The organism is Ruminococcus sp. Marseille-P6503 (assembly GCF_900604945.1).
GTDB lineage: Bacteria > Bacillota > Clostridia > Oscillospirales > Ruminococcaceae > FB2012.
Genome location: NZ_UWPB01000002.1, coordinates 690220 through 920905, shown reverse-complemented (window position 1 = coordinate 920905; position 230686 = coordinate 690220). Strand labels below are relative to the sequence as shown.

General features: G+C 44.1%; 221 protein-coding genes, 10 tRNA genes, 6 rRNA genes and 1 other RNA gene (1 of these 238 cut by a window edge). 92 read left to right on the top strand and 146 right to left on the bottom strand.

Annotated features, from left to right (window positions below; translation table 11 throughout):
• The 5 genes from rimM to EIH25_RS10425 all read left to right on the top strand — a co-directional run.
• Positions 1-157, top strand: the 3' portion of a protein-coding gene (gene rimM / locus EIH25_RS10445) for a ribosome maturation factor RimM (RefSeq protein ID WP_124100988.1). Its footprint begins 344 nt before the window's first position; only the last 157 of its 501 coding nucleotides appear in the window; its start codon lies beyond the left edge, outside the window; it ends in the stop codon at positions 155-157.
• Between the two features lie 15 nt (positions 158-172).
• Positions 173-679 carry a hypothetical protein gene (locus tag EIH25_RS10440; protein ID WP_124100987.1) on the top strand — a complete coding sequence of 169 codons (507 nt, stop codon included), beginning with the start codon at positions 173-175 and terminating at the stop codon, positions 677-679.
• Complete coding sequence (gene trmD, locus EIH25_RS10435; protein ID WP_124100986.1) at positions 669-1418, top strand: tRNA (guanosine(37)-N1)-methyltransferase TrmD; 750 nt, start codon at positions 669-671, stop codon at positions 1416-1418. The genes EIH25_RS10440 and trmD overlap by 11 nt, the downstream gene beginning before the upstream one ends.
• 269 nt (positions 1419-1687) lie before the next feature.
• The gene (locus tag EIH25_RS10430; protein WP_124100985.1) at positions 1688-1960 is read left to right on the top strand and encodes an HPr family phosphocarrier protein; all 273 of its coding nucleotides are present in this window, start codon (positions 1688-1690) and stop codon (positions 1958-1960) included.
• A 307-nt stretch (positions 1961-2267) separates the two neighbouring features.
• Entirely contained in the window at positions 2268-3248 is a 981-nt protein-coding gene (locus EIH25_RS10425) for a helix-turn-helix transcriptional regulator (RefSeq protein ID WP_124100984.1), read from the top strand.
• A gap of 162 nt (positions 3249-3410) precedes the next feature.
• Here EIH25_RS10425 and EIH25_RS10420 read toward each other — a convergent pair whose 3' ends face one another.
• Together EIH25_RS10420 and EIH25_RS10415 are read right to left on the bottom strand one after the other, a co-directional pair.
• Positions 3411-4709 (bottom strand): site-specific integrase, encoded by a 1299-nt coding sequence (locus EIH25_RS10420; protein WP_124100983.1) that lies wholly within the window; start codon positions 4707-4709, stop codon positions 3411-3413.
• Positions 4710-4816: 107 nt separating this feature from the next.
• Positions 4817-5491 (bottom strand): helix-turn-helix transcriptional regulator, encoded by a 675-nt coding sequence (locus EIH25_RS10415; protein WP_243113151.1) that lies wholly within the window; start codon positions 5489-5491, stop codon positions 4817-4819.
• Positions 5492-5664: 173 nt separating this feature from the next.
• On the opposite strand from EIH25_RS10415, the gene EIH25_RS10410 reads away from it, so the two are divergent.
• A complete protein-coding gene (locus tag EIH25_RS10410) occupies positions 5665-5880 on the top strand; it encodes a helix-turn-helix domain-containing protein (RefSeq protein WP_124100981.1) in 216 nt (71 codons plus the stop codon).
• A 237-nt stretch (positions 5881-6117) separates the two neighbouring features.
• Entirely contained in the window at positions 6118-7530 is a 1413-nt protein-coding gene (locus EIH25_RS10405) for a MobA/MobL family protein (RefSeq protein ID WP_124100980.1), read from the top strand.
• Positions 7531-7623: 93 nt separating this feature from the next.
• Here the strand turns inward: EIH25_RS10405 and EIH25_RS10400 are convergent, their stop codons facing one another.
• From EIH25_RS10400 to EIH25_RS10195, 46 genes are all read right to left on the bottom strand, one after another.
• Complete coding sequence (locus tag EIH25_RS10400; protein ID WP_124100979.1) at positions 7624-7794, bottom strand: cysteine-rich KTR domain-containing protein; 171 nt, start codon at positions 7792-7794, stop codon at positions 7624-7626.
• 11 nt (positions 7795-7805) lie between these two features.
• On the bottom strand, positions 7806-8630 hold the full coding sequence (gene mutM / locus EIH25_RS10395; protein WP_124100978.1) for a bifunctional DNA-formamidopyrimidine glycosylase/DNA-(apurinic or apyrimidinic site) lyase: 825 nt from the start codon (positions 8628-8630) through the stop codon (positions 7806-7808).
• Positions 8623-9522, bottom strand: coding sequence for a radical SAM mobile pair protein B (locus EIH25_RS10390; protein WP_124100977.1), 900 nt, complete (start codon positions 9520-9522; stop codon positions 8623-8625). The genes mutM and EIH25_RS10390 overlap by 8 nt, the downstream gene beginning before the upstream one ends.
• A gap of 10 nt (positions 9523-9532) precedes the next feature.
• Positions 9533-9994, bottom strand: coding sequence for a GNAT family N-acetyltransferase (locus EIH25_RS10385; RefSeq protein ID WP_206425707.1), 462 nt, complete (start codon positions 9992-9994; stop codon positions 9533-9535).
• A complete protein-coding gene (locus tag EIH25_RS10380) occupies positions 9991-11469 on the bottom strand; it encodes an amino acid adenylation domain-containing protein (protein ID WP_124100976.1) in 1479 nt (492 codons plus the stop codon). The genes EIH25_RS10385 and EIH25_RS10380 overlap by 4 nt, the downstream gene beginning before the upstream one ends.
• Positions 11470-11482: 13 nt before the next feature.
• Positions 11483-12166 carry an alpha/beta hydrolase-fold protein gene (locus tag EIH25_RS10375; protein ID WP_124100975.1) on the bottom strand — a complete coding sequence of 228 codons (684 nt, stop codon included), beginning with the start codon at positions 12164-12166 and terminating at the stop codon, positions 11483-11485.
• Positions 12163-12789, bottom strand: coding sequence for a nitroreductase family protein (locus EIH25_RS10370; protein WP_124100974.1), 627 nt, complete (start codon positions 12787-12789; stop codon positions 12163-12165). The genes EIH25_RS10375 and EIH25_RS10370 overlap by 4 nt, the downstream gene beginning before the upstream one ends.
• Positions 12790-12792: 3 nt before the next feature.
• Positions 12793-13158 (bottom strand): MarR family transcriptional regulator, encoded by a 366-nt coding sequence (locus tag EIH25_RS10365; protein ID WP_243113149.1) that lies wholly within the window; start codon positions 13156-13158, stop codon positions 12793-12795.
• A 246-nt stretch (positions 13159-13404) separates the two neighbouring features.
• Entirely contained in the window at positions 13405-13785 is a 381-nt protein-coding gene (locus EIH25_RS10360) for a TnpV protein (RefSeq protein WP_124100972.1), read from the bottom strand.
• A 720-nt stretch (positions 13786-14505) separates the two neighbouring features.
• Positions 14506-14658, bottom strand: a complete 153-nt coding sequence (locus tag EIH25_RS12485; protein ID WP_164489221.1) for a hypothetical protein — start codon at positions 14656-14658, stop codon at positions 14506-14508.
• 499 nt (positions 14659-15157) lie between these two features.
• Complete coding sequence (locus tag EIH25_RS10350) at positions 15158-18835, bottom strand: hypothetical protein (RefSeq protein ID WP_124100971.1); 3678 nt, start codon at positions 18833-18835, stop codon at positions 15158-15160.
• Positions 18836-19222: 387 nt separating this feature from the next.
• Entirely contained in the window at positions 19223-19345 is a 123-nt protein-coding gene (locus tag EIH25_RS12690) for a hypothetical protein (RefSeq protein ID WP_279254439.1), read from the bottom strand.
• Between the two features lie 187 nt (positions 19346-19532).
• The gene (locus tag EIH25_RS10345; protein ID WP_124100970.1) at positions 19533-20744 is read right to left on the bottom strand and encodes an ATP-binding protein; all 1212 of its coding nucleotides are present in this window, start codon (positions 20742-20744) and stop codon (positions 19533-19535) included.
• Between the two features lie 784 nt (positions 20745-21528).
• Positions 21529-22203 carry a hypothetical protein gene (locus tag EIH25_RS10340; protein WP_124100969.1) on the bottom strand — a complete coding sequence of 225 codons (675 nt, stop codon included), beginning with the start codon at positions 22201-22203 and terminating at the stop codon, positions 21529-21531.
• Between the two features lie 17 nt (positions 22204-22220).
• Positions 22221-22925 (bottom strand): hypothetical protein, encoded by a 705-nt coding sequence (locus tag EIH25_RS10335; RefSeq protein ID WP_124100968.1) that lies wholly within the window; start codon positions 22923-22925, stop codon positions 22221-22223.
• Positions 22926-23623: 698 nt separating this feature from the next.
• The gene (locus tag EIH25_RS10330) at positions 23624-23959 is read right to left on the bottom strand and encodes a HepT-like ribonuclease domain-containing protein (RefSeq protein ID WP_124100967.1); all 336 of its coding nucleotides are present in this window, start codon (positions 23957-23959) and stop codon (positions 23624-23626) included.
• Positions 23949-24251 carry a nucleotidyltransferase domain-containing protein gene (locus EIH25_RS10325; RefSeq protein WP_164489220.1) on the bottom strand — a complete coding sequence of 101 codons (303 nt, stop codon included), beginning with the start codon at positions 24249-24251 and terminating at the stop codon, positions 23949-23951. The genes EIH25_RS10330 and EIH25_RS10325 overlap by 11 nt, the downstream gene beginning before the upstream one ends.
• A gap of 46 nt (positions 24252-24297) precedes the next feature.
• Entirely contained in the window at positions 24298-24888 is a 591-nt protein-coding gene (locus EIH25_RS10320; RefSeq protein ID WP_279254445.1) for a PD-(D/E)XK nuclease family transposase, read from the bottom strand.
• 30 nt (positions 24889-24918) lie between these two features.
• Positions 24919-25077 (bottom strand): hypothetical protein, encoded by a 159-nt coding sequence (locus EIH25_RS12480; protein ID WP_164489218.1) that lies wholly within the window; start codon positions 25075-25077, stop codon positions 24919-24921.
• An 86-nt stretch (positions 25078-25163) separates the two neighbouring features.
• A complete protein-coding gene (locus EIH25_RS10315) occupies positions 25164-26771 on the bottom strand; it encodes a recombinase family protein (RefSeq protein WP_124100964.1) in 1608 nt (535 codons plus the stop codon).
• A gap of 22 nt (positions 26772-26793) precedes the next feature.
• Positions 26794-26949 (bottom strand): hypothetical protein, encoded by a 156-nt coding sequence (locus EIH25_RS12475; protein WP_164489217.1) that lies wholly within the window; start codon positions 26947-26949, stop codon positions 26794-26796.
• A gap of 65 nt (positions 26950-27014) precedes the next feature.
• Entirely contained in the window at positions 27015-27134 is a 120-nt protein-coding gene (locus EIH25_RS10310) for a DUF3789 domain-containing protein (RefSeq protein WP_124100963.1), read from the bottom strand.
• 22 nt (positions 27135-27156) lie between these two features.
• Complete coding sequence (locus EIH25_RS10305) at positions 27157-27336, bottom strand: hypothetical protein (RefSeq protein ID WP_124100962.1); 180 nt, start codon at positions 27334-27336, stop codon at positions 27157-27159.
• A 537-nt stretch (positions 27337-27873) separates the two neighbouring features.
• Positions 27874-28296, bottom strand: a complete 423-nt coding sequence (locus EIH25_RS10300; protein ID WP_124100961.1) for a sigma factor-like helix-turn-helix DNA-binding protein — start codon at positions 28294-28296, stop codon at positions 27874-27876.
• A gap of 180 nt (positions 28297-28476) precedes the next feature.
• Positions 28477-29292 carry a hypothetical protein gene (locus EIH25_RS10295; protein WP_124100960.1) on the bottom strand — a complete coding sequence of 272 codons (816 nt, stop codon included), beginning with the start codon at positions 29290-29292 and terminating at the stop codon, positions 28477-28479.
• 24 nt (positions 29293-29316) lie between these two features.
• The gene (locus EIH25_RS10290; protein ID WP_124100959.1) at positions 29317-31545 is read right to left on the bottom strand and encodes a hypothetical protein; all 2229 of its coding nucleotides are present in this window, start codon (positions 31543-31545) and stop codon (positions 29317-29319) included.
• A gap of 11 nt (positions 31546-31556) precedes the next feature.
• A complete protein-coding gene (locus EIH25_RS10285; RefSeq protein WP_124100958.1) occupies positions 31557-32417 on the bottom strand; it encodes an ABC transporter ATP-binding protein in 861 nt (286 codons plus the stop codon).
• A 35-nt stretch (positions 32418-32452) separates the two neighbouring features.
• Entirely contained in the window at positions 32453-33979 is a 1527-nt protein-coding gene (locus EIH25_RS10280) for a hypothetical protein (RefSeq protein ID WP_124100957.1), read from the bottom strand.
• Complete coding sequence (locus tag EIH25_RS10275; protein WP_124100956.1) at positions 33976-35049, bottom strand: hypothetical protein; 1074 nt, start codon at positions 35047-35049, stop codon at positions 33976-33978. The genes EIH25_RS10280 and EIH25_RS10275 overlap by 4 nt, the downstream gene beginning before the upstream one ends.
• Positions 35050-35431: 382 nt before the next feature.
• Complete coding sequence (locus EIH25_RS10270; RefSeq protein WP_124100955.1) at positions 35432-35842, bottom strand: hypothetical protein; 411 nt, start codon at positions 35840-35842, stop codon at positions 35432-35434.
• Between the two features lie 236 nt (positions 35843-36078).
• On the bottom strand, positions 36079-39381 hold the full coding sequence (locus EIH25_RS10265) for a leucine-rich repeat protein (RefSeq protein ID WP_124100954.1): 3303 nt from the start codon (positions 39379-39381) through the stop codon (positions 36079-36081).
• An 81-nt stretch (positions 39382-39462) separates the two neighbouring features.
• Positions 39463-41502, bottom strand: a complete 2040-nt coding sequence (locus tag EIH25_RS10260) for a cellulase family glycosylhydrolase (protein ID WP_124100953.1) — start codon at positions 41500-41502, stop codon at positions 39463-39465.
• Between the two features lie 162 nt (positions 41503-41664).
• Positions 41665-41799, bottom strand: a complete 135-nt coding sequence (locus EIH25_RS12685; RefSeq protein WP_279254438.1) for a hypothetical protein — start codon at positions 41797-41799, stop codon at positions 41665-41667.
• Positions 41789-42373, bottom strand: a complete 585-nt coding sequence (locus EIH25_RS10255) for an accessory gene regulator B family protein (RefSeq protein ID WP_124100952.1) — start codon at positions 42371-42373, stop codon at positions 41789-41791. The genes EIH25_RS12685 and EIH25_RS10255 overlap by 11 nt, the downstream gene beginning before the upstream one ends.
• Before the next feature lie 209 nt (positions 42374-42582).
• Positions 42583-43914: an ATP-binding protein gene (locus EIH25_RS10250; protein WP_124100951.1), complete on the bottom strand. Its 1332-nt coding sequence runs from the start codon at positions 43912-43914 to the stop codon at positions 42583-42585.
• Positions 43914-44654, bottom strand: a complete 741-nt coding sequence (locus tag EIH25_RS10245) for a LytTR family DNA-binding domain-containing protein (RefSeq protein ID WP_124100950.1) — start codon at positions 44652-44654, stop codon at positions 43914-43916. Before EIH25_RS10245 ends, EIH25_RS10250 begins: the two co-directional genes overlap by 1 nt.
• 177 nt (positions 44655-44831) lie before the next feature.
• Entirely contained in the window at positions 44832-46253 is a 1422-nt protein-coding gene (gene mobP3, locus EIH25_RS10240; RefSeq protein ID WP_124100949.1) for a MobP3 family relaxase, read from the bottom strand.
• Between the two features lie 11 nt (positions 46254-46264).
• A complete protein-coding gene (locus EIH25_RS10235) occupies positions 46265-46669 on the bottom strand; it encodes a hypothetical protein (protein ID WP_124100948.1) in 405 nt (134 codons plus the stop codon).
• Positions 46670-47045: 376 nt separating this feature from the next.
• Positions 47046-47282 (bottom strand): DUF6103 family protein, encoded by a 237-nt coding sequence (locus tag EIH25_RS10230; RefSeq protein ID WP_124100947.1) that lies wholly within the window; start codon positions 47280-47282, stop codon positions 47046-47048.
• Positions 47279-48286: a hypothetical protein gene (locus EIH25_RS10225; protein WP_124100946.1), complete on the bottom strand. Its 1008-nt coding sequence runs from the start codon at positions 48284-48286 to the stop codon at positions 47279-47281. Before EIH25_RS10225 ends, EIH25_RS10230 begins: the two co-directional genes overlap by 4 nt.
• A 241-nt stretch (positions 48287-48527) precedes the next feature.
• Positions 48528-50360 carry a DUF87 domain-containing protein gene (locus tag EIH25_RS10220; RefSeq protein WP_206425706.1) on the bottom strand — a complete coding sequence of 611 codons (1833 nt, stop codon included), beginning with the start codon at positions 50358-50360 and terminating at the stop codon, positions 48528-48530.
• Positions 50350-50943: a hypothetical protein gene (locus EIH25_RS10215; RefSeq protein WP_124100945.1), complete on the bottom strand. Its 594-nt coding sequence runs from the start codon at positions 50941-50943 to the stop codon at positions 50350-50352. Before EIH25_RS10215 ends, EIH25_RS10220 begins: the two co-directional genes overlap by 11 nt.
• A complete protein-coding gene (locus EIH25_RS10210) occupies positions 50944-51210 on the bottom strand; it encodes a hypothetical protein (RefSeq protein WP_124100944.1) in 267 nt (88 codons plus the stop codon). It lies immediately after the preceding gene.
• Positions 51207-52136 carry a conjugal transfer protein TrbL family protein gene (locus EIH25_RS10205; protein WP_124100943.1) on the bottom strand — a complete coding sequence of 310 codons (930 nt, stop codon included), beginning with the start codon at positions 52134-52136 and terminating at the stop codon, positions 51207-51209. The genes EIH25_RS10210 and EIH25_RS10205 overlap by 4 nt, the downstream gene beginning before the upstream one ends.
• Complete coding sequence (locus EIH25_RS10200) at positions 52129-52446, bottom strand: helix-turn-helix domain-containing protein (RefSeq protein WP_124100942.1); 318 nt, start codon at positions 52444-52446, stop codon at positions 52129-52131. The genes EIH25_RS10205 and EIH25_RS10200 overlap by 8 nt, the downstream gene beginning before the upstream one ends.
• A 110-nt stretch (positions 52447-52556) precedes the next feature.
• Positions 52557-54353, bottom strand: a complete 1797-nt coding sequence (locus tag EIH25_RS10195) for a VirD4-like conjugal transfer protein, CD1115 family (RefSeq protein WP_124101333.1) — start codon at positions 54351-54353, stop codon at positions 52557-52559.
• Between the two features lie 192 nt (positions 54354-54545).
• Between EIH25_RS10195 and EIH25_RS10190 the strand changes: the two genes are divergently transcribed.
• Positions 54546-54887 carry a phenylpyruvate tautomerase MIF-related protein gene (locus EIH25_RS10190; protein WP_124100941.1) on the top strand — a complete coding sequence of 114 codons (342 nt, stop codon included), beginning with the start codon at positions 54546-54548 and terminating at the stop codon, positions 54885-54887.
• A gap of 2 nt (positions 54888-54889) precedes the next feature.
• Here EIH25_RS10190 and EIH25_RS10185 read toward each other — a convergent pair whose 3' ends face one another.
• From EIH25_RS10185 to EIH25_RS10080, 24 genes are all read right to left on the bottom strand, one after another.
• On the bottom strand, positions 54890-56314 hold the full coding sequence (locus EIH25_RS10185; RefSeq protein WP_124100940.1) for a DUF3991 and toprim domain-containing protein: 1425 nt from the start codon (positions 56312-56314) through the stop codon (positions 54890-54892).
• A gap of 90 nt (positions 56315-56404) precedes the next feature.
• Positions 56405-57088: a hypothetical protein gene (locus EIH25_RS10180; RefSeq protein ID WP_124100939.1), complete on the bottom strand. Its 684-nt coding sequence runs from the start codon at positions 57086-57088 to the stop codon at positions 56405-56407.
• A 25-nt stretch (positions 57089-57113) separates the two neighbouring features.
• Positions 57114-57455, bottom strand: a complete 342-nt coding sequence (locus EIH25_RS10175; protein WP_124100938.1) for a DUF3852 domain-containing protein — start codon at positions 57453-57455, stop codon at positions 57114-57116.
• Positions 57456-57473: 18 nt separating this feature from the next.
• A complete protein-coding gene (locus EIH25_RS10170) occupies positions 57474-58235 on the bottom strand; it encodes a class B sortase (protein WP_124100937.1) in 762 nt (253 codons plus the stop codon).
• A 5-nt stretch (positions 58236-58240) separates the two neighbouring features.
• On the bottom strand, positions 58241-62620 hold the full coding sequence (locus EIH25_RS10165; protein ID WP_164489216.1) for a SpaA isopeptide-forming pilin-related protein: 4380 nt from the start codon (positions 62618-62620) through the stop codon (positions 58241-58243).
• Positions 62621-62685: 65 nt separating this feature from the next.
• On the bottom strand, positions 62686-63561 hold the full coding sequence (locus EIH25_RS10160) for a hypothetical protein (protein WP_206425705.1): 876 nt from the start codon (positions 63559-63561) through the stop codon (positions 62686-62688).
• A gap of 93 nt (positions 63562-63654) precedes the next feature.
• Entirely contained in the window at positions 63655-64020 is a 366-nt protein-coding gene (locus EIH25_RS10155; RefSeq protein WP_124100934.1) for a SpoVG family protein, read from the bottom strand.
• Positions 64021-64042: 22 nt separating this feature from the next.
• Positions 64043-65470 carry a DUF3849 domain-containing protein gene (locus EIH25_RS10150; protein ID WP_124100933.1) on the bottom strand — a complete coding sequence of 476 codons (1428 nt, stop codon included), beginning with the start codon at positions 65468-65470 and terminating at the stop codon, positions 64043-64045.
• A complete protein-coding gene (locus tag EIH25_RS10145; RefSeq protein WP_124100932.1) occupies positions 65467-65739 on the bottom strand; it encodes a hypothetical protein in 273 nt (90 codons plus the stop codon). Before EIH25_RS10145 ends, EIH25_RS10150 begins: the two co-directional genes overlap by 4 nt.
• A 4-nt stretch (positions 65740-65743) precedes the next feature.
• Positions 65744-66574: a DNA adenine methylase gene (locus EIH25_RS10140; protein ID WP_124101332.1), complete on the bottom strand. Its 831-nt coding sequence runs from the start codon at positions 66572-66574 to the stop codon at positions 65744-65746.
• Between the two features lie 191 nt (positions 66575-66765).
• Positions 66766-66921 carry a hypothetical protein gene (locus tag EIH25_RS12470; protein WP_164489215.1) on the bottom strand — a complete coding sequence of 52 codons (156 nt, stop codon included), beginning with the start codon at positions 66919-66921 and terminating at the stop codon, positions 66766-66768.
• Positions 66921-67817 (bottom strand): LPD28 domain-containing protein, encoded by an 897-nt coding sequence (locus tag EIH25_RS12465; protein ID WP_164489214.1) that lies wholly within the window; start codon positions 67815-67817, stop codon positions 66921-66923. Before EIH25_RS12465 ends, EIH25_RS12470 begins: the two co-directional genes overlap by 1 nt.
• Before the next feature lie 66 nt (positions 67818-67883).
• Positions 67884-68678: a DNA cytosine methyltransferase gene (locus tag EIH25_RS12720; protein WP_347561944.1), complete on the bottom strand. Its 795-nt coding sequence runs from the start codon at positions 68676-68678 to the stop codon at positions 67884-67886.
• Complete coding sequence (gene dcm, locus EIH25_RS12715) at positions 68656-69174, bottom strand: DNA (cytosine-5-)-methyltransferase (RefSeq protein ID WP_347561943.1); 519 nt, start codon at positions 69172-69174, stop codon at positions 68656-68658. Before dcm ends, EIH25_RS12720 begins: the two co-directional genes overlap by 23 nt.
• Before the next feature lie 66 nt (positions 69175-69240).
• Positions 69241-69564, bottom strand: a complete 324-nt coding sequence (locus tag EIH25_RS10125; RefSeq protein WP_124100931.1) for a DUF4314 domain-containing protein — start codon at positions 69562-69564, stop codon at positions 69241-69243.
• A gap of 8 nt (positions 69565-69572) precedes the next feature.
• On the bottom strand, positions 69573-70481 hold the full coding sequence (locus tag EIH25_RS10120) for a DUF6329 domain-containing protein (RefSeq protein ID WP_124100930.1): 909 nt from the start codon (positions 70479-70481) through the stop codon (positions 69573-69575).
• A gap of 308 nt (positions 70482-70789) precedes the next feature.
• Positions 70790-70865 (bottom strand) — tRNA-Asn (locus EIH25_RS10115).
• A 170-nt stretch (positions 70866-71035) separates the two neighbouring features.
• Positions 71036-71151: ribosomal RNA gene (gene rrf / locus EIH25_RS10110) — 5S ribosomal RNA — on the bottom strand.
• 75 nt (positions 71152-71226) lie between these two features.
• Positions 71227-74062, bottom strand: a 23S ribosomal RNA gene (locus EIH25_RS10105).
• Positions 74063-74326: 264 nt separating this feature from the next.
• A tRNA-Ile gene (locus tag EIH25_RS10100) sits at positions 74327-74403 on the bottom strand.
• A gap of 76 nt (positions 74404-74479) precedes the next feature.
• Positions 74480-74555: transfer RNA gene (locus tag EIH25_RS10095), tRNA-Ala, on the bottom strand.
• Positions 74556-74704: 149 nt separating this feature from the next.
• A 16S ribosomal RNA gene (locus EIH25_RS10090) occupies positions 74705-76217 on the bottom strand.
• Together the 16S, 23S and 5S rRNA genes with 3 tRNA genes alongside form the textbook arrangement of a ribosomal RNA operon.
• 443 nt (positions 76218-76660) lie before the next feature.
• Positions 76661-77191 (bottom strand): sigma-70 family RNA polymerase sigma factor, encoded by a 531-nt coding sequence (locus EIH25_RS10085; RefSeq protein ID WP_124100929.1) that lies wholly within the window; start codon positions 77189-77191, stop codon positions 76661-76663.
• A 254-nt stretch (positions 77192-77445) separates the two neighbouring features.
• Entirely contained in the window at positions 77446-78291 is an 846-nt protein-coding gene (locus tag EIH25_RS10080; RefSeq protein WP_124100928.1) for a prephenate dehydrogenase, read from the bottom strand.
• A gap of 248 nt (positions 78292-78539) precedes the next feature.
• On the opposite strand from EIH25_RS10080, the gene EIH25_RS10075 reads away from it, so the two are divergent.
• Positions 78540-78854 (top strand): hypothetical protein, encoded by a 315-nt coding sequence (locus EIH25_RS10075; protein WP_124100927.1) that lies wholly within the window; start codon positions 78540-78542, stop codon positions 78852-78854.
• A gap of 115 nt (positions 78855-78969) precedes the next feature.
• Here EIH25_RS10075 and EIH25_RS10070 read toward each other — a convergent pair whose 3' ends face one another.
• From EIH25_RS10070 to EIH25_RS10035, 8 genes are all read right to left on the bottom strand, one after another.
• The gene (locus EIH25_RS10070; protein WP_124100926.1) at positions 78970-79350 is read right to left on the bottom strand and encodes a hypothetical protein; all 381 of its coding nucleotides are present in this window, start codon (positions 79348-79350) and stop codon (positions 78970-78972) included.
• 16 nt (positions 79351-79366) lie between these two features.
• Entirely contained in the window at positions 79367-79969 is a 603-nt protein-coding gene (locus tag EIH25_RS10065) for a CHAP domain-containing protein (protein WP_124100925.1), read from the bottom strand.
• A 15-nt stretch (positions 79970-79984) separates the two neighbouring features.
• Positions 79985-80947: a hypothetical protein gene (locus tag EIH25_RS10060; protein WP_124100924.1), complete on the bottom strand. Its 963-nt coding sequence runs from the start codon at positions 80945-80947 to the stop codon at positions 79985-79987.
• A gap of 1 nt (position 80948) precedes the next feature.
• Complete coding sequence (locus EIH25_RS10055; protein ID WP_124100923.1) at positions 80949-81521, bottom strand: hypothetical protein; 573 nt, start codon at positions 81519-81521, stop codon at positions 80949-80951.
• A 64-nt stretch (positions 81522-81585) separates the two neighbouring features.
• Positions 81586-82434: a hypothetical protein gene (locus EIH25_RS10050; protein ID WP_124100922.1), complete on the bottom strand. Its 849-nt coding sequence runs from the start codon at positions 82432-82434 to the stop codon at positions 81586-81588.
• 52 nt (positions 82435-82486) lie between these two features.
• The gene (locus EIH25_RS10045) at positions 82487-83392 is read right to left on the bottom strand and encodes a DUF2589 domain-containing protein (RefSeq protein ID WP_124100921.1); all 906 of its coding nucleotides are present in this window, start codon (positions 83390-83392) and stop codon (positions 82487-82489) included.
• 42 nt (positions 83393-83434) lie between these two features.
• Positions 83435-83722 carry a hypothetical protein gene (locus EIH25_RS10040; protein ID WP_124100920.1) on the bottom strand — a complete coding sequence of 96 codons (288 nt, stop codon included), beginning with the start codon at positions 83720-83722 and terminating at the stop codon, positions 83435-83437.
• A 204-nt stretch (positions 83723-83926) separates the two neighbouring features.
• Positions 83927-84757, bottom strand: a complete 831-nt coding sequence (locus EIH25_RS10035; RefSeq protein ID WP_124100919.1) for a tyrosine-type recombinase/integrase — start codon at positions 84755-84757, stop codon at positions 83927-83929.
• Between the two features lie 413 nt (positions 84758-85170).
• Between EIH25_RS10035 and trxA the strand changes: the two genes are divergently transcribed.
• The 3 genes from trxA (at position 85171) to EIH25_RS10020 (ending at position 87738) form a co-directional block, all read left to right on the top strand.
• Positions 85171-85491, top strand: a complete 321-nt coding sequence (trxA, locus tag EIH25_RS10030; RefSeq protein ID WP_124100918.1) for a thioredoxin — start codon at positions 85171-85173, stop codon at positions 85489-85491.
• Positions 85488-86396, top strand: a complete 909-nt coding sequence (locus EIH25_RS10025) for an FAD-dependent oxidoreductase (RefSeq protein WP_206425704.1) — start codon at positions 85488-85490, stop codon at positions 86394-86396. Before trxA ends, EIH25_RS10025 begins: the two co-directional genes overlap by 4 nt.
• 214 nt (positions 86397-86610) lie before the next feature.
• On the top strand, positions 86611-87738 hold the full coding sequence (locus EIH25_RS10020; RefSeq protein WP_164489213.1) for a cellulase family glycosylhydrolase: 1128 nt from the start codon (positions 86611-86613) through the stop codon (positions 87736-87738).
• Positions 87739-87835: 97 nt separating this feature from the next.
• Here EIH25_RS10020 and spoVAE read toward each other — a convergent pair whose 3' ends face one another.
• Together spoVAE and spoVAD are read right to left on the bottom strand one after the other, a co-directional pair.
• Positions 87836-88192, bottom strand: a complete 357-nt coding sequence (spoVAE, locus tag EIH25_RS10015) for a stage V sporulation protein AE (RefSeq protein WP_124100916.1) — start codon at positions 88190-88192, stop codon at positions 87836-87838.
• Positions 88193-88258: 66 nt separating this feature from the next.
• Positions 88259-89275, bottom strand: coding sequence for a stage V sporulation protein AD (spoVAD, locus tag EIH25_RS10010; protein WP_124100915.1), 1017 nt, complete (start codon positions 89273-89275; stop codon positions 88259-88261).
• A 249-nt stretch (positions 89276-89524) separates the two neighbouring features.
• Here spoVAD and EIH25_RS10005 point away from each other — a divergent pair, with 249 nt between their 5' ends.
• Positions 89525-90163 (top strand): epoxyqueuosine reductase QueH, encoded by a 639-nt coding sequence (locus tag EIH25_RS10005; RefSeq protein ID WP_124100914.1) that lies wholly within the window; start codon positions 89525-89527, stop codon positions 90161-90163.
• 392 nt (positions 90164-90555) lie between these two features.
• On the opposite strand, the gene EIH25_RS10000 is transcribed toward EIH25_RS10005, so the two are convergent.
• Positions 90556-91263: an XRE family transcriptional regulator gene (locus EIH25_RS10000; protein ID WP_124100913.1), complete on the bottom strand. Its 708-nt coding sequence runs from the start codon at positions 91261-91263 to the stop codon at positions 90556-90558.
• Positions 91264-91456: 193 nt separating this feature from the next.
• Between EIH25_RS10000 and EIH25_RS09995 the strand changes: the two genes are divergently transcribed.
• From EIH25_RS09995 to EIH25_RS09810, 39 genes are all read left to right on the top strand, one after another.
• A complete protein-coding gene (locus tag EIH25_RS09995; RefSeq protein WP_124100912.1) occupies positions 91457-91696 on the top strand; it encodes a hypothetical protein in 240 nt (79 codons plus the stop codon).
• A 9-nt stretch (positions 91697-91705) separates the two neighbouring features.
• A complete protein-coding gene (locus EIH25_RS09990) occupies positions 91706-91957 on the top strand; it encodes a hypothetical protein (protein WP_124100911.1) in 252 nt (83 codons plus the stop codon).
• A complete protein-coding gene (locus EIH25_RS09985; protein ID WP_206425703.1) occupies positions 91920-92123 on the top strand; it encodes a helix-turn-helix transcriptional regulator in 204 nt (67 codons plus the stop codon). The genes EIH25_RS09990 and EIH25_RS09985 overlap by 38 nt, the downstream gene beginning before the upstream one ends.
• Positions 92122-92191, top strand: an RNA gene (locus EIH25_RS09980) — hammerhead ribozyme type II. The genes EIH25_RS09985 and EIH25_RS09980 overlap by 2 nt, the downstream gene beginning before the upstream one ends.
• A gap of 14 nt (positions 92192-92205) precedes the next feature.
• A complete protein-coding gene (locus EIH25_RS09975; protein WP_124100910.1) occupies positions 92206-92409 on the top strand; it encodes a hypothetical protein in 204 nt (67 codons plus the stop codon).
• A 51-nt stretch (positions 92410-92460) separates the two neighbouring features.
• Positions 92461-94434: a Mu transposase C-terminal domain-containing protein gene (locus EIH25_RS09970; RefSeq protein ID WP_124100909.1), complete on the top strand. Its 1974-nt coding sequence runs from the start codon at positions 92461-92463 to the stop codon at positions 94432-94434.
• A 1-nt stretch (position 94435) separates the two neighbouring features.
• The gene (locus tag EIH25_RS09965) at positions 94436-95350 is read left to right on the top strand and encodes an AAA family ATPase (protein WP_124100908.1); all 915 of its coding nucleotides are present in this window, start codon (positions 94436-94438) and stop codon (positions 95348-95350) included.
• Between the two features lie 2 nt (positions 95351-95352).
• A complete protein-coding gene (locus tag EIH25_RS09960; protein WP_243113147.1) occupies positions 95353-95616 on the top strand; it encodes a DUF3850 domain-containing protein in 264 nt (87 codons plus the stop codon).
• Positions 95617-95780: 164 nt separating this feature from the next.
• A complete protein-coding gene (locus tag EIH25_RS09955) occupies positions 95781-96032 on the top strand; it encodes a hypothetical protein (RefSeq protein WP_124100907.1) in 252 nt (83 codons plus the stop codon).
• The gene (locus EIH25_RS09950) at positions 96032-96262 is read left to right on the top strand and encodes a hypothetical protein (RefSeq protein ID WP_124100906.1); all 231 of its coding nucleotides are present in this window, start codon (positions 96032-96034) and stop codon (positions 96260-96262) included. The genes EIH25_RS09955 and EIH25_RS09950 overlap by 1 nt, the downstream gene beginning before the upstream one ends.
• A gap of 91 nt (positions 96263-96353) precedes the next feature.
• A complete protein-coding gene (locus EIH25_RS09945; RefSeq protein WP_124100905.1) occupies positions 96354-96635 on the top strand; it encodes an AbrB/MazE/SpoVT family DNA-binding domain-containing protein in 282 nt (93 codons plus the stop codon).
• A complete protein-coding gene (locus tag EIH25_RS09940; protein WP_124100904.1) occupies positions 96625-97275 on the top strand; it encodes a hypothetical protein in 651 nt (216 codons plus the stop codon). The genes EIH25_RS09945 and EIH25_RS09940 overlap by 11 nt, the downstream gene beginning before the upstream one ends.
• A gap of 21 nt (positions 97276-97296) precedes the next feature.
• Positions 97297-97788 (top strand): regulatory protein GemA, encoded by a 492-nt coding sequence (locus EIH25_RS09935; RefSeq protein WP_124100903.1) that lies wholly within the window; start codon positions 97297-97299, stop codon positions 97786-97788.
• The gene (locus tag EIH25_RS09930; protein ID WP_243113145.1) at positions 97775-98095 is read left to right on the top strand and encodes a Mor transcription activator family protein; all 321 of its coding nucleotides are present in this window, start codon (positions 97775-97777) and stop codon (positions 98093-98095) included. The genes EIH25_RS09935 and EIH25_RS09930 overlap by 14 nt, the downstream gene beginning before the upstream one ends.
• A gap of 1 nt (position 98096) precedes the next feature.
• Positions 98097-98426 carry a DUF5406 family protein gene (locus EIH25_RS09925; RefSeq protein ID WP_124100901.1) on the top strand — a complete coding sequence of 110 codons (330 nt, stop codon included), beginning with the start codon at positions 98097-98099 and terminating at the stop codon, positions 98424-98426.
• A 99-nt stretch (positions 98427-98525) separates the two neighbouring features.
• A complete protein-coding gene (locus EIH25_RS09920; RefSeq protein ID WP_124100900.1) occupies positions 98526-98762 on the top strand; it encodes a hypothetical protein in 237 nt (78 codons plus the stop codon).
• Positions 98763-98764: 2 nt separating this feature from the next.
• Positions 98765-99091 (top strand): type VI secretion protein, encoded by a 327-nt coding sequence (locus EIH25_RS09915; protein WP_243113144.1) that lies wholly within the window; start codon positions 98765-98767, stop codon positions 99089-99091.
• A 15-nt stretch (positions 99092-99106) separates the two neighbouring features.
• The gene (locus tag EIH25_RS09910) at positions 99107-99661 is read left to right on the top strand and encodes a phage protein Gp27 family protein (RefSeq protein WP_124100899.1); all 555 of its coding nucleotides are present in this window, start codon (positions 99107-99109) and stop codon (positions 99659-99661) included.
• Complete coding sequence (locus tag EIH25_RS09905; protein WP_124100898.1) at positions 99658-100140, top strand: transcription termination/antitermination NusG family protein; 483 nt, start codon at positions 99658-99660, stop codon at positions 100138-100140. The genes EIH25_RS09910 and EIH25_RS09905 overlap by 4 nt, the downstream gene beginning before the upstream one ends.
• Before the next feature lie 240 nt (positions 100141-100380).
• Positions 100381-100848 carry a hypothetical protein gene (locus EIH25_RS09900; RefSeq protein ID WP_124100897.1) on the top strand — a complete coding sequence of 156 codons (468 nt, stop codon included), beginning with the start codon at positions 100381-100383 and terminating at the stop codon, positions 100846-100848.
• Positions 100832-102202, top strand: a complete 1371-nt coding sequence (locus tag EIH25_RS09895; RefSeq protein ID WP_124100896.1) for a terminase family protein — start codon at positions 100832-100834, stop codon at positions 102200-102202. Before EIH25_RS09900 ends, EIH25_RS09895 begins: the two co-directional genes overlap by 17 nt.
• Complete coding sequence (locus EIH25_RS09890; protein WP_243113143.1) at positions 102141-103664, top strand: hypothetical protein; 1524 nt, start codon at positions 102141-102143, stop codon at positions 103662-103664. Before EIH25_RS09895 ends, EIH25_RS09890 begins: the two co-directional genes overlap by 62 nt.
• Positions 103664-105349, top strand: coding sequence for a phage minor capsid protein (locus EIH25_RS09885; RefSeq protein WP_124100895.1), 1686 nt, complete (start codon positions 103664-103666; stop codon positions 105347-105349). The genes EIH25_RS09890 and EIH25_RS09885 overlap by 1 nt, the downstream gene beginning before the upstream one ends.
• Before the next feature lies 1 nt (position 105350).
• A complete protein-coding gene (locus EIH25_RS09880; protein WP_124100894.1) occupies positions 105351-105596 on the top strand; it encodes a hypothetical protein in 246 nt (81 codons plus the stop codon).
• Positions 105597-105651: 55 nt separating this feature from the next.
• Entirely contained in the window at positions 105652-106050 is a 399-nt protein-coding gene (locus EIH25_RS09875) for a hypothetical protein (RefSeq protein ID WP_124100893.1), read from the top strand.
• A 1-nt stretch (position 106051) separates the two neighbouring features.
• Positions 106052-106213, top strand: coding sequence for a hypothetical protein (locus EIH25_RS12460; RefSeq protein ID WP_164489212.1), 162 nt, complete (start codon positions 106052-106054; stop codon positions 106211-106213).
• Between the two features lie 77 nt (positions 106214-106290).
• Entirely contained in the window at positions 106291-106839 is a 549-nt protein-coding gene (locus EIH25_RS09870; protein ID WP_124100892.1) for a phage scaffolding protein, read from the top strand.
• 2 nt (positions 106840-106841) lie between these two features.
• Positions 106842-107717, top strand: a complete 876-nt coding sequence (locus tag EIH25_RS09865) for a hypothetical protein (RefSeq protein ID WP_124100891.1) — start codon at positions 106842-106844, stop codon at positions 107715-107717.
• 12 nt (positions 107718-107729) lie between these two features.
• Complete coding sequence (locus tag EIH25_RS09860; protein ID WP_124100890.1) at positions 107730-107921, top strand: Rho termination factor N-terminal domain-containing protein; 192 nt, start codon at positions 107730-107732, stop codon at positions 107919-107921.
• A gap of 3 nt (positions 107922-107924) precedes the next feature.
• Positions 107925-108248, top strand: a complete 324-nt coding sequence (locus tag EIH25_RS09855; protein ID WP_124100889.1) for a hypothetical protein — start codon at positions 107925-107927, stop codon at positions 108246-108248.
• A complete protein-coding gene (locus tag EIH25_RS09850; RefSeq protein ID WP_124100888.1) occupies positions 108248-108571 on the top strand; it encodes a DUF6751 family protein in 324 nt (107 codons plus the stop codon). The genes EIH25_RS09855 and EIH25_RS09850 overlap by 1 nt, the downstream gene beginning before the upstream one ends.
• Positions 108568-108939, top strand: coding sequence for a minor capsid protein (locus EIH25_RS09845; RefSeq protein ID WP_124100887.1), 372 nt, complete (start codon positions 108568-108570; stop codon positions 108937-108939). Before EIH25_RS09850 ends, EIH25_RS09845 begins: the two co-directional genes overlap by 4 nt.
• Positions 108923-109354, top strand: a complete 432-nt coding sequence (locus tag EIH25_RS09840) for a hypothetical protein (RefSeq protein WP_124100886.1) — start codon at positions 108923-108925, stop codon at positions 109352-109354. Before EIH25_RS09845 ends, EIH25_RS09840 begins: the two co-directional genes overlap by 17 nt.
• A complete protein-coding gene (locus tag EIH25_RS09835) occupies positions 109354-109854 on the top strand; it encodes a hypothetical protein (RefSeq protein WP_124100885.1) in 501 nt (166 codons plus the stop codon). Before EIH25_RS09840 ends, EIH25_RS09835 begins: the two co-directional genes overlap by 1 nt.
• A 51-nt stretch (positions 109855-109905) precedes the next feature.
• Positions 109906-110502, top strand: coding sequence for a hypothetical protein (locus EIH25_RS09830; protein WP_124100884.1), 597 nt, complete (start codon positions 109906-109908; stop codon positions 110500-110502).
• Entirely contained in the window at positions 110499-111053 is a 555-nt protein-coding gene (locus EIH25_RS09825) for a Gp15 family bacteriophage protein (RefSeq protein WP_124100883.1), read from the top strand. The genes EIH25_RS09830 and EIH25_RS09825 overlap by 4 nt, the downstream gene beginning before the upstream one ends.
• 28 nt (positions 111054-111081) lie before the next feature.
• The gene (locus EIH25_RS09820) at positions 111082-114267 is read left to right on the top strand and encodes a hypothetical protein (RefSeq protein WP_124100882.1); all 3186 of its coding nucleotides are present in this window, start codon (positions 111082-111084) and stop codon (positions 114265-114267) included.
• A gap of 12 nt (positions 114268-114279) precedes the next feature.
• Entirely contained in the window at positions 114280-114609 is a 330-nt protein-coding gene (locus EIH25_RS09815) for a hypothetical protein (protein ID WP_124100881.1), read from the top strand.
• A 52-nt stretch (positions 114610-114661) separates the two neighbouring features.
• Positions 114662-116653 (top strand): hypothetical protein, encoded by a 1992-nt coding sequence (locus EIH25_RS09810; RefSeq protein ID WP_124100880.1) that lies wholly within the window; start codon positions 114662-114664, stop codon positions 116651-116653.
• Positions 116654-116660: 7 nt separating this feature from the next.
• On the opposite strand, the gene EIH25_RS09805 is transcribed toward EIH25_RS09810, so the two are convergent.
• Positions 116661-117173, bottom strand: a complete 513-nt coding sequence (locus tag EIH25_RS09805) for a hypothetical protein (RefSeq protein WP_124100879.1) — start codon at positions 117171-117173, stop codon at positions 116661-116663.
• Between the two features lie 89 nt (positions 117174-117262).
• Here EIH25_RS09805 and EIH25_RS09800 point away from each other — a divergent pair, with 89 nt between their 5' ends.
• The 6 genes from EIH25_RS09800 to EIH25_RS09775 all read left to right on the top strand — a co-directional run bounded on the left by EIH25_RS09800 (position 117263) and on the right by EIH25_RS09775 (position 120092).
• Complete coding sequence (locus EIH25_RS09800; RefSeq protein WP_124100878.1) at positions 117263-117682, top strand: hypothetical protein; 420 nt, start codon at positions 117263-117265, stop codon at positions 117680-117682.
• A gap of 1 nt (position 117683) precedes the next feature.
• Positions 117684-117869, top strand: a complete 186-nt coding sequence (locus tag EIH25_RS09795; protein ID WP_124100877.1) for a hypothetical protein — start codon at positions 117684-117686, stop codon at positions 117867-117869.
• 7 nt (positions 117870-117876) lie between these two features.
• The gene (locus EIH25_RS09790) at positions 117877-118761 is read left to right on the top strand and encodes a glycoside hydrolase family 25 protein (RefSeq protein WP_124100876.1); all 885 of its coding nucleotides are present in this window, start codon (positions 117877-117879) and stop codon (positions 118759-118761) included.
• Positions 118762-118772: 11 nt separating this feature from the next.
• Positions 118773-119018: a hypothetical protein gene (locus EIH25_RS09785; protein ID WP_124100875.1), complete on the top strand. Its 246-nt coding sequence runs from the start codon at positions 118773-118775 to the stop codon at positions 119016-119018.
• 67 nt (positions 119019-119085) lie between these two features.
• The gene (locus EIH25_RS09780) at positions 119086-119823 is read left to right on the top strand and encodes a DNA adenine methylase (RefSeq protein WP_124100874.1); all 738 of its coding nucleotides are present in this window, start codon (positions 119086-119088) and stop codon (positions 119821-119823) included.
• Between the two features lie 68 nt (positions 119824-119891).
• Complete coding sequence (locus EIH25_RS09775; protein WP_124100873.1) at positions 119892-120092, top strand: helix-turn-helix transcriptional regulator; 201 nt, start codon at positions 119892-119894, stop codon at positions 120090-120092.
• A 188-nt stretch (positions 120093-120280) separates the two neighbouring features.
• On the opposite strand, the gene nrdR is transcribed toward EIH25_RS09775, so the two are convergent.
• A complete protein-coding gene (nrdR, locus tag EIH25_RS09770; protein WP_124100872.1) occupies positions 120281-120739 on the bottom strand; it encodes a transcriptional regulator NrdR in 459 nt (152 codons plus the stop codon).
• Positions 120740-121086: 347 nt separating this feature from the next.
• Here nrdR and rd point away from each other — a divergent pair, with 347 nt between their 5' ends.
• From rd to rlmH, 9 genes are all read left to right on the top strand, one after another.
• Positions 121087-121245 (top strand): rubredoxin, encoded by a 159-nt coding sequence (gene rd / locus EIH25_RS09765; protein WP_124100871.1) that lies wholly within the window; start codon positions 121087-121089, stop codon positions 121243-121245.
• A gap of 152 nt (positions 121246-121397) precedes the next feature.
• On the top strand, positions 121398-121904 hold the full coding sequence (ruvC, locus tag EIH25_RS09760) for a crossover junction endodeoxyribonuclease RuvC (protein WP_124100870.1): 507 nt from the start codon (positions 121398-121400) through the stop codon (positions 121902-121904).
• A 63-nt stretch (positions 121905-121967) separates the two neighbouring features.
• Positions 121968-122561: a Holliday junction branch migration protein RuvA gene (ruvA, locus tag EIH25_RS09755; protein ID WP_124100869.1), complete on the top strand. Its 594-nt coding sequence runs from the start codon at positions 121968-121970 to the stop codon at positions 122559-122561.
• A 47-nt stretch (positions 122562-122608) separates the two neighbouring features.
• Positions 122609-123295 (top strand): hypothetical protein, encoded by a 687-nt coding sequence (locus EIH25_RS09750; RefSeq protein ID WP_124100868.1) that lies wholly within the window; start codon positions 122609-122611, stop codon positions 123293-123295.
• Between the two features lie 51 nt (positions 123296-123346).
• Positions 123347-124387 (top strand): Holliday junction branch migration DNA helicase RuvB, encoded by a 1041-nt coding sequence (gene ruvB, locus EIH25_RS09745; protein WP_124100867.1) that lies wholly within the window; start codon positions 123347-123349, stop codon positions 124385-124387.
• 597 nt (positions 124388-124984) lie between these two features.
• Positions 124985-126271: a UDP-N-acetylglucosamine 1-carboxyvinyltransferase gene (locus EIH25_RS09740; RefSeq protein ID WP_124100866.1), complete on the top strand. Its 1287-nt coding sequence runs from the start codon at positions 124985-124987 to the stop codon at positions 126269-126271.
• Positions 126272-126465: 194 nt separating this feature from the next.
• Complete coding sequence (locus EIH25_RS09735; protein WP_124100865.1) at positions 126466-127299, top strand: Cof-type HAD-IIB family hydrolase; 834 nt, start codon at positions 126466-126468, stop codon at positions 127297-127299.
• 41 nt (positions 127300-127340) lie between these two features.
• Positions 127341-128126, top strand: a complete 786-nt coding sequence (locus tag EIH25_RS09730) for an MBL fold metallo-hydrolase (RefSeq protein WP_124100864.1) — start codon at positions 127341-127343, stop codon at positions 128124-128126.
• Positions 128123-128608, top strand: coding sequence for a 23S rRNA (pseudouridine(1915)-N(3))-methyltransferase RlmH (rlmH, locus tag EIH25_RS09725; RefSeq protein WP_124100863.1), 486 nt, complete (start codon positions 128123-128125; stop codon positions 128606-128608). The genes EIH25_RS09730 and rlmH overlap by 4 nt, the downstream gene beginning before the upstream one ends.
• Before the next feature lie 220 nt (positions 128609-128828).
• Here rlmH and nrdD read toward each other — a convergent pair whose 3' ends face one another.
• A complete protein-coding gene (nrdD, locus tag EIH25_RS09720) occupies positions 128829-129101 on the bottom strand; it encodes an anaerobic ribonucleoside-triphosphate reductase (RefSeq protein WP_124100862.1) in 273 nt (90 codons plus the stop codon).
• 350 nt (positions 129102-129451) lie between these two features.
• Here nrdD and EIH25_RS09715 point away from each other — a divergent pair, with 350 nt between their 5' ends.
• The 4 genes from EIH25_RS09715 to EIH25_RS09700 all read left to right on the top strand — a co-directional run bounded on the left by EIH25_RS09715 (position 129452) and on the right by EIH25_RS09700 (position 133887).
• Positions 129452-130939 (top strand): diguanylate cyclase, encoded by a 1488-nt coding sequence (locus tag EIH25_RS09715; protein ID WP_124100861.1) that lies wholly within the window; start codon positions 129452-129454, stop codon positions 130937-130939.
• A 41-nt stretch (positions 130940-130980) separates the two neighbouring features.
• Positions 130981-132252: an ABC transporter substrate-binding protein gene (locus EIH25_RS09710; RefSeq protein ID WP_164489211.1), complete on the top strand. Its 1272-nt coding sequence runs from the start codon at positions 130981-130983 to the stop codon at positions 132250-132252.
• Between the two features lie 22 nt (positions 132253-132274).
• A complete protein-coding gene (locus tag EIH25_RS09705) occupies positions 132275-132985 on the top strand; it encodes an NAD-dependent protein deacylase (protein WP_124100859.1) in 711 nt (236 codons plus the stop codon).
• A 92-nt stretch (positions 132986-133077) separates the two neighbouring features.
• Complete coding sequence (locus EIH25_RS09700; RefSeq protein WP_124100858.1) at positions 133078-133887, top strand: hypothetical protein; 810 nt, start codon at positions 133078-133080, stop codon at positions 133885-133887.
• A 69-nt stretch (positions 133888-133956) separates the two neighbouring features.
• On the opposite strand, the gene EIH25_RS09695 is transcribed toward EIH25_RS09700, so the two are convergent.
• The 5 genes from EIH25_RS09695 to metF form a co-directional block, all read right to left on the bottom strand.
• Positions 133957-134457 carry a shikimate kinase gene (locus EIH25_RS09695; RefSeq protein WP_124100857.1) on the bottom strand — a complete coding sequence of 167 codons (501 nt, stop codon included), beginning with the start codon at positions 134455-134457 and terminating at the stop codon, positions 133957-133959.
• Between the two features lie 14 nt (positions 134458-134471).
• Positions 134472-135323, bottom strand: a complete 852-nt coding sequence (locus EIH25_RS09690) for a shikimate dehydrogenase (RefSeq protein ID WP_124100856.1) — start codon at positions 135321-135323, stop codon at positions 134472-134474.
• Positions 135324-135445: 122 nt separating this feature from the next.
• Positions 135446-135880: an RrF2 family transcriptional regulator gene (locus tag EIH25_RS09685; RefSeq protein ID WP_124100855.1), complete on the bottom strand. Its 435-nt coding sequence runs from the start codon at positions 135878-135880 to the stop codon at positions 135446-135448.
• A gap of 80 nt (positions 135881-135960) precedes the next feature.
• Positions 135961-137016, bottom strand: coding sequence for a type II CAAX endopeptidase family protein (locus tag EIH25_RS09680; RefSeq protein WP_124100854.1), 1056 nt, complete (start codon positions 137014-137016; stop codon positions 135961-135963).
• 17 nt (positions 137017-137033) lie between these two features.
• Complete coding sequence (metF, locus tag EIH25_RS09675; RefSeq protein WP_124100853.1) at positions 137034-137894, bottom strand: methylenetetrahydrofolate reductase [NAD(P)H]; 861 nt, start codon at positions 137892-137894, stop codon at positions 137034-137036.
• Positions 137895-138167: 273 nt separating this feature from the next.
• Here metF and htpG point away from each other — a divergent pair, with 273 nt between their 5' ends.
• On the top strand, positions 138168-140054 hold the full coding sequence (gene htpG / locus EIH25_RS09670; RefSeq protein WP_124100852.1) for a molecular chaperone HtpG: 1887 nt from the start codon (positions 138168-138170) through the stop codon (positions 140052-140054).
• 61 nt (positions 140055-140115) lie between these two features.
• Here the strand turns inward: htpG and EIH25_RS09665 are convergent, their stop codons facing one another.
• The 10 genes from EIH25_RS09665 to EIH25_RS09620 form a co-directional block, all read right to left on the bottom strand.
• Positions 140116-145983 (bottom strand): fibronectin type III domain-containing protein, encoded by a 5868-nt coding sequence (locus tag EIH25_RS09665; RefSeq protein ID WP_206425702.1) that lies wholly within the window; start codon positions 145981-145983, stop codon positions 140116-140118.
• A 351-nt stretch (positions 145984-146334) separates the two neighbouring features.
• Positions 146335-146745, bottom strand: a complete 411-nt coding sequence (gene atpC, locus EIH25_RS09660; protein ID WP_124100850.1) for an ATP synthase F1 subunit epsilon — start codon at positions 146743-146745, stop codon at positions 146335-146337.
• 3 nt (positions 146746-146748) lie between these two features.
• Complete coding sequence (gene atpD / locus EIH25_RS09655) at positions 146749-148143, bottom strand: F0F1 ATP synthase subunit beta (RefSeq protein ID WP_124101326.1); 1395 nt, start codon at positions 148141-148143, stop codon at positions 146749-146751.
• A gap of 44 nt (positions 148144-148187) precedes the next feature.
• Complete coding sequence (gene atpG, locus EIH25_RS09650; RefSeq protein WP_124100849.1) at positions 148188-149075, bottom strand: ATP synthase F1 subunit gamma; 888 nt, start codon at positions 149073-149075, stop codon at positions 148188-148190.
• Between the two features lie 5 nt (positions 149076-149080).
• Positions 149081-150574, bottom strand: coding sequence for a F0F1 ATP synthase subunit alpha (gene atpA, locus EIH25_RS09645; RefSeq protein ID WP_124100848.1), 1494 nt, complete (start codon positions 150572-150574; stop codon positions 149081-149083).
• Positions 150575-150613: 39 nt separating this feature from the next.
• On the bottom strand, positions 150614-151120 hold the full coding sequence (locus EIH25_RS09640; RefSeq protein WP_124100847.1) for a F0F1 ATP synthase subunit delta: 507 nt from the start codon (positions 151118-151120) through the stop codon (positions 150614-150616).
• Entirely contained in the window at positions 151117-151602 is a 486-nt protein-coding gene (gene atpF / locus EIH25_RS09635; protein WP_124100846.1) for a F0F1 ATP synthase subunit B, read from the bottom strand. The genes EIH25_RS09640 and atpF overlap by 4 nt, the downstream gene beginning before the upstream one ends.
• A 25-nt stretch (positions 151603-151627) precedes the next feature.
• Positions 151628-151852 carry an ATP synthase F0 subunit C gene (gene atpE / locus EIH25_RS09630; protein ID WP_124100845.1) on the bottom strand — a complete coding sequence of 75 codons (225 nt, stop codon included), beginning with the start codon at positions 151850-151852 and terminating at the stop codon, positions 151628-151630.
• A gap of 26 nt (positions 151853-151878) precedes the next feature.
• The gene (atpE, locus tag EIH25_RS09625) at positions 151879-152103 is read right to left on the bottom strand and encodes an ATP synthase F0 subunit C (RefSeq protein ID WP_124100845.1); all 225 of its coding nucleotides are present in this window, start codon (positions 152101-152103) and stop codon (positions 151879-151881) included.
• A 12-nt stretch (positions 152104-152115) separates the two neighbouring features.
• Positions 152116-152808, bottom strand: coding sequence for a F0F1 ATP synthase subunit A (locus EIH25_RS09620; protein WP_124101325.1), 693 nt, complete (start codon positions 152806-152808; stop codon positions 152116-152118).
• A gap of 258 nt (positions 152809-153066) precedes the next feature.
• Between EIH25_RS09620 and EIH25_RS09615 the strand changes: the two genes are divergently transcribed.
• The 3 genes from EIH25_RS09615 to EIH25_RS09605 all read left to right on the top strand — a co-directional run bounded on the left by EIH25_RS09615 (position 153067) and on the right by EIH25_RS09605 (position 157033).
• Entirely contained in the window at positions 153067-153975 is a 909-nt protein-coding gene (locus EIH25_RS09615; RefSeq protein WP_124100844.1) for a LysR family transcriptional regulator, read from the top strand.
• A gap of 68 nt (positions 153976-154043) precedes the next feature.
• The gene (locus EIH25_RS09610; protein WP_206425701.1) at positions 154044-154745 is read left to right on the top strand and encodes an ABC transporter ATP-binding protein; all 702 of its coding nucleotides are present in this window, start codon (positions 154044-154046) and stop codon (positions 154743-154745) included.
• Between the two features lie 20 nt (positions 154746-154765).
• Positions 154766-157033 (top strand): endoglucanase, encoded by a 2268-nt coding sequence (locus tag EIH25_RS09605; protein ID WP_124100843.1) that lies wholly within the window; start codon positions 154766-154768, stop codon positions 157031-157033.
• 73 nt (positions 157034-157106) lie between these two features.
• On the opposite strand, the gene EIH25_RS09600 is transcribed toward EIH25_RS09605, so the two are convergent.
• The 23 genes from EIH25_RS09600 to EIH25_RS09490 all read right to left on the bottom strand — a co-directional run bounded on the left by EIH25_RS09600 (position 157107) and on the right by EIH25_RS09490 (position 188414).
• On the bottom strand, positions 157107-158114 hold the full coding sequence (locus EIH25_RS09600; protein WP_124100842.1) for a helix-turn-helix domain-containing protein: 1008 nt from the start codon (positions 158112-158114) through the stop codon (positions 157107-157109).
• 166 nt (positions 158115-158280) lie between these two features.
• Entirely contained in the window at positions 158281-158538 is a 258-nt protein-coding gene (locus tag EIH25_RS09595) for a metal-sensing transcriptional repressor (RefSeq protein ID WP_124100841.1), read from the bottom strand.
• Positions 158528-161065, bottom strand: a complete 2538-nt coding sequence (locus tag EIH25_RS09590; protein WP_124100840.1) for a heavy metal translocating P-type ATPase — start codon at positions 161063-161065, stop codon at positions 158528-158530. Before EIH25_RS09590 ends, EIH25_RS09595 begins: the two co-directional genes overlap by 11 nt.
• 249 nt (positions 161066-161314) lie before the next feature.
• A complete protein-coding gene (locus tag EIH25_RS09585) occupies positions 161315-163096 on the bottom strand; it encodes an NPXTG-anchored protein (protein WP_124100839.1) in 1782 nt (593 codons plus the stop codon).
• 286 nt (positions 163097-163382) lie between these two features.
• Positions 163383-165152 (bottom strand): dynamin family protein, encoded by a 1770-nt coding sequence (locus EIH25_RS09580; protein ID WP_124100838.1) that lies wholly within the window; start codon positions 165150-165152, stop codon positions 163383-163385.
• A 1-nt stretch (position 165153) separates the two neighbouring features.
• A complete protein-coding gene (locus tag EIH25_RS09575; protein WP_124100837.1) occupies positions 165154-166131 on the bottom strand; it encodes a M48 family metalloprotease in 978 nt (325 codons plus the stop codon).
• Positions 166132-166184: 53 nt separating this feature from the next.
• A complete protein-coding gene (locus EIH25_RS09570; RefSeq protein WP_124100836.1) occupies positions 166185-168236 on the bottom strand; it encodes a dynamin family protein in 2052 nt (683 codons plus the stop codon).
• 481 nt (positions 168237-168717) lie between these two features.
• Positions 168718-169806 carry a GGDEF domain-containing protein gene (locus EIH25_RS09565; RefSeq protein ID WP_164489210.1) on the bottom strand — a complete coding sequence of 363 codons (1089 nt, stop codon included), beginning with the start codon at positions 169804-169806 and terminating at the stop codon, positions 168718-168720.
• A 300-nt stretch (positions 169807-170106) separates the two neighbouring features.
• Positions 170107-170751, bottom strand: coding sequence for a redox-sensing transcriptional repressor Rex (locus EIH25_RS09560; protein WP_124100834.1), 645 nt, complete (start codon positions 170749-170751; stop codon positions 170107-170109).
• Between the two features lie 93 nt (positions 170752-170844).
• A complete protein-coding gene (locus EIH25_RS09555) occupies positions 170845-172056 on the bottom strand; it encodes an NADP-dependent isocitrate dehydrogenase (RefSeq protein ID WP_124100833.1) in 1212 nt (403 codons plus the stop codon).
• Positions 172057-172269: 213 nt separating this feature from the next.
• Positions 172270-174207 (bottom strand): aconitate hydratase, encoded by a 1938-nt coding sequence (locus EIH25_RS09550; RefSeq protein ID WP_124100832.1) that lies wholly within the window; start codon positions 174205-174207, stop codon positions 172270-172272.
• A 327-nt stretch (positions 174208-174534) separates the two neighbouring features.
• Complete coding sequence (locus tag EIH25_RS09545; protein ID WP_124100831.1) at positions 174535-176340, bottom strand: ammonium transporter; 1806 nt, start codon at positions 176338-176340, stop codon at positions 174535-174537.
• 182 nt (positions 176341-176522) lie between these two features.
• Positions 176523-178604 carry a glutamine synthetase III gene (locus tag EIH25_RS09540; RefSeq protein WP_124101323.1) on the bottom strand — a complete coding sequence of 694 codons (2082 nt, stop codon included), beginning with the start codon at positions 178602-178604 and terminating at the stop codon, positions 176523-176525.
• Positions 178605-178865: 261 nt separating this feature from the next.
• Positions 178866-179456 carry a DUF308 domain-containing protein gene (locus EIH25_RS09535; RefSeq protein WP_124100830.1) on the bottom strand — a complete coding sequence of 197 codons (591 nt, stop codon included), beginning with the start codon at positions 179454-179456 and terminating at the stop codon, positions 178866-178868.
• Positions 179453-180103, bottom strand: a complete 651-nt coding sequence (locus EIH25_RS09530) for a V-type ATP synthase subunit D (protein WP_124100829.1) — start codon at positions 180101-180103, stop codon at positions 179453-179455. The genes EIH25_RS09535 and EIH25_RS09530 overlap by 4 nt, the downstream gene beginning before the upstream one ends.
• A gap of 44 nt (positions 180104-180147) precedes the next feature.
• Positions 180148-181539 (bottom strand): V-type ATP synthase subunit B, encoded by a 1392-nt coding sequence (locus EIH25_RS09525; RefSeq protein ID WP_124100828.1) that lies wholly within the window; start codon positions 181537-181539, stop codon positions 180148-180150.
• Entirely contained in the window at positions 181540-183297 is a 1758-nt protein-coding gene (locus EIH25_RS09520) for a V-type ATP synthase subunit A (RefSeq protein WP_124100827.1), read from the bottom strand.
• Between the two features lie 16 nt (positions 183298-183313).
• Positions 183314-183910 carry a V-type ATP synthase subunit E gene (locus EIH25_RS09515; protein ID WP_124100826.1) on the bottom strand — a complete coding sequence of 199 codons (597 nt, stop codon included), beginning with the start codon at positions 183908-183910 and terminating at the stop codon, positions 183314-183316.
• 103 nt (positions 183911-184013) lie between these two features.
• On the bottom strand, positions 184014-184322 hold the full coding sequence (locus EIH25_RS09510; protein WP_124100825.1) for a V-type ATP synthase subunit F: 309 nt from the start codon (positions 184320-184322) through the stop codon (positions 184014-184016).
• 52 nt (positions 184323-184374) lie between these two features.
• Entirely contained in the window at positions 184375-184827 is a 453-nt protein-coding gene (locus tag EIH25_RS09505) for an ATP synthase subunit C (protein WP_124100824.1), read from the bottom strand.
• A 32-nt stretch (positions 184828-184859) separates the two neighbouring features.
• Positions 184860-186812, bottom strand: coding sequence for a V-type ATPase 116kDa subunit family protein (locus EIH25_RS09500; RefSeq protein ID WP_124100823.1), 1953 nt, complete (start codon positions 186810-186812; stop codon positions 184860-184862).
• 48 nt (positions 186813-186860) lie between these two features.
• On the bottom strand, positions 186861-187898 hold the full coding sequence (locus EIH25_RS09495) for a V-type ATPase subunit (RefSeq protein WP_124100822.1): 1038 nt from the start codon (positions 187896-187898) through the stop codon (positions 186861-186863).
• A 210-nt stretch (positions 187899-188108) separates the two neighbouring features.
• Positions 188109-188414 (bottom strand): hypothetical protein, encoded by a 306-nt coding sequence (locus EIH25_RS09490; protein ID WP_124100821.1) that lies wholly within the window; start codon positions 188412-188414, stop codon positions 188109-188111.
• A 331-nt stretch (positions 188415-188745) separates the two neighbouring features.
• On the opposite strand from EIH25_RS09490, the gene EIH25_RS09485 reads away from it, so the two are divergent.
• The 7 genes from EIH25_RS09485 to EIH25_RS09455 all read left to right on the top strand — a co-directional run bounded on the left by EIH25_RS09485 (position 188746) and on the right by EIH25_RS09455 (position 195701).
• Positions 188746-189192: an ACT domain-containing protein gene (locus EIH25_RS09485; RefSeq protein WP_124100820.1), complete on the top strand. Its 447-nt coding sequence runs from the start codon at positions 188746-188748 to the stop codon at positions 189190-189192.
• A gap of 66 nt (positions 189193-189258) precedes the next feature.
• On the top strand, positions 189259-190497 hold the full coding sequence (locus tag EIH25_RS09480) for a homoserine dehydrogenase (protein WP_124100819.1): 1239 nt from the start codon (positions 189259-189261) through the stop codon (positions 190495-190497).
• A gap of 146 nt (positions 190498-190643) precedes the next feature.
• The gene (gene thrB / locus EIH25_RS09475; protein ID WP_124100818.1) at positions 190644-191531 is read left to right on the top strand and encodes a homoserine kinase; all 888 of its coding nucleotides are present in this window, start codon (positions 190644-190646) and stop codon (positions 191529-191531) included.
• 298 nt (positions 191532-191829) lie between these two features.
• Positions 191830-193350 (top strand): FAD-binding protein, encoded by a 1521-nt coding sequence (locus EIH25_RS09470; RefSeq protein WP_124100817.1) that lies wholly within the window; start codon positions 191830-191832, stop codon positions 193348-193350.
• Positions 193351-193455: 105 nt separating this feature from the next.
• On the top strand, positions 193456-194295 hold the full coding sequence (nadC, locus tag EIH25_RS09465; protein WP_124100816.1) for a carboxylating nicotinate-nucleotide diphosphorylase: 840 nt from the start codon (positions 193456-193458) through the stop codon (positions 194293-194295).
• A gap of 60 nt (positions 194296-194355) precedes the next feature.
• Positions 194356-194880, top strand: coding sequence for a DUF3592 domain-containing protein (locus EIH25_RS09460; protein WP_124100815.1), 525 nt, complete (start codon positions 194356-194358; stop codon positions 194878-194880).
• Positions 194881-194897: 17 nt separating this feature from the next.
• Entirely contained in the window at positions 194898-195701 is an 804-nt protein-coding gene (locus EIH25_RS09455) for a nucleoside phosphorylase (protein ID WP_124100814.1), read from the top strand.
• 71 nt (positions 195702-195772) lie between these two features.
• On the opposite strand, the gene EIH25_RS09450 is transcribed toward EIH25_RS09455, so the two are convergent.
• Positions 195773-198007: a serine hydrolase gene (locus EIH25_RS09450; protein WP_124100813.1), complete on the bottom strand. Its 2235-nt coding sequence runs from the start codon at positions 198005-198007 to the stop codon at positions 195773-195775.
• Positions 198008-198200: 193 nt separating this feature from the next.
• The gene (locus EIH25_RS09445) at positions 198201-198977 is read right to left on the bottom strand and encodes a putative ABC transporter permease (RefSeq protein WP_124100812.1); all 777 of its coding nucleotides are present in this window, start codon (positions 198975-198977) and stop codon (positions 198201-198203) included.
• Positions 198978-199367: 390 nt separating this feature from the next.
• Here EIH25_RS09445 and gdhA point away from each other — a divergent pair, with 390 nt between their 5' ends.
• The 7 genes from gdhA (at position 199368) to mtnA (ending at position 207935) form a co-directional block, all read left to right on the top strand.
• A complete protein-coding gene (gdhA, locus tag EIH25_RS09440) occupies positions 199368-200720 on the top strand; it encodes an NADP-specific glutamate dehydrogenase (protein WP_124100811.1) in 1353 nt (450 codons plus the stop codon).
• A 156-nt stretch (positions 200721-200876) separates the two neighbouring features.
• Entirely contained in the window at positions 200877-201278 is a 402-nt protein-coding gene (locus EIH25_RS09435; protein WP_124100810.1) for a hypothetical protein, read from the top strand.
• A 120-nt stretch (positions 201279-201398) separates the two neighbouring features.
• On the top strand, positions 201399-201926 hold the full coding sequence (locus tag EIH25_RS12625; protein WP_243113142.1) for a DUF5662 family protein: 528 nt from the start codon (positions 201399-201401) through the stop codon (positions 201924-201926).
• Positions 201927-202022: 96 nt separating this feature from the next.
• Positions 202023-202844, top strand: coding sequence for a Bax inhibitor-1/YccA family protein (locus EIH25_RS09425; protein WP_124100809.1), 822 nt, complete (start codon positions 202023-202025; stop codon positions 202842-202844).
• A 310-nt stretch (positions 202845-203154) separates the two neighbouring features.
• Positions 203155-205782, top strand: coding sequence for a valine--tRNA ligase (locus EIH25_RS09420; protein WP_124100808.1), 2628 nt, complete (start codon positions 203155-203157; stop codon positions 205780-205782).
• Between the two features lie 169 nt (positions 205783-205951).
• The gene (locus tag EIH25_RS09415) at positions 205952-206797 is read left to right on the top strand and encodes a purine-nucleoside phosphorylase (protein ID WP_124100807.1); all 846 of its coding nucleotides are present in this window, start codon (positions 205952-205954) and stop codon (positions 206795-206797) included.
• Positions 206798-206885: 88 nt separating this feature from the next.
• The gene (gene mtnA, locus EIH25_RS09410; protein ID WP_243113140.1) at positions 206886-207935 is read left to right on the top strand and encodes an S-methyl-5-thioribose-1-phosphate isomerase; all 1050 of its coding nucleotides are present in this window, start codon (positions 206886-206888) and stop codon (positions 207933-207935) included.
• A 60-nt stretch (positions 207936-207995) separates the two neighbouring features.
• On the opposite strand, the gene EIH25_RS09405 is transcribed toward mtnA, so the two are convergent.
• The 4 genes from EIH25_RS09405 to EIH25_RS09390 all read right to left on the bottom strand — a co-directional run bounded on the left by EIH25_RS09405 (position 207996) and on the right by EIH25_RS09390 (position 211567).
• On the bottom strand, positions 207996-208508 hold the full coding sequence (locus EIH25_RS09405; RefSeq protein WP_124100805.1) for an N-acetyltransferase: 513 nt from the start codon (positions 208506-208508) through the stop codon (positions 207996-207998).
• A 195-nt stretch (positions 208509-208703) separates the two neighbouring features.
• On the bottom strand, positions 208704-209168 hold the full coding sequence (gene bcp / locus EIH25_RS09400; protein ID WP_124100804.1) for a thioredoxin-dependent thiol peroxidase: 465 nt from the start codon (positions 209166-209168) through the stop codon (positions 208704-208706).
• Positions 209140-209919: a peroxide stress protein YaaA gene (yaaA, locus tag EIH25_RS09395; RefSeq protein ID WP_124100803.1), complete on the bottom strand. Its 780-nt coding sequence runs from the start codon at positions 209917-209919 to the stop codon at positions 209140-209142. The genes bcp and yaaA overlap by 29 nt, the downstream gene beginning before the upstream one ends.
• Positions 209920-209938: 19 nt before the next feature.
• Positions 209939-211567 carry a cellulase family glycosylhydrolase gene (locus EIH25_RS09390; RefSeq protein WP_124100802.1) on the bottom strand — a complete coding sequence of 543 codons (1629 nt, stop codon included), beginning with the start codon at positions 211565-211567 and terminating at the stop codon, positions 209939-209941.
• A gap of 379 nt (positions 211568-211946) precedes the next feature.
• On the opposite strand from EIH25_RS09390, the gene EIH25_RS09385 reads away from it, so the two are divergent.
• Both EIH25_RS09385 and EIH25_RS09380 read left to right on the top strand, forming a co-directional pair.
• Entirely contained in the window at positions 211947-213224 is a 1278-nt protein-coding gene (locus EIH25_RS09385) for an SGNH/GDSL hydrolase family protein (protein WP_124100801.1), read from the top strand.
• 4 nt (positions 213225-213228) lie between these two features.
• A complete protein-coding gene (locus EIH25_RS09380) occupies positions 213229-213435 on the top strand; it encodes a ferredoxin-thioredoxin reductase catalytic domain-containing protein (protein WP_124100800.1) in 207 nt (68 codons plus the stop codon).
• Between the two features lie 114 nt (positions 213436-213549).
• On the opposite strand, the gene EIH25_RS09375 is transcribed toward EIH25_RS09380, so the two are convergent.
• Positions 213550-214833 carry an amidohydrolase gene (locus EIH25_RS09375; RefSeq protein ID WP_124100799.1) on the bottom strand — a complete coding sequence of 428 codons (1284 nt, stop codon included), beginning with the start codon at positions 214831-214833 and terminating at the stop codon, positions 213550-213552.
• Positions 214834-215112: 279 nt separating this feature from the next.
• Here EIH25_RS09375 and EIH25_RS09370 point away from each other — a divergent pair.
• Positions 215113-215189: transfer RNA gene (locus tag EIH25_RS09370), tRNA-Met, on the top strand.
• A 128-nt stretch (positions 215190-215317) separates the two neighbouring features.
• Here the strand turns inward: EIH25_RS09370 and EIH25_RS09365 are convergent.
• The 15 genes from EIH25_RS09365 to EIH25_RS09295 form a co-directional block, all read right to left on the bottom strand.
• On the bottom strand, positions 215318-217195 hold the full coding sequence (locus EIH25_RS09365; protein ID WP_124100798.1) for a GLUG motif-containing protein: 1878 nt from the start codon (positions 217193-217195) through the stop codon (positions 215318-215320).
• A gap of 486 nt (positions 217196-217681) precedes the next feature.
• Positions 217682-218536 (bottom strand): carbohydrate ABC transporter permease, encoded by an 855-nt coding sequence (locus EIH25_RS09360; RefSeq protein WP_124100797.1) that lies wholly within the window; start codon positions 218534-218536, stop codon positions 217682-217684.
• Complete coding sequence (locus tag EIH25_RS09355; protein ID WP_124100796.1) at positions 218536-219504, bottom strand: sugar ABC transporter permease; 969 nt, start codon at positions 219502-219504, stop codon at positions 218536-218538. Before EIH25_RS09355 ends, EIH25_RS09360 begins: the two co-directional genes overlap by 1 nt.
• A gap of 103 nt (positions 219505-219607) precedes the next feature.
• Positions 219608-220927, bottom strand: a complete 1320-nt coding sequence (locus EIH25_RS09350; protein WP_124100795.1) for an ABC transporter substrate-binding protein — start codon at positions 220925-220927, stop codon at positions 219608-219610.
• Positions 220928-221223: 296 nt separating this feature from the next.
• A complete protein-coding gene (locus EIH25_RS09345) occupies positions 221224-222225 on the bottom strand; it encodes a LacI family DNA-binding transcriptional regulator (protein ID WP_124100794.1) in 1002 nt (333 codons plus the stop codon).
• A gap of 144 nt (positions 222226-222369) precedes the next feature.
• Entirely contained in the window at positions 222370-224793 is a 2424-nt protein-coding gene (locus tag EIH25_RS09340; RefSeq protein ID WP_243113138.1) for a glycosyl hydrolase family 59, read from the bottom strand.
• Between the two features lie 173 nt (positions 224794-224966).
• A tRNA-Trp gene (locus EIH25_RS09335) sits at positions 224967-225042 on the bottom strand.
• Between the two features lie 9 nt (positions 225043-225051).
• Positions 225052-225128 (bottom strand) — tRNA-Ile (locus tag EIH25_RS09330).
• Between the two features lie 91 nt (positions 225129-225219).
• Positions 225220-225294: transfer RNA gene (locus tag EIH25_RS09325), tRNA-Glu, on the bottom strand.
• A 3-nt stretch (positions 225295-225297) separates the two neighbouring features.
• Positions 225298-225373, bottom strand: a tRNA-Lys gene (locus EIH25_RS09320).
• A 5-nt stretch (positions 225374-225378) separates the two neighbouring features.
• Positions 225379-225494: ribosomal RNA gene (gene rrf / locus EIH25_RS09315) — 5S ribosomal RNA — on the bottom strand.
• A 75-nt stretch (positions 225495-225569) separates the two neighbouring features.
• Positions 225570-228405: ribosomal RNA gene (locus tag EIH25_RS09310) — 23S ribosomal RNA — on the bottom strand.
• Positions 228406-228669: 264 nt separating this feature from the next.
• Positions 228670-228746: transfer RNA gene (locus EIH25_RS09305), tRNA-Ile, on the bottom strand.
• A 76-nt stretch (positions 228747-228822) separates the two neighbouring features.
• Positions 228823-228898 (bottom strand) — tRNA-Ala (locus EIH25_RS09300).
• Between the two features lie 149 nt (positions 228899-229047).
• Positions 229048-230560: ribosomal RNA gene (locus EIH25_RS09295) — 16S ribosomal RNA — on the bottom strand.
• Between the last annotated feature and the right edge of the window lie 126 nt (positions 230561-230686).

The window sequence follows — 230686 nt, the reverse complement described above, 5'->3', positions numbered from 1 at the left end:
AACCGATGTAACTCAGACCGGAGCCAACGATGTTTATCACATAAAGTCGCCGCAGGGAAAAATGTACTATATTCCCGCTATACCGGACGTAATAAAGGAAACCGACATTGAAGCCGGTATTATGAAAATCATACCGCTTGACGGTCTGTTCGATTGAAAACCGGCGGTGTATATGTTTTGCAGATATGAGGACGTCGAAAGGCTTGTAGAGCTTTACAGCAGCAGTATGTTTTGTCTGATATATCCCAAAATGCACAGCCGCGCAAAAGCGCTGAAATGTATTGAAACGGTGTATATCAGATATATTGACGCCAGCCCGAGGCTGAGAAATCAGAAATCGGAGCAGAAGTGGCTGATAAAGACTCTCCGTAAGGAAAGCGGCTTCAATGCGCTTGCCAATAACTATACCGAAGACAGGCTGACGTTTATTGAGCGTGACAATATGCTTACAAGCCTGAGGGTTTATTACAACAACGAAGGAAACAGACCTAAGAAACGCAAAGCTGACCTTGCGGCAGCCGCCATAGTGATATTACTGTGCATTATTCTTTTCTTTGCCGCAGCAAAGGGAATAAAGCATTATCAGAGCGACGGCGGCAGTGTTCAAAGACATCTGAACGGCGATTCTGAGAATGAGCCGGATTTTACGAAAAGGATTTTTATTGATTATGAGGATTGACATAGCTACGCTTTTTCCTGAAATGATAGAAAATTATCTCAATCAGAGTATAATAGGAAGGGCAAGAGCAAAAAATATATTTACCGCGGAATGTCATAATATCAGAGATTATACTCTCGATAAACACAGACGGGTAGACGACACTCCTTACAGCGAGCGGCAGGGAATGCTTATGCAGTGCGAGCCTATATACCGCTGCTGGCAGGCCGTATGCAGCATGACCTGTTCTCAGCCTCATGTTATTTATATGTCCCCTCAGGGCAAGACGCTTACTCAAAAAAGGTGCATTGAACTTTCCCGCCTCGACAGCATATTTATATTATGCGGGCATTATGAGGGAGTTGACGCCAGAGTTATAGAAAAAATAGCAGACGAGGAGATATCAATAGGCAATTATGTGCTTACCGGAGGGGAACTGCCGGCGCTGGTGCTTATAGACAGCATTGTACGGATGCTTGACGGCGCTCTTGCCAGTCCTGACTGTTATGAGGACGAAAGCCATTTCAGCGGACTTCTGGAGTATCCTCAGTACACCCGTCCCGAAGTGTGGGAGGGTATGAAGGTGCCTTCCGTTCTTCTCAGCGGACACCATGCCAATATACAGAAATGGCGGCATGAGCAGTCGCTGAAAACAACCTTGGAGAAGCGTCCCGACCTATTGAAAAATTACTCACTAAGTAAAAAAGATTTGTCTATTATCACTAAATTATCGGGCGAAAATGACAGTGAAAACGTATAGAAAAAGGTTTTCAACAATGAATTGTTAAGTGTTTTTGTACAGAATGACACAAGTGTTGAAAACTTATTGAACATATTGCACAAGATTGATAGTTTGAAAAAACTCAATATGAGCAAAACAACAAAATCTTTGTTTTTTTCTGCGGTTTGGTGATAATTTGCGTTGACGGGTTCGGGGTTGTCCTGTATAATATAAGTATTAAACAGGTAAATTCAATTTTTTATCCATTGCTTTTATGAATGGAAATTTTATGAATGGAGAGATATTGTATGTTCGTTAAAGATGTAACAGTGCAGAATAAGGTAGGTCTTCACGCGCGTCCTGCAACTTTCTTTATTCAGAAGGCAAACGAGTATAAGTCGTCCATCTGGATCGAGAAGGAGGAAAGAAGAGTAAACGCTAAAAGCCTTCTCGGTATTCTTTCCCTTGGTATCATCGGCGGTACTACCATCAGGATCATCGCTGACGGTTCCGATGAACGCGAGGCTGTAGACGGTCTGGTTGCTCTGGTTGACAGCGGTTTTGCCGAGGACGCCAGATAATAATATACACTTTATTTGCGAAGATTATAATATCTGAGGTTCAGCTTTTATGCCGGACCTCATTTTTTGTCTCGTATTTTTAAAAACTCCGTTATATTTACGGATTTTGCCATTACTTTTCGTTTTGTCTGTAAATGGGGTATAAGGCAAAATATCACTTCTTCCTGGATTGTTTGGTTGATTTTTCGGGTTGAGTGTGATATCATAGGCAATAAGATAAATCGGAGTTTTGCAATTGAAATCAAGTCAAATTGTTTGTTATCATGTATAATTATCATAGAGCAATCAAAAAGCGAGGTAACAAGATATGGGCGAATGGGAAGAATTGGTGCAGATAATTGTGGAAGAAGTCGATAAGTGCATTAAAAAGCATACTGATGAAACATTAACGCTTTCCTGCCTTGCTCATAAGCTAGGCTATTCTGAATCTTATATTTCCCGTAAATTCAGGGAAATCTCCGGAATGCATTTTCGTGATTACTTACGTCACCGCACGCTTGCTTTTGCATTAAAAGATATTCGGGATACTTCAAGAGGTCTTTTGGAAATTGCGCTGGAACACGGTTTTTCCAGTCATGAAGCGTTTTCCCGTTCTTTTAAAGAGGCTTATGGTATAACGCCCAGCGATTACCGCAGCGATCCTGTTCCTGTTGTCCTTCGCACTATCATTAAGCCTTTTGATTGCTACTTGGTAAGTATTGGAGGAACAAATATGGCAAAAACCCAAAATGATGTAAAAGTATATTTTGTGACAATACCCGCACACAAGTATCTGCACATAAGAAATTATGAGAGCAACGGTTATTGGGATTTCTGGCAAAAGCAAAACCAAATACCGGGGCAGGACTGTGCTACGATCTGCGGACTGCTTGACAGTATAAAAGGGAAACTGGACGATATGGGCGGTACAGATGCCAACAGCGGAAGCGGTCAGATAATGGCATATATCAACGAACCCACAGGCAGAATTTGCAGTTGGGGTATTCCGAGAGCAGAAAGCTATGGAGTACGGCTTCCTGCTGATTATTGCGGTGAAATTCCTGAACAGATGCAGATAATGGATGTCCCCGAGGGAGAGTATATTGTGTTTGAACACGGTCCGTTCGACTTTCAAACTCAAAACTGTAATGTTGAGCAAGAAATTGAAGACGCAATGAAAAATTACGACTATGCTGCATCAGGTTATTGTCTTGACACTACTCAAGGCAGAGTATTCTATTTTTATCATGACCCTGAACGATTTTGGAAGTATATCAGACCTGTTAAAAAGCTGAAAAAAGAAATATGAGAATTTTCTTATAATGAGTGTAATCCATAAAACGATAAATTCCAATTTATCTACTTAACCCTCTAAAAGTCCTTTGTTTTCAAGGCTTTACGCCTGTTTTGTGTTCAAACCTTATGTATTTTCCCTTGTTTTTGCCCTTACGAGCCGAAACAAGGGAAATTTTTATGCCCCGCTGACTACTTTATCCAGCAGCCTTGCGGAACTGCGCTTCGCTTCCCTTGTAGCGTGAGCGTAAATGTTCATTGTGGTACTGACATCAGCGTGTCCGAGAAGTTCCTGCACATCCTTCGGTGCTGCCCCGTTTGAGAGCAGGTTGCTTGTGAAGGTGTGTCGGAGTTGGTGGAAATGGAAGCCCTCTAACCCCTCGACCTTTTTGCTTGCCGCCCTGCACATAATCCCTACCGTACTCGGCGCTTCATACGCTCCGTCTGGTTTAAGGCAGACAAAGGATATTTCCTTGTAGCTATCGGGGATTTCTTCCGTTCTCGGCAGACTGTATACCTCGTAATAAGTGCGGTCTTTTTCCTTGACTTCTTTGTAATAGTTGAGGTTGTAAAGTTCTCCGTATCGGAAGCGGTTTTTGTGCTGTTCGGTTTTTGCTGTCCGCAGGATTGCCGCCAGCGTATCGCAAAAATCAACGGTGCGGACTTTCTTCCGCTTTGTTGCCCCTATCTCGGTCTTGTGCCTTGCCCCGTTGTAGCGCATACTGCGGCGTACCGTGAGATATTGTTGCTCAAGATTGATGTCCTGCCAAGTCAAGCCGCAGACCTCGCCAATGCGAAGTCCCGTATAGTAAGCGATTTGAACGGGGAGCAATGCGGGATTGTCCTTTGCTTTCAGAAAATCCTCCAGCTTGCAATACTGCTCGTGGCTGAGGGTGGGAGTGGAAGTCGTGTCGCTGTCCTCGTCCGAGAACAGGTCATAGTCCTCTTTCTTGCCCCGCCACACCACATACTGCATAGGGTTAAAGGTAATCATCCGCTTCGGGAATACCGCAAAACGGAACGCCCCTTGTAACACAGCCGAAAATAACCGTAAATACCCCTTGCTGAGAGCCTTTGCAGTCGTACCGTCGGGATTTGTCCCGCCGAAACTGAGATAGTCCATATACGCCTGTAAATGGTCGGCGGTAACGGTTTTCAGCTTACGGTTAGCGATAGGGTGCTGCTTGATACGGTTGACCGTTCCCTGATATGCCATTACCGTACCGTTGCTTAAATTGCCGGGTTTCAGTTCTTCCTCCACCCACATATCCAACAGCATACCAACTGTTGCGTTTTCAGCCTTTGCAACAAACTTCTTTTCCTCATAATCAGCGATTGCCTTTCTGAGCAGGGCTTCTGTTTCAGACTTGCTTTCTGTCCCTACAAACTCCTTTTGCACCTTTTTTCCGCTTTCATCTTCAATGTAAAAGCGACCATACCACTTTTTGCCTTTCTTTCTTACAGAACCTTTTGCCATAGATAAAAAACTCCTTTCTATCCGTGGCAATCGGGACTGTGACATATGGTGTGCGTAAAGTAAATAGTGTCACTTGTGCCGATTGTGTTCAATCGGCTTTTCTATTGTCAAGGTGCCACGGAATTTTCTTTTTCGGTAAGCCTTGCTTCGGCTTCCGCTACTATCCCGAAAAGGTCGCCCATAGATACTTTGGTACGTCCCTCATCGTAGATATGTAAAATCCCGTCTAAAAAGCGTTTCATATCTTCGATAGGTAATTCCATCTCTTTGCGGTAAACACGTTCGGTAATTGCGCCCGACTCAATGGCATACCGCTTAAGCGACTGCTTTAAACCTTCGTCCTCTGCCACACGGTCAACCTCCGCACAAGCGTCCGCAAAGTGATAAGTCATAACCGTATAGAGGTCAATCATCTTTCCGAGAAATGTAGTGAGCAACTGTTGGTGTGGCTCTCCCTTTACCACAGAAGAAACCGTATCAAGATACTTTTTGATGTGTTCCTCCATATCCTTTGCACACAATGTGCGGCTGTCGTATTCTTTATCTTCGGAAAGCCCTGTCAGCCATTCGGAAGTGGTAAGCAGAGCGTCGGCAAGACCGTTGATAATCATTGTGCGCTTCGGGTCAACGCCGTCTGCTTCATACCGCTGAATGGTGGATTTGTTTACGCCGATACGCTTGCCGAGTTCGGGCATTGTTAAGTTTAACTCCGTTCGGCGTTCTTTTACCCGTTCGCCGACTTGTTTTGCGGTGAATGTGATTTTGTCTTTCAAGGTTTTCACCTCCTAACGGGTATTATTATAGCACATATAAACTCACTTTGCAACCTGTTTTGCAATAATAATTAAAAATATTTTATGAACAGTTGCAAAACAGGTTGACAGAAGGTAGTAAAATAAGTATAATTACAGGTACATAGTTGCAAAACGAGTATCATTGAAAGGAGGTTGATAAAATGAACGCAGTCAAAATGGGACTTACCATAGAGGAAGCCGCCGAATGTACGGGTATCGGCAGGAACACCATGCGGAAGCTGGTGGACTGGGGTAAGCTACCCGTCCTTAAAGTCGGGCGGAAAGCGATTATCCGCAGGGACACGCTGGAGCATTTTATGAGCGTCAATCAGGGCAGAAATCTTCTCAATCAGAATGATGTCCGCAGAGTGGAATAACGCCCATTCTTTTTTCGGGAAGTGATTTTAAGCCCTCGGCGTTTGAGAGCGAAATACACCCCTCGCACAAATCTCCGATTTGTACTCAGGGTATTTCGCCCCTGCGGGGAGCTAAGTATCAACGCAGTCACTTCCCGTTCCCGCATTGATACTTTTCGCCGCCACTGTTTCGTGTCGGCGGCAACCATCAAGACGGTTGCAAAATGAGAACACCCGATTTATGGGAGAAAGGATAATATGGCAAGACACAGCTTCATACAGATGTCGAAGCTGCCGAATGTCAAAGGACGGATTTCCTATATCACAAGTCCCGCAAGACAGGAAAACCTGTACGCCGCCTACCGCACTGCAGAGAATGACTTTTGGAGCAGTCTCGCAAGGGAAAGCCAGCAGGAATTTAGGCGAAGCGGCGCAGGCGGAAAGTGTATCGAAGCGAGGGAACTGATTATCGCCCTGCCCGAAGTCTATACGCAGTATGAGCCGCAGCAGGTTCTCGAAGATTTCACGGAGGAATTTCACAGGCGGTACGGTGTGGAATGTGTGTCGGCTCTGCACCACAACAAACGCAAGACCAATTACCACATTCACTTGATTTTCAGTGAAAGGAAGCTACTCCCTGAGCCTGATGTGAAGATTGCCACACGAAGCGTATTCTTTGATGAAACAGGCAAAAGGGTACGCACTAAGAAAGAGATAACTGGCGAGGACGGGCAGATACGGAAAGGCTGTACGGTTATCAAAAAGGGAGAGGTTTACGAAATCCACCTATTCACCACAAAGGATGACCGCTACAAGGGAGAGCCTTTTCTTCGGGAAGTGAAGTCAGTTTATACCGACCTTATCAACCGCCATATCGCTGATCCCGAACAGCATTTGAAAGTCTTTGAGAAAAACAGCGTGTATCTGCCGACAAAGAAAATCGGCAAGCACAATCCTAAAGAGGAAGAAATCAAAGCCGACAATGCGGCGAGGCAGGAATGGAACAGGACGGTGGATATGGCTCTTGTATCGGGAATATCCGAAGCAAGGATTTTGGAGGTCAAGCAGACTGAGATACACGACAAGGTAAGCAGTTCCATCCGCAAAAGCGGCTGGCTGCCCAATCTGTTCCGTAGTATCGTAAGCCGAGCAAAAGACTTCCTGCAAAACCTTATCCGTGAACACGGTATGCCGCCGAAACCCACGCTGGATATTGATATGGCAGAGTTCCAAACTATGCGAAACCTGATGATACGGATACAGGACGAAGCAAGAGGGATTAGAAACTTGCAGGACAATATTCTGCCCAATCTGAGAACACAGCTTTCAGAGACAACGGGGATTTTCAAGGGCAAGGAGCGAAAAGCCCTTACCGGGCAGATACAGCAGACCGAAGCCGAAATCTCAGAAAGGCTTGACAAGCTGCCCGATATTCTGAAAGAGGACGGTTATCCCGATGTGCAGGCATTTATGGCGACCTACCGAGAAGCCGAAGCCGTTGTGGAACAGTACAACCGCAGTCTTGCCGAGTGGGAACGACAAGTTAAGGAAAAGCGCAGACCACAGAAACCGCCTGAAAAAGAGAGCGTCAGAAACAGGCTCAGGCAGTTGCAGAAGCAGGGCAGACAGCAGCCACGCAGAAAGAAATCCTTTGACAGAGACAGCCGATAGAAAAACAACGAATGCTGCACTTTACGGGACATTCGTTGTTAAGAAAAACCGCCGCTATGGTGTTATCCATACACGGCGGCATACATAGTCTTGTCAGCGTTCCTGCATTTGAATGACGGTTATCTGTAAATCCTTTGCATTGATGAGCGTTTCCTGCTTGCATTTCGGGCAGTAGAGAGGATAATTTTTCAATACGGTATCTTCCCGCAGTCTGTCACGGGTTTTGTTGCCGCAGACAGGGCATAATATCCATTCGGTTTTCATTTCCAATCTCCTTACTTCTGACAATTCGGACAATATACGCTGCTCCTGCCGCTGATTACAACACGGACAAGTGTTTCGCCACAGTTTGGGCAAGACTCGCCAGCGTGACCGTACACCTGCAAAAAGGGCGTGTTGCGATAGTCCTGCCCTTTAGTTTGAAGGTAATCCTCCTGCTCAATATGATTCTTCTCGATAAAGTAGGATAGACATTCGGGAATCATCTCGGCAAGTCGTTCCCATTCTTTCTCTGTTAAGCTGCCAGCGGAACGAGCAGGACAAATTTTTGCCAGAAACAGGATCTCATCGGAATAGATATTGCCGATTCCCGCAATCACGCTTTGGTCAAGCAGACACTCTTTGATTTTCTTTTTTCGCTTTCCGAATTTGCTTTTCAGATATTCAGCGTTACACTCACGAGACAGCGGTTCAAGCCCCAATTTACCGATTCCGCTGAATGTATCCTCTTCGCCGTCTTGTATCAGCCAAAAACGCCAGAAACGGCGGATATCGGAAAATCGCAGTTCCTTTTCGCCGCTTAGATGAAAAATGATATGCGTGTGCTTTTCCATTGGATAGTCAGACGGTGTAACAAGCAAGCAGCCTGTCATTCGCAAATGCAATATAATTCTGCTTTCATTTTTCAAATGAAGTATTAAAAACTTTCCCCTGCGCGTCATATCAGATATTTCATGACCCGTAACAGCTTTGCAAAATTCATCATCCTTCGGCTGTGCGATAACTTCTGAGCGATTGACAGTAATTTTTTTGATAACAAGCCCTTTTATCTGCGGTTCAATTACATTTTTTATCGTTTCTATTTCAGGAAGCTCAGGCATTATTGTCACCGCCTTTTCTTGCTGATTTTTTGATTTCGCTGTGATAGAAATAATTAACAATCACAGGCGGAGCGTCAAAAGAACAGCTCATACTGTCATCATTCGTAACATAGTCAAGACCGATTTCGGCAGCATATTCTTTTAGTTCTGCGTCGAGAATTTCCCAATAACTGCGATTACCTCGATTATAAATATCCTGATACAGTGGCAGCAAAGCAGGATATTTCTCTTTGATATAATTCATAATGACCGCTTTATAGCTGCCACGCAGATTTAGATTTTCAAGCCATATCAAATTGCATTGTTTCTTCGCCCGTTCAATTATCGCCTTGACATCGGTAATGCCGGGAAAAATCGGGGAGATAAAACAGGCAGTGCGAACGCCTGCGTCATGAAAAAATTTCATTGTAGCAAGCCGCCGTTCGATAGAAACAGCCTTGTCCATATCGTCCTTGAACGTTTCGTCAAGGGTGTTTATGCTTATGCCGACTCTTGCATTCGGCAAAGATTTTATAAGTTCTATATCCCTTAAAACAAGGTCAGATTTCGTTTGAATGGTAATTTTTGCTTTGCTTCCCTGCAACTGCTCCAAAAGTGCACGGGTACGCATATAGATTTCTTCCTGAGGGTTATAGGGGTCGGTTACAGAGCCGACAAAAAATTCTTTGCTGTCGTATTTCTGTGGATTTTTTATCTCATCCCAATATTTTACGTCTAAGAATCTTCCCCAATCTTCGGTATGTCCCGTAAATCGTTTCATAAAACTCGCATAACAATACTTGCAAGCGTGCGTACACCCAATGTAGGGATTTACCGAATAATCGCTGATAGGTAAATTGGATTTAGTGAGAATAGTCTTGGTACCCACTTTATTTATGATAATATCGTCCATAACAGCTCCTTTATATTTCCAATTTCATATAGCCTTTCATATCCGAAAAGCTTAAAGACGAATAAAGTGAGCGAGCTTGATCGGAAGTTTCCAAATATATTTTGGTGATTTCTTTTTGCTTTGCTTGCTCTATTAGCCAATTTACAACTGCTTTCGCCACGCCCTGTTTACGGAACATAGGATGGGTATAGATATTCATAAGATAGGCACACAAACCGTTTTTATTATCGGGCGAAGGCATTTCCCGGTAAATACATATACCGCCGCAACCTACGATTTCTCCGTCAATGCAAGCAAAACAGGCAATATGCTCTCCGTTTGGTATGGCATTCAAATAGTATGCATGGTTGTTTGCTCTGAGTTCGGACATATCCGAATTTTCTTCAATAGAAAACACGTCGTGCAAAACTTCCATACGCCAAGACATAAGCGTATCTATATCCTCTATTGTTGCTTTTTTAATTTCCATCATAGCGCACCTGCTTTCATAACGACGGGTAATTTTGCTGTATCGGGTTTGCCGTTACTGTTAAGCGGAATGCTCGGCATTTTAATCATAAATTCTGGTATCATAAATGCTGTTAAATGTTCGGCAAGTTCTTTGCGTATTTGCGATACTTTAACATTGTTATCTGACGGAACGATATACGCCGTCATAAAGCTGAGTCCGTCTTCGTCGATAAACGCACGGACTACCGCTTGTTCAACGCCGTTGCATTGGTAGAGTCGTGCTTCTACTTCGGCAACTTCAACACGCTTTCCGAGTATCATAATTTGATTGTCTTTTCTATGTAAGAAAGCAATATTTCCGTCGGGCAGAATATATCCCAAATCGCCGCTGCGGTAATATCTTTCGCCGCTATCCGTCGTTGCAAACGCTTTATTTTCTTCGGCGTGATCGCCTATATAGCCGAGCGATACACCATTACCGTAAATACAGATTTCGCCTGTTTCGCCGTGCGGTAATTCTTTTCCGTATTTATCTAAAATTTTAATACGGGTATTTTTTACCGCCGTTCCGATAGGGTATGTTCCGTCGGATAATACGCTATCAGCCGTGCAACGGAAGTAGGAGGCACACACCGTCGTTTCTGACGGTCCGTAGGTATTATAAATTTCCGCTTTTCCCAAAAGATTGCTTATGTATGCGCTACGCAAAACGTCGCCGCCGCTTATGAGTAAGCGCAAGCAAGACGGTATTTCAGGTAAGTGGTTCATTTCCGCTAAAAGGTACGGAAAGCCGCTCAACATTGTTATCTTATGTTTTTCCACAAATGCCATAAGCGAACGGATGTCCTGTTTATCTTCGTCGGACGGAATAGCAAGAGCTGCACCGTTTAACAGGCTTGTAAATACTTCTTCAACGAAAATATCGAACGAGCATACCGAGTATTGCAGCATTATGTCTTTTTCCGTAGGGCAGAATTCGTTTGTAAACGCTTCCACATAGTGGCAGACGTTCCCGTTTGTAACACAAACGCCTTTCGGTTTGCCTGTCGTTCCCGAAGTATAAAGAACATAAGCGGGCGAATTTTCCTTTGCCGTATTTACCGTTTTTACCGTAGGCGTTTCAAGTCCGCAGATAGAGCAATCGAAAATGTTTGTATCGAATCCTTTTAATTTATTGTCAAACACTTTTTCTGTTAAAATAAAATCTACATTTGCTTCTTTCATCATATATTGTATTCTGCCCGTTGGGAAGTTCGGCTCGGCGGGAATATATCTTGCGCCGCATTTGAGTACAGCCAATATCGCCGCTATCATTTCCGCACAATGACTCATAACGATTCCGATGCTCGTTATCTTTTCGGGAAAACTTCCCGCAATTAAATCGACTAATTCGGAAAGTTGTCCGAAAGTCAATGTTCTGTCGTTTTCGATAATCGCTGTTTTGTTTGTATATTTTGCTACAGCATTTTCAAACATAGCATAAATAGTTTTTTCCATAAATAGTCTCCTGTTAATTTTCCAATATCCATTTGATACCTTTTGCCGAACGTAAAGCACAATCTTTGAAGTGATTGCCTTCGTTCAGTTCAAAAACGGTGTGGATATTCTTTTGAGCGTAGTAACACTCGATTTGCTCGGTGTTTTCCTGCACGGTTTTCAAGTACGGATTTCTTGTTTTGCTTTCCTTGTTTCCAAGCGAAAAATAAATATAATCGGGCATTCGTTTTAATTCGTGATTAAAAATGTACTCTTTAAAATTAGGATACCACAGCGAACCCGACATACTTGCCGCACGAGAGAATATATCCGTTTTGTAGAGAGAATATATCGCAAACAGCCCTGCAAGAGAATAGCCTGTTATTGCTCGCCATTCGGGGTTTCCTTGTATATGTTCCTCTGACGCAGGAATAATTTTCTCTGTAAGAATGCGCAAATATTCATCCGCTTCGCCCGAACACGGCGTATCGTTTGGGGATATAGGCGGTATTGCATACGGCGTCATATCGCCATCCCAATTCAAATTGCCGATTACGACGAGTGAAAAATCTTTGTCTGTTATTTCCTTTAATGCACGATAAACGGATCTGCCGCTTTTATCGTAATTATTGAAATATATTACAGGCTTATCTTGTTCCGTGCATGCATAGATTTCAACGGTGCGGTTTTCGATATTAAATATTTTAGCCGTTATCATTTCCATCTTCCAAAGCGTATTTGCTTGTCTATGTCGGGATTATATTGCTCTAACTGCACTTCATCGGGATTTGCATAACCAATACCTATAAACACAGGTATCATATAGGTCGGTGGCACTTTAAGCCTTTTCTTCACCGTGTCGTGTTCCTCGTTCAGCGGTATGCGCATGGAGCAGGACAACCCCTCTGCCGTAGCTGCCAAAAAGATATTTTCTATGACACACCATATGGTAGCAAAAGGATTTAGCTTTGAAACATATTCGCCGTTCAGCTGCTTGGATTTAAACACGGGGATTATTACATAAGGGGCATCCTTGAGCATTGTAAACTGCTTCGGCATAGCGTAGCCGTACATTTTCTGCCCTAAAGTTATGGGATAGGGGCGGGGCATATTGAGGTATCGGTCGGCGTCGAATTTATCGGCGATTTTCTTCGCTTCGGGAAAGGCAAATTCCTTTTCCTCATCGGTTCTGAGGACGATATACTGCCAGTTGCGGTTATGATCCCAAGTGGGCGCTTTGTTGCCCGCCTCTAAAATTCTTTTGATAATCTCAAAATCAACCTTTGTATCTAAAAATTCCCTTGTCGTTTTTCTTTTGTTGATTGCTTCATAAAGTTCCATAGTTCAATCCTCCGCTTCCCTGTTGATAAGCTCAGTGAGATTTTTTGTAAATGTTCGTGAGAGGTCTATCAGCTGTTTTTGCTCCTCTTGTGTAAACATAGACATTGCTGTATCTTCAGCCCATGTGATGTGGCGGACAACCTTTTCACAGTAAACTTTGCCTGCTTCGGTTATCCGTACTATTTTCTCCCGCTTATTTCCTTTGCGTTCCTCAACCGTTACATATGCTTCGTTTAAAAGATTTTTAATAATTAAATTGACTGTCTGTTTGGACTGAAAGGTGCGCTGACAAATTTCCATCTGTGTCACGCCGCCCTTGTCATAGAAATCGTCATAATATAAAACGTTAACTACTAACAGTGTTTTCATCAACATTCCGTGGCGTTTGGCATACGCATCATACAACGCAAACTGCTCATCCCGAAATTTGCAATATAGATATGCGTTTTTCTTGGTTTCCTTTGTTATCTCAGCCACCTCCCTTAAAGTCAATTACCGTACAGTCAATTTATTGACTGTTGTTAGTATAGCAAGTTTTGTCCTGTTTGTCAAGAGTATAAGTATTGACATTTCTTCAAAAACAGCGGCAAGGAAAATCCTTGCCGCCTTAAAACACTAATTGAAAATCAATTCTGTATTGACAATTTCTCTTGCTCTGCTTTGGATATTTCCCATTCTTTGTATCCATAACATTTGATTTTCACCCTTGAGCATTTCCGTTATACCTTCTTTTGCTGCCATCTGCTTTATCAACCGAGAAAACATATCCTGCGCTTGCTCGTCAATATCGACAAGATAGACGTTCAGCGTTCCGTTTGTTAGAAGCGTTGTATAAGTTACTCTCTTGTATTCTTTGAGATACCGCAAATGCCTCTGCCCCCATAAGCCGATAGGCTTGTTTTCTTTTTCGGCTGGTAAAGTAAGGCAAGGAATATAGTAATCACCCTGCAACTCATACCAAAGACCGTTGATTTCATCATAAATATACTTGTCCATTAAAAAATCCTCCGTTATAACGTTATAATATATTCGCACATATGTCACAGTTCTCCGATTGCCACACTCTGTTATATCTTGTTATGAGATTTTCTTGCCCTTGTATTTGCCCTTATAAGCAGTCAGGGAAAGAGTAAACTTGTGTGAAATCATATAAAGGGATAAGATGAACACATTGCGATAAATCCTCTATTTTCAAGGCTTTCGGAGGATTTTATTGAAGCCCTATGACGGACAATAACCACTTATAAAATTGTGGTTTTCAAATTCTGATTTGTAACCGGAAAACAAAACTCGCGGTTTGAAAATTTATTTTCAAAGGAATGTCATAATATCAGAAATTATACTTTCGATAAACACAGACGGGCAGACGACACTCCTTACAGCGAGCGGCAGGGACTGCTTATACAGTGCGAGCTATTATCTCTTTCTAATGAGCTTATACTCAGTATCAGAGATGAAACACAACACTACGACTACCTGGTTGGAGAATGGGGAAAATATACTGAACCGCCTGTAAAATCTAAGCAATCGACAATCGGAATATGTTCAGCTGTAAACGCTTTTATCCGATACGGAGATATTAAAACAGCAAGCTGTATATATGAAAAAGCAAGATACGAAGAGCTTAAACCAAATTATTATATTGAAAGCAGATTATATTGAGATTATTAAATTACAAGGGACTGAGAAAAAAATCTTGGCCCCTTTAACGTTGAATCAATACTTTACATTCTCAGCAAGCTTCAACATAAGCTGCGAAAAACTCCGTCCTTCAATCATATCCGTACCAAGATATGCTTCCAACACAACAGTCAGCTTCTTCTCAGAAAGTACAGCGCAGATTTCGGTATACCCAAACTGCGTTGCCATACCGTCAGACTTCTGAACAGATCCGTACTGCTGATACTTATCTTTGAAACAACACGACCTGCGATCTTGCAGTAATCCATTTGCTTGTGACCGCTCCAGCAACATCGCCGTTTACAGACTCCGTTATTGTCATTACTGATAAAGCATACACAGCCGAAACTACTGCTATAAAGATTCTCCTTATTTTTTTAGAAATATAAAAAGATCACTTTGTCGTGAATTTTTCTTATAAAATCGGCGTTTTGCACTAAATTATACAGTATAACTTATGCATATTTACAAACAACGCTTATATATTTGCACATTTAACTCCAGCCAAAACAGGCAGTAAAAAAGCCCGTAAACGCTTTGTTTACAGACTTTTTCTTGGCTCCCCAAGTTGGACTCGAACCAACGACCCTGCGGTTAACAGCCGCATGCTCTAGCAGTGGTAGAGATTGTACCAAAATAAAGCTTAATTATATAAAACTATTTTTTACTGTAAACTCTAATAATTATATTATATCTTCATTAAGGCTTTATCATTAGATTGCTTTTTCCTTATTATCTTAAAGTAGTCATCTCTAATTGCATCCACTTTGTAATCCTCAATATACTGATTGTCTTTAAATGCTGTCAACAATCTCTCATTCTCATCATTGACTTCAAATTTTGGTCTACTGCGAGTATCAAATATTTTGAGATAGTCATTTAAGTTAAGCAAAGTGAGAATCTCTTTTATGTAGTCCTCGCTAAGATTAGGCAATATAGCTATTAGAAGATCAATTCTTGTGTCTTTACTTAATTCGTCTGTACGAAGAAGATCATCTCTTAGCTTCTGTGAAATGTTATTTGGATTATCTAAAATGTCCGTTATGTTATTTACTGCATGAGCAAATATTTTTGTTTGAATCACATCGTCCCATTGTTCAAATGATGAAAACAAAGTCATCAAATCAGAACGCATCAAATTATTGTTAAGAATATGTAGACATACAGATGTAGAATAATTCTTTCCTATCACAGAGATTGCACTATCGGAGAATTCAAGCAGTTTGATTTTAAGTTCATCACTAATATCCCAAGTAAGTATCTCCAATAATTCCTTTTGTAAAAATAAATTGCTATCGATTATATCAATATATCGTTCTATGTTCTTGCGAATAAAATTAAAATTCTGATCAGGATAGTTTTCTCTCAAGAAATTCAAATTGTCTGCGGTCATTCTAATAATGTTTGTATTTATCAAAATTTCAATTTTATCATTGGAAATATCCACAATGCCAAAATTATCATAATAAAACTTCAATGACACTAATATCTGTTCATACTTTGAATTTTCAATCGAATTGCATATTATCGCGCTATCAAACAATTTTTCTTTGATTGCATCGTCAAATTCGAGCTTTGAAAAATCTAAGTCAATATTACATCTGTTGATATAGGAAATAACGCTTTCATTAAGTTTCAAAGCACTAAAACAGTCTATAATGTTGGTTTCTGAATATTGTACTATATTAGCGTCCAACAACGGAGACCACAAAGCACTATCAGTTATTTCCTTTATGCAAATAATGGTTGTCCGTAAGGCAGAGATATAAGACTGTTTATGTTCAACTTCGAGATCAGGATTATTTAATATATCAATAGCAACATTTTCATCGTCCAGAATAGTTTCTCCGCTCATCTGTAAGATAACATCAAAATACTTATTTATGTTCTGATTGACATACTGAGTTATTTCAGAATTTGGGTGCGAAAGCAGAAGTGTATAGTTCTTATGGATAATATCCTCATCATTCTTTACACCCAAAACTTCAGTCTGAATAAGTCTCAGATTCTCAGCGTTGATCTCATATAAAGATTCCTTGTAAACTGCGTGAAATAAATCCTTATTGATAGTTCCGTAATCAAAACCAACAAAGCATACGTCAAGCAACTTAAATCCATGAACTAGTTTGTCGATATCAGGTTCATATATTGCAAGGTAATCACGAGCATTGGAAATATAATTACAAAGGCAGTCGTCTTGGTTAATCAACTTTATTGTATCGTCATCAGAATAATAAATTGAAAAAATCGAATATTTACGGATTTGCCTTTCAGCGAGGGACTTTTCTTCAAGAACCGTGTTAAATACTTCCGGCCACCTTACGTTGAGATATTTAATATAGGCTGGCATTTCAGGTGTAACATCAAAGTATGCACCTATAAACTTAAAATTTTTTGTTTCTCTAAGCTGGTTGATAAACCTTTCAAGATATTGAATATGAGATTGAGTCTGCAACAAATATGTAAGCAAATCAAAGTTAAGGATTTCTTCCTGATCGAAATCCACCAATCTAAGTCGTGAAACAACCAGTGCAGGATTCTTTAACTGATAGGTATACTCTTTGGCCTTTCTATCAGTTACACTGCGCAAGAAAGTCTTATCAATACGACTAAGACTATTCTCATAAAAATAGGTCATATAGTCTGCATAGGTTTCATCAATATATCCATTGCGAATAAGATATTTTAAGAGATCAAAATATTCGCTGCTCTTTATCTCATTAAAATTTGTTACCGTTCCAATTTCATTTGTGCTTGTAACACTGAATACTGTATCAATATTATCTCGAGTAATAATTTGATGAAGTTGTTTCTCTTGGATTTTAATTAGCTTTTGCTCCAAGTTGAGGATTTCTCGGTGTAATTCATCGCTATTTTTACTTAATTTATCTTTAAGTATCAGTTTACGAGATAAATATTCATTTTTATTGCTTCCGTCCAAATTGCTCATCACAAAATCTGATAAATCACTATCATTTCGTCGTGACCAACTATAACTTCTTAAATACTTGTCTGCAAACACAGCATTTAACTCTCGCATAGACACAAGGTGTTCTTTTTCAGAAATGGAGATTCTTTGCTGTCTTTCGTCAATAGCCTTTTCTATTTCTACCCTTTCAGCTTCAATGAAATTATCTTTTTTATTGAAAAGAGTATATACAAACCCTTGGTTAAGTTGCAAGTCGGCAAAATCGCGCGGAAATAGATTTTTGTATGCAATAATAGCAAGCATTTTATTACAATCAAGTTCCGTGATATTTAACCTGTTATAATAAATTATAAATTCATTGTAGATATTTTTCAAAAGACGCATATCGTCAATGTATAACGATAACCCTTGCAAGAAACTTTCATCAAATTTTTCAAATAGTCCACCTTTTTTGAAGTGGGAAATAAACTGATCGTAGGAGTTGGAACTATCTACAACCGGAACGACAGGAATAATATAGTCAAAAAACTTTGTTCTGTCTTTTGATACAAAAATATCATCACGCAATAAATAGAAAAAGCGGAGAATCCTTTTGTCCTTTTTATTTCCTTTTTGAAGTTGAATATTGACAAGTGTGTTTACTTCTCGAAGGCGTTCAAAAATTTTGTTTGCATTAAACCGATCCATATCTTCAAAGACAATAACATCAGCATCTACATTTTCAAAAAGATATAACACTTCATTGAGATATTTGTCAAAATAGGAATCGTCACTTTCTTCAAATATTTCAATTTCATTACCTTTCAAATTCAATTTGCGAAAAACATTCTTATTCTTTTGAATTTTAATCAATCCATATATAAGAAAAGATGACAAGGCGATTATAATAATGCCGTCTATCATTAGAGCATATTGGTGTGCAGATAACTCCAAAATTGATTTTAACCAGTTAGCAGGCAAGGTGGATACATAACTTTTCCACAAGTCAAAAAATACAAAATAAAGGATTGCAGTCAAAAGAGCAATGGTTTCTAATGTCTTTATTATAATGCTTGCAGTGCTAATTCTTTTTTTTACCCTAAAATTGGTCTGCGGAATTTTGTCCGATGGAATTTGATGTATCAGTTGATTTAGAATTTTCCCCTCTAATACTGATTCTTTTACTTCCGTTGTTTCTGCTACCTCTGTTGTTTCTGTTATCTCTTTCTCATTTAGAGATTGAAAATGTGCAAGTGAAATATGCAGAAAACTCTTATTACTATGCTTTTTCTTATATGAAGCCAAAATACTGCTTTTTCCAGCACTATACGCACCGGAAATAGCTACATTTCTAACATCAGGATTATCGAACACATAGTCTATTGCTTCCTCGTATACATTCAAATCAATGCTGTCTGTTGGTGTTAATCGTTCAAAGTGATACTTGTTTTTTGCCATTCTTGTCACATCCTTTCGAGTAAAATATCCATTTTTTATTTTACCATTTCAAAATTGCATCTTTCTTTGTTACGAAGTTTATGTATCATAAACACCTCGTTACATTCGATATGTATTCAACATTTTTTGCTTAATTATAACATAAATCTCCTAATATTTCAATTATTTTTTGATAATTTTTTATAGCATTTTTCGATACAATAAACTTATGAAACGATTCTTTATTTCTGCAGTTATCTAACATTGCTAATTTATAAAGGCAAGTTCTCCAACAATATGATTGCTGTCATTAACAGCTAACATTTTAAGCTCTTAAAGTTAAAAATCAAAAATGGTTTGATAGTTTCATTATAACTTCATCGTTCAACTCTTTCACTCCTCACAAAACTACTCATACTCCATATTAAGCATTATCCTTACCTTATATCCCCCAAGCTCCATCCTGCTTGTCACCTGAGATATTATCATCTTTTTCTGCTCTATAAATGTTGCTATTTCACAAAGAACCACCTATTTTATTACTCTATAATTTTAAAAAATAACACTTAAATAAATTACATTTTATCATATAAAAATATGGCACATGAACTACACATTTAGCAATTCATATGCCATATTATAATTATAACTTTTAATTTAGCAATTTGTTGAATTTTGAAAATATATTCAGCTCTAAAATCACATTGATAAACCTTACCTAATTTAGAAGCCAATCCAATACATTCATCTTTTTTATACCGTTGTAATCAGCAGTACCGAAAACCTCATCCAGCGTAAGCAGATATTTAGGATAATTATCGCCAACCCGCTTAAATGGAGTTAATTCTCTTTTCAATGTGTTTTCATCGAGAGTTGTTGCAGACACCTGATAATAGGAAATATCATCACCGTTTACCGCTACAAAATCAATTTCACTATCATCCAAATGTCCAACATATACGTCAAATCCTCTGCGTTTCAGTTCAAGGAAAACTATATTTTCAAGAATATGTCCAATATCGCTTTCGCTGCTTTTCACCAGCATATTTCTGAGTCCTATATCCACAGCATAATATTTGCTGTTGGTTTTTAGGAACATTTTGCCTTTAAGGTTATACCTCTGTGCCTCATAAAACATCAGACTATCGGTAAGACCGCGAAGATACTTGTCAATGGTTTTCTGATCCGCGCCTTTACCCTGAGATTTCAGCGTATTTGCAATCTTGGTTGCAGATACAATATTACCTATATTATGCATAAGAAATTTTGTTACATTTTCAAGAGTAGTAACGTCTGATACTTTAAGTCTTGCAACAATGTCTTTCAACAAAACGGAGTTATAAATGTCCCGAAGGTAATCTCTGACCTCACTTTTACTGCTTTTGTATTTCACCAAATATGGAAAAGAACTTTGTTCAAGATAAAGATTGAACTTCTGTGCATTACTCATGCTTTCAGAATTTTCAAGTCCGGAACAAAATTCCTTGAATGATAACGGCAGCATTTTCAGTTCTACATATCTGCCTGTTAAAACCGTAGCAAGCTCACCTGACATAAAATAAGCGTTAGAGCCTGTAATATACACATCGCAGTTCTCTTTAAGGAACAGACTGTCCACGACTTTCTCGAACTGATCAACGTGCTGTATCTCATCTAAAAAGATATAATTCATCTTGTCAGACAGTAAACGCCCCTTTATATATGAATACAGCATATGATAATCGGAAAGATACTCATACTCGATATCCTCAAAATTAATACTGATGATCTGCTGCGGCTCTATTCCGTTTTCATTAAGCCAATCCTTGTAAATATCAAACAGCGTAGATTTGCCACAACGCCGAACTCCCGATACGACCTTGATAATCTGTCTTTCCCTCCAATTTTTAAGCCACTCCAGATATACCGTTCTCTCAATACGATTGTACATATACAAGCCCCCTAACAGTCTTATTATATGCATTATACTCCAAAAATAATCATTTGTCAAGAGTTTTAGGATTTCATTCCTATATTTTTAGTTATTTAACCCCTCCCACCCCTCGCCAAACTGCTCATACTCCATATTAAGTGTTATCCTTATCCTATATCCCCTGCCAAGCTCTATCCTGCTTGTCACCTAAGAAATTATTGCCTTTATGTATAATCAATACTCCTATCATTCCATTTCCTCCTTTTTTAGCTTTCAATCAGCAGCTTTAAAACCACATGGGAATCACGTCCCTCCTTGAGAAATAAAAAAAGACCGTCTTGTCGCTTATCACATTTCGTGATAAGATTCTCCGGCATTGAGAATTGATAAAACGGTCAAATCCAACAAAGTTGGATTGAAAACTTTGTGAATGTTTTTGCATAAAATTAGGTAAGATTAAAGCTAAACTACTTAAATCCTACCGATTTATTTGACAATATTCATTTGTCGAGGGTTCGAACCCCACCAGTCGCTCAAAACAAGTAAAAAACATCTACAGTTTTACACTGAAAATTTTCGTCCCCTAAACATCAAAAAAGCCTGTAAATACGGGCTTTCAGGGGTGGACATCTATTTCATAGTCCCAACACATATTGGGACTATGAAATAGATGACATGATAAAAGTGTACTAAAGGGTTTGGATTATGATTAATAATGCAAAATAAAGAAAAGATTGCATTTGTGGGATTTTCAGAATTAAAACGCAGTTTGGACTTTAGGGATTAAACTGCGTGAAGGTTATCAACTATGATTTCTCATTCTTTCCTCCCACCATCGGTGACCTCTTTCTCCACATTCTCGACCTATTTTATCTCTTAAAGTGGCTGTTTGCTCATTTAATTCATGAACACGATCAAGAAATACTTTTCGTAATTCTTTTAATGTATCCTTTGTTGAAAATATTTGTGCTTTTGATAATCCGGTAGTATTTCCATTTTTTGCTATAGTGACAATAAGATTATTTATATCATTGAAATTAGAATCTATTTCACAAAATTCTTTGTAAACAATATTCGCAGCTGTCATAGAACGAAAATGTAAGCTTGTATAATAATGAAACTTTGATTGTACCAAATCATTTTTAGCATGATGCTTAAGATTTTCATCTAAATTAGCTGAAACTTTTATAACTTTTTCATATGAATTAAGCCACGCTGTATTTATTTCGGTATTAGCAGCTACAATAGCACTTTTTATCATGTCTTTACTTGTTTCTACAGTATCAATTATCCGTTGGGTTTCAGATGATATGTAATACTGAAGATCCTCCGATGAAATACAATCTTCAATATGTTGAGATTTATACAGGGGAGGAAATTTATTGTTTTCATATGCTGAATCACTATCTGTTGATGAATTACAATCTATTTTTGCTTTTCTAATTAAAATAAAAACCACTAAAATTATTACAAGCAAAACCAAGAATATTATAACTATTCACCTCCGGCAAACATCTTTAGAAGTCCTTCAGAAATATCAAAAGATTTATCTAATGTTTGAATTTTTAAGTTTGAAAAGTGTTCTAACAATTTACATTCATAATCACTTACTGTACCATTCATCATTTTATTAGCAATTGCTTTGATTAAAACACTCAACTCCGATTGTACTCTTTCAACATTTTTCATTTGTCTTTCATATCGTTTATTACTTTCTCGTAATACTTTTTCAAACATTTTCTTCTCATTTATTTGCTTTTGTCGTGCCAATTCGTATTTATATTGAATTTTTGTCAATTCGATACTTTCATCTGATTGAATTTTTTGAAGTTGTGTTTGTCTGGTTGACTCAATATGTGACAATTTAATATTACGTTTTTGTTCTAATTCTGCAATAATGGTATCTGTTTGTGCATGTATTTTTTCTAGTTCAATGTGATATTTCCTCTGTGCATCCTTATCTTGACATTCTAAATAATGTTGTGCTAATTTTGCCTTTTTCCTAAATTGATTATCCTGAATTTTTAATTTCTTATTGTCTAATGCTACATCCAAAATATCTTTTACAATATTCGGGATAATTGTTATCTTTTTACGAACAGGTTCTAAAGTGTCTGATGACAAAAACTCCGTAAAACGACTTGCATTATCCACTATCTCATTAGTTACCGATGGATAAGCTTCTAACTGATTGTTCATAAACATCTTCCCTTTCGGTTTTTTTATACTGCTCCCATCTTTCCTTATCTTTTTTGAATATCATACTATAATTCTCAAAACTCATTTATTAAAATTTCGCTTTCAAAGCTTAATGGATTGGTTTTATATAAAAGTTATTATTAAGGCATTTTAATGTTAAGGTAATATACAATTATCCTTCAACGAAATACTCGCCAACAAAATTTGTCACACAAAAAACAGTAATCTCAATTTAATTACATTATATCATAAATCAGTTAAAGTTTCAAGTTATTTTAGCGTATTTTCGCCAATTATTTTACGACATTTTAATATATATTATTATATTATTCGACATTTATATATGTATTTTATTATAATGGCTGTATTATTTATGTCAACAAACCTACGCATGTTTGAAATTGTCTATTTATTAATCCTATATTTTTCAAACAAGTTTTCCTGTTCTTATTCTTTGGATTTTCCAGCACTCAAATCACACTTAGAAAAATAACAAACAGTAAAGTATTTATAAGATGTAAAAAACGTCCAAACTGTCAAAACAGTCTGAACGTTTAAAATTATAAATTCATTTCAATACAAAGGTATTTTTAAATCCGAAAAGCATATATAAAAATCTATAATGCAATTTCTTGAATACCTCCATGCTTAGATAAAGCAAAGACTAAACTATCCCATATAAGAAAGTTAAATATATATTATAAATATGCTTTTATTTCATTCTTCAGCAACGGCAGATCGTCATGGATTGTATCCCATACAATTCTCATATCCACGCCGGAATAACCGTGAACTATCCTGTTCCTCATACCGTAAAGCTGTTTCCAAGGTATTGTTTTTATACCGGATTTAAAATCATCTGACAAAGAAACCTTTGAAAGCTCGCCTATCTGCATAAGATTAAACACGCAAGCCTCTACTCTCATGGAGTCTTGCTCAAACTCTTCCAAACTGCTGCAATCTTTGCAATAATCCAAAACGGAAACTATATGACTATATATCTTTCCTAGAATCTGTTTGTTCTTATCCACCATATATTATCACTCCGCTTTTTGATATCTCATTATCAACCTCAGAATCAGGTGCAACCTGAGATACATCCAAAAGATCAACGTTTTTGTCAAGAGATGTAACAACATCTTCCAACAATCCGAAGAATGCTAGACCTTTAAGACCGCTGTCAACAAGAATATCAATATCGCTTTGTTCTTTTGCAATACCTTTTGCGTAGGACCCGAAAAGAATTGCTTTTTTCACGTTATGGTTCATAAATACAGGACGCAGAATCGACTGTATCTGCTGAGTCGTATATATTCTTTCAGACATTGCTTTCATCTCCCATAAAAAACAACTTTCCTAATTGATCAAATATTCAAGCTGTCCTTCCATCTGCAAGAGCCTTAACTTCCTCAACCGAAAGTCCTGTGTATTCCGAGATTTCCTCATATGACAGCTTGCCTTTGTTGATCATTGCCAACGCATTCTTTTTTCTTTCTTCAATAGCCGCTTTTTGATTTAATTCTTCCATTATCCTGCACATATACTCCCGACCTCCTTCGGATTCCTTAATGTACCTTACTCTGTCTGCGATCTGAGGATAATACATATCCTCAGCGTTTCTGCACTTAAAATCATGCATAAGTCTGCCCAGCGACGTTTCGTCCTCGTTTTCACCGTTAATATATATTATGTGTGTCCTATCTCCAAAACACGCGCCTGTCTGTTTGACAACACGTTCGATCTCGTACAGCGGCAAGCCTTCGCCCATAACGTCGGCTTCTGTTATGAAAATAACATAGCTGTCTGAAAACTCGCAATATTTCTGTCCTCTGCGAAGCAGCCTCGTATCTATCATACTGCTGTGATACCTTGCTCTGCGGCAATCGGCGCCCTCGCTGCTTCTCTGAACCTCAATATCGTATACTTTGCCGGAGCTGTCCTTTGCGAATATATCCACCCGTATCGAACGATCCAGTAAATTGTTATAGCTTCGCTATGCGGTCACCTCTATGACCTCCATATCGCTTCTGTTTAATATAATATTCAGCAGCAAAGCCACAGTTTCCTTATCTCCGTCAAACACAGCCGACATAAAAGTATCGTCCATAATACAAAACTCGTCTATAGCCTTGTTTAATTCACTTCTGTCCATTATTATACCTCGCTGATTGTCATTTATATTATATCACATTTTAATAATAAAATCAATACATTTTTGTTAATTACAATCTTCATATATTATTCTGTTTTCCCGCCCGTCTCCAATGCATTCCACCCCTCGCAAAACTGCTCATACTCCATATTAAGCGTTATCCTTATCCTATATCCCCTGCCAAGCTCTATCCTACTCGTCACCTGAGATATTATCATCTTTTTCTGCTCTATGGATGCAAGTCTGAATTCCTCTGCCCAACCCTTAAACTGTTCGTACATAGGTCTTACCTTTTCCATTGAAGCCCTTTTAAATTCTATCTCGTTGTTCAGTTTTTCAAGCTGATGATTTATAACGTCGATCTTCTGCTGTACCGTAGTCATCGCTGCTGAAAGCTGTTCCGGCGAGTAGAAGCTCTCCCCTATCAGCGTATTGGCTATTTCGTCATTTAGCTTTTCATACTGAGCCTTGTACTTTCTCAGTTCAGCGTTAAATTTGGTCTGTTTTGCTCTGCATTTCTGCATTTCCTTGTTATATTCCCTTTTAAGCTCCGCTTCATCGGGAGCATCACTGATTTTTGAAAAAATATCAGCCATCACATTGCATATTGCATTGTCAACCTTTTCAGCCGAGTATACCGACTGACCGTCGCAGTCGCAAAGCTTTCTGCTTCTGTGGTAGCACATATATCTTAGGTATTGCTTAGTTCTGACTTCGCCTGTGGATTTCAGAATATACTTTTCAGTATGCATACTGGACGTAAGTCTGCTTCCGCAGTGAGCACAGTGCATTATGCCTGACAGCATTGCCTGGCTTTTAGTAGACATAGCTATATGTCTTTCCTCATCATTCTTTTTTGCTCTCTGATCCAGTATGAACTGTGCCCTTTCAAACAGCTTTTCGTCTATAATCTGAAGCTCTTTCATATGAGGCGAAACTGTTTCACCCGATACCATGTATCCGCAGGTGAGCTTATTCCTCAGTATCCTTATTATAGTATTGCACTGAAATTTCGCTCCACTATGTGTCCTTACGCCGTTATCGTTCATAAATGATGCCAGTCTATGCGAACCGTAGCCCTCTTTGACTGTTTTCTCAAATATCACCGTTACCCATTCGGCTTCTATTGGATTTACAGCTAAGTCATATATCTCCTTGCCTCTTTTGTTAAGACGACCTCTCTTTTCAAGCTGATATCCAAAAGGTACTCCGCCTCCGGTATAGCATCCCTCCGCCGTTAACTGCTGCATTCGTGTCTTTATTCTCATAGAAGTCTTTTCTGATTCGCCCGATGCCTGCCAGAAACGTATGTAATTCATAAGCTTGTCCACATGACTTTCAAACCGTTGTTCGCCTTCCTGAACGCTCCATACTCTGATGCCGTGCTTTACAAACCACTCTACTACAAACGGCGTTTCATCGTCTATTCGTCCTATCCTGTCGAACATAAACACCAGCAGAATCTGAAATTCATTTCTAAGAGCGGCGGCTTTCAATTCCTGTATAGCGTCTCTGTCGGTTGCAGAAACCTTAAAGCCCGACACGCCTTTTTCAAGAAATTCTTTTTCCACTGTCCAGCCCATTCGCTTTGCAAAATCTCTGCAAGCTTCTCTCTGCATCGGTATATCGTCCTTGACTTTATCCACCTGTTTAGCAGTTGAAACTCTGTAAAGGCAGTATACTATTTCTGACATGGTTATCCTCCCAACTGTATTTTTACGGATCAACGGTAAAGCCAAACTGCGTTTCTATGCGTTCCTTAAAACTTTCAAGTATAAGCCACAGCACTTGATCTTTTATAGGTTCCGCCTTATTCTTAAACGCAATGGTGACCTCGCAGTCATTGAACATTTCTGTAATTTCCTTATTCAATTCCGTTTCCTCCTTACAACAATATCACAATTATTTTCATAATGGTATTACCAAACCCAACGAAATTATTTGTCTTTTCCTGTGCAGTTTTTACGCCTATCCGCCTGCCCCGCAGCTGTGCAAAGACACATTGCAAAAACGCCTGTAAATCCTCCTATTAAAAGTCCTATTATAAAGCCTGACATCTTACGACCTCCCTCGTATTATTCATATTTTGTCGCCTTTTCTTCCGCACCTTTTGGTGCATAATATTTTTCCCGATTCAGTATTAGACCATACGCATTTACGGCATTCATTTCCGTTAACGTAAACCTCATCTTTATTCTTGATTTTAAGAAGTTTACAACGTACCTTATCCCAATCGGATTTATCCTTTTCATTCAGCAATCGCATATCCTCCATTCTGTATATAACTCAAGCACAGAAATTCTCTACTCCTGCACTTGAGTTATATCCGTACCGTCAAAACGGAAGTACGGAATAACTTTAACTCGTTTTGCCTTCGTCCGATTCATTTTCGTTTCGGACGTTTTCCGTGTTATTTGTTCCAAACCCCGACACGACGGAACTCTGCAAGCGATCAGCAGCTTACCGATCTCATGGGCGTTTCACCCGCGCTTTTTCAGCCCTTATATGGAAGTATCATTATCCTCACACGTTTCATCGCCGACTTTGAAAGCTATTCAAAGGTCTGAGATTTACATTTTTCGCTCGCTGCCGATGAAGTCCGCTGCATCTGTCACCTACAGTTTCTTTCATCGAAGGTCTTGGCGTGTATCCCATGCGGCTGCTGAGATTTCATACCAGCCGTGTGATTAACGTACTTGCAGAGTTGATATTCTGTTTTCAAGTTGCTTTAAGAAACAGTTTTATACTTCTTACGCTTGTATACGGTAAAAAGTCGGAGTTTTGATACCCCTAAAATCATGCCTTTCCCAAAAGTTTGTGAAGATTGTCTAAAATTCTCACTTTCTTTTTGTGTATATTTTTCTGACTAATACCGTAATACGCAGCGCATTCTCGCTCAGTCATTTCCTTGTAATAGAGCAGTTCAATAAGCTCTCTGTCTTTTGAAGAGATCATTTTCAATGCCTTATTCAGTCCCTCTGTCATGATATATTTTTCCGTAACATCCTCGGCTGCAATAAATTCGTGAAAATTCTCAAAGGCTCCGTCCGTGCCGCCCTTTAGCATTGAAAACTGTATCTCATGTTCGTAAAATGATCTGTCGTTATTTTCAATAGCCCACCCGGTTCTTTTGTAATATGTATAAACCTCATCGCTGACCTCAACTTCCGTATATTTTTTATTTACAGCGTCATACACGCTGAGTTTTTTACTTTTCATTTTTTAACCTCCGTTTTGATTACTTTTTTTCGTTTGAATCAAAACGAAGGCTATGGATATTTGGCAATTAAGCATTGCCAACATATATAAAAGGGCATAAAAAAACTCCATTCCGTTTTAATCGAAATGGAGTAAAATTCATTATGTAATATTATAGCCGTCAAAACTATATATTGCACTTTACTTTAATTCTTTAAGCATACTCATTATATTTAATATGTTCTTCATTGTCCAGTTTGTTTTAAAGGCATTACACACTAATGTACGATTACGTCGCTGCGCCATATATTTTACTTCTTTTAATTTAAATATTCGTTTGTATTTTATAAGCAATACAAGATAAAAAATAAATAAAAAAGCAAAACACACAAATAATACAAGTACCAAAAAATTATTAATAATAATAGTAATAAAACTTGTATTCTCTTTAAATGCTTCTGCAAATGAGTTATACAACCAAATTCCTAATGTTATTGCTATAACTAAAAAAGCACTTGCTAAAGAAAACATAATAGTATTACTATTTCCATCAATAAAATTATCCACTAAATCGCTATTGATTATATATGGGATGTTTCTGTTCTGATTGATTATATAAGAAAGCTTTTTATCTTTGCCATCAAAATCATATTTATTTTTCAGCAGTTTATTTGATGATGATACAAAATACTGGTTAGTAAAAATTATCATTTCGTTAGATATACGCATTAGGTTATGAATATACCGGATATATTTTTCTTCGCTGTCAATTTTCTTCCCATCAATAAGAGCATCGGAATAAGATAGAAAATCATCATATATCCTTTTGTATTTTTCATACAACTTCGTTTTTTCTTCTTCATATTTATCCTCAAATAATTGAAGTGCTAACGATGTACCTTTACTTTCATCTCTTAAAATCGAATTACAGCATATAAATTTACTTTGTGCTTCTTCAACATTTGATATTCTGCAGTAATAGTAGTATTCGCTGTAAACCGTCGAAAAGCTGCTCATTGTATTTAACCTCCCATAATATCTTTACAAATTCCCAATCAAAATAGGATTAAGCAGTACATAATCAAAGAACTTGATTCCAAGCAGTGACAAGAGAATAGGAAGCACCAAAACCGCCGTACCTGCAAGGAAAGCCCCGATAACGCTTTTTAATCTGCTTGACAGAAAGTATATTATCAGCATTGCGCATATAAGGGAAATATAACGTGCGACGCTGATTAAGATAAGATAAGCTTTTATGCTCATATCCCAGTCTGAAAAGGCTTCGAGAGAGCATATAGGCGCGTCTATTCCTCTTGTTCCGTAAGCGTTAAGCACATTGTAAAAGTAAGGCGCATAGGTGAGAACATAAATTATTGTAACTATTATCAGTCCTATTGTAAATTTCCGCAGAAACGTGTCTACTCTGCCCTTTGCCGAGGTTTTAAGCAAGACGTTTGCTCCCGTCTGATATTCTATGGAATAAACATACACCAGACAGCAGATAACCATTGCCATTGCGGTTAGTCCCAAGGTCAGATCCTTGTTTCCTGCGGATTTATCCCCTGTTAAAAGCTTATATCCGCTGTCGTAAACAAACTCGCCGTTTTCCGTGGTTTTCAGATACTCAGCGTGTTGTTTTACCTGCTCAAACGCGTACTGAGGAGCAAGAATGTCCTGATATTTCATCATTATGAATATTCCGTCGCCGTCCGTATTCGCCAGCTCTTCCAGCATTTTTATCTGAGCCTCCGCGAATTTTTCTTCCTCGTCATCTATCATCTTTTGCTTTTGGGGAGTATATTCTCCCTCTAATTTCAGCATATACTGCTTGTAATAAATTTCATCAACCGATGTAAATTTCTCTTTTTCGGGCTCATATGTTAAACCAACAACAGCCGCAAACACCGCAAGAATAATAAGAGCTTTGCCGCCTATGAAAATTTTATAGCATTCCTGCAAAAACAGATTTGTTGTTCTGCCCTTGAAAATGTTGATTTTTTCAAGGCTGAATTTTTTTGAACGGCTTTTAAGTACCCTTTGTTTTGAAAAAACAAGTACCGATATTGCCGAAAATCCTATGAGAAGCACTGCCGCTGAAATGACAAATACCGCAATATAGTTTACAGGCTCACCGAACAAGTTAAGATTAAGATAGCTTGAAAACAAATCCTTTGTATTTGCGTATGCAAGAATATTAATGTATTTAAACGGACAAAGGTAGCTTGCGCTTGGTATCGTGTAATACATCACAGCCTCCGCCGCGATGGTTACAGCCAGTATTCCGTATACCTTGACTGCGGTATTTGAGATAACTGTCACAAGATAGATAAACCCCGCAAAAACGCAGTAAACCGCAAGCTTAGCGATTAAAAAAAGAATGAAAAATTCAAGAACCGAGATTTTTAAATTACTTCCGTTAAAATCATAAACCGACTGAATTTGTCTTGAAAGATCTCCAAAGCCATATGTAAAATATGAAATAGTGAAATTTACAGCATAGAGAATTGTTTCAGCTATAAGAGCCGCAGCAAAGCAAGTAAAAAGCTTTGCTGCTCCTAAGGTTTTTCTTCCCTTAAACGCAGTTCTTGAAAGCACTATCTGATTTAACTCTTTTTCACGGGTAACAATCGTCACAACAACCGTCATAATCATCAGCAAAGCTATCAGATCTGTTGCAAGAAAATCCGCTGCCATTGAAACTCCTTTTGAGGGGGCAATTTCAAGCTGCGAGCCTTTTAAGTGGGCAAAATCTTCGGGAGTTTTGACAATGTTCTTAAAACTAAAGCTGTCGGGGTCTGCAAAGAGAGAGATAGCTGTCATTTTAGCCGCGGCTTCGTCAATTCCCGTTAAGTATTCATCATATTTCGCGCAGCTTTCGACCTCCGCAAGAACGTCCTTTAAAAGCTGCTGCTCATAAAAGCTGTCGTTTGTATATTTCAGATAGCTTTTGCTTTTATAGTCATTTATGAGCTGTTCGCCGTCGATTTCAGGATACTCCTTTAACGTTTCGGAAATATCCTCTCCATAAGACAGACGGTCTGTGAGCTGTAATTTTTGCAGCTGCAAGCTGACCTGTTCGTATGCCTGCCATGCAGTCAGACCCTCTAAATCCGAAAAAGCCGCCTTGTACAGGGCGGTGGTATATGTATCGTTTTTCTGACTTTCATTTACCCAAAGAAGAACTCCGTTAAGGACAGTGAGGGCAATGAAGATAGCGACAGTAGTTTTCTTACAGAACGCTTTGACTAATTCCCCTAAGTATATCCGCATATTACCGCCCCCTAATCAAAGTAGTAGAGGTACAAGTCCTCCAGATCGGGCTTACAGGATTTAAAGTCATAACCGGCAGGAGGATCTTCCGAGATAACTCTTACATAGATATTTTTTTCGTCCTTTGAGATATTTCCTACCTTGAATTTTGAAGAAATCTCGGCAAGGCTTTCTTCGTTTGCTTTTATCTCAAAAACCTTTCCGCCGATTTTTTCGCACAGCTCATGAGGCTTGCCGGAGCCGATTATTTCGCCTTTTTTAAGCAAAAGGACTTCCTTAGCGATAAACTCGATATCCGAAACAACATGAGTCGCGATGATAACTATTTTTTCAAAGGCTATTTCCGCAATCAGATTTCTTATTCTTATACGTTCCTTAGGATCAAGTCCTGCCGTCGGCTCGTCAAGTATTATTACTTTGGGATCGCCCAGCATTGCCTGAGCGATAAGCGCGCGCTGTTTCATTCCGCCCGAAAAGCCCCCAAGACGTTTTGAGGTACTGTCCTGCAAATTTACAAGCCTTAGCAGTCTGTCAATATCAGCTTTCGCCTCGGCTTTTTTCATGCCTTTAAGAGCCGCCATATAGTAGAGAAATCTTTCCAATGTGAAGTTTGGATATATTCCCTGCTGCTGGGGCATAAAGCCGAGGATTTTGCGGAAATCTGCTCCCATTTCGGTTGTGGAAACTCCGTCAAACTTTACCTCGCCCTTTGTAGCTTTCAAATTGTCGGTGATTATATTCATCAGCGTTGATTTTCCCGCGCCGTTGGGTCCAAGCAGACCGTACACGCCTGCGGTGAACTCGTAGGTGAAGTCCTTTAACGCTGTGAATTCGCCGTATTGCTTTGTGAGATTCTTTATTGTCAGGGTCATGATTAATTACTCCCTTCAATAGGTATCTATATCATTTAGTTTAAATCCTCATTGATTGTCGAAATCGCATTGTCGATTCCTGCTTCTTTCATTAGGTTTGACATCTCAGTCATAATGCTTTCCCAGTCTGAGCCGCACATACCCATATAAAGATAATCTCCCTGAGCGTTTGCGTTATAAAGAGCGGCGAAATTTCCCTTTTCATAATCAGGACAGAAGCCTGACAAGGGTGTTATCTCCACAGAGCTGTTAAAGCTTTGAATAGCCTGTTTTTTATCTCCCTTTTCCTTTGGGAATTCACTGTCGGCAAAGGTAAGAATATGGTTTCCCAAGGACATTCCAGGAGAGATTAAATCCTCGCTGTATTCAGTCGTTCCGTACTCCATTAAATTTGAAATGTCAGGGTCTGAATACATAATTGCCAACGCCTCGAAGGCGCTTTCCTTATCCCGAGAAAGAGTACACACTCCGCTGACGTTATTTATAGTAGTAATGCTTTGAGGCTTAATAAGCTCTATTTCTGTTGTTTCAATTTCATACATATTTTCATTTCCATATGCAAAAACTAAGCTGTTTCCCTCAGCGGAGGTTGAAACAAGTTTCACAAAAAAGTTGCCCGAGCTGACGTTTGCATTAATATCATAAAAGCAGCCGCCTGAATATATTTCGCTAAGAGTTTTTACAGTATTCTTAAAGCCTTGATCCTCATAAATGTTAACAGCAGTAAGAATCCCGTTTTCCTCTCTTGCTCCCATTCCAAATTGTGAAAGCTGAGGGTCGCCGTACATTCCCGACAGGCGAAGAACACCTGAAAGTGAAATTCGGGGTTCAAAAATATCGCAGGAAATGTTTGATTCCTTTATTTTAAAGCACCAATCTCTTATGGTTTCAAGACTTCCGTCAAAGGTGGACAGATCAAAGCCGTAATTGCCGCAAAGCTCAGTATTGAAAACCGCGGAAATTCCATAGCCTGTCGTAATGTTATGTCCAACTCCGTAGATTTTCCCGTTTATCTCCATACCTGTCCAGAAAGTCTCGCTGTAGCTGTTTTTAAGCTTTTCTCCCTCAGAGGAATTTACAAGTTCGGTAATATCACAAAGCCAACCTCTGTCCACAAATTCGTGATATGCTCCAATGGCGTTTTTGTCCGCATAGGCGGCATTTGTAAAAAGAATATCCGCCTGCCCTCCGCCGTTTATGTAATCAACAAGCTCAGACTTGTAATTCATATCGTCAAGAAGCTTAAACTCAAGCTGCTTTTTAAATCCCTTATTTTTAAGTATTTCATTTATTTTATTTTGGTTTTCAAAAGCTTTCTCACCGCTGTAATCGGAAACAACAAACACGATTTTGCCGCTGTCATATTCCCCGGATTTAACCTCGGAAATGTCGGGGATCTCGTACAAAACGGTTTCATATGACGGCGCCAGTCCCATATTTGAAACATAACTTGAAGCAGGTATACTGCTGTCATTTGAAGGATTATTTCTATTTGAATCCGAGGAGCAGCCGCACAAAAGCATTACCGCTGCAACAGCAAATGATAATTTACCTTTTATCATGATATCAGCTTTCCCTCCTCGTTTTGGAAAAAGTTATCGGTGTTACATATGTATGTGTGCTGATCATCTCCATAAGTATCTATTTCACTGTAAATTACATAATTGTCATCTAAATAGCTTATTACTACAGAGTTAAAGCTTATACTCTCAGATTTTTGCGAGGTACTGTTATATTTAAAAAAGGAAATATTATCGTCACTTTCCTTAATTCCGTAAATCAGATAATCACCATAAGCGTAATATGGATTTCCCTCTGCCACAGTCCGAGTTTTTCCGCTTTTAAAATCATATTCCAAAATATTCAAAACGCCGTTTTCTTTTGTTTCATAAAATCCTTTACTGTTGTTATAAAAATAAAGAGATTCGTCAAAGATTTTCTCGCACTTACCCTTTTTGTACTTATATGTTGAAAAGGTAGGATCTGCGTTTTCATCATCTTCATTTCTTTGCATTGCACAGATGTAAATTTCGTCATCATGAAGATACATATTTGAAATATGCGAAACAGTAAGAACCTTTTCGGTTTCCTTTTTTTGAGTATCATAACAGTAAACCGACCAATCCGCAGAGCTGTCCGAGCCGTTAAGGTTGTCTATTTTAACCTCATAGCCGTAAAAGAAAATCTTATCCTCAAGACAAATTATAGAAAGTCCTTGGGGTTCAAAATTATCAACAGTGCAAACCATATCTACCGTATCGTTTTTGCAGTCATATTCGTACAAACAGGCAGAAAGATTTTGTGAAGTTGTATAGTACACAAGTCCATTTGTACACACAGAGGAATAAAATCCGCTTTCCGATTTAGGAACTGCATTACATTCAGGGGAGGAATTCGCAGAAGGGTCATAAAACTCATGCTTGCAATTAGGAGAAAAGCACAAAATCCCTGAGCTTTCGTTAGCAATATCATAATACATAAGTCTGCCGTCGTTTCCGATATAGTAAACTGTTTGCTCGTATATGGAAACTCCGTATTGGCTAAAATTATTAGCAAGGGTATTCTTCCCGCAAGCGGTTACAGACAAGCACATTACGCCAGCCAAAGCAAGTGAAACTATTTTGCGTTTCATGCAAAATCCTCCTTTTCAATATAAAACAGTCAAATATATTCAATTTACTCCTAAAATTATATTATTAGATACCAATTTTGTTAATATAAATCACAACTTTTGCAAAACAAACAAAAATAACGTGAAGCTTTTTTACTTACCTAGAATTAAACCTTTTTTATATATTTGCTTTTGGTGTGTATCCATAAATACCGAAATCCCCTGTGCGTAGGTACTACACACAGGGTGATTCTAACATAGTCCGATGGTCAGGCTTTAAAAATAAACTCGCCCTACAAGAAAGGACTTTTCAGCACTCAAATACCTATATTGCGAATATATATGAATTTAATATTATGTCTTGTTCTCAACACTATATTTGTGTAAAATTACCCTTGTCTCTCTAATAATTTACAGAAAGAGACTTACTCCATCCAGAACCATCTCTTTCGACATAATGAGATGACGATGATGATTTAGACTTCTTTCCATTTGAAGGAAGGGTAACTGTCGTCGTCCATGTAGATGGTCCATGATCTCCGGCACTTTTATATGAACTTTTAACATTGCCATCATTATCATAATAATAATATGTTATTGTTGCAGAAATAGTAGTGGATGAAGGTGCGTTTATATGTGTATATGCAGAACCATAATTTGATGCACAAGTAACTTTTGCTGTTGTTTGGTAGCCATCAAATGATCCATTATAAGTCTTTGTAGCAGCACTTGCTCCAAAACTCAGTGTACTAACTGACATAACAATTGCTGCACACACAGCTGTGACTCTTTTGGTTAATTTCATCGTTTTCATTTTACATACCTCCGTCATTTTAATATTAGTGTCTGAAATAATCTGCTTTGTTGCAAACTTATTTCATTTTCGTGTACTTGCACAAATATCATTGTGCGTTTTTGTATATTCTATATCTGCATGGGACTCACCTCTTTACAAGTAACTTGTTGGGAAAGACCGACAGATCTCAAAGAGGGGGAAATAGTGAGATCTGCCGTTTCCCTTTATGTAACACTATATAGGAGAATTAAGCTTTACCAAAGTGGATTTACCAATTTTGCATGACTGTTCATCATGCCAACATCTGCGGTTGAAACAATTTTATCTCCGCTTACATTCGCACATGCGAACACATAGTCAGTGAGAATGATTACTCCCTTTGCATGTGAGTTTGCCATACCTACATCCGCTGTTGTTATTTCTCCGTCTCCGTTTAAATCACCGTACGGATTTAATTCAACATTATGAGTATTTTCACCCTCTGCTACTGTAATCAAGTAGCTTCTAGAAGCGTATTTTCCTCCGCTTATCGTAAGCGTGTATTCTCCTGCTTCAAGGTTTTCAATCGTATAGCTTCCCATGCTTGTGGTTGTAACTGTAGTTTTGCTTCCGTCTGATGATACCGCAACTACTGTTATTTCTGTTTCTGAGTTTTTATCGGAAACTTTGATAGTACCTGTTACGTTTCCTGTAATAACAATACGCTTAAGCCCTGCTATTGCGTCTGTAATAGTCTTAGCCGCTGCGTCAACATCGTCTTGTGTTGCTTCTGCATTCGCAAGAACAGTCTTAGCAGCGCTTATCGCTGATGTAAGTACTGCATAGGAATCTGCTGTATATAGCGATGAATCTACTGCCTCGCCCTTTGCAATTGCCGCTTCAAGTGCTTCTGTATCGAGTATAACTGTGTCTGAAGTTACTATAAAAAGCACATTCCCGTCATCGTCAAGAAACTCAACCGATGTTACCGCGTATACATAATCGGAAGCTCCGCCCCATGAATAAGTATATCCCGTGAGCGTTAAATCCTTGCCTTTTACAAGCGCGCTCGAAAGCTCAAGTGTCTCGCTGCAACCGGTTGTTCCATCCTCGTATCCGTAAGTTCCCTTAAACTCATAGTTGTTATCCCAATCGTTGTTGATAAGAAAATCAATTGTAGCATTCGGGTTATAGCTTACATCAAAAGCACAGTCAAAGTTCACCTTGATCTTTGTCGCTCCCGTCATATCATCTGTTACCTTGCAGGAAACAAGCGTTGCCATACTCCCGTTTTTATAGATATACGACATATACTTGCCTTCTTCTATAAGTCCATTTATCGCATTTGTTAGCGCTGTAGTCGCAGCCATAACAGATGTAGATGTCTTATCTTCGTTTGCAAGCTCGGTCCTTGCCGCTTCAAGCGCGCTTGCAACAGCTGCCCATGTGCTTGCTGTATAATCCGATTCATTAAGAGCTTCAGCCTGTGCTATAACAGCTTCAAGGTCGCTTGTGTCAACTTCGCCGTCGTAAATTATCTCAAATGCTCCGTAGTTTGTTCCGGTAATAAGGTTATATGTTTTTGCATCGTATACATAAATCTTTCCCGCGCCTTCGGAAAACGGTGCAGTTCCCACTGTTGTAATTGCTCCCATAACGTAAATTTCTAAGTCTGTGCTTGGGTTTGCTCTAAAGATATTACTATCTAACACCGTAATGCCCTCGGGGATTATTACTTTACCAGTAAGATTACAGCCTCTGAATGCTTTTGCTCCTAAAGTTGTAAGAGAACTTGGAATATTAATGCTCGTAAGTGAAGAACATCCCTGGAAAGCGCTTTCACCTATTGATGTTATACTGTCAAGAAGCGTTACCGATGTAAGCAATGAACAGTTATAAAATGCATAAGAGCCTATGCTCGTAACAGTTTCGGGGATATTTACTGTCGTAAGAGATGTACAGCCACTTAAGATATATTCCGGAATTGATGTAAGTCCGCTTGGAAGAGTTACTGAAACAAGGCTTGTAGAATACCTGAAAGCGCCATTACCTATCGATGTAACGCTTTCGGGAATTACAACGCTTGTGAGTTTATTCTTACCGTTATAATCTGTGCCGAAGCAGTAAGTTCCTATACTTGTAAGAGTATCAGGTAGCGAAACCGACTCAAGATTGCCCAACTGTGCAAATAAGCTATTGCCTAAGCTTGTTACGCCGTCTTTAACTTCAACGGAAGTAATTTTTGCGGCGTTATCATCATATTGCCACGGCGCTTTGTTTGTTGTTGTACCTAAATTATAATCCTTTGTGGCTCCCGTTCCTGAGATAACAAATGTGCCGTTGCTGCTGAGAGTTGCTGTTACGGAGCCGTCTCCGTTAACACTTATGTCATAAGTTGAAACAACGGTGATTTCCTCAACTAACCCGTTCAGTGCGTCTTTAATTGCCTGTACCGCATTATTAACATCTGTCTGAGTTGCCGATGTGTTTTCTTTAACCGCCTTTCCTGCCGCAATAGCATCTGTCAATATCTTAACAGAATCTTCTGTGTAGTTTGATGTATCTATTGCCTCGCCGTCTGCGATTGCTTGATTTAACTCTGCATAATTGAGTGAAGGGATGGGGGTATCAGATATATACGCAATATTTGTATATCCTGAATTTTTCAAATTGGTTTCAGTTGCACTTCCCTCTATTACATAAAATGTCGGATTGCTTGTTACATCAAAAGCTGTACTTTCAGCTGTGAAATTTTCAGAATAAATATATACTTCCTGTATTCCCGTACAAGCTTTAAATGCTGTTTTACTTACACTTGCTACACTTTCTTCTAAAGTTATTTTAGTTAAGTTTACACATTTATTAAATGCCAATCCGGCAGTAATTCCTACTATATCGTTTTCAACTACAAGTTCTTTTAAATCAGAAGCATGATTGTTTCTGATTGAACCTGTACTGGATACATTTCCTGATCCTGAAATTATACATAATCCTTCTGCATCTATAGTCCATGTAGCACTATCTCCGCAGCTGCCTTGGTCTATTATTTCCGGTGTGGGTTCTTCTTTAGATATATATTCAATATTTGTATATCCTGAATTTTTCAAATTGGTTTCAGTTGCACTGCCCTCTATTATGTAAAATGTCGGATTGCTTGTTACATCAAAAGCTGTACTTTCGGCTGTGAAATTCTCAGAATAAATATATACTTCCTGTATTCCCGTACAAGCTTTAAATGCTGTTTTACTTACACTTGCTACACTTTCTTTTAAAGTTATTTTAGCTAAGTTTACACATTTATTAAATGCCAATCCGGCAGTAATTCCTACTATATCGTTTTCAACTACAAGTTCTTTTAAATCAGAAGCATGATTGTTTCTGATTGAACCTGTACTGGATACATCTCCTGATCCTGAAATTATACATAATCCTTCTGCGTCTATAGTCCATGTAGCACTATCTCCGCAGCTGCCTTGATCTGTTATTTCTGCTGCTAATACGCTTGTAAGCGATACTGTCGCCATTGTAGTTATGGAAACCACTACAGCCACTACCCCGGCTAGTACTTTCTTTAACATAATAAATTCTCCTCAATAATTCATCAATAATATTTATTTTTATAATATACCCCTCTAAGTTAAGAGGGGTATACAATTTTGTTACACTGGTATAGATTGTTTGTTATAGCCTGCCATAATATAGCTTATTATTGTATTTCCATCTGATGTTACTACGCCACTGTCTGTATAGTTGTTTCTGTTAAACAACGCTGTACCGCCTGTAGTCATCGAACCATTATCCCAATAAGCAGTAACAATTCCCTTTTGAGCTGCATAGTAGTTCAACCAATAGCAATATGTTGCTCTTGCTACAGTATTATTGTTATTTGCCGGTCCGTATTCTCCTAGGAATACAGGCATACCGTATTTTGTTCCAGCCGTTGCAGCTTTATTAATCTGCGCTTCCATATACTCTTTGCTTGTATATGTATTTGTGCCTGTACCTACCGGCCATTGCTGATCCGTACCCATTGTGAATCCGTCCGGTGCATAATAGTGAACTGAAAGCATAAGTCTGTCTGTAACAGTATCAGTAGGCTTTATGAATCCTACAGAACCTGTTGATGAATCGGTCAAATCAATATTTGTATTATATCCCGGAATAATAAGTACACGGTCAGTATTGCTGCCTCCTGCGGCTCTTACCTTTGTAACAAATTCCTGATTAAGAGCATTAATATTTGTGTATGCAGGATCAGGAGAATAGCTATAGTTTCCGCTTATCATAAGTTCATTAGCAGATTCAAACAAAAGCTTCTGATCATAATCTTTAAAGTATGTGGCAATCTGCGACCAAACCTTGCCGAACTTATCAACCATTGCTGCTCTTGCCGTAGCATCACTTGTGCTTATATCTATCCACTTTCCCGGAATTCCTTCGCCTCCGTCGTTATGAATATTGATAATAACATACATACCCATGTCATAAGCGTAATCTACTACCTCTTTAATTCTTGCAAGGTAATCTGCATTAATTGTGTAATTCGGAGCAGAACCTATCATATCAAGATATGAAATTGGAACTCTAATTGCATTGAAGCCCTGAGACTTAACAGCTTGAATCAAGCACTTTGTTGTTTTCGGATTACCCCAGAATTTTTCATTTACAGTTCCGTAAGTTGAACTTGATGTATCACCATCAACGCTTTCAAGAGAATTTCCTAAGTTCCATGCAATTCCCATATCCGAAGCAATATCAGATGCCGAAAAATCTTCCATAGGATAATTAGTATTGCCGTCCGTATTGTTAAATACTTCTACTTTTGTAACAGTACTTCCCATGTAACAAATAAGGAATTTTGTTACCGTATTAGGGATTTCTGTTGCAAAAGTATATGTCCCTGCGCTTGGTTTAATATAATTCGGATCAACAGCCTCGTATACATCATTACCGTCAGAATCCTTTTCTCCTGTTGGAATTAGAATTTCAGCCTGAACATACTCTGAAGGAGAAACGGTATATTGTGCAGTTACTTTAACAGTCGGATTCTCCCATGCGCTTAGATCAATAGCCGAAAACTCAATATTATATGGATTTGCATTTGCCACTGCCGCACTTGCAGGAGTTACTGTCATAGTATTGGTTTCAGAATCTCTTACCCATGTTCCTTCTGCCGTAAAGTTCTGCTGAACATAAGTTCCCGATTTCTTCAGTTTCAAAGAAACGACCGTAACGCTTGTATCACCAATAGCACCTGTCTGAAGATTTATACCGTAGGGTGTTCCGCTAATAAGTGCTGTTTCAATATCAGAAATTTTAACTAATTTAGTATAAGTTTCAGTTGTGCTTGGATTTGTCTGACCAACTGTCACCTTATCCCAGCCGCCCCAGTTTGTATTGAAGACAACAAAATCAAAGGTATCCGCATAATTAACGCTTTGTATCGTACCCTCATTGTCGACATATGTACCATCTTCATCAAAACTGTTGTACTTATAGGTGATTTCAAAGCTATCGTACTGATAATAATCAGACTTGTAAGTAGTACTTATGTATGTTCCGCTACCACTATACGGTCCGCTGTTTGTCAACAGCGTTAAATCTTCATTTTCTGCACTTACAGAAACAGAAGCTGTAAGTGCTGATATTGCCATTGCACCTGCTGCTATTGTGCTTAGTATCTTTTTACTTAATCTCATAACATTTTTCCTCCTATCTTTGTTTTTCTTTTTTTCTGCTTTTGCTGAAGTCAAAATCACTTCGCTATCCAATTAAATCATAGCAATCACCTTACCTTTATTAAATAAAAGCCTATTTTCGAATAATGTAGATAATTGTTAGCACAATCTATACACAACATCTTATTTCTTTGCTTTCTTAATTTGAGGTTCTTTAGGCTGATATGCTCCCCAATGTGAAGCAGAACCACAAGCAGCTTTGGCCATATGTCCGGTAAATAATTTCAACGATTTCGCTACAAAAGTCTTAATTTTCATAAGAATTCCTCCTATCCAATAATTTCGCAAATACCATTAGTATAGATACTAATGCTAATGTCAATAAAACTATCAATCCTATATTGTTTCCATTTATAATTAACACAATGCTTAATATGGACAATGATAAAGATAAAAATGTAGAAATGATTTTGTACACAACCTTACTTCCTATAGGTTTATTTATATTTTCAATTGGTGACAACAACGCAACAATTATTGATTGAAGTATAGCAATGAATATAACGACATTTAAAGAAAAATGTTTTGTAATTATTTCATATACTACTAACAACAAAATAAAAGATAATGATGTTATTAAATTGCATTTTAAATATGTATCAGCATGAAATCCTCCTGCTAAAGATCTCATTAAAATAAAAACAACAAGAAAAATAATACTTGAGTAAATGCGATGAGCTATAATACCGATCAAAAATATTAAAATAACATTAATTAAGGAAGATAACGTTATTTCTATTCCATATCTATAAAAATCTAGTTCATAACTTTCCGTAGATATTACATTATTATTAATCATAAAATCCAAAATTCTAGATACTAAATTTTTCATTAGCAACTCCAAATTAATTTATCTAATTTAAAAGTACAATTAATTTACATTCAAGTCAAGCGATTTGACGTGACGTGCATTTTTTTGACGTGAAATGCAAAAAATAGGATTGCCACACCTAAAAAAAACGGTGTAGCAATCCTTTAAACGGCAATTTTTTATTTGTTTTTTACAATTAAATATTTGTGTGAAAAATAAATTTTGTTATCTTATACTAAATTTGATTTTAAAGTTATCAAACAAGTAAAAACATTATCAGATTCATAAAACTCACATCTTCCTTGATATTTTTCAGCTGTTTCTCTAATTATTTTAGTTCCCCAACCATGTCTGTCTAAGTCAGACTTTGTAGTTTTAAGATTTGGGTTTTTATTCAACACGGATTCTTTTATTGTATTTTTTACTACAATTCTATAGATATCAGTTGTTCTGCTAATATCAAGAGATATAAACTTTTTCGAATCGTCAGGTAGTGCGGTACAACCTGTTATAGCATTGTCAAGAGCATTACTTAAGATATGAAGAAGATCCAAATCATCTATTCCATTAAAATTCTTAATGCTACTACATCTAGTTCTGATTCCTACAGCATCTGCAACTGCAAATTTGGAATTTATAACAGCATTTACTACATAATTATCTGTATTAACTGCACCTTCATTAACAGAAATTATATTTACGTTCTTCGCAATATATTTCATAGCATCTTTAGAATGTCCATCTGAAATCATCGCATACACAACAGACAACTGATCTTTTAGATCATGTCTAATTTTCCTTATTGAATCGTATTGCTGACCTGCATTTTCTATATACTGATGGCTATATTGCTCTTGAATTTTTAAAAGTTCAAGTTCTTGTTTTTGATTGTTTTTTATTGATATAGAGTCAATCATATAAAATATTATAATATTAACTACAACTATTGTCAAAATCAGCAAGTTAATATATACTCTCTGAACTGAATAGACTGAATAGATTGCAATTAGGTGAAGCAAAAACATCATAACAATAGATACAGCAAAAATTGAAATTATAGCTATCCATTCGGAAACATTAAAATTACTTGAAGTTACAGTCAAAATTTTAAGCATTAACTTTACAGCGACAAAAAACAAAGCCTGTGCTAAAAACAATACTGTAAACCTTGCAAATCCTGACTCAGTAACGATCTCTTCGATAGACATTGAATTAATAGATGAAACAAAATTGAGTGTGATCAGAGATATAAGAGAAATTATAACCAGAGGAAGTGTTGCTGCAAACAATTTCTTTATGATACTGCCTTTTTTGTCAATTAAAGCATATATAAATAAAGCTGCCAAATAACATATAATTCCCCCAACACCTTCAAAAATAGTTATGTAGTTCATTAATGTTATTAGAAAGCCAACTGTACAAACACACACAATAAAAGACACCTTAGAAATCCTATTACTTCTTTCTGTTTTTGCAGGCAAATACTTATATATAAAATAAGTTTCCATAAAGCCTTCATAGAAATTAATTATTATTTCAAATACAATCCATAACATACTCATTATATCGTTTCCCTTAAATATTTTGAAAAATCATCATCAACCATATGCTTGTATTTTCTACTCATTGGAAGTCTAAAGCCTTGCTTAAATATGACCTCATCTTTTTTCATATCCAAGTTAAAGATATGACTAAGATTGACAAGATATTTTTTGTGTACTCTTGAAAAATTAAAGTCTGACAATTCTTTTTCAAGTTCCCCTATAACCGCACGGACTTTAACAAAAGTACTGATTTCATGTTCATCTATAACACAATACTTCACATGGTGATTATCGCTTTCAATGTATAATATGTCTCTGTATTGTACACAGATTCTTCCGTGTTCTTCATCACTTATTATTAATTTTTTATGTTGTCTAAAATGAATCGACAGTTTATTCAGAACATTTGAAATATCAGTTTTTAAACTTAAAATATTAGATTTACAGATAAAATAAAACGGCTGAAATTCCATACTTCCGTATACGAATTCATTGTGATTGGTGACAAAAATTATATAACAATCTTTTCGTTGTTTTCTTAATGCTTGAGCAACATCAAATCCTGTAAATTCTGGCATATCAATATCTAAAAAGATTATATCAAAATGCGTTTGTTTATGATGATTTAATAGACTTTGTCCATCAGTAAAATCCTGAACACTTACTTTTTTAAAATAGTGTAATGCGTTTTCTAAGGTTATTCTTTTCAGAACTTCCAAAAAATTTTCATTATCATCACATACCGCAATCTTCAACATAATCTTTGCCCCCTTTATTTTACATTATATCAAATATTCCAACTTAAATCAATACGCATTTTATTAACTAAGTTATAACATAAAATACATTTAACAGCAAAATTATATGTTGGTATTTCTTACTTGTTTGATTTAGAGCCAAAATAGTTCTCGTAGACAAAGCGTTAATGTGTACGGTCAGTATGCCTGCTCATAACCCTGATACTGCTCATCCTTCATTCCAAGCGACTGTTTCTTCTGACTTATCATCCTCCGCAGCCTGCTGTCAACTGTATGTCTGACAGACTTATACTTCTGCATATAATCATCTTCAATACACCTGCTGAGATTAGCAAATAGAGCAAAGATCGTATTTGCAAGCACAGCCTGTTGGTTGTTGTGAGTGTTTTGTTGATACGACTCCGAAATCTCAGCAAAGGTTTCTTTACTATTTAATTTAAGCTCACTGTCTGCCGTAAAATCAATATTTTCAGAATCAAAATCATTCATATCAAGTACCGTTGTGATTATCATATTTTTCACTGACTTAAACTCCATGTTATCAACAAGCTTTGGAAACTGGACCTTTGCAGACGAATAAACGTCATGCTTCTGCTGTTCCATTTCGCACCAGAGGGAATACATTTTCTGTATCGATTGGTTATCTGCAAGTTTAGCAAATATATCATCCGCAATCTGCTTGACCTCCGGCTTTAAGTATCTATAGACCTTTTTGCCTTTAGAGAAACTAAGCTGTTCATTTAGCTTTGATACAAGATTCATTAGCTCTACATCAAAGTTATTGTTCTGAGATATTTTTTCTGCAAGACTTTTCATCAGTTGCTCTGACTCTTTTTTCAGCATATTACGCAAGTCAGTCTGCTGCGCATAAAGATGGTGAAGCTCGTCCGCGTAAATGTCGTTTGCAAAACCGCTGCGGATCTTCTCTATTCCATGGTTTGTGAGAAATCCTTCACGCTCGTTTGTGGAATACACGATGATATGCACATGAGGATTTGTTATCTTATCGTGAAAAGCGGCATACCATTTCAGATTAGCCATATCAATTTTCTGATTCTTCGCAATGTTAGGGATCTGCCGCTTGACTAATTCCCGCCACGCTTTTAAGTTATCATATCCCATTGCCTGAGCATTGTCTCTGCGCAGCGAAACTACATGAGTCCAGACGTTACCGCCATGGTCCGCAATCTCTTTTGCGGCTTTTTCAAGATCAATAGAATCGTCCGATTGTGAGAACAAACCGTGCGAACCGAACTTGACTGCTCCGGGACGGTTTGCAAGATAACCTACATAATTTTCACGGTTAGTAAGTCTGTCCATGTTCCTGTCTATGACTGCTGAAATAAAATCTGAAGCTGTTTTCTGATTGGGATTTTCCAAATAATCAGCGTATTCAAATAATTCTTTGCTGTCGGAGAAATCTTTTAGCAGAGAAGAAATAAGCTCCTGCTGATTTTTCGTAGCGGGAGCTTGTTCATCTTTTATTGTAACTGCAACCGATCCCTCACGGGTCGCGATATATTTTACATAGCGATATAGTTGTTTTCTGTTTCCGCTGCCGCTTTTCAGATAGCGGCTTGTAACAATAATTTTCGGCATAAATTTCTCCCTTAGTTTTTCTGATACTCTACAGCATCCTCATAATCAATAATACCGTTGATCTTACGAACTTCATTGACGCACATCACATGAAGATTTCTAAGCGTTTCATCATCTACATCATTGATAGCCGCAGTCATATGCGACAGCTTTCCAAGCTCCACGGCAACCTTAAAAAGCAAACGTGCAAGCCGCTGTTCCGTACCTTTTATCTGCGCTTTGACCGTTTCTGTTATCATAGGAGAAATATAGTTCACGCTTTTTTCTTCATCGAGATAACCGATGTAGAACTTGATAGCTTTTTCAATGAACTCGCTCTGCGATCTGCAGTTGTCGTTTTTGTAGTGAACCTCCACATCTTTCAGCGTTTCGGGATACGCCCATAGCGCAAATTTCACCTTATTCTGAAAACTCATGAATTTAAACCTCAACTCCTTTACAAATGTCGTATTTTCTTTGCTTTCTGCTGATACAACCCCGAAATCTGAAAAAGGCTGAATTTACAACCCCTTACTCCGAGATTGCTTAAACCCTCGCAAAATGCGGTCGGCTTTGCCGTCCGCTGTGACCGTATCGGGGTCACAACCCCGATACTTTAACTAGCAATAAAATATTTACCCTATAACACACCTGAAATCTTATGATTTCCGCCATTCTCAAACTCCGCGTTAAGGCTTCTCCTTAACGCTCGACAAAATGCCCCAAATTCGCCCCGATCGTCCTTAAAGTAAAGTTACCCCACCCATGCCTTGAAAACGCCACACGAGGCGAAGTGGTGCGAACCGCGGCGAGTTACCGCTCGGACTGATTTCCCGTTTCGGCAGGCGAGGAGTTTCTCGGTTTTCTCGCAGGCTTTTTGGCCGACATCATGCCAATAAAATCACGGACGTTAGAGGGTACATATTTCTGATAGAGATGCTCCGAAAACTTTTCAAGTTCCTCCGACAGCTTCAAATTTTTCTGTCCTAAATACATTTCCAGAGCCGCTAATTTTTCAGCGTTAATTGTTATCGTAACCGATTTTTTCATTCAACATCATCTTCCTTTTCATCACTTGATTCTTCTTCCACGTTCTGAATTTCATCAATTTTATCTTGCACTTCCTGCGAATAATTCACACTCTCATAGGTACACCAGCTTGTCCAATTCCCATTTGAAACAAGGTCTTTCGTCACATATCCGACAGTTTCAGAACAGTAAATTACTTCTCCGTTTCCAATATATATCCCGTGATTTGTTTCGTCGAACAGTCCTACCCCCGCGACCTCCGGCATGGTATCAAGACCTCCTTGCTCGGTGTAAACAAGCGTATCGTAATCGGAACCGAACACCTTTTTCGTGGGATCGTAGTTCAGATACCCAAGCATAAGCCCCGCGTTATCACAGTATCTGATACGATCGCTTTCGTTTCTCTCGCCGATAAATCCGTTCATATATCCCCAGCCGGAGATGTACGCGTTCTCCGCCCAAGCCGCAAGATCGGCGCAGTTTTTGATTGTGCTGTCGGAAAACATATACTCATTAATTGTGCTGTTCATCACCAAAGTATATGACCGCATAAAGTCCTCATAAGGAATTTCAATGCCGTAATTTGCCTTGATGCTGTCAAGCAAAATCTCATCGCTTGCGGCGGTTGCAAACAGATTTGTGTAAACTTCAAAGTCGGTAATCGGGCTGCTTTCAAAATATGAAAAGTAAATCAACTGTGCTTTTATTGTCTGCTCTCGAATGTTTTTTTCAGACATTTTTATTTCAATTTCTTGTCCGGCGGTTTGAATTTCATCGATTTTCGCCTGCTGTTCGCTGTCCATACTCGCCATAATTGCCGACTCGTTGAACAAGCTTTTGTCTATCTGAGGCTGTTCGATCTCCATATTTCCCATCGAGGACAGCACAGCCACAGGCAGAAACATAAGTCCCAAAACACCTGCAATAATACTTCCGACAATAACTAAAAACTTCCCCCGCTTTTCTTTGTCACTTAAAATATATATGGCTATCTTCTTTACAACCGATATAATAGCTGCCGACATCATATCACCTCACAATTTTCGATATATAACATATAAAACTTTTCTTCTGCATTCTATATGTCGCTAATAAAAATAAGAACCGCATTTTACTGCGGCTTCCGTATTAAAATGTTCTTGACGCAAATCAATTTTTTTGCATTTTATTAAGATTTATCTGTCTTTAATCCTCATAGCAGTTATTTTTCAGCTTTTCGGCAAGTTGGTCTTTAATTACACTCATATTATGACCTCCGCTCATGCTCTATCTTCCTCCCGCCGAGCCAAACAGCCCCGCCTTATACTGCGGCGCAATGACCTGTAACAGATACCTCTCATTACCGCACCTGTAAAGGCAAGTACCACGTTCGGGATACTTGATCAAAGCATATTCCGATTCCTCCAGCTGCAAAGCGTCCACAAATTCCACAGGCGAGATATTTCCGGGATTAAACAGAAAATGGTGTGCAGGAATGCTGAACAGCGGCTTTGTAAACTCCTTAATTTCGGACAAAAGGAAGTCCTCAATATTCTGACTTGCCAGAATAAATGAGGACTCCTTTTTACGCACACGTTTCATGCCGTTGCGGATATATTCGATTGCCGTCATGTTTGTGAGGAACAAATACAGCTCGTCAATAGCCGCTACGGTATTTCCCTTTCCCAGAAGCTGATTGCTCATATAGCTGAGAATGTTGAACAGCATAGTATCTTTAAGCCGCTTGTTTGTATCCATAAGACCTTTTACTCCAAAACAGATAAACTCGCCGTCATTAACGTTGGTGTGACCGTTGAAGTACTTGCTTTCCGCGCCCTTGCACATGGAGTGCAGTCCAAGACAGATATTCTGTAACATTTCTTCAGTGTAAAGATGTTTTTTCTTGTTATCAAACGCCATGAATTCCTTTTCAGTAAGTTCGTAGAGGTCTGACATCACAGGATAGTCCTCGCTGTTCAGCTTTTCAAAATCGGTAAAATCGTCAATTCCGAATCTTGCGTACAGCTTCATCAGCATAATTTCAATGGTGTCAATTTCGCTGTCGGTAAAGTCCTTGTAGGCTCTGAAAAAGTCCTTGAGGTATGATATGTGCTGAGATAATCTTGTTACTCTCCTGAATGTTTCGGGAGTGTCGGTGTTCTTTTCGGCTTCTCCGAACATTTTCGGCTCTAAGGGATTTATCATAAATTCACCCGACATCATGTCAATATAGGTTCCGCCGAGATTTAAACACAAATCCTCGTACTCATGCTCAGGGTCAAGACAGAGAATTGATTTGCCTGCCTCACGCTGATTGCAAAGCAGTAATTTCATCAGATAACTTTTTCCCTGACCTGAATTTCCGAGTATCAATATATTGCTGTTTGTCTTGTCCTCGGTTCTCTTATCAAAGTCCACAAGAACGTTGCTGCCGTACTTATCTCTGCCGATATAGAAGCCGTTTTCGTCCGTCTTTCCGCTGTAATTCAAGGGATAGAGATTAGCAACAGAGCTTGCAGGCAGAACACGCTCAAACTGGCTTGCGAAAACATTGTTACCCGTTGGCAGAACACTCAAAAACCCCTCTTTCTGACGAAGGAGCAAACGGTCTACGCTGATTTTTGAACGTGTAAGTTCCATTTGTATATCCGCCTGAAGCTCTTTCAGTTTTTCTTCTGTACTTGCTTTGAGTTCAATAAACACAGCCGTATGAAGCAGCGGTTCTTTGTTTCTCCTAAGCTCCGACAGCAGTTCAACAACATCGTTAATGTTATTCTGAGCCTTTATGCTCTCATTTACATCGTTTGTGGTGGTCATCATGTGGTTTTTACGCATTGCCTGCTGAACAATTTTTCTTTGCTCCATGCTTGTAACAAGGCGGTTGTAAATTCTGAGAGTTACTCCGTTCCTGTCCGCTAAATGCGCTAAAATAGCCGTTTCTTCGGTGTTTGGAGGGTACTCGGTAATCGCCCAGCAGGACTTGTAAAAGTTTCCGCAGATATAGTGGTCGGTGTAAAACCTGATCATTCCCGGTACTGTGCGGTCAAAAAAGTCCTTTGTTTCAATAACTTCAAGCTGCTCATCGGAATATTCTTTTTTCTTCTGATTTTTAATTTTCATCGGAAATCACCTCCTGTTTTTCTAAAACAAAATTTTCTGAACCTTCTACATCCGAAATTTCTTCTCCTGAAATACTTGTACCGAAGTACAGCGCGAGCATTCTTTTTATCTCAGGCTTAGTCATTCGTTTTGCCGTAAATCCATGCTCTGAGATTGCTTTGTCAATACGATTCAGCGTGCTGAATATCTGCTCGTCTTTTTCTCTGCGGAATCTCACCGCAAACATAAACTGTCTTGCGGAGGACATTTCCACCTGTATCTCGTCAAGAAAATCATAGTCCGCCTGCAAAAGCTTTCGCACAGCTTCATTCCGCTCGGTCCGCAAACGCTTTTTGACATACACCTTGTTTGTATCGAAACACTCGCAGGAGTCCAGAGCCAGTATTTCAAGGTCGGGTATGGTGCTTAACAGCGTCATAAGATGATGTATCTTCACGTCAATATTTGCCGCCGAAAGAACAGAAATATTGGTGGGTTCTACGCTGAAAAACACAATTTCAGCCTTGTCGGTTTTTACTCCGAAACGAGTAAAGCGTTCAAAGCCAATAAGACTCTGAACGCCGTTATTTTTCCTTTTTGCCATTTAATTTTTCCTCCATAAAAACAACTGCTGCGAGGTCAGAAAAAACTTCGCGGCGTTAAAAATATAGTCCATAATTGCCGTTTCGTCGACCCTCAGACTTAAAAACGCAAAGCAGGCTGTCGCCGCGAAAGGCAGGACGTTCCATAGATTAACAAACACGATCACCGACAGAATTATTCCGCCGCAGATTATAATAAAATCCCGAACGTTCCAAAACCACAGCTTTACCGTGGCTCTCAGGTTTTCGGGGTAAATGTAGGTTTTCATTTTGCTCCTCCTTTCAGCATTCCAACCGCCTTAGCTCCCATAGAAACCGTATGACTTACAGACATCATATTCACCCTGACGCTTGTATCCAGTCCATACATCTGCGCAATTCTTGGTACTTCATTAGCTGACAAACATATTCCGACTGCAAGCAAAGGGTGCTGTGTAAACGTCAGCAGTCCAATGTAAAGAATCGTTGTCTGCAAAAATGCCGTCAGGCAGGTCGCAATTACTTGCTTGCACCAGCCGTAAAATCCGTCAGTATATCCTCTCGGTACTCCGAACATATGAAGACTCCCAACCGCTATCTGACACATCATTATTCCGCCTCTCTTGATATTTGAAAACACTACTTTGACCGTACAGTAGCCAAACAGGATTATAAAGAACAGGCTGAAAAGAGATATATCTGAACCAAGAGCAAATATAACTTCAAGTCCCGTTCCTACTACGCTGTCATTTGTTGACCCTATAAAATTTCCAAGCAGTTCAGTTGCAAAATTACTCTGCAAATTTATGCAGAATGAATACAGCCTTTGCGGAATTACAGTCACCATACTTACAGCCATAAAACCCTTTAAAACATTAATACAGGTATTCTTTATATTTACCTGTCCCGATTCATAAGCGACAGCCGTATCAAACACGGCTACGATAAGTCCGCAGACAAATAGCATCCATGCAAGGCTGTTAAACAGACTTATAAACGTATTTACCCATGGAAGTGCAAAAATATCCGTTGCAGTCTCATTTATAAATGTAAAAAGATCAGCTATCAGTCCGTAGATTTTTTCGAACAGCCAATTAAACATAGTGTCCCATATAGCATCGCTGACTGCGTCGGCTGCTGCTCCAATTGTGCTGTCCCACAAACTTGAAATCCCGTCGCAAACCCAGTCAATAGCGTCGCCTATCCAATCAAACATTCAATCCACCTACCTTTTTAGAGGTGGATTTTCCGCCCCCTTTCGGCGTTATCTCTCCCTTTATCCTATACAGCGAACTCCGCCGTCCGCCCCGCGTATGGTATCTTGCTTCACGTTCCAGCAGTCCTTGTTCTTCAAGCTCATTAAACGCCCGAAACACCGTACTTTTGTTAATGTTTAAATCTTCGGATATCCTGCGTACAGACGGGAAACATTCCCCGTTTTTATCCGCACGGTTACAAAGATAACAGTAAACTGCCACCGCCTTGTGGCTTAGTCCTAGGTCGTAAATTCTTCTTGGTAATATCAATTTGCATATACTTGCCGATGATTTCAAAACAGGAGAAAAGGCACGCCAAAATTTCCGTATATGATTTTGGTGTGCGGAGGCTCCGTCGTTTTGCATCGGCGGCAAGTATTTCACCTCCTGTTCGTTTTGATCTTAGCTTTTTTAGCCCGTTCTTCTTCAAATTCCTCAAACTCCTCATAATCGACAACCTCGATTTCATCGACCGGCTCGGCTTTTTTCTGCGGATATTTGACCTCTACATCTCTGATTAATTCGTCACGCTCTTTGTAGGAAACCTGCCTTGCGGTCTTGTCGGGAAGCTTGTATTCTTCTTCAAATTTAATTCCCCATTTAAAGTACAGCTTCAATTTTGAGATCATAGGGTGAGTTCCGGTTTTCATAACGATAAACTGTCCTTTAGGCATAGACTTCAACTCGTCAACAGTCATAAGCGGTCTGCCTATCATCTGCAACGACTGACTTTTATCTCTGCCATGAGAAACAGAACCGCTTAGCACAGTCTGTTCTCCCAACGCTTTTGACAGCGCTTCCGCAGACTGAGAGTTGGGCGCAAAACCTCCGAAAACCGTAAGCTGAGTGTTATCGGTTATGATCTCCATGCCTTGCTTGCCGTAGTTCTGCTCAAGCTGCGCGAAGGACTGAATTATCGCGATTATCGATATTTTTCTTGAGCGTCCCGCGGAAAACATCGCTTCCGCGCCGTCTATCTTAGGGAACGTGCCGAATTCGTCAAGGTAGAACATTACACGCTTTGGAAGCTTACCGCCGTTTTCGTCTGCAATGACAAGTATTTCACGGTATAACTGCTGAATCAAAAGCGATACCATGAAATACTTACTCGTATCTTCTTCGGGAAGCACAATAAAAATAGCCGACTTTTCATTGCAGAATTTCTCAGCGTCTATCGCCGTTTTGAAGCACAGCATTTGCTCAAGCTCGGAATCGAGAAAGCTGTTTAATCGGGATAATGCTGTACTCATTACGGACAGCATTGACTGGTCTGAAGCGTTCAGAGCAGCTCCCGCCATCCACTTTGCTTTATGCTCCGATGGAAGCTTATCCATAAGCTTTGAAATGTACATCCTTTGCTTAGCTTTCGGCGCAGGCTGATACTTTGCCAAAAGGTCTTGTATCAGCTTGAATACCGAAACGATATGACGTTCGTTTTTATCTCCAAATTCAGCAAGCAAAAGAATGACGGAGGCAAGAAGCCCCTCCGCCGCGTCGTAGAAAAAAGCGTTTTGACCATAGCCTGAGCTGTCGCCTCCGCCGATATTTATGATAGTTTTTGCTGTGATCTTTGCGTACTTTTCTGCTTTTGCTTTTGCCGAAAGATTGTTTTTGTCCAGCAAATACAAGTCCATATATTTGTTTACTAAATGCAGGATATTGTTTTCATCACTCTTTGTCGGATTTCTTAAATCAAGCACGGAAACGTTATAGCCGTAATATTTTTGAGCTATCGTCCCGTAATTTCTCGCCACATCGCCTTTTGTATCTGTACTGACAAACGACATTCCGCTTGCGCAGGCAAGCTCTATATTCGGATACAAGAAGTAAGCGGTCTTGCCCACTCCCGCAGCGCCGATCATAAGGGTATGAACATCTCCATCGTCCACTAATGCAACAGTCTTTTTACCGTGCGTTCGGCAAGCTACAACAGTCCCTTGAACAACATCTCCGTTGGAGCTGCGCGGAAGATTCTTACCTTGCCGCCATTTCTCTGGCTCGAATGGCAAAGAAATAAAAGTCCGCTTTATCTCTGTTTTCGTTGCCCACCTCGCGGTGCCATGCTGTCCGTCACCGACCTTTTTAGCCTTTATTCCGTTAAGGGACTTGTTGTCAAGCAAATTTACAACCGCTAAAAAGGCGATAAAAGCCGCAGCAAGTACGCCTATTAAAATCATCTGTTTTTCATTCAAGTTTTCACTTCCGATCTGTAAGATATTCTATCTTTTGTATTTAATAAGACAGTTAGTTTTTTTATCTTCAAGGTATTGCGCTGTGAAGCGGAGGGTATTGCATTATCCATAAGGATTGAAAGATCTTTCGATTTGTGGTATACTAAACATATCAAATATATTAACGGAGGTACGATCATGCCATTCATTAACGTCAAAACAAACGCCGCTGTTTCCGCGGATAAGGAAGCAGCTATCAAATCCGAACTTGGGCAGGCGATAACATCAATACCGGGCAAATCCGAAGCCTGGCTCATGGTCGGGATCGAACCTGAGTATACCTTGTATTTCAAGGGAACAAACGACCCTGCCGCAATGGTTGAGGTAAGCGTTTACGGACAAGCAAACCCGTCCGCTTTCAATTCGCTCAGCGAAAAAATCTGCGCTATTCTTAACCAACAGCTTTCCATTGACCCTTCACGGATCTATGTGAAATACGCCGCCACTCCCGACTGGGGTTGGAACGGCTCTAATTTCTGATCTTATCCGTAATCAAGACAAAACGCCTCAGACGGTTCATGTTCTGTCTGAGGTGTATTTTCTTGCTCGGATATCGGGGTGTTTTCCTGTATCGAAACAGTTATCGCTTCTTCCGTAGAAAGTCTGACAGCATTATCCGCCAGCCGATACAGCAATTTGGCTGTTTGTACCGACTGCTCACGGGTACGGGCTGTCTGCCGTAAGTCTTTCATTACCGCCTTAACACAGTCATGCAGATTTCTTTGTTTAGCGGCTGCTTTACCCTTGTCGGTGTAGGGCTTGTACTCTGCTTTCAACTTACATTTCAATTTGTCAAACATCAAATTTTCGCTGTTTTTCCCAATAAAAAAAGCCGAGCCCGCAAGCGCATACTCAGCCAGATACTTGTATTGCCCGTTTTTGAATGTCGCATAGATCCGTGAGGTTAGCTTATCCGGACGGCATTTCAGATACTCTAAATTCACAGCCTGCCGCAGATATTCTTCCTTTCGCTTATGAGGTACGGCAGGTAGCGGTTCTGCACCATTTTGAGCTTTCAAGTCCTCGTTCCAGTCTTTGAACTTTGGCGCGAGCCGTTTTACATCGGTATATCCGTTGTCATTAAGAATGTCTTTTAACCTATCAACGGCTTCGATTCCTCCTTCATCGTTATCTACGCAAAGCACAATTTCATTGAGGTTTGAATGGTTCTTTAACGCTGTTAAAACGGCATTTTCATACACACCGTTCATGGCAATATACGAGTGCTGCTGCCAGTTTTCGGGATTCAAAGTAAGATAGCTTAACATATCGATCGGAGCTTCAAACACAAACAGCTTTTCCGACTCGCCAAAGTGGGAAAAGCTGTACTTTGTGTCTGAACCCTCGCAGGTTATTCTAAAACTTTTGCCGAAAGAATTGGTTGAACGCTTGCTTGCCTGCCGTGGTACTCCCTTTTCATCAATGCCCACAAACACAGCATTATGATGTTCTTTGTCCTCATAGAGCGTATGCTGTTTTGCAAAATGTGAGATAATGTCAGAATCAATAAACCGCTGTTTTATGAGGTAGGCATAAACCCTGTGCATATTGCTGTTAGCTTCAGGAAGTCTGAATTCTTTCTTTTCTTCCTTCTGAATAGCTTTCGGAGGAGCGTGTGACAAGGGTGTTACCCTCTGTCCCAACAGTTCCTGCACAGCCGTCTGAAAGTCCATATCGTAAAACTCCTGCATGAATTTTATCGCTCCGCCGCCCACTTGATTTTTATGATCAAACCAGGTCGAGCCGCGGAGCGTTATGCTGTCATGCTTGCCTGAGCTATCGTAATAGATGAGCTTATGCTCTCTGCCGACACGTTCCAGTTTTTCGCCCCGCATACGCAGGAATTGTTCCAAGTCTACTGAATTAGCAAGCACTTTTTGCTCTTCTGTAAATGGGATAAATCTCATCAAATCACCTCGCATAATATTAAAATCATAGAGCTTGCAAAATGAAGTAAAAGTCATTGCTTATGAAATGCAAGCCCGTTACACCGACCTTTAATACTTGACATTCTCAGCAAACTTACTCATAAGCTGCGAAAAGCTCTGTCTTTCCATCATATCGGAACTAAGATATGCTCCCGACACAACGGTCAGCTTGTTCTCACTAAGCACAGCATAGGTTTCGGTGTATCCGAACTGTGCAGCAATGCCGTCAGACTTCTGAACAGAGCCGTAACGCTGATATTTTCCCTTTGACATTATGCTGCTTACCATGCGATAGCTTGACACAAAATCGTCCTCGGTGATACCGTCCATACGAGAAGCCGTATAGTCGAAATAGTAATCTCCCAAATTTTCAAGTATATATTCCGGCTCATAGCTAAATCCCAAATCTGAAATATCGATCATAACGACATCTATCTCTCCGCCGCCGTTTTTGCCTTTAAGAGTAACTTTTTGAGACCCTCCGCTGTTGTCTGTTTCAGTATCAAAGTCCGTACTTTTGAGAACTTCTTTCGCAAGCGTACCTGCGTCCTCGAAAGTGATATTGCTTTCAAAAAATTCCGCCGCAAAAGTATTAGCTTTATCATCTGAGGAAACCGACTCGGTTTCACTTTTCGCTATCTCGGTAGAAACGACCTCGGAAGTCGTTTCGCTTTGCACAGGCGGACTGATCGTTCCGCAGCCTGTAAATATTAACGCCGCGGCGACTGCAGCAGCCGATATTTTCTTTATCATTTTAATTCCTCCGTTTCCGTAAACGCTATATGCTTACTATCGTCCATACATACAGCGGTGCAGTCAAAGCAAATATAAGACAGCCGAAAAGTATTGCTATCGGAGTCCACTCAAACTGTCCGTGTTTTCTGTATTCCATATAACAAGTTGCAATCTTGACAAACAACAGGATCGCCAGTATTACGTCTATTACAGGAAAAACAACATTGTTCACGACTTCCTTGATCTGCGATTTCGCGCTTGTCCATGTACTTGTGACCGCTCCGGCAACATCGCCGTTTGCAGATGCCGTTATTGTCATTGCGGACAATACATACACAGCCGAAACTGCCGCTATAAATATTTTACTTATTCCTCTTTTTATCATATGCATCCTATCCTTTCATCAGTTTTTCAGTATTTTTCCAGCGACTACGGTTCTCCACGCCGAATTGTCACCACTGCAGGTCGACAGCAGAATAATATTATCGCTATCGGATATTTCAATTTCCTCAAAAAGCATGGCTTCGCCCTGAAGCTTGGATAGCCATGACTGAGTGTCAGATGCCGTATATATTTCACTGTCGTTCCTCACTTCTGCAACAGCAAAAAATTCTATGGGATAAATATTTTGTCCAGAGGTAAGCCAGCCGTATCTGTGATCGTGAAAATACTCGTCGTTCTTGTAATTCACAAGCTCTGCAAACTTCGTTCCGTCACGCATATTGTGACCGTATACAATGCTGTAAAAGTCTGAAAAATCTGAAGTGCAGCGATAGTCTAAAAACAACGAGCCTGCATACAAATAGCTTCCGTCTGCTGCTCTGTGGAGATAATAATCATTATCTCCCGAATACATTATCGGGTAGTTTATTCTTGTACCGGGGATATACAGCCACCCTATCCCCTCGTCATAATCTCTTTGAAACCGCGATTGATTTTGCACTATCTCCTTTTTGGCATTTTCGGAAACTTTCAGACCAGAACTGTCGTCATGGACAGCGTTATCAAGTTCATTTCTCACGGCTTCATTGGGAGCATAACGTTCCATCTTCTTATCCTCTATCATTTCCTGAAACCTGTCCTTAGTAAGCATTGTCAGACCTGCCAAAAGAAGAACGGCCGCCAACGCAGCCGCTCCTATCCTTAACATTTTACTTTTTGTCATATTGCCTATTCCTCTTTTTTATCTGTATTTGCAGTTTTGTTCTTTTTGTCCTTTTTTCTTGCGCTCACCGTGAGAATAATGAAGATCGCGGCTGAAGCAATCAGAACAATAATCGCCGCAAGATCATTTCTGTCATCTCCCGTATACGGAGTATCGAAAGTTTTTGGCATATGCTCGTCCTTCATGATAACTTCTGTGACTGTTCCGTCCGAATTTACTGTAAATTCAACATCATTGGCAATCTCATATCCTTCCGGCGCTGTAATTTCACGCAAAGTGTAAGTCTCTCTGGCTTTTAAAACCGCCTCTATAAAGTGCGGCTCGTTGGTTGAGATCCATTCTTCTATGACTGTTCCGTCCTTGTCTATCACCTGAAGTTTTGCTCCCGGAAGTTCCTCGCCGGTTGTAATATCTTGCTTAGAAATCATTACCTTTGTTGTATCGTCCACCATAACGATAAGCGGATTTCCGTTCTCAGAAACAACTGTTGCATCAACATTTTCAACAGTAACATTGCCATAAATGTCGACTGTAAATCTGATGTCGGTAGCGATAACATAACCATCGGGAGCGGCGATTTCTTTAAGTGTATAATCTCCTGCGGGAAGCTCGGTAACAACATGATTTGTGCCATCGGAAGTCCATTTGTCAATAACTTCGCCATCAGAATTTTCAAGCTGCATTTCCGCGCCAATCAGTTCATTTCCGTAGATATCCTGTTTGCTGATTTCTATGGTTATAGGCTTGTTTTCTGCCGAAATTTCAATAATTTTGCCGTCCTCAGAGATCGTTACAGGGTAGCTTTCATCGCTGAGAATATATCCTGTGGGAGCTTCTATCTCTCTGACAATATACTCGCCGTATGGGATCTCGTCAAATTCAAAGTATCCGTTTTCATCGGAAACAGCGGTCATATACGCCTTGTCAGCTGTAAAGTCAGTAGTATCCACAGCAAACAGTCCGAATACTGCGTTTTCAAGCGGCTCATCACTGTCATTTATCTTGATACCCTCGATTTTTCCCCTTTTAAGAATGTTGGTAAACTGACCGCAGTCTATTGAAACGGTCTGAATGTCCTGTCCCATATATTCAAAATTCACAAGATATTTTTCTCCGTTCAGAACATAATGCTCGTCGGTTGCGATCTCCTGAACATAATACTTGCCGAAAGGTATCTGTACATCAAATTTTGCAGTCATATTTTCGTCGAGCGTAACCTCCGAAATGAGTCCATCGGCAGGAATAACAGTACCGTCAGCCGCCGTCATATCCTCTGCGGCAAAAAGTCCGAAGATAACGCTTGTATAGCAGTCCCCGGCGTAAATACCAAACAGCTCGTCGTTTTCCATAACCTTAGAGAGTGAAATTTCAACGCTCTGATAATCATTTTCAAAAGCTGTATTTACCGTATCTCTGATTTCAATTTCCTGCCCCGCGTAAGTCAGTTCAACAAACCGTGATCCCGTATTGAGGACATAGCCATAAGGAGCTGTGATTTCTCTTATCTCATATTTGCTGAGATAGAGCAGATCGGTTTCGGCATACCCGTTTTCGTCGGTTGTGATCTCAGCCACAACATCTCCGGCATTGGCTCTGATAGTTCCGTCAAGAGTAATAATGTCCTCTGCTGCGATAACCTGAAATACCGCCCCTGAAAGATTTCCGTTTGCAAAAACGGGAGTATAGGTCGTTGGATTTACAACTATTTCGCCGTTTTCGTCTGTGTAAGCGGAGGATGCCATATTTACGCTTGCAAAAACATCTCCTGTTTTCTGAACAGAAATTCTGCCTTTCTGTGCGGTGTTTTTCTTTTCGACCTTTACAATGGTAAGGGAGTTTTCTTCCTCCGCGTTTTCAGGGGAAATCGAAAATGCTGCGGGAGTTTTATCAAGAGCGTATCCATAAGGAGCCTGCACCTCAACCAAAAAATACTCGCCGTATGGAAGAGTTTCGGGAGTGATCAGACAGCCCTCACCGTTTGTGTAGAATGTATCGATTGTTGTGAGCGTCGGATAGCTGAAAGTCATCGAAACCTTTTCTCCGTTTGCATTGTAGATCTCAAAGCCCGCGCCTTCGTATGGAATTGTTTTTCCTGTTTCAGAATCTGTTTTAACTATCTTGATATAGCTTTCAAATTCAGCATTGTTGATGAGATATCTGTAAGTCTGTCCGTTTTCGCTGATGTATACGTCAAAATCAGCAATAAACTCTGTTCCGTCCCAGCCCTTGGTCTGATGAACCGTGTAAATTCCGTATGGCATATCTTTTGTCTGAGCATAGCCGTTTTTATCGCATACGAGGTAGTCTTTTTCGCTGTCTTTTGCGGCTTCATAAGAACCTGTGCTTTTGAGATAAACCTCAAATTCAGCACCGACTTCGGGAGTTTCGATCTGTGTTGATCCATCATCGGAATGCTTGATTATGCTGATTTTTCCCTTAATAACGTCCTCGGTTACAGTCATTGGAATGAGATTGCTTTCAATAGTAAAGTTTTTAGCCTCTGAACCTACGGGATATACAGTTTCGTCAAGCAGATAGCCCTCCGATGGACTGATTTCCTGAATGGTATAATTTCCGCAGACATACTCCTTTGTTTTGAAATATCCGTTTTCATCGGTTGTGTAGGTGTCAACCAACTCGCCGTCACGGTAAATACCGTAAACCGCGCCGGCAAGAGTTCCATTGCCCTGAGCAGCTACCGTTTCGGAATCCTTTTTAACAACCTCTGCCGTAAACTTTTTCAGCACATTTTTAAATATAACCGTAGTTGTAGCGTCAGCTGTCAGAGTTGCAGTCTGATCGGCAGGAACAACATACTTTACCGGGACGTTTTTCTCAGAGATCGTGTAGGTTATTTTCTCATTATTGCTGTTGTAAACGGGAATATCGGAAAGAATTGCAACACCGTCCGAATCCGTTTTAATGGTATATGACTTGCCGTTGCCTGTGATCGTAAAGGTTCTGCCGCCGATATATCCGTCCTCGGACTGCTTGTTGATTTTGATCGAGCCTGTTTTTAATTCATTGTTGAATTTCACATTTACGGTGAGATCGACGTTTCCGCTTGTCAGCGTAACGTTCTGCGCCTTGGGCGTTTCGTATCTGGTATCTACGTTGATCTCGGATACGGTGTAGGTGATCGCTTTGCCGGTGGATGTGTTGTATACCTTTAATCCGCTAAATTCGGCAACGCCGTTTGCGTTGGTTTTCTTGGTGTAACTGCTGCCATCATTTCCTGTGACCTTGAACTCTCTGCCGCTTACGATCCCGTCCTCGGCAGTCTTGTTGACCTTAATTGTGCCTCTCGTAAAATCTTCGGTCACAAATATGTTTTCGTCAGCCTTTAACGCGAAGACTTCTTCAGAAATACTGTAACCTGTCGGTGCGGAGATTTCCTTAACGTAATACTGCTTTTCAGGAAGCTGGATAGAGCCTGTTCCGTCCTTGCCGATAGTGATCTCGCCGACCTTGTTTTTACAAGCCTTATCGGTATATACTCCGTATTTTGCAACCGTGCCGTCTACCTTGCTTGTACCCGAAATCTTAACAGTTCTGTCTGAAGCAAGAACTTTTGTGATGTCAAACGTCACATCATTTTTTGTTATTCTGAAAGCGTACATATTCATAGCAGTCGCGGTTTTACCGTCGGTATTGTTGTTGATCACAACGCCCTCCGAGCCGCTTGACTCGATTCTCCAGTGGGTACCGCCCGCGCCTGTTCCGTCGCCTACTGTTTTGGAATTGATAAGACTTTCTGAAACTCCGATAGACTTCAAGTAGCTTATTACATCGTTTCTTGAATTAAACTCGCCCATGTATATCCATGCATGATCCTCGCCATATGGATTCTGAGCCACCACTACCGAACCGGGCGTAATCGTTGAACCGTCGGAGCATTCCCAATACGGATGGTCTGTAGTCTTTATACTCTGCTTTTCAACATCGATCCTTGAGGTTTCCCCCTTGTAGGTAACAGTACAGTTATCATTAACTGTCAGCCAGTGCATCGTATCAACGGGATTTGGATTGTTCCATGAAAATCCCGAAGTCTTGTATCCAAGCTGAGTCATTGTGTAATACACAAGTCCCGAACAATCAATACCTTGCTGATTTATATATTCCACCGAAAGCGGAGAGTAGGAGTCCTGAGTATATACTCCAGAATATCCTTTAAATCCGAATCCATAAGGCGCACTGAGAAGTGTCGCCGCCTTTGCGATCACCGTATCTGCCGACGGAAACGCAGGATTTTCAGTAGTTGAAACACTTTCCGCACTCACTGTGATAACTCCGCTCATAGATGAGCCAAGCATAGAAAAAACGCAGAGTCCTGATATGAACCCCGCGCCGATCTTCTTTAATATTTTCGATTTTGTTTTAAACATATATCGCATTTCTCCTTTTTTTGCAAAGAAAAAGAGCCGGATTTCGGCTCTTTCGTTTGCATATTCTAATATATATCATCATATCTTTGACTGCTTATCAAATCCGCCCCTGATATATATGATTCATCAATATCTATTATTTCGCTGAATCCGCAGTCGTTATTCAGCAGAAATCCTTGCCCTTGCGTATCAAGAACAAACCATGCTCCGTTTACTTTAACAACATTTGCTACATGTCCATACAGTTTTGACGGAGTCCATACAAGATAGCATTCCAGACCTGTACCTTTGCATAAATAGTAGGTCTGCCACGAATAATTCACGCAAGTTCCCGAACCATTTTCAGTCATCCAGTTATATACCGCCTCCGCCTTGCTGTAATCAGAGCCGTTATGAGATAAGCTTCTGCCGATATCCATATATCGTTCTTCCTCAGTAGGCTTCGGCGAGGGAGGTTCCGTCTGCGGCGCTGTTGTAGTCTGAGGCTTATTGTTAGTCGGTCGGTTATTCTGCTCCGCACCGTTATTGCTCTGATGATTATCAGACGGCGAATTATCGGGCTGCTGACTATTCCGCACAGACTGATCACTATTTTCCTGACCGTTATTATTCCGCACGGAATTGTTTTGTCCCTCTCTGGAATTTCCCGAAGTACCTGACGAAATTGATTTCTTTGTTGTAGTTACTGCGGTACCTGTCGGCTTTGAAGCTGAGGATACCGTTTGCGAACTCTTTTTCGTAGTAGTCGTGGCTTCGCTTGTATCCTTTTCTTCTTTTGCCGGTGAGGTTTCCGTATCAGATGTGCTTTCGGAAGCAATTACCGTAGTAGTTTCCACTTTGGATTCTGTATCGTCTGTCTGTCCGCAAGCTGTAAGCATCAGACTGCATACAGCTAAGATGGTTATCGCTTTTTTCACGTCGTTCACCCCATTTGGTTTCATTTATTGTTCTAACTATAGCATATACACTCCGAAAAATCCAGTAATTTCGCAAAATTTCTACCTATTCAATAAATTACAAAGCCTTACTTTGTACTACATTGCTATCTCAGGTTCAGGTTCATCTGAAAGCTCATCCGCCATTTCCTCATTGGGAGTGTTCTCCACCTCGATTTCTGCAGCCTGCACCTGCTGTAATTTTATATCGTAAGCGTTCAGTACCGCCTGATTAAGAGCGTTTCTTGCTGATTTTGTTATAGCGTGAAAAATATCCGAATACTGCTTGCTGCCGTCACGGTCTGTGTATGAAGTCGAGGGCATATTTACAAATCTGCCTTTCTCGGTTTCCATCACTCTCAGTCCGTGGACGGCATAAAATCCGTCAAAGCTGACGCTTGCGTAAGCCTTGATGTTGCTTTCGGGTTTGTCCACAAGTCTGTTAATAGTCGCTGAAATTTTCATTAGTATCACCTTATCCTTTCGTTTATGACATTGTAAATTCCGGTTCGTCTGTTTCCTCAAGATCCTCGCTCAATTCTTCCGCTTGCTCAAATACGATAATGGGAGTTTCAAACATTGCGGAATATTTCTTGATCTGCTCGTCCGTAAGTGAACAGCTGTCCCATTCGCCGTATTCGTTCTGGCAGTTTCCCGACACATAGAAAGTACCATGAACAAGGTCACCGCCACAGCGTTGACCTCGGCAGTTGCCCACCATTCTGTTTGGTTCGGAATTATTCAGCAGAAACTCGTCGTTGCACCAAGCTATAGCGTCATATTTCGGCTCAAAATATATGGGTTCAATACAGCCTCCAACCACAGACTGCATAGCATGGATATCATTGCGTATTTCTGCTTCATAGGGAGCTTTGTCGTTTTCCACTACAAGTATTTTCATCATATCCGAGTGGTTCGTTTTATCAATATCAAAGTCAATCGGCTTAAATCCCACGCTGTCGCAGAAGTAAAATCCCTTATTCTTGCCCTCGCAAATTTCAATAACATTGCTGACTGACAATGACTCGCCGAGATAGCCGGGCGGTGTTTTGTCCGAATTGCAGAGAGCAAAAACGCTTTCAAGGCTGTCGCAGTTTACTGTTCCGCCGTAAACCTGACGGTAGTTCTCAGCCTTTACATCTCCGTGAGATCGTGTGTAATCGTAGTTCATAAAGGCAAGCTTGCCGCTGTCCTTTTCATGATCGATTTGAAAAACCCTAATCTTCATCCGCGGAGCTTCTATCTGCTTAAGCCGCTCTACCGCCCATTTGGGAAGCTGTTCATAGTCCGCAATCCCTACAAAATCCTCACGGTAAAAACTAGCTTTCTCGCCGTCCGCAAGAAACTGTCCGAACACCTTTCTGCCCGACTTTTCGGGATCACAGCCGAAGCCTCCCGTTGCGTAGAAATACTGATTTATGGGGTTCTTGAACTGCTCGCTAAGGATCTCCGGCTTTAAGATCAACAGCTTTTTCTCATAATCCCGCGGCTTGTCGGATCGAACGCACTGTTTTTCTCCCACAAGTCCAAGCTTGCTGTATTCCTTTCTGACCTCATCAATAAAGCCGTTAAGCACGGCAGGATGAGAATCAACGAAGTATTCCATCATTTCTTTTTGTGGAAGATATGAGGGGATAACAGACCTTGCCCATTCCTTATTTTCATGTGAAAAACGTCCGTCATGCTCCTTATTCAGAATACTCGCGGCAAGCACCCACATCGCGCGGTCATAACCGAAATGTGCAAGCACCGTTTTGACTGCCGTACCGCTTAAATAATAGCCGTCAAAATTATCCGCAATGGCTTTTTCTATCGCGTTTTTACAGCGGATATTTTCTCTCTGACTTTCACGGTATATTTCTGTTTCTCCGCTTTGTTCAGCGTTTTCAAAAGAATGTCTGTACAGGTAACTCATGAACAAACCTCCGTTTCCTCTCCGCAGTAATCATACAGTGGACAATCACCGCAGTCATCGTGCATAGCGCAAGTCCTTTCAATTTCTTCCTCGGAGATTCCGCAGTCAGGCTGTTCTCTGTCGGGAGCGTTTCTCCAAATTGTAAGGCTTACCCCACTGTCATCACGCTCCGTTTCTACGATAACAGGATCGCCGTTTTCATCGTAAAGACCTGAAAATTCGGTTGTTCCGTTAGTTGTGAGTATCTGCGCGAAAATTATCTTTTTCATAAAGTTATACCTCCAGAATTGTTTTTTCATCATCAAACAGCGAGAGCTGGCGAGCCGCTCTCGACCTCTCGCTGGTGTCGTAATTGGATATGAGAAGCTCCGCGTACTGACAGCCGCCGTCATATCGCTGCGCAAGATTATTCAGTCTGCTGATCTCCTCAATTTGAATATTCGGCTTGTCCCAAAGTTCTCTGATTTCGGGACAGTCGTTGTATGAAACAAGAAACTTGCCCGAAATACCAATAAGAGTATCACGAAGTCTGATATGGTCCTTTGTTGTAAAGCCCACGTCCTTGTAGTAGTTTTCAGTTGCAAAGTAGGGAGGATCGCAGTAAAAAAAGCTGACGGGACGGTCGTACTGCCGTATCAGCTTTTCAAAATCCTTGTTTTCGATTATGACCTTCTGCAGCCGCCTTGCCGCCAGATCTATCATCGGGAAGTCCGACCAGATAGAATGCGGCTGACTGCCGAAGCTGTCAAGACCGCTTGCATAGCTGTACCGTATCAGCTGATAGAACTTAGCCGCCCTGTCAACGTCGCGGAATCTGCCGAACAGTCCTTTCTTATGAAGAGCCGCAATCCAATTAAAGTCCTCGCGGGAATTGAGGACGTACCGCAGCTTGTACTTCAGCTTATTCGGTTTATCCCTGACGCAGCGGTACAGATTTGCAAGGTTTCCGTTATAGTCGTTCCAGACCTCGAAATCCATAGCCGGCGGTTTATGAAACAGCACCCATCCCGCACCGCCGAAAACCTCTATATATCTTTCATAATAGGTTGGAAATCTTGCAAGAACTTCATCTCTTAACGCTTTCTTTCCGCCTACCCATGACATAAAACTGTTCATATATTATTTGCCTCCGATGTTTTATGCCGTTAGAACCAACAGCAGAAAAGTCGCTTTGCAAGCACCAGATTTTATCTGCTGTTGGCAAAACGACTTTGTCCTAGCGCGGACGGCGCGATTTACGCTCAATTTTGATATGAACTATACTGCCTGCCCGCTGTTTTTCATTTGTTGTATTTTCAGCCCTTGATTATCGGGTCGATTTTGTGTGCATCACTTACCTCCTTGTCCAGACGTTCAATCTCTTTTATGGCTGCCTTGAAAGCCGCGGCAAGACCGCCAACCGTAAATCCGATTATCCCTCCGACTGTCATCCCTATGAATAAATACGTCATTACATCATCTCCATTTCTAAATCTTCGGTTTCCTCCATAGAGCAGCAATTATCGTTACTAATAAACTCCATGAACGTGCTTGTTTCACCGATAAAATTCGGTTCGGTATTATTTGTAAAAGTAATGAAACCTTTTTCACCGAGATCGATAGGTTCTTTGGTTATGACAGAACCTCCGTGATTTACTTTAACGATTTTTTCAATGGAACAAAAACCCTCTCCATCGTCTGACTGCCTTAAATCGCAGCAATACGTTCCTTTGGGAATATCCTCGTCTGTTATCCTACCGTTGCTAAAAAGCGCAGGCAGTCCGAATAATTCTATACGCTCATATTCGTCGTCGCTATAGATATTGATATATCCTGTTTCCGAAGCGTTGAGTAAAAGTCCATAAGCCTCAAGATCAACGTCCATAACCCTTGCCGCGAATTCAAGCCGCTCCTTTTCGCTTTCGGGATAGTATTCTTCAATACGGTCTTCGTCGTAATACGCGTATCTGCCGCAGTTCACGCCGATGTCCTCGTCAGCCCACTCATGAATAATTTTGATTTCGGGGTACATCTCCGATAGTCGTTGAATTACAGGATGGGGAGCTGCCCAGGCGGTCAAAAAGCGCAGTTCTTCTTCATTTGAGTAATCACAGTCTTTTTCATAGCCATAGGCTGACCACTTCGTACCCCAGTTTGCTATACACCAGTCGTACCAGTTGTTTTTGCCGTAGAGATTCATTTCCTCCTGACCGAGATTGCCGCGGTAGATATTTTCAGGCATGGGAATTATCTTCTCAAAATCAATAGTTCCAAGCCCGAGCTCATCGCTTTGGATCTGCTCCAGAAGCTCCCGAATCTGCTTTCGGTCACCGTTTAATTTGATTACGTTTGTCACATGATTTGGCATTCGCTTTCTCCTTTCCGCATTTGTTTTTCATATAGCGAAGCTTTTCCGCTTCTATCCGGATTATACTCATTTGATGTTTACCTCCTTATCCAACTCTTTAATATTTCTTGCTATAACCTCAATTACGTTTGTCGTCACGGCGTTTCCCGCCTGCTTGTAAAGCTGCGCGTCGGACATTCCGGCTGCTTTGACTTTATTGAACTGCTCGTCTGTAAAGCCCTGCAAACGCCAGCATTCTATCGGCATGAGCCTGCGGATAAGTCCGTTGTAAATTACTCCGTGTCTGTCCGTCACGGTAAGTGTAAACATCGGTTCGTTCGATTCTTTTACACGTCTGCCTAACTGCCTTGTACGCGGCTTAAAAGGATTCAATATTGCTCTCGGTTCTTCCATAACGATAACTCCGGATTTTTCTCCTTTATGGTGACCTATTCCGCTGTCCTGTCTTGACGTTATGCACCTCGCAAGTTCAGTCACCTTCGGTTCGGGATTCATATCTATACACATAGCGTAATATCCCTGATTTGGGCTTGTTGTTATCGTATGAGCCATATCTTTCCCGACCCTTCCGCGCCTTGAATTAAGATTCGGATATGCAAGGTCTATGCTGTCGCCGGGCAACGCTGTCTGATATCCCGACTTGGTCTTTACCTTTATGGGAAGCCCTAAGATCTCATAAAGTCCCGTTTTTCCGCCGAAACCTCCCGTCTGACTTGTCAGCGTTATGCTCAGTCCGTCGGTGGAGTAGACTCGGCAGCCCTCCCGTCCGGGTATGCGCTGTACAATAGCTTTTGGATTTGCGTCGGTGAAAGACAATACTTTTCCGGAGCGTTTTTCTCTAAGAAATCCGATAATGAACACTCTCTTTCGGGATTGGGCGACTCCAAAATTCGCGCTGTGGTGTCAACTTGTTGACACTGCACCTTTGCCATGCGACATCGTACCCCAGTTCATCCAATGTGCTGAGGATGGCCGCAAACGTCCTGCCCCCGTCATGCGATAACAATCCGGGTACGTTTTCAAGCAGCAGATATTTAGGTTTTTTAACGGCAGCGATTCTGGCAATTTCAAAGAACAGCGTTCCTCTCGCGTCGTTAAAGCCGCCCCTTTTTCCAGCGATTGAAAAACTTTGGCAAGGGAAGCCTGCGCATATAAGGTCGAGATCGGGTAACTCATTTGGGTCGATTTTTCTCGCGTCATCATAATACACCTCGCCTTCTGTATCGTACATTGTTTCGTATGCTTTTTTAGCGTATTTATCTATCTCGCAGTAACCTACGCACTCAAAACCTCCTGCCTTCTCAAGCCCTGAGCGAAATCCGCCGATTCCCGCGAAGATATCGAAATATTTTATCATTTATCACTTCTCCTTTCCGATTTTTAGCAATAAAAAAACGGCTAAGTCTTTTTCAAAACTTAACCGTTACATTGACATTTCCATTTCTTCGGATTCTTCAATATCTTCTGTTTCCGTAATTTCATCGTTTAGAGCATTTTCTTCTAATTGCTCATTGGTCGGAGCCTGTTCCTGATGGATTTTATGAAACTGATCCACATAGGGAATAACGCCAAGCGTTCTGCCATTGTCAAATTTACAATGCATAGTACCCGTGTCGTCCACAAACTGAACCGTTCCGCAAGTACCGCTTTCCACGGGACACAGATCCTCCATATGATCAAGGCAAATCCGCGTGCCTTCGGGATATCTCTGCCTGAGCAGTGCTGCCTTATTTTCATTAAAAATCATATCTCACCTCACATTGTCATTTCCATATCGAGTTCTTCCGATATATCTTCGTTCTCGCCGTTTTCTTCGCCCATTTCAACCGAAATATCAGGCTGAAACGGGATATCAAGATCATGAAGTTTAACTGATTGAATATCCTTTCGTTCAGTAAGAATTTCCGCTGCCGCATGGGTAAGCATTTTTTTCACTTCGTCAAAATCGCAGCCGAGATCCTGAAGAACATCGTCAAGTGAAAACTCCGAATAACCAAGCTTTGTAAACACGGCTATCCTTTCCGCCGTTTCGTTTAACAGCTCATGAAGCTTTCTTTCGCCGTCTGTCAGCTGAATTTCGGGATTATGACATCTTTCCGAAAGCTCCTTTGCTTTGGGAATATACTGGGCGTATCTTGCGTAGTTTGAACCCTCTGATTCGATCAACAAACCGTCGCCCTGTTCCTCATCGCAGATAAGCAGACAATGATAAATATCATCGCTGTCACAGTACATCAAATCTGTGTTCTCAGCGATCAGGTTGTTATCCTGCAAGGGGTGACGTTTTAAATTTTCAAACTCATCATGAGAAACTGCTATTGCTTTTTCTACGATACAAGTCATCGGTCGAAACTCCGGCTCTTTTCTTAGCAGAGTTGTGTTGATCACCAGCTTTTTATTCCGGCAATCCCTCTGAAAAAGCTCTGAGGCAAGAGCATTTAATTCGTCAAGGCTATCTCCCGGACTGATTTTACTGATAGCAGCGCTGCTGAGATCATCATCTCCGTACACCTTGATCTCATAATCCGAATTATCCGCAAGTCTTATTTGTGAAATCGGTCTATTGATCCCTATGCTTTCAAGTTCGTGATACAATTCAGATTTGTCTTTAGGCAATTCTGTAAGCAAAGAATTGTCCTTATGCTTAATGAATACTCCTATCATTTTCATTTTCTCCTTTTTAGATTTCATCATCAAACTTTAAAACCACATTGGAATCACGTCCTTCCTTGAGAAATAAAAAAAGACCGCTTTGTTCATTGCCACATTTTTCGTGACAACAGACAAAACAGTCTTTATATAAATTATTATTTTTTAGGTTTACAGTAAATGATCTGCAAGCAACTGATTTATGATATTTGCACAATACGAAAAGATATATTTTGTTAAGAATTAACAATGGACGGTACCTGAAGTCAGCACCCACTGAAAATAGAAAAAGTCCCGTAAACGTCGTGTTTACGGGACTTTACTGGCTCCCCCTGTTGGACTCGAACCAACGACCCTGCGGTTAACAGCCGCATGCTCTACCGACTGAGCTAAGGAGGAATATATTACCATTTCTTTATGCTTTCTTAGCATTGTGAAACGGTAAATTTGTTCACCTCTTGGCTCAGTCTTTCCGGTGTAAATCTCTTACACTCGCTCTACCGACTGAGCTATTGAGGAATATAATGAATAGAGAAAGTGAAGAACACTTTCTCTATTCTTTTTAAAAGAGCCGGCAAGACCTATTTTACCGGGCCGTACCCAGCCAAGTATCGTTGGCGAAGATGAGCTTAACTTCTGTGTTCGGCAAGGGAACAGGTGGGACCTCATCTCAATCATCACCGGCTATAGTGAAGCATGACAGCTTCAAAATTGAATAATGGATAAAGTAAGGCGTCAGAGGGGAGGGATTGACATAATAAAGGTTAAGCCCTCGACCTATTAGTACTCGCTAGCTTAATACGTCACCGCACTTACACTTTGAGCCTATCAACCTTGTAGTCTTCAAGGGGTCTTACTCCTTTCGGATGGGATATCTTATCTTAAGGGCGGCTTCACGCTTAGATGCCTTCAGCGTTTATCCGTTCCGCACATAGCTGCCCAGCCGTGCCACTGGCGTGACAACTGGTGCACCAGAGGTGCGTCCATCCCGGTCCTCTCGTACTAGGGACAGCTCCTTGCAAATATCCTGCGCCCACGACAGATAGGGACCGAACTGTCTCACGACGTTCTGAACCCAGCTCGCGTACCGCTTTAATTGGCGAACAGCCAAACCCTTGGGACCGAATACAGCCCCAGGATGCGATGAGCCGACATCGAGGTGCCAAACCTCCCCGTCGATGTGGACTCTTGGGGGAGATCAGCCTGTTATCCCCAGGGTAGCTTTTATCCGTTGAGCGACGGCATTTCCACTCACATACCGCCGGATCACTAACTCCAACTTTCGTTACTGCTCGAACCGTCATTCTCGCAGTTAGGCTCGCTTCTGCGTTTACACTCTTCTGCATGGTTTCCATCCATGCTGAGCGAACCTTTGAGCGCCTCCGTTACTCTTTAGGAGGCGACCGCCCCAGTCAAACTGCCCACCTAACAATGTCCCCCGACTTGTTTCAAAGCCGCAGGTTAGAACTCCAGCACTCCAAGAGTGGTATCCCAAGGCTGACTCCACATCAGCTGACGCCGATGCTTCCTAGTCTCCCACCTATCCTGTACATGAAATACCGAAATCCAATATTAGGCTACAGTAAAGCTCCATGGGGTCTTTCCGTCTAGTCGCGGGTAACCGGCATCTTCACCGGTACTACAATTTCGCCGGGCGGGTTGTTGAGACAGTGCCCAGATCGTTACACCATTCGTGCGGGTCAGAACTTACCTGACAAGGAATTTCGCTACCTTAGGACCGTTATAGTTACGGCCGCCGTTTACCGGGGCTTCAATTCAATGCTCTCACATCTCCTCTTAACCTTCCGGCACCGGGCAGGTGTCAGCCCCTATACGTCATCTTTCGATTTAGCAGAGACCTGTGTTTTTGATAAACAGTCGCCTGGGCCTATTCTCTGCGGCTTGATTGCTCAAGCACCCCTTTTCCCTAAGTTACGGGGTCAACTTGCCGAGTTCCTTAACAACCCTTCTCCCGTTGGCCTTAGAATCCTCTTCCTATCTACCTGTGTCGGTTTGCGGTACGGGCGCATTATACATTCATGCAGCTTTTCTTGTCTCCGTCCATTGTGACTTCCCTACTATTTTTCGGTCCCTTTCGACCGGGTCAACCATCGCCCGGCTTCACAACTTTCAAAGCGTCCCTGCATTTAAGTATTTCTGCGGCTACGGAATCTCAACCGTATGTGCATCGGCTACGCGTTTCCGCCTCACCTTAGCTCCCGGCTTACCCTGAGCGGACGAACCTTCCTCAGGAATCCTTAGATTTTCGGCCATTATGATTCTCACATAATTCTCGCTACTCATTCCGGCATTCTCACTCGAATAAAGTCCACCAGCGCTTCCGCTCTGACTTCGCCCCTTATTCGACGCTCTCCTACCACGATAACCTTAGTTATCATCCCAAGCTTCGGTATACGTTTTAGCCCCGTTGAATTTTCGGCGCAGAGTCACTCGACCAGTGAGCTATTACGCACTCTTTTAATGTATGGCTGCTTCTAAGCCAACATCCTGGTTGTTTATGCAACTCCACATCCTTTTCCACTTAAACGTATTTGGGGACCTTAGCTGTGGGTCTGGGCTGTTTCCCTTTCGACAACGAAACTTATCTCACGCTGTCTGACTCCCGTGAACCGATTATCCGGCATTCTTAGTTTGATAGGGTTCGGTAATCTTTCGACCCCTAGCCCATTCAGTGCTTTACCTCCGGTAATCTGTCACGAGGCTAGCCCTAAAGCTATTTCGGAGAGAACCAGCTATATCCGAGTTCGATTGGAATTTCTCCGCTATCCACACCTCATCCCCGGCCTTTTCAACGGACGTGGGTTCGGTCCTCCATGGAGTTTTACCTCCACTTCAACCTGGACATGGATAGGTCACTCGGTTTCGGGTCTATTGCATACGACTTTTTCGCCCTGTTAAGACTCGCTCTCGCTTCGGCTCCGCGCCTTAAGCGCTTAACCTTGCCGCATACAATAACTCGCCGGACCATTCTACAAAAGGTACCCGATCACACCTTGACGTGCTCTCGGTGCTTGTAAGCATAGGGTTTCAGGTTCTCTTTCACTCCCCTCCCGGGGTTCTTTTCACCGTTCCTTCACAGTACTTTTCGCTATCGGTCATCAGGTAGTATTTAGGCTTGGAGGGTGGTCCCCCCGTCTTCCCACGGGATTCCTCGTGTCCCGCGGTACTCTGGATCCAGCTCGCTGACTCGTCTTTTCGCTTACATGACTCTCACATTCTTCGGTATGTCTTCCCATACATTTCAGCTAAAACTCATCAATGCTAAACGCTGTCCTAAACCCCGTATGTATTGCTACACACGGTTTGGCCTCTTCCGCTTTCGCTCGCCACTACTCACAGAATCTCGGTTGATTTCTCTTCCTCGCCCTACTTAGATGTTTCAGTTCGGGCGGTTCCCCTCATATACCTATTTTATTCAGTATATGATGTATGAGCTTCTCTCATACGGATTGCTCCATTCGGAAATCTGCGGATCGTTATATGCTTGCTATTCCCCGCAGCTTATCGCAGCTTACCGCGTCCTTCGTCGGCTCCTGATGCCAAGGCATTCTCCCTACGCTCTTATTAGCTTAACCATTTGAATTATGTCTTTTCCTCTTCTTGCTTTTCGCTAATTGTAGGTTTCTCAAGATCTCTCTTGATTTACCCGACTCTTAATCTCTTTCGATTAATTTGTCGTTTTTCCTCATTTGCATTACTTTTCTTCATTATTCAATTTTCAAGCTGCCAAAGCTCTTGCGCAGCAAGAGCTTGAAAAATCCCTTTGATGAATTATTTCATCAATTTCGCTTTCGCGAAACCGGTATTTTTCTTTGTTCGTTAATTGTTCTCCAATTAACTGGTGGGCACAAGTGGACTCGAACCACCGACCTCACGCTTATCAGGCGTGCGCTCTAACCACCTGAGCTATGCGCCCGAAACTTCCTTTCAGTTCCGGTGAAGACTACGCTTCATCATGTGTGCTACGGTTGTTCTTCCTCCTAAACTCTTGTTGGTGGAGATGAGGAGGATCGAACTCCTGACCCCCTGCGTGCAAGGCAGGTGCTCTCCCAGCTGAGCTACACCCCCAGATCCAAGGGCTTAGGTTCCGTTCTTATGCTCTATTCCTTTTTTAAGATGCCTTTTCAGACATCTTCAAAATTGAATAACAACTCTGCTTCTGTTTCTTCCCTTGTCTGACCGGAGTCTGCTGCTTTTTATTCAGCCTTACTCCTTAGAAAGGAGGTGATCCAGCCGCACCTTCCGATACGGCTACCTTGTTACGACTTAACCCCAGTCATCAATCCCACCTTCGACAGCGTCCCCCTTGCGGTTAGACTACTGGCTTCGGGTGTTACCGACTCCCATGGTTTGACGGGCGGTGTGTACAAGGCCCGGGAACGTATTCACCGCGGCATGCTGATCCGCGATTACTAGCAATTCCGACTTCATGCAGGCGGGTTGCAGCCTGCAATCCGAACTAAGACTATTTTTTGTGTTTTGCTCCGCCTCGCGGCTTTGCTTCACTTTGTTCATAGCCATTGTAGTACGTGTGAGGCCCAGGTCATAAGGGGCATGATGATTTGACGTCATCCCCACCTTCCTCCGTTTTGTCAACGGCAGTCCTGCTAGAGTGCTCTTGCGTAGCAACTAACAGTAAGGGTTGCGCTCGTTGCGGGACTTAACCCAACATCTCACGACACGAGCTGACGACAACCATGCACCACCTGTCTGTACGTCCCCGAAGGGATTTCACTCATCTCTGAGCTATGCGTACGATGTCAAGACCTGGTAAGGTTCTTCGCGTTGCGTCGAATTAATCCACATACTCCACTGCTTGTGCGGGCCCCCGTCAATTCCTTTGAGTTTCAGCCTTGCGGCCGTACTCCCCAGGTGGATTACTTATTGTGTTAACTGCGGCACGGAAGGGGTCAGTCCCCCCACACCTAGTAATCATCGTTTACGGCGTGGACTACCAGGGTATCTAATCCTGTTTGCTCCCCACGCTTTCGAGCCTCAGCGTCAGTTAAAGCCCAGTAAGCCGCCTTCGCCACTGATGTTCCTCCTAATATCTACGCATTTCACCGCTACACTAGGAATTCCGCTTACCTCTACTTCACTCAAGAACCGCAGTTTCAAGTGCAGTCTATGGGTTAAGCCCATAGTTTTCACACCTGACTTGCAGTCCCGCCTACACTCCCTTTACACCCAGTAATTCCGGACAACGCTCGCTCCCTACGTATTACCGCGGCTGCTGGCACGTAGTTAGCCGGAGCTTCCTCCTAGGGTACCGTCATTATCGTCCCCTAAGACAGAGGTTTACAATCCTAAAACCTTCTTCCCTCACGCGGCATCGCTGCATCAGGCTTTCGCCCATTGTGCAATATTCCCCACTGCTGCCTCCCGTAGGAGTCTGGGCCGTGTCTCAGTCCCAATGTGGCCGTCCAACCTCTCAGTCCGGCTACTGATCGTCGCCTTGGTGAGCCCTTACCTCACCAACTAGCTAATCAGACGCGAGCTCATCTTTCAGCGATAAATCTTTGATAGCCTTACCATGCGGTATGACTATGTTATGCGGTATTAACTGTCGTTTCCAACAGGTATCCCCCTCTGAAAGGCAGATTGCTCACGTGTTACTCACCCGTCCGCCACTAGCTTCGGAAAAGCAAGCTCTTCCTCCGCCCGTTCGACTTGCATGTGTTAAGCGTGCCGCCAGCGTTCGTCCTGAGCCAGGATCAAACTCTTAATTTAAGTTGTATATTATATACATCCCTGTATCTAATATCTCTTCCTGTTTCAGTTCCTCACTGACTGTCGTAGTTTTTTTCGTCTTCTACTTGACTTCTTAATTCCTTCCAAGTACTTTCTCTCTCTTCTGGAATCTCCAAGGGTTTCTTCTTCGTCTTCGTTGTTATTCAATTTTCAAGATGCCTTACCGCTATCCCCCCTTAGCTCTCGCTTTCGGGACAGCTCGTTTATTATATCACTTCCGGCGGCTCTTGTCAAGACCTTTTTTTAATCTTTTTTCTGCCTCCGTATACTGCCTCCGCTTTCGCTCTTTGAGACAGCTTATTTATTTTATCACCCTTTTCTTTTCTTGTCAATCCCTTTTTGCTCTTTTTGGTGTTGTGCATAATTTCAGCACTCGTTATCCTTTAAAACCTGTTGATATTGCACAAAGCTTACGCACTCTATTACACTGAGCCTATATTTTCTGAAATCTCTTCTCTGGCTTTTTTAAGATAATATGAAACCGTGCGCTTTGAAACGCACATGACCGCGGCGATCTCATCTATAGACATATTATAGTATACCTTATAGGTCAGCGCGGTCTTATATCTTTCGTCAAGGGCTTTGATCGCATTTACCAGCTCGTTGAAGTCAGCCTGTTCAAAAAAATCGACGAAAGGCTCGTCATCGGGAATGATCATCTCCAATGAGGTATGCTGACTGCTGCTGCTTTCCCGTTTTGCAACATTTAAAGCTGAATTTTTCACTGCTCTTATGAGATACGGTATCTTATCCTCCTCATTAAGCTTGCTGAAAGTAGAAAAAGTCCTTGCGATTCCCAGGAAAGCATCTGCTACAGCGTCCTCGGAAAGCGAACTGTTGCGGCATATGTTGTAGGCAACGGCAAACATTTTGCCGCAGTTTTCCTCATAAAAAGACTCAAAAGCTTTTTTATCATCTTCACTGTCAATAAGGACAAGATATGATCCAAGCATTCTTCCTCTTTTCCTCCTGCCTTAACAATAACGTCCGAATACCATACTGAAATACATTTTATATTTTATCACAAGCGTCAGCCTATGTCAAGCAACAACGCATGATAAAAGCCATATTTATGCAGCTGCGTAAACTGTCTGCGTCTGCGCTGGATTCTGTGGATGACAAAAAACAAAGCCGCCTCTGACATAAAATCCGAACTGCGGCTTTAAATTTCATATAATTTACAGATAAAATACAAGCATAATCTGTTTTACTGTCTTTGGGCGGCGTTGCTGATCTCTTTAAGCTCTCTTCCTTCTTTTAACAGACTGCTAAGCCGCTGGTAATCTTCTCCGTCTATAGCGTCCCGATAATCCTCAAGACATTTTATTATATGGGAAATCTCCGAAACCAAAGGTTTTTTATTCATTATAAAAAGCGTAGTCCACATATCCTCGTTAAGCTTAGCCACACGGGTCAGATCCTTAAAGCTGCCGGCTGAAAAGCCCGCCTGCTTCATAAGACTAGGGCTTTTTATATACGCGCTTGAAACCACATGAGCAAGCTGCGAGGTGAAAGCGATCACCTCGTCGTGTTCCTCAGGCGAAGATACGACGCATTTTGCAAAGCCTATATTATACGCAAGCTTTGATATCTCCTTTACCGCAGACATAGGAGTATTATCCGTAGGCGTCATAATAAAGCTTGCTTTTTCAAAAAGATTGTCTACCGAATATGCAAAGCCCGAAAATTCCCTGCCTGCCATGGGATGACAGCCAAGAAAGCGTACTCCCTCATCAGCCAGAACCTTTTCAGCCGCGGCGACTATCGTACCCTTGACTCCGCAGGTATCTATTACTATTCCGCCTTTTTTAAAACGCTGTTTGTTTTCATTGATAAAATCTATCGTCTGCTGCGGGTACAGGCATATCATCACTATATCGCACCGTTCAAGACCGTCCAGATCAATTTCACCGTCGATAGCCTCCTGCGACAGCGCCGCCGCTATCGTGGTTCTGTTTATATCGAGCCCATAGCATATTTCGTCCGTATTTTTCTTTATCGCCTTTGCAAGCGAGCCGCCTATAAGTCCCAGCCCGACTATTCCGATTTTCATATCAACGCCTCCGCTTTAATGCTTTTATGCTTTTACTTATTAAATTATATCACCGTTTCATGTAAATGTCAAGCATAAAAATATCTGCTGCAATTATAAATTCTGTTGTGACAGGAATGCTGAACTTCGTAGAATATTCGGCGCCGCAGACGGAAAGAATATTTACAGACGATAAAGAATAACCGTCCAAAAAAACGAAAGGAGGCTTTGCGCGCGGCAGCGTCAGCCGCCGAGTGCGCGCTATCTATATGTCTAAACAAGGAATGAAGCGTCCGGAAATCACGGACATTCCCAAAAAGAAAAAAGCTCCGGAGGTTCCGGAGATACAGGGTAAGGCAAAGCACGGAAAATCCCATGTCAATCCCATTATCGCAGGCACTGAAGCTCCCTCTCAGAAGGTTTACCATACCCGTCCGTTTTCCTCGAATACAAACGAAGCTTCAGCTCTTATTTCAGACGATGCGGACAAACCCATTTCCGATGTGTATTCAGCAATTGACAACGACCTTGCAAGGGACAACCTTGAAAATGACATTCCTATGGCAGACCTCCAGGATCTTTAGCATATTAAGTAGTATATTAAGCTTAACGTAATAAAAAATAAAAGACTGTTTCTGCCGCCGTAAACGGGTCTCGCAGAAACAGTCCTTGTTGTTTAAGCCCTTCAGGGCAGTTTTATTATTTTGCCTTCGGCTGATTCATAATGCGGAATAAAGCCGTACCCAGCGACTTTTTATAATAGCTGAGCGCCAGCATTGCCGGCGCTCCCGCAGCATTGTCAGGTGGATAAAGCGCCGCCCGTATATCATATGCTTTAATCGGTCTGCCGTCATTCAGCTTTATCCGATCAAACCTCTCCAGAAAATAATGCTCCGGACAGCTTTCAAGAAGCCTGCCCTCACAAACCAGCTTTCTTCTTGTATCTTCAAGACTGAAGCCCTGCAAAACTATAGTGTAACGCGCAAGCTTTGAATTTCCGCATTTCCGTTCACTTCTGACTGCTCCGTAAATAATCAGCTTATTTTTTCTGTCAGACGAGCTGTATAAACTCACGATCACCGTAGTTACCGCCGTTTTATACAAGATATTCTTCCGCGGCATAATAGACTTTACCGTTTACAAGAATTTTTCTCCACGTATACCCTCCGGCTTTTTTTCTTGAATCGTCCGCAAAGGTCACCCTGCTTCCGCGCGGCAAAGTGCCTGCAATTTCACCTCCGGGCGATTTTCTGTAATGAAGATTGGCGGAAGCCGCGGCCTCTCCCTTTTTCCTGCTTTTATAGTCCATAAGATATATACAGCCCTGATAACCCTTACGCGCGTAAAATTGCGATACCGTTGACCTTTTCAGAAGCCCGTCGTCTGACGAAAGCGTATTATCCGCATTGGCGTTCGCTTCGGTGTAATAAACCCATCCGTTTTCCACCAGCTCTATGTAAATAACATGACCGAACGACCCTCCGCCGAAGCAGGCTATGCTGTCGCTTCTCAGCTCCTTTCCCTTATGCTTCGCCTGAGAGTACCATGTCTTGGCGTCTCCCCTGATCCCGGTATCAACGCCCGCCTTTTCTTTGGCTCTGCCCCTCACATACCATACGCATTGTCCTCTTATGCCGTCGTTATAGAAAGACGAATTGAAATTGCCGAGACGTTTTCCTAAATATGATTCCATTCCCATAGCTTAATCACCTTCTTACATATTGATTTCAAGACAACCAATGGATGTTGGACGTATATTTACCGTTCCCGATTTATCCCTTATCTCAGCGTAAGCATTGTCGGAACCGTTTCCGTCACATCTGAACAAAAGCGGAGAACTCATCAAGCTAAGCTTAGCGCTGTCAACAGGCATACCTGACGATATAAGCAGATTTACGTCCGAATTTCCGCTGAACAGCTTGCTCGACAAAGGCGATTCACCCGGCTCTATCGAAAAGTCCAGACATATATCGAAAACAAAAGTCTTGCCGTTAAAGCTCACCGCCGGAATGCCATTTGTGGTACCATATCCGATTTTATCTTTCATGACCTTGCTTTGGCTTAGATCACAAAAGCCGTCAATAGTGGAAATGTTCACCTTTGTCCATACTTTCAAAAGCTTTCCGCCACCAAAGATCATAAGCGTATTGTAAATATCTTCTTTATTTTCAGGATCAAGATATTTCCACATTGCCGTTCCAGCAAAAAAGATAAGATTAGGGTAATCTGCCGTTAGCTTTACAAGCGGATTTTTGTTACCCAACAGATAATTGATCAGATTTGCGGCATAAATAGGCTTATGATAATTTATAATATCAGTTTTGTGTTTGTCGTTATCATTGATATCATACCAGAAAAATTCAGGCAGAGCGGCTATGACTGTTGTTTTTTTCGAATCAAGCTTATCGCCGGTAAGCTTTTCACATTCCAACCTGAAAACGCGCTCTGTTTCAGCAGCAAGTTTGTCCAGCCATATGATTTGTCTGGCGGATTTCTTGGCGTGAAGCTTTTCGATATATTCCTCCTTGTTGTTCAGCTTAAGCCCATTTTCTTGACGAATATTGTTGATCTCATCAGTCAATGACTTACCTTCATTTTCCTTGAAGCTTTCCTCAAGCGAAGAACGCCAATTCTTGCCTTCACTATTATTTAAAAACGGTAAAAAAATATATTTCATTTTAATTCTCCTTTTCGTATACTCCCGCATGGGACATTGTTTTTTCAAATATTATATTTGCATTTACGGCTCCGACCATACCCTTTATATGAGTCAGCGCCGGTTCAAGCTCAGGGTCGGCCGACGCCATTTTCATAAGCAGAGCGCCGGAAAGCTCCGACGGATCCTGCTTTTTAAGCAATCCCTTTGAAATAAGTCTGACGATGACCTGACAAGTCATGCCCTCGCACTCCGTAAAAAGCCTGCGCCCTGCTGAAAAATATTTCTGTACGCAGGAATAAGCCTGCTCCAATTGTCTTAGAATAAACCTCTGCTTCTGATTCCTGCGCTCCTTTCTGCTCTGATACATTGCCGTATCCAAAGCTTCTTCATCTCCGCATAGCAGCTTTCCCCTTATGACAGCCAGCTCACCGGCGATAGGAAGTCTGTAATTTTCGGCTGTATTTTCAAGCCTTCTTACAAACGCTACGCTTTCGTTGAAAAAATCTCCTGAATTTTTTTCCAGCTTTCCGATGAGCGCCGTCATATCGGACAGTATACCGTCAAAGCTTTCCATGACCGGTATAAGCACCATAATTCTGTTCCCTCCTTTTCACAACTTTAAAATGACAGCAGTATAAATTCCGCATATACATCGCCTAATTGAGAGACAGAAACCTCTGAGTGCTGCTGCCAGAGGAATCCTCCACTATCAGATCAAGGTCCTGCTCCCTTATTTTCAAGGTTATATACATAAGATTATCCTTGCTGCCGTATTCGTTCATTTTTCCGGTATTGGGCTCGACAAATACGCCCTTGTCGTTTTCAGACATCTGCTTGAACTCAAAAAACATCGCGGTGCCTGTTTGCAGAGTAAATTCGTCCAGATCGTCCTCGCCGACAGGCTGATCCTCCGGGGCATAGCTCTGAAACTCCTCTCTAACCGCCAGCTTCAGCAGCGAAACGAACTTGTCCTTTATATCAAGCAGCTTAATTATCTCAAAATTCGCCGTTTCCAGGAACGAATTCATAGGCTCGGCAACAGCCCTTGCTATGTTGTCCGACGATTCGGCATACTTTTTCTGCAGCTCGTCGCTTATTGCCGCAGCATTCTCCTCCAAGGGCTGAACACCCGCCGGCTCCTGAATATTGTCTGCCGCCGCAGACGCCCTCTGCTTTTCCTCCCTGAGCTTTTCAAGCTTCTTCTGCTTTTTTACATAGGCGCTTTTCAGCTGATTGTTCAACAGCTGAGGAAGCTTCAGCTTTACGGCGCTGACAATAAGCGACTGCATAATAGCCTTGTTCCTGCTGTTTGACACCACTCCCGAAACTGAAACCGGAACCTTTACCTCCGCCTCGTCGATCGTATAATGCGGAACAGGCATACCTTTCAGAAAAGGATCCGCATGATAGCTTTGACTGAGAGCGACGGAATTTGAATCGGCAATCTTTCTGGCGTCCGCGATATCAGCGACCAGTTCCCCTATAAACTCGCACAGCTTTATCATAAATAAACCACCGCCTTTCATATTAATATGCCGCAGCATTTTTCATCGGCGTTTACTCGCTTTTCTCAATCGGATCGGAAACCGTCTTTGTAATAATCGACTCCTCGAGAATATCGAGGATCCTGGAAACTCCCGCGGGCATATCGTCCTGAACCGCGTGCACCTTGATATTAAGCGAATAGTCTTTCTTTACCTCCTCGCTGGAGGAAGTAGACTTCTGATTTGAAAACGAAGCGTTGAGAGTAGTGGAAGCGCTGAATCCCCAGCCTTTGTAGCCGAAGCTGCTGCTGCTGTTTACATCGCTCTTTGAAACGTCGCTGCTGTTTTCCGAGGAAACCGAATTGATCTTAACGTTAAATTCAATATCCGCATTTTCAATTTTAATAAACGGAATAGGCATCATAGTCAGGATAGGAACGTCTATCTGCATTTTCTGATAGAGCGCGGGAACGGGAGTATTCGTTTCAGCAACGGACAGCTCCAGCTTAGCTGAAGCATTCTTTGTTCCGTCCTCGTTATCCTGCGAAGCGATTACCGAAACACCGTTTTTTATAAAATCTCCGGACGGAATAGCCGTAAGAGTTACCTTTGCGATCTTTCCGCCGTCATATTCGATATTTGCTCCGGAAATTATATTTCCGTTTACCGTAAGCGCCGTATCCTTCGTTTCATCGTAGCCGCTTCCGCCGTCCTTTACCTCTACCGTAATATTCCGTACAGTCTGTACCTGTGACGGAGAAACCTCCTTATCATACGCGAACGATACGCATACCGGAGCTCCCAAGCCCTTTTCAACACCTGTTTCAGCGTCGACCTCGCCAGGCATAAAGCCTACCTTCCTGATAAAATTCACCGTTGTGTCGGCGGATTCCCTCTGAGCGTTTACTACCGCGTTCAGCGCGCCGCCTATAATAGACCCGAAATTGATCGAGGAAATCTCCTCTGCCGGATTATACATAATTTGACCTCCTTATACTGTTATTTTCTTACTTTGTTTTTCTCAGGCTTTAAAGCATTTGACTATAACCATCGCATACTTTGCCGGCTTATCAGCCGAGCCTCTTAACGCATTGCTGAGAAATTCGATTTTTACGCCGTCCGCGGTTACAGCCCTTCCGTTGACGGATTCGATTCCGTCAAGCTTTTCTCTGGAATAGACGTCGGAAAATTCAATGCCGAAATCCTTTTCCGCAGCCTTAACATCCATATATTCAGCGACAAATCCAAACCGCGCGTCGTAAACCTTTTCCGCGCTCAACACTATTTTCTTCCGATCCCTTTCAGCCATAAACGCTTACCCCCCTTCGTATGAGATTTATGGTACCATGGTCACATTATACAACATTATATTGCATTTCAGCCCTGCTCCGCGCGGCGCAAAAGCCCCGCAGAGCCGGATATGACCGACCCTGCGGGGACAAAGTGAAAAAATATCTTATTTTTTGAAAAAAGGGGTTGACAAACGCAATTTAATGTTGTATTATCTTGCATTTTACAGCTTAAGCGCTTCCATTCTTCTCCTTTGAGTTTCCTTTGACGCCTTTGTGTAAATACGCGTGGTTTCAACGGAGCTGTGACCCAGTATATCGGCAAGCTCCACAAGATTTCCGAAAGCGTCCATATATTCTCTCGCGAACATATGACGAAAATTATGAGGGTATACCTTCTCCTTTTCCACTCCCGCGGCTGCGGCGATCCTTTTAAGGTTTCTCCATACCACCGAGCTGTCGACCGGCCCGGTTCCTTTCTTGTTTAAAAATACCGCTCCTCTTGTGATTCCGAAAGCCTCGCAGTATTCCTTTAAAAGCGTGCAGAGAGCGTCAGGAATAAGCACATGGCGGAGCTTTGCCTTGTAATGTATTTCCGCGCAGCCGTTTTCAAGACTTTCAGCCGTAATAAAACGCAGCTCCCCTACTCTTATTCCCATTCCGCCAAGACAGCGCATCACCAGATACCACCTAAGCTCGCCGTGTGAAACGGTATATCCCAGCAGACGCTCATACTCCTCCCGCAGAAGCTCCGACGGACAGTAATAAAGCTTCTGGCATTTCACCAGCGACATATACAATTCGCTGTATCCGCACCACCGAAAATACAGATTAAGAGAGATAAGATATGAATTAACGGTCGCGCTTTTATACCTCCGCAGCAGACTTTCCTTAAATTCGGCAACCGTTTCGAAATCAATAGCCCTGCCGCCGGCAAAGCCGTAAAAGCGTTCCACGTCGCTTATATACTTTGATATCGTTCTTTTCCCAAGCTGCCTTCGTTTAAGATACTGCGTATATTCTTCCTGATTGTCTTTAAAGCTGTTTATTCTCACAACAAAAACTCCTCCGATTATTTATTCTAAATTCTAGAGAAGTTTAGGCGGAACTGCAAAACCCGTCTGAAAATAACCTGCCAGGCAGGGTTTAAAACGTAAAACTCAGAATAATAATTGGCATTAATTTATCATAACTATATAAATTTTATTTTGATGTTATAATTATACAACAAATTATATGCAGTTGCAACAGCTATTGTTGGAAAAGTTTGATATATGTCTTAATTTCTACAAATATGTCTAAACAATGCATTGAAGTTTGTGCATTTTTACATCAATGTATTTTATTTCCGACAAATTTCGACACACAGATTTATGTATATTTCAAGAACATATCGGTTTTTCCGCATATCAGAGCAGGAGCAGGGAATCATAATTTTCGGAAAACAAATAAAAGGAGCGTTATCAGCATGGTCATGAATATAACTCAGGAGAATTTCAGCAAAGAAGTCCTCGAAAGCGATCTTCCGGTGTTAACGGATTTCTGGGCGGAATGGTGCGGCCCCTGCAAAATGTTTGCGCCGATATTTGAAGAAGCGGCAAACGAGCTTTCAGGGAAAGCCAGGGCGGTAAAAATAAATATTGACAGCCAAGCAGCTTTAGCTGAGCAGTACGGTATAATGAGCATCCCCACCTTTATGATTTTCGTAAACGGCAAGCCGGTCCATAAATCGCTCGGACTTATTTCAAAAGACAAAATACTTGAAATATTCGCAAATTTGCAGCAATGATAAAAAAAGAACTGATAATAATCGGATCGGGAGCGGCAGGACTTACCGCGGCAATTTACGCCTCGCGCGCCGGACTTGACTTTTCTGTTATCGAAAGATACCCGCTGGCAGGAGGACAAATCGTCAACACAAGTGAAGTCGACAATTATCCCGGCTTTATACGTACCACCGGCGCGGAGCTTTCTCAGAAGCTCAGGGAGCATGCCGAAGATTGCAGGACTGATTTTATAACCGACTGCGTCAGTAAAATAAAAAAGCAAAGCGATCGCTTTGAAATAAAAGGAGAAAAGGAAACTTATTATTCAAAGACAGTGATCGCCGCCTGCGGAGCGGCAAGAAAAAAGCTGGGCGTAAAAGGCGAGGACAGGCTTTCGGGAAGCGGAGTAAGCTACTGCGCCGTATGCGACGGAGCTTTTTTCAGAGGCAGAACCGCGGCGGTTATCGGCGGCGGCAATACCGCCGCCGAGGAGGCTCTATATCTTTCAAAGCTGGCGAAAAAGGTTTATCTTGTCCACCGACGAGATAAGCTTAAAGCAAACAAAGCGCTGCAAAGCAGACTTCACAGCGCCGAAAACATACAGACGGTCTTGAACTGCTCATTAGCCGAAATAATCGGAGATCATAAGGTTGAAGCGATAGAGGTCAAAAGAAACGGCGTTTCGGAAGTCATACACACCGACGGAGTTTTTTCAGCGATAGGAATATCTCCCGAATCAGGTCTGCTTCAGGGTCTTGCGCAGCTTGACGAATATGGCTTCGCCATCGCGGGAGAGGACTGTAAAACGTCGGCTGAAGGATTGTTTGCCGCCGGCGACATACGCTCAAAGCCCCTGCGGCAGATCGTTACTGCCGCCGCCGACGGAGCCTCTGCGGTTTTATCGGCAGAAAAATACCTGAACGGGTAAATAATCAGGACAGCGCTGTACAAACGCCGTATTAAGGTTTTGCGCGGCGCTGTCTTGGCTTTTGCTTTCCTTTTATCAGACTGTTGCCGAAATAATTTCACAGCTATTGATTTTTTTTATGATATATGCTATCATAAAATCACCAAACAAATTTCTGAGCATATTACATATGAAACGGAGGTATGCTTACAGAGCAAGCTCTGCGAGCGGTTTTATGAACAAACAAATTATAAAGCGTATGGTCGCATTCGTTTCAGCTGCCATTATGACATTTTCCGTATCAGGCTGCAGAAAGTCCGAGGATAAGAAAACGGAAGCGCCTTCCGCGAGAGTAACGGTAGAAGGAACAAAATTCATGGTCAACGGCAAGGAGCTGTGGATCAACGGCGTCAACACACCGTGGCAGAAATGGAACGATTTCGGCGGAGATATGGACGAACAGTTCTGGGACGACACCTTTTCGCAGCTTGCGCAGGACGGAATAAACTGCACGAGAATATGGATCAACTGCTCCGGAGAAAATATTGTGCGTCTTAAAACTACCGGAGGCATAAAGGAGATAAAAGCGGTTCACTGGGAAAATCTTGACAAGCTTTTTGAAATAGCCGAAAAGCACAAGGTATATGTTATGGCTACCCTGCTTTCCTTCGACCACTTCAAAGGCGGGGATAACGGCAGCGGCGACAAATGGCGCGCTCTTATAAGCAATAAAGAAACCTGCGATGAATTTGCCGAAAAGTATGTAGGCGAATTCTGCGACAGGTACGGAGATAACGAATACCTGTTTTCAATAGATCTCATGAATGAACCCGACTGGGTCTATGAAAACGAGGAATGCGGCAATATTCCATGGGAGAACCTTTCCTATTTCTTCGGGAAATGCGCCGCGGTTATCCATGAAAAATGCGATACTCTCGTTACGGTCGGCATCGGAATAATCAAATACAATTCAGATAAATACGACGGCAACATGGTTTCGGACGCGTATCTCAAGGAACTGACAGGCAGCGACAACGCTTATCTGGACTTTTACAGCACCCACTATTATATGTGGCAAAGACAGTGGTACGGCTTCCCGTTCACGGTTACTCCCAAGGAATTCGGTCTGGAGGAAGCAAAGCCCTGCGTTGTAGGAGAAACCTCGAACGACGACGCGGAGGAATGCGGTCTTACGCTTACCGAAAAGTACAAAAGCGCCTATGAAAACGGCTGGAACGGCGTAATGGTATGGATGGAACCGCAGGAAAGCGGAGAATGGTACTGCTACGAGCTTACTCAGGAAGCTACCAAAGCAATGCTTGAGTTTATTCCGGATAAGATCTATCCGCTGGAGAACAATTAAAGTACGTTTATTTTCAATATGCAAAACAGGCTGTGATCCGCCGCAAGCACGGAACACAGCCTGTTTTGCATATACTACTGCAATAAGACAAGAATTTTCAGCTCTTGGGAGTGCTTCTTGAAAAAAGCGCAGTAATAAAACCGAATACGATAGCCGCGCATATTCCAGCGGCGGCGGCGGTAAGACCACCGGTAAAAATACCAAGAAAGCCGTTTTCGTCAACCGCCTTCTTTACTCCGTCCGCCAGCAGATAGCCGAAGCCGGTAAGGGGAACCGTGGCGCCGCCTCCCGCCTTGTCGATTATCGGCTTGTACAATCCAAGCGCTCCGAGTATTACTCCGGCTACGACATACGATACAAGTATCCTTGCCGGAGTAAGCTTTGTAAAGTCGATCAGAATCTGTCCTACAGCGCAGAAAAGTCCGCCTATTAAAAAAGCCCATAAATATTCCATTGCTTCGATTCCTTTCCTACATAAAATAACGTACGGCCCCGCGGTATACCCCGTGAAAACGGATCTTTACTTTTCTCCGCTTTCATGAGATATCCACACCGCATGAGCGATCGAGGGAATAGATTCGCCCTGCTGATTTACCGTCGGCGACATAAGCGCTCCCGTAGCGGTAAACAAAATATTTCTGATCACGCCGCTTCTGATCTTCGGCAGAAAATAACCGCAGAGAACGCTCCCCGCGCAGCCGCAGCCGCTTGCTCCCGCGTGAACGTCCTGATTTTCAAAGGAATAAAGCATAAGTCCGCAGTCCTTGTGATTGTCCCTGATATTTATATTTTCCCTTTCAAACAGCTCGCATAGGACGCGGCTTCCGACCTTGCCGAGATCGCCCGTTACAACCGCGTCAAAATCCGACGGCTTCATTCCGGTATCCTTAAAAAACTGATTTATAGTTTCAAACGCGGCCGGAGCCATAGCCGCTCCCATATTATTGGCGTCGGTTACTCCCATATCCACGATTTTTCCGATCGTACAGGCTCTGACGTACGGCGGATTATCCTTGGCGGACACCACCAGCGCTCCTCCGGCAGTCGCGGTATACTGGGAAGTCGGAGTACGCTGTCCTCCGTAATTAAGGGGAAACCGATACTGCCTTTCCGCCGTGCAGAAATGCGACGAGGTGACCGCCAGCGCTTTCTGAGCGTATCCTCCGTCCACAAAAACCGAAGCCATGAGCAGTCCCTCCGCCATTGTGGAGCAGGCTCCGTAAATCCCCAGAAAGGGAATTTCAAAATCCCTTATGCCATAAGTTGTCCCCACGCACTGATTAAGCAGATCCCCTCCGAACATAACGTCGATATCCTCGTTGGTAAGCCGCGCTTTCTGAATCGCGTGTATCACCGCCTGCTTCTGGAGCTGGCTTTCGCCTTTTTCAAAGGTATCGGAGGACATATACGGATCCTCGTTTATCTTATCGAAATAATCGCTTAAAGGTCCCTCGTTTTCCATTTTGCCGCCTATCGCGGCGGACGAAATAACGCTTGGAGTATTTTTCAGAAATTTAGTCGCTCTGCTCAAGCCAATCCCTCCGTTTTAAATCTCTTTGGAATTATTCTGCGCAGCTAAAAAATTTTTATTCCTGAAATTTGATTTTAATAAGAATTTGTGCTAGAATTAATGTAAACAGCGCCGTATAATCATTTTATGCGGATTTATATCTGAGCCTGTCTTTATACAGTATCAAAACCGCAGGCTTTGTCAGAATAATAAAAAATAAAACGCGTCCGTCAGTTTATTTACTATAGCTGAATTCAGCGGAAAGGCAGTGTAATTATGGTTCAGCCGACCAAAATAAATTATCAGAAAAAGCTTGACGATATAATATCAGAGCTTGAAAAAAGCGGAGAAAAGCCTGCTCTGCTGCTTCACAGCTGCTGCGCTCCTTGCTCGTCCTACACTCTCGAGTATCTTTCAAAATATTTTAAAATCACCGTTTATTATTACAATCCCAACATTTCTCCGGAGGAAGAATATCACAAGCGCGTTCGGGAACAAAAGCGTTTTATTTCCATGATCGACCCCGAAAACGAAATAAGCTTCATTGAAGGCGAATACCGTCCCGAGGCTTTTTATCAGGCGGTAAAGGGACTTGAAAACGTTCCTGAAGGCGGAGAACGCTGCTTTAAATGTTATTGTCTGCGGCTTGAAAGCGCCGCCGCGCTTGCCGCCGAAAAGGGCTTTGATTATTTTACCACGACCCTTTCCATATCTCCTTATAAAAACGCCGCAAAGCTGAACGAAACAGCCGCGGAGCTGTCCGGCATATACAATGTAAAAAATCTGCCCTCAGATTTCAAAAAGAAAAACGGATACAAGCGTTCAATCGAGCTGTCGGCGCAATACGGTCTTTACCGCCAGGATTACTGCGGCTGCGTTTTTTCAAAAAAAGAACGTGAAAACGCTGTTATCTGACACACAAAACCATAAATCAGTAAAAACGCGTGAATATGCGGAAGAACCCTATATACGGCGTTGAAATCGCGCAAAATAGGCATTATCTCACATGGAAAACTAGCGATATCAGAAACGCTGGAAATATTCGGTGTCAAAAAAACAACTCCCGATTACTGAAAAATCAGTAGTCAGGAGTTGTTTTTAAATTTAGGTGTTTTAAAGCGTTTTAATAATTGAAAAACGTTTTAAAATATCGTTTAAACTGCGCAAAAACGCCGTTTTAAGTTTAAAACAGCGTTTTTATTTATACTGTATTTTAAGGTCAAATGATCTTGTATATTAACCAATTTTTATATGGCAACTAGGCAACCATTTTTAATTTTAATGGCAACTTGTTGCCATTAAGAAATTTACAGCACACCTATAACCTTACCCTTGCAGTAAACTTGATCATAATCATTGAGTTTAATATCTTTATATTCCGGATTAATAGAAATAAGGCAGTTACCGCCGAATTTTTTAACATAGCCTTCTCCGTTGACGATAAAAACGCCTATCTCGCCATCATTAACAAAAGGCTGAGACTTAATAAGTATAGTATCGCCGTCATTGTAAAGAGGTTTCATGCTGTCTCCGGCAACTCGCAGCGCGAAATTGGCTTCTGCGGTCAGCGGCGTTTCCTCAACCTCAATCATGTTTTTGGCGTCATGGTCTAAGTAGATTCCTGTGCCGGCACTGACGGGTAAGTCGTAATACTCTATAAAAAGATTATTTTTAGGCTCTTTTAATGGCTTTTTAGCTGTTTCAGCAAGTTGCTCTGCTCTGCCGATCACTATACCTTTGCCAATATCGTTAAGCATATTATAATATGTAAGAAGCTCCTGCTCATCAGCGGTCAGATTGATCGTAGATGGGCTTTTTTCTTTGCCAGTTAATAGTTTTTCAGGAGTAACGTCTAAAAATTCGCAGATAGGGATTATATATTCTGCAGGAATACTCCTGTCTAATTTGAGCCAATTATTAATAGTGGAGGTTGCTACACCTAAATAGGTGGACATAGCCCTTTGAGTTAACTTTTTGCTTGTAAGTAAGTCTTTTATAATTTGGCTAATATGCATAAGAAAATCCCGTCCTTTTTGGCGAAATCCCTAAAAACGAATATTTTGTATTGACAAATCCGCAAATAGGGATTATAATTTACTATAGTATATCTTATGATGTAATAATATCAGAAAATTTACTAATAGTCAACTTAAAAGGAGTGATATTTTGTGAACGATTTAAAAGTTTTCAGCAACAGGAGGTATACATATGAATAATCTATCAAAATCAACAATCGGAACGGAAAAGCACAAGTTTGTGGAAAATGAATTGTTTTCAGTATTAAAAGCAGCAAATAAGGATATTGCAAACTGTAAATACATTAAGATCGATACGCTAGAAATCGTAGAGATAACAATGGAAAACTGCTGCAAATATCAAATTGACGTTACAGCAGACAGTTTGATGGCAATGATTCTGGACGTTGTAAAATTTATGGCTTACAAATAGGAGGTACGAATGTCATATATAATACTAACAGTGATCCTGTCCGTTATATTTCTAGCCGCTCTGGCGGCAATGTACGACAGCGTCAGGGTAATTGCAGAGGCGGACGCTGAAAAGAGGCATGAAAAAACGGAGCAAAAGCTCCGTCGTGAAAATATGGCGTTAAGATATGTGCTTGATAACAGGCACACAGTCTTGAATTTTGAGGTTAAAGGAGGACTGGACAATGACAATAGGCGAGATTCTAAAGAAAAAAAGACTTGAAGCACATATGACAGGCAAAGAACTGGCAAAGCTTGCAGGAACATCAGCATCAATGATATCTCATATCGAATCAGGATACAAAGTACCTAGCCTTGGACTTGCTGACAGATTGACAAAGGCGCTCGGTTTTTCAATGGATGAGCTTGTAGGTCGCAAAGTAGGATAGCCGAAACAGCAAGCATAGCTTGCTGTCCGTTGGGGACGGTCTCCCAACGCTGACGATGGCAGACCAACAGGAGGTGAAACCAATGAAATACAAAGAATTTGAAACTCAGATACTTGCCCACGCGGTGGGACAGGCAAGGCTTCTGGCTCAGTCAAGCTGTCTTGAGGACATAAAAATAGAGCCAGAACAGCTGAGAAAGAATATAGCGACCATTCTTTCCGTTCTCACAGAAACAGAAGAGTTTCTGTTTGCCCTTGTAAACAACCGTTCTGACTCTGATAGTTAGTATATCAGAGAAAATGGAAATTGTCAAGTCCTTTTTTAGGGAGGTGTTGACTTGGATTATATAACGGTCAAAACAGCCGCAGAGCTTAAAGGATGCAGTATACAATATATAAAGAAAATATGCAAAGAGGGAAAGTTGCAGTGCAATATTGAATTTAACGATAAAAACCGTCCTCGTTACATGATCCCTGTAACTGCACTTCCGGAAAGCCTGCAGACAAAATACTATACACAGCTGAGGGGCAAGGCGGGTGCAGAGCCTGTTAAAACAGCATTAAAACAGGATAAAAAAGCCGGTTTAAGGTCGTTTGAAAGCTTTAGTCAGGAAGAGCGTGAACAGATAACATTGTGGAAATCTATACTCGACGATTGGCAAAGCTATAGGAACGAGTATCCGGGCAGAAAGGCAGAGGTCGATAAGCTGTATATAAGCAAGTGTAAGCTTGAACATCCGGATATGGATATATCGCTCGGCATATTGTACAGCAAATACGCCGCGCTTAAGGATAACCGGCTTGAGGGTCTTGTAGATAACCGGGGCGGATGGAATAAGGGCAAAAGCAAAATAGCCCCTGAGCTGTGGGATCAGTTTTGCTATTTGTATTTATCTGAAAATAAACCGACTGTCTCACGCTGTTACAGCCTGACGCTTGAATGCGCTAAGGAGTATTACCCGGATATGGTGGCAAGCTTTCCGTCGGAACGCAGTTTCCGGCGGCATATTGAAACGGATATACCTCTTGCGGTCAGGATATATATGCGGGACGGCGATAAAGCAATGAAAGATAAATGCCTGCCGTATATCAGCAGGATGTATGACAAGCTCCACGCTAACGACGTCTGGATCGCAGACAATCACACGTTTGACATACAGTCTTATGACGAAGATAACGGCATGATACACAGGCTTTATCTGACAGCATTTCTGGACGCCAAAAGCGGAGTGCTGGTCGGCTGGAACGTTACAGACTCACCGTCGTCACAGTCAACGCTTATTGCTCTAAGGCACGGTATCAAACGCTTCGGTATACCAAAATCAGTGTATTTTGATAACGGTCGTGAATTTTTGGTTCATGACATCGGAGGCAAAGGGCATAGGACTCGTAAATCAGACCCTGAAAAAACAGAGCCGCCTACAATATTGCAGCGGTTGGGCATTGATATGCATAACGCTATTGTGCGTAACGCTAAGGCAAAACCGATCGAGCGCACATTTAGCACGGTTACTATGCAGTTTGCGCGTATGTTTGAAGGCTACTGCGGCGGTACTATTCTTCAGCGACCTGAAAGTCTTAAACGCAGAATTAAAGAAGGCAAAATACCATGCGATTTTGAGATCAGGGAGTTTATTGAAAACTGGATAGATTACGATTTTAACGTACAGGAGTACGGCGGTTCAGAAGCACAATACAAAGGCATGAGCCGGATCGATGTCTGGAACAAGGACATAAAGGCTGTGGGAATACGCAAAGCCGCTGAGTCGGATCTCAATCTTATGCTTATGCGCTCTACTAGGATGCAGAAAATCAAACGCAACGGTGTGTTTGTTGAGGTTGCCGGAGAAAAGCTGTGGTATATGGACGACGCTACATATAAGCATTTGGGCGAGGAGGTATATGTACGCTATGATCCGGCTGATCTGCGCAGTGTAAGAATATACGACGCTCAGGACAGATATTTGTGGACATGGGCTTGCGCGGACAAGCTGCTGATCGAATACATTACTGACAGCAAGGACGAAATAGCGGACGCTATGGCTCTGCAGCGCAGAACGCAGAAATTTATCAAGGCAGAAGCAAAAGCAATTACAGACGGCATGAGCAATGCTCAGAAGCTTGATCTGTATGCCGCAGCCGCGCTAAAAGCCGCAAACTGTAAGGAAAAATTTAAGATCGTTATGCCGAACAATATTGTGGTTGTCCGTGCCGACGAAGAGTCTGAGCAGCTTCCGATAGCTTCCGGCGAGGACGTAATTATTGATCTTGCGAAAATCAACAGGAATATAGAAAAACGAAAAGAGGAGTAATATGTTTACAAGCGAACAGGAATGGGCTCTTAAAAGATTTGACGAGCTTGCGCAGCTGACCGGCAGCGCGAATAAAGCAGGAGAACAGATCGGTATATCCGCGGCGACTATTTCAGCTATAAAAGGAGGAAAATACCGAGGCAATGTAGACAAGCAGCTTAACAGGCTTATAGACTACTTTAAAACAAAAGAGGAGGCTTCGGAGGCGTACAGCAAGAATGACTATGTGAAGACTTCAATTTCCAGCAACGTATATGAAACGATCCGTAACTGTCAGCTCAAAGGCGGTCTTGCAATTGCCTGCGGCGACGCCGGAGTTGGCAAAACGCAGGCGGCAAAGCAGTTTGCTAAAGAACATTCCAATAACTGCATATACATATCGGCTAACCCGTGTATCAAGTCTCCAAAATCCGTGCTTAAGCTGCTTGGAGGCAGTCTTAACGTGTCTGCAGCAAGTTTGGACGAGCTGTGGCTTTCTATAGCGGCTAAACTGTCGGACGGTATGGTGATAGTTATAGACGAGGCTCAGCATCTTGGGATACGAACGATCGAGACGCTCAGAAGTTTTTCAGACTACTTTGACGCAAAAAAACAAACGCTGGGTATATGCTTTGTAGGCAATCAGGAAACCGTATCACGTCTGGGAGGCAAGCAGAAAGCCGAGTTTGCGCAGATACGCAACCGCACAAAGCAAACTAAGGTATTCACAGTAAAACAAATCACAAAGCACGACATTGAGCTGCTCTTTCCGGCGCTGATCGGACATGAGCCTGAGCTGGAGTTTTTGCTTAAAATCGCTCATAGCTCACAGGCTGTGCGAGGTGCGGTAAATCTGTACTCAAACGCTTACGATAATCAGAATACTACCCACAAGGGACTTGTAGCAATGGCTAAATTTATGGAACTGGAGGTGTAAATATGAGCAATGATGTATATTATGTGACACATGAACTTAAAATACTGCCTAAATTCTTTAACGATGTGCTTTCGGGACGTAAAACCTTTGAGGTAAGAATTGAGGATAAATCAAAATTTAACGTCAACGATAAATTGCTGCTCATGGAGTTTGACGGCGAAAAATTTACCGGACGCAAGCTGAAAGTAAATGTGACTTATGTCCTGCGCGACGAGCAGCTATGCAAGCCGGGACACTGTATTATGGCAATTGAGGTGATCAGATGAAAGTCTTTTTATGGTTTGCAATCATTCTAACATTTTGGATGTTTATTACAGAAGATTCTTCTTCGGAAGTCATTTGCCGGCTGATATCAGGTATAGCTACCGTTATTTTTATAGTTATATATATTTTTTTGTACGGAGGAAAATAGTGAAACACGCTAAAAAGCTTGCCAATAAGCAAAAAATATTTAGAAAGGACTGATTTTACGCAGCAAAAAGTAGAGTTGGCACTTGGATATGTAAAAACAAGTGTATGTATTGACGATGACGTGTATACATTAGATGAGTTTGCCGTTGGCGTCGTTGCTCATGCAAAAGCGGAGATTGCACTGCAGCTTGAAGTGCCGGAGGCTGATATAAAACATATATCTACAAGGATTATAACAAAGGTACGGGATATGACTAAGGAGGCAGAATAATGAATACAGCCGTAAACACACTAGATAAAAAATTGAAAAAAATAATAGCAGTATATGATGACGGGAGCACAGAACAAATTGAAAAAGGCGTATTGACTAAGATGTCAGAAGTGTTGAATGATAACACAATTAACTTTACTTTTGAGTTTTTGAACACTAAAAACGGAGAAATTATAGACTTTGTCGACGCTGTTGTCCGTCTTGGAGTCCAATTTGGAATAATTGAATAGGGGGCGTTTGCCCCTTTGTAATGCTACCTACGGCGGTTGCAAGTCCGCGTGCAAAAAGCAGAGCACAGTAATATGATAGGAGGTATAAATAATGATGATCAAACACAAAAAGCTTACCAGCAAAGCGGCAGTCACAATACCAAAAGACTTGAGATTGTCGGCTGGGTTTGGCGGCGGCATGGCTGTAGATCTGATCGAGCGTGACGACGGTATCCTGATACGCAAGCACGTTCCCGTCTGCCGTTATTGCGGCAGCGTCGAAGATGTATTAAAAATACGTCAAGATGAGATATGCTGCAGCTGCGCAGCGGCAATAGCCGCAGAAATTAGTCAAAAACTTGCAGGGAAGGAGACGGAAAAGAATGCTGAATAATGCAAACGGAAAAATTGCACGATATATTCAAATAAAAGAAAAGATATCCGAGCTGAAATCAGAGGCTGAAAGCATAGAAGCGGAACTGCTGAAGGAAATGACTGTCGATCTTGAGGACACTAAGTATAAGTCGGTCTATTATGCTGACGACAGCGGCAATACGGTAACGGCTACCAGATCGGATAATCTCAAGCTGGTGTATCCTAGCTTCCTGCGCAATATTTTTGGCAAGGCGTATGCTGACGTAGTAACAGAGGAAACAACATACAAGCTGTCAGCAGCGGCAAAACGGCTTTTGATTGCTTTGCATAAGCAGGATTATGTTCGCGGCGGATCTCTGGAGGAGCTGATCGGCAGCCTGCAGCTTGACGATAAATCCGCAAAAGCTCTACATAAAAAGCTTAAGGGCAAAAATTTTGACACGGATGTAAAAAATCTAATCAAAATAGCCGGACTGGATGAGGACAAAGCAAAGAAAAACGCATATCTGGCTGCAGAGATCGCAGCATGGACAGAATTTATGCGGCTTATGGAGCTTAACGGTACGACATCGGACGCAGACATTGCAAAAGCTCTGACATGGATAGACGGAGCGGTTACGGTAGAAGAAACGCCTAAAATAACTATCACTTCGGTGTAATAATTTAAGGAGGTCAGGGTTATGGCGTCGAAAGAACAAATCAAGCGTATATATGGTCTGGGCGCGGGTCTGGGTCTTGTAGGCAAAGATCGGGACGATATGCTGCACGAGGTTGTCTGCGGCGTTACAGGCAAAACATCAATAAAAGAGCTTAATGACGATGATTTCAGGGCTGTGCAGGCTGAGCTTATACACCGTATGCGTTTTGGCTGTCCTGATCATCCTAAGCATAAGGTAAAAAAGAGCAGCGCAAATCCGGGTATGGCTACATCGGAGCAGCAGAAGCTGTGCTGGAGACTCTGCTATCAGCTTGCAGAACTTGAACCATCTCAGGCGGATGTCGGAAACAGACTGGTAGGAGCAATCAACAAGACGCTTGGAGTTACGGCAAGTAAAAAAGAGCCGTTTCGCTGGGTCGATCAGGAGCAGTGCTCTCATCTGATCGAATACCTTAAGCGTTATGTTAATTCAGCAAAACGCAAAAAGAGAGGTGGACAGGTTGCAGGAGTTTGATATCATAGTTGAAGATCTGAGTCCGGAGCAGAGAGATATATGCGACTGCATAGGCGTTGAAGCATACGCAAAGCTTGTCAAAAGATACGGCGGTCTGTCGCTCTACATTGCAAAAGCGGATACGGTAGTCAGATCTGCACGTGATGAACGCATACGCCGGGATTTTAACGGATACAACTACAAATTTTTATCGGCAAAATATAATCTTACTGAGCGAACGATACGCTCAATCACTGCCGATGCTTTACAGGAGCATAAAAACGCTCCGCTGGAAGGACAAATAACTTTTGATAACTTAGGAGGATAACATGGATAACTATGCTAACAGCTATTTAGGTACTCATTATGTTAAATATACTCTTCAGTATAAAGACTATACCGGCAGCTTTGTCCGTGCGGTCGGAGGCAACTGCCGAGGAGCGGACGTTATGGACGCTGATATTTTTGACAGCCTCAATCAGAATGATATAAACTTATTGTACAGCAACGACTGCCAGCTGACATACGATGAGGAGTTTAGGACATACAGCTTTATACTCAAAAACCAAAACGGAGAGAGCTGCGAATTTGAGGAATATGAGGATGAGATGAGCAAATATCTTGTGGCAGTAGAGATTATAGGCTTTACTCCTGAGTGAAACAAAAGAGTGAAGCGTTTCATATGTACATAGCAATAAATAAATGGTATCGTAATTATAGTGATTGCGATACCATTTTTTATGCAGGGAGGTGTGCATATGAGCGGCACTGACATAATAAGCGGACTTATTAATATAGCTCTTACCGGAGGCTTAGGAATCATTACGTTTTTCTTGAAACGCACGATGGACGAGCTTGATAAATGTAAAACTGACATAGCAAAAATCAAAGAAGATTATATTACAAAAGAGGATTTTTTTCGCGAACAAGGCAAAACAGACAGAAAGCTCGACAGAATCATGGATATACTTTTAGAGATTAAAGGAGGCAAATAGCAATGGATATGGACAAGCAGATGCAGCTTATTAAAGCCGGAAATTTCAGAGAGAATAACGGCTCTGTAATGCGTACAGTAAATATGCTCAGACATAAATATCACAAGCTAAAGAGCGTGAAATATGCACTTCCGGATGTAAGTGAAGGCGAGGTATTGGACAGTATTAACTATCTGTATGAGGCTGGATACATACATCTTCGCAGCATATTAACAAAGGAACCTGCAACATTAGCGGACTGCGACTTTGAAGAGCTTGAAGCTAAACTGACCGCTAAGGGTATAAGCCTGCTTGCAGGAGGTATTACAGACCCGTGTATCGTACTTTAAAGGGAGGCGGTATTTATGGGACGTAAACGCCGGAAGCACTCAATAATAGACAAGCTCAGCCCTGAGCTCAAAGCAACCGTCGAGGAAATGATGAAATCCGACTTTACTTATCAGGAAATTGCGGACTATATCAAAGCTCAGACCGAGCAGCCTATCTCGGTAACATCGGTATGGCGTTACGCCTCGGCGCTTAATGAATCTGTTGAAACGCTTCGCATGGCACAGGAAAACTTTCGGGTAATTATGGAGGAAATCAATAAATATCCGGCTCTGGATACATCTGAGGGAATCATACGTCTGCTGTCGCACTACGTACTTGAAAGTATTCAAAACACGTCTGAGGATAAGTGGCAGAAGCTAGACCCGGAAACGCTTATAAAACAGGCTACGTCGTTAGTTAAAGCGGCGTCATATAAAAAGAACATGGATCTGAAAAATGAGAATATTCTCAATGCCGGCTTTGAGCAGGTAAAATCAATGGTTTTTGAAGCAATGGCAAAGGAACGTCCGGAACTGTACCGAGATGTGGCAAAATTCCTTGATGAAAAGAAGAGGAGTGAAACTATATGATATATGTATTGCACGTACAAAGCGGCAAAGAACAGGAGATCGTTAGAAAGCTCGGCGAGTTGGATATACAATCCTTCGCTCCGACCCATGAGTTGCTTGAAAGACGAAACGGCAAATGGAATACAGTGCAACGGATTATCTTCCCGGGCTATGTGTTTGTAAGCTTAGATAAGCTTGCGCAAACTATTTACTATATCGTCAAATCTGTTGACAGCGTGATCCGGTTTCTCGGTCAGCCCCCTGAACCGCTCAGGCAGGAGGAAGCTGACAGACTGCAGTGGATATTCAATGCCGGCAACATGACTGTCAGCCGAGGATATGTCAAAGACGGCAGACTTCATATAACGGACGGTATACTTTCCGGCAGAGAACACCGCATTATAAAGTACAGCAGACGCCGAAAACGCTGTACACTGTGTTGCGAGATCAACGGCAGACGGCATTTTTTCGATGTGTCGGCAGAACTGGACAAGGTTTAGCGAAAACATGGAGTTGATACGTCCTCTATGATTTTTCGCTGGATCATATATAAAAAAACAGGCTTTTATATAAAAAGTGCTGAATGGCGAAGCCTGCCTTTACAAAAAAAGCGTTTGACAGCCGTTTAAACGCTGTTTAAATCGTTTTAAAACGCAGATTAGTTAAATCTATCGTTAAAACCGAAAAACGGCTCACAGGGGCGCACAGCCCTTGTTTTTTATGTATCAAGGAGGTGCGAAATGAATCAAAAGCGAAAACAGGCTATTGATATACTTAGTAATGCGATTGATAATATCAGCGACATTAAGGTTAAAACGGATATTCAAGGTCTTGGCGAACTTGCGGACGCATTTTTAAATACAAACGATAGAGCGGAGCGTAAAAGGCTTACAACAGAGTTTAAGCGGAGGCATGAGGAGCTGCATAAATTTTTAGCAGACAATCCCGGACTTGTAAACGCCGAAGTGGAGCGGGCTCTTTTAAGCGCGGCTCTGGGCGGTGAATATGTCGACGAAGAGGTCAAAATATCCGCAAACGGCAGAAGGACGTATAAACGCACAAAAAAGCGCGTTGCTCCTAACGCTTCAGCGGCTTTATCATATCTGCAGAATAAAGACAAAGAAAACTGGTCGCCAAATCCGCGCGCCGATCCTGAGCTGGAAGACACCAGCGAGATAGAGGAGGATATTTATGGAGCAGACGGCTAAACCAGATAAGCGGCGTAAGACTATACCGTATAATTTCGGTGGCAAGCATAAGGAATATATCCGTAGAAGCCGCGACTGTATGATCAATGTTGCCGAGGGAGCTGTCAGAGCCGGCAAAACGGTTGATAATGTACTGGCATTTTGCCATGAACTTAAAAATACAAAGGATAAGATACATCTTGCGTCTGCAAGCACAGTAGGCAACGCTAAGCTTATCCTCGGCGACTGCAACGGCTTTGGCATAGAGCATTTTTTTCGGGGGCAGTGCCGCTGGGGAAAGTACAAAGGCAACGAGGCTCTTATAATCCAAGGCAGAGATACAGGATTTAAGACCCGTATCGTTATATTTTCGGGCGCGATGCTCGCAAACAGTTATAAGTCTATCAGAGGTAACTCATACGGTATGTGGATAGCGACCGAAATAAATCTGCATCACAAATCATTTGTGCAGGAGGCTTTTAACCGCTCGATCGCCGCACTAAAGCGAAAGGTCTGGTGGGATCTCAACCCGGATAATCCTAAGAGCTGGATATATGTTGAATACATAGACAAGTATAAGCAGGACGAGGCGGACGGTAAGCTTTTAGGCGGATACAACTATCAGCATTTTACAATAGACGACAACATTAATATTTCTGAGCAGCGCAAGCAGGAGGTCAAATCTCAGTATGATCCCGGGTCAATCTGGTACAAGCGTGACATCTTAGGCTTGCGTATGGTTGCTGAGGGTCTTATATTTCAGAATTTTGCAAACGATCCTGATAAGTACATTATTGATAGCTTTGACGAGCATAAAATAACGTCGATACACATAGGCATAGACTTCGGCGGCAACAAATCAAAGACAACATTTGTGGCGACTGCATATCTGGAGGGCTTTAAAAAGCTTGTCGTTATCGACGATTACAAAGTTGACGGCGGCAAGGGAGAAGTAAGTCCCGATACTATAAATAAGTGTTTTATACAGTTTGTAAGGCGGTTATACAGCAATTTTAATCCGATTTTAATTAAAATTGCATGGGCGGATAACGAAGCTCAGACACTTATTAACGGATTGCGCTATGCCTGCGCTCAGGCTAGACTGCTGATCAAGATAGCGGATTGCTACAAGGCTCCGGTCAATGACCGTATTGCGGCATTGGCAACCTTGATGGCTCAGGGCAGATTCTTGGTGCTTAAGCAGTGCAAAAATGTAATTGCAAGCTTGTCAGAGCAGATCTGGGACGCCAAGCAGGACACAAAGGATGTCCGGCTGGATGATGGAACGTGCGATATAGACACGGCGGACGCGCTTGAGTACAGTTTCAGTAAATTTATCAAGCCGCTGCTGGCGGCAGGAGGTGGTCAGTATTAATACGAGCGTTATAAGCTGGATCAATAGACGATACGGATATCAGCTTTCAGCTGATTATTATGAGTATATAGAAATTTGGAAAGACTGGTGGAAAGGCTATTATGAGCCTTTTCACAAAATTACGTTTGAAAACGGCGAAAGCAAAAAAAGCCGCGATATGTATACTATGAAAATGGCTAAAAAAGTATGTGAAGACTGGGCGTCGATACTTATAAACGACAAAACATTTGTGAAAATTGACGACGGATACACGCAGAATTATATCAGCGGCGACGCGGACAACGGCGGAGTGTTCGGAAGCAACAATTTCTGGGATCAGGCAAACGATCTCATTGAAAAAATGATGTACTCAGGTACAGGAGCTGTAGTTATCCGCCTCAAAAACGCAAAGGTCGACCGCAGAAACAGATTGCTTCCGTCGCAAAATACAAGAATAGATCTAAATTATCTTGAAGCTGATAAAATAATACCGCTGTCGACCGACAACGGCATTATAACCGAAGCGGCGTTTTGTTCAGAGCTGTGCATAAGAGGACAAAATCGAATATATCTAGAGCTGCACAGACTTGAAGATAATGAATATGTAATTGAAAATCACTTATTTAAAACGGACATTAATAACCCGGCATTGCTGGCGGAGGGCGAGCTGCCTGAAGGTGTTCCGACAATCCTGTATACCGGATCGGACAGACCTTGGTTTTCGATCTGCGTTCCGGCAATCGTCAATTCAGTAAAAAACAGCAACGGCATGGGCTGCGCGGTTTTTGCAAACGCTATTGACAATCTTAAAGGTGTTGATTTGGCTTACAATAATTTTAATTCGGACTTCTGGCTTGGACAGAAAAAGGTTTTTCTTAACAGGAATCTGCTGTCGGACATGGCTGGCGGTAAAAGAGTCGCTCCTGACGAGGTCAATCAGCAGCTCTTTTATTTTGTCGGCGAAACGTTTGACGACGGGACAGGGAAAACAATGGTGCAGGAGCACAATCCTGACTTGCGTGTAAGCGACAACACTGCCGGCATACAGGCTCAGCTTGATTATCTCAGTTTTAAAGTCGGTTTCGGCACAAAGCACTATCAATTTAACAGCGGCAGCATTGTTACAGCTACGCAGTACACGGGCGATAAACAAGACCTGATTCAGAACGCTCATAAGCATTTTATCAAGGTAGAAAGCTTTTTGCACAAGCTTGTAAAAACATTGCTCTGGATAGGACACAGTTACATTGACAGCAACATAAAGGAAGACGCTAATATATCAATTGTATTTGACCAGTCTCCGCTTGTCGATGAAAACGCTGAACGTCAGCGGGACAAAGACGATGTAGCCGCAGGGATAATGCAAAAATGGGAGTACCGGGTAAAGTGGTACGGAGAAACGGAGGAAGAAGCTAAGGCTAAGCTTACTGACGGTGAGCTTACCGATGATGAGATTATGGGCTTTGAGGGCGGTGAGGCATAATGCTTACGCCGCAGACGCTGCAAAAGCTTCCGGACGAGCTGGTGGATTTAGTAAACGAGCTGCAGACAGACATTATTCGCAGCCTGTCTAAAAAGCTGGTCAAAACAAATTATCTTACCCCGTCAGCTGAGTGGCAGCTGTACAAAGCCGGTCAGCTGAGGCTGTCTACAAACGAAGTCAACAAGCTTATTTCAAAATACGCAGGCAAGAGCAAGCGTCAGATCGCACAGCTGTACACGGACGCCTGTCGTAAGGCGATAAACAACGACGCCAAAATCTACAGAGCTTACGGCAAGGACTGCTCCGCTGCTCTGAGGTCGGTGGCGTTGTCCAATACGCTGAAAGCCGGTATAAAAAACGCAAACGGAATGACAAGCAATTTATGCAAGTCAATGGTGGAATCATCGAGGGCAACCGTTACACATCTTATGGATAAGGCGTGGCTAAAGGTTCAGAGCGGTGCATTTTCCTATCAGGAGGCAATTTATGACGCTGTTTTGGAGCTTGCCTCACAAGGCATATCAGCGGTTACATATCCGTCTGGTCATACCGACTGGGCTGACGTAGCTGTCAGACGTGCGGTAATGACGGGAATTTCACAGACCGCCGGACAAATGCAGCTTGATCTGGCGGCTGAAATGGACTGTGATCTGGTTGAAGTCACGGCGCATATGGGCGCGCGTCCTTCACACGCATTATGGCAGGGCAAGGTATACAGCATATCCGGCAAATCGAAAAAGTATCCTAAGCTATCTGAGGCTACCGGCTACGGTACAGGGGCAGGCTTAAAAGGTTGGAATTGCAGGCACGATTTTTATCCGTTTTTTGAGGGCGTTTCAGAAAGAGCAAATCTACCGGTCGATATTGCAGAAAACAATGAGCAGTATGAGTTTTCGCAGAAACAGAGGGCGATGGAACGCTCAATCAGAAAATCAAAGCGCAGTCTTGCGGCTCTCGACGGAGCTTTGCAGGAGTGCAGTGATGACGAGCTCAGGCGCAGGCTGCAGAATAAATTTGAGCGCACATCGGAAACTCTGAAACTTAAAGAAAAGCGGCTGAATGAGTTTTGTAATGCCAACGGACTATACAAGCAAAACGACCGTGTCAGGGTGGTTGGCTTTGGCAGGAGCTTGTCGCAAAAGGCTGTACACGGCAGCAACCGCAGCTTTGTTAATCGGCTAAAAAGTTACGGCATAGAAAATCCGCCGAAAAGTATTGACAAATTCAGAGAAATGGAGTATACTAATCCTCCTGAATACAAACTGATGAACGCGTATATACAATCAGTTAAAAGCGGATATATGTCACCACAGGTAAAATACAGCTTGTATAAAGATACATATAACTTGATTCAAAGAGAAATTGTCGGAGTTAAAACTGTAAATGGGATAGAAATAAAAGGTCAGTCAAAGCATTTTCTTGAACGATTTTTTGGGACGATGGCAAATCCAAGTGATAAGTATCACAAGCCACGAAGTGGCATATCTTTTGTTGATATGAAAGAAGCCCTGACCAAAGGGGATTATCTCTCACCAAAATATAATAAAAACAAATTAAACGAGCAATTATATAATACAGATGGTACAAAAATGCGATCTCAAAAGTTTTATACCGATAAATGTGATGTTACTATCAATCCGGACACAGGAATCTTAATCCAATGCAATCCGGATAAAGGAGGATAAAATGAAGTTTAAGCTTAAAGCAGATGAATATGAACTGTTTAAGAAATATGTTGATATTTCAGATATGAAGTATATACTTCAAAATGATGATGATCATACTATTTTTATAAACAATGAAGAACTGCACTTGTTTCAGCTGTTAATAAGTACAGCGTTGGATATCTATGGCTTTGATTCAGATGGAGAAATCACAGAGTTTGGTAGACAGCTTGAGGCACTATATGATACAATTTATAATCAAATTTAAAATTAGAGCTCCCAACTAATGGGGGCTTTAAATTTTGCCCAAAGGAGGATTGCAAATGACAAATGATGAGTGGCAGCAGCTTGAACAGCATTTGTGCTGGGTAGGCAGCAGAGCTGATCTTAAGATCGACGGATATAACGTTACACTGATAGTCGTGCCGGAAAAGCCGCTGAAAAACGTTATAGCCGTATATGTCAACGGTGAGTTTGATATAGACGCGGCGCAACATGATACAGAAATACGCCGGAGGTTTTATCAAAAGCATAAAGGATCGCTGCTCACATCAAGCAACCGAAAAAAGCTTAAAAAGGAGAGCAAAGCATTTCAAAAACAAGTTGCTGAAAAGGCGGCGTATTACTATTATTATCCGTTCTGGTCTTCTTTTAAATCGCTCAAATCTCATTTTGTAAAAAAGAACACGTCAATAGAGTTTGTAAGTAAGTTAGGAGGTTAATATGGCATCAACTATTATACTGCTCTATGCACTCGATACGGGACAGGTTCCAAGTGGCTGCTATATAGCGGCTTGGACGCTTTTAGCGCTTAAATTTGCTTTAAGTATATTTGAACTGAAGTGCAAAAAAGACATAAAGCGGTACAAAGACACTATTAATTAAACACTATTTTAACGTTAATAAAACGCTCTTTAAAGGGCGTTTTTATTATACTCAAAAATTTTTAGGAGGTAGAAATCATGACAAAAGACGAACTTGTAAAGCTCGGTCTTACAGACGAGCTGGCAGACAAGGTGCTTGAACAGCACACAGCGGAGCTGACTGCGGAGCAGCAGAAAACAGCGGAGGCGAACACACAGCTTGAAACGGCAAAAAAATCTGTAACCGAGCTTACAGAAAAGGTAAAAGCGTTTGACGGGGTAGATCTTGACGGTCTCAAAAAGTCTGCTGCAGACTGGGAGTCAAAGTATAATGCCGATATTGCCGCTCTGAAGATGGACAAAGCTCTGGAGCTTGCTTTGGTCGGTGCGAAAGCGAGAGACGTTGATATCGTCAAGTCTCAGATCGACGTCAATATGCTTAAGCTGGACGACAGCGGCAAGCTTATAGGGCTGGATGAGCAGCTGGGCAGGATCAAAAACGATAAAGCATTTTTGTTTGAAGACGCTTCGGGCGACGGAGGAGCGTACATCGATACTGCCATTAAACACGGCGAGGACACCAAATCAATATCAATAGATCAGGCAAGAGCCGTTATGGGTCTGTCTGCGGAAAATGGAGGTAAGTAATTATGGCAAATTCAATTACATTATTTAAAGCTTACATTGATCTGCTTGACGAGGTATACAAGCAAGCGTCCTGCACTAACGTACTTGACGGCGACAGTACGCTGGTTAAGCAGGGTTCAAACGCCAATGAGATAATTATACCAAAAATAAGCATGGACGGGCTTGCCGATTACAGCCGATCAAGCGGATACGTCAAGGGAGATGTCACGCTCACAAACGAAACGGTAAAGTTTAACTACGACAGAGGTCGTAAATTTAGCGTTGATAATATGGACAACGCCGAGTCTGCCGGTCTTGCGTTTGGTAAGTTATCAAGCGAGTTTATCCGCACTAAGACAGCTCCTGAACTGGACGCGTTTCGTTTTGCAACATATGCCGGTGCTACAGGTATATCAAAGGTTTCGGCGGGAGCGACTCTTAGCAGCGGCAACGACGTACTGTCAGCTTTGGTTACAGCGCAAAATACGATGGACGAGGACGAGATTGCTGCCGAAAACCGTATACTGTTTATTACTCCGACGCTGTATAATCTTGTGCTCAATGTAGATACAACAAAGTCAAAAGCGGTTATCGACAGCTTCGCAAGCATTGTAAAAGTGCCTCAGACACGTTTTTACAATGCGATCGACTTAGCAGACGGTACGACAGAAGGAGAGGAATCAGGTGGATATTCCAAGGCAACCGCAGGCAAGGATATTAATTTTATGATCATTCAGAAATCTGCCGTTATACAGTATCCTAAGCATACCGTAAACAAAGTGGTTTCGCCGGAAGAAAACCAGACGGACGACAGCTGGATGTTCTTCTTCCGCGCTTACGGTCTGGCTGATGTCTATGAAAATAAGGCAGCGGGTATTTATCTGCATCACAAAGCTTGAGGAGGTATCAATATGGCAAAAACAGTAGGATTGAAATTTGAAACTGCCCCGAATGATACCCCCAGTGTTTGTCGCCTTGAAGATATGACTGTACCTCAGCTTAAGCAGCTTGCGGCGGAGTATAAGATCGATCTCGGGAAAGCAGTCAAAAAAGACGAGATTATACAGGCTATACTAACCGTTTTAAGCAATTTGGAGGTGTAAGCTATGTCAATGGCATACGCAGACGCAGAGTTTTACAAGTCAGACTTTTGCGGCAAGCTTATCCCTGACGAGGACTTTGATTATTACGCGCAGCGGGCAACCGACTACCTTATAACCCGGTACGGCAATAACGCGTCTGACGCGTACACGCTGTCAAAAGCCTGCTGCGCGGTCGCCGAGGTGTATTACAAAGCTGAGCCTGAGCGTAATATATCTTCCGAAAAAGTTGGGGACTACTCTGTTACATACTCCTCTTCCGGTGACAGTCTGAGCAGCAGGCTTGCCGACGCCGCGTCGGCGTATCTGCCGCAAGTGGGGTGGTGCTGATGAAATATAACGCTAAATGCACTGTGTGGCACAATACGGACGAAGGATACATTGTAAGCTGCTATCGCTGCTGGTGGCAGGACACAGAGGCTCAGAATATAACCAAGACAGGAAAAACCGACGTTGATACGGCAATGGTGCATTTGCCGCTGTCGGCTGAGATTGACAAATCTGATTATATTGCGAAAGGTACGATAGATTTTGAAGTAACTGATTCAATAACTGAACTGCTTAAAAAAGTAAAGCCGCTAAAGGTAAGCACCGTTTCGCGAAAAGATTACGGCAGCGGCTTGTTAAGACACACCGAGGTGACAGCGCGATGAGCAAATACGGAATAAAGCTTACTTTTAAAGTTTCGCCGGAAAATGAGCTTTTGGCGAGAAGATGTCTTCAAAAGGGCGGCAAGGTTCAGAAATACATTGACAGCGAGGTGCTGCGCTGTTGCGACAGTTATGTACCTATGATGACCGGCAGGCTTAAAGAGTCGGGAACGACATCAACCGTGATCGGTTCGGGAAGGGTGCATTACGACACGCCATACGCACGAAAGAATTATTATGAAAATGCCGGCAGAGGGAACGAAGGTCTGAAACGCGGAGGCAAACGCGGTCGGCTTTGGTTTGAACGCATGAAGCCGGATCATCTTCCGGGTATTCTGAGAGGAGTGAAAAAAATTGCAGGATCAAAATAGTCTGCTGGAGGCGATGAGAAAATACATTGAAAAATGTCCGTTTATTGCGGATATAGACGTATTGCACATAGATCAGGTTGACGATGAACCGATAAGCTACAGTATACAAACATCAGGTCTGATATTAAACTCAGAAGACATATTGGGCAATCAAATATGGCAGTACAACGCAATATTACAATCGCGGGAATACACTGCTGACGACCTGTCGCGGTTAAACGCGTCTGCATTTACTGAACAGTTTATCTTCTGGATCAATGACAACAATCGCAATGATATATATCCTGCAATCTCTAAAGGAAAGCCTGTGCGGATAACCGCCGACAACGGGATACTGCTTTCATTGGACGACGACGGAGATCGGGGAGTCTATCAGATACAAATTCATTTGATTTTTGAAAGAGAGGGATTTTAATGTCAGAGACAATCACAAAACTAAAGCGCAGTCATTTAATACACTGCATAGACAGCACCTTCGGCGGTGAAACGCCGAGCTGGTTCATTATCGGTAAGGATATCGAAGATATGTCGATGGAGCTTAACCCATCGACAACTACAGTTAAAAATATACTTGATGAAACGTCTGTAAACGACGAAGGCTACGAGCCGTCGCTGTCAGTAGAAACATACTACGCAAACGTCGGCGACAGTATTTACACAAAGATCAAAGATATTGCAATGAATCGTCTAACCGGCGATGATTGCAAGACAACGCTTCTTGAGATATTAATCGACAAGACCAGCGGAGCATACGACGCGTGGACGGAAGACTGCATTGTAAAACCGACAGCTTACGGCGGTCCGCAGGGCGGAGTAAATATTCCGTTTACTGTTACACCATGCGGAAACCGCGTCAAGGGAACGGTAACAATTGCAAACAAAGTACCGACATTCACTGCAGATGCAAAAGGATAACGAGGGCGGTTAATCCGCCCTTTAATTATATTTATTTAAGGAGCTGATTTTATGGCGGAAAGAATTGCGCTGTCTTTTGACGACGGCTATAAAGAACTTGAAATCAACGGCGATCCTGACAGGATCATCAGGATAAATCCTGCCGACATGGGATTTTTAAAGCGTCTTGCAGACTTTGATAAGCTTGTGGACAATTTAAAAGCCAAGTACGGCGATATTGATCTGGATGCTGTTTCAAAGGTTAAGGACATTGACAAGAACAATCCGGATTTTGAGAAAATACGCGAAGCTGCCGAAAATGTTAATAAGCTTGAGAATGCGGTTAGAGAGCTTATTGACGATCTGTTTGGCTATGATATATCGTCTGTGGTATTCGGCAGCGACAGCTGTCTGTCCCTTGCGGGAGGTCAGCCGATATTTTTAAATTTTATCGACTCAATTGTTGCTTACATAGACTGCGAAACAAAAAAAGAAGCCGATAAATCTAAGGAAAAAATAAGCAAATACACTCATGAGGCTAAAAATATTACCTCGCAGATCACGTCGAATACTCCGAATCCGCCTGCTAAAGGAATTGATCTGTCCGAGCTCACGTCTGATCAGATCAAACTGATGGATTATCTGCGAGATAACGGAGCGTTAAAATGATCGGACAGCTTCCTGAAGCACTGGAGGTCAACGGCTTCAGCTATAAAATCAACTCCGATTACCGAATAGCCTTGCTTATTTTTCAAGCATACGACGATGATGAACTTACAGTCGAAGAAAAGCATATGACTTGCCTGAACTGCTTATATACTGATTTTGATATGCTCAAGCGCAAGGATTATTCGACCGCTCTTGAACGTGCTATATGGTTTTTGGACGGCGGAGATATATCTAAAAAATCAGTAAATGCAAAAATAATCGACTGGACGCAGGACGAAAAGATAATCTTTCCGGCAGTCAACCGAGTTGCCGGCTTTGAGGTCAGAGCAATCAGATATCTGCACTGGTGGACTTTTCTCGGATATTTCAGTGAAACCGGCGAAGGACTTCTGTCTACCGTTTTGTCTATACGCAGTAAAAAAGCTAAAGGCAAGGCATTAGACAAATATGAACAGTCAATTTACCGTGAGCATAGAGAGCTGATTGACATTAAGCACAAACTTAGCTCTGAAGAACAGGCTGAAATTGATTTTGTAAATTCACTATTATAGTTATTCTTAGCAAAAAGGAGGTGGGGCAATGGCTGTAGACGGACGGCTCAACTTTGACACAAAAATAGATACAAAAGGATTCAGCAAGGACGTAAGCAGTCTGAGCAATCAGCTAACAAGCTTAAAAAATATTGTAGCAAAGCTCGGAGCGGCAATCGGCATTGCATTTTCTGTTTCTCAGATAGTCGCGTTCGGCAAGGCGTCCGTAACGGCTGCAAATCAGACCTCAAACGCTTGGCAGGGGCTGCAGAGCATTATGGACGGTCAGGGACGCAGTTTTTCAAACGCGAAGGCTTGGATACAGGATTATGTATCAGATGGTCTTATACCTTTGCAAAACGCCGTAACGGCTTACAAGAATCTTGCGGCACGAGGCTACGATGACAGTCAGATACAACAGGTTCTGACTGCGCTTAAAGATTCATCGGCTTACGGCAGACAAGCTTCATACAGCATGGGCGAGGCTGTTCAGACTGCGACTGAGGGCTTAAAAAACGAAAACTCTATATTGGTTGACAATGCCGGCGTAACTAAAAACGTTGCAAAAATGTGGGACGATTATGCTAAGTCAATAGGTACGACAGCCGCTAAGCTTACTCAGCAGCAGAAAATACAGGCGGAAGTCAACGGAATTATGACGGAGACTCGTTTTCAAACCGGTGACGCTGCAAAGATGGCAAACAGCTTCTCAGGTCAGCTTTCAAGGCTGGCTTTTAATTTTAATGAGTTGAAAGTGGCAGTCGGTAATCTGCTTAAGGCTGTGCTGCAGCCGGCTGTAGTCTATCTGAACAGCGCTCTCACAAAGATCACCGCGCTTGCAAAAAGCGCCGCAAATGTTTTCGGAATAACAACAGACGTTGTTTCAAGCAGTAAAGAGCTCGGCGACGGAACTTCAGAAGCAGCGTCAAGCTACGAAGATATGGCGGCGGCAGCAGAGGAGGCAGCTAACGCTAATGAAAACTCACTAGCCTCATTTGATAAAATAAATAAGCTGGGCGACAGTGATAACTCCTCATCCGCTTCAACAGCAAATTACAGCGGCTTGTCAGGTGACACAATAACAGCGACGGCAGATGTAGATACTTCCGGTGCTGAAAAGAAGCTTGAAAGCTTTTTTAAACGCGTTAAAAAGAGTTTTTCAGAGCTGTTTAAACCACTCAAAAACGCATGGAGCACACATGGAAAATCCGTAACCGATTCTGCAAAAAACGCTTTTGACAATATTTTAAGTCTGCTTGGCGAAATAGGCGATTCATTCAAAACAGTTTGGACAAACGGTACAGGCGAAAAAATCGTCGGTCACATTCTGGAAATATTCAGAAACATATTTACTACTGTCGGCAATATTGCTGACAGACTGAAGACAGCATGGACGACGGACAATCTTGGCACGGATATTATTCAGCACTCTGCTGATATTTTCGATACGATCTTACGTCATGTTGAAAACATAACAGACAGGATATCAGACTGGTCAGGTACAATTGATTTTGAACCTTTGCTTTCCTCTTTTGATACGCTTCTGCAAGCGTTAGAACCGTTTGCAGACAACGTTGGCGAAGGTCTTGAATGGTTCTTTGACAACGTTCTGCTGCCGTTGGCGAGCTGGACGATTGAGGATGTTTTACCTGCATTTCTAAAACTATTAAGTAGTGCTGTTGATTTATTAAATTCGGCAATTGATGCGATACAACCTCAAATATCATGGCTGTTTGATAATTTTCTTAGACCTGTTGCGGAATGGACAGGCGGAGTCATAGTATCTGTTCTTGAAAAACTAACATCTGTGCTTTCAGATATCGGAACATGGATTTCAGAAAATCAAACAGCTTTTCAAGTAATCACTGGCATAGTGGCAGCGTTTTTTGCAGTTTGGGAGATTACAACGATAGCGGAATGGATAATTAATGCAGGCGGTTTGATTGGTATAATGAATAAGTTAAAATCTGCAATTGCAGCAGTTACTACTGCAAAAATAGCAGATAAAATTGAATCACTAAAAATAATCGCTCTATATGTAAAAGATTTTGTCGTTGCAATAGGAACAACCATTGCAAATTTAGCAAAAGAAACAGCTGCTTGGATTGCAAGCAAGGCTGCTAAACTGGCAAATGCAGCGGCACAAGGTATAATGACCGCAGCTACTGTCGCATGGAATGCTGTATGTACAATAGCAACAGCAGTCACAACAGCATTCGCTGCAGCAATTAATTTTTTAACCTCACCAATCGGATTGGTCGTTCTGGCAATTGGCGCGCTTATTGCAATTGGCGTTGCATTGTACAAAAACTGGGATACTGTTAAGCAATTTGCAATCGATATGTGGGAATGTATAAAAGAAACTATGTACAGCTTTTTTGATTGGTGCGTAGGTATCTTTGATACTGTAGTAAAATTTTTCAGCGATCTTTGGGAAGGTATAAAGAATGTTTTTGCCGCTGTCGGCGAATGGTTTAAGAATCTCTTTACTAAAGCGTGGGAAGGCATAAAGAACGCATGGAGCGCGGTAGTAGACTTTTTTACAGGAATATGGGACGGAATATGCAACGTGTTTTCTTCAGTTGCAAGCTGGTTCAGCGGTGTTTTCACTACAGCATGGGATAACATAAAATCAGCTTTTTCTGCTGTCAGCGAATTTTTCGGCAGCGTTTGGGAAGCTGTGAAGAAGCCGTTCGCTTCCGTTGCGGACTGGTTTAAAAACATCTTCACAAAAGCTTGGGAAGGAGTTAAGAACGTATTCAGCAAAGGCGGAGAGATATTCAGCGGCATAAAAGAGGGTATCTCGGAAACGTTTTTCACCGTTGTAAACGGGCTGATCGACGGTATCAACTGGGTTATCGCTAAGCCGTTTGAAGCTATTAATGCCGCGATCGGCTGGATACGGGATATTGAAATACTTGACTGGCAGCCGTTCGGCGGTTTGTCAGATATTAATATACCTCAGATACCTAAATTGGCAGCCGGAACGGTCGTGCCCGCCAATTACGGCGAGTTTCTGGCTGTATTGGGCGACAACAAGCGCGAGACCGAGGTTGTTTCTCCTTTATCGACTATCAGGCAGGCAGTACGCGAAGCGATGTGCGAAAACGGAGCAGGCGCAAAGCAGCCTGTTGTACTCAAGCTTGTTATTAAAAGCAAGGAGCTTGCCGAGGTGCTTATAGACGACATTAACGACATGACGTCAAGCAGCGGCGAATGTCCGCTCAAAATCTAAGGAGGGGATATAATGAACAACAACATAATAGTTGACGGGGTAACGCTTCCGCCTCCGGCTCAGGACGGTATATCATACACGCCGGAAGCGATCTGGAGCGAAAACGCGGGACGATCCGGCGACTGTAATTTTGTCGGCGACGTCAGAGCGGTAAAGGGTACGCTTTCAATATCATGGGACACGCTTACTTACGCGGAGGTTTCGCTGATACGCTCAGCGTTTACCCAGCTTGGCAAGCCGTTCTTTTATATCACTTTTACAGACGATACGGGTCAGCGCAGAACGCTGCATTGCTATTCTACGCTGCCGTCGTCGTCAATTCACACATACAAGGATAACTAAGGCAACGTTACAGGTATGACTGTCAGCGTTGTTGAGGTTTAGGAGGTGCGCAATGTATCAGGTCGTTTCACAGGAGGTCGCGGACTATATAATGTCTGACAGCAGAACGTTCCGGGCGGTGATGGAGTTTGCGGACGGAACGGAGCTGTCGGACGGGATCGCTAAGATTACGACGCAGGCAAGCACTGCAAACAAAGACATTATTGCAGGTGACACTATCTCGCAAAGCATAACTGCTGAGGTCACAGGACTTACGGCGGATATAAGCGGCAAGACGTTTGTGCTGTATTTTTACGCTGTAAATTTATTCAGCGAGCTGGAGGAGGAGTTAATACCTTTCGGGCGATACAAAGTGACGTCATGCAAGCAGAACGGTGAAAAATGGACTGTTGAAGCTCATGACGGCTTTTACAAATCTGACGATACATATACGTCGTCGTTAAGCTTTCCGGCAACTACCGACGATGTAGAGCTGGAGATATGCAACAAGCTTGGAATACTTCCCCCGAGGTATGATTATTCCCAGCTCTGCGATGAGGACGGAGAAGCTATATTGACGGCAGACGGTCAGAAGATATATGTCAGAGATTCCGCTCCGATAAAGATCGACGCTCCGCTTGAAGAGTGTACTTACCGGGAAATGCTCAGCTACTGCGTCAGTCTGGACGGCGGCAAATGCGCCATGCTAGACCGTGAGGGACATCTTATACACAAAGCGTGGACGGACATTGACTATACTGTCACAGCCGGACGAGCCGACGAGCCGGAAACGGATCAGAACGACATTAAAATATCGCAGATAAGCTGCAAAGTCGATGAAAACAAAACGCTGAGCATAACGGCGATTCCGGGCAGAGCGATGACGTTTACAAATCCGTACATGACGCAAAATCTGCTGGCTAAGGCGGCGAGCAATTATCTTATGAAGCCGTACAGACCGCTTTCGATCTATCACCGTTTAGGAGATCCACGCTTGGATATTCTCGACGTTGTAACTGTGCAGAAGGCTGACGGCACAAGCTACCGGGTACCGCTGATGTCTATGTCGTACAGCTACGACGGAGGTCTGAGCGCGAATATTTCCGCGACGGGAACGCCGGACAGCGACAATAAAGGCAATGACAGCAGTCCCATGATGCGCAAGGTAAAAAAAGTCGTCGCAGCCGCTCTGAACGCGACGGAGGAAAAGCTGAAAGCTGCATTTCAGGAATCTATAGACTACATCGTCGGCAACGAGGGCGGATATGTAGTCACAAAATTCAATGCTGACAATCAGCCTGTTGCTACATATTACACGGATAACCTTGACATCGAGCAGGCTAAGGAATTTCTGCTGATAAACAATCACGGAATTGCCGGCGGTACAGACGGTATACACGGTCCGATCAACACGGCAATCGACATTCAGGGCAGAATAAACGCCGAGCAGATACTTACGGGTATACTGTCGGCGATAGTTATTCAGTCGTTAAATTATTCCGAGGCGAACAAAACAGGGTCGAAAATCAATCTCGAGGACGGAACGTTCAGCTTCGGCGGGGGCGCAATGACATTTGCGAACAATCTTCTGAAGCTTGTCGGCTGCGCTATTGACAACGGCGCATTTAAAGTTGATAAAAGCGGTAATGTTACTATGACTTCTGCAAATATAACGAATGGTAATATTAACTGCGGAAATGGCAAATTTAAGGTCGACAGCGCAGGTGATGTTATAGCTAATAGTCTTAAATCGAACAATGCGGAAATTACAGGCGGTAATATTAACATTGAAACGGATGACAAAGAAACAAGCTTGATAAAATTGTCGCACAATGAGTGGACAATCGAGGTTTCACCGCTACAATGGGTGCTTACGAACGATAATACTGGTTGTAAATTTTATTGTCAGGCGGGACAATTAGGTTGTGAAAAAAATGGAACTACAGTTTGCACAATCAACGTTGAAACGGGTAGTGTCTATACCGATGGTATAGTGTATGCAAGTGATTTTTTAATAGAAAAGAACGGCGGCTATATATCTGTCAAGGAAGGATTGGAAAATTAATTTTTTATCAATATATATCAACAGGAGCAGTATAAAGTTTAGTTGAAACCTTTATTGCAAACTTTTCTACAAACACAATATTTCCGTCAACTAAAGCGACCTCCCAGTCGTTATTTGCTTCGCCGATTATCTCCAGAACAGCCCCTTCGGTCGAATTATATAACACCTCTGAACTTTTGTCAGGTGCGGCATACAGGCTTATGTCATACTTAGCGACTTTCAACTGTGAAGATTCGTATTTATAATAGCTTGTATCAAACGTCTGAGCTGTTGTTGTAGTCGTTTCAGGCGTGGTCGTAGTGGTGGTTGTCTTTTCGGTTGTTGTAGTTGTCGTAGTCTTTTCCGCAGTTGTTGTCGTGGTGGTAGTCGTACTTGCCGTGGTAGTCGTTGTAGTTGACTGCGCGTTAGCTTTTGCGGCTTGGCTGTCGGAAGTCTTACTGCTCTCGTTATTGCTGTTGTTGCAGCTGGCAAGACAGCAGACGAGAGATAATGTAAGCGCGAATGTAAGAAGTTTTTTCATGTTATGTCCCCCATCAAAAATTTACTTTAAGTAAATTATAGCACAAATATAAGAATTTGCAATGCAAAAATATGAAAGCGAGGTATTTTATGAGTTACAATCTTAATTTTTCAGGCGAACAGGTAGACGAGGCGATAGGGAAGGCGCTGCCGCTTATTTCCGGAACGGAGACGATCACAAGCTCAAGCTCGTCGTCGCTCATCAACAAAAAACTATCCCTGCCGTTCACTCCGACTATCAACACAAGGATCGTGGCGACATTAAGACGAGCCGGCGCGCCCAGCCCGTTTTTAAACTATTGTCTTACGCTTACGTACAACCAGACAAGCGCGACTAACGCTTCGATATACGCTGTAATATGCGCGGGGCAGAACGCGAGCGGTGCGCCGTCCTCAACGCTTCCGGCAGGGACGTATTACGTAGACTGGCTTGTGCTTGATAAGGGAGAAGCTGCGGCTTCGGCGGTAAACGAGCTGAGCGCGGATGAAACTGAAAGCGAGGTAAACTGATATGAAACAGAAACTGGCAAAATTAATCAATGTAAAGTCGATTGTAACGCTTATGCTGACTGTTGTTTTCTGCATTTTAGCAGTTAAGCAGGCTATATCGGCAGAGCAGTTTTTGACTGTGTTTACTGTCGTGATTTCATTTTATTTTGGCACACAGTATCAGAAAAATTCAAATGCTAAGGAGTAATACAACGATGAAAACAAAAGGAATAGACGTATCATATTATCAGGGCGAGGTAAACTTCAAAAAAGTAAAGGCGGCGGGTATTGATTTTGTAATAATCCGCGCCGGCTACGGAAACGCTTTGGCGTATCCTAAGCAGATAGATCCGCGTTTCGAGGAATACTACAAGAACGCCAAAGCGGCAGGACTTAACGTCGGAGCGTACTGGTACAGCTATGCGGACAGCGTTGAAGCGGCAAAGCAGGAAGCAAAATCATGTCTTGCCGCAATAAAGGGTAAAACTTTTGAAATGCCGATTTTCTTTGACTTGGAAGAGCGGAAGCAGTTCGCGAAAGGCAGAAGCTTCTGTGACAGCATAGTAAAGGCGTTCTGTAACGCGCTGGAGGAAGCGGGATTCTTTTCGGGACTGTACATAAGCCGTTCTCCTTTACAGACATACATCTCAGCCAATGTGGCTAAGAGGTATGCGCTGTGGATAGCAGAATACAACAGCAAATGCAATTACAGTGGCAGCTACGGTATATGGCAGTACAGCAGCACGGGTAAAATCAGCGGTATATCCGGCAATGTTGACTGCGATTACTGCTATGTTGACTATCCGACGACGATCAAAAAAGGCGGCTTTAACGGATTTAAGAAAGCTTCGTCCTCATCGTCTGCCAAACCGCAGACCTCGGCTAAGTCTTATACAAAAGGCACGCAGATAACGCTTAAAAATACGACCTTGTACGTTTCCGCGACTGCGAAAAGCGGCGTAAAAAAGAGCGGCGCTTATTACATTTACGACAATGCTGTAGTTAATAATCGTATACGCATTACAAACAAAAAGAGTAATTGCGGCAAATCACCGACCGGACTGTATGTGACTGGGTGGATCAATAAATCCGACATATGAGGAGTGATATAATGGATACAGATAAGGTCAAGACAGAGGAAATTACATATATATCAATGATGACAACGACCCGAATCAACTATCGGTCTGACTGCAATTTCAAAGCAGGTTCAATAGTCGGAGTGCTTGATGATAACATTAAAATCCAAGTGCAAAAGAATTTTAAATGCATTGCATACGGTCATATCTGGTACAAAGTAAAAATCAACCGCAAGCATTATTTTATAGTTGCTGATTATCTTAAACCCATCAACTAAATAATTCAGCTCCGGGGGTACTGCTCTCGGAGCTGTTATTATACTATTATATAAGGAGAGATGCAGAATGAAAAGTCCAATACCATGGATAGGAGGCAAAAGTCAGCTGAAAAATAAGATAGTCGAGGCGTTTCCTCTGGACAGAAGCTACGACAGATTTATTGATGTTTTCGGCGGCGGAGGGTCGGTGCTTTTTGCAAAAGACAAGCACGCCGCTCTGGAGGTTTACAACGACGCTAACAGTGATCTGGTCAACTTTTTCCGCTGCTTAAAATATCACAGCGACGAGCTTAGACGTGAAATACGCTACTATCTTAATAGTCGAGAGATGTTTTTCGACTGCAAAGATCATATTAACAGCCGAGGTTTTACGGACATACAGCGTGCCGCAATGTTTTTTGTGCTTATTAAGACAAGCTACGGTGCAGAGTTACGAAGCTTCGGGTGCAATAAAAAGGTACTTGATACAGATGATTTTAAGAGCTTGGAAAACAGGCTTTCTGGAGTAACAATTGAAAATAAGGACTATGCTGATCTCATAAAAGTTTATGACAGACCAAAAGCCTTGTTTTATTGCGATCCACCGTACCATACGACAGAAAAACATTACGACGTTAAGTTTACACAAGCAGATCATGAAAAGCTGTGCTTGATATTGCACCGTATTAAAGGTAAATTTGTATTGTCTTATAACGATGATGACTATATACGCAGCCTTTATGCTGATTATAATATAACCGCTGTTTCGCGTAGTAACAGCCTCAGTTCCGGCAGCTTTAAGGAGGTTATAATAACTAATTTCTAATATTTTTTTTAGAGAACAAATAACGTAATCTGTTATTTGTACCGTAAAAAAAGTATGAGGAGGAAGCAATGATCAAGATTAATTTAAGACAATTGCTCAATGAGCGCAACATAACTCAGGCTGAGCTTGCCAAAGCTGCACATATCAGACCCTCAACCGTTTCTGATTTATGCAATAATGTAGCCGAGCGTTTCAAATTTTCGCATTTAGACGCTATTTGCTCAATTCTTAATTGTGATATTTCAGATATTTTAAAGCTGTTAAAATAGCCTTTTTATTACTTTATAACAGCGTTTAAATTTTAAAAAGCAGTGATTTGTCCCAAACTTTTGAAACATTTCACTGCTTTTTTTCGTTTTTGCGTGTCAGTTTTTTTGATTTTGCGCGTCAAGCTACAAACGCCGCGAATTCCGCAAAATAAAAAGGACCGCCGAATTTGAACGGCAGCCCCGGATTATTATTTTGAACTATCTTCATCAGAAAGCTCCGATATGATCTGGATAAACGAATCAACATCGCCGAAATCCTTGTAAACTGAAGCGAAGCGGACATAGGCGACGTGATCAAGCTTTTTAAGCTCCTGCAAAACCTTATCGCCTATCTCGCTGGTAGTCGTTTCGGTCTGCATAGCGTTGGCGTAAGTATTCTCTATATCGTCCACAAGCGCGTTGATATCTTCAACGCTTACCGGGCGCTTTTTGATCGCGCTCTGAAGTCCTTTCAAAAGCTTCATTCTGTCGAAGGGCTCAAAGCTTCCGTCCTTTTTATATACCATAAGCAGAGGCTTTTCCACAACCTCATAGGTAGTAAATCTTCTTCCGCAGTTTGTACATTCACGCCTGCGTCTTTTTTTGCCTTCGCTCGGCCGCGAATCTATTACCTTCGTATCTTCAAAATTGCAAAACGGACATCTCATATAAAACTGCCGCGCTCAGCAGCCGCTCCAGACGGCAAGGCTTTACGGGCCGCCTCCCTTTCCTGTAAAATAAATGACCTTCAGATATTGTGCTTTTGTTTATTTATTATACCACAGCTTGTATGTAATTGCAACACTTTTTTTGAAAAAATCATTAGTTGTGTACAAGAAAATGTACTTTTACGCTTAACGCCGAATTTAAGCAGGGTCTCCCGGGAGCCTTGCAAAATTCACGATTCATAAAAAAGCCATGACCTTATGATAAATTATCTCTTGTATTTTTTCAGTAATGTGATATACTACTAGTATGGTCAGAAGATAAAATCTTAATTCAAGGAGGATGCACTATGAAGTATGTATGCGATATCTGCGGCTATATCTACGATCCCGAGGCTGGAGATCCCGACAGCGGCGTTGCTCCGGGAACCGAGTGGGAGAATGTTCCCGACGATTTTCTCTGCCCGCTCTGCGGCGTAGGAAAGGATCAGTTTTCTCCTGTTGAATAACCGTTATGCCGTTTCGCTTTATGCGGAACGGCTTTGCTTTTATGTGAACGTTTGTGCTTGACTTTTGTAAGCGCGTATGCTATAATATTTATTGAAACGCCGCATATCCGTTATGTGCGGAAGACGTAATAAATTTGTCCGGAGGGGATTTTTTGCGGATTCTCGGAATAGACCCTGGCTATGCAATAGTAGGCTACGGAGTTGTGGATTACAACGGAGGAAGCTTTTCCACCGTCAGCTTCGGAGCGATAACTACCGGCGCGGATATGCCTTTCAGCAAACGCCTTAAAACGATTTACGACGATATGTGCGAGATAATAAATACCTACCTGCCGGACGAAATGGGGATAGAAAAGCTTTTTTTCAACTCCAATGAAAAAACCGCTATAGATGTGGCTCAGGCGAGAGGCGTTACGCTTCTGCCGGCTATTCAGAAAAACATACCTATCTACGAATATACCCCTCTCCAGGTAAAATGCTCCATAGCGGGCTACGGCAGAGCGGAAAAGAAGCAGGTTCAGGAAATGACCAGAACGATGCTCCGCCTAAAAGCGGTCCCCAAGCCCGACGACACTGCCGACGCCGTAGCTATCGCCATTACTCACGGGCTTTCGGTGAACAGCAGGAGAATTATGGACAGCGTAAAAAATAAAGACTAAAAAACCTGAGGCTTGAATCAGATTTCTGAAAGCGAGGAAGTCCCGTCTGAAGGGAGAAAGATCATGATATATTCACTGAGCGGAAAACTTATACACACCGAAGCGGAGCTTGCCGTCGTGGAATGCGGCGGAGTAGGCTACGCCTGTAAAACTACCCTTTCCACGCTGCAAAAAATCGCCGGAGAGGAAAAGGTAACTCTGCTTACATATATGAGCGTAAGAGAGGACGCCGTGGAGCTTTTCGGCTTTGCGGACAAGGAGGAGCTGAGAGCCTTCAAGCTGCTTATCTCTGTTTCGGGAGTAGGTCCAAAGGCGGGTCTTGCCATTCTGTCCGCCATGAATCCTCAGCAGTTTGCCCTTGCGGTAGCCACCTCGGATTCAAAGTCCTTTACTCAGGTAAAGGGAATAGGAAAAAAGACCGCCGAAAGAATATGCCTGGAGCTTAAAGACAAGGTAGCCGGAGAAACAATTTCAGTCAGAGGACAGACCGCCGTTCCCGTATCTGTCACAGGCGGAAATATAGGCGAAACGATAACTGCGCTGGAGGTTCTGGGGTATTCATCGGCGGAGGCGGCGGGAGCTGTATCGCAGCTTGACCCCGATCTTCCGGTGGAGGAGCTTATCAAAAAAGCTCTTATAGGATTAGCGAGGTTTTAAAATCAATCATGAAAGGATAACGTTTAATAAAAACGTACGGTAAAGCTATGAAAAAACTTTTTGCACTTACAGCCGCGGCTGTTATGGCTCTATCTTTTTCCGCCTGCGATAAAAAGGACGAAAGCTCGGAAAAGGACGGCGTAAACTCGTCTAAAGCGACAAGCTCGGAAAAAATAATTCCCGAAGAATTTATGCGCTCCTGCTCGCGGGAGCTTACCTCGCTGACGCAGACCACAGCAAAAGAAATATCCGCTGAGGATATGGGTCTTTCAGATGAAGACGCTGCCGGATTTTATACGTCGTTTGCAGAAGCGGAGCTTTCTGAGCCTGACAAGCTGACCGTCTATGCGCTGTCTGAAAATCAGGTGAACAGCTATATGCAGATGTCGGGATACTCCGGAGATTCGTTTTCCGACGAAGCCCGCGCCGCGCTGACCAAGAAAATTACAGCCTCTTTGGGCAGTCTGTTAAATTCACAGACGGGAGTTGACGAGGTCGCCGCAGGCTCTATGCTCAGCTCCAGCAAGGCGTTCCCGGCTCCCGAGGGCTTTGAGGGAAGCTATCTTATGATTATAAACTGGAAGGAACTTTCCGCCGCCGTTTCCTTTTACGACGAAGGCAACGGAACCGTTCTCGCTCAGTATACTCCGGTCTTTTCCGATACAGAAACAATAGATATAACCCTGACTCAGTTCGGTCTGAACGAAACCAAGCAGGAAATCTCCGCTGAATAAATATGCCGCAATATACACATCTGTATACGTTTTACCTGAAAGGACATTAAAATGATAGAAAAAAGCGATTTTGATATTGAAAACAGAATAGTCGCTCCCAAACAGATAGAGGCAGATACCACCGATGACTTTGAAGTAAGCCTGCGCCCCAAAACTCTCGCGGAATACATCGGTCAGGAAAAGGTAAAGGAAAATCTTTCGATCTACATACAGGCGGCGAAAAAACGAGGCGACAGCCTTGATCATATATTGCTTTACGGTCCTCCGGGGCTTGGAAAAACCACCCTTTCAACCATTATCGCCCATGAAATGGGCGTAAATATACGCACCACCTCCGGTCCGGCGATCGAAAAACCGGGCGATCTGGCGGCTATCCTCACTAACCTTGAAAAGGGCGACGTGCTTTTTATCGACGAGATACACAGGCTTTCAAGGCAAGTGGAGGAAGTCCTGTATCCTGCGCTTGAGGATTACGCTTTGGATATAATCATGGGTAAAGGTCCTGCCGCAAGATCCATAAGGATTGAGCTTAACAAGTTCACCCTTGTAGGCGCCACGACCCGCGCGGGACAGCTTACCTCGCCCCTCAGGGACAGATTCGGAGTTATCGAACGTCTGGAGCTTTATGACAGCGATCAGCTTTGCGAGATAATAATGCGTTCCGCGGTGATCCTCGGAGTGCCCTGCGACAGAGAAGGCGCGATGGAGCTTGCTTCCCGTTCCAGAGGAACGCCTAGAATCGCCAACCGTTTTCTCAAGCGGGTGCGGGACTTCGCGGAGGTTATGGGCAACGGCAGAATAACCAAGGATATTGCAAGGATCGCTCTCGACCGCATGGAGGTAGACCGTCTCGGTCTTGACAATCTTGACAGAAGAATGCTGAACATGATAATAAAAGGCTACGGAGGAGGACCTGTCGGTCTTGACACCTTGGCTTCGGCTATAGGCGAGGAGGCTGTAACCCTTGAAGACGTCTGCGAGCCTTATCTCATGCAGCTTGGGTTTATTTCAAGAACGCCCAGAGGACGCTGCGCAACTCAGCTTGCCTATGAGCACCTGGGGATTTTAAAGGACGGACAAACAATGCTTTAATCTAAACCGTACAGCCGGAAACTGCGGAAAGCCCGCTGCTCCGGCTGTTTTTTCGTCATAACGATTCCCACGATTCTAGACTTTTTTTAATACCGTAAGCCTTAAAAAACGCAAAGTGTGAAAAAAATTGTACTGTAATAATTACAAATTGCTTACTTTAGTTACGTTTGTATTACAACTGTCCGATTTGTTACCCTGGTTTAATTGCTTTTTGGTTACAATAAGAATAAAAATCAAAGAAATTTATCGAAAACTGCGATTTTTATCGTGCTGACTATTGATTTTTTTATACGATTGTGGTAAACTATTAGAGGTGTTAATGTTTTTACCAAAGCTTTATTCAGTTTTTTCAGAGCCTGCCGATTGTGCTGAGTTTATTTGATTTCCTTTTAATTCAGGCTCTTTACGTTTACTATAATTTTTTATGCGCAGATCAAAAATACGGTTAATATACACTTATTTATATAATAAATGTTAATGATTTTTAATCATTTCAGAGATTTTCCAATTTACAGCTTTTATATTTATGCTTTCTGTGCTATAATATACAGGTGCTTTGCCAAAAAGCAGCTGTAAAATTAAGGAGTGTGTACAACTTTGGATAAGTTTGTAATAAACGGCGGTATCCCTCTGCACGGAGAAGTAACGATCAGCGGCGCAAAAAACGCCGCGGTTGCGCTTGTTGCCGCAACTATTCTGTGTGACGAGCCCTGTGTGCTTGAAAACGTTCCCGAAATAAGCGATATAACCATCTGCATGAAGATCCTTAAATCTATGGGAGCTGAAATCAGACTTATCAATAGAAATACAGTTTATTTTGATACCAGAGGAATAACGGTTCCGAGAGTTCCGTATGAGCTCGCGCGTTCAATGAGAGCGTCAACCTATTTTCTGGGAACGCTGCTGGGACGCTTTCACGAAGCGTATGTGGCTATGCCGGGCGGCTGTGATTTGGGCGACAGACCTATCGACCAGCACCTGAAAGCCTTCAGATGTCTCGGAGCTTCCGACGATATAGAAAACGGCGAGGTTCACTGCACAGCCGAAAGACTTATCGGTTCTCAGATATATTTTGACTTCAATACCGTAGGCGGTACTATAAACGCTATTATGGCTTCTGTTAAGGCGAAGGGTCTTACCATAATTGAAAACGCCGCCAAGGAGCCCCATATAGTTGACCTCGCGAATTTCCTCAACTCAATGGGCGCCGATATAAGAGGAGCGGGAACAGATGTAATAAAAGTGCGTGGCGTTGATTACCTCAAGGGCATAACTTACGGCATTATTCCGGATCAGATAGAAGCCGGAACCTATATGGTTGCCGCCGCCGCCACAAAGGGCGACGTTTTAATCAAGAACATTATCCCCAAGCACCTTGAATCAATTACCGCAAAGCTGAGAAAGGTCGGAGTTACCGTTATAGAAAACGATGAGAGCGTCAGGGTTTTTATTGACGGACCTCTTATGAAAACCTCGCTTAAAACCATGCCGCACCCTGGTTTTCCTACTGATATGCAGCCGCAGTTTTCCACCCTGCTTACTCTGGCGGAGGGTACAAGCATAGTTACGGACGACATTTTTGACAATCGTTTCAGATACGTTTCCGAGCTGAGAAGAATGGGAGCGGATATTTCGGTTGACGGAACGGTAGCCGTTATTCAGGGCACGGGCGAGCTTAAAGGCGCTCCCGTAGTCGCAACCGACCTGAGAGCCGGCGCGGCTATGATTATTGCAGGTCTTGCCGCAAAGGGCACTACCGAAATTGAAAACATACACTACATCGAAAGAGGCTACGAGTGTATAGACCAAAAGCTAAAACAGCTCGGTGCGGATATAAAGCGCGTTCATATTTCTGAAATAAGCGCATCGCAGCTCAGCGGCTGATATAAAAATTTTCAGGATATTCGGAAGAAATCCGAAGCCTGTCAGCATAAGATAGTTTCAGGCATTAATTTTGCACAATGCGGTGAGAAAATCAGCAGATATACTGCTTATGCTGAAACTTCAGGCTTTTGATTTGTCCCGGACGTCCTGTTTTAATTATACGCGGCAGGAATTGTGATTCAGGAGGTTTGCTGATGAACAATACAGAAACTCTTTTTATTTCTGATCTCGACGGAACCCTGCTGGATAACTCCGCCAGGCTCAGTGAAGAAAGCCTCAGACGGCTCAATCTCGCGGCAGAAAACGGAGCAGCTTTTACTGCCGCTACCGCAAGAACGCTGGCGTCAAGCGGAGTAATACTGAAAGGTCTTACGCTTGATTTTCCTGTAATTTTAATGAACGGCGTTCTGATATACGACTTCAAAGCCGGAAAATATATCCGCAAAGCGCTGCTTGATCAAGATACAGTAAGGAATATCATAGCGCTTCTGCGCAGCTGCGGCTTAGACGCGTTTATGTATACTGTAGAGGACACGGCTATGCATACCTATTATGAGCGTATTTCAAGCGGAGCAATGCAGGATTTCTATAATGAACGAAAGATAAAATACTATAAGTCCTTTTCCCGTACCGATGACTTTTGCTCGTTATGCCGCAAGGACATAATTTATTTTACAATAATAGATTCATACGAACGGCTTCTGCCGCTTTACCGCGGAGCCCAGCAAATTAAAGGAACAGAGGTTACTTTCTACAGCGACCGCTATTCCGACGGGCTGTGGTATATAGAAATTTTCTCCTCGGCGGCTTCAAAAAAGAAAGCGGTTCAGTTTTTGCGTAAGCTTATCAGACCGAAAAAAATAATCTGCTTCGGAGATAATCTTAACGATCTGCCTATGTTTGAAGAAGCAGATCACTCCGTTGCGGTAAAAAACGCCGTTACGGCGGTAAAGGAACAGGCTGACGAAATAATAGGCGCAAATACCGAAAACTCAGTAGCAAAATATATTTATGAGAAATCAATATGAAACGGAGGAGGCCCGCGGCTCAAGGCTGCGGACAAAATCGCATGGCAAGGTTTTACCCGCTGTTTTCCTCAAGCAAGGGAAACTCGTCTTACATAGGAAATGAAAACTCAGGAATACTTATTGACGCAGGCGTTTCCTGTAAACGTCTTGTAGGCGCTCTTGAAAACAACGGTATCTCTCCCGAAGCGGTTCAGGCCGTTTTTATCACCCATACTCATTCAGACCATATCGCGGGACTTAAAATCCTTACTAAAAAATACAGTATTCCGGTCTATGCCCAGACGGTAAATCTTGAAATACTTGCCTCCTCGGACAAGGTTGCGGCGGACGCCGCAATGTATTCGGTGGATAACAGAGATATTGAAGTCGGAGGGTTCTGCGTCAGCAGCTTTGAAACTCCTCATGACGCCCCCGCAAGCTGCGGATACCGGATAGTATGCCCTGACGGAAAGGTCATCGTTACCTGCACCGATCTCGGAGAAATAACTCCTGAGGTAGACAGAAAGCTGACCGGAGCCGACATGGTTCTTCTGGAATCAAACTATGACGAAAAAATGCTGAGAAACGGCTCGTATCCGTATACTCTTAAGCAGAGGATCGCCTCCTCTCACGGTCATCTGTCAAATTCGGACTGCTCAAGACAGCTGAAAAAGCTGATCGAAGGCGGAACCTGCCGGTTCGTTCTGGGTCATCTGAGCCAGGAAAACAACACCGCCTTTATAGCGGAAAGCTCGGCGGTAGACTTTCTGAACGAATTTAGACGAAACAGCGACTATCTGCTGGATATCGCCTCGCCCGACGGCTGCGGAATGGCGGTGGCGTTTTGATAAGAATCAATCTTGTAACCGTAGGAAAGCTGAAAGAAAAATACTGGCGCGACGCCGCAGCAGAATATTCAAAGCGGCTAAGACCCTTCTGTCAGCTGGAAATAATAGAGCTTGCCGAAGCAAGGCTGCCGGATTCTCCGTCGGAAAAGGAAACAGCCGCAGCGCTTTTAGCCGAGGCCAAGTCCATTGAAGCGTATATCGGCAGAAAAGGCGCATTTAACGTTGCCATGTGTATCGAGGGCGGACAGCTTTCAAGCGAAGGGCTTGCCTCAAAGATAAACGAATGCGCGTCCAACGGCTTTTCAACCGTAAACTTTATTATCGGTTCTTCCTTCGGAATAAGCGGGGACATAAAAAATAAAGCTCACCTCAGACTTTCCATGTCTGAAATGACCTTCCCTCATCAGCTTGCAAGAATAATGCTGCTGGAACAGATATACCGCAGCTTCCAGATTTCAAATCATACTAAATATCATAAATAATCGCGGCTGAGGCTTTCCCTGATCAGCTCAGGCTGCGCCTTGACAGCATAAAAATATCGGGCGGTTCCTGACCTCCCGATATTTTTATTTATAGATTTACCGCTGATTTCCATAACTCGTTTTATCAAGACACAGCTTTTTCAGATAAAACTTACAGACAATCCAAACGGCGCAAATAAAGCCTTTACCTTGCATTTAAAGCAAGAGCATTACTGTATAATTACTGAGCAACTCCGTGCTTTACCCTGTCCTCAACCTCGCTGCGCTTTGCGTTGTTGAAACGGTCGATGGTTCCCACAAGATATCCTGTGATCCTGCGAATTCTCTGGAAAGGAACGTCTGCAAAATGATACTGAATATCAACAAAGTCGCCGTCAACATTAAGCTCTATACCCTCGATAGTTTTTTCCGGATAAAGCTCATGAGCTCTTGTTATGTACGCGTTTATCTCAGCCTGCGAAAGCTCGCCGTTATTTACTTTTACATCAACCATTTTTCTAACCTCTTTCACTCATAATATCAATCTGCGGATTTCAACCCAGATCCGCTGTCTTTCATAGCACTTATTGTACTGTATTTAGTATTATACCACTATATCTTGTGTCTGTCAATAGCCTGTTTGTCATTTTACGCACTATTTTTTTGTGTACATTTCACATTTGGTTAAGCGCGGAAACAATAATTGCGTTTTCACAGCCTTTTTCTTACTATATCAAATGTAAACTCATACTTAATAAATATCGTACAAATTCCGTAAATGCACCTGTTCGTCTTGAATAAATAGAAAAATGTGATATAATATAAACATATTAAAGCTGATATTCGGAAACGGCAGGTGAGATCGTGGCTGAAGAAAACAAATTAAAAAAGCTCCGCAACCGGCTTATTGCCGTCTACACAATACTGGGAATAATTCTGTCCGCGGCGGCAGGCTCTCTGATAATCTGCAACAGTAATCAATCGCTTGAAGCACAGCTTGAAAATCACACGCTTTCGCTTGCCTCTCAATACAGAAAAAGCATGAACAGCTTTCTGCTGAGAATAGAGAAGGCGGGAACCTCTATATTTGAGGACGACGAGACTATTGCCTACTATCCGCCGGAAAACGGCGTCAAGACCTTTGAGGAGCTTCAACAGGAGCAACAGCTCACTGATAAAATGATATCATTAAGCCTGATGGAAAACTATTGTGATTTCGGAATAATCTATCGAAACGGAGAAAGCGCCGGCAAAATATCGGACGGAACCTCTGATATTTTCGGACCGTCTATGTTTGAAGCTTTTTACGGTCATATTGAGAAAAATTCCGACAGCGTCTGGATATCGGAACACAACAGCCGGTTCAGCAGACTATATTACATCAAAAAGATAAACGAAAACGCTCTGCTGCTTACCTCGGTTTATACTACCGAGCTCGATACGGTATTTCAAAGCGCCGATTCGGAAAGCCGGGATATGATATACCTTATTGACAGCAGCGGAAACGTTATTTATTCCTCTGAAAACGCTTCAGAGCAAATCGGGGACGTCCTTCCGGAAAATATGTCGTTTCTTACCGAGAATAGCGAAAGCATTATTTTTTCCCGCGACGGTCTTATCGGCGCGTTGGCGGAATGCAGCGCCGGCTGGAAAGTAATAAGCTGTGCTGAAGCGGACGGTATTTTTAACGGAAAAGCAAATGCAGGAGCTTTCATATTAGCCTTTTTCTCCGTTTCTGCTGTAATTCTTATTTTCTCAGGCTATATTGCCTCGATGAAATATACCTCTGAAGCTGATAAAAACAAAGGGCTGTTCGACAGCGAGGAAGTGGATACCGTTACCGGACTTCTTAACGGAATGGCCCTTGAAGAAGAAATATCCGACCGTATAGAAACCTGTCTGCCCGGAAGCACATACGCGTTCATTCTTATAAGGATAAAAGATTTTGACGAAATAAAAATGCGTCTGGGCTGCGACTACGCCAACGAGGCTCTGAAGAAAACAGGAGATCTGATAAGCGCCTCGTTCGGTTCCGACGATATAATCGGAATCAATGAACAAGACGAATTTACAGTGTTTGCTGATTTTTCGGATTTTGATCTTTTTAAGGCGCACAGCACGCTTAAAGCCAGATGCGATTCGCTCTGCACAAGCTTTAAAGGCTTTTTTGCCGGAGAAAATCAGGAGCATAAGCTGTACTTCGCCGTTGGCGTATGCGTTTACCCGGACAGCGGAAAGACTTTTGACGAGCTTTACAAATGCGCTGCAAAGGCTCTCAGCCTGTCATTGAAAGCAGAAAAGGACAGCTGCGTCTACTATGAATCCATAAACAAGCATACGGACAGAAAATAACTGTCCGGTCATCCTGTAAGAAAGGAAGCATGAAAAATCCTATGAAACACCGCCAAAAATCCATGCTTGCTATGTCGGCAGCGGCTGTAATATGCCTCTCCTCCTGCTCGGGAGAAACGGAAATAAAGCTTGCGGGACAGCCCTGTGAAATATATTTTTCCTGGTGGGGAAAGGATATAAGACACAGTTATACCATAGACGCTATCAGATATTTTGAAAATCAGAACCCGGATATTGACGTTATTCCGGAATATAATGAATGGACCGGCTTCGAGAGACGTATGGCTATCGAGCTTTCCTCACGCACCGAAGCCGACGTAATGCAGATAAATTACGACTGGCTGTATAAGTATTCCGCTGACGGACAAGGCTTTTACGACCTTAACGAGCTGAGCGACTATATCCGGCTGGAAAACTTCAGCGAAGAGGCGCTGGCTTTCGGAACCGTCGGAGGGAAGCTGAACGGAATCCCCACGGCGCTTAACGCTCAGACTATGTTTTACAATAAAACTATATACGACAAATATGGTCTGGAGCTGCCGAAAACCTGGGACGACCTTTTCAAGGCGTCCGAAGCGATGTCCGCTGACGGTATCTATCCTATGGAGCTGAACTTAAAGCAGCTGTGGCTGTCCTCCGTCGCATACGAGGAACAGCTTAGCGGAATAGAATTTGCGGACGAAAACGGCAGGCTTAACTTTACGCGGGAAAATATCGCAGATATGCTTTTATTCTATAAATCGCTTGTAGACGGCAAGGTAACAAAGCCCGTTGAGGAGCTTGACAAAAACGATTTTATAAACGGAAAGAGCGCGGGAACGATGTACTGGATATCGGACGCTGAATATTACTGCGTTCCCGCTCAGGAAAACGGATATACGATAGTCGCCGGAGATTATCTGACTATGGACAATGCAAAGCTTACCGGCTGGTACGCCAAGCCTACCGCGCTTTACGCCATAAAACGTGATACCGAAAACCCTGAGGCTGCGGCAAAGCTTCTGGATTTTCTGGTAAGCAGCGAAGAAACGGCGTCGGTTCAGGGACTTGAAAAAGGCGTTCCGATAAGCCGCTCCGCCTTGGAGGTCCTTGAAGCCAACGATATGCTTGAAGGAATACAGTATGAGGCTAATGAAAGGCTTGTTCAGAATTCGGGCAAAATCAGCTGTATAAATCCGGCGCTTGAAAATTCCGAGCTTATAGACGCGTTTAAGTCCGCATTTGACGAAATTTATTACGACGGAGCCGATACAGTCGAGGTAAGCGAAAAGCTGTACGCTCTGTTTTTGCAGATAACAAACTCCGACGGCTGAAACAACGGAAACGGGTGATATTATGTCAGAGCTTCAAAGAATGATCGATGAAAGTTACAGAATAGTTTTTTTCGGAGGAGCGGGAGTTTCCACTGAAAGCGGTATTCCCGATTTCCGTTCGGCAGACGGGCTTTATAACCAGAAATACGACGTCCCGCCGGAAACCATGCTAAGCAGAACCTTTTTTGACAGCCATACCGAAAAATTCTACGATTTTTACCGTGACAAAATGCTGTGTCTTGACGCGAAGCCCAACGCCGCGCATTATAAGCTTGCCGAGCTTGAAAAACGCGGCAGGCTGGCTGCCGTAATAACTCAGAATATAGACGGACTTCATCAGGCCGCCGGCAGCCGGAACGTACTGGAGCTTCACGGATCGGTGCACAGAAATTACTGTATGAAATGCGGAAAGCTTTACACAGCCCGATACATATTAAACTCTTTCGGTGTGCCACGCTGCTCCTGCGGCGGAATAATCAAGCCCGACGTGGTGCTTTATGAGGAGCAGCTTGACAGCGATACAATTGACAAAGCTATTGCCGCGATTTCTCAAAGCGATACAATGATAATTGCCGGCACCTCTCTTACCGTTTATCCCGCCGCCGGAATGGTAAGATATTTCAGAGGAAAAAACCTTATACTGATAAACCGTGGTACAACCCCTATGGATTCCGGCGCCGACCTTGTGATTCACGAGCCTGTAGGGAAAGTGCTGAAAAGCGTTAGTGTGTAAAATTATTCTGCCAATGTTGACAAATCCGTCACGATGAAGTACAATAAAAATCAGAATCTGAAAGGAGTAGCTCTTGACCGAGCGGTTTAATTATGTCTAAGATTTGCAAATCATGCGGAAGCTATTATGACGGCGATTTCTGCACAAAGTGCGGCTACGGAAAGCAGACAAAATCCAAAGCCCTGGAAAAATATAAAAAGTTCACTAAGCCGGAAAGATTTATGACCGACGAAGAGAAAAAGGAATTTTATGACCGTCAGCGTGAAAAGAACAAACAGAAAGCGCAGGGAAAGTATACCGATCCCCACGCCAGAAGAAACGCTCTTATTATTATAGCGTTTATCGCTGTCGTAGTGGTCGGCGCCGTTCTTATTAAAAACGGAACGCTGTTCAGCAGCAATAAAACAGACGTGATAAATCAGTATTTCTCCTCCCTGAGCCAGCGGGATTTTGACAGCTTTATAAAATGCTTCCCGTCTGAAATGAAAAAGGAGTATGAGGATGAGCGGGAAACTCTGGGCTATGGTAAAGAGGAATATATGCGCGAATTTCTCAAGGACTTTACTGAAGAATACGGAGAGGGCTTTTCAATAACCGTGTCCTGCGGAAAGGAAACTGTCCTTGAGGATTTCAGTCTGTCAGAGTACAAAAGCAAATACGGCTCAGCGCCGTCGGTAAGCGAAGCGTATTCGGTAGTGGCGGACGTTACGTTTTCAGGAGCAAAGAAAACCGACAACTTCCGATATAACTGCTATGTAGGAAAGGTCAGAGGGAAATGGAAGCTTTTCAATCTTGAATATTCAGCAGGAATAATCGATCCTACAATGGAAATAGAGAATCCGGAGCAGTATGCGGACAGCTCCTCCCTTTCAGAAGAAACAAATTCGGCTGAAGCTCAATAAACTACGTTAACCGCATAGTCTGCAATAAAAATACAAACGGACGGGCATATGAATGTCCGTCCGTTTTTGCTATATCAGATTTTTCATTATTTGCTCGACTATGCCTAAAGGAGTTCCTGAGCCGTCAACGGCCGCCCGGGAATTTTTCATATAAAGCGGTCTGCGGTATTCAAACCTTTCCAAAAGCTGTTCTTTGGTGGAATTATATGCTATAGGACGGTTCTTGTCGCCTTTTATCCTTCCGTAGCATATCTCAAAGGGCGTGTCAATAAATATCGCAGTACCGTTATTTGCGGCAGTCTGAGCGTTTGCGTCAGAAAGCAGAGCCCCGCCGCCCGTCGCTACGACGCCTCCCGCCGCGCCCAGCTCCTCCAGAGCCTCGGTTTCAGCCGCGCGGAAATGATCCTCGCCGTACTTTTCAAAAATCTCAGGGATCCTCAAGCCCTCTTTTTTTTCTATGTAAGTATCAAGATCCGTAAATCCCGTACCCAGACGTTTGGCAAGCAATCTCCCTATAGTGGACTTTCCGCAGCCCATAAAGCCGCAAAGATACACCGTTTTTCTGTTCATAGGCTTCACTTCCGTTACAATTTGAAATTCTTTTCAACAGCGTCTTCCATTTCTTCAATTATCGACTGAACCTCGCTGTCGGAATAACTGTCACCGTCCCATATCTGGTGCGCCGAAACCGCCTGCCATACCAGCATAGCCATTCCTCCCGCCGCTTTTTTCCCAAGCGCCTTCGCCTTGCGGACAAGCGCCGTTTCACGGGGATTGTAAATAAGATCAAACACCGCGCCGCTTGCCCTGATTATACCGTCGCCAACCGGGCAGCCGTCAACTTTGGGATACATTCCGACGGGACAGGCGTTTACAAGCAGGTCATAATGCTTCGTATCGTCAATTTTATCCATAGTCACAATGGTTATTTCAGCGTCCGGCTTCATAGCGTATATTTCCTTCTCAGCCTGAACGGCAAGCGGCAGATCGCTTTCCAGCACGGCAATGCTAAGATCGGCTCCTGCCAGAGCAGACTCGATAGCTATCATTCTTCCGACTCCGCCGCAGCCAATAAGCAAAACTCTGCCCGAAAGCCTGACGCCCATAGCTCTTACAGTATGCAGAAATCCGTCGCAGTCGGTATTATATCCGGTAAGCACGCCGTTCTTATTGTCAACGCAGTTTACTGAATTGTATCTCTTTGCCGATTCGTCCAGCCTGTCAAGATATTTTATTATCCCGACCTTGTGAGGGATAGTTATATTATATCCATTCAGCGAATTAAGGTATTTCGCCGTCTGAACAAGACCTTCGGCGGTAGCCTCAACTATTTCATACTGATACTCCCGGTCTTTCAGTTCAAAAAGCCTGGCATGAATAGGCGGCGACATCGTGTGCTTCAAAGAGCCTCCTAAAATAGCGTATTTTCTTGACATTGTATATTCATTTTCCCCAAAGGGAAAATGCACCTCCTTCCGATACTTTGCTTTATTGTAAGCATAATGCGGAAATAACTCCGTACTTCTATTCTAAGGCAGCGCAGGTCAGCGGCATTGCCTTAAATAACATAATCCGACGCGAGGGATTTCTGATATTCCACCAGATCCTCCAGCGTAATTGAATCTACCACTCCGTTGATCGCCTCATACAGTTTCTCCCACACCATGAGAGTAGCGCATTCATTCCTGCGTTCACAGGTATTGACATTGTCGTCAAGACAGGCGACCGGCGCAAGGCTTCCCTCGGTCAGGCGCAGAACCATTCCGACGGTATAGCTTTTTACCGGATGCGCAAGCTTATAGCCTCCTCCGGCACCCCGGACGCTTTTAACATATCCTGCCCGTCCAAGCACAGAAATTATCTGTTCAAGATATTTATCCGAAATCGACTGGCGCTTAGCTATATCCTTTATCGGAATATAGCTTCCGTCGTCATGCATTGCAAGGTCAAGCATAAGTCTAAGCGCGTATCTTCCCTTTGTGGAAATTTTCAAGATAATCATCCTTTCTTTTTTGTCGGCAAGCTGTTTTTACATCATACATACCTGTTAGTCAGCCGCGTCGAAAATCAATCTCAGGAATTGGCCCTTATAAAGCTTGTTACAAACTCAAATATTATCATGATAAAATAAATAAGAATAAACACATTTGAAAATACCGCGCCGTAACGCTGGGACGAGGTCATCGCATAGGCTCGGTCATTATTAAATTTAAGCCTCCAGCCGCTTGTAAACAGCACATAAACTCCCATGAAGATCACCAGTATTTCAAACGCCATATATATTTCCTGAGCGTACGCCCAGCCGTAAACATCAGCAAAATCCATAAAGCTGGCGAATATATTATTTACGATATGAATAATGATCGTAGGTATGATCGAGTTGCATTGAATAGCAACCGCTCCGAATATCAGAGCGCTGGCAAAGGCAGAAGCAGCCTGAGGAATATTTCCGTGCATAAGTCCGAATATAAGCGCGGAGAAAAACACAGCCATAAATTTTCCGAACGGCTTTAACAGCGTAAGTATTATGCCTCTGTAAATTATCTCTTCTGCAACAGGACCGAGAATTATAACATACGCTATTTGCAGTATCACCGCAGCAGCGCTCGGCTGTCTTATGGACAGATCGCTTTCCGGAACGGTTATTCCCATCTGTCCCATATAAAATGTAAAATAGGCGATTATAATGCTGACCAGAACGTTCAGCGTCAGGCAAAGCGGAAACCATTTTGCCGCCTGAGCAGTATGTTCCTTTTTCGGCTTCATCATCTCCGAAAAATCTATTTTCATGACAAAACGCGCGATAATAAGAATAACCGCAAGGCTTGAAAAGATAATAAATAAATTTCCCGCCATTGAAAAGACGGACGAGCTTATAAGTTCCCGCTGCTGAGCTAGGTATTCCTTGGCAGCTGCCACGCTCAGCACTATCCTGCCGTTTTTATACGCGTATACTATAAGATAATATACGTTCAGGAACAGAGAATTAAGCAGATTATAAACGATCAGAATTATTCCAAGCTTGGAGCAGTTTACAAACATCGCCTTTTTTTCACGCCGGCGGGCTTCTATCAGCTGATTGTAATAATCGCTCTGAAAATTTGTTCCTCCGAAATTACCGTAAAACATCAAAGTCCTCCCGAACGTTATCTCATAGATTCCACCGCCGCAAATATCCTTTGCGCGATATACGGCTTATTCATTGTGTAAAGATGTATTCCGTCAACATCGCTTGATATAAGATCGACGATCTGATCTATAGCGTAAGCGATACCGGCGTCCTCGAGCGCCTTGGGGTTGTTCTCAAAACGGTTCAGCATTTTGGCAAGCTTTTTAGGAATAGACGCTCCGCACATTGATACCATGCGCATTATTCCGCTTTTGGAGGTAACGGGCATTATTCCCGCCTCGATAGGAACATTTATCCCTGCTATCCTGCACTTTTCACGGAACTCATAAAAATCCTCATTATTGAAAAACAGCTGTGAAACAAGATGCTCCGCTCCGCAGTCAACCTTGTGCTTCAGATGAAGGATATCGGAAACCATGCTGTCGGAATCCGGGTGACACTCAGGATAGCAGGCGGCAGAAATACTGAAATCCCCTCTGGCCTTAATATAGGATACAAGCTCGTCTGCGTGCTTGAAATCATGCTTGGGAGGAACGTCAGGATTTATATCTCCCCTGAGCGCAAGAATATTTTCTACTCCCACAGTTTTTAGCTCATTCAGAATATAGTCTATATCCGCCTTGGTGTTGTTGACGCAGGTAAGATGAGCTATTGGCATTATATTATACTTATTCTTGATTATAGAACAGATCTCACAGGTGGAATTATCGGCAATATTCCCTCCGGCTCCATATGTAACGCTGATAAACGCAGGCTTCAGATCCTTTAATCCGTCGAGAGTTTCATATATGGTTTCAATGCCGCCGTTTTTTTTCGGCGGAAAAACCTCAAGGGAAAACCGAGGTCTGTGCTCCTCAAAAAGCTTAGATATTTTCATTTTCTCCGTCCTTTCATTTACATATGTACTCTCCGCAGAAAAGCATAAAATACAGTGAATATATACTGTGCATATAAAGTCTTTAAATTATATTATAGCACATTTTTAATATAAAATGCAAATCCTTCGCACCGGCATTTATTTATTAAGTGTAAATAAAAAGTATCTATTTTGTTATAGCTATTGCATTTTATCAAAAGAGATGTATAATAAAAATATAGTTAGCACTCGAACATCAAGAGTGCTAAAAATCAAAGGGAAGGTCTGATAAAAATGGAAACAAAACAGTTCAAAGCAGAATCCAAGCGTTTGCTGGACATGATGATCAATTCAATCTATACTCACAAGGAAATCTTTCTGAGAGAGCTTATCTCCAACGCCAGCGACGCTATCGACAAGCTTTATTATAAATCGCTGACAGATACCAGCGTCGGCATGAATAAGGACGATTTTGCCATTCAGCTTAAAGCGGACAAGGAAAACCGCACTTTTACAATTTCCGATAACGGAATAGGAATGACCGAAGAGGAGCTGGAAAACAACCTAGGAACTATCGCAAACAGCGGCTCTTTCAATTTTAAAAAGGATAACGAGCTTGGCGACGACGTTGACATAATCGGTCAGTTCGGCGTAGGCTTTTATTCAACCTTTATGGTTGCCAAAGAGGTTACGGTGTATACAAAGCCCTACGGCTCGGAAAAAGCATGGAAGTGGCAGTCTAACGGCGTTGACGGCTACACAGTAGAGGAATGCGGCAAGGACGGCTTCGGCACTGAAATAGTTCTTAAAATGAAGGACAACACCGACGACGAGAACTACGACAAGTATTTAGATCAATATCAGATCCAGTCGCTTGTAAAGAAATATTCCGATTATATCCGCTTTCCTATTAAAATGGACGTAGAGCACACCCATTATCCTGATGACGAGAATGCCGAGCCTGAAAAGCACATTGTTAATGAAACGCTCAACAGCATGACTCCCATCTGGAAGAAAAACAAAAACGAGCTGAAAGATGAGGATTACAACAACTTCTATACTGAAAAGTTTATGGATTATATGCCTCCCCTTGCTCACATTCACAGCAAAAACGAAGGTATCGCCACTTTCGACGCGCTGCTTTACATTCCTTCAAAGGCGCCCTTCGACTATTATTCTAAGGACTATGAAAAAGGACTTCAGCTTTATTCCAGCGGAGTTTTGATCATGGAAAAATGCGCGGATCTGCTGCCGGATTATTTCAGCTTTGTAAAGGGACTTGTGGATTCCGAGGATCTGTCGCTCAACATATCGAGAGAGCTTTTGCAGCACGACAGACAGCTTAAGATAATTGCCAAAAACGTAGAAAAATCCATTAAAAACGAGCTTGCAAAAATGCTTAAAAACGACCGCGAAAAGTATCTTAAATTCTATGAAACCTTCGGACTTCAGTTCAAGTTCGGAATTTATCAGTCCTACGGCGCAAGCAAGGATACTTTGCAGGATCTTCTTATGTGGCCGTCCTCCTTTGACGGCAAGAACGTAACTCTTGAAGAGTACGTTTCAAGAATGAAGGAAGACCAGGAGGAGATTTATTACGCCTGCGGAGAAAGCATTGCCAGAATCGAAATGCTGCCGCAGCTGGAAAGAGTAAAGGACAAGGGCTTTGAGGTGCTCTACTTTACTCAGGATGTTGATGAATTTGCTATCAAGGTCATGATGGAATATAAGGGCAAAAAGTTCAAATCTATCTCTGACGGCGATCTTGATCTTGAAACTGAAGAAGAAAAGGAAGAAACGAAAAAGACTGCCGAGGAAAATCAGGATATGTTCAAATTCATGACCGACGCGCTTGAGGGCAAGGTAAAGGACGTCCGTCTTTCCTCCAAGCTTAAAAGCCATCCGGTGTGCCTGTCCGCCGAGGGCAGCATTACTATAGAAATGGAAAAGGTCCTCAACTCCATGCCTCAGAACGAGGGTAAGGAAGTCAAGGCGGAAAAATGTCTTGAGCTTAACTCCTCTCACCCCGTTTTTGCAAAGCTTAAAGATCTTTATGCGAGCGACAGAGATAAGCTTAAGGATTATACCAAGCTACTCTACTCTCAGGCTCGTCTTATTGAGGGGCTGAGCGTAGAGGATCCTGTTGAATTTGCAAATCTTATCTGCGGACTTATGGTGTGATAAATAAAAGCAAATGCCGCGAAGCTTAAATCAAGCTTCACGGCATTTTTATTTTTCAGGCTTATGATGTTGTGCTGACTGTAAACACATCGGACCAATCACCCTTTTTGTTGTCGCTTCCGGGTACTTTCGTATATGCCTGAACACGGAATTTATACTGCTTATTGCTTTTCAGTCCGGAAATCTTAAGCTCCGTCGTTCCGTAAGAAACAAGCTCCAGTGTTTCCCATTCCCCTGATGAAGAGTTGTACTGCTGGACCTTATAGCCTGTGCAGTTTACCTCCTCCCAAAAAATCCGTACGGAGGTTGTTGAGCGGTTCGCCTTTGTAACCGTAACCTTTTCCGGCGCTGAAGCCGTATATTTTTCGTCCGAGGCGAAGCCCCAATAGTTTACATCTCCTACCTTTTTATAAGCCTTTACCTTATATCTGTATACTGTGCCTGACTTCAGCCCCTCGTCGCGGTATGTAAGGACGGTATTGTCCTTGATCGTTTCTATATTATCCCAAGATTTGTCTTTCTCGTTAAACCTATAAATGCGGTATCCCGTCGCGTTATCCACCTTATCCCAGTTTATACGTACAGCGTCGGTAACGGAAGTATACTCCTCCTTAAACACAGGAGTTTTAGGAACGATATCAAAGCTTTTTGTCAGCGTTCCGGTATAGTTGCCTTTTCCGGTTATCTTTACAGTGGCTGTGCCTATGGCAAAGTTAGAACTATATGAAACCATATAATCAGCGCCAACCGCAAGCTGCTTCGTTCCGTATTTCAGCGCCGGCGAAGGAGCTATCGCCGAGCCAGTATAAATATACGTTTCCTCAATATTGCTCAAGCTGAGAGATGTAATGCTTCTAGGTATGATAACAAAGGTTTTGGTTATTGTTCCCGTATAATTGCCGAGTCCGGTTATAATAATTTCGGCTTTTCCGGCGTTTACATTATCACTGTAGTAAACGGAATAGTCTGAGTCTTTTTCAAGCGCTTCCGTACCGTATTTTACAGTAACCGCAGGCAGACAGGCGTATCCGGTATATGTATAAGTAGAAGGATATGAGTAGGACAATCCGTCTGAAACGTTTCTTCTGCCGATAGTAAAGCTTCTCGTAACCTCGCCGGTATAATTTCCCGTTCCAATGACCGTTACTTCCGCCGTTCCGGCGTTGATATTATTTTTGTAAACAAGATAGTAGTCGCGTCCTGATACAAGCGTTTTTTCTTCGTTCGTGACCGTAACTTCAGGAGAAAGTGCTTTTCCGGTATAAACAAGATCATCGTCCGCTACCGAAACAGACAGCTTTTCCGCTCTTTCAGGCTTTATTTCAAAGCTTATGACAACGCTTCCCGAATATTCGCCGATGCCGGTTATAGTTGCAGAAGCAGCGCCTGCATTCACGTTATCGGAATATTCAACCTTATAATCGGTATTTACAGCAAGAAGCCTGTCGCCGTCTTTTACAGTTATCGCCGGCTCTGCGGCATTTCCGTCATACATAAATTCAGTCTGATCCAGCTCAATGTCGCAGGTTCCGATCGAAACCGCATATCTTATTACGCTTTTTACAGCTGAATTATTCAGCACGTCGTATTCGTCAGCGTCAGTAATCAAATTAAAACGGATAAACTTTTCCGACTCGTCATCGCTCAGCAGCTCCTTAACAGGTATATTGAAAACCTCTATTCCGCCGCCTGCCACTTCCGGCACGTCTATCGTTTTCAGAACCTTTCCGTTTTCGTCCTCCACAGAAAGCTCTGAACCGCTTACCGAAACATACGAATTATTTTTAACGCTTACGGTCACCGTTCCTCCGTTTCCCGCCACATACTCGTTCACTTCAACCTCAAGATCGGAAAGTCCGCAGGAAAATACGGTTTCGTTATCCTCCGGATCAGCGTCCTGAGAATTCAAAGGCAGTACGCATATCCTGTAATCTCCCGTATAGAAGGTCTTATCAGTATCAAGCAGGATCAGAATATCTTCGTCCGCTCCCGCGCGGATAACGTATGCAATATCCTTGCTGTAAACATTTTCTTCATCCTTGTATACATTTACTCTTACTCCGTTCACGGTTCTGGTTCCGTTATTTGAAACGCTGATGTACAGCGGCATCTGATAATCGGGAACCGCGTAATTGTAATCATATACGGCGTTATTTACTTTAAGATCAGTTATATCGGCATAACGGTAGCTTACGATATCAGCCTTTTCAGAAATCTCATCGCTGTTTACGTCAACCTTGTTTCTGACCATTACCGCGGTATCTCCCGCCGCGGCAAGCTGTTCAAAATAGCTGCCCGACGCCGTCGTTTCAATCACGATCGGCTCGCTCCAGCCGTTTTCGTAGGTGACAAGCATAAGATCTGTCGAACAGTCATTGCGTGACGTATAATATATCCTTCCGTCTGTAATTACATAATCCGAAGCTACACTGTAATCCGCCCCGTCTATGGCATAATCACTGATTCCGGAAATATTTTCAGCGTACTTTATAAAGCCGTCCTCATACCAGGTCAGGACTTCAGATTCCATCTGCGGAAGAACCGCAAACTGCAGATTGTCAAGACATCCGCTGCCTGCTGAAACGGCTTTTGAACCGATCGCATGGATAAACAGCTCTTTATCGTCCTCCGTAATCAGATCGTTGTCACTGTCCAGAATATATGAAACGACTGCCTTTCCGTCCAGACTGCCGACTGCCAGATCCGTTATACAGCTGAGATTCTCCTCCAGCACGGCAGCCTCGCTCCAGCCGTTTTCAGAATAAACGCTGTACATTATTCTGTTCTTTCCGTTGAGTCCGAAATAATCCGAATCCGGATTTGCAGCCCACACTGCTGTAAGCGTTCCTCCGATACTTGAAACAGAGGGTTTTGAATCCATTATATCATTAGACGTAAGCTTCTCAAAGTTTTCAAATCCGCCTGTCTGCGCATTGAACCTTGCGGACACTATTTCCAGCGAAGCCGCGAAATCGCTTATTGAAGCGTCGTCGGCAAGCTGCTCTCCGGCTTCCTCATATATCAGATAAATATCGCTTCCGTCCGTATACAGACTTGCTCTGTTGTCAAGCAGATCGTTATTATCCGCTTTTTTCGGCTCAGACCATGTAGCTGTGCTTTCGTCATAAACCGAATACATAAGCACGTTTGAATTTATATCCGTTCTGCTGTTGTCCTTGTCAAGATAAACCATAAGAGTTGTTCCGCCGCAGGAAATTATCTGAGGCTGAGCGCTGGCGAGACAGCCGTTTATTATTTCTGTAAGCGAATTGTCCGCCGTTTCGTTTCCGCTGAAAACCGAGGTCGATTTATCCTTGTTCAGCGTATAGTTTTCTATATTAAACAGCGAGGACATATCATTTGAAGGCTGAACTGATTTCAGAGCGTTGACGGAGGCTGGCTCCTCGTAATTGTAAATAACAAAATCCTTGTCTGTTTTCCAGACAGGTAATTTCGCTCTAAACGGACCTACATCTACCCTCGCTCCTACCTCTGCGCCGGCAGTTATAAGGTTAAAGCCCTTTTTCGCTTCAATATAGGTTATCAGCGTTGCGCGTGTTTTCAGATTGATGTTGCCGTAAACTCCTGCGTTATAATATTTAAAACCCGGCCCAATAAACGGAATAATATTTATTGAAGTATCAATTGTAAGCTCATCGCTCCAGCCTTTAAGACTTAAACCGTACCGGCTGTCAAATTCCATGTCTTTAGTATAATTAAGGGCAAAGTCAAACCCTAATTCCATATATACAGGAACATAATCTATAAATGTAAAATTGGATATGCTGCCGGCGCCCTCAACAGTTAATACAATAGCTACGTCCATGTTTACGCTGCCATCGGAATTTACTTTTCCTTCTCCGTATCCGACAACATTTATTTTTGCTTTGTCAAACATGAGAAATTTTCCGGAAATTACGGATTTCTGAATCTCTTTATACTCAACGGAGCCTTTCAGATCGCCTATATTGACATTCAGCTTTGCACTGTTTACAAACTTCTTTGCCTCTCCAAGAGTCTTTTCCTTGTCTATATAACTATTTGATCCTCCGATTGCCACCCGAACCGTTCCATCGCCTTTATATTGTATTGTGACGGGCGAATTTGCCTGTCCAAGCGACATTTTGCTTCCGCCTATGATAGGAACATCGTCAGGGATCTGAAAATCAAGCGAACCGTCGGAAACCTCAAACATACCGTAGTCCGATTCCTGTACCTTGACAACCGTAAGCGCCAAATCGGTATAGGTAACGCTTCCGTCTGCCGACTCAACTCTTACGCTGTAATCGCTGCTTGCTTCAAGCTTATTTTCTTTCACTACAAGCTTTCCGTTCTCGTCCGCACAGCCGATTTCAACGCTTCCATCATTTGCATAAAGCGTGTAATTAACAACATTCTGCTCATTTCCGATCACTTTGAACTGAAACTCTATATCATTTACATAAAAATCCGCGTCGTCCTCATTGAGCAGAATCGTCTGATTCATATTAAGTATATTTTTCATACCGTCAATCTTGACATATGCCGATTGAAGCTTATGGGGATTGTCGTCTAATTTAAACAGCATAACTGTTTCAACATTCATGCCGGTGTCCTTGTAGCTTGCCAGGTCTATTATATGAGAATAATACCCCTCCGCATTGATCTCAAGAGTCTTACTGGTATCAAGATCATATATTATTATGAATCCGTTTTCAGTTTTCTCACAGGAATCGCCGTATGTACAGCTGAAGCTTTTGATAGGATTTCCGTTTATATCGACAGCTCCTATATAAATCGAGTCCCCTTCAACCGGCTTCTCCGGCTTTTCAACGTCCGTAATCTTGAATTTAACGGTTTTCCGCGACTTGTAATCGCCCTTGAAATTTACCGTTACAGACCCTGTTCCAATATTTACGTTGTCCCTGTAGGACAAAGTATAATCGGTATTCTCCTTCAGCTCGGTATCCCCGTCCGTTACCGTTACCTCCGGCTTTATCTCGCTTCCGGTGTAGAGGTAGGAGTCCTTGTCCAGAGTTATAGTAAGCTCGTCGGGAGCGTCCGCGTTTGTAAGTCTGTAGGGGATACTATTATCCTTGGCATAGGTATGAGCATAGCTGCCTTTTTCGCAGATAAGGGTGAGGTTGGGGCATGATGAAAATGCCCAATTCCCTATGCTTGTTACACTAGATGGGATTTTTATTGTTTTTAAATTTGTGCAAGAACTGAACGCACAATTTCTTATACTTGTTACGCTATCAGGTATCGTTATTTCGGTTAAGTTTGTACAATATTCAAATGAATAATCTTCTATACTTTTTACATTACCAGGTATCGTTATCTTATTTAAACTCGTGCAACTTTGAAACGCACCTCCTCCTATTCCTGTTACACTATCCGGTATCGTTATTTCGGTTAAGCTTGTGCATTTATAAAATGCACTACCTCCTATACTTGTTACACTATCCGATATTGTTATTTCGGTTAAACTTGTGCAATTAGAAAATGCATAACCTCCTATATCTGTTACGCTGTCCGAAATTGTTATTTTGGTTAAGCTTGTGCAATTATCAAATGCTCCACTTCCTATATTTGCTACACCGTCCGATATTGTTATTTCGGTTAAACTTTTGCAACCGTTAAATGCATATACACCTATCGTTACCAACCTCCCCTCAATACTCCCCGGAATATCAAGAACGCTTGCCGAGCCGTTATAATCTATTATCTCCACCGTCCCATCGTCAAGCACTCTATACACATAATCCCCATAAGTATACGCCCCTGCTCTCATAAACAGACCGTCGAATAAGTCCGCCGGCAGGCACAGACTTCCGAAGGTCAGTATCAGCGCAAGAAACGCCGCCGTAAATCTCTTCATCTTCTGAAACTCCTTTACAATAAATTCACCCTTTCGGCTCCCGTCCGCAAAGCCGTTACTTTTCGGCATAATATCAATATTTTTCATTGATTTCATATTGATGTCGAAAATGGTCGTAATTTATTGTAACATATATATCCATAAATTGCAATAGTTTTTGATAAAAAATGCATACAATTTAATATTTCGTCATTTTAAACAAAAAACGACCTGCAAAATCAGCAATTTCACAGGTCGTTTTCTCTTTTGTCCATTTTTTATTTTATTTTCCGTACGCTACGTTCCGCGTATCCTATATATAAAACAATCGGACAGGCAAAAATTCTACGTTTTTTAACAAGAATTTTTTACAGCGTTAAAATTTCGTATATACGCACAAAAACAGCCCCGCGGTTTTGTGCTATCCGCAGAGCCGTTTCATTATTTGGCAGATTTGCTTGTAATTTTAAGTCTTGTCATGGCGCGGTTCAGCGCAGCCTGAGTATGATAATACTGTCTTATGCTCAGCTTCTGTCGCAGACGTTCTTCCGCCCGCTCCTTGGCGGCTTCGGCGCGCTTGCGGTCTATGTCCTCGGGACGCTCGACCGTATCCGCCAGTATTTTCACAAACTTAGGCATTATCTCAAGAAAGCCGTCGCTTACCGCCGCACTGTGCCATTCGCCGTCGGTTCTGAACCTGAGCTCTCCCGACGAAAGACAGCTTATCATCGGCTCGTGCCCCGGAAGTATCCCGTAAGAGCCGTCAATGCCCGGAAAGACCAGTTCCTCGCACTCGCCGCCGAAAAAATACTTGTCGCTGGCGATTATATCAAGATGAAACGTCTTGGCCATTCGTCATTCCTCCCCGAGCTGCCTTGCCTTTTCAATTACGTCGTCTATCGTTCCCGCCATAAGGAACGCCGCCTCGGGATACTCGTCCATTTCCCCGTCGATTATCATTTTAAAGCCTCTGAGCGTTTCCTTCAGAGGAACATATTTTCCTTTCAGGCCGGTAAAATTCTCGGCAACGTGGAAGGGCTGGGAAAGAAACTTCTGTATCCTCCTGGCTCTGGCAACCGCCAGCTTATCCTCCTCGTCAAGCTCCTCCATACCCAGAATAGCGATAATATCCTGAAGCTCCTTGTACTTCTGCAAAAGCTCCTGAACCTTTCTGGCGATTTCATAATGCTCCTCGCCGACAACGCCCGGCTCAAGTATTCTCGACGTAGATTCAAGCGGATCTACCGCCGGATAGATTCCCTGTTCAACTATCTTTCTTGAAAGCACCGTTGTGGCGTCCAGATGAGCAAAGGTGATCGCGGGAGCGGGGTCTGTAAGGTCGTCCGCGGGAACGTAAACCGCCTGCACCGACGTAATCGAACCGTTTTTGGTGGAGGTTATTCTCTCCTGAAGCTCGCCGACCTCGTTGGCAAGAGTCGGCTGATAGCCTACCGCCGACGGCATTCTGCCAAGCAGCGCCGAAACCTCGGAGCCTGCCTGAACATATCTGAAAATATTGTCGATAAACAGCAGAACGTTCTGGTGCTCCTTATCGCGGAAATACTCCGCCATAGTAAGACCGGTCTGCGCTACTCTCATTCTCGATCCGGGAGGCTCGTTCATCTGGCCGAACACCAGAGCGGTTTTATCAATAACTCCCGACTCCTTCATTTCGTGCCACAGATCGTTTCCTTCTCTCGAACGCTCTCCTACTCCCGTAAATATAGAATAGCCTCCGTGCTCCGTAGCGACGTTTCTGATAAGCTCCTGAATAAGCACCGTCTTTCCCACTCCGGCGCCGCCGAACAGACCGATCTTTCCGCCCTTTGCGTAAGGCGCCAGCAGGTCTATTACCTTGATTCCCGTTTCAAGTATCTCAACGACCGGACTCTGATCCTCAAATTTCGGCGGAGCGCGGTGTATCTCCCATCTTTCCTCCGCTTCGGCGGGAGCTCCCCCGTCTATCTCCTGTCCCAGTACGTTGAACATTCTTCCGAGAGTACACTTTCCCACAGGGACCTTGATACAGGAGCCGGTGGCGGTAACCTCCATATCCTTTACAAGACCCTCGCTGGACGCAAGCATTATGCAGCGTACCGTACTGTTGCCCAGCTGCTGGGCGACCTCCATATAAAGCGTTCTGCCGTCAAGCTCGACGGTAAGCGCGTCCTTTATCATCGGCAGCCTGCCCTCGGGAAATTCAACGTCTACGACAGGACCTAGTATCTGAACGATTTTGCCCTTTTCCATATATTCAACTATGCCCGAAACCGCGGACATATCCTCCTTTCGGATTAATTTTTCTTTTTCTGCTGGCTTCTGGCTCCGCTGACGATCTCGGTTATCTCCTGAGTAATAGCCGCCTGCCTTGCCCGGTTGTAGAGCAGATCAAGCTCCTTGATCATATCCTTCGCGCTTGAAGTAGCGGAATCCATTGCGGTCATACGCGCGTTCTGCTCGCTTGAAAACGCCTCGATAAGAACGCCGTACAGCAGTCCCTTCAGGTAATTCGGCACAAGGTGATCCATTACCTTTTCGGGAGAGGGAGAAAAAACGGCGTCATGATGAGGAGTCCTGCCTGCCGCGGTCTTGAAACGCTCACGCTCCATAGGCAGCAGTCTTATTACTTCCGGCTCCATCTTAGCCGAGGTTATCATTTTGGTGAAAATAACATATATCTCATCAAGCCGTTCTTTCAGATAAAGATCCGTTAGCGTTTCGGCTATGCTTCTGGCGCGGTAAAGGGTAGGATTCTGCGCGGTATACAAAAACTCTCCGTCTATCGTGACCCTGCGCCTGGAAAAATACTGCCTTCCCACCTGACCGACTACAAAAAGACAGGTATTCTTATGCTTTGACATTTCCTGCTCCGCAAGCCGCAGCACGTTGTGATTATACGAACCGCACAGACCCTTATCGCCTGTCACCACGATATAGCCGTAGGTTTTCTTATCCTCCGGCTTATTTTCCCTGCTGTCAAAATAAACGTGTTCAAATTCCGGAGTGTGCTTTAAAATATGGTGTATAGTAGACTGAAGCTGGTCGAAATACGGAACGGTGGCTTCAAGGCTCTTTTTCGCTTTTTTCAGCTTGGATGAGGATATAAGGTACATAGCGTTTGTTATCTTCATTATGTCGTTGATGCTGTCTATGCGCTCCTTGATTTCTCTTACGTTAGCCATAGCCGTTACCTGCCTTTGAACTCTTTTGCGCAGGACACGATCTTTTCCTCCAGCTCGTCTGACAAAGCCTTGGTTCTGTCGATCTCGTCCGTTATCTCAGGATGATTAGCTTTAAAATAGCTTATAATATCGGCGCGGAATTTCTTTATATCCCTGATAGGAACGTCAAGCATAAGCTTATGCTTGGCAATACACAGCAAAATCACCTGCTCATGCAGCGGAAGCGGTCTGTAAAGCGGCTGTTTAAGCAGCTCCACAAGCCGGTTTCCGTGATCCAGCAGCTCCTTGGTGGTTTTATCAAGCTCGGAGCTGAATTGTGTAAACACCTCCATCTCACGGAATTGAGCAAGCTCTATACGCAGCGTTCCGGCAACCTTTTTCATTGCCTTGGTCTGCGCCGCGCCTCCTACTCGCGAAACGGAAAGTCCTACGTTTACCGCAGGTCTTATGCCCGAGAAAAAAAGCTGGGATTCGAGGAATATCTGTCCGTCGGTAATCGAAATAACATTTGTAGGTATATAAGCGGAAACGTCCCCCGCCTGGGTTTCTATTATAGGCAGAGCGGTGATAGAGCCTCCGCCATGCTCGTCGTCAAGCCTTGAAGAACGCTCCAGTAGTCTTGAATGAAGATAAAAAACATCTCCCGGATAAGCCTCTCTTCCCGGGGAGCGCTGCAGAAGCAGGCTCATTGCCCTGTATGCCACAGCGTGCTTGGAAAGATCGTCGTATACGATAAGCACGTCCTTTCCTTTTTCCATAAAATACTCCGCCATAGCCGTTCCGGAATACGGCGCTATGTACTGCAGAGGCGCAAGATCAGAAGCCATGGCGGAAACAACGATGGTATAATCCATAGCGCCGTGCCTTTTCAGATCTCCTACCAGCTTTGCAACGGTAGACGCCTTCTGACCTATAGCTACATAGATACATATCATATCCTGATCCTTCTGGTTGATTATAGTATCCACAGCTATCGCCGTCTTTCCGGTCTGACGGTCGCCTATGATCAGCTCTCGCTGCCCTCTTCCGATAGGAAACATTGAATCTATAGCAAGAATTCCCGTCTGGAGCGGAACGGTTACGGATTTTCTGTTTACAACTCCCGGAGCCTCCCTCTCTATAGGATAAAAATCAGCTTCCTCAACAGGTCCCAGACCGTCTATAGGAGCGCCCAGCGCGTCCACTACCCTTCCGATAAAATTTTCGCCTACCGGCACGCCTGCTCTTTTTCCGGTTCTGACTACCTTTGAGCCCTCCGTAAGACCATGGTCGGAGCCGAGCAGAACAACGCCCGCCGTCCTGCTTTCAATATTCTGCACTATTCCCTTAACGCCCGTTTCAAACTCGACCAGCTCGCCGTACATAACGTGATTAAGACCGTATACGCTGACGATTCCGTCGTTTATGGTTATGACAGTACCTGTCTGGGACACCTGCATTTTGGCTTCAAAATCTGAAATCTCACTTTTCAGAACGGATATTATATCACTGCGGCTCATACTCAAATCGCACACCTCCAAATTTTACATAAACGCCTCTCAGCGGCAGACAAGCTTTCTGCGAAGCGCCTTAACCGCTCCGGCAGCGCTTTTGTCGTATTCCGTATCTCCTACGACGAGCCTGTATCCGATTATCAGAGATTTATCCTCGGTTATTTCAAGCGCCGCGTCGTTTGCCCCGTATTTTTCGCAAAGCATTTTTCTGAACTTTTCAGCCGTTTCATTGTCGGGTCTGTCTGCACAATAAAGCGTCGCTTCAACTATGCCCTGCTTCTTAAGCTCAAGCTTTCTGTAGGCCTTGAATATATCCGAAAGCTGTGCGATATGTCCGAAGGCGCACATAGTCTTTATAAAAGAGGTCATACTGCTAGGGAAAAGCCTGTCTGTAACGGCATATTTCTCTCCGAGACCGACGGCAGGGCAGCAAAGCGCCTCCCTCAGTTCCCCTGATTCATTCCAGACCGTTTCAGCCTCGGAAACGTCAGCCCTTGGGATATTCAGTGAAAACAAAACCCTCGCGCAGTTTTCTGTACTCTGAAAAATCATTCCTGCTCACCCGCCTCGGAAATAAAGCTTTCCGCCAGCTCGCGGCTGTCAACGCCGTCCGCGTTTTTCCTTATAACCTTTGCGGCGGCAAGCAGCGCCAGATCGGCTATCTCATATCTGGCTCCGTCCATTGCCCTTACGCGTTCGTTTTCAATGGACTTTTCAGCGTCGGCAATAAGCTTGGCAGATTCGGCTCTGGCGTTTTCCATCAGCAGATCGTATTCCTTTCCGGCGCGCGCCCTCGCGTCATCGGTAATTTTCACAGCCTCCTGACGGGCGTTCTTCAGCGTTTCCTCATAATCGGACTTAAGCTTCATTGCCTCGGCTTTTTCAGCCTCCGCCGAGTCCATCTCGTCCTGTATCATTTTTGCCCGTTTATCCATCATGTCGCATACTGGCTTGAAAAGAAACTTTTTCAGCAGCAGATACAGAATCAGAAGGTTTATAATCGTAAATACCAGATTCCAGTCTAATTTCAGCATAAAAATATGCCCCTTTCAAACAATGCTATTTAACAAAGAAAATGATAAGGATCGCAACGATAAGGCCGTAAATAGCCGTCGCCTCTGCAAGCGCGCAGCCGAGCAGCAACGAGCTTCTGATGTCCTTTTTAGCCTCGGGCTGTCTTGCGATTGATTCTGTCGCCTTTCCCGTTGCGATACCGATACCGATTCCTGCTCCGATTCCTGTGATTACGGCAACCGCCGCGCCAATAGCTACCAACATAATAATACCTCCGAAAATTTTTATATATTCTTTTACTTAACAAAGAAAATGATAAGGATCGCTACGATCAGACCGTAAATAGCCGTTGCCTCTGCAAGCGCGCAGCCGAGCAGCAGCGAGCTTCTGATGTCCTTTTTAGCCTCGGGCTGTCTTGCAATAGATTCCGTCGCCTTTCCCGTTGCGATACCGATTCCGATTCCTGCTCCGATTCCTGTGATTACGGCAACCGCCGCGCCAATAGCTACCAACATGATAATACCTCCAAATAATCAATCTTCGTCTTCAATAGCCTCGTCTATGTAAAGCGAGGTAAGGAATACAAATACATATGCCTGGATAAATCCGTCAAAAATATCGAAATACGCTGAAAATACCAGCGGAACAAATATCGGCACCACCGCCTTCAGCAGCTCCATTATTATGACCGACGCCAGCACGTTTCCGAAAAGACGCATACACAAAGAAAGCGGACGGATCGCTATCTCCATAACGTTCAGAGGAGCGATAATCGCTACAGGCTTCGCAAAGCTTTTCAGCCAGCCCTTAGTTCCCTTCGCCCTTATTCCCGCGACTTCAACCAGAATAATGCTCATAATCGCCAGCGCAGCGGTTACGTTCAGATCCTTGGTAGGCGGGGTAAAGCCGAAAAGCCCTATGATATTTGAAAAGCCTATATAAATTATTACCGTACAAAGAAACGGAAAATAGCACATTCCCTTTTCTCCCAGCTGATCCCTGAAAAAATTCCTCAGAAAACCGACAAAGGCTTCAATCATCATCTGCTTTCTTCCGGGAACAAGCTTGAGATTTCTGGTAAAAACAATCGAAAGCGCCACAAGCGCCGCCATTATGATCCACGTTACGACGCAGCTCTGTGAAACGGGTATCCCTCCGAACAGCGGTATAGTAAACGCTGTGCTGTTTTCCATCGCTTCGCTTATCGCGTGCGCAATTTTATCCATCAATGCTCTTCACCTCCAAAAAAATAAAACCAAAGCGCCGCCGATCTCTGATTACAAACAGAAGCCGGAAACTGAATCGCCTTTGATTTTATACTGATAATATACAAAAATTAAATTGTAAGCCATGTTAAGCCCTTGATTTTTATCGCTATATATATTATAATACTTTCATAAACATTTGTAAAATACATATTTTCTATGTCTATCATACGTTTATGCTATAGATAACAAACAGCTGTAAAAAAAGGAGGTTTTATTATGTCGTCGATAAATTTCGAGCATTATAAAGTATTCTACTTTGTTGCGAAACTGAAAAATATAACCTCAGCCGCGTCGGCGCTTTATCTTTCACAGCCCAGCGTAAGCCGGTGCATATCAAATCTTGAAGAGGATCTCAGCTGCACGCTCTTCACCCGCAGCAAAAAAGGCGTTGAGCTTACTCCGGAGGGCGAGCTTCTTTTCAAGCATATACAGATCGCCTGCAAGCATATTTTTTCCGCTGAGGAGGAGATTTCTCTTTTCAATAAGACCAAAAGCGGGATCATACGGCTAGGCGTTTCCGAAGCGGCTATGCAAAGGCATATAATAAAGCAAATAATCAAATTCCATAACCTCCACCCTATGGTGAAAATAAAAATAGACAATATGACTACCCCCGACGCGATCGAAGCCCTGAAATCAAACATTATTGATACCGCCGTAGTAAGCTCTCCGTTTATGGATAAGCAGCAGCTGAGCATAACCGTTCTGGACAAGCTCCAGGATATTCTGGTAGCGGGCAGCGAATTTTCACATCTGCGTGAAAAGCCCATTTCCATGCACGACATCTCGAACTATCCGCTTATATCGCTTCAGGAAAGCACCACTACAAGACATTATCTCGACTACATATTCCGGCTCCATAATATTCTTCTCAGACCCGATATAGAGCTTGCCTCAATTAATCTTGTTCTGCCTCTGGTCAGAAACAATCTGGGAATAGGCTTTATCCCCAGAGAGATAGCCGCAGACGATATAAAACGCGGCGACATATTTGAAATCAAGCTTAAAGAGCCTCTCCCTCAGCGCAGCATCTGCGCCGTTACCTGCACCAAATATCCGGCAACCGCCATAATGAAAGCTTTCCTTGAATGCGTTTCCGAAAAATCGTATGAGCCTGAGTATTAAAGTTAACAAATCATTGTTGAAATAGAATAAGGTTTATAGTATAATAAATGCGAACGGGGGAATTAATCATGAGCTTTGTAGAGTTTAAAAACGTTTATAAGCGTTACATAATGGGAGAAATCACCATAAACGCTTCCGACGGAGTAAGCTTCGAGATAAACAAGGGCGAGTTTGCCGTTATTGTAGGCGCAAGCGGAGCGGGAAAGACCACGATACTCAATATGCTCGGCGGTATGGATACCTGCGACGAAGGCGAGATTATAGTTGACGGCAAGGATATTGCAAAATATAACCGGCGTCAGCTTACGTCGTACAGACGCTACGACATTGGCTTTGTCTTTCAGTTTTACAACCTCGTAACAAATCTTACGGCTCTGGAAAATGTGGAGCTTGCCACCCAGATCTGCCCCGACGCCGTTTCACCCGAAGAGGTACTGCGAAATGTGGGGCTTCAGGACAGAATGAACAATTTCCCCTCGCAGCTTTCCGGCGGCGAGCAGCAGCGCGTTTCAATTGCAAGAGCCCTTGCAAAGCAGCCTAAGCTCCTCCTCTGCGACGAGCCTACGGGAGCCCTGGATTACAACACGGGCAAAACGATACTCAAGCTGCTTCAGGATACCTGCCGAAAAAACGGAATGACCGTTATAGTAATTACTCATAACTCGGCGATAGCCCCCATGGCGGACAGGGTGATTCATGTTAAAAATAGCAAAGTCGACAAGGTGGTTTTAAATGAAAACCCCGCCGACGTTTCAACTATAGAATGGTAAACAAATTTGGGAGAGTCGTTATGTATACAGTTCAGGACAGTATTCTTTATTCGTATAAAAACTGCCCTATACCGGGCGGCGGCTATGTTACAGGCTTTATTTTTCACCCCAAATCCAAAAACGCGCTTTACGCCAGAACAGATATCGGCGGAATGTACCGTTTTGACTTTGATAAAAAGGCGTGGATACCTCTGTGCGACAGCGTAACAGGGGAAGACCCGGCGCAGACCTATCCTCTGTCAATGGCTTTGGACGAAAACGACCCTGACAAGCTTTTCTTTGTATGCGGCACAAAAAAGAACAATTATCTCGTCATATCCTCCGACAGAGGAAAAAGCTTTTCCGATAAGCCGCTTCCCTGCCAGGTTCACGGAAACGAGGTCGGGCGTTCAACAGGCGAAAGGCTTTTGTTCAGGAACGGCACACTCTGGTTTGCCTCGCAGTCGGACGGACTGTTCCGCTCGGACGATATGGGAGAAAGCTGGGAAAAGCTTTCGGTAAACGAAGAAAAAAATCTTACGTTTTTGTGGATCTCGCCTGACGGACGCGCTATGCTCGCGGGAACCGGCGGAGATGTAAACTCTCCTGACGGCAGACGCAGAGGAAACACTCTGTATCAGTCCGCCGACTGCGGAAAAAGCTTTCAGCCGCTTACGGCTCCTGAGGGCTATGACAGCGGCAAATGCGATTACATAGGCTTCGTTCCGCAGAAAGTATCCTTTGACGGGCGTTATCTTTATATAACCTTCTGTCAAAGCGGAAAAATCGCGTTCGGCGGAATGGGGGCGTACTCCTGCGATACTGGCTCTGTCTTCGACGGAAGAGTTTACAGGTACCGTATTGAAAACGGCTCGGCGGTTTTTGACAGCGACGTTACCCCCATCGACCCGAACTGCGGCAGCTCTGAGCGCCGTATAAAAGGAGGCTACTGCGCCTGCGAATGTTCAGACGGAGCCGTGTACGTTTCAACCGTTTGCAGGGAGGGCGACGATATTATATACCGCAGCTTCGATTGCGGCGAAAGCTGGGAGCCTGTGCTGGAGGGACTCGAAATCGGAGTTATAGACTGGAACGTTTCATATATGAAGCCGGAATATAACGGCGGACGCTCCTGCGTTCACTGGGTAAGCGATTTTAAAGTATCGCCGTTTGACGAAAGCTTTGCGGTATTCAATACGGGAACCGGCATTTTTTATACCGAAAACCTGAAAGACAAAACCGTCCGCTTTGCTCCGCTGTGCAGCGGACTGGAGGAAACCGTTCATCTTAACGTATACTCGCCTCCCGACGGTCCCGTCCATGTAATCGATATCTTAGGGGATTTGGGCGGCTTTGCTTTTACAGACGTTGATAAGCAGTGTGAAAATTCCTTTGACGACTCACGCGGCAACAGGTATATTACCTGCCTTAACGCGGATTTTCCCGACAAAGCTCCATACTATGTCGTATGCACCCCCCGGGGTAACTGGACAGGAAAGACCAAGGGCGGAGTTATACTTTCTTATGACCAGTGCAGAACTTGGAAGCGTCTTTCCTATCCCTACGGCTTTACCGACGAGGCCGACACAGCCCTTGACTGTATTCAGAAGCCGAATACCGATTCCGGCTGGACTGCTGTTTCCGCCGATTCCAGGCGTATCGTCTGGACTCTTTGTTATAACAGAGTATTCCGCTCCGATATGACCTTTTACACCGATAATGAGGGTAAAGACTGGAGCCGTTCCGAATTTTTCGATCCGGAAGGCAAGCCGCTTTCGCTGCCGTGCGACGTCAGGATATTTTCCGACCGCATAGACTGTGAAGTATTTTACGGCGTCACTGACGATTACAGATTTTTTGCCTCCGCTGACAAGGCGGAAAGCTTTAAGGAAATAAGGCTGAACGTTAAAATACCCAGCGGTTTCAGAATAAAGCATGAGATACGGGCTGAAAGCGGAATTTCCGGCCGCCTCTGGATCGCCAACGGCATTGACGGGCTTTATCTGCTGGAATTTGATAAAAGCTCGTTTTCAGTCAATATCAGAAATCTGCTGTCCGACGGCGATTATTCGCGGTGCATTGGCTTCGGAAAGGGCGGAAACAACATTCCCATGCTTTTCACGGTCGGCAGAATATGCGGCGTGTACGGTTTTTACAGGTCGCCCGACTACGGTCTGACCTGGCACAGAATAAATTCTGACAGTCAGAGCTTCGGAAACGTTTCATCAGTTTGCGGAGATCCGAGAATATCCGGACGTGTTTATATCGGAACAGGCTCGAGGGGACTTTTATACGGCGATGAGAAATAAGGCTGAATCGTAAGCATTGAAAACAAAAAAGGCTGTTTACACCAAACTCAGACGGTGTAACAGCCTTTTTATTTTATTTTTTTGACTTTGCCGCAATTACCGCTCCGCTTATTGCGAAAATAACCGCCAGAAGCACGCATACAGCGCATATGGAAGTCATTATATTCGCATTCAGATAATCGGGACTGGACCAATCCGCAAAATTTATCGGTTCTATTCTGAAAGGCTTTCCGTCCAGAATACTGGATATAAGAGGTCTTTGAATGACAGCCCAGATTCCGCCCAGCGCAAGACATATCGACGCCTTGAACATACCGTTAATTTTAAGGTATCTTATTACAATAAGATATGCCCAGGGGAAAACGATCAGCGCCAAAAGAAGTTCGAGAGCTGCCGAGGGTATGCCTGAAACCGAAATAATAAGCAATATGAGAAAAACAGTGTCCGCCGCCATGCTTATCAGACCCTTGTTTCTTCGTATTTTATCCCCGAACAGACCGTCCTTAAGAACAAACGGAAGAAATACTACCGAAAGTCCCAAGGTTACTCCTAATAAAGCTGTTAAAAACCAATTGCCTCCGTTATAAATCCGGCAGAAAGCCAAAAGCAGAACTATTGATACGTAAAATCCGCACAGAGTCCACAAGCCCTTATGCTTTTTTACAAGCACAGGAAGATTTATCAGCGAAAACGCGACCATTTCGGAGGTAAGCACGATAAAAAACCATGTGAGCGCCCCGCTGACCGCAATATTCACAATAAAGCAGGGAATAAGCGATATAACGTACACAGCGACCCATATCCATGTATAGTTGCGCTTGGTTTTCTTCAGACTTTCAGCCTGTTTTTCTATTTCCCGCTGACGGTAGTCGTCGCTTGCGGTAAGAAGCTCGTGCTCGGAAATATCCAAAACCTCGCAGATCCCCTGTATCATAGATATATCCGGATAAGAAACGCCTCTCTCCCACTTGCTTACGGCAGACTCTGTAACAAAGAGCTGCTGAGCCATCTGACTCTGGGATAATCCTTTTGCCTTGCGTTTTTCCTGAATAAATTTTCCTAATGTAATCTTTTCTTTCAAAACTGTTCACCGCTTTCTTGGAATGTATCATGACCATGTTTCTGAAATGAATCACTACCATGGTTTAAGGTCATTATAGCATCTGCGCCGTTCAAAGTCAATAAATCATGCCCGAAAACGCACCCGACTGTTAAGCCAGTCGCGCGTTTTCGGGCATTTCTGCATTTTACAGCTTGTTTATGAGATTTACCAGCTCTTCGATTTTATTCTGAGGATTACCGCTTTCCACAGCTTCCGTTACGCAGCACTGCATATGAGCTGACAGAATAGCCTTGTTGGCTTTCTTTATAATTGCCTGCGCCGCCATAAGCTGATTTGAAATATCCATGCAGTATCTGTCGTCCTCGATCATTTTCAGAATACCGTCCAGCTGTCCTCTCGCGGTTTTTATCAGAGAGGTAACGTCGTTCTTGTCAGCCTTCATTTATTTCCGTCACCTCGTAGCCAGCCTCTTCAACCGCGGCTTTCAGAACCGCGTCGTCTACATTCCTGTCAAGCGTAACATAAGCGGCGTTGTCCTCAAGCGACGCCTTTGCCGTTACGCCCTCGACAGCGTTAAGCGCCTTTTCAACATGAGCGGTACAGTGACCGCACATCATTCCGTTGATTTTGATAGTCTTTTTCATAATACCAAATCCTTTCGTTTCAAATGATTCATTATTTACACCTTCTGCCGGAGGCGGAGCTTCAAAAGGCACATAGCTGAAATCCGGCTTGAAAAATTTAAGCCTTAACGCGTTTGTCACTACGAATACCGAGCTCAGACTCATTGCCGCCGCTCCGAACATAGGATTAAGCGTCCAGCCTGTAAGCGGATAAAAAGCGCCTGCCGCCAAGGGTATTCCCAGCGAATTGTAAAACAGCGTCCAGAAAAGATTTTCCTTGATATTTCTGATCGTTGCTCTGCTCAGCTGAAAAGCCGCCGCCGTGTCCTGAAGATCGCTTTTCATCAGCACGATGTCCGCCGACTCAATTGCAATATCCTGTCCGGCTCCGATAGCTATGCCTACGTCTGCTCTGGCAAGGGCGGGAGCGTCGTTTATTCCGTCGCCTATCATAGCGACTCTCTCGCCGCTTTCCTGAAGCCTTCTTATCTCCCGCTCCTTATCCTGCGGAAGAACCTCGGCTATAGCGGTATCAATGTCAAGCTCCCGTCTTATTGCTTCGGCTGTACGTTTGTTGTCGCCGGTAAGCATTACTACCTTCATTCCCATTTTCCTCAACTGGGCTACAGCGTTTTTGCCGGTATTTTTTACGGTATCCTTTACTGCGATGATCGCTTTAAGACTGCCGTTTACTGAAATATACAGCGGAGTCTTGCCCTCGTCGGCAAGCTTTTCCACCCGCTTTTCATATGCCGAAACGTCCGCTCCCTGCTCTGACATCAGCCGCTTGTTTCCGGCACAGATCACTTCTGAGCCTACCCTTCCCCTGATTCCGCCGCCGTGGATTTCCTCAAAAGCCTTGCAGTCAACAGCCTTTGCCCCCTTTGCTTCAGCATAGGAGCATATTGCCTTGGAAAGCGGGTGAGAGGAAGCCTTTTCCAGAGAATATATGCTGTTCAACAGTCCGCTTTCCTCACAGCCGAAATAAACCGCGTCCGTAACTACAGGCGTTCCGTTTGTGACGGTTCCCGTTTTGTCCAGCACTACCGTCGTTACCTTATGGGCAAGCTCCAGACTTTCGGCGGATTTTATCAATATTCCGTTTTCTGCTCCTTTTCCCGTACCCACCATTATCGCGGTCGGCGTTGCAAGACCGAGAGCGCAGGGACATGAAATAACCAGAACGGCGATTCCGACCGACAGCGCCTCCGCGAAGCCGGCGCCAACGGCAAGCCAGACGATCGCCGCTACAAGGGCTATTGCTATAACTATCGGGACGAACACGCCGCTGACCCTGTCGGCAAGCTTTGAAATGGGCGCTTTTGACGAAGCCGCTTCCTCCACAAGCTTTATTATCTGGGACAGGGCGGCGTCCTCGCCTGTTTTCATACATCTGCCCTTGCAGAAGCCTCCTGACAGGATAGTTCCTCCGATAACCTCATCGTCAGCGGTTTTGGAAACCGGAATACTTTCGCCGGTTATCGCCGACTGGTCCACAGAGCAGCTTCCCTCCACTATTTTTCCGTCGCAGGGTATAGTCTGACCTGACCTGACAACAAATATATCGCCGACGGCAAGCTGTTCAAGAGGTATAGTGACCTCTTCCCCGTTGCGAATCACAACCGCCGTCTTAGGCGCAAGATTCATAAGCTTTTCAATAGCCTGAGAGGTTTTCCCCTTGGAGCGTGCTTCCAGAAACTTTCCCACTGTAATAAGTGTCAGTATCATTCCGCAGGATTCAAAATACAGATTCATCATTGCGTCATGAGCGGCGGACATATTTCCCCTGCCCATATGATATGCCATTACAAACAGCTGAACTGAGCTGTAGCCGCCTGCCGCGGCAGAACCGATAGCAATAAGGCTGTCCATGTTCGGCGCTCTGCGTATAAGATTTTTAAAGCCGTTTACAAAATAGTTTCTGTTTATCACAACTATAGGTATGGTAAGAAAAAGCTGCGTCAGCGCGAATACCATCATATTCTTATGACCGGTAAAAATCGGAGGTATCGGAATATCCGCCATATGCCCCATACATATATAAAACAGCGGCACCAGAAAAATCAGCGACCATATCATGCGTTTTTTTATCCCTGAGCTCATGTCAGGGAGAGTTTTTTCCGTACTTTCCTGCTTTCCGTAAACAAAAGCACCGTAACCGCCCTTTTCTACCGCAGAAATTATATCCTGCTCCGTAAGCTTATCACGGTTGTAATCCACGGTCATTGAATTCTGAAGCAGACTTACCGCAACGCTGTTTACTCCGTCAAGCTTTGACACGCTTTTTTCCACATGAGCCGAACACGCCGAACAGGTCATGCCGGTAACAGAAAACCTCTCCTTCATTAAACTCATCCCTTCATTACAGTATGCTCCGGCAGGTCAGCACAGCGAGCTGTAATTTCAAAATGCCGCTCTAAAAGCCGGAATATTAATTACAGTTATATTTTCTGCCGTATTTGTACTCTTATTCTATCACCCCCACCCCTAGGGGGTGTATATTAAGTATAACGCATAGAATGAAATCTGTCAAGAGATTTTTACAAAAAAATAAAGCCCGCTTAAAGCGAGCTTTATTTAATATCAGTAATTAAATTACTTCTTCTTTGTAGCTACTACAGCAGCGCCTGCAAGAAGCACGCCTACTGTTGCAAGAGCAGCAGCGCCTGTTGACGGGTTAGCGTCAGAACCGGAAGCGTCGCCCTTGGAAGATGTAGCATCGGAATCTGTAGCCGAAGCAGCAGAATCATCAGTAGAATCAGCAGTTGAATCGTTTGCGTCGTCGGAAGACTCAACAGGCTCAGGAAGCTCCTCAGGAAGACCGTTAACTGTAAATGTTACAGCGATCTCATCCTCAGCTACAAGATCGGTAGCGAGAGCCAAAATCTCAGCAGGAGCTGTAGGATCAGCCTTACCGTCGCTTCCGCCTGTTTCACCGTACTGGTTGTAAATTTCAAGTCTAACGTTTCCGTTTCCTTCGATATCGCCGAAGAGAACGTCAGCGTCATCATAAGTATAAACTGTCTCGCCGTCTACAATAAGATTTACATCTGTAATCGTAAGACCGCCTTCCTTAGCAACATTCATCTTGTCGGTAGCAGTCAAGTCTTTACCAAGACCATCTGTTCCAACGCCGAGCGCGTCAGCAAGACCGCGGATATCTACGCACCATGTGCCAATGCCTACGGCAGGTGCAGGCGTAGCGCCCTCTGTTCCGGCAAGAACCTCATTGCCTTCCTCGTCATACCACTTGGCAACCTGATCAGCGCTAATGCTTACAGTGTAAGTGCCGTCGCCTGTGATCTCAGCGTCTGTACCTAAACCGCCGTCAGCAACAGGATCCCAGTTGCCCCAGCCCCACTGAGAATCTGTAAACATCTCGAAAGCTGTGTATGAAACTTCAGTTTCAGTGTCTGATGAATCGTCTGTAGAATCCTCAAGAGGTGTGTACGCCATACCTGTTACATAAGCTGTAACCTTACCGGCAGCACCAACCTGGAGATTGCAAGCAAAGCCGTTATCCCAACTATCTACCGCAGCATAACCGGCAGCGTCCTGGAAAGCCTTCAGCTCTGTAATAGGAATCTCAACTGTAAATGTAGTGCCGTCAGCCTCAGCAAGGTATGCATGAGGAGTCTCATCAGTTGTGTCACCTACGCGGAAAATTGCTGATCCGGCAGTTACTGTTTCGTCAGCCTCAAGTACAAGAACCAACTTAGCGTTTGTTTCGTCAGCGACATTCATGCCTTCCTTCGGATAATCGCACTGAAGCCAGATTCCGTCCCATGCGCCGAATGCAATTTCCTTTACGCTGTCAAACTCAACGCCGCTCCATGATGTACCTCCGTTAGCAAATACAGCGTCCTCAGGATATTCGGAATCAACAGTTGAAGAATCGTCCTCGGAAGCGCCGCCGTTGATGCTGATCTCGTAGGAAATCGTATCGTCTACCTCAGTGTTCCATACCTCAACATTGATTCCCTGAAGATTTGACAAGTCTTCCTTAATAGAAGAGTTGACAGCTACAACGTCAGCGACAGTAGTAGTAAATTCAAGTGCGCCTTCATCGCCGTTTACAGCCGACCAGCCGCCCCAGCTTGTGTCATAAGCGTTTACAGCAATCTGCCAGGCGCTTGTATCAGCGTCGCTTGTGCTTTCAACCTTTACATAAATCGTATCCTCAGGTGAAAAGCTGTAATCAGCGTGATACATTTCCTTTACAAAGCCGTCAGTAGCAGTTCCTTCTTTGTTGCTCACGAAAGTATGATCTCCCGTAATAGTCGCAGGCTTAGCGGCAGCTGAAGCAGTAACCATTGTGAGCATTGAAGCAGCCATAGCAGCGGCGGACATGCCGGCTAAAATTCTGTTTAACTTCATTTCCAATTTCCTCCAATTTTAATTTCAATTTAATCAGCTGAAAATGCAAGTATCAATGCTGTTACAAATAAATCCAGCTTTTCCAAGCATTATGATAACGTTCTCAGCTAATTATTGTAATACAATTGTAACATAATAGCGATTACAATTCAATGATACTTTTCACCAAACTTTCACATTTAATTTTAGCAAAAATCAACAAAAACAATGCAGGATTTTTTAATATAAAACCCTGCACTCAAATCATTTATTAACAAAATATTATTTTTCTTAGATGTTTCGACTGCTATTCCAGATCGTATTTTGAAAGCAGCGCGGCAGACTTTTCAAGCAGTTCATCAGCCTTGACCAGAGCGTCGCCTACCGTTCTGACGTCCAGGCTTCCTATCATCTCCTTCGCCTGATTCAGCGCTTCCTTTCCGACCTCAGCCTGATACTGATATATACCGTCAAGACGCTGACACGCCTTTACCTCCAGATCCTGATATACGTTTTTTATATCCTTGACTATATTGATCCTTATATCGTCGTAATTTTCAAGAGCAATGTCGATTATATCAGTCTGTCTTTTCTTTTTAAGGATTATGCTGAACACCGACAGCGCCGCGGGAGGAAACGTTTCGCTTGTTCCGAACAGCTTTACGCTCATTACAGAACGGGTAACGTTTTTGTTAAGCGACATCATAAGGCGGTCGGCGGAAGCTGCCTGCGTTACCGACGAAAGATCCTGAAGCCCCAGCTTTTTGGCAAGATCGCGGCTCATTTTTTCCACAATATCGTTTATTCTGGCGCGGTGGCACTCTATGCAGGTGCGGTATGCCTCGCCCACCTTTTCCATAAGAAACGAATAAAAATACTTTTCAATATCCTCAGAGGAATAAATATCCTCGCCGTTTTCGTCCTTTTTGCGGCACTCCAGCATACTCATCCTCAGTCCTGCAAAAAATTCGTACATCCACTGCTCCGCTTCCTGCTGCATTTCAATAACGCTCAGATGAAGCGCCGGCTTGCATTCCTCAAGCGCCGAAGCAAGCTGCAGACACTGCTCGTCAAAGTCGCGCGTCTTTTCCTCCAGCTTTTTCTGATCCATTTCCGCCATATCGGCAAACATATGGATCTTTGCTCTGGTTTCATTCACGACCTGCTCAAGCATAGTCAGGACGCGTCTGGTCCTTATAACGTCCTTCTGCATTATAATGTCCCGCTTCAGGGAAAGCTCGAACTTGAAAAACTGAGTTTCATAAAACTCTCTCGTTCCCTTATCGGGAAGCCGTTCCCTGCCAAGCTTTCTTCTAAGCTCATCGGCGGCGCTTATGCCGTAAACAAAAGCGTTAGGCACGATCTGCTCCGCAAGCCTTGAAAAACGGTTCATTATTTTATCGACGTCATTCTGGCAGTTCAAAGCGTCCGTCATATTGACCAGCACATAAAGCATTCCGAATCTCTGCGGCTGTATATGCCTTCCCAGAAACATCAGCTCGGTTTCCGAAAACGGCAGCAGACATGACGCCGCGTACATAATAGCGTCCGCATTGACCAGATATTCCGTTACCTGCCTGTCAAGATCGTCAAGATCGGAAAGCCCCGGAGTATCAACTATCCTCAGCTCCTTTAAAATAGGAGCGTTGTCGCGTATATCGAGATAGGATATCTTCGACGGAAACAGCTTCATTTTTACTTCAAGCCGATCTCTCGTTATATCCGCGAGCGTAAGCGGTATCCTCTGTCCGTTCTCCAGAACCGCCTCTACAGACGGAGTATCGCCGTAGGATATTTCATTTATCGTATAGGTTTCAGGAGAAACGTTTGACGGCGCAAGCTCTTTGCCCAGCAGCGCGTTTATTATCGTACTTTTTCCTCTTTTGAATTCTCCCAGAATAACCAGCGTAAAAGGCTCGCTGCATCTTTTTTCAACTATTTTTTCCCATTCTCTCAGCTCTTCGGCAAATTCCCGTCCGAGAATCTTCTCAAGTCCCCGGTCTGAAGTAAGCCCGCCTATATTTTCACGGACTTCGTCAATATCTCTTCCGGCAGCCCTGTAATCGTAAACATCCATACTACTGCCCCCCCGTTCCGAGAATTATAGAGCTTCTTACGTCGCATATCTGACCGGAAATAGTATGGATATCGCTCTTGTCAATATCTCTTCTCCACGCAAACAGCGAATCACAGGACAAAAATTCAGCCGACGCCAGCAGACGCCTTTCAAGCTCCGACAGCGAACCGTCGGATTTCAGGCTTCTTGCCGCGGTCGTATGATTGTCGCCGTGAAGTCCGCTGAGTTTGCCGAAGTCCAGATCCTTTCCGGATCTGCCGTAAAAATCAATATATCCCTTTTTATATAGTCCGCAGAAAATATCGAGAAATCTTCCCGGTCTGTCAATGCAGATGATCCCCGCTCTGTCAGCGGTAATATCGGCGTATTTCACCCATTCGATAAGCGAACAGACGATCTGATTGCTTACGCTCTGCTTATACGAACGCTCGGCGGGCTTATACACGTTCCTGTTATAATTAAGATATGTAAACGCCCAATTGTAGACCGCATGATTGTTCTGTATCCTTCCCGCCTCGCAGCCGATAAGCAGCTGAAGCTCCTCCTCCGTACACAGCTCCAGAAGCTTCTGGGTCATGACGATGCACGGCTCGATTATATCGCTCGCGACTGAATAAATCAGCGGTTTATCTATATCTTCCCTTACAAATACTATAGGCAAATTAAGCTCAAGTCTTTCCGCACACACTTTGACAATATCATACAGCTCGGGATACTTCAGCGCCCCCGCCTGATTGCATTTCATAAACAAATGCTTTGCTTCCGCGGAAATGTCCGCTGAATTTACAGCCTTTGCAAGCTTGCTCCAGCCGGTCAGCCCTGTGATCTTCTGCCTTACCGCAAAATCCGAGTCGAACGCATAGTCAAGCTGTCCGTCCACCACATGATTCTGAAAGGAGCGCGTATATGCGTTAAGATATGAACGAAATCCCGTATCGATCTGCATAAGCGGATTGACGGATTCCATTGAATCGCTCATTCGAGTACCTCCTTAATTTTTCCTGTGCCGGAAAACCGGCAGCAGCGCAGAAATTAATTTTCCATTGCCTCAGAAAGCACTCTTCTGACTGCATAGGCGTCTGAAACGATCGCGCTGGCGGTTTCTGCGATAGCGTGCAGACGTTCCATTTCCCTTTCGGAAATATTGCTCTTTTCATTTTTAAGATCGTTTAAGTTATCAAGAGTCTCCTGAGTATCGCGGAGAATTATCTCCGTTTCGCTCTCGATCTTTGTTTTCAATCCCTCGAACGCTGAAAATACCTGACGGCGCACGGTTTCAGTAAAGTCGTTGTTCAGCTTCAGCTCATGGAATTGTTTTCTGACCTGAGTTTTAAAGTTTGACTTATACTTATCTATCCTCTCCTTGACAAGTATCTTATCCACCGCGAAATTGGCAGAAAACGTTCCCGCCAAACCTGCAATCGCCATAAGACATAAGGTAGCAGGAAGAGCGGCGGTTATTCCAAGCACTCCCGTAAAGAACATGGCTGTATAGAAAGTAGCATAAAAGCCTGCAAATCCGGTTACTCCGCCCAGCAAGGCCCCCTTGAAGCCCGCCTCACGGAAGCCAAGGAACAGCCCGCCTACTCCGAACGAGCCGAGAGCCGCGCCTATTCCTTTATCAATTCCGCTACCGTTTCTTGAGACCCTTTCGGAAATCGTAAACATCTCCTGAATTCTGGCCACCGATTCAAAGAATTCGTCCTCAAAGCCCTGCAAACGCTCTGTTTCAACGCTAATGGCTATATTAATGGAATTCTGTATCTGCTCGCAGATAAGCTGCGCCCTTGCCTCAATGCTCTCCCTGATCTTTTCGGTAAGCTTGGCAGTAACCATTTTAAGCTGATCCTTCTTGAAATCGTCTGAGGACATCTGAAATCCGTCGATAACCTCCATAGCCGCCTGCTCGATATTTGTCCAGTAGCTGTCAAGCACCGGCTGCAGATCTGAAAACACTTTATTCGCGGCGTCGTTTATCCTTACAAATTCCTGACGCTTCTTGTTTCTAATCTCATCAATCTCGTTTATCGCGCTCTCATAGCGTTCCATAAATTCGTCGTTTGCCATCATAAGAGCGTTTTCCTGCATAACTACCGAACGAAGTATCTCCGTTCCTGAATTTGTTATCTTGTTTGCAAGGATCTGAAGGGCAATAACTCCTCTTTCCTTGGTAAGCATAGTTTCAAGCGCCTTTTCAAATTCAGGGAAATTGCTTTCCTCCAGAAGCTTTTCATCCTCTATGGTCTTGGCGGTAAGCGCTCTTTTTGCGTACAGACCTATAACTCTTGGAGTTCCTATTTTTCTTTTATAAACAGCAAATTCCCTGCTGTCCTCTCCCATAACCTTTTTAGCCTTATCCATTACATACTTTGTAATTCGGCTTCTTACGGTTTCAACTATTTTATTCTCGTCCTCCTGAGAAAATGTCCCGAAGCAGTTGACTACAAAAATTATTCTTCCCACGTCCGAAGTAAGCATTTTTTTCTCAAGAAAGTCCTTTTCAAACTGCGAAAACGGAGAATTTGCACTGATCACAAACACCGCGGCGTCGATCTTGGGAAGTATTGAAAGGGTGACGTTAGTCATCTGCTCGTCGTCATTCAAGCCGGGAGTGTCAATTATATCCACGTTATTGCGGCAGAAATCGGTATCGTAATACACCGTGGCTTCTTTTACGGTTTCCGCTTTTTCCTCGGCTTCGGCGGTAAGCTTGGTAACGTAATTTTCCAGCTGGTCAATATCCACTCTCTCGCTGGTACCGTTTTTGTACTCAACCTGTACATAAGGCTCCTCGCTGTATGTAACCCTGTTAAGAGTAGCCGTTGCCGGAAGCACGTCGGCAGGCAGAACCTCCTGTCCGAGAAGAGCGTTTATAAGAGTAGACTTTCCCCTCTTGAACTCTCCCACTATCGCGACCTCAAAGTGATCGTCGTCTGATTTTTCAATAGTTTCCCTTATCGACCTGGCGGTATTCACAAGGCAGATATCCTCGCTCAGCCGAAGCAGCTCCTTTAAATTTCCCGTCAGAGTCCGCACGGTGTCACGGTAGCCGGCGTAACTTCCGTAATCAATTTGCTTATCCATTTCAGACCTCCAAATCCCGGGATAAAATACCGGGTTAATAATATCAGAACAGAATCTCTCTTTTTATTTTAACGGCAGACCGTCCGCTTATCCGTCAGCTCATTTTAACTGTTCATACGATACTCAAATATCACTGTCTTTTTAATCATTCTCTTCAAAATCCGCACAAGCCTAATGCATATCGCAAAAGCCGTTTTTCCGATCGCCTTACGATACGCGATTCTCCGCTTTTCCCGAAGCCTGACAGCCCAAGGAAAAATCTGCTTTTAACCTTAATATTATATCACAATTGTTGTTAAATAGTCAACAATTTATACAAAACGCTTTGAAAAATTACCCTTTTGCACAAAATAAGCCGTCAGTATCAATGCACAATGCACAACTGGCGGCATATTTCAGACAAAAAACCTGCCGAACCTAATTATCCGGCAGGTTTTCTGATTTATTATCAAAGCATATACTCATAAGAAAATCAATATCCTTATTGAATATCGCCGTTTATTACGCAGTCTCTGCCGCGTTTTTTACCGTCATACAAATAACGGTCGGCAATTTTCAGACCCTCCTCATACGGAATATCCTCTCCGCATTCGCAGACGCCGATCGTGATCGTAACTCCGAAGCTGCTTTCGCCGCAGCAGAATTTCATGCTTCTTATCTTTTCACATATCTTCACTGCAATTTCCGTGCCCGCTTCGATATCGGTATTCGGCACTGCAAACAGCAGCTCTTCTCCGCCCCATCTGCATACATAGCCCTCTGCCGGAACAAGCTCGCTCATCACTGCCGAAACACGTTTTAAAACCACGTCTCCGCAGAAGTGACCGTAAGTGTTGTTTACTTCCCTAAAATAATCAATATCCCCCATTGCGATTATATATCTGCTGTGAACAGCCTCGGCGCTTCTCTGTATCTGCTTAAAAAAATCCATCATTGCCCGTCTGTTGAAAAGCTGAGTAAGCGGGTCAATTGCGGCAAGCCGACTGAGCGTTTCGTTCTTAGTTTTGAGCTGTCTCTGAGATATCTGCCTTGAAACCTTATATATCCCCGATATACCGATAATCATCAGAAACGCGAAAAAGCTGTTGAACATATAAAGTATTATCTGCGACGTTTCGTCGTTCAGATGATATACTACGTTCGCCTCGTCAGCAGTATACACCCTCAGTCCCATAAAAGCAGCTACGATCAACGGAGTTATGATATAAGGCGTAATGTTTCTCTTAAAGTTTATAAAAAACGGAACAGGCACAACGCATACCAGAAACATAGCAAACCCGAAGCCCCAGCCTACATAAACCGTTGCGGCTATGGAATGGATCGTTATTTCAAGCAGAGCCATGCAAGTCATTGGCGTTAGATTTTTCACCCGGAAAAGCATTAGAGAAAAACAGAGATACATCGCCACGCTGAAAAAATTGAAGTACATCATCTCTGTAACGCCTATATATCTGAAGTAAAAAAGAAATACCCCGTGAACGAGCAGACAGCATATGTATGCAAACAAATACATATATTTGGGTGAAATATTAACAAAACGCGAAATATCAAGTTTTGCTGTTGATTTCATTTGCAGGATCCCTCTCATTGCGGATATAATACTATATTCATACTGCATGATAGATAAAACTTATTTATATATTATACTATAGCAAGCAAGCGCTTACAATAAAGATCCGAACAAAAAACGATAAATATTTTGTTAAGGAAATACCGGGCAATAATCGTATGCAAAACCTCAGGAAGCTTTTCTGCCTGTCGGTTTAAGAAAACGACGAGGGCTTTATCAAAGGCGTTAAAAGCAGCCGTCATTTCAGCTCTGAAAACAATACAGCTTTTTCTTAAGGCAAATCCATACTAAAATAAATATTTAATCGGAATTGTCAATAATATTGGCGCCGTAGGTAAGCGTAAGAAGACTGTCCCCCAGATGAACGTTTTCAACTACTATGTTTTCGTACTCGATACTCAGATCATAGTGTGAGAAATTCCAGAATGCCTTCAGTCCCAGACTTACAAGCTTATCCGCGATCTCCTGGGTCGTTGCCTTCGGAATACACAAAACCGCCACCGCCGGAGAATTTTCTCGGCAGAAGTCCTCTATTTCGTCTACATGGCGTATCTGCAGATTCCCCACGCTTTTTCCGATTATATCCGGATTTATATCAAAAATCCCTATAAGCCTGCAGCCTCTGGTCTCAAAATTGATATGAGTCGCAATGGCGCGACCAAGATTTCCCGCGCCGATAAGTATCGTCTTGAAATGTTTGTCTACGCCTAAAATTTTCCCTATTTCACCGTGCAGCTCGTCTACATGATAGCCATATCCCTGCTGACCGAATCCGCCGAAGCAGTTAAGGTCCTGCCTTATCTGGGAGGCAGTCAGCTTCATCAGCGCCGAAAGCTCTCTGGAAGATATTCTGTCAACGCCCTGCTTTTTCAGCTCGCCCAAAAATCTGTAATACCTCGGAAGTCTTTTTATTACCGATGAAGATATAGAACCGTTTTTCGCCATAAAAATTCCAACTCCGTTAAAACCGCATAAAAGGACGGATAAAAATCCGCCCCCTATGGATAATATCTAAATAAATTCAATAAAGACCCTTAATCAGCCGAGCATTGCCTTTAATCTTTCGTCCACAGCCCTGAGGAAGTCCTCGGTATTGACCTTTTTCTTGTTCTCAAGCTTGGAAAGCAGATACAGATCTCCGGTCATAACTCCGTCCTCAATGGTTTTAATTGTCGCCTTTTCAAGGCAGTCAGCAAAATTAACAAGCTCAGCAAGCCCGTCAAGCTCTCCTCTTTTTCTGAGGGCTCCTGTCCATGCAAACAGTGTCGCTACCGAGTTTGTCGAGGTTTCTTCGCCTTTCAGGTGCTTGTAATAATGACGCTGTACCGTTCCGTGAGCAGCCTCGTACTCGTAAACGCCGTCGGGAGATACCAGAACCGAGGTCATCATTGCCAGCGAGCCGTAAGCGGTAGCCACCATGTCGCTCATAACGTCGCCGTCATAGTTCTTGCACGCCCAGATATATCCGCCCTCAGAACGCACTACCCTTGCAACCGCGTCGTCGATAAGGGTATAGAAATACTCGATTCCGGCGGCCTCAAACTTCTCCTTATATTCATTATCGTAAATTTCCTGGAAAATGTCCTTAAAGGTATGGTCGTACTTCTTGGAGATAGTATCCTTTGTAGCGAACCATACGTCCTGCTTTGTGTCAAGGGCAAAGTTAAAGCAGGCTCTCGCAAAGGAGGCTATTGACGAGGATTTGTTATGCTGACCCTGAATAATTCCGTCGCACTCAAAGCTGTAGATCGTTTCTCTCGTTTCGTTTCCGTCCTTATCCGTACATACCAGTTCAGCCTTAGAGCCTTCGGGGCACTTCATTTCAACGTTTTTGTAAACGTCGCCGTAAGCGTGACGGGCAATGGTTATAGGCTTAGTCCATGTAGGGATATACGGAGTTATTCCCTTTACAAGGATAGGAGTTCTGAAAACCGTGCCGTCCAGCATTGCTCTGATAGTACCGTTAGGGGATTTCCACATTTCCTTGAGGTTGTACTCCGGCATTCTTGCAGCGTTAGGAGTAATAGTAGCGCACTTTACCGCAACGCCGTACTTTTTGGTAGCGTTTGCGGAATCGACCGTTACCTGATCGTCTGTTTCATTTCTGTGGACAAGACCAAGATCATAATATTCAGACTTAAGGTCCACATAAGGAAGGATAAGAATATCCTTGATCTCCTGCCAGATAATTCTGGTCATCTCGTCGCCGTCCATCTCGACGAGGGGTGTTTTCATTTGAATTTTAGCCATTTTACTTTCCTCCTGTTTTAAAAGCTTAACGCAAAAAGCATCATAATAACGAAATATAAGATATAGGGCAAAGCGAGAATCAGAATAAAGAGCAGCTGCTTTTTCACGCTCAGCTTTTTTTGATTCAGCGGATTTACGCGGAGCTTGTCCGATATAAGCAGCATAAGCGTTAATATCAGTACAGACGCAATCATGCCGATTCCCCTGTCTATATTATTTCAGGCTTTCTCTTGTATAGTCAAGCAAACCTCCGGCAAGAACAATATCCTTCGTACGTCCTGTAAGCTCGCAGAGAACGGGGATTTCCGCGCCTGTGGTCTTGTTTACAACGGTAAGCTGAGTCTTGTCCTCCTCTATTGCCTTTCTTACGTCTGCAAGCAAGATTTCATCTCCCTGTGAAATCTTGTCGTAATCAGCTTCGTTTACAAATGTAAGCGGCAGAATACCTGCGTTGATAAGATTAGCTCTGTGGATTCTCGCAAAGCTCTTTACCAGCACCGCCTTGATTCCGAGATAGAGAGGAGCAAGCGCCGCGTGCTCTCTTGACGAGCCCTGGCCGTAGTTGGAGCCGCCTACAATGATCGACTTGCCCATGTTCTTTGCGCGTCTTGGAAATTCCTCGTCGCACACTGTGAAGCAATGCTGGGAAATTGCAGGAATATTTGAACGGAGCGGAAGAATTTTAGCTCCCGCAGGCATGATATGGTCTGTAGTTATATTGTCGCCGACTTTAAGCGATACCTTACATTCGATAGATTCGTCAAGAGGAGCTGTTTCCGGGAACGGCTTGATGTTCGGACCTCTTAAAATCTCCACCTTGTCCATTTCCTCAACGGGAGCGGGAGGCTCTATCATATTATCGTTTATCACAAAATGCTCGGGCAGCTTGAATTCAGGCATATCGCCCAGAGTTCTCGGGTCGGTAAGGCAGCCGGTCAGCGCCGAAACCGCCGCAAGCTCGGGAGATACCAGATATATCTGTCCGTCCTTTGTGCCTGAACGTCCCTCAAAGTTTCTGTTAAAGGTTCTCAGGGATACGCCCTTTGAATTAGGAGATTGTCCCATTCCGATACAGGGACCGCAGGCTGACTCCAGTATTCTCGCTCCGGCGTCTATCATATCGGCAAGGGCTCCGTTCTGCGCCAGCATATTAAGCACCTGCTTTGAACCGGGAGCGATAGAAAGTGATACGTCGGGGTGAACAGTCTTTCCCTTTAAAATATAAGCGACCTTCATCATATCCATAAACGAGGAATTCGTACATGAGCCGATACAAACCTGATCTATCTTCAGCTTTCCTATCTCATCGCAGGTCTTAACGTTGTCGGGAGAATGAGGACAAGCCGCCATAGGAACTATCTGCGAAAGGTCAATATCAACGATCTCGTCGTAAACCGCGTCGCCGTCAGCCTTAAGCTCGCACCAAACGTCCTCTCTGCCCTGCGCCTTCAGGAACTCGCGGGTAATTTCGTCGGACGGGAAAATAGAGGTTGTCGCTCCGAGCTCCGCCCCCATGTTTGTAATTGTCGCGCGCTCCGGAACCGAAAGCGTCCTGACTCCCTCGCCGGTATACTCGATAACCTTTCCTACGCCGCCCTTTACCGACAGTCTGCGGAGAACCTCCAGAATAACGTCCTTTGCCGCAACCCACGGAGAAAGCTTTCCGGTAAGATTCACCTTAACTATTTTAGGGTAGGTAATATAATATGCTCCGCCGCCCATTGCCACCGCGACGTCAAGACCGCCAGCGCCGATAGCTATCATTCCGATTCCGCCGCCGGTAGGAGTATGGCTGTCAGAGCCGATAAGCGTCTTTCCGGGAATGCCGAATCTTTCAAGCTGAACCTGATGGCAGATTCCGTTTCCGGGTCTGGAAAAATAAATGCCGTGCTTTTTTGCTACCGAGCCGATAAAACGGTGATCATCGGCATTTTCAAAGCCCGACTGAAGCGTGTTGTGGTCGATATAAGCAACAGAGCGCTCAGTCTTTACTCTCGGAACACCCATAGCCTCAAATTCCAAATATGCCATTGTTCCGGTAGCGTCCTGAGTCAGCGTCTGGTCGATTCTGATTCCGATTTCCTGTCCCTTAACAAATTCGCCGTCAACAAGATGATTTTTCAAGATTTTTTCTGTAAGTGTCAAACCCATTCAAAACATTCCCTTCTCAATAATATATAATGTAATTATACCCTATATACAGGGCTTTGTCAAGTTTTTCACAAACATTTACTCCCTTTATCAGCCGACGGATAAATTATTGACGCAAGCTTCCCGACGTATGCGAACGACTTTATAATTCCATATGTTACAATATATTCAGACGGCGTCCGACTACTTTTTCCGCCGTTTGCATTTTATTCAACGCCTGAAGCCCGCTGCCGGAAATTCTCCGCGGCAGCGGGCCCAAACTGTAATTTATAAGTGGGATGGGGGGCAAATTAATTGGAATGTGCGCTATGCGGCGCCGGTCATATATCACTCATCCTGAAGAGCGTCGTAGCCTTCCTCACCTGTACGGATCTTTATTACGTTTTCAATATCATAGACAAATATCTTTCCGTCGCCGATGTGTCCGGTGTAGAGCGCTGATTTAACCGCATTGATAACAGTTCTGACAGGAACCTTGCATACTACAATTTCAGCCTTTACCTTAGGCAAAAGGTTTGTTTCAACAACTGCTCCTCTGTAATATTCCTGCTGTCCTTTCTGCATACCGCAGCCAAGCACATTTGTTACAGTAATACCTGTCACGTCAATAGATTCCATTGCTGCAATGAGATCCTGAAGCTTTGTCTGCTTAAAGACAACAACTACCTTTGTGATCTTAGGAGAGCCGTCAGGATTAGGCGTTGTGTAATTTTCAACGGGAACAGCCTTTTCAACAGGAACCTTGGGCTCTGTTGATGCGTCCACCTTTATCACACTCTTAGCGTCATCCTTAGTATAACCCAACATATCGCTGCCCATTGCGGGAGCAAAATCAGCATAGGAAGAAACGAGTCCATGCTCGGTAGCGTCCAGACCGAGGATCTCTTCCTGCTCGGAAACTCTCAGGCCAATGGTTTTTTTGATTGCAAAAAATACAATTATCATTGTTATAGCCGTCCATGCGCCTACTGCCAGAACGCCTAAACACTGTTTGCCGAGCAGCTCAAAGCCGCCGCCATAGAATAATCCGTTGCCGCTTATTCCGCTTGCGCCGCCGTTCTGAGCGATTGCAAATCCGGGAGTAGTATCAGTTGCAAAAAGACCAACCGCTATCGTTCCCCAGATACCGTTGAACATATGAACCGCTACCGCGCCAACCGGGTCGTCAACGTGAAGCTTATAATCAAGGAACCATACGCCGAAGCATACCAGCAATCCTGAAACAATGCCGACTGCAAGGGCTCCGAAAGCGTCCATTACGTCGCATCCCGCCGTAATTCCTACAAGTCCTGCAAGCGAAGCATTAAGGCACATTGAAACATCAGGTTTGCCGTATTTCAGCCATGTGAAGATCATGCATACTACCGTTGCAACAGCAGGAGCAATCGTTGTAGTAAGGAATATAGAGCCAAGCATTTCAACTGATTTTGAAGCAGCCGGGTTAAAACCATACCAGCCGAACCAGAGAATAAATACTCCAAGAGCTCCGATCGTCAGGTTGTGACCGGGTATAGCGTGTACTTTGATTTCGCCGTCAGAGGTCTTACTGAATTTACCGATTCTTGGTCCAAGGATCTTAGCGCCTACGAGTGCGGAAATACCTCCTACCATATGGATCGCGCAGGAACCCGACAGATCGTGGAATCCCATCTGATAAAGCCATCCGTCCGCGCTCCAGATCCAGTGCGCTTCGATAGGATAGATGAGAGCGCTGATAACTCCCGAATAGATACAGTAAGAAATAAATTTTGTTCTTTCCGCCATGGCTCCCGATACGATCGTAGCCGCCGTAGCGCAGAATACAAGGTTAAAGACAAAATTTGAAAAGTCAAAATTTTCGTATGCGGTAAAAATGTCAAAACCGGGCTTTCCGATAAGTCCCGCCACGTCCTCACCGCAGAGAAAACTGAAACCGATAAGGATGAACATTACCGTACCGATACAGAAGTCCATCAGATTTTTCATTATAATGTTGCCGGCATTTTTCGCTCTGGTGAAACCTGTTTCAACCATTGCAAAGCCTGCCTGCATAAAGAATACAAGCCCAACGGCTATCAAAAACCAGATACCGAAGCCAACATCCTTTGCGGCGTCTATCGCTTGTTGAATTACGTTATCCGTTAATACTGTCATATTATTTTCCTCCCAACAACAACAAAAAGGTGTATAAATCTTCCGAAAACGATCGTTCTCGGGATTTATACACCTCATTGTGTATCTAAAATATAATGCAGCGATATTAGCAAGTTAAAAATATGTATATAGGAGTTTATTAGAAGAACATATATTAAAATATAATATTAAAACTGTCTGAATTATTTAACGTAGAACAGCAGCTGTCCATATGTAGGATACGGCCAGTACTTCTCTCCTACCAGCGTTTCAATTTCATCGGCTGACGCTCTCAGCTCGCCCATTGCCGTAAACACCACGTCGTGATAATACGCCGCAAGCTCCTGAACGTCCTCGATCTCATGGCACTTAACTACAGCGTCCTCCAGCGCGCCCAGCTTCTTGTAAGTCTGAGCGGCAAGCGTCGACAATCTCTTGACCATATCGGTTTCAAAGCTGTCGTCCGCGCCGCAGCCCTTTGCAAGCTCCGCAGTCTTTGCAAGCTCCTTGATGTATGTAGCCGCAGCCGGCAGAATATCCTTCTTTGCCATATCGATCATCGTAAGCGCCTCGATATTAAGAGTCTTGCAGTATTCATCAAGCAGGATCTCAACTCTCGAATGAAGCTCTGTTTCGGTGTATACTCCGTATTTGGAGAACAGTTCAATATTCTTCGGGGCAATGTATGTAGGTACCGCCTCAGGAGTGGATTTCAGATTGAGCAAGCCTCTCTTTTCAGCCTCGGCAGGCCATTCCTCCGAATATCCGTTGCCGTTGAAGATAATATTCTGATTTTCCTTGATGGTCTTCTTGATAAGATCGTCAAGAGTATCCTGGAAGTTATCGGCCTTTTCAAGCACGTCCGCAAAATCATCGAGAACCTTAGCGACGATCGTATTGAGAACCGTATTCGGACCTGCCACTGAAAGCTTGGAGCCGGGCATTCTGAACTCGAATTTATTTCCCGTAAAAGCAAACGGCGACGTTCTGTTTCTGTCGGTGGTATCCTTAGGGAAGTGAGGCAGCACATCTACGCCGATCTCCATTTCAACTCTCTGACCCTCATACTTTACGCCGTTTACAATGGAATCAAGGACTCCCGTAAGCTCGTCGCCGAGGAAGATCGAAATGATTGCCGGAGGCGCCTCGTTTGCGCCAAGTCTGTGGTCGTTTCCTGCGGAAGCTACCGAAGCTCTGAGAATATCCTGATAATCGTTTACCGCTTTAATAACCGCCGAAAGGAACAGCAGGAACTGAGCGTTCTCAGATGGCGTTTTTCCCGGATCAAGAAGATTGACTCCTGTATTTGTGGAAATAGACCAGTTGTTATGCTTGCCGGAGCCGTTGATTCCCGCAAAGGGCTTTTCGTGAAGCAGACACTTAAAGCCGTGCTTTCTAGCGGTTCTCTTCATGATCTCCATTGTAAGCTGGTTATGGTCGGTAGCGATATTTGTCGTTCCGTAAATAGGAGCAAGCTCATGCTGCGCGGGGGCAACCTCATTATGCTTTGTCTTGGCATAGATTCCAAGCCTCCAGAGCTGCTCGTCAAGATCCTTCATGTAAGCCGCAACTCTGGTTTTGATAGTTCCGAAGTAGTGATCCTCCATCTCCTGACCCTTGGGAGCGGGCGCGCCGTAAAGGGTTCTTCCGGCGTAAATAAGGTCCTTCCTCTTGGCATACATTTCTCTGTCAACAAGAAAATACTCCTGCTCAGGGCCTACGTTTGCAACAACTCTTGTAGCGTCGGAGCCGAACATCTTAAGAATCCTCAGCGCCGATTTATTGATAGCCTCCATCGAACGAAGCAGCGGAGTCTTTTTGTCAAGCGCTTCTCCGTTATATGAACAGAAAGCTGTCGGAATACACAGCGTTTTCTCTTTGATAAAAGCGTACGAGGTCGGATCCCAAGCAGTGTAGCCTCTGGCCTCAAAGGTAGCTCTTAAGCCTCCCGACGGAAACGACGACGCGTCAGGCTCGCCTTTGATAAGCTCCTTACCGGAGAACTCCATGATAACATGACCGTCGTCTGTCGGGGAAATAAAGCTGTCAAGCTTCTCCGCCGTCAGTCCCGTCATAGGCTGGAACCAGTGGGTATAATGGGTACAGCCCTTTTCAACCGCCCAGTCCTTCATAGCGTTTGCAACTACGTTAGCAACATCAATATTAAGCGGATCACCGTTGGCAATAGTCTTTTTCAAAGCCTTAAAGGTATCCTTAGGAAGTCTTTCTTTCATCAGCGCTTCGTTGAACACATCGCTGCCGAAAAATTCCGGTACATTCATGATTTTATCCTCCTGCAAATAATAATTTCCGGCCGTTTCCTGAAAGAAACGTATCCGCCGTACAGCCGGTATAAGCCGTAAAAAAAGCGCTGTGGACTTGATACCGTCCACAGCGCCTTTGCTGTTTACATTACATAGTATATACCTGTTTTTTTTATTTGTCAATAGCTTCAGAGAAATTTTTTCACTTTCGGCATAACAGACAATTATAAAAACAGACGGAAAATATTTTAGTTGAAAATAACCATACAAAAATACGCCGTCCTATACGTCAATATAGTCATTCTTATTTTTATCCGTCTTTCTGAGCTGTTTTTCAATGCCCTTCGCCTTGCTCCTGACGGAAAAACAGCTTATAAGGTTTGCTATTCCCGACGCGATCAGCGCTATTCCCATTATGGTTATTGCCGCGTTTACCGGAGCCAGCGGATTTATCAGGATCACAAGCCCCAGCGCCGCGGTAACAGACGCCAGTATCATCGGAAAGATCCAGTCCTGACCCGCGCGTTTTACATCAAAGGCGTCGGCAATGCTGACTATTCCGCTAAAAAGCATATAGAATCCGCAGCCGAAGGCTATTACCTTGAAAATAAAGTCCGGCTTTATTATAAGGAACAAGCCTATCGCCGCCAGAACGATACCTCTGAAAACAAGCGAAGCATACTCGTCCTTTTCCTCTCCCTTGACAAAAAACTGAATAAAGCTTATAGCTCCTGCCGCGATCGCTATTCCGCCTATCGTATAGCTGATCGCTTTGGTAAAGAAGCCCGGATCGGCAATAAGCGCCGCTCCGAGAGCAATGCATACGACAGACAGCAGCAGATAGTTCTTAAACAGCTTTTTCATGGTTTTCATATATCCGACCTCCGTTTTCCGGCTTCTCTTGCCTTTTTCAGCTTGGAAGCCTTGATGACCTTCAGGCGTGAAAACTCCTCCCGCTCCTTCTCGTCCAGCGAGTCGGAAATGAATTTCACTACCGCCTGATTCCGCGGTATTATTATATTCTGCAAGGCGTTCGCCCTGCGCTGGGTCTTTTTTATAGCCGCCGAAAGGCGGTATATGCTGTTTTCTACCTCGGCAAGAAGCACCGTTTTCTTTTTTACCTTGTCAAAAGCGATAAAAGCCTTGTCAAGCTGAGAGGTTGTCTGTGAAAAACCGTAGGTAACCTTGAGAGGCCGCTCTTCAAGCCTTATCTGCGGAAGCTCCACTCCCATGACGCTTCTCGAAGTAATTTCCAGCCCCTTTTCAATCGGTACGCATTCCGCGTACGGCGTAACCAGTCCCAATGAGATATTGGCAAGCTGAAGCGCCGCGTACGCTTCCACATAGGTTTCCTCTATAGACGCTCTCAGCTCTCCCGCCTTATCCACAAGACCCATAAGCTCTCTTATCAGTATATTGCGCTTTCTGTCAAGCAGCTCATATCCCAGAGCCGCCAGCTGTAGCGCCTTTTTTGAAGCTATCAGATTTCCCTTGGTAGGAAAGACCTGCTGTTCAGCCAATTTATCTCATCCCTTCCGGCATACCTTTATAATACAGCCGGCAATCAGCTGCTTTCGGTTTTTTCCGCGCTGTAATATTTCTCAAGATGTTCTTCGTCTACCCGATCAAGCTCGGATTTAGGCAGCGACGAAAGCAGCCCCCAGCCCAAATCAAGAGTTTCTTCAATCGTTCTGTTTACGTCAAAGCCCTGATTGATAAAGCGCTCCTCAAACAAAACGCCGAATCTGATATACGCCTTATCGGTTTCAGAAAGCTCCTCCTCGCCGATAACGGAAGCAAGCGCTCTTGCGTCGGATACCTTCGCATACGCCGCAAAAAGCTGATTTGCTAGCATCTGGTGATCCTCTCTGGTATAGCCTTCGCCTATCCCGTCCTTCATAAGCCTTGAAAGACTGGGCAGAACTGAAACCGCAGGATACACTCCAGTCTGGTCAAGGCTTCTGTCCATAACTATCTGCCCCTCGGTAATATATCCCGTCAGATCAGGAACCGGATGAGTAATATCGTCGTTAGGCATAGTAAGTATAGGTATCTGCGTGACAGAGCCGTCTGAGCCCTTTACGATCCCCGCTCTTTCATATATCGAAGCAAGATCAGAGTAAAGATAGCCCGGATAGCCCTTCCTTCCCGGGATCTCGCCCTTTGAGGAGGAAAATTCCCTCAACGCCTCGGCATACGAAGTCATATCCGTCAGGATAACCAGAATATGCATATTATGCTCAAAGGCAAGATATTCGGCACAGGTAAGAGCGCACCTCGGCGTAAGAATACGCTCGATGATAGGGTCGTTGGACATATTTATGAACATGGCTACTCTCTGGAGCGAGCCGGTTTCCTCAAAGCGCCGCCTGAAATAATCCGCAACGTCGTTCTTAACGCCCATAGCGCCGAAAACTACAGCGAAATCCTGGCCGTTTTCATCGGCTATCTTCGCCTGCCTTACGATCTGAACCGCCAGCTTGTTATGCGAAAGCCCCGAGCCGGAAAAGATAGGCAGCTTCTGACCTCTTATGAGCGTCATAAGAGCGTCAATGGACGAAATTCCGGTGTTTATATAGTTTCTCGGATAGCTTCTTGAAACGGGATTCAATGGCTTTCCGTTTATATCGGCGTACTTTTCGGGATAAATATCCCCCAGTCCGTCTATAGGCTTGCCCGCGCCGCTGAAAATCCGTCCCAGCATTTCCGTTGAAAGCGCAAGCTCCATAGGTCTGCCCTCAAACTTTGTAGCTGTATTTTTCAGCGACAGTCCCTTTGTTCCCTCAAACACCTGCAAAACGGCTTTATTCTCGGATACCTCCACCACTCTCGCAAGCCGTCTTGTTCCGTCGTCAAGGCGTATTTCAGCCATTTCGTCATAGCTTATACCGCTGACCTTATCCAGCACCACCAGAGGTCCGTTTATCTCGCTGAGTCCTACATACTTTAAATTCAATTACCGCACCTCCGTAAGCTGAGCAAAATCCTTTTCCATTTCCCGCTCAAAGACGCCGAACTGCTCCAATCCGTCATTCGGAATGTCATATTTGATTTTTATAAGCTTCTCGATCCAGCCGCACTGGATTATTTTATCCACGTTCACACCGTCGGCGAGCGCTTTTCTGGCAAGCCCGTAAAACCTGAGTATCGCCTTCATCATAAGGTACTGCTTTTCAAGCGGAACATAGGTATCGTCCTTATGATATGCGTTCTGCTGCAAAAAGCCGACCCTTACGATCCTTGCGGTCTCGATAAGCAGCTTCTGATCGTCCGGAAGAACGTCGGTGCCCATGAGCTTGACGATCTCCATCAGAGTGTTTTCCTCCACCAGAATGTTTGAAATCTCCTGCCTTACCGCCATAAAATCCGGGGCAACGTTTCCGTTATAATAGTCCTGAAGCTCCTCCACATATTCCGAATAGCTGGTATTCCAGTTTATTGCCGGATAGTGTCTGGCATATGCAAGGGATTTGTCCAGCGCCCAGAAACAGCGGACGAATCGTTTGGTATTCTGTGTGACCGGCTCCGAAAAGTCAGAGCCCTGCGGCGAAACCGCTCCGATAATGGTAACTGAGCCTTCGTCTCCGCCGAGAGTTCTTACATAGCCGGCTCTTTCGTAAAATTCTGATATTCTCGACGGAAGATACGCAGGAAAGCCCTCTTCGGCAGGCATTTCCTCAAGACGTCCCGAAATTTCCCTGAGAGCCTCCGCCCACCTCGAGGTGGAGTCCGCCATAATAGCTATATGATAGCCCATATCTCGGTAATATTCCGCCAGGGTTATTCCCGTATATATCGACGCCTCTCTTGCCGCAACAGGCATATTTGAGGTGTTCGCGATAAGTACGGTCCTGTCGGTAAGAGGACGGTTGGTTCTCGGGTCGATAAGCTCCGAAAATTCCTCAAGCACCTGAGTCATCTCGTTGCCTCTCTCTCCGCAGCCGATATACACTATTATATCGGCGTCGCACCACTTTGCAAGCTGGTGCTGGGTCATGGTCTTTCCCGTTCCGAAGCCTCCCGGTATCGCGGCGGTGCCGCCCTTGGCGATAGGAAGTACCGTATCTACTATACGCTGACCGGTAATAAGGGGACGGTCTATAGGAAGCCTTTCGGCGCATGGACGCGGAGTTCTTATAGGCCATTTCTGGCAAAGGGTAAGCTCCTCGGTCTCGCCGTAGATATTTTTTATTTTCACCACCGTATCGCTGACGGCATACTCGCCGTCGTCTGCGATCCATATAACCTCGCCGCCCTTCGACAAAGGCGAAAGCATACACCTGTGCTCTATGACAGGAGTTTCCTGACAGGAGCAGTAGACCTGTCCCGGCTCCAGCCTGTCGCCCGCGCGCACCCTGACGGCGCAGGAATACTTTTTCTCCGTATCCAGCGAGGAAACCTCCGCTCCGTCGTCGATAAACGCGCCGGTCAGCTGCTCGAGCCTGCGCAGAGGTCTTTCTATCCCGTCAAATATATTGCTTATTATCCCCGGCCCCAGAACCGCGGACATCGGCGCTCCGGAGCCTGCCACAGGCTCGCCCGGCATCAGCCCGGTGGTCCCTTCATATACCTGAATGGTGGTAAAGTCCTCGGCTACTCCGATAACCTCGGAAATAAGCCGTCTGTTTCCCACATAGACCATTTCAAGCATTGAAAAGGACTTTGTATTTTTGACCTTTACAACAGGACCGTTTATAGAATAAATTTTATCCATACCGAAAATCTCCCAGTTATTCCTGTCCTACCGCCAGACCGGCAGTACGGCAGAAGCTTTCCGATTCCTCCTCCAGCGCGGAATCAAATGTGCAGTCGATAACCACGTTTATATTATCAAACCGCACGCTTACTCCGCCCAGCAGTATGGACGGATCAGCCTCTGCTTCAAAACCCGAAACGCTTTTCAGCTTTGCGGCGTATTTTTCATCGGCAGGAGAAAGGATTATTACGCCCGTTTGTTCCGGATACTGTTCTCTTGCCGTCATAACGGCTCTTTCCAGCCATACGCTGTAGCCGCCGCTGTTTCTGAAATCCTCAAGCCGCTTTTTTACGTTTTCAAAAACCCTGCCGGAAAGCTCCTCTCTATGAAGCAAAATCCTGCGCTGAGCTTCAAGCCTCGCCGCTGAAACCTCTCTGGTAAGCCGCTGCCGCTGTTCCTTGTCGATCCGCAGCTTTTCCTCAGAAATACGGCTGCTCACGCTTTCACGCGCCTCTTTAAGCTTTGCGTCCTTTTCGCTGCGCGCCTCGGAAATAAGCTTGTTTACCTTTCCCTCGGCTTCGGTATAAACCGCGTCCTTAAAACGGCGCAGCTTCTGTGCTTCGTCTGTCATCGTTTATCAACTCATTTCAATCCTTAGATTAGACGATCGGTCTGCCGCCGTGTTTTCGCGCAGGCGTCCGATCCGGCGTTTGGTTCTGCCCCAGAAATAAAAATCAAAGCTTGATTCCGACAGCTTCTCTCAGATACCTTGAAATAGTATCGGAAATTCTGGAGGTCGCGTGTCTGTCGGGTATCTCCACTATAAGCGGAAGCTTTCTGCTGAGCTTATAGCCGTAGACCTTTTCGCGGCATTGCTTTACCGCCAGCTCGGTCATCAGTACGACTCCCACATTCTCCATCTCCATAGCGCTGTCAAGAGCCGCTGAAACCTCCTGCGAGGTATGAGCCACGACGCCCTCGACGCCTGCAAGACGCATTCCGATCTGGGTATCTATATTGTCGCTTATAAGATAAAACTTCATAATAAATTCCCATGCGCAGCCGCACATGGACGCGCCTCCGTTTCTGATCGATTTATATGCCCAGCAGGGTTCCCATATTTGAGATTATCAGAATAGCGATAAGCAGTCCGTAAAGCGCGATACCTTCGCCGAGAACAACGAATATAAGCGCCTTAACGAACGCCTTGGGATCCTCCGAAACAGCCCCTATTGCCGCCGGAGCGCCCGCCGCAACGGCGATACCCGCTCCTATACAGGAAAGTCCTACCGCAAGCGCGGCCGCGAGATAGCCGAGTCCGGCGCCTGTAGAAAGAGCCGCAATAACGCTGCCCTCGTCCGCCGCCGCTGAAACGAAGCCGCCCAGCGGCAGTATAACGCCAAGACCCATAACTCCGGCAAAGGTACAGAGGTTTCCGATAAACGCGCCTTTCGGCGATTTACCGCTTTTTATTTTCTTTGCCATGAAAACAAACGGCACGCACAGAAGAACAACCGCTGCAAGCGGTAAAAGAAATAATTTAAGCATAACAAATTCCTCCAAAACAATGTATTAATATATCAATCGACCTGCGGAGAGAATCTGACTCCGATCGGGTCAAAGGGTTTCCCGTTTCCGTCGTAGAAGCGAGAGAATATCTCGTAAAATTCCAGCCTGATTATCTGAATGGCAACTATCATGCCCTCCATGACCATAACGAAAGCGTTTCCCACAACCGCTACCAGCGGCTGAGCCGCCAACGCGGCCCCGTCCATAAGCGTCATTACAACAAGCATCATTCCGGCGTGGGAAAGCACGAAGCCTCCTACTCTCAGAAAGGACATGGTATTTGAAACGTAGCTCAGGACATATTCAAACATCTCAAAGAAGTTTTCAACGATAAAGTTTCCTACCGTCATCTTTTCTCCGTCCTCGGAGAGCCTGAATTCCCTGTATTTCATCACTGCCGCAAACGGAACCCTGCAAAAAATACACAGCGCGGGTATCACTATAAGAAAAATTACGAAGGGCGTTGACATAACATGAATATCCATCAGCATTGTTCCGACCACTCCGACAACTACGGAGGTATAGAACACAAGCCCGGCTATGCCGTTGCAGCCGAATACCGCCCTCTCATAGTCCTTCTGCTTAAAGCCCACATAAATATTGATGATTATTGAAACGACTATCAGCGCTATTCCTATAGCGACCGCGGTAAGCAGTATAAAGTTTGTCTGCTTGAAGATTTTAAGCGGAAGAAAATCTATTCCCAGACTTTCATATACAGGATCAAGCAGCTCTTCAAATCCGAATACCGAGCCGTAAAGCGTGCCGAAGATCATGCTTGAGATTCCCACTCTCGACATCATCCCTCCCATCTGGGGGGACATCTTCCGTCCGACGAACAAACCGAGCAGGAATACCAGAAAGCCCTGACCAAGATCGCCGAACATTATTCCGAACAGCAGCGAATAGGTTATCGCGACGAAGCCTGTCGGATTAAATCCGCCGTAGTCCGGAAGCCCGTACATTTCCACAAGCATACCGAAGGGTCTGGTAAACCATGAATTTTTCAGCACCGTCGGCGGAGTGCAGGAAGCGTCAGCGTCAGGCGGCATATACACTACCGACACTGTTCTGCTGTCTTCAAACAGCTTTTCAAAGCTTTTGTGATTTTTTTTCGGTATAAATCCCTTTATATATATCTTGTCCTTTAGCGCGCCTACGTTTTTCCTCAGATCGAAAGTGTCGTGCTTGAATTTAAGCTTGGTGAACGCCCGCTGTATCTCGTCCTCATGTTCTTTCGCAAAATCGGAAAGGCTTTCGTCATATTCTTCCGCCATTCGGACATTCTCGCCGATCTCAGCGTTAAGACGTTCAAACGCCTCCGCGGTATTTCCAGTTACAAAATCCGGAATAACTATTCTTTCAAAATACATGGACTTAAAAAGATCGTCCACAATATCCTTGATTTCGCGGGGACAGAAATACATTCCCCAGCAGAAGCTTCTGTCCGTATCGAACGGAACAAAGAAAAATTCCTGATCGTAAAATTCCAGCTTTTCACGGCTTTCAAGCGGAAGCTTTCCAACTCTTACCGCAACGTGGCGGCAGCTGAATATTCTGTCAAACTCCTCGTTCAGGCCCTTGAGATGATTCAGCTGGATAACGGCTCCCTTTCTCTCGGAAATTATCTGAAGCGCCTTCTGTTTCTTTTCCGACAGCTCAGCCAGCGGTTTTTCCAGACGGTCGCAGAATAAGCTGAAATCCTCTCCGCTTTCAAGAGCGCAATCTGAAAAATCAGTTTCCTTCAGCTTTATTCCAAGCGAAGTCGCTATCGAAGCCAGACCCTTAAGAGGTACGTCGTAAGGATTTTTATCGTTCAGAAGCTTGAGTCCGTGGCTTTCGGAGGCGGACACAAAGGCAGGCTCCATATGAAAGCAGCCGCTTTCACAGCATTTGAGCAGAACCGAATCAAGCTCGCTCATAAGCCCGACGATAGTAACAAGCTCCATTTCTTCTATAGCCATTTCTTTTCTCCTTTCCCGTGAATACGCCAAAGCGTTTCCTCAGAAAAATCAGCATATAATCAGCTTTCCCTCCAGCATTGCCGGATCGACGTCGTATCTTACTCCCTCGATTATATGCACAATATTATTTACCTCTATATCGCACAGCTTCATAAAAGCGTAGATCGCTACAGGCGCCGAAGTGGATACGGACACCGTATGCTTCATAAGCTGATAGGTATATGAATTGACCTTTGTTTCAATATGCTCATATTCTCCCTGAAAGCCTCTGCCGTAGACCGTTTTCTCCAGCCTGGAGATCATCTCCCGCGGAGTATCGCTTTCATAAAGCAGGTTCATGCGGCTTTTCCCCGTTTTGGTAAACGGCAGCTGGCTCTTTCTTATCTGTTCGGGAGTATAGCCGAAAAATGCTTTCAGTCTGTAAGCGTTGATAATATTGATCGTATCCACCTCGCTGAAAATCAGCTTTTTAAGCTCTCTTTCATCTGAAGCGCGTAAATCCTTTTCAATGTACCCGATCAGACGTTTATAATAAAAAGTACGCAGCTTAAGCTCACAGTCGGTATAATCCGCCTTTCCGTCCTCCGAACGCCCAACCGAGCGCATAACCCTGTAATAAGGCGTGCCTCTCAGCTTCAGGAGAATATCGTCAAAATCGGAAGCCTCCGAAAGCGAAAGCAGGTCAAGCTCCGAATGGCGTATCACATATCCCGGAAGCTCCTCGATAAACTTCCGGTCTAGCCCTGAATTTAAGGCATTTACCAAATTAAGCAGCTGCTCGCATTCTCTTTTCTGTATAATAAAATTATAAAACGGTACCTTGTCAAGCCCCTGAAAACTGCAAAGTCTTACATAGGTATCAAAGTTCGCCTTATTAAGCAGACTCTCAAGAAATCCCCTATGAACCGTATTGGGATCCACATCACCCAGAACCTCTCTGAATCTGGGAGATCTCCGGAGATATTCGGCAACCTCCGGCACGCTTCTCATGCTTACCATTTCATGATAATTACCGCATTTGAGCATTGTACCGTGGATAGCCCTTATTTTAGTGACCGTAGCATTGGTCGAACAGCTCTCAAGCAATCGAAGCCCTCCTTACGCATTAATTTAAGATACCGTACGGCAGCTCAGGTATAAACAGCCGGCGCTGCGGTATCGCCGAATTATTTTCGGATATGAGGATATGCCGCTTTTCAAACGTGACAAGGGCGGCTTAAAGCCGCCTGTAATGAGCAGAGAAGGACAAATCCTGCTGAATTAAAATATTTACCCCTGAACTCAGGCGTTATCCGCCTAGGTCACAATGCGCTCAAAAATCCCGTTTTCCCAATCGGCATGATTTTTTTCATAAAGCCGGTCAAGTCCGCTTATTCTTTCGCCGCATTCGGCGTTGATACCGCTTACCAGCTTTTCTATCGCGGCGTCGGTTTCAGTCTGCTTTGAAGCCCTGTAGCTGTTTATTTCTTTCTCCGCCTCGCTTTGAAGCCTTTCCTCCGCCTGAGCCGTTTCATTTATGATCCGCAGCTTTTCCTCTTCGGCGGCTTTAAGCCTGTCCTCGGCGATCTTCTCGGTATTAAGTATTTCAGCAATTATATCCATAAAATCCACCCTTTAAAGCCGAATATATAGTTATTGTACAACACTTGCGGATTTTTTTCAAGAAAGCAAGGTCAAAACTTTAGCTTTTTAAAAGCTTTTTGGTTATTTTGACTGTTTTCACGTTTCATTGAGCAGACTATTTATTAATTAATGACAAATATTTTTGCGGGACGACCCCTACTGAAAAGAATTGTGAATATTGCACAGCAAATAAATCCGCCGGACATTAAATTTGTCAGTTAATTTTATCCTCTTACCTTGACAAACAACAAAAAACATGATATATTTGTATTTATCGCAAATACACCTGTTTGTTGGGGGTGGACTTATTTTGTCGGACAATGAAAGAAAGCTGGTAATCGTAAGCTCCGAGGTTCTGCCGGAAATAATCTCAAAGGTGCTTGAAGCCAAACGGCTCAGGGCTTCCGGAATAGCTTCCACATCGGCGGAGGCCTGCAGAGTGGCGGGAATTTCACGGAGCGCATATTACAAATACAAGGATTCCGTATTTAATTACGAAGAGCAGTTTACCAATAAGATCGTATCGGTATACTGCCTGCTGAGAGATGAAAAGGGCGTGCTTTCTTCAATAATTTCAAAGCTGTATGAGCTTAACGCCAATATTCTGACGATAAATCAGAATATACCTATCGATTCAGTCGCAACCGTAACGATATCAGTAAGGCTGGAGTACGAAACCGTAAGCACTGCCGCCCTGCGAAGCGAGCTTTCAAAAACGGACGGAGTTGTAGACGTCAAAATAATATCGGGAGAATAAATAATATTCAATACAGAACAGCGGAATACAGAGCTGTGCTTTTGAATGAAAGGAATGGTATAATTTATGAGTAAGGTTGGTATTATCGGTTACGGAGTGGTAGGCTCCGGAACTGTTGAGCTTTTTGAAAAGAACAAAGAATCTATTTCAAAAAAGGTAGGAAGAGACTGCGATATTAAATATATCTGCGATCTGAGGGATTTCCCCGGCGATCCCTTTGAGGACAAGCTTGTCAAGGATTTCAACGTTATATTGAACGACGAGGAAATAGAGGTGGTAGCCGAGGTAGTGGGAGGCGCAACCTTCGCCTATGAATACACCAAAAAGCTGCTTGAACGCGGAAAGAGCGTCGTTACGTCAAACAAGGAGCTTGTGGCTACCCATGGCGCGGAGCTGCTTTCAATTGCAAGAGCGCACAACTGCAACTATCTTTTTGAGGCAAGCGTAGGCGGCGGTATACCGATCATCAGACCGCTCAATAAATGCCTTGCCGGAAACGAGATCGAGCAGATTTCCGGCATATTAAACGGTACCACTAATTTTATACTGTCAAAAATGATAAAGGATCAGATGGACTTTGAGTCCGCGCTTAAAATGGCTCAGGAGCTGGGCTATGCGGAAAAGGACCCCACTGCCGACGTTGAGGGTCACGACGCCTGCCGCAAGATATGTATTCTCGGTTCTCTCGCATACGGAAAGCAGATATATCCCGAAACGGTTCACTGCTCCGGAATTTCCCGCATTACGCTGGACGACGTTGAGTATGCCGAAAACGCCGGATATGCTATCAAGCTGATAGGCTCGGTAAAGCCGGCGGGCGAGGGTCATGTATCCGCCATCGTATGCCCCAGACTGGTTTCAAAGAGCAATCTTCTTGCCTCGGTGGACGACGTATACAACGCCATTTCCGTAACTGGCGACGGAGTAGGAGATGTTCTTTTCTACGGACAGGGCGCCGGAAAGCTGCCGACAGCTTCCGCTGTAGTCGGAGATATAATAGACTGTCTTAAGCATCATAACAGAGTCCTCGCGATGAGCTGGGAGGACAGCCATGACAAAAGCTATGTCGTTGATTACAAGACTCAGGAAACTTCAATGTACGTCCGCATAAAGGCTGAGGACGCGGACGCCCTGAAGCCGGCTATTTCCGAGATGTTCGGCAAGCTGATGTATATTGAACGCGCGGGCAGACCCGAAAACGAGCTTGCCTTCATTACTCCCAACATGGTTGAAGCCGACATTGACACAAATCTGACGATACTCTCACATTCCTGTGAAATAGCCAGCAAGATAAGACTGCTGTAATTATGGCGGAAATGTCAGCCGCGGCCTGAGAGCGTACCGATATAAGTACTAGAAAGATCCAATCTGCTTTAAGCATCAGTTTTCTAGGATTTTCACGGTATATATTTTAACGCTTCACCTCTGACGCGTTATTAAGGAGTTTCACAATTATGAAAATACAGATCCCCGCAACCTCGGCAAATCTGGGCGCAGGCTTTGACGCGCTGGGGCTTGCTCTTACCTTTTACAATTATGTTGAGATGGAGGAATCCGACAGGATAGATATTTCCTCCGCCGACGGACTGGACATTCCTGCCGACGAAAAGAATCTCATTTACATATCGGCGAAGGATCTGTTCGCCGTATGCGGCAGAAAGCTTGAAGGTCTGAAGCTGGTTCAGACCAACAACATCCCTATGGCGAGAGGGCTGGGATCGTCGTCGGCCTGTATTGTGGCGGGACTTGCCGGAGCAAACCATATGCTGGGCAATCCTCTTACCACTGACGATCTCGTTGACCTTGCCGCTCAGATAGAAGGTCATCCGGACAATACGGCTCCTGCCCTGCTGGGAGGGATAGTTACCGCCGTTTTCGACGGAAGAAAGGTTCACTGGGTAAAGCAGGAGGTGTTTACGAAGCTGAAATTTACGGCGATAATCCCCGACTTCGAACTGAAAACGGAAAAGGCAAGAGCCTGCCTTCCCAAGGAGGTTTCCCACAACGACGCGGTTTATAATCTTTCCAGAGCCGCCCTGTTCTCCGCTTCGCTGCTGACAGGAAAATTTGAAAACCTGCGCACCGCCGTTCACGACAAGCTTCACCAGCCTTACAGAATGGAGTTTATTCCTCACTGCCGGGAGGTTTTCGATATTGCCTACACTCACGGCGCTTACGGAGCTTACATCAGCGGCGCCGGTCCTACTATCATGGCGATAGTCGATGAGGAAAACACCTATTTCGCGGGCAAGATGAAATTTTCTCTTGAAAACGCAGGGCTTTCCGGCTGGGAGGTTCACGAGTTTCACATCGACAACAACGGTACTACGCTCTGCTGAAGCAATAAATCACATAACGCTGAACCGGCGCGTCCGCAGTATGATCGGGCGCGCTTTTATATCTGCTTGCAATAGAGATGAAAATTTTGACCTTAACGGTTCAGATCTGCGGTTTTACAATTTATTATTGAAATATTTTACGATATATGCTATAATAAAATAAGTATATGCAGATAATTATGTAAAAACAGCTTGGTTTAGAAGTAAACGGCATGAAAAATACCGAATGTTCAAACGAAAGAGGGTGCAGGTCTGCGGCGTGCGGACAATACCGCTGAAATACGGCGCAGACGCAGATATGAACAATTATGACGTGATCATCGCAGGGTGCGGAGTGGCAGGACTTTACGGAGCATATAATCTTTCGCGCAGCCTTAAGGTGCTTATTCTTTCAAAAATGGAGCTTACTCTGTGCAACTCCTCGCTGGCTCAAGGAGGAATTGCCGGCGTTTACGAAAGTCCGGAGGATTCGCCCGAAAAGCATAAGCAGGATACGTTTGTTGCCGGCGGCTTTGAAAACGATCCGGTTTCGACTGATGTTCTTGTCAACGAGGCGAAAATCGATATAGCCAAAATAATCGAGCTGGGAGTGGATTTTGATAAGCTCCCCAACGGCGATTATCACCGTACTTTAGAGGGCGGACACGGAATGCACAGGATATTCCATCATAAGGACGCCACGGGCGCTGAGATCGAAAACACTCTTTTAAAAAATGTTCAGCAGCTTGAAAATGTTACTATATGGGAAAATGCCGTAATGTGCGACTGTAAAAAGACAGCTTCCGGATTTTCATTTCTGGTTCTGAAAGACGGCGAATATACAGTCTGCAACTCACGCTGCGCCGTTTTCGCTACGGGAGGAATCGGAAGAGTATACGAATACACCACCAATTCCGCTATTGCCACCGGCGACGGAATAACTATGGCTTACAATATGGGCGCGGAAATAAAAAATCTGAGCTACATACAGTTTCATCCCACCGCCTTCAACAACCGTCACACAAGGGAATGTTTCCTAATATCCGAAGCGGTCAGAGGCGAGGGAGCGTATCTGAAAAACTGCGACGGCGAGCGGTTCATGCAGAACTACGACAAACGTCTTGAGCTTGCTCCGAGAGATGTTGTTTCACACTCAATAATCTTTGAATCAAAAAAAACCGGCTCAGATAAATTTTATCTGGATATTACCCACAAGGATCCTGATTTTATAAAGCGGCGCTTCCCCATGATATACTCAAATCTTCTCAAAGCCGGATACGATATGACTACCGATATGATACCGATTTTCCCGTGCCAGCACTACCTTATGGGCGGAATAAAGGTAGACACCTATGCAAGGACCACAGTTGACGGTCTTTACGCCTGCGGAGAATGCTCCTGCACCGGAGTTCACGGAAATAACCGCCTCGCAAGCAATTCACTGCTGGAAGCGCTGGTATTTTCAAGAAGAGCGGCGGCGGATATCAGCGAAAAGCTTAAAAACCGCGGCAAGGCGTTCATGCCTTATGATTTTGATTTTTGCGAAAACGCTCCGCACATTCCGTCGGGACTGAGAACGGAAATAAGAAAGATCATGCAGACGGCATATTTCGTTATTCCGGATATTCCCGCTTTGTTTGCGGGATACGAGCGCATTATACACATAAAGGAGATCCTTGATACCGGCAGGTTCAGGATAGACAAGGATTATGTTGAGGCAAGATCGCTTGCGACCGTTGCTTATATAATCCTGGGAGAGGCTTACAAAATCGCGTCGGAAAACGCGGAGCTTACTCCTCAGCCTGCTTTTGACGCGCCTGAGGAAAACAAAAAGGATTAAGTCGGCTGTCCGGCAATTTCGGCTGTTGTCTAACCTTGAGGGCAGGTTAAAGACGTGTATTTTGAATGCTGGAAAATTAAACGATATACGAAAGGGATTTTTAATATGACATTAATGCAGTTTCAGGTCGACGATATAATTAAAGCCGCTCTGCTTGAGGATATTAACTACGTTGACGTAACTACCGATTATCTGGTTGACGAAAACGCGGTCGCTTCCGCTAAATACGTTGCAAAGGACAGCGGTATTCTGTGCGGAATCGACATAGCCTTGAGAGTTTTTTCACTGCTTGACAGCGGGGCTGAATTCGAGGCGCTTATTCACGACGGCGAACCTGTAAAAAAAGGCGACATAATAGCTAAGATCACAGGAAAAACAAGAGCCTTGCTCAAAGGCGAAAGAACGGCTTTGAATCTTTTACAGCATATGTCCGGGGTAGCTACCGCGACAAACAAATGCGTAAAGCTTGTGGAGGGCACCAAGGCTTCGATCGCAGACACCAGAAAAACGCTGCCCGGTCTGAGAGCGCTGCAAAAATATGCGGTTACGGTAGGCGGAGGTAAAAACCACCGCTACAATCTGTCAGACTGCGCGATGCTGAAGGACACCCATCTTGACGCCTACGGCAGCATGGCGGGAGCAGTCGGCGCCCTGAGAGAAAAAATGGGGCATACCGTAAAAATCGAGGTGGAGGTCGGCAATCTGGAGCAGCTTCAGGAGGCTCTCGGTCTCGGCGTCGAGATCATAATGCTTGACAATATGAGCTGCGAGGACATGGCAAAGGCCGTCGAGATAACGAACGGCAGGGCGAAGCTTGAGGCCTCCGGCAACGTAACTGCCGAAACGATAAGGGAAATAGCCGAAACGGGAGTAGATATTATTTCTATCGGCGCAATTACTCATTCTGTAAAGGCTTTTGACATATCTATGAAAATAGATAAATAGAGTCTGGACGGACTTCTTTTATCAGAAAACACATAAAATAAAAAATAAAGGGGAATTATTATGGTTATGAGAAAAAACAGACGGGGCATAATTTCATCCGCGGCGTTATTGCCGGCAATATTCTTGATCGTCGGGGTCGTTTTTCTTTGCGTAGGAATAGGCGTGAGGTTCTACGAGCAGGACAAAAAGGAAAGCTGCACCGTCAGAACATATGCCAAGGTAGTAGATATCGTCAGCAAGACCGACAGTGACGGAACCGTTTACGCGCCTGTGTTCAGTTATGAGGTCAACGGACAGGAATATGTCAAGCAGAGAAATTCCTACTCCAACCCGTGCAATTATTATAAGGGGCAGAGCCTTTCTCTTTATATCAATCCGAATGATCCTGAGGAATTTTATGATGGCGGGGATAACGTTTATAAAATTCTTTTTTATATTTTCGGAGGAATGGGAGCGCTGTTTACGGTTATTGCCGTCGTAACAATCGTATTTAATATCAAGATGCGAAAAAAACAAGACGGTCTTGAGCAGCCGGATTTATACGTTGAAACGGACGATACGGAATACTACAACGATTTCCGATAGCGAAAGGAGCTGCTGATATGGCAAGCATTATGGACGGGAAAAGACAGTTTCACATTCAGACGCTGCCGGACGAGGTCGGACGATACGTTATCCTGCCGGGAGATCCGGGAAGGGTCCCTAAAATCGCGGCGCTGCTTGACAATGCGGCGCAGGTAGCCCACAACCGTGAATACAACGTCTATACAGGCTGTCTTGACGGAGAAAAGGTGACGGTCTGCTCTACAGGAATAGGCGGTCCGTCAGCCGCTATCGCAGTGGAGGAGCTGGTCAAATGCGGCGCCGACACCTTTATCAGAATAGGCACCAGCGGCGGAATGGATCTCAAGGTAAGCGGCGGAGATCTGTGCATCGCGTCAGCGGCCGTAAGAGGAGAAGGCACAACAGCGGAGTATCTGCCTCCCGATTATCCCGCGGTTGCGGATTTTCAGGTAACCTCCGCCTTGGTTCAGGCGGCGCGGGAGCTTTCGGCGGACGAAACCGGAAAACGCTGTCATGTAGGCGTAGTTCATTCAAAGGACAGCTTTTACGGCGAGGTGGAGCCGGACGCTTCTCCGATGGCTTCAGACATAAAGCAGAGGTGGGAAAGCTATCTTAAATGCGGCTGTCTTACCTCCGAAATGGAATGTGCAGCGGTCTTTGCAGTATGTACTGCCAGAAAGGTGCGCTGCGGAGGAATACTTACCGCCCTCTGGAACGTTGAACGTTCAAAGGCGGGGCTTCCCGACAACATAACCTATGATTCCTCGCGGGCTATAAAATGTGTAATAAGCGCGATCAGAAGGCTTATTGCCGAGGACGGAAAGCAAAACGGCAAGCTGTAACTGACTGCTGCTGAAAATTATACAAACACAAAGCGGACGATCTGTAACAGACCGTCCGCTTTTTCATGCAGCTATTTATTATAGTAACTCCACATTTCCGTATGAACAGCGTCCGCCGCTCTTGCGACCTCCTGAAGTCTGGAAGCGCTTACGCGGTTGGTAAGACATATAAGCACATACGGGTGCTCCGCCTCTACCACGGCGGTATCGTGATGAAGCTCGTCCGTCCAGCCGCACTTGGAATATACGGTATACCTTCCGTTAAGACCGATCCTGAAATTGCTGGCGGTAGACGACGCCAGTCCGCCGCGGATAAAGTCGGCGTACCTTCCGCTGTAGATATAGTCATACATTCTGATCCACTCCTTGGCGGAATCCGCCGCGGAAACATATCCCCACCGCTGGCTGGCGCTCATTGTAGTTCTGCAGCCAAGCGAAGCTATGTAGTCGTTATAGCCGGAATATCCGAAATAATCCTGAAGCATATAATACGCGCAGTTATCGCTGTAGTCAAAGATATACTGCATACATTGCCTTATGGTAAACTGCGTTCCGAAGCTGTAGTTCTTGATTATTCCCGAACCGCTCGAGTAATCGCCGCTTCGGTAGGTCAGCTTGGCGTCCATTGAGGGGTAGCCGTCCTCCATCTCCTGCAGACAGTAAAGCATATAAGGCATTTTTACCGTACTGGCAGTTCCGAGGTATGACTTTGCGTTGTAAGCAACCAGTGCTCCGCTGTCAAGGTCAAGCATAAGAAAGCTTGCCGTTCCGCCTAATCCGGTAAGAGATTTGTATAGCCGGTTTTTCGCGCCGGAGGATATACTGTAGCCCTGACCGTTGGACACCGTTACCGAATAGGAATTACTGTATCCGTTAATTACCGAATCATAGCTCTTATCATTAAATACCCTGGACTTTCGCCATTCGGAGCATTTTCCGGCAATCCTGACATCGGGAGTTTCTGAAACCGCTCTCACCTTGATGTAATAGCTTTTTCCGGTAGGCAGCGCCTTTGTGGTAAGGCTTGTGACACTGCCGGAGCCTATTTCCTTTATAAGCGTTGAATTTCCTGTTTTCGCCGAATTATAATAAACCTGATATCCGGTAGCGTTTGGTACCTTGCTCCAGCTTATTTCCAGAGTTCGTCTGTCCGTCTCGGTTTTCAGATTTTTCACCTGAGAGGGCTTTGAGGAAAACTTCATTTTCACCAGCTGTCCCTCGTAGGTTTTCCAGCTTCTGACCTTAACTGCCTGAACCTTGTAGGCGTTCCTCTGTCCCGCCGCCCTGTCCGTAATTTTCAGCGAGGTTCCGGTTACTGTTTTCAGCTTTTTATAGCTGTTGGTCGCAGCGTCGTAGCGGTAAACTATATACTTGTCCGCGTTTCTTACAGCCGACCATTTAATAGTGTAGCCTGACTCGGTTACCGAAACCGCTCTCAAAGCTTTTACCTTGCCAGGATCGGTCGACGCGTAAATTTCTGACCATGTGCTGTAAAAGGTTCTGCTTCCTATCCTTTTGTAGCTCTGTATACGGTATTTAAGCGTAGTTCCCTCGCGCAGACCTCCCTGATTATGCCTTACGGTATCCGCTGAAAATATTTTGTAGGTTTCCCACACCTTCTTCTGGGAATTCCACTTCTGAAGCTTATAGCCGGAAACGCCGCTTACCTTATTCCATTCCAGTCTTACTACCGTAGGAGAGGAATTGGTGTTGGCAAAGCCGCTCGGAGCCTTAACCGACGGACCGGTAATGACAAAGGATCTGGTAAGTGTTCCGGTATATTCTCCCTTTCCTTTAATAATAATGACAGCCGTACCGATGTCCGTATTGTTACGGTACTCCACCGTATAATCGGAGCCCTTTATCAGATTTTTTCCGTCAAGACCTACGGCAACGGCAGGAGTTATCGCTTTTCCTGTATAGGTGTAAGCAGCTTTATATCCTACGCTGCATTTGGAAATATCTATAGCCTCAGGAGGGAGATCCTCCTCTTTAAGAACTTTTTCGCACCTTGTGCATTTAATATATCTATGACCCCAATCAGATGAGGTAGGCTTTTTATCGGTTATCCATTCGCTTTCGATATGACCAAGAGCCCCCGGATACTCATAATACTCGTCGCCGCAGCTGCATACATAATAATACTCGCCGCCGTTTTCACAACCAGGTTCAGTTATTGTAGTCTTGCTGTAGCTGTGAATATGCTCCTGCGCGTATGAAGTGACCGCAAGCTTGTCCGCAGTCAGAAAAACGGTTCCCGTCATCAGAACGGAACACAAAACTGCCGCTGAAAATCTGAATCTCATATCAAAACCCCCTTTTGTTCTTTTTAAAATTATAGCATTTTTTTAGGCGATTTTCAATAAAATCTGTATTCACATTTAATTTTCTGCATTTTGCATATATCTTTCTCATTTCAATTGTCACATATATACATATAAAAAACCGCCTCGGCTATCAGAAATCTGCTGATTTCATCAGGATTCGGCGGCGGATTCATTATTTTTTCTTTTTCTGAAGCCTTTCCCTTATTTCGGAAAGCGCCTCATTGAATTTTGCGGATCTTGCCGTAGGGTGAGCCAGAATAAAATCCTTTTTGAAAAAACCGATACGTTCGGTAAGCCTCTGCATATCGGCTTTCAGCTTTTCGATCTTCTCGCTTATGGCGGCAGCTCTTTCGGATTCCTCAAATCTGGCGGAAAGCTCTTCCCTTGATTTCGCAAGCTCCGCCTTTATATCTGTAATTTTAGCCAGCAGCTTGTTTACGTCAAGAGCGGTACGTACCGCATAAATAAGGTCGCATACGAAAACTGCTGTAACTGCGGACAGAACCGCCGTCATCAGCGCGCGGGACATTGAAAGCACCGCTTCCTCCACCGGCTTATGTATCACATACATGAGCAGCAGGGATAAAAAACCCCAGAACAGCGACGATCTCAGGCATATACGTCCTTTTAAATTGCATTTACGCTGGCTGTAATCCCAATATTTCATTTTCAGCAGACTTTCCATAAGCCAGCCTGTAAAATACTCCAGCGCGGTAGTTTCTACAAGTCCGAAAATATAAACCAGAACCGGGTTCTCCCGCACAGGCAGGCATATAAGCAGTATTATAACCGCGCCGAAGCCGTATATCGGAAGCATAGGGCTTCTGAGAAAGCCCCTGTTTACAAATTTTCTTTCATCAATAGAAACTATCGCCGATTCAATGCACCACCCTATGAAGCAATATATGTAAAAAAACATCAGCCATTGAAAAAAGCTGTATTCGTACATTCGGCACCTCCGACCCTTCAGGCATTTATCCCTCCATTTATTTCTGTTATTATAGCATTATACATGATAAAAGTCAACTGTTTGCAATTGTGTGACACTCTATACCGCGCCACGACGTCAACGCTTATTATGTCTGCAATTAATTTACAAATATATGCAGCCTGTCGTTAAAAACAAATCATTTTCTCAAAATAAACCTCGGTTTTTATATAATTTAAATATTTTTTTGAATTTTTTGTCCTTGGGTCTTGCAAAATGAAAATATATATGCTATACTATTTAAGGTGTTGAATTTCCGGGATGGGATTTCGTTGACAATTTTCAGGAATATGTATCGGAATGATTCGGGATTCACAGCAAAATCTATAAATTGCAAGGAGTAGTAGTTTTATGGAAATCAAGAACGAATATCTTGCCGGCGTATACGCACAGGTTGAAAAGCGCAACCCCGGCGAAAAGGAATTTCTCCAGGCTGTAAAGGAAGTTCTCGAAAGCTTTGAGCCTGTAGTCGAAAAGAGACCCGACATTGTCGAGGCCGGTATCATTGAAAGAATCGTTGAACCTGAAAGATTTATTCAGTTCAGAGTTTCTTGGGTTGACGACAACGGCAAGGTTCAGGTAAACCGCGGCTTCAGAGTACAGTTCAATTCGGCTATCGGACCTTACAAGGGCGGTCTCAGACTTCATCCTTCCGTATGCGCTTCAGTAATCAAGTTCCTCGGATTTGAGCAGATCTTCAAGAACAGCCTTACCGGTCTTCCAATCGGCGGCGGCAAGGGCGGTTCGGATTTTGACCCTAAGGGCAAATCCGACGGAGAGATCATGAGATTCTGCCAGAGCTTTATGACAGAGCTCTGCAAGCATATCGGCGCGGACACCGACGTTCCCGCAGGCGATATCGGCGTAGGCGCAAGAGAGATCGGATATATGTTCGGTCAGTACAAGAGGCTCCGCAACGAGTTTACAGGCGTTCTTACAGGAAAGGGTCTTTCCTACGGCGGCTCTCTGGCAAGAACAGAGGCTACCGGCTACGGTCTGTGCTATTATACAGACGAAATGCTCAAGTGCATGAAGAACGACAGCTTCAAGGACAAGACTGTTGTAATCTCCGGTTCCGGAAACGTTGCGATTTACGCTACTGAAAAGGCTACCGAGCTTGGCGGCAAGGTAGTGGCTCTCTCCGATTCAAACGGATATATCTACGATCCCAACGGAATCAAGCTTGACGTTGTTAAGCAGATCAAGGAAGTTGAGAGAGGAAGAATCAAGGAATACGTTGACCGCGTTGAAGGCGCCGAGTATCACGAGGGCTGCAGAAACATCTGGACCATCAAGTGCGATATCGCTCTTCCCTGCGCTACCCAGAACGAGCTTGACGGCGATTCCGCCGACATTCTTATCAAGAACGGCGTATTTGCAGTCGCAGAGGGCGCTAATATGCCTTCAACTCCCGAGGCTATTGAAAAATTCCAGGCCGCAGGAGTTCTGTTCGGACCTGCAAAGGCCGCAAACGCAGGCGGCGTAGCAACCTCCGCTCTTGAAATGTCACAGAACAGCGAAAGACTTTCATGGACGTTTGAAGAGGTTGACGCTAAGCTGAAAAATATTATGATCAATATCTTCCACAACTCATACGACGCTTCCAAGGAATTCGGCGTTGAAGGCAACCTGGTTGCAGGCGCAAACATCGCAGGCTTCCTGAAGGTGGCAGACGCTATGAAGTGGCAGGGCGTTGCTTACTAAAATTAATACGCTGATAATTATAGGCTTCCTGTTCGGTTACGTTCAGGAAGCTTTTTTGTACAAAAAATTTCTGTTGACAAAAGCATTGGAATGTACTATAATAATTACATAATGTAAACTTATAGTTAAATATTTATTAAAAAGGAGAGCGTTCAGATGAAAAGACTGCTGATAGGAATAACTTTGATAATGACTGTCATTACCGCTTTTGCCGGATGCGGAGATAAAAGTGAATCCGGAGCAGAGGAAAGCGAAAACACCAATACGGTTGAATATTTTGAAGAAAAGCTTAAAGGAACGTTTGAGGGAAGCAACGGGATCACCTATATTTTTGAAGACGGCAGAATAACCCAGCAAAGCGAAGACGACGGTGAAAAGACTGAAAAATCAGGGTCGTATAATATAAGCGAAGCCGATTCCGACAACGACGGCGAAAACGACTGCATAGCGCTTCGGTTCACTGTCAGCGGCAACTCTAATTCCTACACGCTTGAAGCTGACGGCGATAATATCGTACTGATCGAAGGAAGCAGAAAAACGATCCTTACCAAAAAGTAACGACAAGGCGCCGCAAATCAGCGGAAAAATCTAGGGGGCGTCCGAGGGGAAAATAACAGCTGTTGTAATCTGTACCGTACTGTGATATAATACTTGTACACGGCAGAAAGGCGGATCTGGATGAATAAAGCTCTGGCTCATTTTAAAACAATAACAAGGCACAGACATATGGTTATAAAGCACTGCTGGTATGCAGGTATTTTTCTTCAGGGACTAAGACACGACCTGTCGAAATACACGCCCTCCGAATTTATTCCGGGAGTTAAATACTATCAGGGAACCCGTTCGCCCAATGAGGGAGAGCGCGAGGATTACGGCTATTCCAAAGCATGGATGCACCATAAGGGCAGAAACCGCCACCATTTTGAATACTGGACGGATTACGACATAAACACCAAGCTGCTCACGCCGGTAAAAATGCCGATCAAATACGTCAAGGAAATGTTCTGCGACAGGGTAGCCGCAAGCAAAATATATCAGGGCGAAAACTACAGCGACGCTCACCCTCTTGAATATTTTCTCAGGGCAAAGGGAAAAAGACTTATTCACCGGGAAACCTCCGACTTTCTTGAAAAGCTGCTTACCATGCTGAAATATGAAGGAGAAAAGAAAACCTTCGCATATCTTAGGCATATCGGCAAATATTAATTTTATTAAATTTTTCTTGCCGTTATACTTGACAAAAAACGGATATCAGGCTATAATTAAAGGACAAAAAATAAATACTTTACAGGAGGATTTGCAATGGCAGTAAATTCACGCAGAAAAATGTTTACCAATCCCGCTATCTCCAAAATAGAACGCTTTGACGACGCGTTTTCAGGGGCTGAAACCGCAAGCTATAAAGGAATTCTGGCTAAGACCTTATACTTCCTTGCGGTTATTCTTATCGGAATGGGCGCTTTTTTCTATATTCACAATTACTTTGGTTCGCAAGGCTACACCGGCGTAGAGGTCGCAGAGGGATATTACGTTTACGCAAACGAATCGGCTATACTGTTCGGCGCGCTGATCGTAACCCTTATAAGCGGACTTGTAGCCTCGTTTGCCGTCGGTACAATACCGGTAACCGGCACAATCTACTGCGCCGGAATGGGATATGCGGTAACCTTTGTTTCATACACTTACGCCGCGGCGTACAGCGGTATAATCGTTGAGGCGCTGCTTCTTACAGTGCTTATTATCGGAGCAATGGCGTTATTATATACCTCCGGCTGGGTAAAAATCGGCAACGGCTTCAGAACCGTTGTTTATACCTGCCTGCTGGTTTCGCTTATCGGAGGAATTATCTTCTCCCTTATGCTCTGGCTCGCTCCCAACAGCGCAATCGTTGTTTCCATACTGAGGCTCCAGAACGGACCGCTCGGAATAGTCTTCGCGGTTCTCGGAGTTCTGCTGGCTTCCGCTCTGCTTCTGACAGATTTTGAAACGATCGCTCAGACGGTTGAGAACGGATTGTCCAAAAAATACGAATGGTACTGTTCCTACGGACTTATGGTCAGCGTTATATACCTGTATCTCAAAATCCTTGAGCTGCTTGCCAGAATACAGAATTCAAAGAAATAAACTTTATAATTTATCAAGCGGACGGTTTTCCCGTCCGCTTTTTGTTTTTGAACCTTTTAATATAATACAAGCTGCCGCTTTCATTAATTCACGCCGGGAACTGATTTGTATGCAAACCGCTTCTTATATATTGACTTTAGAAGGAAAATGTGCGATAATAAAAGTAATAATGATTTCAAAGGAAAGGAAATGTTTATGAAAAACATAGGCTTTAATTTAATGTATCCTTTTGAAATTCTGCTTGACGTGCGAGTCTGAGGCTTAACAGCGGATTTTACGTCTAAGACTGAAAATGAAAGGATTTGATAATATGAAAAAAGAGCTTTCAAAGCTTTACGAGCCCTCGCAGGTTGAGGACCGGATTTACAGCTTCTGGCAGGACAATAATTACTTCCACGCTGAGAGAGATTCACAGAAAAAACCTTACACTATCGTGATTCCTCCTCCAAACGTTACGGGACAGCTTCATATGGGTCATGCGCTGGACGAAACCTTGCAGGACATTCTTATCCGCTGGAAAAGAATGAGCGGATATTCCGCGCTGTGGCTTCCGGGAACCGACCACGCCGCGATTGCTACCGAAGCCAAAATTGTAGAGGCAATGCGCAAGGAGGGTCTTACGAAGGAAGATCTGGGCAGAGACGGCTTTATGAAGCGCGCCTGGGAATGGAAGGAGCAGTACGGAGGAAGGATCGTTGAGCAGCTGAAAAAGCTGGGTTCCTCCTGCGACTGGGACAGAGAACGCTTTACTATGGACGAGGGCTGTTCAAAGGCGGTAAAGGAAGTATTTGTAAAGTACTACGAAAAAGGTCTTATCTACCGCGGAGAACGAATGGTAAACTGGTGTCCCAAATGCTGCACTACCCTGTCCGACGCCGAGGTTACCTATGAGGATCAGCCGGGACATTTCTGGCATCTGCGTTACCCCGTTAAAGACGGCTCAGGCTATGTTGAGCTTGCAACTACCCGTCCGGAAACCCTGCTCGGCGATACTGCCGTAGCGGTAAACCCCAACGACGACAGATATAAGGACATAGTAGGAAAAACTCTGATACTTCCCCTTGTAGGTAGAGAAATACCCGTTGTTGCAGACGATTATGTAGACATTGAATTTGGTACGGGCGTAGTTAAGATAACTCCGGCTCACGACCCTAACGACTTCGAGGTAGGAAAGCGGCATAATCTGCCCGTTATAAACGTTATGACCGACGACGCCAGAATAGTCGACGACTATCCCGATTACGCCGGAATGGACCGCTATGAGGCGAGAAAGAAAATTGTTGAGGACCTTGATAAGGGCGGCTACCTTGTAAAAACTGAGGATCACGATCACAATGTAGGGACCTGCTACCGCTGCGGCACTACCGTAGAGCCTAAGGTTTCAACTCAGTGGTTCGTTAAAATGAAGCCTCTGGCTCAGCCTGCCATCGACGCCGTAAAGAACGGAGAAACAAAGTTTGTTCCCGAACGCTTTGAGAAGATATACTTCCACTGGCTTGAAAATATCCGCGACTGGTGTATTTCCCGTCAGATCTGGTGGGGACATCAGATTCCCGCGTTCTACTGCGACGACTGCGGAGAAATGGTCGTTACCAAGGAAGACGGCGCAGCTTGTCCCAAGTGCGGAAAGCCTATGCGGCAGGATCCCGACACGCTGGATACATGGTTTTCCTCCGCCCTGTGGCCGTTCTCTACTCTCGGCTGGCCTGATGAAGAAGCCGAGGACTACAAGTACTTCTACCCTACCAACACTCTTGTTACAGGATACGATATTATCCCGTTCTGGGTTATGAGAATGATGTTCTCAGGCATCGAATGTACCGGAAAAGCGCCTTTCGATACGGTGCTTATACACGGTCTGGTAAGGGATTCGCAGGGCAGAAAAATGTCAAAATCGCTCGGCAACGGTATAGACCCGCTTGAAATTATAGATAAATACGGCGCCGACGCGCTGAGGTTTATGCTTGCCACCGGAAACGCTCCCGGAAACGATATGCGCTTTATCGAAGAAAAGGTCAAGGCAAGCAGAAACTTCGCCAACAAAATATGGAACGCCGCGAGATTTATTATGATGAACCTGCCCGACGGCTTCAAGGCGGAAAATCTGCCTGAAAAGCTTTCCGTTGAGGACAAATGGATCGTTTCAAAATTCAACACGCTTGCAAGGGAGATCAGCCAGAATCTCGAAGCGTTTGAGCTTGGCGTTGCGGTTCAGAAGCTTTACGATTTTATCTGGGACGTATACTGCGACTGGTATATCGAGCTGACAAAGCCGAGAATTTCAGCAGGCGGCGATACCGCGCTGACCGCTCAGACGGTTCTGGTCTGGGTAATGAAAGGTATGCTCAAGCTGCTTCATCCGTTTATGCCCTATATAACCGAGGAAATCTGGCAGGCTCTTGTAAACGACGGCTCTGCCATCATAGTAAGCGACTTCCCTGTCTATGACGAAGCGCTCTCTTTTACTGAGGACGAAGCGGAATTTGAAAAAATAATCGCAGCCATCAAGGGGATTCGCGCGACGCGAAGCGATATGAACGTTCCTCCGTCTGTTAAGGCTAAGGTTTACATCGAAACTGCTCACGCTGAGATTTTCGAGGCAGGCAAGCTGTTCTTTGAGCGTCTTGCCTCCGCGTCCGAGGTTGAAATTGCAGACAAGTGGGAAATTCCCGACAGCGTAACGGTTGTAACCGACGCCGCAAGAATTTTCATTCCGCTTTCTGATATTGTAGACGTTGAAAAGGAAACGGCTCGTCTTACAAAGGAGAAAAAGGCTGTGCAGAAGGACCTTGACTTCCTTAACGGAAAGCTTAACAATCAAGGCTTCCTTGCAAAGGCTCCCGAAAAGCTTATAGAAGCCGAAAGGGCTAAGCTTGCAAGGGCTCAGGAAAAAATGGCTAAGATCGAAAAATCAATATCGGCATTGAGCGGCAGATAAACGCGCGAAATATAAAAATACAGCCTCCTATGAGATCTGTCATAGGAGGCGTTTTTTGACGAGCTGCGGACAGGTATAAATGTTTTTTGTCTGTATTTCTTGACTAACGGACAGATATAGGTTAAACTAAATGTATGAAAATATAATCTGCCGCAAAAGGAGAAAGCTTATGACGACCTATGAAAAGCTGATAAAATGCTATGAAGGTGTAAAATCAAAAATAAACTTCAACCCGGAAATCGCGCTGGTACTAGGCTCGGGGCTGGGCGATTTCGCTGAAACCGCCGTGGATATACATTCCGCTCTCGACTACTCTGAAATCGAAGGCTTTCCCCGTTCCACCGTGGAGGGACACAGAGGCCGCTTTGTTTTCGGATATATAAACGGCGTTCCCTGCGTCGTTATGCAGGGCAGAGTTCACTATTACGAGGGATACCCCATGTCTGACGTAGTTCTGCCGGCAAGGCTTATGTCAATGATGGGCGCAAAGGCGCTTTTTCTTACCAACGCCTCGGGAGGGATCAACGCGGACTTTTCAGCCGGAGATTTTATGCTTATCAAGGATCACATCTCCTGCTTTGTACCCAATCCGCTTATCGGAGAAAATATTGACCGGCTCGGCACCCGTTTTCCTGATATGAGCAAAATATACTCTCCGGAGCTGAGACGTATTATCAAGAACACTGCTTCCGCTTTGGGAATCGGACTTCAGGAGGGTGTATATCTTCAGCTTACCGGCCCCTCCTTTGAATCTCCGGCGGAAATAAAAATGCTGAGGACCTTCGGAGTGGACGCCGTGGGAATGTCCACCGCGGTAGAGGCTATCGCCGCTAACCATGCGGGAATGCTTGTCTGCGGTATCTCCTGTATTTCAAATCTGGCCTGCGGTATGACCGATAATCCTCTGACTCATGCGGAGGTTCAGGAATGTGCGGACAAGGCGGCTCCCAGCTTTAAAAGACTTATCTCGGAAAGCATAAAAAACATATCCGTCTATATTAATTCAGACAAATGACAGACGGCAGCCAAACAAAGCCTGTAATCGGTACTGCTCAAACCAAAAGAAAGGAAATATGCTCGCTATACCGAGCATTGCTGAAATTATGATTTATAACGAAAACGACAGCGTAAGGCTTTCGGCAGATGAAAAATCGGTGGTTATAATAGATCAGACTCTGCTGCCGGGAGAGAAAAGATTTATTTCGCTGAATAACGCACAAGAAATTTTTGAGGCGATATACCGTCTGAAGGTAAGAGGCGCTCCGGCTATCGGAATATTCGCAGGCTATGCTCTGTTCGTGCTGACCTGTCAGATCAAGGACGATGAGGATTTTTTTGCAGAGCTTGACCAGACCGCGGATTTTCTTAACTCCTCACGCCCTACCGCGGTCAATCTTTCCTGGGCGCTGAACAGGGTAAAAAACGCCGCTTTAAGCTGCGGAAGCCGCAGACGCGAAGATATCCTGAAGGCGATGAAGTCCGAAGCGTTAAAAATCCATCAGGAGGACATTGAGGTATGCCAAAGAATGTCCCGCTACGGACTGAGCCTTATAAACGACGGCGACGGTATCCTTACCCATTGCAATGCCGGAGCGCTGGCGACTTCCCGCTACGGAACAGGGCTGGGACCGCTTATTTACGGCGCGGAAAACGGCTATAATTTTCACGCGTATATTGACGAGACCCGTCCGCTTATGCAGGGTGCAAGGCTTACGGCATATGAGCTTATGAATGCTGGTATAGAATGTACGCTTATCTGTGACAATATGGCAGGGCTTGTTATGAGTCAGGGAAAGATACAGGCCTGCTTCGCGGGCTGCGACCGCGCCGCGCTTAACGGAGACTGCGCAAATAAAATAGGCACCTCCTCTGTTGCGGTTCTGGCGGATTATTATAAAATTCCGTTTTACATATTCTGCCCCACGTCAACTATCGACATCGACTGCAAAACCGGCAAGGATATAATTATTGAAGAAAGAAAACCGGAGGAAATAACCGACCTGTATTTCGACGGGCAGATAGCCCCTCAAGGCATAGAATGCTACAATCCGGCTTTTGACGTAACGGATCACAGTCTTATTACTGCGATCATAACCGAAAAAGGCATAATAAGGCGCGGAGAAGCTCTGGAACAAATCATATCCGCCGAATAAAAAAGCCCCGTCAGTTCATTACAGAACCTGGCGGGGCTTTCAGCGAAACCGAAAGCTGTATCAATCAATTCCAAACTCTTTTGCATATCTGATAATTCCATGAATATCCGGTGCGGTCTCATTTATTTTATACGCCATAAAGTTCTTGCCTGGAACGTCAAACGGAGGCTTTATACCATATATAGCTGCCGGCAGATAGCCGAATTTGGAATAATATTTTTCGCTCCCCAACACAACCGAATATCCATAACCTAATCGCTTTGCAATTTTGTGTCCTTCTTTTATCAGAGCCGCTCCTATTCCTTTTCTTTGATATTCCGGCAGAACAGACAGTGGCGCTAACGCTAAAACCGCATTGTTAATGACCTCTGCTTGTGTGAACATGATATGTCCCGCAATTTTCCCATTTATTTCAGCGACCAATGATAATTCGGGAATATACGCCTTTCCTTCTCTTAATGCCTTTACCAGATTATGTTCATTCCCGTCAGTATGTTCCGCACTATCAAATGCGCTTTTTACTACAGAACAGACAATTTCATAATCTTTTGCTTCTTCTTTTCGTATAAGCATAAAATTCTACCTCGTCAAATTCTTATTTATCAATCTAACTTTCTGAAATTCCTGTATTTTCAAAGCGTTTCGGCTGTTTTGTGTTCAAGCCTTATGTATTTTCCTTGTTTTTGACATTATATAGCGATAGAAATAGATAAGCCTGTATGAAAACCGAATAAAGCAAGGTGAATGAACTACGATAGGCTGATACCGCTACTCAGCCCCCTTGAGATACTCAAGTATCTCCTCCGCGTTGGTATCCGGCTTCACCTTCGGCATAGCCTTTTCAATTACTCCGTTTTCATCTATTATATAAGTGCTGCGCACAACACCCATGCTTACTTTGCCGTACAGCTTCTTCTCCTTCCATACGTCGTATGCCTGAATCGCCTTGAGCTCGGGGTCGGAAAGAAGAATAAACGGAAGCTTGTGCTTGTCTGCAAATTTCCGATGAGATTCGGCGCTGTCCTTACTTACTCCGATAACCGCCGTATTCATCTGATTAAATTTTTCATAGCTTGCCGCAAAGGCGTTCGCCTGACGGGTACAGCCCGGAGTATTATCCTTGGGATAAAAATAAAGTACTACCTTTTTTCCCGCGAAATCTGATAACGATACTTCATTTCCATCCTTGTCCTTTAATGTAAAATCAGGCGCCTTTGTTCCTGCTTCCAGCATTTTTATCCTCTCCTTTTAAAAACACATATTTATCTTGCGCGGAATACTTCTTATTATAACCGTATCCCATAGCGTCAAAATATTTGATATTCTCCGAATCGGCCACATTATTTTCCGCCAGCCATCTGACCATCTGTCCCCTCGCCATTTTACAAAGCGTCCCTTTTTCAACGACCCTGCCGTTTTTCAATTCGCCGAAAACGCAGGTAATAACTCTCACGCTTTCAGGCAGCTTCGTAGTCACAGCCCTGCTGTATTCCTTTGAAGCGAGGTCAATAATAAGCTGCGTTTCAGAAGCAAGCTGCCCCGCAAGCTTATCTCCCCAGAAATCATAAAGATTCGTATACCCGCCGACAGACAGCTTTGCCTGCATTTCAAGGCGGTACGGCGTTACTCCGTCAAACGGTTTCAGTAACCCGTAAAACCCGGACAGAATACGCAGTCTTTCCTGTATATAATCGAAATGACTATATTCAAAGACCCCGGGAGCCATATACTGATATTGGATACCTTCGTATGAAAGCACCGCCGGCGTTAAATTCCGGTAGAGGTCCATTGTACGCAGACGCTCCGTATTAAGCTCAGCGATAGAGTCGCCGCACTTCCAAAGCCGTTGCAGCTCTCTATCGGAAAGCTTCTGCAGCGCTTTCAGAAGCCGCTCGGTCTGAGGAAGAAACTGCGGCATATCTTCCCACGGCAGACTGTCCGTATCTATCCTCATCTTTTTTGCCGGAGATATTATTATTCTCATTCCCGCGCTCCTGCTTCTGTTATTTGCCTGCTCTGGAACGATACCATGATCTTATCAGCTTTCCGCTTTCGGTAAGCTGAGATGTTCCGCTTTTTATTGCCTTCAGATTTGTTCCGCTGAGAAACGCCGACGCTGTTTCCGATTTTCCGCAGGCGCTCCAGTTAATATAGCCCACATTCTTTGAATCCAGCAGGCTCAGCCAGGTTTTCGTCTGCGAAGCGTTGAAGCCGCCGTTTCCGGAAGCGTCGCAGGTTCCGAATTCGGATACAATCACCGGCAGTCCGCTGTTGTAGCAGGTTGTAAATCTGGATCTGAGCCAGTCGGTATGAGTATTAGCATAGAAATGCAGCGCATATACGCAGTTTTTATCCGAAAGCCTGTTTCCTATAACCTGATCTATATCCTGACTCCACGTTCCAGTTCCGCAGATTATGATAGCGTCCGGATCATACTTTCTGATCGTTTTGACCAGCGTATTGCAGTATGATTTTATCTGTCCCGTCCAGGTAACGCCCCCGTTTGGCTCGTTGCAGATCTCATAGATAACGTTGTTATAATCCTTGTATTTTTTGGACATTTCGGTAAAGAACGCAACCGCCTCCGATTGATGCTTCTGCGGATTTCCGTCCTGCAGGATATGCCAGTCTATAATTGCATACATTCCTAATGAACGAGCGTTTTCTACTCCCTGATTGACCTTTGCCTTTGCCTGAGAAGCGTAGGAGGAGCCGGTGGTATAGCCTCCCCATTCCTCGGTATACATAGCCATCCTTATGGTATTGACGCCCCAATCGTCACGAAGCACCTTCAAGCTTTCCTTGGTAAGTATGTCGGAAAAATTTTCCCACATTATCCCGTGAGTGGACATTCCTCTTATCTGGAACTTTGCCCCCTTCATATTGACTATATTTGCTCCGCTTACAGAAAGGGGACCGTTCTTTGCCAGCGGCGACGAGCCTAACATTCTCCTTACATATCCGCAGGTTCCGGCGTTGACCCTCCCTTTCGTATCGGTTCTGTATGCTCTTACCTTAAACTGATACTCGGTATTGTTTGAAAGACCGCTTACTCTGTAGGTAGTGGTATTTACATCTCTGACGGTAGCTATCTTCACCCAGCTTCCCGATTTATACTGAAAAACCTGATACCCGTTTCCGGTCTGCTTTGTCCAGTTAAGCCTTACCGCGCTCGTCGTCTGAGAGGTGGAGGTTATCGTTACCGCCTTTGACTTTGTAGAGGTATACTTGGCTTCGCTTGCCTCGCCCCAGTAATTTGTGCCGTTTACCTTTTTATACGCCTTGACCTTGTACTGATAAAGCGTTCCGGAGCTTAGTCCTGAATTGCGGTAGGTCGTAGTGCTTCCGCTGTGGATCGTCGCGATTTTGACCCAGTTTTTTCCGTTATAACGGTACACTCTGTAGCCGGAAGCCCCGCTTACCTTGTTCCAGTTGATACGAACAGCGTTTGTAGTACACGAATAATCAGCCTTGACCGTGACCTTTGCCGGAGTATAATCCGCCGCCGAACAGATCACAGACGAAGGCTGAAAAATATTACTGCCGCTGTCCGCGCCTTGCGCATATCCCATAACGGCAGCCGCGGCCGCGGCGGAAAGCATAAATGCAGTGAGCTTTTTTACAAAATTCATAGATACACTTCCTTTTTTGAATCAGGACGTTCCTGCGTCTTTAAAGCGGCTGATAACTGCTCTTGCCGAATCGGAAGCGGTTCAAGACATATGTTTCCCAGCCGGATATTTATTATATAATTATAGTATATCACATATTATTCATTATGTAAACAAAAAATATTGTACGCAATTAAGAAAAAAGTGCATAAAATAATCGCTTTTTGAATGTGCAATCTGACTATGAAATATATCGGATTCAGGCAAAGGACTGTTCTTAGCATGGAAGAACACGTCTTTAAAACTGAAATTGACTCTCTTGCTTCATAAAACCGCGGGATTGACGAAAAAGAACTGCTGTGCTATAATAAAGAAAATCAACGAAGCGGAGGAACGTTCTATGAAAAGATTCTGCGCATTTTTGCTAAGCGCATTGATAACGATTACGGCGGCGTCCTGCGGATCGGGAGCTGATAATTCCAAAAGAGATTCAGCTTCTTCCAAAGAACAAGGATCATCTGTTCAGCAGGAAACAGATCCGTATGCTGAAAAGAAAGCCGCCTGCGAGCTTAACGACGCCGGCTTTGACAAATACATATCAAATACTCCGGTAGCTACCGGCAACAATTATGTCGTAAAAAGCGCGGACAAAATAACCTACAGAGCCTATTTCCCGGCAGAGGAATACGGCAAGCTTGAATACTGCTTTTATTTCTCCAATACCGTAGACTCAACCTACAGCAAAGGAAATGACGCCTATGTCGGAAAATCAGGAGGCGAGTACACGATAGAAAGCGCCTTTATTGCCGACGGAGGAACCGGAACCGAAGATGAAATCACAAATAAAACTCAGGTTCTTTTCGGCGGCGAGGAATCAAGGGAGGTCAAGTCTGACGAGGCGTTCTGGAGCGATCCGGTGGGATTCGATCTGCCTGAGGGACATTATCTGGTTTGGGAATGGACTTTGACGGGTGAAAATATCCCCTGTACCTATATGTCAAATCTTACGTCGTCTACAGCAGACGAGGACGGCGAGGGAGAATTTGTTTACTGCGACCAGATCCCCCTTCCCCAGCTTATCGGCGCGGAGCGAGAGGTTAAATGCAATATTGCGGCAATAGGCGATTCGATAACGCAGGGCTGTCAGACGGAATTTATGGCTTATGAATTCTGGGCCGCGGGAATTTCACAGCTGCTCGGAGAGGATTACGGCTTCTGGAACTGCGGACTAGGCTGGGCAAGAACAAGCGACGCCGCCGAATGCGGAAACTGGCTTGCCAGAACGAAAACCGCGGACGTCGTTATCGTAGCTTTCGGAACAAACGACATCGTTTCAGGAGAATATGGCGCGGAGGAAGGAAATACCGCGAAAGAGATCGACGCCTATCTGAGAGTAGTGCTTGACGTTCTGAAAGACGCCGGCTGCCAAATCATAGTTTTCAACGCCCCTCCCGAGGACTACGGCGAGGAGCTTGAAACGGTAAGAACCGAATATAACGAGCTTGCCAGAAAGACGGCTGAGGAATACGGAGCGGAATATTTCGACTTTGCTTCTTATCTGAGCAGTCCGGAGGATCCGTCCGCGGCGCTTTACGGAGGACATCCTAACGGAGAGGGCGGAAAAATCGTAGCTGAACAATTTGTTGCAGCATATAAAGCAATGCTTGAGGAGAATTGAAGATATGAATAAGAACGTAAGCCTGAACAAGGACGAGAACGTTGTGAAGCGGATACGCGAAGGACTGAAGCATACCGGCGGCTACTGCCCGTGCAGATTGCAGCGCAGCGAAGATACAAAATGTATATGCAAGGAATTCAGAGAGCAGATAGCCGATCCTGATTTCGAGGGATATTGTCACTGCAAGCTGTATTATAAGTCAAAAGCCTGAAACGACATTGCAGAGCGGAAAGTCTGCAAATCTGTCAGTAAAGCATAATTATATAAAAACCGCACAATGTCTGAACGACCTGTGCGGTTTTGCCTTACTCAGCGTAAAATTAAACTACGGTCTGGATTTAAGCTCCCTCAGTAGTTCGCCGCAGCGCGCGTATATGCGCTTCGGGTCTTCACCCACATTAAATTTCCCGTTTTCATAAAGAACCTTTCCGGCGCACATCGTAAGCTTTACATTCTGCTTTGAACCGCTGTACACCAGATTTTTCACTATATTGTTTTCAGGCTGCATATTGGGCTGCGAAAGGTCTATCACTATAAGATCCGCCTGACTTCCCTCAGAAAGCTCAGTACAGTCGTCAAGTCCCATAGCGAGCGCCGAGCCCTTCACCGCCGCGTTCAGTACAAAATCCGCCGGACAGGCGCTGGCGTCCGCTCTGTCAATTTTCTGAAGCGCCGTCATAAGGAACATTTCCCTGAACATATCAAGACAGTTATTGCTGGCAGGTCCGTCGGTACCGACCGCGATATTAACTCCCTTTTCCCTCATTCTGCATATCGGAGCTATTCCGCTGGCAAGCTTTGAATTTGAACCCGGACAGGTTACCGCCCACACGCCGCGCTTTTTGAATATTTCCATATCGTTATCGCTGAAATGAACGCAGTGAAAGCCTGCTCCTCCGTAGTTGTATATCCCCAGAGCCTCAAACAGCTCGGCAGGGGTTTTTCCGTATTTCTGAATACACTCCGCTACTTCCTTCTGGGTTTCGGAATTATGGACCGACACGGGAGCCTTGTATTTTTCGGCAAGCTCCGCCACGCCCTCCATCAGCTCGTAATCAGCGGTATATTCAGCGTGAAAGCCAAGCCGATAGGTTACAAGAGGGCTGATTCCGTTAAAGCGTCGGTAGTTTTCCTCAAGGCGCTTTACCGCCGAGCTGTCGCCGCTTATCGCGCCGCACATTACCGTTCTGAAGCCGCATTCGGTATTGGCTCTGAAATAATCGTCCAGCTCAAAATACATATCGAATGAAGCGGTTATTCCTGAGGTAAGATATTCCAGAACCGCAAGCTTTGAAAACCAGTAAACATCCTCGCCGGTAAGCTTGGCCTCCATAGGAAACACCTGCTTGAAAAGCCAGTCCTGCAAAGGCAGATCGTCCGCATAAGAGCGCAGAAAGGTCATCGCAGAATGGGTATGAGCGTTTTTGAAAGAAGGCATGATCAGATTTCCTTCAAGGTCATACTCCCTTTCAAATACGGCGCTTTTTATCATCTGGTCAGACGGCAGACCAACAAATGCTATTTTCCCGTCCTGCACCCAGACCTCTTTTTCTTCTGCTTCAGCAGACCCGTTCATATCCAGTACTCTGCCGTTTTTAAATCTTATCATAGCCTCTGCCTCGTTTCATTTTTTATTAGTATTAAAAGTATTATATCATATTTTTTCACTTCATACAAGCGGCGGCAAGAATTTTGCGCTTAAATTCCCAGATAAATTTCAAGGCCTCTTAATTATGCCGTAATCATTATAAATCGCTGTATTTCGGACGTCAAACCAGCTTTCTCTTGCTTCAGGACAATAATTTCTGAAAAAAATGAAAAAAAGTATTGACAACGGGTAATAATAGTGATATAATATATGAGTACCTAAAAGGGATATAGTTTATATCGCGGAGTGGAGCAGTTCGGTAGCTCGTCGGGCTCATAACCCGAAGGTCGTAGGTTCAAATCCTGCCTCCGCAACCATATCGCATAAAACCACGCGAATGCGTGGTTTTTCTTTTTATACACGCTCCGCGCAAACAAATAAACCTCTAAAAAACACGGCAGGACTTTTACGTTCCTGCCGTGTTCCTTTATATAGATATATCTATTTACCTACCCTGCTTACCTCTCTTTTTGCTGTAAGCTGTCATTCCCGCCAGAGCGGTTCCGCCTACAAGTACAAACGCAAACAGAAGTACAGACCTGTTATCTCCTGTGTTCGGAGATTTGTCGCCGCTTGTGCTGGAGCTGGAGTTTGAATTTGAGCTGGAACTGTCATTTGCAGACTCTGCTTTGCTGTCGCTTGCCGCTGTTGATTCTTCACTGTCGTCCAACTGCGAGCTTTCGGAATCAGCCGCGCTGCTGTCATCAACCGTGCTGCTCTCGTCGTCCGTGCTGTCGGTTGCGGAAGAATCATCCGGCAATTCCAGAGCCGGGATCTCAACCGCTTCCTTAGCGTAGCCGCAGACCGTGCATTCCTCATGCTTTGAACCTGCAACTCCGACTTCCGCTTCCTTATCTGTTATCCATTCAAAGGTATGAGCTTCTTCTGATATCTCTCCGCAGGAGCCGCACTCGTGCCAGTGCTTCTCCGCGTCATTTTTCCACCCGGCTTCATAGCTGTGCTCGCCGCTTGCGATATTGGTGTATTCTCCCGACGGCTTTACAGCTTCACATTCATAGGTACATTCCTCTGTTTTATACACCGCGTAATGCCCATTATTCAGAAGAGGTAAAGCGTCAGCGTCGCCCATATCAATATTCTGATACCATACGGGCGCTTCAAGCTGTTCACCGTTCTCGCCCTGATTATTCAGCAGCCAGCATACCTCTCCGGAAGCAAACTGAGCGGAGATTTTTGATACAGCTTCTCCGCTGCCTTCTCCGATTCCTGTAGAATAGCTTGTATAAAGATAGTAGCAGTTGCTGATGGTTACAGCATTATTTCCGCAAACTCCGCCGACATAATTATTTCCGCTGATCGTTCCTATGTTGTAGCAGTTGCTGATAGCGCCGTATTCAACATTATCTCCGCTCACGCCGCCAACATAATTACCCTTTCCGCTGACTGCGCCTGTGTTATAGCAGTTGCTGATAGTTCCATAATTGCCTGCGCTCACGCCGCCGACATAATTGCCATACTCACCATTTGCAATGACTGCGCCTGTGTTATAGCAGTTGCTGATGATTGAATAGCTTCTGTCATTATTTCCGGACACGCCGCCGACTCTATTACCTCCGCTGACCGTGGCAATATTATAGCAATTGATGATGCTTCCATCATTACCTCCGCAAACTCCGCCGACATAATCACCAACATCTGAGATCAAGCCGTCGACATACCTACTTTCTCCGCTGACTGCGCCTGTGTTATAGCAATTGCTTATAGTTGCATATTCATAATCATTACTTCCGCACACGCCGCCGACCCAAGCAAATCCGCCGACCGTTCCTGTGTTATAGCAGTTGCTGATGATTCCTTCCATATTACTTCCGCACACGCCGCCGACATCAAAAAATCCTTTTACATATGAATCAACAACTCCGACGTTTTGTATTGTACCATTATTGTACCCGAACAAGCCCTGATCATTAGAATAATCATTGTTGAGATAGATACCACTGATCGTTTTATTGTTGCCGTCAAATGTACCGGTGAAGATTTTATCGTCCTCATCGTTGCCTATCGGCGTCCAGACTCTGAAACCGCTTCCGTCGCCGTTAAGCTCTCCGTCCGCGGTAAGAACGTTCTCGTTGATAACGATATTGTCCATAAGTCTGGCGTTTATACCTGCATTTCCGCCGTTCACCTGCTCGGCGAACCAGTAAAGCTGATCGGCGGTATATATTTCATAATATCCGTCAGACGATAATTCCGGTTCTTCGCCCTCCGCCCATGCTGTTAAAGCCACGCTTCCGGCAGGCACAAGCCCGAGCAGCAGACTGAACGTAAGCAGCAATCCTAAAATTCGTTTTTTCATTTTCATACGTCACTACCCCTTTACAAAAAATCCTTTTCAAAAACACCAATAAACATATACGTTTACAACTATTTGTGAATTTTTCATAAGATTTTTTAATAATTATATAAATAAGTATACTTTAAAATTAATATAATGTCAAGGATTATATAAAGATTTTGCCAGTTTTTATGCGCCATTTTATGTAAAGTTTTTGTGAACGCAAAGCTTTTTTTGGCGGATTTATTAGTCAGACCGCAAAAGGAAGCTAGCTTACCCTTTACCGCGAGAGCGCCGGAGGACAAGTCTGGGTTCCCATATCTATCACGTTTTTTAAAAGCAAAAACTTCTGCCTGTACGTTTTGTACAGGCAGAAGTCAGCTGTAAAGTTAGGAAAGGAAATTTTTGCACAGAGGAAATACCTTGCTGTACATATATCGTATAGAGGACGTTAAACGGAATAACCTGACTATTACTCCGGCGTCCCCCTAACGGGCCTTTGGTAATATCCGCTTATTCTTTTACAGAGCCTGAAACAAGGCCGCTGTAAATATATTTCTGCAAAAACAGAAATATCACAAGCGTAGGAATAATACAAATTATAATTCCCGCAAACACTACCTCCCACTGAATGGTCGTTTCATTCATAAGCTGATACAAAGCAGTCGATACGACCGAAAGGTCTTTATCCTGCATATACAGCTGAGGAGTGTAGAAATCATTATATATGCTTACGAACTTTATTATAAGCACTGTAGCTATCGCAGGCTTCAGATTCGGCAGAATGATACTGAAATATATTCTCGGATAAGAAGCTCCGTCCATTATCGCGCTTTCGTCAAGTGAAACGGATATCTGACTGAGGAACTGAATGAATATGTATATGGATACTATATCCGTTCCCACATAGAGAATTATCGGAGCCCAGATCGTGTTGTAAAGCCCCATTTTATTAACTATCTGAAACACTGTGACCTGCATTGAGATATTGGGAAGCAGCGTAGCAAGAAGAAACGCGCCCTTTACGAATTTTGTGAAATAGGAGCTGAATCTCTGAACCGCAAACGCCGTCATGGTTCCGGTTATTATAGAGCCGACGCAGGATACGATTATAATCAGCGCCGTATTTTTCAGACTTCCTATAATATCCTTGGTGTAAAGCGCCGTTCTGAAATTATCCAGTCCGAAGCTTTCAGGGAGCGTAAATACCGTGGTATTGGCAAGCTCCTTGGAATCCTTAAACGAACCGAGCAGTATTACGGCTATCGGAACCAGAACTACCAGACAGCATACGATAAGAACAACATATTTTAAAACGCTAAGTATCATACTTCCTATATATAAGGGTCTGTCATTCGCTTTTTTCATTATCGCTTCGCCCCCTTACGCTGTTTTCCTTTCGCGGGACGGTCGTCGTTTTCACGGAAGAAATATTTCTGGATCAGCGTTACGATTATAATTATAATAAGGAGTACTACCGCCATTGCCGAAGCAAGTCCTACCTGTTTTTTCTTGAACGCTGTTTCGATGGTTTTTATTACAAAGGTCGAGGTTCCGTAATTTCCGGAGGTTATGATATACGGAATTTCAAATACTGAGATCGCTCCCTTGACCGCCAGTATAAGCTGCAGCGAAATGATCGGCTTGATACTCGGAAAAACGATATACCGGAATCTCTGCCACGGATTTGCTCCGTCAAGATCGGAAGCCTCATACAGATCCGAGTTTATCGACTGGATGGCTCCGATATACATTATAATATCGAAGCCTATGTATCTCCATACCGAAACGAAAACCAGACAGCAGTTGGCAAGCCACGGACGCGCCGGATCAAGCCACATTACTGGATCAAGTCCGAAAAGTCCCAGCACGCTGTTCAAAGTGCCCTCCGGGCTCAGCCCCTTCTGTCCTTTGAGGAAAAACCGCTGGAATATGATCGACACCGCGACTCCGTTCATCAGATAAGGGAAAAACAGAATTCCCTTGAACAAGCCCTTCGCCCTGATTTTTGAACACAATATCGAAGCAAGCAGCAAAGCCAGCGCCTGCTGGATAAAAGAACCCGCTAGATAGTATAAACTGTTTTTAAAGGTGATGAAATAATCAGGATTTGTAAATATAGTCTTATAGTTTTTCAGACCGACAAATTCAGGATTGACTCCGAACTGATCTCTTTCCTGAAAGCTGTATCCGATCATGTTTGCGGCGGGTATAAACGTAAACAGTACCAGCAGTCCTACCGGAATTATAAGAAACAGTATCGAGGTATAGAATTTCTGTCCCGAATAAGATTTGCTCCAGTTAATAAATCCTGACCTTTTATTCTTTTTCGTCACCGCAGAGCCTCCTTTTGCCGATTTACGGCAAGCTGTAATTTTCGCCCTTCATTCAAAATGCAGCGGCGGACCATTCCGCCCCTGCACCTGAAATAAAGCGTTATTATCCGAGAATGCTGTCCCTGGCTTCCGCCCACTTCTTGTCGGCGTCCTCAATGATTGCCTTGAACTCGTCCTCGCCCTTGCCTGCGAATGCCGCTTCGGCAAGCTTAATCTTAAAGTTGTCCGTATCTCCCAGCCATACGCCTACGCCGGACTCGGTATCAATTTCGTTGAATTTTCCAAGCAGCTCGTCAGGCGAAGCGTCCTTTTCAAACAGCACGCAATCCTTGAATTCAGAAAGGTTGTCGGGAAGCTCGGAATTTGCAGGAGTAGGAATCATTCCCTCCGCGGCGGCAAAGCCTGAATCCTTTACGAACCATTCTACATATTTCTTTGCAAGCTCCTTGTTGTCTGAATTCTTGTTTACGCCAAGACAGTAATCGGCGGCGGTCTCAGCATACTGTTTTCCGTCAGCGGCTGTCACCGGAACAGGCATATAGCCTATATCGTCCTTGTTTTCAGCCTTCTCCTGGAACTGACTGATAGCCCATGAGCCCATTACCATTGAGGCTATCTTTCCTTCGCCGAACCATACCTTGGAGGATTCCCATTCTGTAGTCATGTGATCCTCCTCGATCAGCTCGGGATCGGAGAATATATCGTACATAAGCTTATATACAGGATAATAGCCGCCGTCCTCGGCAAACAGATCCAGCTTTTGGGTAAGCAGGTCGTTTTCATAGCCCGGGTTTCCGGAAGCTGAAATTACAAGGTTCTGCCACTGGGTTATCGTCCAGCTTGCGTCCTTGTAGTTTGTATAATAAGGAATTGCCTCGGTATTTTCCGCAATGAGCTTCAGATCGCTGATGAACTCCTCAGGAGTCTTGGGCGTTTCGGTAATTCCCGCGGCGTTCCATACCGCCTTGTTGTAAAGCACGCCTGTCGCCGTTCCGCCGTACGCAAGACCGTAAACATTCTTGTCGGTATCCATTTTCTTATTTACCCAGCGGTAGGAATCCTTAAACTCGTCATATGTACCGAGCGGCTCGAAGAAGTTTGAAAGGTCCTTGATCTCTACCTCGTCAGGGATCATCAGAACGTCGCCGTAATCTTCAGTTCCCATTCTTGTCGCTACGTCTCCGGAATAATCGGTATAGCCTACATATTCTACAACGCAGTTATTTGCCTCCTCAAACTCATCAGTCAGCTTGTCAAGAGTTCCGTCGTCAACCCTGTCGGTTCGGTTGGTAAGAACCTCAAGAGTGACCTTTCCGTCGCCGTTCTCCTTTTTGCTGCCGTCATCCGAGCCGCAGCCCGAAAGCATCGCTGTAATTCCCATTGACATCGCAAGAGCGGCAGCGGCAATTCTCTTTGTTTTCATAAACTTACCTCCATAATATTATCACTTAATTTTCGGCTTAATATTAATTGTAGTTTAAGCTTAATGTTAAGTATATCATTTAAGATAATTTAAGTCAATGGTTTTAGTGAAATTATTCGATATTAATCAGAATTTTTGTAAACAAATATAGTTAACAGACAATTTTTTTGTGTACAATGCACAAAAAACGGCAACGTTTACATCTTGTCATAATAAAAACTGCAAAATAAATATCCGCTTCCGATATTTTACCGAAAGCGGATAAATTTATTGATTATTTAATATTAACTAAAAAATCAGTCTTTGTTTAACCTGCGGACAGAATCCTTGATAACAAGCTCGCCGTCTATATTTCTGATCCTCGGCTGTATATCCGGCTGCTCTATTCTGATTATCATAGTCTGAACGGCAAGCTGAGCCATATATTCGGCGTCAACGTCCACGGTAGTGATTGTAGGATCTGAAACCTCCGAAATAAGATAGTTATCATAGCCTACGACGGAAATATCGTCCGGCACCGAATAGCCTATCGCTTTAAGCTGCTTAATAGCGTTAAAAGCCGCCTCGTCGCAGTTGCAGACGAAAGCAGTCGGCATATCCTCGGGAAAATCCATTTCAATAAAATCGCGTCTGTCGCGGTCGTCAACGATCCAGCTGTCATTAACAGAAAGGCCATTTTCAATCATGGCTTTAAGATAACCCATATAACGGTCGGTAATACTGGTGGTTGCAAACAGCCTTCCTATGTATCCGATCTTGGTGTGACCCATTTTTATAAGATAGCTGGCGAGCTTATAGCCTCCGTTATATCCGTTTGTGATAACGGCGTCGATATTCATTTCAGGAACATAATAATCAAGCAGCATCATTGACGGCATACTTTCATAAAGCTTGCGAACATATTCTCCGCTGAGCTGTCCGAGTGAGATCAGACCGGATATCTTTCGGTCCTTGACCAGATTCGGCATTACCAGGTTATCCTCGTCAGACTGAGTAAGATTTTCAAGAATACAGTAAAGATTTTCTTTTTTCAGGCATTGAACAAGAGAATTATAAAGCGCCCAGTAAAACGAACCGTTGGGATTTATGAATTTTTCCGGTATAAGAACTCCGATATTTCCCTTTTTTCTTTCAAGGCTGCTCTTTGCCGGAACATAGCCCATTTCCTCCGCGGTTCTCTTTATCTTATCGCGAAGCTCCCTGCTTACGCCGCTTTTTCCTGCCAAGGCTTTTGAAACCGTAACGTTGCTGGTATTGCACGCCTTAGCTATATCTATAAGCGTAACCGATTTTTTCATTGCAGCGTTCAAAACCGGCGGCGGACCCGCAGGAGATGAACTTCACCCTCTTTCGCCAAAATTTTATGCTTATTTAATTATACATCATACTATACCGCAAAGTCAATAGCCGTTGAATAAAAAGACGCAGCAGCAATTACCGGCTTATTTTTTACTGCCGCCTGAGATCTCAACGCTGTCAAGATTAAAGACGCCGGCTTTTACGGTAATTTCAGCCTTATGCGCACCCGTTTCCAGTCCTCTGAGCATATATGATATTTCCCTGTACTCCGTTTGCGGAACAGCGTAACTATACTCGATAACCTCGCCGTCAACGGCAACAGAAATAACCGTACCCGACTTTACATCTCCTGTTACCGCAAAGCCGCCGCCCTCAAAATCAACAGTAAAGGAGCAGCCCTCTTTTCCCGCGGAGGAGGTTCTTTTGTAGCTTCTGAAGCTGCCTACCGTGGTGTGATTCCATTCGCCGCTGTAGCTAACGCAGGAGTCTGTATTATCGTAGCGTGTGATGTAAGCCTGCACGCCGTCTGCCTCCTCAACGGAAATATTGTCAAAACAGTTGTTGTTAAGCGAGCTGAAAAGCGCCGCGCGTCCCGCGCTCTGAACAGACTCGTTTTCGGCGGCATAGTCTATAACCCTTTCCCCGTTTATATAGCACTTAACGGTATTGCAAACCGCTTCAACTTTAATCCTGGTCCATACAGACGGGTCAAAGCTGTCAAGCGCTCCGCTTTCAAGAACGGAGTTATTCTTCCAAAGCTGATACTTGCCGTTCTGAAAAAGCTGAAGCCAATATCCGCTCAGTCCCGCGCAGCCTGAATTATAGCGTACTCCTACGCCTGTGTAATTTTCATCGGGTCTGTCGCTTTGGGCAAAGACTACGTCGGCGGACACGCTGTAATCAAACCAGCGGTCGTCGCCGAAATTAGTTGTGGGATCTGGAGTCCAGCCCCATTCCTTTGCTTTGGTTTCGGGAGTGATCATCTGCATTAAAACATTGTTTCCGTCTATATTCCGCACTTCAAACGCACCGCCCTGATCGGTCGTATACCGGGGCGCGTATCCTCTTGAAGAAAGATAATTTTCATCATAATCCGCATATTCAAAATCGTCGGTATAGGGTAGCGGGAGAATCGTCCGTCTGCTGTCATCGGGACATGGGTAGTCTGCTTCCTCAAGCCTTAATGTGGAAACAGTAACGATTGAGCTCGGCCTTACGGTAACGCTGTAAACCCAGACTCCGCCTTTCGCTTCCGGAGTGATTTGACTGATCTTCCTGAAGTAATTTTCATCATAGCTGCCGCCGTCCGGGCCTCTCGTTTCCCATACTTCCGCCGTCTGTGAGGCCTTGGCAAGATTTGATACGGTAAAATTATAGGTAACAGGCTGCGAGGTTGTGTTTGCAATAACCGTACTGTAGTCGCCTGTTTCGGTATCCGCCGCAGTAACGTAGCTGTAAACGGAATCGACAATAGCGTGACCGTCGCCGCCGTCTTTTCCGTCCGCATAGCAGGCGCCGTCGACAAACGCCCAGCCCTTTTTCATAAACTGTGAAAAATGCAGCGACATGAAAAATCCGCTGTCCAGCATATAATAGCCGCTCCATGGGTCGCTTGCAAGGATAAACTGCTTCTGGCAGTAGGTTACGCCGTCATAATAAGCGGCGATTACAGGCTGATACTGGCACATTGTCATTCTGCCGTTTGGGTACATCATAATAATCCTGTTGGCAATATCAAGCGCTCCGTTTACGCCTGAAAGTCCCGAGCCGTCCACGTCGAAACGGTATGTACCCTGAGAATAGCCCATTGACGTGCTGCCCTCCGAAAACCAAAGCTCCTTTCCGTATTCGTAAGCAAGCTTCTGCGCGTTTGCGGTGGACCGGCTTGTGTAATGGCTTCCGACAACGTCAATTGCGTTTAAAAGCTCCTCGTCCTCAAGCATACGGTCGGCGATTCCCCATGTGCATACCTCGTCGCCAGCGACGATCTTGATCTGCGAAAAATCATAGGCTGAGTTCTTTTCGGCTTTCAGCGTCCTTGAAAGATATTTTATCCATTCAAGATCGGCGTCCCGTTCGTTCTGGGTCGTGCTTACATAATCAAATTTGATTCCGTAGACTTTATACGCGGTATCAAGGGTCTCCTTATACCATTTATACCGTGTGGCATAAACGTCCTCGGATTGTGAAACCCACAACGGCTCGCTCCACCAAAGCATATCGAGAGTTAGATCCGGATTTATTTTTTTTGCGTCTGCCGCAAGCTGATAACCTGCTCCTCTTGTAACGTCCGCAGGCTCGTCCTCAGTTCTTTTTACGGCAGGCTCGGTTCCCGATGAGGAGTTGATATCGGAACCCATTTCAAGCTTAAGATGCGTGATTCCGACTCCCTTTTCGCCGAAAATATACTCTAAAAGCTCCCAATACGCGTCGGGCTTTTCCGCCTTATAATCAAGCAGCAGCCTTGAGGAATTGTTTCCCGAAACCATTCCTGCGCCCCGAAAACGCATGGTTTCAGAAGTATTCATATTTTCTCCGTCTATAACAATATTTGTCCGGCAGTTCATTTCTTTTTCCTCCGCAAATCAGCATTTTCAAGTTGTTTACAGCCCGAAGCCTTCTGGCAGCATAAAATCCAATACTCTTTTTATAGCTCGCAAAAGGTGCACAAGCATGAAAATTACCGCTTTTCTCCTAAATCACAAAAACGCCGCAGACAACGTATCTACGGCGTTTACTGTGGCAGGGGCAGAAGGGATCGAACCCTCGGCACGCGGTTTTGGAGACCGCTGCTCTACCAGCTGAGCTATACCCCTATAAATTAGTGGTGGGCCATCGGGGACTCGAACCCAGGACCGACCGGTTATGAGCCGGTTGCTCTAACCAACTGAGCTAATGGCCCACTAATACAAAAAGAATCAAGCAAAGAGCATTTGCTTGACCTCCTAAATTTTAAGCTTGATGCCCAAAAGGTCAAGGCAAAAAGCGCCAAATGGTGACCCGTGGGAGAATCGAACTCCCGTTGCCGGCGTGAGAGGCCGGAGTCTTAACCGCTTGACCAACGGGCCAAATGGTGCACCATCGGGGACTCGAACCCAGGACCCACTGATTAAGAGTCAGTTGCTCTACCATCTGAGCTAATGGTGCATATAAGCCGGCGAGACCTATTTTACCGGGCCGTACCCAGCCAAGTATCGTTGGCGAAGATGAGCTTAACTTCTGTGTTCGGCAAGGGAACAGGTGGGACCTCATCTCAATCATCACCGGCTATAGTGAAGCATGACAGCTTCAAAATTGAATAATGGATAAAGTAAGGCGTCAGAGGGGAGGGATTGACATAATAAAGGTTAAGCCCTCGACCTATTAGTACTCGCTAGCTTAATACGTCACCGCACTTACACTTTGAGCCTATCAACCTTGTAGTCTTCAAGGGGTCTTACTCCTTTCGGATGGGATATCTTATCTTAAGGGCGGCTTCACGCTTAGATGCCTTCAGCGTTTATCCGTTCCGCACATAGCTGCCCAGCCGTGCCACTGGCGTGACAACTGGTGCACCAGAGGTGCGTCCATCCCGGTCCTCTCGTACTAGGGACAGCTCCTTGCAAATATCCTGCGCCCACGACAGATAGGGACCGAACTGTCTCACGACGTTCTGAACCCAGCTCGCGTACCGCTTTAATTGGCGAACAGCCAAACCCTTGGGACCGAATACAGCCCCAGGATGCGATGAGCCGACATCGAGGTGCCAAACCTCCCCGTCGATGTGGACTCTTGGGGGAGATCAGCCTGTTATCCCCAGGGTAGCTTTTATCCGTTGAGCGACGGCATTTCCACTCACATACCGCCGGATCACTAACTCCAACTTTCGTTACTGCTCGAACCGTCATTCTCGCAGTTAGGCTCGCTTCTGCGTTTACACTCTTCTGCATGGTTTCCATCCATGCTGAGCGAACCTTTGAGCGCCTCCGTTACTCTTTAGGAGGCGACCGCCCCAGTCAAACTGCCCACCTAACAATGTCCCCCGACTTGTTTCAAAGCCGCAGGTTAGAACTCCAGCACTCCAAGAGTGGTATCCCAAGGCTGACTCCACATCAGCTGACGCCGATGCTTCCTAGTCTCCCACCTATCCTGTACATGAAATACCGAAATCCAATATTAGGCTACAGTAAAGCTCCATGGGGTCTTTCCGTCTAGTCGCGGGTAACCGGCATCTTCACCGGTACTACAATTTCGCCGGGCGGGTTGTTGAGACAGTGCCCAGATCGTTACACCATTCGTGCGGGTCAGAACTTACCTGACAAGGAATTTCGCTACCTTAGGACCGTTATAGTTACGGCCGCCGTTTACCGGGGCTTCAATTCAATGCTCTCACATCTCCTCTTAACCTTCCGGCACCGGGCAGGTGTCAGCCCCTATACGTCATCTTTCGATTTAGCAGAGACCTGTGTTTTTGATAAACAGTCGCCTGGGCCTATTCTCTGCGGCTTGATTGCTCAAGCACCCCTTTTCCCTAAGTTACGGGGTCAACTTGCCGAGTTCCTTAACAACCCTTCTCCCGTTGGCCTTAGAATCCTCTTCCTATCTACCTGTGTCGGTTTGCGGTACGGGCGCATTATACATTCATGCAGCTTTTCTTGTCTCCGTCCATTGTGACTTCCCTACTATTTTTCGGTCCCTTTCGACCGGGTCAACCATCGCCCGGCTTCACAACTTTCAAAGCGTCCCTGCATTTAAGTATTTCTGCGGCTACGGAATCTCAACCGTATGTGCATCGGCTACGCGTTTCCGCCTCACCTTAGCTCCCGGCTTACCCTGAGCGGACGAACCTTCCTCAGGAATCCTTAGATTTTCGGCCATTATGATTCTCACATAATTCTCGCTACTCATTCCGGCATTCTCACTCGAATAAAGTCCACCAGCGCTTCCGCTCTGACTTCGCCCCTTATTCGACGCTCTCCTACCACGATAACCTTAGTTATCATCCCAAGCTTCGGTATACGTTTTAGCCCCGTTGAATTTTCGGCGCAGAGTCACTCGACCAGTGAGCTATTACGCACTCTTTTAATGTATGGCTGCTTCTAAGCCAACATCCTGGTTGTTTATGCAACTCCACATCCTTTTCCACTTAAACGTATTTGGGGACCTTAGCTGTGGGTCTGGGCTGTTTCCCTTTCGACAACGAAACTTATCTCACGCTGTCTGACTCCCGTGAACCGATTATCCGGCATTCTTAGTTTGATAGGGTTCGGTAATCTTTCGACCCCTAGCCCATTCAGTGCTTTACCTCCGGTAATCTGTCACGAGGCTAGCCCTAAAGCTATTTCGGAGAGAACCAGCTATATCCGAGTTCGATTGGAATTTCTCCGCTATCCACACCTCATCCCCGGCCTTTTCAACGGACGTGGGTTCGGTCCTCCATGGAGTTTTACCTCCACTTCAACCTGGACATGGATAGGTCACTCGGTTTCGGGTCTATTGCATACGACTTTTTCGCCCTGTTAAGACTCGCTCTCGCTTCGGCTCCGCGCCTTAAGCGCTTAACCTTGCCGCATACAATAACTCGCCGGACCATTCTACAAAAGGTACCCGATCACACCTTGACGTGCTCTCGGTGCTTGTAAGCATAGGGTTTCAGGTTCTCTTTCACTCCCCTCCCGGGGTTCTTTTCACCGTTCCTTCACAGTACTTTTCGCTATCGGTCATCAGGTAGTATTTAGGCTTGGAGGGTGGTCCCCCCGTCTTCCCACGGGATTCCTCGTGTCCCGCGGTACTCTGGATCCAGCTCGCTGACTCGTCTTTTCGCTTACATGACTCTCACATTCTTCGGTATGTCTTCCCATACATTTCAGCTAAAACTCATCAATGCTAAACGCTGTCCTAAACCCCGTATGTATTGCTACACACGGTTTGGCCTCTTCCGCTTTCGCTCGCCACTACTCACAGAATCTCGGTTGATTTCTCTTCCTCGCCCTACTTAGATGTTTCAGTTCGGGCGGTTCCCCTCATATACCTATTTTATTCAGTATATGATGTATGAGCTTCTCTCATACGGATTGCTCCATTCGGAAATCTGCGGATCGTTATATGCTTGCTATTCCCCGCAGCTTATCGCAGCTTACCGCGTCCTTCGTCGGCTCCTGATGCCAAGGCATTCTCCCTACGCTCTTATTAGCTTAACCATTTGAATTATGTCTTTTCCTCTTCTTGCTTTTCGCTAATTGTAGGTTTCTCAAGATCTCTCTTGATTTACCCGACTCTTAATCTCTTTCGATTAATTTGTCGTTTTTCCTCATTTGCATTACTTTTCTTCATTATTCAATTTTCAAGCTGCCAAAGCTCTTGCGCAGCAAGAGCTTGAAAAATCCCTTTGATGAATTATTTCATCAATTTCGCTTTCGCGAAACCGGTATTTTTCTTTGTTCGTTAATTGTTCTCCAATTAACTGGTGGGCACAAGTGGACTCGAACCACCGACCTCACGCTTATCAGGCGTGCGCTCTAACCACCTGAGCTATGCGCCCGAAACTTCCTTTCAGTTCCGGTGAAGACTACGCTTCATCATGTGTGCTACGGTTGTTCTTCCTCCTAAACTCTTGTTGGTGGAGATGAGGAGGATCGAACTCCTGACCCCCTGCGTGCAAGGCAGGTGCTCTCCCAGCTGAGCTACACCCCCAGATCCAAGGGCTTAGGTTCCGTTCTTATGCTCTATTCCTTTTTTAAGATGCCTTTTCAGACATCTTCAAAATTGAATAACAACTCTGCTTCTGTTTCTTCCCTTGTCTGACCGGAGTCTGCTGCTTTTTATTCAGCCTTACTCCTTAGAAAGGAGGTGATCCAGCCGCACCTTCCGATACGGCTACCTTGTTACGACTTAACCCCAGTCATCAATCCCACCTTCGACAGCGTCCCCCTTGCGGTTAGACTACTGGCTTCGGGTGTTACCGACTCCCATGGTTTGACGGGCGGTGTGTACAAGGCCCGGGAACGTATTCACCGCGGCATGCTGATCCGCGATTACTAGCAATTCCGACTTCATGCAGGCGGGTTGCAGCCTGCAATCCGAACTAAGACTATTTTTTGTGTTTTGCTCCGCCTCGCGGCTTTGCTTCACTTTGTTCATAGCCATTGTAGTACGTGTGAGGCCCAGGTCATAAGGGGCATGATGATTTGACGTCATCCCCACCTTCCTCCGTTTTGTCAACGGCAGTCCTGCTAGAGTGCTCTTGCGTAGCAACTAACAGTAAGGGTTGCGCTCGTTGCGGGACTTAACCCAACATCTCACGACACGAGCTGACGACAACCATGCACCACCTGTCTGTACGTCCCCGAAGGGATTTCACTCATCTCTGAGCTATGCGTACGATGTCAAGACCTGGTAAGGTTCTTCGCGTTGCGTCGAATTAATCCACATACTCCACTGCTTGTGCGGGCCCCCGTCAATTCCTTTGAGTTTCAGCCTTGCGGCCGTACTCCCCAGGTGGATTACTTATTGTGTTAACTGCGGCACGGAAGGGGTCAGTCCCCCCACACCTAGTAATCATCGTTTACGGCGTGGACTACCAGGGTATCTAATCCTGTTTGCTCCCCACGCTTTCGAGCCTCAGCGTCAGTTAAAGCCCAGTAAGCCGCCTTCGCCACTGATGTTCCTCCTAATATCTACGCATTTCACCGCTACACTAGGAATTCCGCTTACCTCTACTTCACTCAAGAACCGCAGTTTCAAGTGCAGTCTATGGGTTAATCCCATAGTTTTCACATCTGACTTGCAGTCCCGCCTACACTCCCTTTACACCCAGTAATTCCGGACAACGCTCGCTCCCTACGTATTACCGCGGCTGCTGGCACGTAGTTAGCCGGAGCTTCCTCCTAGGGTACCGTCATTATCGTCCCCTAAGACAGAGGTTTACAATCCTAAAACCTTCTTCCCTCACGCGGCATCGCTGCATCAGGCTTTCGCCCATTGTGCAATATTCCCCACTGCTGCCTCCCGTAGGAGTCTGGGCCGTGTCTCAGTCCCAATGTGGCCGTCCAACCTCTCAGTCCGGCTACTGATCGTCGCCTTGGTGAGCCCTTACCTCACCAACTAGCTAATCAGACGCGAGCTCATCTTTCAGCGATAAATCTTTGATAGCCTTACCATGCGGTATGACTATGTTATGCGGTATTAACTGTCGTTTCCAACAGGTATCCCCCTCTGAAAGGCAGATTGCTCACGTGTTACTCACCCGTCCGCCACTAGCTTCGGAAAAGCAAGCTCTTCCTCCGCCCGTTCGACTTGCATGTGTTAAGCGTGCCGCCAGCGTTCGTCCTGAGCCAGGATCAAACTCTTAATTTAAGTTGTATATTATATACATCCCTGTATCTAATATCTCTTCCTGTTTCAGTTCCTCACTGACTGTCGTAGTTTTTTTCGTCTTCTACTTGACTTCTTAATTCCTTCCAAGTACTTTCTCTCTCTTCT

What these genes read in the sequence shown, in the direction of transcription:
- EIH25_RS10440 (WP_124100987.1), top strand. Translation starts at nt 173, where the DNA reads ATGTTTTGCAGATATGAGGACGTCGAAAGGCTTGTAGAGCTTTACAGC.
- trmD (WP_124100986.1), top strand. Translation starts at nt 669, where the DNA reads ATGAGGATTGACATAGCTACGCTTTTTCCTGAAATGATAGAAAATTAT.
- EIH25_RS10430 (WP_124100985.1), top strand. Translation starts at nt 1,688, where the DNA reads ATGTTCGTTAAAGATGTAACAGTGCAGAATAAGGTAGGTCTTCACGCG.
- EIH25_RS10425 (WP_124100984.1), top strand. Translation starts at nt 2,268, where the DNA reads ATGGGCGAATGGGAAGAATTGGTGCAGATAATTGTGGAAGAAGTCGAT.
- EIH25_RS10420 (WP_124100983.1), bottom strand. Translation starts at nt 4,709, where the DNA reads ATGGCAAAAGGTTCTGTAAGAAAGAAAGGCAAAAAGTGGTATGGTCGC.
- EIH25_RS10410 (WP_124100981.1), top strand. Translation starts at nt 5,665, where the DNA reads ATGAACGCAGTCAAAATGGGACTTACCATAGAGGAAGCCGCCGAATGT.
- EIH25_RS10405 (WP_124100980.1), top strand. Translation starts at nt 6,118, where the DNA reads ATGGCAAGACACAGCTTCATACAGATGTCGAAGCTGCCGAATGTCAAA.
- EIH25_RS10400 (WP_124100979.1), bottom strand. Translation starts at nt 7,794, where the DNA reads ATGAAAACCGAATGGATATTATGCCCTGTCTGCGGCAACAAAACCCGT.
- mutM (WP_124100978.1), bottom strand. Translation starts at nt 8,630, where the DNA reads ATGCCTGAGCTTCCTGAAATAGAAACGATAAAAAATGTAATTGAACCG.
- EIH25_RS10390 (WP_124100977.1), bottom strand. Translation starts at nt 9,522, where the DNA reads ATGGACGATATTATCATAAATAAAGTGGGTACCAAGACTATTCTCACT.
- EIH25_RS10385 (WP_206425707.1), bottom strand. Translation starts at nt 9,994, where the DNA reads ATGATGGAAATTAAAAAAGCAACAATAGAGGATATAGATACGCTTATG.
- EIH25_RS10380 (WP_124100976.1), bottom strand. Translation starts at nt 11,469, where the DNA reads ATGGAAAAAACTATTTATGCTATGTTTGAAAATGCTGTAGCAAAATAT.
- EIH25_RS10375 (WP_124100975.1), bottom strand. Translation starts at nt 12,166, where the DNA reads ATGATAACGGCTAAAATATTTAATATCGAAAACCGCACCGTTGAAATC.
- EIH25_RS10370 (WP_124100974.1), bottom strand. Translation starts at nt 12,789, where the DNA reads ATGGAACTTTATGAAGCAATCAACAAAAGAAAAACGACAAGGGAATTT.
- EIH25_RS10365 (WP_243113149.1), bottom strand. Translation starts at nt 13,158, where the DNA reads ATGAAAACACTGTTAGTAGTTAACGTTTTATATTATGACGATTTCTAT.
- EIH25_RS10360 (WP_124100972.1), bottom strand. Translation starts at nt 13,785, where the DNA reads ATGGACAAGTATATTTATGATGAAATCAACGGTCTTTGGTATGAGTTG.
- EIH25_RS12485 (WP_164489221.1), bottom strand. Translation starts at nt 14,658, where the DNA reads ATGGCAACGCAGTTTGGGTATACCGAAATCTGCGCTGTACTTTCTGAG.
- EIH25_RS10350 (WP_124100971.1), bottom strand. Translation starts at nt 18,835, where the DNA reads ATGGCAAAAAACAAGTATCACTTTGAACGATTAACACCAACAGACAGC.
- EIH25_RS10345 (WP_124100970.1), bottom strand. Translation starts at nt 20,744, where the DNA reads ATGTACAATCGTATTGAGAGAACGGTATATCTGGAGTGGCTTAAAAAT.
- EIH25_RS10335 (WP_124100968.1), bottom strand. Translation starts at nt 22,925, where the DNA reads ATGAACAATCAGTTAGAAGCTTATCCATCGGTAACTAATGAGATAGTG.
- EIH25_RS10330 (WP_124100967.1), bottom strand. Translation starts at nt 23,959, where the DNA reads ATGGTGGATAAGAACAAACAGATTCTAGGAAAGATATATAGTCATATA.
- EIH25_RS10325 (WP_164489220.1), bottom strand. Translation starts at nt 24,251, where the DNA reads ATGTCTGAAAGAATATATACGACTCAGCAGATACAGTCGATTCTGCGT.
- EIH25_RS12480 (WP_164489218.1), bottom strand. Translation starts at nt 25,077, where the DNA reads ATGGACAGAAGTGAATTAAACAAGGCTATAGACGAGTTTTGTATTATG.
- EIH25_RS10315 (WP_124100964.1), bottom strand. Translation starts at nt 26,771, where the DNA reads ATGTCAGAAATAGTATACTGCCTTTACAGAGTTTCAACTGCTAAACAG.
- EIH25_RS10310 (WP_124100963.1), bottom strand. Translation starts at nt 27,134, where the DNA reads ATGTCAGGCTTTATAATAGGACTTTTAATAGGAGGATTTACAGGCGTT.
- EIH25_RS10300 (WP_124100961.1), bottom strand. Translation starts at nt 28,296, where the DNA reads ATGAAAAGTAAAAAACTCAGCGTGTATGACGCTGTAAATAAAAAATAT.
- EIH25_RS10295 (WP_124100960.1), bottom strand. Translation starts at nt 29,292, where the DNA reads ATGAGCAGCTTTTCGACGGTTTACAGCGAATACTACTATTACTGCAGA.
- EIH25_RS10290 (WP_124100959.1), bottom strand. Translation starts at nt 31,545, where the DNA reads ATGCGGATATACTTAGGGGAATTAGTCAAAGCGTTCTGTAAGAAAACT.
- EIH25_RS10285 (WP_124100958.1), bottom strand. Translation starts at nt 32,417, where the DNA reads ATGACCCTGACAATAAAGAATCTCACAAAGCAATACGGCGAATTCACA.
- EIH25_RS10280 (WP_124100957.1), bottom strand. Translation starts at nt 33,979, where the DNA reads ATGATAAAAGGTAAATTATCATTTGCTGTTGCAGCGGTAATGCTTTTG.
- EIH25_RS10275 (WP_124100956.1), bottom strand. Translation starts at nt 35,049, where the DNA reads ATGAAACGCAAAATAGTTTCACTTGCTTTGGCTGGCGTAATGTGCTTG.
- EIH25_RS10270 (WP_124100955.1), bottom strand. Translation starts at nt 35,842, where the DNA reads ATGAAAACGATGAAATTAACCAAAAGAGTCACAGCTGTGTGTGCAGCA.
- EIH25_RS10265 (WP_124100954.1), bottom strand. Translation starts at nt 39,381, where the DNA reads ATGTTAAAGAAAGTACTAGCCGGGGTAGTGGCTGTAGTGGTTTCCATA.
- EIH25_RS10260 (WP_124100953.1), bottom strand. Translation starts at nt 41,502, where the DNA reads ATGAGATTAAGTAAAAAGATACTAAGCACAATAGCAGCAGGTGCAATG.
- EIH25_RS12685 (WP_279254438.1), bottom strand. Translation starts at nt 41,799, where the DNA reads ATGAAAATTAAGACTTTTGTAGCGAAATCGTTGAAATTATTTACCGGA.
- EIH25_RS10255 (WP_124100952.1), bottom strand. Translation starts at nt 42,373, where the DNA reads ATGAAAAATTTAGTATCTAGAATTTTGGATTTTATGATTAATAATAAT.
- EIH25_RS10250 (WP_124100951.1), bottom strand. Translation starts at nt 43,914, where the DNA reads ATGAGTATGTTATGGATTGTATTTGAAATAATAATTAATTTCTATGAA.
- EIH25_RS10245 (WP_124100950.1), bottom strand. Translation starts at nt 44,654, where the DNA reads ATGTTGAAGATTGCGGTATGTGATGATAATGAAAATTTTTTGGAAGTT.
- mobP3 (WP_124100949.1), bottom strand. Translation starts at nt 46,253, where the DNA reads ATGCCGAAAATTATTGTTACAAGCCGCTATCTGAAAAGCGGCAGCGGA.
- EIH25_RS10235 (WP_124100948.1), bottom strand. Translation starts at nt 46,669, where the DNA reads ATGAGTTTTCAGAATAAGGTGAAATTTGCGCTATGGGCGTATCCCGAA.
- EIH25_RS10230 (WP_124100947.1), bottom strand. Translation starts at nt 47,282, where the DNA reads ATGAAAAAATCGGTTACGATAACAATTAACGCTGAAAAATTAGCGGCT.
- EIH25_RS10225 (WP_124100946.1), bottom strand. Translation starts at nt 48,286, where the DNA reads ATGTCGGCAGCTATTATATCGGTTGTAAAGAAGATAGCCATATATATT.
- EIH25_RS10220 (WP_206425706.1), bottom strand. Translation starts at nt 50,360, where the DNA reads ATGAAAATTAAAAATCAGAAGAAAAAAGAATATTCCGATGAGCAGCTT.
- EIH25_RS10215 (WP_124100945.1), bottom strand. Translation starts at nt 50,943, where the DNA reads ATGGCAAAAAGGAAAAATAACGGCGTTCAGAGTCTTATTGGCTTTGAA.
- EIH25_RS10210 (WP_124100944.1), bottom strand. Translation starts at nt 51,210, where the DNA reads ATGAAAACCTACATTTACCCCGAAAACCTGAGAGCCACGGTAAAGCTG.
- EIH25_RS10205 (WP_124100943.1), bottom strand. Translation starts at nt 52,136, where the DNA reads ATGTTTGATTGGATAGGCGACGCTATTGACTGGGTTTGCGACGGGATT.
- EIH25_RS10195 (WP_124101333.1), bottom strand. Translation starts at nt 54,353, where the DNA reads ATGATTTTAATAGGCGTACTTGCTGCGGCTTTTATCGCCTTTTTAGCG.
- EIH25_RS10190 (WP_124100941.1), top strand. Translation starts at nt 54,546, where the DNA reads ATGCCATTCATTAACGTCAAAACAAACGCCGCTGTTTCCGCGGATAAG.
- EIH25_RS10185 (WP_124100940.1), bottom strand. Translation starts at nt 56,314, where the DNA reads ATGAGATTTATCCCATTTACAGAAGAGCAAAAAGTGCTTGCTAATTCA.
- EIH25_RS10180 (WP_124100939.1), bottom strand. Translation starts at nt 57,088, where the DNA reads ATGATAAAGAAAATATCGGCTGCTGCAGTCGCCGCGGCGTTAATATTT.
- EIH25_RS10175 (WP_124100938.1), bottom strand. Translation starts at nt 57,455, where the DNA reads ATGATAAAAAGAGGAATAAGTAAAATATTTATAGCGGCAGTTTCGGCT.
- EIH25_RS10170 (WP_124100937.1), bottom strand. Translation starts at nt 58,235, where the DNA reads ATGACAAAAAGTAAAATGTTAAGGATAGGAGCGGCTGCGTTGGCGGCC.
- EIH25_RS10165 (WP_164489216.1), bottom strand. Translation starts at nt 62,620, where the DNA reads ATGTTTAAAACAAAATCGAAAATATTAAAGAAGATCGGCGCGGGGTTC.
- EIH25_RS10160 (WP_206425705.1), bottom strand. Translation starts at nt 63,561, where the DNA reads ATGAAACCAAATGGGGTGAACGACGTGAAAAAAGCGATAACCATCTTA.
- EIH25_RS10155 (WP_124100934.1), bottom strand. Translation starts at nt 64,020, where the DNA reads ATGAAAATTTCAGCGACTATTAACAGACTTGTGGACAAACCCGAAAGC.
- EIH25_RS10150 (WP_124100933.1), bottom strand. Translation starts at nt 65,470, where the DNA reads ATGAGTTACCTGTACAGACATTCTTTTGAAAACGCTGAACAAAGCGGA.
- EIH25_RS10145 (WP_124100932.1), bottom strand. Translation starts at nt 65,739, where the DNA reads ATGAAAAAGATAATTTTCGCGCAGATACTCACAACTAACGGAACAACC.
- EIH25_RS10140 (WP_124101332.1), bottom strand. Translation starts at nt 66,574, where the DNA reads ATGTCATGGGTAGGCGGAAAGAAAGCGTTAAGAGATGAAGTTCTTGCA.
- EIH25_RS12470 (WP_164489215.1), bottom strand. Translation starts at nt 66,921, where the DNA reads ATGACGTATTTATTCATAGGGATGACAGTCGGAGGGATAATCGGATTT.
- EIH25_RS12465 (WP_164489214.1), bottom strand. Translation starts at nt 67,817, where the DNA reads ATGCCAAATCATGTGACAAACGTAATCAAATTAAACGGTGACCGAAAG.
- dcm (WP_347561943.1), bottom strand. Translation starts at nt 69,174, where the DNA reads ATGATAAAATATTTCGATATCTTCGCGGGAATCGGCGGATTTCGCTCA.
- EIH25_RS10125 (WP_124100931.1), bottom strand. Translation starts at nt 69,564, where the DNA reads ATGATTTTTAATGAAAATAAGGCAGCACTGCTCAGGCAGAGATATCCC.
- EIH25_RS10120 (WP_124100930.1), bottom strand. Translation starts at nt 70,481, where the DNA reads ATGATAGGAGTATTCATTAAGCATAAGGACAATTCTTTGCTTACAGAA.
- EIH25_RS10085 (WP_124100929.1), bottom strand. Translation starts at nt 77,191, where the DNA reads ATGCTTGGATCATATCTTGTCCTTATTGACAGTGAAGATGATAAAAAA.
- EIH25_RS10080 (WP_124100928.1), bottom strand. Translation starts at nt 78,291, where the DNA reads ATGAAAATCGGAATAGTCGGGCTGGGACTTATAGGCGGCTCGCTTGCA.
- EIH25_RS10075 (WP_124100927.1), top strand. Translation starts at nt 78,540, where the DNA reads ATGTCTAAACAAGGAATGAAGCGTCCGGAAATCACGGACATTCCCAAA.
- EIH25_RS10065 (WP_124100925.1), bottom strand. Translation starts at nt 79,969, where the DNA reads ATGGGAATGGAATCATATTTAGGAAAACGTCTCGGCAATTTCAATTCG.
- EIH25_RS10060 (WP_124100924.1), bottom strand. Translation starts at nt 80,947, where the DNA reads ATGAAATATATTTTTTTACCGTTTTTAAATAATAGTGAAGGCAAGAAT.
- EIH25_RS10055 (WP_124100923.1), bottom strand. Translation starts at nt 81,521, where the DNA reads ATGGTGCTTATACCGGTCATGGAAAGCTTTGACGGTATACTGTCCGAT.
- EIH25_RS10050 (WP_124100922.1), bottom strand. Translation starts at nt 82,434, where the DNA reads ATGATAAAGCTGTGCGAGTTTATAGGGGAACTGGTCGCTGATATCGCG.
- EIH25_RS10045 (WP_124100921.1), bottom strand. Translation starts at nt 83,392, where the DNA reads ATGTATAATCCGGCAGAGGAGATTTCCTCGATCAATTTCGGGTCTATT.
- EIH25_RS10040 (WP_124100920.1), bottom strand. Translation starts at nt 83,722, where the DNA reads ATGGCTGAAAGGGATCGGAAGAAAATAGTGTTGAGCGCGGAAAAGGTT.
- trxA (WP_124100918.1), top strand. Translation starts at nt 85,171, where the DNA reads ATGGTCATGAATATAACTCAGGAGAATTTCAGCAAAGAAGTCCTCGAA.
- EIH25_RS10025 (WP_206425704.1), top strand. Translation starts at nt 85,488, where the DNA reads ATGATAAAAAAAGAACTGATAATAATCGGATCGGGAGCGGCAGGACTT.
- EIH25_RS10020 (WP_164489213.1), top strand. Translation starts at nt 86,611, where the DNA reads ATGAACAAACAAATTATAAAGCGTATGGTCGCATTCGTTTCAGCTGCC.
- spoVAE (WP_124100916.1), bottom strand. Translation starts at nt 88,192, where the DNA reads ATGGAATATTTATGGGCTTTTTTAATAGGCGGACTTTTCTGCGCTGTA.
- EIH25_RS10005 (WP_124100914.1), top strand. Translation starts at nt 89,525, where the DNA reads ATGGTTCAGCCGACCAAAATAAATTATCAGAAAAAGCTTGACGATATA.
- EIH25_RS10000 (WP_124100913.1), bottom strand. Translation starts at nt 91,263, where the DNA reads ATGCATATTAGCCAAATTATAAAAGACTTACTTACAAGCAAAAAGTTA.
- EIH25_RS09995 (WP_124100912.1), top strand. Translation starts at nt 91,457, where the DNA reads ATGAATAATCTATCAAAATCAACAATCGGAACGGAAAAGCACAAGTTT.
- EIH25_RS09990 (WP_124100911.1), top strand. Translation starts at nt 91,706, where the DNA reads ATGTCATATATAATACTAACAGTGATCCTGTCCGTTATATTTCTAGCC.
- EIH25_RS09985 (WP_206425703.1), top strand. Translation starts at nt 91,920, where the DNA reads ATGACAATAGGCGAGATTCTAAAGAAAAAAAGACTTGAAGCACATATG.
- EIH25_RS09975 (WP_124100910.1), top strand. Translation starts at nt 92,206, where the DNA reads ATGAAATACAAAGAATTTGAAACTCAGATACTTGCCCACGCGGTGGGA.
- EIH25_RS09965 (WP_124100908.1), top strand. Translation starts at nt 94,436, where the DNA reads ATGTTTACAAGCGAACAGGAATGGGCTCTTAAAAGATTTGACGAGCTT.
- EIH25_RS09960 (WP_243113147.1), top strand. Translation starts at nt 95,353, where the DNA reads ATGAGCAATGATGTATATTATGTGACACATGAACTTAAAATACTGCCT.
- EIH25_RS09950 (WP_124100906.1), top strand. Translation starts at nt 96,032, where the DNA reads ATGAATACAGCCGTAAACACACTAGATAAAAAATTGAAAAAAATAATA.
- EIH25_RS09945 (WP_124100905.1), top strand. Translation starts at nt 96,354, where the DNA reads ATGATGATCAAACACAAAAAGCTTACCAGCAAAGCGGCAGTCACAATA.
- EIH25_RS09940 (WP_124100904.1), top strand. Translation starts at nt 96,625, where the DNA reads ATGCTGAATAATGCAAACGGAAAAATTGCACGATATATTCAAATAAAA.
- EIH25_RS09935 (WP_124100903.1), top strand. Translation starts at nt 97,297, where the DNA reads ATGGCGTCGAAAGAACAAATCAAGCGTATATATGGTCTGGGCGCGGGT.
- EIH25_RS09925 (WP_124100901.1), top strand. Translation starts at nt 98,097, where the DNA reads ATGGATAACTATGCTAACAGCTATTTAGGTACTCATTATGTTAAATAT.
- EIH25_RS09920 (WP_124100900.1), top strand. Translation starts at nt 98,526, where the DNA reads ATGAGCGGCACTGACATAATAAGCGGACTTATTAATATAGCTCTTACC.
- EIH25_RS09915 (WP_243113144.1), top strand. Translation starts at nt 98,765, where the DNA reads ATGGATATGGACAAGCAGATGCAGCTTATTAAAGCCGGAAATTTCAGA.
- EIH25_RS09910 (WP_124100899.1), top strand. Translation starts at nt 99,107, where the DNA reads ATGGGACGTAAACGCCGGAAGCACTCAATAATAGACAAGCTCAGCCCT.
- EIH25_RS09905 (WP_124100898.1), top strand. Translation starts at nt 99,658, where the DNA reads ATGATATATGTATTGCACGTACAAAGCGGCAAAGAACAGGAGATCGTT.
- EIH25_RS09900 (WP_124100897.1), top strand. Translation starts at nt 100,381, where the DNA reads ATGAATCAAAAGCGAAAACAGGCTATTGATATACTTAGTAATGCGATT.
- EIH25_RS09895 (WP_124100896.1), top strand. Translation starts at nt 100,832, where the DNA reads ATGGAGCAGACGGCTAAACCAGATAAGCGGCGTAAGACTATACCGTAT.
- EIH25_RS09885 (WP_124100895.1), top strand. Translation starts at nt 103,664, where the DNA reads ATGCTTACGCCGCAGACGCTGCAAAAGCTTCCGGACGAGCTGGTGGAT.
- EIH25_RS09880 (WP_124100894.1), top strand. Translation starts at nt 105,351, where the DNA reads ATGAAGTTTAAGCTTAAAGCAGATGAATATGAACTGTTTAAGAAATAT.
- EIH25_RS09875 (WP_124100893.1), top strand. Translation starts at nt 105,652, where the DNA reads ATGACAAATGATGAGTGGCAGCAGCTTGAACAGCATTTGTGCTGGGTA.
- EIH25_RS12460 (WP_164489212.1), top strand. Translation starts at nt 106,052, where the DNA reads ATGGCATCAACTATTATACTGCTCTATGCACTCGATACGGGACAGGTT.
- EIH25_RS09870 (WP_124100892.1), top strand. Translation starts at nt 106,291, where the DNA reads ATGACAAAAGACGAACTTGTAAAGCTCGGTCTTACAGACGAGCTGGCA.
- EIH25_RS09865 (WP_124100891.1), top strand. Translation starts at nt 106,842, where the DNA reads ATGGCAAATTCAATTACATTATTTAAAGCTTACATTGATCTGCTTGAC.
- EIH25_RS09860 (WP_124100890.1), top strand. Translation starts at nt 107,730, where the DNA reads ATGGCAAAAACAGTAGGATTGAAATTTGAAACTGCCCCGAATGATACC.
- EIH25_RS09855 (WP_124100889.1), top strand. Translation starts at nt 107,925, where the DNA reads ATGTCAATGGCATACGCAGACGCAGAGTTTTACAAGTCAGACTTTTGC.
- EIH25_RS09850 (WP_124100888.1), top strand. Translation starts at nt 108,248, where the DNA reads ATGAAATATAACGCTAAATGCACTGTGTGGCACAATACGGACGAAGGA.
- EIH25_RS09845 (WP_124100887.1), top strand. Translation starts at nt 108,568, where the DNA reads ATGAGCAAATACGGAATAAAGCTTACTTTTAAAGTTTCGCCGGAAAAT.
- EIH25_RS09835 (WP_124100885.1), top strand. Translation starts at nt 109,354, where the DNA reads ATGTCAGAGACAATCACAAAACTAAAGCGCAGTCATTTAATACACTGC.
- EIH25_RS09830 (WP_124100884.1), top strand. Translation starts at nt 109,906, where the DNA reads ATGGCGGAAAGAATTGCGCTGTCTTTTGACGACGGCTATAAAGAACTT.
- EIH25_RS09825 (WP_124100883.1), top strand. Translation starts at nt 110,499, where the DNA reads ATGATCGGACAGCTTCCTGAAGCACTGGAGGTCAACGGCTTCAGCTAT.
- EIH25_RS09820 (WP_124100882.1), top strand. Translation starts at nt 111,082, where the DNA reads ATGGCTGTAGACGGACGGCTCAACTTTGACACAAAAATAGATACAAAA.
- EIH25_RS09815 (WP_124100881.1), top strand. Translation starts at nt 114,280, where the DNA reads ATGAACAACAACATAATAGTTGACGGGGTAACGCTTCCGCCTCCGGCT.
- EIH25_RS09810 (WP_124100880.1), top strand. Translation starts at nt 114,662, where the DNA reads ATGTATCAGGTCGTTTCACAGGAGGTCGCGGACTATATAATGTCTGAC.
- EIH25_RS09805 (WP_124100879.1), bottom strand. Translation starts at nt 117,173, where the DNA reads ATGAAAAAACTTCTTACATTCGCGCTTACATTATCTCTCGTCTGCTGT.
- EIH25_RS09800 (WP_124100878.1), top strand. Translation starts at nt 117,263, where the DNA reads ATGAGTTACAATCTTAATTTTTCAGGCGAACAGGTAGACGAGGCGATA.
- EIH25_RS09795 (WP_124100877.1), top strand. Translation starts at nt 117,684, where the DNA reads ATGAAACAGAAACTGGCAAAATTAATCAATGTAAAGTCGATTGTAACG.
- EIH25_RS09790 (WP_124100876.1), top strand. Translation starts at nt 117,877, where the DNA reads ATGAAAACAAAAGGAATAGACGTATCATATTATCAGGGCGAGGTAAAC.
- EIH25_RS09785 (WP_124100875.1), top strand. Translation starts at nt 118,773, where the DNA reads ATGGATACAGATAAGGTCAAGACAGAGGAAATTACATATATATCAATG.
- EIH25_RS09780 (WP_124100874.1), top strand. Translation starts at nt 119,086, where the DNA reads ATGAAAAGTCCAATACCATGGATAGGAGGCAAAAGTCAGCTGAAAAAT.
- EIH25_RS09775 (WP_124100873.1), top strand. Translation starts at nt 119,892, where the DNA reads ATGATCAAGATTAATTTAAGACAATTGCTCAATGAGCGCAACATAACT.
- nrdR (WP_124100872.1), bottom strand. Translation starts at nt 120,739, where the DNA reads ATGAGATGTCCGTTTTGCAATTTTGAAGATACGAAGGTAATAGATTCG.
- rd (WP_124100871.1), top strand. Translation starts at nt 121,087, where the DNA reads ATGAAGTATGTATGCGATATCTGCGGCTATATCTACGATCCCGAGGCT.
- ruvA (WP_124100869.1), top strand. Translation starts at nt 121,968, where the DNA reads ATGATATATTCACTGAGCGGAAAACTTATACACACCGAAGCGGAGCTT.
- EIH25_RS09750 (WP_124100868.1), top strand. Translation starts at nt 122,609, where the DNA reads ATGAAAAAACTTTTTGCACTTACAGCCGCGGCTGTTATGGCTCTATCT.
- ruvB (WP_124100867.1), top strand. Translation starts at nt 123,347, where the DNA reads ATGATAGAAAAAAGCGATTTTGATATTGAAAACAGAATAGTCGCTCCC.
- EIH25_RS09735 (WP_124100865.1), top strand. Translation starts at nt 126,466, where the DNA reads ATGAACAATACAGAAACTCTTTTTATTTCTGATCTCGACGGAACCCTG.
- EIH25_RS09730 (WP_124100864.1), top strand. Translation starts at nt 127,341, where the DNA reads ATGGCAAGGTTTTACCCGCTGTTTTCCTCAAGCAAGGGAAACTCGTCT.
- nrdD (WP_124100862.1), bottom strand. Translation starts at nt 129,101, where the DNA reads ATGGTTGATGTAAAAGTAAATAACGGCGAGCTTTCGCAGGCTGAGATA.
- EIH25_RS09710 (WP_164489211.1), top strand. Translation starts at nt 130,981, where the DNA reads ATGAAACACCGCCAAAAATCCATGCTTGCTATGTCGGCAGCGGCTGTA.
- EIH25_RS09705 (WP_124100859.1), top strand. Translation starts at nt 132,275, where the DNA reads ATGTCAGAGCTTCAAAGAATGATCGATGAAAGTTACAGAATAGTTTTT.
- EIH25_RS09700 (WP_124100858.1), top strand. Translation starts at nt 133,078, where the DNA reads ATGTCTAAGATTTGCAAATCATGCGGAAGCTATTATGACGGCGATTTC.
- EIH25_RS09695 (WP_124100857.1), bottom strand. Translation starts at nt 134,457, where the DNA reads ATGAACAGAAAAACGGTGTATCTTTGCGGCTTTATGGGCTGCGGAAAG.
- EIH25_RS09690 (WP_124100856.1), bottom strand. Translation starts at nt 135,323, where the DNA reads ATGTCAAGAAAATACGCTATTTTAGGAGGCTCTTTGAAGCACACGATG.
- EIH25_RS09680 (WP_124100854.1), bottom strand. Translation starts at nt 137,016, where the DNA reads ATGTTTTACGGTAATTTCGGAGGAACAAATTTTCAGAGCGATTATTAC.
- metF (WP_124100853.1), bottom strand. Translation starts at nt 137,894, where the DNA reads ATGAAAATATCTAAGCTTTTTGAGGAGCACAGACCTCGGTTTTCCCTT.
- htpG (WP_124100852.1), top strand. Translation starts at nt 138,168, where the DNA reads ATGGAAACAAAACAGTTCAAAGCAGAATCCAAGCGTTTGCTGGACATG.
- EIH25_RS09665 (WP_206425702.1), bottom strand. Translation starts at nt 145,983, where the DNA reads ATGCCGAAAAGTAACGGCTTTGCGGACGGGAGCCGAAAGGGTGAATTT.
- atpC (WP_124100850.1), bottom strand. Translation starts at nt 146,745, where the DNA reads ATGGCCAAGACGTTTCATCTTGATATAATCGCCAGCGACAAGTATTTT.
- atpD (WP_124101326.1), bottom strand. Translation starts at nt 148,143, where the DNA reads ATGGAAAAGGGCAAAATCGTTCAGATACTAGGTCCTGTCGTAGACGTT.
- atpG (WP_124100849.1), bottom strand. Translation starts at nt 149,075, where the DNA reads ATGGCTAACGTAAGAGAAATCAAGGAGCGCATAGACAGCATCAACGAC.
- atpA (WP_124100848.1), bottom strand. Translation starts at nt 150,574, where the DNA reads ATGAGCCGCAGTGATATAATATCCGTTCTGAAAAGTGAGATTTCAGAT.
- EIH25_RS09640 (WP_124100847.1), bottom strand. Translation starts at nt 151,120, where the DNA reads ATGATTTTTCAGAGTACAGAAAACTGCGCGAGGGTTTTGTTTTCACTG.
- atpF (WP_124100846.1), bottom strand. Translation starts at nt 151,602, where the DNA reads ATGCTGAAATTAGACTGGAATCTGGTATTTACGATTATAAACCTTCTG.
- EIH25_RS09620 (WP_124101325.1), bottom strand. Translation starts at nt 152,808, where the DNA reads ATGGATAAAATTGCGCACGCGATAAGCGAAGCGATGGAAAACAGCACA.
- EIH25_RS09615 (WP_124100844.1), top strand. Translation starts at nt 153,067, where the DNA reads ATGTCGTCGATAAATTTCGAGCATTATAAAGTATTCTACTTTGTTGCG.
- EIH25_RS09610 (WP_206425701.1), top strand. Translation starts at nt 154,044, where the DNA reads ATGAGCTTTGTAGAGTTTAAAAACGTTTATAAGCGTTACATAATGGGA.
- EIH25_RS09605 (WP_124100843.1), top strand. Translation starts at nt 154,766, where the DNA reads ATGTATACAGTTCAGGACAGTATTCTTTATTCGTATAAAAACTGCCCT.
- EIH25_RS09595 (WP_124100841.1), bottom strand. Translation starts at nt 158,538, where the DNA reads ATGAAGGCTGACAAGAACGACGTTACCTCTCTGATAAAAACCGCGAGA.
- EIH25_RS09590 (WP_124100840.1), bottom strand. Translation starts at nt 161,065, where the DNA reads ATGAAGGAGAGGTTTTCTGTTACCGGCATGACCTGTTCGGCGTGTTCG.
- EIH25_RS09585 (WP_124100839.1), bottom strand. Translation starts at nt 163,096, where the DNA reads ATGAAGTTAAACAGAATTTTAGCCGGCATGTCCGCCGCTGCTATGGCT.
- EIH25_RS09580 (WP_124100838.1), bottom strand. Translation starts at nt 165,152, where the DNA reads ATGGATGTTTACGATTACAGGGCTGCCGGAAGAGATATTGACGAAGTC.
- EIH25_RS09575 (WP_124100837.1), bottom strand. Translation starts at nt 166,131, where the DNA reads ATGAGCGATTCAATGGAATCCGTCAATCCGCTTATGCAGATCGATACG.
- EIH25_RS09570 (WP_124100836.1), bottom strand. Translation starts at nt 168,236, where the DNA reads ATGGATAAGCAAATTGATTACGGAAGTTACGCCGGCTACCGTGACACC.
- EIH25_RS09565 (WP_164489210.1), bottom strand. Translation starts at nt 169,806, where the DNA reads ATGAAATCAACAGCAAAACTTGATATTTCGCGTTTTGTTAATATTTCA.
- EIH25_RS09560 (WP_124100834.1), bottom strand. Translation starts at nt 170,751, where the DNA reads ATGGCGAAAAACGGTTCTATATCTTCATCGGTAATAAAAAGACTTCCG.
- EIH25_RS09555 (WP_124100833.1), bottom strand. Translation starts at nt 172,056, where the DNA reads ATGGCTAAAATTCAAATGAAAACACCCCTCGTCGAGATGGACGGCGAC.
- EIH25_RS09550 (WP_124100832.1), bottom strand. Translation starts at nt 174,207, where the DNA reads ATGGGTTTGACACTTACAGAAAAAATCTTGAAAAATCATCTTGTTGAC.
- EIH25_RS09545 (WP_124100831.1), bottom strand. Translation starts at nt 176,340, where the DNA reads ATGACAGTATTAACGGATAACGTAATTCAACAAGCGATAGACGCCGCA.
- EIH25_RS09535 (WP_124100830.1), bottom strand. Translation starts at nt 179,456, where the DNA reads ATGAAAACCATGAAAAAGCTGTTTAAGAACTATCTGCTGCTGTCTGTC.
- EIH25_RS09520 (WP_124100827.1), bottom strand. Translation starts at nt 183,297, where the DNA reads ATGGATAAAATTTATTCTATAAACGGTCCTGTTGTAAAGGTCAAAAAT.
- EIH25_RS09515 (WP_124100826.1), bottom strand. Translation starts at nt 183,910, where the DNA reads ATGACAGACGAAGCACAGAAGCTGCGCCGTTTTAAGGACGCGGTTTAT.
- EIH25_RS09510 (WP_124100825.1), bottom strand. Translation starts at nt 184,322, where the DNA reads ATGAAGTTTTATCTTATAAGCGACAATATAGATACCCAGATCGGAATG.
- EIH25_RS09505 (WP_124100824.1), bottom strand. Translation starts at nt 184,827, where the DNA reads ATGCTTAAATTATTTCTTTTACCGCTTGCAGCGGTTGTTCTTCTGTGC.
- EIH25_RS09500 (WP_124100823.1), bottom strand. Translation starts at nt 186,812, where the DNA reads ATGGCTATAGAAGAAATGGAGCTTGTTACTATCGTCGGGCTTATGAGC.
- EIH25_RS09490 (WP_124100821.1), bottom strand. Translation starts at nt 188,414, where the DNA reads ATGGATATAATTGCTGAAATACTTAATACCGAGAAGATCGCCGAGGAC.
- EIH25_RS09480 (WP_124100819.1), top strand. Translation starts at nt 189,259, where the DNA reads ATGAGTAAGGTTGGTATTATCGGTTACGGAGTGGTAGGCTCCGGAACT.
- EIH25_RS09470 (WP_124100817.1), top strand. Translation starts at nt 191,830, where the DNA reads ATGAACAATTATGACGTGATCATCGCAGGGTGCGGAGTGGCAGGACTT.
- nadC (WP_124100816.1), top strand. Translation starts at nt 193,456, where the DNA reads ATGACATTAATGCAGTTTCAGGTCGACGATATAATTAAAGCCGCTCTG.
- EIH25_RS09460 (WP_124100815.1), top strand. Translation starts at nt 194,356, where the DNA reads ATGGTTATGAGAAAAAACAGACGGGGCATAATTTCATCCGCGGCGTTA.
- EIH25_RS09455 (WP_124100814.1), top strand. Translation starts at nt 194,898, where the DNA reads ATGGCAAGCATTATGGACGGGAAAAGACAGTTTCACATTCAGACGCTG.
- EIH25_RS09450 (WP_124100813.1), bottom strand. Translation starts at nt 198,007, where the DNA reads ATGAGATTCAGATTTTCAGCGGCAGTTTTGTGTTCCGTTCTGATGACG.
- EIH25_RS09445 (WP_124100812.1), bottom strand. Translation starts at nt 198,977, where the DNA reads ATGTACGAATACAGCTTTTTTCAATGGCTGATGTTTTTTTACATATAT.
- gdhA (WP_124100811.1), top strand. Translation starts at nt 199,368, where the DNA reads ATGGAAATCAAGAACGAATATCTTGCCGGCGTATACGCACAGGTTGAA.
- EIH25_RS09435 (WP_124100810.1), top strand. Translation starts at nt 200,877, where the DNA reads ATGAAAAGACTGCTGATAGGAATAACTTTGATAATGACTGTCATTACC.
- EIH25_RS12625 (WP_243113142.1), top strand. Translation starts at nt 201,399, where the DNA reads ATGAATAAAGCTCTGGCTCATTTTAAAACAATAACAAGGCACAGACAT.
- EIH25_RS09425 (WP_124100809.1), top strand. Translation starts at nt 202,023, where the DNA reads ATGGCAGTAAATTCACGCAGAAAAATGTTTACCAATCCCGCTATCTCC.
- EIH25_RS09420 (WP_124100808.1), top strand. Translation starts at nt 203,155, where the DNA reads ATGAAAAAAGAGCTTTCAAAGCTTTACGAGCCCTCGCAGGTTGAGGAC.
- EIH25_RS09415 (WP_124100807.1), top strand. Translation starts at nt 205,952, where the DNA reads ATGACGACCTATGAAAAGCTGATAAAATGCTATGAAGGTGTAAAATCA.
- mtnA (WP_243113140.1), top strand. Translation starts at nt 206,886, where the DNA reads ATGATTTATAACGAAAACGACAGCGTAAGGCTTTCGGCAGATGAAAAA.
- EIH25_RS09405 (WP_124100805.1), bottom strand. Translation starts at nt 208,508, where the DNA reads ATGCTTATACGAAAAGAAGAAGCAAAAGATTATGAAATTGTCTGTTCT.
- bcp (WP_124100804.1), bottom strand. Translation starts at nt 209,168, where the DNA reads ATGCTGGAAGCAGGAACAAAGGCGCCTGATTTTACATTAAAGGACAAG.
- yaaA (WP_124100803.1), bottom strand. Translation starts at nt 209,919, where the DNA reads ATGAGAATAATAATATCTCCGGCAAAAAAGATGAGGATAGATACGGAC.
- EIH25_RS09390 (WP_124100802.1), bottom strand. Translation starts at nt 211,567, where the DNA reads ATGAATTTTGTAAAAAAGCTCACTGCATTTATGCTTTCCGCCGCGGCC.
- EIH25_RS09385 (WP_124100801.1), top strand. Translation starts at nt 211,947, where the DNA reads ATGAAAAGATTCTGCGCATTTTTGCTAAGCGCATTGATAACGATTACG.
- EIH25_RS09380 (WP_124100800.1), top strand. Translation starts at nt 213,229, where the DNA reads ATGAATAAGAACGTAAGCCTGAACAAGGACGAGAACGTTGTGAAGCGG.
- EIH25_RS09375 (WP_124100799.1), bottom strand. Translation starts at nt 214,833, where the DNA reads ATGATAAGATTTAAAAACGGCAGAGTACTGGATATGAACGGGTCTGCT.
- EIH25_RS09365 (WP_124100798.1), bottom strand. Translation starts at nt 217,195, where the DNA reads ATGAAAATGAAAAAACGAATTTTAGGATTGCTGCTTACGTTCAGTCTG.
- EIH25_RS09360 (WP_124100797.1), bottom strand. Translation starts at nt 218,536, where the DNA reads ATGAAAAAAGCGAATGACAGACCCTTATATATAGGAAGTATGATACTT.
- EIH25_RS09350 (WP_124100795.1), bottom strand. Translation starts at nt 220,927, where the DNA reads ATGAAAACAAAGAGAATTGCCGCTGCCGCTCTTGCGATGTCAATGGGA.
- EIH25_RS09345 (WP_124100794.1), bottom strand. Translation starts at nt 222,225, where the DNA reads ATGAAAAAATCGGTTACGCTTATAGATATAGCTAAGGCGTGCAATACC.
- EIH25_RS09340 (WP_243113138.1), bottom strand. Translation starts at nt 224,793, where the DNA reads ATGAACTGCCGGACAAATATTGTTATAGACGGAGAAAATATGAATACT.